Below are 224,658 nucleotides of genomic sequence, written 5' to 3'. Positions count from 1 at the left end.
CAGCCAGCTGGCCTGAGCCCCTGGCCGGCGAAGGCGATCACCGGATCCTCTTCGTCGGCCAGGGATGACCGCTGGGCAATCTTCATCAAACTGTCACGCAACTGTGGCAGCGCGAATCATCGAAGTTCATCAGACTCGCGCTCCACTGGGGTTCTGCGTTTCGGTGTTTTCCATGCGGGCAAGATTGTTTTCCACTGTCATCCTGCTGGCCGGGCTATTGCTCGGCCAGCTGTCCTTTGCGGCCGCGCGCTGCGATGTCAACGTACCCACGCAACGGGTCGACCTGCCACAGGTGAGCCTGGCCTACCAAAGCATTGGCCGGACTTCCGATCCGGCGCTGTTGCTGGTCATGGGGCTGGGCGGGCAATTGATCCACTGGCCGGACGAGGTGGTCATGGCCTTGTGTCAGCAGGGCTTTCGGGTCATTCGCTATGACAATCGCGACGTCGGTCTGTCCACCTGGCGCCAGGCTCCGGCCAGCGCCAACCTGACCTTCGAAGTGCTGCGCTACAAGCTGGGCCTGCCGGTATCGGCGCCCTACACCCTGACCGACATGGCCGACGATGCCCTGGGGCTGATGAATGCCCTGCACATCGAGCAGTTCCATGTGCTGGGGGCGAGCATGGGCGGGATGATTGCCCAGCACCTGGCGGCCATGGCGCCACAACGGGTCGAGAGCCTGACCCTGATCATGACCAGCTCCGGCGCCGAGGGCCTGCCCGCGCCGAACGCGGCCCTGGTGCAGTTATTGTCCCGGCGCAATGCACCGAACCGCGAAGCGGCCCTGGAGCAGCAGGCGGACCTGCTGGCGGCCCTGGGCAGCCCGAAGGTCGCGGATGATCGTCAGGTTCTGCTGCATCAGGCTGCGTTGTCCTATGACCGGGCGTTCAACCCGCAGGGGGTTCAGCGCCAGATCATGGCGATCCTCGCCGAGCCGAGCCGGGTGGCGCTGCTCAAGCAACTGCGGGTGCCGACCCTGGTGGTGCACGGCACCGCCGATCCGCTGTTGCCGGTGATGCACGGTGTGCACCTGGCGGCGCAGATCCAGGGCAGTCAGTTGAAACTGATCCCGGGCCTGGCCCATCGTTTCCAGGAAGCTTTCAAGGCACCCTTGCTGGCGGCGGTGCTGCCATACCTGCAAAACCATCGCGAAGACACGTCCCACTGGGCCCAGATCGAACCACTGGAAGTGGGGCGCATGCTCTGAGCCAAGCCTCAAACGGCTAGATTTTCGCTTGCAGCTTGCAGATGGTCGCTGTTCGCGTCAGCGAACGATCTTGTCCACCTGAATGCCGAGTTTCTTCAGGCGGTACCAGAAGCTGCGCTCGGAAATGCCGATCATCTGCGCCGCCGCAGCCTGGACGCCGTTGCTCTGCTGGAGGGCTGCGAGGATGTAGCTGCGTTCCACCTCCGCCAGGGCTGCATCCAGGTCGCTGGGCACTGGCGCACCGACTCCGGGGAGTGCGCCGCCTTCGACTCCCGCGGGCTGGGTGTCGAACAGATAGCCCGGCAGGTCGCTCTCTTCGATGACCGAGGCGCGGGCCACGATGGTGGCGCGCTCCACGCAGTTCTGCAGTTCGCGAATGTTGCCCGGCCAGTTGTAGCTGGCCATGGCCTGTAGCGCCTGCGGGCTGAAGCCGGTGATGCGCTTGCCCGCGGCGGCGCCCAGGCTGTGGGCGAAGTGGCGGGCCAGCGGGGCGATGTCCTCGACCCGCTCGCGCAGCGCCGGCAAGGGGATCGGGAACACATTGAGGCGGTAGTACAGGTCTTCGCGGAATTCCTTGTTGGCCACCGCTTCCAGCAGGTTCTTGTTGGTCGCGGCAATCACTCGCACATCGACCTTGCGCTCTCGCGGGTCGCCCACCGGCTCGATCACCCGCTCCTGCAGGGCGCGGAGAATCTTGGCCTGCAGGGCCAGGGGCATGTCGCCCACTTCGTCGAGGAACAGGGTGCCCTTGTCGGCCTGCTGAAAGCGCCCGACGCGGTCGGCCACGGCGCCGGTGAAGGCGCCCTTGCGATGGCCGAACATCTCGCTTTCCAGCAGGCCCTCGGGAATCGCCGCGCAGTTGACCGCGACAAACGGCTTGTCGGCGCGATTGCCGTGCTTGTGGATGGCCCTGGCGACCATTTCCTTGCCGGTGCCGCTTTCTCCGGTCAGGAGGATGGTGGCATTGCTGTCGCGCACCGAGTCCACCGCCTGCAGCACCTGGCGAAAGGTCGGGCTGTCGCCCACCAGACTGTCGAACTGCTGGTGTTCGTCGAGTTCGGCGCGCATGCGCTGGTTGTCTTTGAGAATGTCGCGAAACTGCAGGGCCTTGCTGACGGTGATGTCCAGCTCGTCGATATCGAACGGCTTGGCGATGTAGTCGTAGGCGCCGTTGCGCATGGACTGCACGGCGTTCTTCACCGTGCTGTAGGCGGTCATCACGATCACTGGCAGATTCGGGTAGCGCTGCTTGATTTCCCCCAGCAACTGCGGCCCGTCCATGCCCGGCATGCGCCAGTCGCTGATCACCAGGTCGATGTCCTCCTGCTCCAGCACCTTGAGGGCGTGCAGGCCGTTGCTTGCGGTGAACACCTGAATGCCGTCCTGGCTCAGGGCCGAGGACAGCAGGTCGCAGAGTTTCGGTTCGTCGTCGACCACCAGCAGGTTATGCGTCATCACTGTCCTCGTCGTCCTCTTCACCGTTGGCCGGAATGTACAGGCTGAAGGTGGCGCCGGCATCTTTTTCGCTGACGCACTCGATATGGCCGTCATGGCTTTCCATGATCGAGAAGACTTTAGCCAATCCCAGGCCGGTGCCCGAGGCCTTGGTGGTGACGAATGGGGTGAAAATGCGCTCCAGCATGTCCGGCTCGATGCCCTGGCCGGTGTCGCTGACGCTGATGATGGTTTCGTCTTCCTGCTGGGCGATGCCCAGGGTCAGGCGGCCGCCCTCGGGCATGGCGTCGATGGCGTTGAGGATCAGGTTCAGGCAGGCCTGCTTGAGCTGCCGGGCGTCGGCGTGGATGGTCGCGCCGGGGGCCTGGTCATCGATGCGCGCGTCGATGTTGTGGGTCGCCAGTTCCGGGGCGCAGAAGCCCAGCAACTCTTCCAGTAAGGGGCGCGCCGGCTGGGTGGCGCGGATCGGTGCGCTGGGCTTGGCGAAGTCGAGGAACTCGGTGATCAGGTCATTGATCCGGCTGACCTCGCTGATCACGTATTCCAGGTGGCGCTTGTCGTTTTCCGGCAGGTTGGCCCGGCGGTGCAGCAGTTGGGTGGCGGTCTTGATGATGCCCAGGGGATTGCGGATCTCGTGGGCCAGGCCCATGGCCACTTCGCCCAGGGCGTGCAGGCGGTCCCGGCGACGCAACTGGGCTTCCAGGTGCTGCAGTTCGCCGAGACGTTCGGTCATGTGGTTGAAGGTGCTGCTCAGCTCCGCCAGTTCGTCGCCACCGATCACCGGCACCCGTTGCCGGTAGTCGCCGGCAATCACCGCCTGGACGCCCTTGGACAGGCCCCGCAGCGGCCGGGTCAGGCGTTGCGACACCAGCCAGCCGACACACAGCGAGGCCGCCGAGCTGAGGAGAAAGATCAGGATGAACAGGTTGCTCTGGTTGACCAGGCCCACCAGGCTGCTGTGGCGCAGCAATCCGCTGAAAATCACCCCCACCAGGTCGCCGCTGTCATTGAAGATCGGTCGGTACAGGCCGCTGTAGCGGCTGGTGAACTGTTCGGTGGGCTGGCGCGTGGCGCGCAGGATGTCTTCGATCTTGTGCGGCACCCGCGGGGGGTGATCCTCGAAGCGCTGGGTGGCGAAAATCTCGGAGAAGTCATCGGCCTTGGCCAGGTACAGGCGCAGGTCCAGGGAGTGCACGTCGGCCACGCTGGTGAGGAAGCTGGCGTCCAGGTAGGTGGCGATCAACAGCTGATAGTCGACGCCGTCCAGCTGGGTCTGGAAGGTCGAGACCACCGCGCCGGTGGCCACACCGCCCACCTGGATCGTCTGCAGCACGGCATTGGAGGCGGTGCTGATCTGCCCCACCACGTCATCGGCGGCGGTGGTGAACATCACTTTGTGGTCGTTCTTGCGAATCAGCGCCACCACGTCGATGCCCATGGAGTCGGCGATGTCGGCAGTGAGCTTGTCGTGCTTGGCCGCATTGCGATCGGTGGGCGGGCGGGTGTAGCGCAGGAACAGCTGGGCGATCCGGGCGTTGTCACGCAGGATCTCGGTGATCTCGTCCTCGACGATCTTGGTCGACTCCTGCAGCCAGATCCGCACGTTGCTGTCGAAGATTTCCGACAGCGTGGTGGCCGCCAGCTCAGCCGCGATCATGGTGGGGATCACACTGACCAGCCAGAAGGCCAGCACCAGCTTGCGCTGCAGGCTCCAGCGGGAGATGGCGAAGGGGCGAGGCGGGCGACGATCTTTTCTGGTCATGTACTTTCGCTTATTGCAGCAGCCATGGCGGGGTCGGAGCGATCCGGGCGAACAAAGCGTTTTATCACTTTGAGCAGGGCATTGAGCAACGGATTGCGGTGGCGGAAAAACAGCATGTTACCGGTGAAGCGGCAACCCAGGCGCAGTTTGCTGGCATAGCCCGCCTGGCCGCACTCGTAGAGCGGAATCCGTTGCTGGATGCAGTAGTCGACATTGGCCAGCCAACTGCGGAAATACAGGTTGTGCTCGCGACTGACATTGAGGTCGTGGGCGAAGAACTTGTCGATCAGCCGATGCTGGTCGATGAGGATCAGGTTGAACGCCACCAACTGCTCGCCGACCCAGTACAGGACGCAGGCGGCGCGATCGCCCAACTGCTCCAGGATCGCCGTGAAGTAGTCCGCCGGCAGGCGTTCGAACTGCAGGTCGCTGCGGTTCAGGGTCGCTTCGTACAGGCGCATGATGTCCGGCAGCACGTCGTCGATCTGCCGCCGCCATTCGATGCGCGGTCCCGGGGCCCGGAGTTTGCGGCGCAGGTCCTTGCGGGTGGATTTGCCCAGGGTGCCCAGGTACGCGTCGATCGAGGCGAAGGGCACGGGCAGCAAGGCGGTGGGCAGGCTGGGCATGGCTTGCAGGCCGGCGGCCAGGCAGCTGTCGGCCCATTGCTGATCGTGGCTGGGGGCGTCCTTGACCGCCAGCAGGCCGATGCCAAAGCTGTCGGCGTCGCGCCGGGCCAGTTTCAGCAGTTCTTCAAGCAAGGCCTGGCGGCGCTGGGGCGGGACATGGCTGGCGGTGCCGGCGTTGCACTGTTCGGCCACCGGCGAACCGATGGCGTACAGGCGCAGTTGCAGAACACCGGGCCACTGGCGCTCCAGGCGCTCGGTAAAGCGTTTGGCCAGTCCCGAAACGGTGGTGTCGAGCCGATACTGGGTAGTGAAGGCCGGCGCCACCGCCACCAGGGTCGAGCCCTCGAAGACCGCCAGGTAGCGCCACTGAAAGTCGGCGATGGCGGCTTTTTCTACGGCCAGGTAGTAATCCCAATCCTCCAGGGCCTCTGGAAAACAGTCATTCCAGGCGCTGCGTTCGATGGCCTGTATGGTTGAAAAGGCTTGGGCGGTAATCACGTCTCTTCCTTAAGTCACGCCAGCTGTCGGTAGTCTTCGCGTTCGGCGGGCTGGGTCACTCGTTGCTGGATGAAGTCGACGCTCAGCTCGATCACCCGCTGGTACTGCAGGTCCACGGTGATCATGTGATAGCAGTTGTCGAGGAGGATCTTGGTCACCGGGCCGCCGAGCTTGCGCTCCACGTAATTGGCGTTCCAGGGGCTGGTGATGTCATCCTCGCTGGAGTGCAGCACCAGGGCCGGGGTCATGATCGAAGGCATGCGTTTCTTGACCACGGCGTTCATCCGGTGCAACTCGCGCACCGTTACGCCCTCCATGGTCAGGAGCCCGGCATTGCTGCTTTCGCCGGCTTTCATCTGCTTCTCGACGATGGCCCGCAGGCGTTCGTTCTTGATGCCGTAGGGCGGTTTCTCTTCGAAACGGCAGATGTGCACGCCAAAGGGGATCTTCATCAGCAACGGCGTGAGGAACGCCAGCTTGTTGATGCTCCAGCCGTCGTACTTGAGGGTGGTGGAGTACATCAGCAGGCCGCTGATCCGGCCCGGATGCTCGGAGGCCAGGTACATGGACATCACCGCGCCCATGGACAGGCCGCCGACGAACACCTCTTGGTGACGCTGCTGCACGCCGACAAAGGTCTTGCGCACGCCTTCGTACCAGTCCTGCCAGCCGGTGGCCTGCAGGTCGCTGTTGTCCCCGCAGTGCCCGGGCAGGGTCGGAACGTACACGCTGCACGTTCCGTCCTTGGCCAGGCCCTGGGCCACCCGACGGAGTTCCGTCGGGGTGCCGGTCAGGCCGTGGATCAACAAGACCCCGACCGGACCCGTGCCGAGAACGAAGCCGGCGTCGCCTTCGCCCAGATCGATCTCAGCCTGGCTCATCGCTTCATGGCCCGATCCAGCAGGCGGTCCAGCAGTGCGATGCCCAGATCGATTTCCGCGTAGCTGATTTCCAGCGACGGGGCCAGGGTGATGACGTTCTTGTAGTAGCCGCCCACATCGAGGATCAGGCCCAGGCGCTGACCGTTGATTTCGATGTCGCCCTTCATGCCTTCCTCGACCATGAAGTCCAGGGTCGCCTTGTCCGGGGTGAAACCGTCGGTGGTGCAGATTTCGCAGCGCAGGGCCAGGCCCAGGCCGTCGACATCGCCGATGATCGGGTAGCGCTTCTGCAGGTCTTGCAGGCCGGCCAGGAAGTACTTGCCCTTTTCCATGACCATCGCGCCGTAGTCGATCTCGCTGGTCATCTTGAACATTTCCAGGCCCACGGCGGTGCCCAGCGGGTTGGAGGCGAAGGTGGAGTGCGTCGAGCCTGGCGGGAACACGCCCGGGTTGATCAGCTCTTCACGGGCCCAGATGCCGCCCAGCGGGTTGAGGCCGTTGGTCAGCGCCTTGCCGAACACGATCACGTCGGGTTTGACGTCGAAGTGCTCGATCGACCACAGCTTGCCGGTGCGGTAGAAGCCCATCTGGATTTCGTCCACCACCAGCAGGATGCCGTGCTGGTCCAGCACGTGCTTGAGCTCGCTGTAGAAGTTCATCGGCGGGATCACGTAGCCGCCGGTGCCCTGGATCGGCTCGACGTAGAAGGCGGCGTATTCGCTCTGGCCGACTTTAGGGTCCCACACGCCGTTGTATTCGGTTTCGAACAGACGGGCGAACTGCTGCACGCAGTGGCTGCCGTACTCTTCCTTGGTCATGCCCTTGGGGCCGCGGAAGTGGTACGGGAACGGGATGAACTGCGCGCGCTCGCCGAAGTGGCCGTAGCGGCGACGGTAGCGGTAGCTGGAGGTGATCGACGAGGCACCCAGGGTGCGACCGTGGTAGCCGCCTTCGAAGGCGAACATCAGGCTCTTGCCGTTGGTGGCGTTGCGCACCACTTTCAGCGAGTCCTCGACCGACTGCGAACCGCCGACGTTGAAGTGCACGCGACCGTCGAGGCCGAACTTCTTCTTGGCGTCCACGGCGATCATTTCCGACAGTTCGATCTTGCCTTTGTGCAGGTACTGGCTGGCGATCTGCGGCAGGGTGTCGATCTGTTGCTTGAGGGCGTTGTTCAGGCGCGGGTTGGCGTAGCCGAAGTTCACCGCCGAGTACCACATCTGCAGGTCGAGGTAAGCCTGGTCGCTGGTGTCCCAGACATAGGAGCCTTCGCAGCGGCTGAAAATGCGCGGAGGTTCGATGTAGTGAACGGTATCGCCGTAGGAGCAGTACTTGGCTTCTTTTTCCAGAAGGATCTGGTCTTCGGCGGTAGCGATGCGGATATCAGACATGGTGGAAGAGTTCCTGGGTTTCAAGAGAGAAATTGGTGGCGTTGGCGGCGTTGGCGGCGTTGTTCGGCAGCTTGGCCAGCAGCGCCGGCAGTTCGGCGAAGGAGTCGAACCGCGCATGGGGAATCTGGTTGCGTTCGCAGTAGTCGGCCAGGCGGTCCTTGGCGAACACGAAGTCGGCGGTGGAAGCCACGCACATGTCCGACTGGCCGTCGCCGATCACCAGCACGCGTTTGCCCCGCGGGGTGGACTTGCACTTGCAGTTGCCGGAGGCGGCGCGGCAGGCGTCGCTGGCGTAGGGAAAGTCGATGCGCCAGCTGTTGTGGTCGACCTGGCGCAGGCGGTTGGCGAGGATCGGCAGCAGGGTCACGTAGTTGCGTGCCAGGATGCGGGCGATGCCTTGTTCGATGCCGTCGCTGACCACTTCGATGGAAGCGCCCAGGCCGATCACGTGATCGACGAAGTCGGGGAAGTCGGGGTCGATTTCGACACTGTCGAAGTAGCCCAGCAGTTCGGCGGGCGAGGCCTTGACCAGGGCCAGTTGGCGGCTGAGGCATTCTCGGGAGCCGATGTGACCGTCCAGCCATTCCTGCTCGATGCCTTCCCAGCTCGGGTCGGCGAAGCGTTGGAGAACGTTATCGATCACGTCGGCGCGGGAGATGGTCCCGTCGAAGTCACATACGATATGCCAGTGCATCATCTGCTGTTACCTGTTGAATAAGAGCGCTGTTTGCGCTTGCGGCAGGGGTAGAGCAGGGACTGTGCCAAGTGGCAAAAACCCAGCAGGGCCGGGGCTCTGGTCGGGCGGGGAGGGGTTTTGTAGTTTTCTGGCTACAATTTTTGTAGCTTGCTACAACCAACATCAGTGCTTGCGTCCGTGGGGCGCTCTGGTGATTGATGCGCGGCTGTTCAGACAAGGAAACTCACTCATGCCTAGGCTTTCTCTCCCCGCCATTCTGGCCGGCCTGCTGTCGCTGGGCGCGGCCATGGGCGCCGCCGCCGACTCCGGTATCACCGGTGAACTGGGACTTGGCCTCGGCTACCAGCCCCACGACCCGACCGGCAGCAGCTACGACACGGTGCCGCTGCCTTATATGGATCTGGAATGGGGCGATGTCAGCCTGAGCACCGATGACGGCCTGACCTGGAGCGCCTTCAAGGGCAATGGCTTGAGCATCGGTCCCTACGTCAACTACCTGCAGGGGCGCAACGCCGACGGCAAGCTGCGCGGCTTGCGGGACGTGCGCGACATGGCCGATATCGGCGGTTTCATTGAATACGCTCCGGATGACTTCTGGCGGGTGTTCGCCACCGTCGGCCAGGCGGTCGGCGGTGCCGGCGGCCAGGGCGGCCTGCTGGGCAAGCTCGGTGGCGAGATCGGCTATCCCCTGGGCATGGGCATCATTGGCAGCAACGAACTGACCCTGCACTTTGCCGACGACCGTCAGGCCAATACCTTCTATGGCGTCAGCGCCAAAGAGTCCCTGGCCTCCGGTATCGATCGCTACAACGCCGGCGGTGGCATGCAGAACTTCACCCTGAGCCAGAGCTTCCAGTTCCCCCTGGGGGACAACTGGTCGCTGGTGGCCAGTGCCAGCTGGATCCGTCTGGTCAACTCCGCCGCGGACAGCTCCATCGTTCGCGATCGGGGCGAGGTCAACCAGGGCCAGGTGCAGACCGCCATCAGCTACAAGTTCTGAAGCGCGCCACCGCAGGCCGCGCCCCGGCCTGCGGTGGCCCCGGTGAAAACTGGTCTGGCCTTTGCAAAGGCGGTCATGAATTCAATTTCTCAGGAAGTTCTTCATGGCTCGACCCGCCTACCGTCTGCTTGCCCATTCCCTCTGGGACCTGATCCCGATTGTCATGGCCCTGGCGCATTTCGCCTTTGTCCTGTGGCTGGTGCTGGACTTTCACGCCCTGTCCTGGTGGGTCATTCTCCCGGCGGCGCTGCTGTATGCGGTCAGCCTGTCGTGGAGCATCAACAGCATTTCCCACAATCAGATCCATAACGCCTACTTCACCCCGGGGTGGATGAACCGGGCCTTCGACCTGCTGCTGTCGGTGACCATCGGTTTTTCCCAGACCCTGTACCGCGACATCCACAACCGTCACCACCGTGGCAACTCCGATCGGCCGGATGCCCAGGGCAAGACCGTGGATCCGCTGTCGATCTACCTGCACGGCAAGCATGGCCAGCCGGACAATCCCTGGGCCTACACCTTCCTGAGCTTCTTTCGCGACGATCCCAAGGAGATCTACCAGGACATGCAGCGCAAGCGGCCTGACGATGCGCGTTGGGTGAAGGTGGAAATCGGCGTCACCGTGGCGTTCTACCTGGCCCTGGCGCTGTATGACTGGCACGCGGTACTGGTGCTGCTGCCGTTCTGGTACCTGGGGCAATCGCTGTCGTCCCTCAATGGCTACTACGAGCACCTGGGCGGCAACCCCGACCTGCCGATTGCCTGGGGCGTGAGTTCCTACAGCCCGCTGTACAACCTGATCTGGATGAACAACGGCTACCACGCCGAGCATCACTACCGGCCGAAGATGCACTGGACCAAGGTCAAGGCCTTCCACCGCGAGATTCGCGAGCAGCAGCGCGCGGCGGGGGTGAAAGTGATTCCCGTGTCCCACGGCCTGGGCTTCCTGGTAGCCCACCGCAAGGCCTGAGGGCAAGATCGCCTTCGCCGGCAAGCCGGCTCCTACCAGGGCACTACGCCAATCCCCCGCCGTAGGCGCTGGCTTGCCAGCGAAGGGGCCCACAAGATCGCCTTCGCCGGCAAGCCGGCTCCTACCAGGGCACGACGCCAATCACTCGCCGTAGGCGCTGGCTTGCCAGCGAAGGGGCCCGCAAGATCGCCTTCGCCGGCAAGCCGGCTCCTACCAGGGCACGACGCCCATCCCCCGCCGTAGGCGCTGGCTTGCCAGCGAAGAGGCCTTCAGGCCTCTTCGCCCTCCGCCAGCAGGGCAATCCCGCCGATGATCACGAAGACGCCGATCCAGTGCAGCAGGCTGATCTGTTCGCCCAGGCCCAGCCACGACCCCAGCAGGACCACCACGAACACCAGGGAACTCAAGGGGAAGGCCAGGGACAGGCTGCTGCGACGCAGGATCAGCATCCACACGAAAAACGCGCCGATGTAGCAGGCAATCGCCAGCAGCACACCCGGATTGACCGCCACGGCCGCCAGCCATTGCAGGTTGAAATCCATCTGCCCCAACTGATCGCCGCCGACCTTGGTGGCGATCTGCCCGGCGCTCTCGAAGCCGATCAGCAGGGCCCAGAGCACGATGGTGCCCAGACGCTCGTGCAGCCAGCCGTGGGAGGTGTTCGAACTCATGAAGCGTTTCCTTCTATTCGTTGAATGAGGCTCAGGTACTGGCCACGCACACCAGCATCACCCCGGCGGTGATCACCAGGGTGCCCAGCCAGCGTCGGCGGCTGACGGTCTCGCCCAGCACCACCTTGCCCGCCAGTACCACGCCGCAATAGGCCAGGGCCGCAGCCGGGAACAACAGGCTCAGGGGCGCCCGGGACAGGGCTTCGAGCCAGACGAAGAACTCGATGGCGTAAGCGCCGATGCCGCACCACAGCAGGGGCGCGTTGAACACCTGGCCCCAGAAGGCATTCAGGCGAAAGCCGCCTTCCAGCTCCGGCAGGCGGTCGAGGCCGAGCTTGAAACAGAGTTGGCCGATCACGTCCAGGAGGATCGAAAAGGCCACCAGCAGAACAACGGTCAGGGTCACGGGAACAGCTCCTCGAACAGCGAAATCAGGGCTTCATTGGTCACCGAGTTGCGCAGCAGGTCGTCCTGGCTCCAGCGTTCGGCCGGGGGCTGGTCGGACTTGGCTTCCCAGCGTTTGAAGGCGTTGCTGAAGGCCGGTTTGGCGAACTCGCCGCAGACGTCGATGCCCAGGATGCGCTTGCGCGCCGCCAGTGCCCGCAGTGCCTGCAGCAGGTGGGTCAGGCGCATGCCGCCCTGGTCCCAGTTGGTGGCGGCGTCTTCGCTGGCCAGCACGTCCTTGTCGATGGTGATCCACACCGCTTCGGTGGGCAGGCTGTCGATCATCTGCGCGAGGAAGGCGGCCCAGTCCAGGTCCGCCAGGTTGCGCCAGTGCAGGAGGTTTTCCTGCTGTTGATGCCCGGCGCCGTCGCCGACCCGGCCCCAGACCTTGGACGGCGCGTGCTGCCAGGGAAACAGCTGCAGTTTGCCGTGCTTCAGGGCGCCGAGGTTGCCGCCGCGCAGTTGCGGATTATGCAAATCTTCGCTGCAAGGGCCCAAGGTGACGATGCGCTGGATATTCGGCAGCTGCAGCGCCCGGTTGACCCAGGAGCCGCAGTGCCGGCGCGGGGCGAAGCGTACCCAGTCGGGGTGGTTGTCGAAGTGGATCAGGCTCACCGGCTCTTTGAGGTCGCCGAGAAAGGCCGGGGTCAGGTGGTGATAGTCACCGGAGCCGACGAAGAAGATTTCCGGCTGCGGGCCGCTGTGCCGGGGGCGTTGGCCCAGGCGCTCGGTGAAGTGGCGGTAGGTGCGTTCGGTGGACCAGAGGCGCAGCTTGGGGCCCAGGTCCAGCAGGTCCAGGCGTCGTGCCTGGCCGCTGTTCAGGCGCCGGACAATGGGCTCCTGGGCGGTCAGGCTGTGGTCGAGATCTAAGATATTCAAGGTGTTCTTTACCCATGGCAGCGCCCTCCAGAAACTGCGTGATAACGCGCAAACGCAGGCTGGACGGGCTTTACCGGGTAAATGCAAGGGTCGGGCCAGGGTGGCCGGCGACAGGCGGCGCCGGCTTCGCGAGCAAGCTCGCTCCTACAGAAAGGGCAGGGCCTCAGGCGTGGAGGCGGACCCAGACGCTGACCAGGATCGTCGCGGCTATCAGCCAGGCCACGGCGGCCACCGCCAGGGACGCTTCCAGGCGCAGGCGGTCAACCATCACATACAGGGTCGCCAGGTAGACGAAGTAGGGAATGATCGACCACATGCCGAACAGGATGGTGGTCTTCAGGTCGTCGAGCGAGCGGCCCTTGCCGACGATGTAGTGGGCGATCAGGGCAAAGGTCGGGAACAGCGGCACCAGCCCGGCGATGTAGTAGTTCCGGGTCTTGGCCAGGGCCGCCAGAATCACCACCACCGCCGCGCCCAGGGCGGCCTTCAACAATAGATCCATAAGTCCTCGCGCTGGGGTCAGTGGTTCAGGCCGTACTTCTTGACCTTGTCGAACAGGGTGGTCTTGGCCATGCCCAGCTCCTGGCTGGCCTGGGTCAGGTTGCCGCCGCTGCGCTGCAAGGCGTCGTTCAGCAGGTTGCGTTCGAAGGCTTCCACCGCCTCGGCAAAACCCAGGCCCTGGGCTGCACTGCCGCCGGTCTTCTTGAACGCCGGCAGGCCCAGGGCGAAGCGCTCGGCGACGTTGCGCAGTTCGCGCACGTTGCCCGGCCAGTCGTGGCTCATCAGGCTCGACAGGGTCTGGTTGTCCAGCTCCGGCACGGCGCGGTCGAAGCGCAGGGACGACTGCTGCAGAAAGTGTTCGAACAGTTGCAGGATGTCCTCGCGGCGCTCGCGCAGGGGCGGCAGTTCCAGGGTCACCACGTTGAGGCGGTAGTACAGGTCGCTGCGAAATGCCTTGGCCCGGCTCAGCTCGTCCAGGTCCGACTTGGTGGCGGCGATCACCCGGCAATCCACGGCCACGCTCTGGTTTGAACCCAGGCGTTCCAGGGTCCGCTCCTGCAATACCCGCAGCAGCTTGATCTGCAGGTTGATCGGCATGCTTTCCACTTCATCGAGGAACAGGGTGCCCTGGTGAGCGTGCTCGATCTTGCCGATCCGGCGTTTGCCGGCGCCGGTGAAGGCGTTGGCCTCGTGGCCGAAAATCTCGCTTTCGAACAGGTTCTCCGGCAAGCCGCCGCAGTTCAGGGCGACGAACTGTTGCGGGTGGCGGCGGCTGAAGTCGTGCAGGCAGCGGGCGACCAGTTCCTTGCCGGTGCCGGTTTCGCCTTCGATCAGCACGTTGGCCGACGTATCGGCGACGTTGGCGATCAATTCCCGCAGGTTCTGCATGGCCGGCGAGCGCCCGATGATCCGGCCTTCCAGGGAACTGCGTTCGGCCAGTTGGCGGCGCAGGGAGGTCACTTCCCGGGCCAGGCCTCGCTGCTCCAGGGCGCGGCGGGCCACGTCCACCAGGCGCTCGGGAGAAAAGGGTTTCTCCATGAAGTCGTAGGCGCCTTTCTGCATTGCCCCCACGGCCATGGAAATATCCCCGTGACCGGTGATCAGCACCACCGGCAGGCTGCGATCCCGGGCCTTGAGTTGGGTCAGCAGTTCCAGGCCGTCGATGCCCGGCAGGCGGATGTCACTGACCACGATGCCGGGAAAGTTGTCGCCGACCTGGGCCAGGGCCTCTTCGGCGCTGCCCACGCCAATGCAGGGGATGTCTTCCAGGGCCAGGGCCTGCTGGCAACCCAGCAGGACATGGGGATCGTCTTCGACGATCAGCACGGTCAGCTCGTTGTTCATATCGACTCGGCTTGAGTGGGGCTTGCCAGGGGCAAGCTGAGGACAAAGGCGGTGCCGCCGCTTGCCGGATGTTCCACCCCCAGGCTGCCGCCGGTGGCGGCGGCGAGGCTGGCGGACAGGGTCAGGCCCAGGCCCAGGCCCTGCTCGCCGGGTTTGGTGGTGAAGAAGGGTTCGAACAGATGCTTGCGCGCCTCGGGATCGATGCCGTGGCCGTTGTCGCGTACCCGCAGACGGTACTTGCCGTCGCCGGGTTCGCCTTCCAGCCACAATTCCGGCGCCGGCTGTGCCTGCATGGCGTCCAGGGCATTGCCGATCAGGTTGACCAGGATCTGCTCCAGGCGGGTCTGGTCGATCTGCAGGGTCTGTTCGCTGAAGTCGCGGTGCAGTTGCAGGGGCAGGGGTTCGATGCGGGCGTTGAGGATCTGCAGGGCGGCGTCCACCGCCTTGTCCAGGCTGGCCTGGCCCTGGTCGTCGCCGCGGCGGGCGAAGGCGCGCAGGCTGGCGGTGATGCGGCCCATGCGGTCGATCAGTTCGTTGATGGTCTTGAGGTTGGCGCTGGCGGTGTCCAGGGCGCCGCGCTCAAGAAAGCGCACGGTGTTGCCGGACAAGGTGCGCAGCGCCGCCAGTGGCTGGTTGAGCTCGTGGGCGATGCTGGTGGACATCTGGCCGATGGCCGCCAGCTTGCCGGCCTGGACCAGCTCGTCCTGGGCCCGGCGCAGGGTTTCCTCGGCCTGGCGGCGTTCGCGGATCTGGCTCTTGAGCCGCTCGTTGCTGGCCCGCAGGTCCGCGGTGCGCTCGGTGATTCGACGCTCCAGCTGGCTGTTGGCTTCCTGCAGGGCTTCACGGGCGGCCAGGCGCGTGGCGATGACCTTGCGCCGCTCGTTCCAGGCGATCAGCAAGAACGCCACCAGGGCAAACGCCACGGCCACCAGGATGCCCTGGTTGATGGCTTCGCGGCGCAGGTCCTGCAAGGGGGTGAGCAGGGTGAAATTCCACGGGGTGTCGCTCAGGGGACGGGTCTGGGACAGGTAGCTGATGGCCTTGCCGTCGGACTCGAGTTCGGTGTTGGCGGGGAAGGTCAGTTTCTCCACGCCTTCGGCCAGGCGTTCCCGGGCCAGGGGTTCGAGTTCATTGAGCGGGAACCAGTAGTACTGCAGGCTGCGGGCCAGGCGTTCCTTGGTGTCGTCGCTCAGGGGGAGGACCGACTTGAGACGCCGCGCCGGGTCGCTGGAGAGGATGATGATGCCGTTCTCGTCGCTGACGAAGGCTTCCAGACGGGCGCGCTGCCAGCGCTCCTCCAGGGCTTCCAGGCGCACCTTGACCACCGCCACGCCAATGATTTTGCCGTGCTCTTCCAGGCCGTGGGCCAGGTAGTAGCCGGGTTCGCCGTTGGTGCTGCCGATGCCGTAGAAGCGTCCGGGCTGGCCGCGCACGGCGTTCTGGAAGTAGGCGCGAAACGACAGGTCCTCACCCAGGTAGCTGTCGACGTCGCGCCAGTTGCTGGTGGCCAGTACCCGGCCGGTGGTGTCCATGACATAGATGGCCCGGCTGCGACTGCGGCGGTTCAGGCCTTCGAGGTATTGATTGACGGTCTGCCGGTGTTCCGGCGAGGGATCGTCCAGCAAGCGCGAGACACTGGATTCCAGTTCCAGCAGGCTGGGCAGATAGGTGTATTTGCTGATCTCGCTTTCTACGGCGCGGGCGTGCAGCTCCAGCTGGCGTTCGCCATTTTCGCTGAGGGTGCGGATGCCGTTGTGTTCGCTGACCCAGAAGCCGATGTAGCCCAGGCCGATCATCAGCAGGATGACCAGTGGCGGCAGGAACAGTTGGCGGATCAGACGGGGTTTCACGGCAAGTGATGGCGGCGCGGCGCGATAGAGAGTGGGGTCGCATTTCATCACAGATGCCTTGGGTCAACCACTGTGCGGTGTCCATAGGAGCCGGCCGGCCGGCGAAGAGGGCGACCCTGGCGATAGGGGAGCCAGGTGCGTTCCCTTCGCCGGCCAGCCGGCTCCTACAGAAGCACAGGTTTAGTGCTGCAGGATCTTCTCGAGGAAGTGCTGGGCACGTTCGGAGCGGGCGCTGATGTCGCCGAAGAATTCCTCTTTCTGGCAGTCTTCGATGATCTGGCCCTTGTCCATGAAAATCACTCGGTTGGCCACTTTGCGGGCAAAGCCCATTTCGTGGGTCACGCACATCATGGTCATGCCTTCCTGGGCCAGTTGCACCATGACGTCCAGCACTTCATTGACCATTTCCGGGTCCAGGGCCGAGGTCGGTTCGTCGAACAGCATGACGATCGGGTCCATGGCCAGGGCGCGGGCGATGGCCACGCGCTGTTGCTGACCGCCGGACAGTTGGCCCGGGTGCTTGTGGGCGTGGGCGGCGAGGCCGACGCGGTCCAGCAGTTGCAGGCCTTTCTTGGTGGCCTCTTCCTTGCTGCGACCCAGGACCTTGATCTGCGCGATGGTCAGGTTCTCGGTGATGGTCAGGTGCGGGAACAGTTCGAAATGCTGGAACACCATGCCCACGCGGGAGCGCAGTTTCGGCAGGTTGGTCTTGGGGTCGGCGATGGAGGTGCCGTCGACCACGATGTCGCCCTTCTGGAAGGGTTCCAGGGCGTTGACGCACTTGATCAGGGTCGACTTGCCCGAGCCGGACGGCCCGCAGACCACCACCACTTCACCCTTCTTGACCTCGGTGCTGCAATCAGTCAGCACCTGGAAGTCCCCATACCACTTGTTGATGTTCTTGATAGAGATCATACGGCGAACCTTTTTTGCAGACGCTTGACCAGCAGCGAGGCGGCAAAGCTGATTGTGAAATAGACCAGACCAGCGATGATCAGGAATTCATTGGAGCGGCCGATGATGTCGCCGCTGGAACGCGAGGCGTTGAGGAAGTCCACCAGGCCCACGGTGTACACCAGGGAGGTGTCCTGGAACAGGATGATGCTCTGCTGCAGCAGCAAAGGGGTCATCTTGCGGAACGCCTGGGGCAGGATGATCAGGCGCATGGTCTGGCCATAGCTCATGCCCAGTGCCTGGGCGGCACCCATCTGGCCCTTGGGAATGGACTGCACGCCGGCGCGGACGATTTCGCAGAAGTACGCCGCTTCGAACATCATGAAGGCCACGATGCACGAGGTGAAGGCGCCGATCGGGGTGTCTTCGCCGGTGATCCAGCGCAGTACGAAAGGCACCGCCAGGTAGAACCAGGTGATCACCAGCAGCAGCGGGATCGAGCGGAAGTAGTTGACGTAGGCACCGGCCAGGTTCGACAGCAGCTTGTTGTGGGACAAGCGCATCAGGGCCAGCAAGGTGCCGAGGATGATCCCGCCGACCACGCCCATGACCATCAGCTTGAGGGTCATCAGCATGCCGTTCCACAGGCCGGGAATGGCCGGGATGATGCCCGAGAAGTCGAATTCCATTATTTACCCCCCACGGAGATCAGGCCGGGGACCGAGACTTTTTTCTCTACCAGGCGCATCAGCAGCATCAGGCTCATGTTCAAGGTGAAGTAGATCAGGGTGGCCAGGGTGAAGGCCTCGAACAGGTTGGCCGAGAACTCGGCGGTCTGTTTGGTCTGGGCCAGCAGCTCCATCAGGCCGATCAGGGACGCCACCGAGGAGTTCTTGAAGACGTTGAGAAATTCCGAGGTGAGCGGCGGAATGATGATCCGGTAGGCCTGGGGCAGCAGCACGTTCCAGTAGATCTGCGGCAGCGAGAAGCCCATGGCGCGGGCGGCGGATTCCTGGCCGCGGGGCAGCGCCTGGATACCGGTACGTACCTGTTCGCAGACCCGGGCGGCGGTGAACAGACCCAGGCACACGACAACGCTCAGGTAGGCCGAGGTGGTCGGGTTGAGGTCCTGCTTGTACCACTCCTGAAGGTTTTCCGGCAGCAGGTCGGGTACCAGGAAGTACCAGATGAACAGCTGCACCAGCAGCGGCACGTTACGGAAGATCTCCACGTAGACGGTGGCGATGCCCGACACCAGACGGTTCGGCACGGTACGCATGACGCCCAGGATCGACCCCAGCAGCAGCGCGATGATCCAGGCCACCACGGCGATGGCGATGGTCCAGCCCAGGCCGCTGATGAACCAGTCGAGATAGGTCTCGCTGCCCACGCCGGTAGACTTGAAGAACACGCCCCAGTCCCAGTTGTAATTCATTAGGGTTACCCCTCAGATCGTTCGATGTACAAGCACCCGCCTGGGGACGTCCGTTCCCACCCGGCCAGGAAGGCCAGGCACACGCGATCGGCTCGACAACCACCGGTTCGAGTGTTTCCAAAAAAAATGCCAGCAGGTAGTGACAGACTCCCGAAGGGGCGGCGCCCCCTCAGGAGATAAGGTTAGTCAGGAATCAGGACTTTTTATCGTCAGCCGCTTTGTCGGTCGGGTTGGCGATCAGGGCCTTGAGCTCGTCGCTCATCGGGAACATCAGGTTCAGGCCTTTTGGCGGAATCGGCGATTGGAACCACTTGTCGTAGATCTTGTTGATTTCGCCCGACTTGTAGGTGGCAACGATGGCGTCGTCCACGGCTTTCTTGAACGGGGCATCGCCCTTGCGCACCATGCAGCCGTAGATTTCGTAGGACTGCGGGGTACCGGTCACGGCCCAGTCGGTGGGCTTCTTGGCCTTGGCCATTTCACCGGCCAGCAACGCGTCGTCCATCATGAAGGCGACGGCACGACCCGATTCCAGCATCTGGAACGACTCACCGTGGTCCTTGGCGGAGATCACGTTCATGCCCATTTGTTTGTCGGCGTTCATGGCCTTGAGGATGCGCTCGGACGTGGTACCGGCGGTGGTCACCACGTTCTTGCCTTTCAGATCAGCGAAATCCTTGTAGGTCGAGTCCTTTTTGGACAGCAGACGGGTACCGATTTCGAAGATACCGACCGAGAAGTCGACCTGTTGCTGGCGCTCGACGTTGTTGGTGGTGGAGCCGCACTCGACGTCCACGGTGCCGTTCTGCACCAGCGGGATACGGGTCTGGGAGGTTACCAGGTTGTACTTGACCTTCAGGTCAGGCATGTCGAGGTCTTTCTTGATCGCTTCGACGATTTTCAGCTGGATGTCGTGGGAGTAGCCCACTGGCACGCCAGAAGCGTCAGCGATGTAGGAAAACGGGATGGAAGCGTCGCGATGTCCGAGGGTGATGGTGCCGGACTCTTTGATTTTCTTCAGTGTGCCGGTGAGCTCGGCAGCGAAAACTGGAGTGCTAATCAGAGCGGCAGCGATAGCTGCGCCCAACAGATGGGGAACGATGCGCATCAATATTTCCTCGACATTTGTTTTTTTTATGAAGCCAGTTCGACGGCTCTTTTATACAGCGAATGCCTTGACGGCTCCTGGTGTGTTGGCACGACAGACATTCGTCGCACAGTGTAGAGCATGAGTCGTGCCAGACCCATTGATCATGCTCAAGTCATTGATTTTAAAGGTCATAAAAATTTATTGAGGCATAAATTCCCGTGCTTTTATCCGGTTATCCGAATGCCTTTCGGTCGGCCATTCGGAAAACCGAACGCGATGCTTTGCTGTAGGGAGGGGCGGCGAGTCGAGGCGAGCGGCTGCGATGCACCACAAAAAAGCCCCTGGGCCTTCCGGCGCAGGGGCTTGGCGTGATCCATGGCGTTCAGGCCGCCTTGATCTTGCCGCGATTGTCCTCGACCTTTTGTAGATAATCCTGCAACTGCCGTTGTTCGGCGGCGGTGGTGAACAGGCCCAGCTTGCTGCGGCGCCAGAGAATATCCTCGGCCTTCAGTGCCCATTCCTCGGCACACAGATAATCCACTTCGCGGGTGTACAGGCCGCCCCCCAGGTGTTCACCCAGGTCGTTGAGGCTGTGCACGCCTTCCAGCAGGCGCCAGGTGCGGCTGCCATAGGTGGTGGCCCAGCGGCGGGCGATCTGGCTGGGCACCCAGTCGAATTTCTTGCGGATGGCTTCCGCCAGGGCTTGCGGCGTGCTCATGTGCTCGCCGCCGGGCAGGGTGGCCTGGGCGGTCCAGCTCGGCTTGGCCTGCTTGAAGTAGGGCGCCAGTTGCGCCATGGCCGATTCCGCCAGCTTGCGGTAGGTGGTCAGCTTGCCGCCGAACACTGACAGCAGCGGAGCTTCCTCACCAGTGCCGGAAAGGGCCAGGGTGTAGTCGCGAGTCACGGCCGAAGGGTTGTCGGATTCGTCGTTGCACAGCGGGCGAACACCGGAGTAGCTGTGCAGGATATCGCCGCGGCTGAGCTGCTTCTTGAAGTGTGCGTTGACCACCTGCAGCAGGTAGTCGGTTTCGCCTTCGGTGATTGCGACCTTGGCCGGGTCACCGGTGTATTCACGGTCGGTGGTGCCGATCAGGGTGAACTGATCGAGGTAGGGAATGGTGAAGACAATGCGCTGGTCTTCGTTCTGCAGGATGTGCGCGTGCTCGCCCTCGTACAGCTTGGGCACGATCAGGTGGCTGCCCTGGATCAGGCGGATGCCGTAAGGCGATTCCAGTTTCAGGTCATCCTTGATGAACTTGGCGACCCAGGGGCCGGCCGCGTTCACCAGGGCCTTGGCGGTGATGGAGAACAGGCTGCCGTCGGCCCGTTCCAGTTCCAGTTGCCACAGGCCCTTGCTGCGTCGGGCGCTGATGCAGCGGGTCTGGGTATGCACATGGGCGCCGTGCTCGCGGGCGGCCATGGCGTTGAGTACCACCAGGCGGGCGTCGTCGACCCAGCAGTCGGAGTATTCGAAGCCTTTGCTGATCTCGGCTTTCAGCGCGCTGTCGGCCCCGAACTTCAGGCTGCGGGAACCTGCGAGCTTCTCCCGCTTGCCCAGGTGGTCATACAGGAACAGACCGGCGCGAATCATCCAGGCCGGGCGCAGGTGGGGCCGGTGCGGCAGGACAAAACGCATGGGCTTGACGATATGCGGCGCCTTGGCCAGGAGCACTTCACGCTCGGCCAGGGCTTCGCGTACCAGGCGGAACTCGTAATGTTCGAGGTAGCGCAGGCCACCGTGGATTAGCTTGCTGCTGGCCGACGAAGTGTGGCTGGCCAGATCGTCCTTTTCGCAAAGGAACACGGACAAGCCGCGACCTGCCGCGTCCGCGGCAATTCCAACACCATTGATCCCACCGCCAATGACGGCGATATCGTAAACCTCGGAGAGAGGGCGCGCGGGCAAGGTAGAAGTGGGCATCGACGGGCCTCGTGTTGCTTTGGTATTTGAATTCGAACATTAATGTTCATTTTCGAAAATACTAGCGCATAAAGACCCACGCATCCAGCGCACTTCGATTGAAAAAACTGATCGAAATAGCTTTGGAAGATGGTTTTCGAACATTGTCAGGCGATTGATGCCGCAGTTGCCCCGCGCCCGCAGGGGCGGGGCACTGATGCAGGTGCACGAGGGCGCTATCGAGCCAGCCGTGGGCCGGCGCGCGAATGCGCCCTGCGTTGTCTTGCCGGAGGGAAGGGGGCTCAGACCACTTCGAGGCGGATCTTGTGCTGGTTGAGCAGTTGGGTCAGGGCCGGGACCGGTTGCTGGTCGGTGACCAGGCAATCGATCAGGCTGATGGGGCCGAGGCGGATCATGGCGTTGCGCCCGAACTTGCTGGAGTCGGCGGCCAGGATCACTTGCCGGGCATTGGCGATGATCGCCTGGGAAACCCGCACTTCCTGGTAGTCGAAGTCCAGCAGGCTGCCGTCCTCGTCGATGCCGCTGATGCCCACCAGGGCGAAGTCCACCTTGAACTGATTGATGAAGTCGACGCTGGCCTGGCCCACCACGCCGCCGTCACGGCGCACATTGCCGCCAGTGAGCAGCACGTCGAAATCATCCTTGGCACTGAGCATTGAAGCCACGTGCAGGTTGTTGGTGATGATCTTCAGGTGGCTGTGGTTGAGCAGGGCGCGGGCGATGGATTCGGTGGTGGTGCCGATGTTGATGAACAGCGAGGCGTGATCGGGGATCTGCGCGGCAACGGCTTCGCCGATGCGCTGCTTTTCATCGCGCATCTGGTCGGCGCGCATGGCGTAGGCGGTGTTTTCTACGCTGGAGTCGTAGGCCGCGCCGCCGTGGTAGCGGCGCAGCAGATTGGCTTCCGCCAGCTGGTTGATATCGCGGCGGATGGTTTGCGGGGTCACAACGAACAGCTGGGCCAATTCCTCGATGCTGACGTAGCCGCGTTCGCGGACCAGATCGAGGATTTGCTGCTGACGGGGAGGCAGATTCATGGGGCTTCCTTTGGGCTGCCGTGCAAAATTTGCCCATGATGCCGCAGGAATCCCCTCCCGACCAGTTACAAGCGGTTACCTATCCACGGCTTGGCTTATTTGGCCTCTTCGTGGGGTTCCCAGTCGCGGGTGCGGCTGACGGCCTTCTTCCAGCCTGCGTACAGGCCTTCTTTTTCCGCTTCGGCCAGCTGGGGTTCGAACTCGCGCTCGATCACCGCCTTGCCTCGCAGCTCTTCCAGGCTGCCCCAGAAACCGCAGGCCAGGCCTGCCAGGTAGGCGGCGCCCAGGGCCGTGGTTTCGCGCATTTGCGGGCGCTCCACCTGAGTGCCGAGGATGTCGGCCTGGAACTGCATGAGGAAGTTGTTGGCCACGGCGCCGCCGTCCACGCGCAGGGCTTTGAGGCGTTCACCGGAATCCTGCTGCATGGCGTCGAGCACGTCGCGGGTCTGGTAGGCGATGGATTCCAGGGCGGCGCGGATGATGTGATCCACGCGCACGCCTCGGGTCAGGCCGAACAGCGCGCCACGGGCGTAGGGGTCCCAATAGGGCGCGCCGAGACCGGTGAAGGCCGGCACCAGGTACACGCCATTGCTGTCCTTGACCTTGTTGGCGAAGTATTCGGTGTCGTGGGCGTCGTTGATGATCTTCAGCTCATCACGCAGCCACTGCACGGTGGAGCCGCCGTTGAACACTGCGCCTTCCAGTGCGTAGGCCACTTCGCCGCGCGGGCCGCAGGCGATGGTGGTGAGCATGCCGTGCTGGGATTTCACCGCCTTGTCGCCGGTGTTCATCAGCAGGAAGCAGCCGGTGCCGTAGGTGTTCTTGGCCTGGCCCGGCTCGACGCACATCTGGCCGAACAGCGCCGCTTGCTGGTCGCCGGCGATGCCGCCGATGGCGATACCGCTCTTGGTGCGACCGTAGATTTCCGACGAGGACTTCACCTCGGGGAGCATTTCCCGCGGGATATCCAGCACCTCCAGCATCTTCGCGTCCCACTCCAGGGTGTGGATGTTGAAGAGCATGGTGCGCGAGGCGTTGGTGTAGTCGGTGACGTGGGTCTTGCCGCCGGTGAATTTCCAGATCAGCCAGCTGTCGATGGTGCCGAACAGCAGCTCGCCGCTACGGGCGCGCTCGCGGCTGCCTTCGACGTTGTCGAGGATCCACTTGAGCTTGGTGCCGGAGAAGTAGGGGTCGGTGACCAGGCCGGTGGTGTCGCGAATGTAGGCTTCGTGGCCGTCGCGCTTGAGCTGCTGGCAGATCTCGGTGCTGCGGCGGCACTGCCAGACGATGGCGTTGTAGATCGGCCGGCCGGTGGTCTTGTCCCAGACCACGGTGGTTTCCCGCTGGTTGGTGATACCGATGGCGGCCACCTGGTCGTGATGCAGGCCGGCTTGCGCCAGGGCCTCGACCATCACCGCGCTCTGGGTGGCGAAGATTTCCATCGGGTCATGTTCGACCCAGCCGGCCTGTGGGTAGTGCTGGGCGAACTCGCGCTGGGCGGTGCACACCACGTTGGCGTCGCGGTCGAAAATGATCGCCCGGGAGCTGGTCGTACCCTGATCGAGGGCAATGATGTAGTTCTTATTCTGAATGTCGGTCATGTCGATTGCCTTGGACGAAATAAGGGAGTGGAAACAGGCGCGTGATCGATTTGGGCAGGATCACGCGCCGCGAGATTCAAGAAGCTTTGACTTTGCCATCGGCGACCGATTCGCTCTCGGAGGCGGCGACGGCGTTGGGCAGGTGCCGGGCAATCAGTCCGCGATAAGCGGCCGCACCCAGGCAGGCACCGAGGATCGGGGCGAAGACCGGCACCAGGAAGTACGGAATGTCCCGGCCGCCGGTAAAGGAAATCTGACCCCAGCCGGCAAAGAACGTCATCAGTTTAGGTCCGAAGTCCCGCGCCGGGTTCATGGCGAAGCCGGTCAGCGGGCCCATGGCGCTGCCGATCACGGCGATCAGCAGGCCGATCAGCAGGGGCGCCATCGCGCCGCGAGGCAGGCCATTGTTGTCGTCGGTCAGGGCCATGATCACGCCCATCAGAATCGCCGTGATCACCACTTCCACCAGGAAGGCCTGGGCGGTGGACAGCGCCGGGTTGGGGAAGGTGGAGAACACCGAGGCCAGTTCCAGGCTGGCCTGGGAACCGCGGATCATTTGGTGAGCCTGTTCGAAATCGAAGAACAGGTTGCTGTACAGCGTGTAAACCAACAGCGCCGCGCAGAAGGCGCCAGCGACCTGGGCCAGGATGTAGAACGGCAGTTTGCGTTTTTCAAAGTCCGCGAACAGGCACAGGGCGATGCTCACGGCAGGATTGAGGTGCGCGCCGGAAACGCCGGCGGTGAGGTAGATCGCCATGCTCACGCCGATCCCCCAGATGATGCTGATTTCCCACAGGCCGAAGCTGGCTCCCGCGACCTTGAGCGCCGCGACGCAGCCGGTGCCGAAGAAGATCAGCAGCGCAGTACCCAGGAACTCGGCCATGCATTGGCCCGATAGTGACGGTTGTTGCAGAGCAGTTGTCATTGTGAACCTCGTTTTTTGTTGTTGTCTGGCGCTGCTGCAAAAGGCATGGAGCGCGACTTCCAACGAAGACGGAATCCCCATTCCGGCCTCGTCTTGCTGCTGGGTGCAACGGTGCATCTACTGCATGATATTCAGAAACGAAAAAATATAGACAAGAAACACCGCTGTCAAAGGTCGAAAGTGAACGGCTGGTCATTTTATAGATATCAATCAAATGAATGATCCGGGGCGACAGTCCCGGGAGTGACAGGTGGTGCGGCGCTGGTGTCTGTGGCCAGGGCTTATCAAGGCCTGGAATAGAGCCTTTTGCCGATTAATGGCCTAAAATTCGCGCGCTCGGTTTTGCCTTTTCGTCCCTCTTGGAGCTGCCATGACCCCTGCATTGGATCTGCTAAAAAAAGTTCGCGCCGAACATCGCATCCACAGTTACGAACATGATCCCAAGGCGGCCTCCTACGGTCTGGAGGCGGCGGAGAAGCTCAGCCTCGATCCGGCGCAAGTGTTCAAGACGCTGCTGGCCAGCAGCGAGAAGGGGGAATTGCTGGTGGCGGTGGTGCCGGTTGCCGGCAGTCTCGACCTCAAGGCCCTGGCCCACGCGGCTGGGGTGAAAAAAGCCGAAATGGCCGATCCGGCCGCTGCCCAGCGTGCCACGGGCTACCTGTTGGGGGGGATCAGCCCGCTGGGGCAGAAGAAGCGTCTGCGGACCTTCATCGACAGCAGTGCTCAGCCTTTGGCCAGTATTTTTGTCAGTGCCGGTCGACGCGGACTGGAAGTGGAATTGGCTGCTGCCGTGCTGGCCGAGCATACCCAGGGCAAGTTCGCCGACATCGGTCGCCCTTGAACCAAGGCGTCGGCGGTTGAGCGGGCCGCTGCTGTATGCCGGAAAATCTTCTCGTCTGTGTCTGTCGCGCTGCCGCTCACGCAAGCCATGCTGGCCGCCGACTGATCAAGGAGAAGGGCCATGCAGCTTGAGTTTCAACAGATCGATGCATTCAGTGATCAACCCTTTGCCGGCAACCCGGCCATGGTTTACCGGCTTGATGCATGGCTTGACGACGCCCTGATGCAGCAGATTGCCGCCGAGCACAATCTGGCGGAAACCGCGTTTGTGGTGCGTGAAGCCCAAGGTTGGCGGATTCGCTGGTTCACCCCCGCCACCGAGGTGCCCCTGTGCGGGCATGCCACTCTGGCCAGTGCCTACGTGCTGTTCGAGCTGTATGGGGAGCCGGGGCCACGCATTGAGTTTCTCAGCCGCTCGGGGCCCCTGAGCGTTACCCGTGAAGGCGGCCTGTTGTGGCTGGACTTTCCGCTGCGCAGCCCCCGCCGCCAGGCCGATGCGGAGCAGGTGGCGCAGATACTCGGCGCCAGGGTCATCGATCTGCAAGGTGCCCATGAGCTGTTGGCGGTGCTGGAGTCGGAGCAGGCGGTCCGCGATTTCCGGCCTGATCTGGCGGCGCTGGCCAAGTTGCCCTGGCCGGGGGTGATTGTCACCGCGCGGGGCGAGCGGCATGACTTTGTCTCGCGGTATTTTGCTCCGGCCATCGGCATCGACGAGGATCCGGTGACCGGCTCGACCCATTGCTGCCTGACGCCTTACTGGGCGCAGCAGCTGGACAAGCAGCAGCTGAGCGCCTTTCAGTGCTCCGCACGCGGTGGTGAGCTGTTCTGTCGCCTGGAGGGGGAACGGGTGAAGATCGGTGGACACGCCCGGCTGATTGCCAGCGGGCGCTTGCATCTGCAATGACGGCGCTCTGACTCGCCGGCAAGCCGTTTCCTACAGTGTGTTGGCGTAGGGGCTGGCTTGCTGGCGAGGGCGGCTCAATGAGCGCTGCTGTAGCGCCGTACCCCTGAGTCGCTATGGGGAATCTGCGCCGCCGTGCTGCCTGAAGCCTGGAACAGCACCAGGTGTTCCGCCGCAACCCGAATGCCCACATCCGCTCCGACCTGATGGTCGGCGTGGCTGGGGAAAATCGATTCCAGCTGGCTGCCGGTAGGCAATTGCAGGCGATACAGGGTCGAGGCGCCAAGGAAGGTTTTGCCCACCACCCGGGCTTTCAAGTCACTGTCCGGCGCGTGGACGATGTCGTCCGGGCGCAGCAGGACGTCCACCGCGCCACCTGTCGGCCAGGTATAGGCCCGGTTGCCCTGCAGTACACCCAGTTCGGTCTGCACCGATTCCGGCGTGTTCAGCTGGCCGCGAATGAAGTAGCCCTGGCCAATGAAGCTGGCGACAAAGGGTGTCTGTGGTTCGTGATAGAGGTTGTAGGGGGTGTCCCACTGCTCCAGGCGGCCTTCCTTAAACACGCCGACCTGATCACTCACGGCGAAGGCTTCTTCCTGGTCGTGGGTGACCAGGATCGCACTGGTGCCGCGAGCCTTGAGGATGTCGCGTACCTCGTGGCTGAGCTTGCGCCGCAGTTCGCCGTCGAGGTTGGAGAAGGGTTCGTCCAGCAGCAGCAGTTGCGGCTCGGGCGCCAGGGCGCGAGCCAGCGCCACTCGCTGTTGCTGGCCGCCGGACAGCTCGTGGGGAAAGCGCTGGCCGAGGTCCTTCAGGTTGACCAGCTCCAGCAGTTCGGCGACCACTCGGTCTTTCTGCGGGTGCTTGCGGATGCCGAAAGCGATGTTGTCCGCCACGCTCAGGTGGGGGAACAGGGCATAGTCCTGAAACACCATGCCGATCCGGCGTTTCTCCGGGGCCAGGGTGAAGCCGGCGCTGGATATGGTTTCGCCGGCCAGTTGGATCTCGCCTTCGTGTACCGGCTCGAACCCGGCGATGGCCCGCAGGGTGGTGGTCTTGCCACATCCGGACGAGCCCAGCAGGCAGCCGATGTCCCCGGCGTTGAGGTGCAGATTGAGGTTCTGCACCACGCGTTGGTCCTGGTAGCCGCATGCCAGATTGCGCAGGTTCAGCAGGAGTGGCTGGCTCATGCGTGGTGGTACGCCGGCTCGACGAGGAACTCGAGCAGGGCCTTTTGTGCGTGCAGACGGTTTTCCGCCTGGTCCCAAGCCACTGAGCGAGGGTCGTCCAGCAGGTCGAGGCTGATTTCCTCGCCGCGGTGGGCGGGCAGGCAGTGCATGAACAGTACGTCCGGGGCGGCCAGGTCGAGCAGCGCGCGGTTGACCTGGAAGGGGGCAAACAGCTGGAGACGCTTGGCGGTCTCTTCTTCCTGGCCCATGGAGGTCCAGACGTCGGTGCTCACCAGATGGGCGCCGATCACCGCTTCGCGAGGGTCGCGGACGATGGTCACGCGATCGCCGGCCTTGGCGACAAACTCGGCGTTGGGCTCGTAGCCCTCGGGACAGGCGATGCGCAGCTGGAAGTCGAACTGGATGGCCGCTTCTATATAGCTGTTGCACATGTTGTTGCCGTCACCGATCCAGGCCACGGTCTTGCCCTGGATCGAGCCACGGTGTTCGAGGAAGGTCTGCATGTCCGCCAGCAGTTGGCAGGGGTGCAGGTCATCGGACAGGCCGTTGATCACCGGGACCCGGGAATTGGCCGCGAATTCGGTCAGGGTGCTGTGGGCAAAGGTGCGGATCATCACCGCGTCGAGCATGCGCGACATGACGATGGCGCAGTCGCCGATCGGCTCGCCGCGACCCAGTTGAGTGTCCCGTGGCGAAAGGAAGATGGCCTGGCCGCCCAGCTGGATCATGCCGGCTTCGAAGGACAGTCGGGTACGGGTCGACGACTTCTCGAAAATCATGCCGAGTACACGATTTTTCAAAGGCTCGAAGAGTACGCCGCGGTTACGCAGGTCCTTCAGCTCGATGCCTCGACGAATCACACTGACCAGCTCTTCGGGCGTGCAATCCATCAGGGAGAGAAAGTGCCTTGCGCTCATCATTAACTACCTTTTTGCAACGGACCGCAGATTCTCAAAGCCTTGTTTAATCGAACAACGGGCTGGACCTGCGGCGAAAGCCGCACGGGGCGACGAAATAGGGGAAGGCGCGATCTTATAATTAAATGTCGCGTCTTACCAATAGTGCTACGGCGTTCATGGGCATTCAGAGAGGCCAGGACGCGAATGCGCTGGCGCTTTTGAGACCGGTTTTCAGACAGCAGCCGGGCATTTGTACACTGCCCCGGCGCGGCTTGGCAATCGAGTGTGGCGCCGGCCGTGCGGTTGCGGTCGTTTTCTGACCTGTGGGCCGAGGTCCGCTGCGGGGGGAATCCGCGGCTTGGCCACTTGAAACATTTCCTAATGCAAAGTGCTGAGTCTATAAAGGCCAATCTGCGGCAAGGATAGGTGTGCGATGGAATCCAGGGAGCAACAACTGATGACGCTGTTGGGGCTCACCGCCCGGGCGCTGACGGACATGACCGCTTCGGTGACGGCCTTTTCTTTCGAGCTGCTGCGCAGCGAGGATCCGCTGACCCGGGCAGCCGCGCGCAAGATGATCGACCGGATGATGACCCTCAGCGCCGGGCTGGATGAGCATTGGCGACTGCTGGCCGAGTTGTCGGGTGTCCATGCCGAGCAGGGGTCCATGGACGCCTCCTCGCGAATCTCCATGGAGGGGCCGCCGCGCTTGCCGCCGAACTGACGGCCCTGATCATGGCTCAGGTTGATGGACCTGAATTCATGAGGCGAACGTCGCTGGTGTCGGCAGAGGCCAGCCGCCATAGTTTTGGCTTCCTGCGGCCCTGTGCGGGGCGCCTTCAAACAATAGAGACTGGCCATGACCAAGACTCTCCATCACCGTGCCTGCCACCTGTGCGAAGCCATCTGCGGCCTGACCCTGGAAATCACTGAAGAGCCGGGCAGCGCTCCACGCATTACCTCGATCAAGGGCGACCCCCTGGACAGTTTCAGCCGTGGCCATGTCTGCCCCAAGGCCGTGGCCCTGCAGGATATCCAGAATGATCCCGATCGCCTGCGTCAGCCGGTGCGCCGTGTGGGCAACCAATGGCAGCCCATCGAGTGGGACGAGGCCTTTGCCCTGGTGGCCGAGCGGCTGGCGAGCATCCAGCAGCGCCATGGCAACAATGCCGTGGCGACCTACCAGGGCAATCCCAGCGTGCACAACTATGGGCTGATGACCCACAGCAATTACTTTCTCGGCCAGCTCAAGACCCGCAATCGTTTCTCGGCCACATCGGTCGATCAGTTGCCCCAGCACCTGACCAGTTACCTGATGTATGGCCACGGCCTGCTGTTGCCGATTCCGGACATCGATCACACCGATTTCATGCTGATCCTGGGCGGCAATCCCCTGGCATCCAACGGCAGCATCATGACCGTGCCGGATGTGGAGAAGCGCCTCAAGGCCATTCAGGCTCGTGGCGGCAAGGTGGTCGTGGTTGATCCGCGGCGCAGTGAAACCGCAGCCATGGCCGATCAGCACCTGTTTATCCGGCCGGGGGGCGATGTGGCGCTGCTGTTCGGTCTGCTCAACAGCATTTTCGACGCCGGCCTGACCCGCGACAGCCATTTGCCGGTGGATGGGCTGGCCGAGGTGCGCCAGGCAATTGCGCGGTTCACTGCCGAAGCCATGAGTCCGTTGTGCGCAATTCCGGCTGCGCAGATTCGGCAACTGGCCCGGGATTTCGCTTCGGCGGACAAGGCGGTCTGTTACGGGCGCATGGGGGTGTCGACCCAGGCCTTCGGCACGCTGTGCCACTGGTTGCTGCAGCTGCTCAATCTGGTCACCGGCAACCTGGACCGTGTCGGCGGTGCCTTGTGCACCCAGCCGGCGGTGGACCTGGTGGCGGCTACCTCGGGCGGTCACTTCAATGTCTGGCAGAGTCGGGTTTCCGGGCTTCCGGAGTACGGTGGCGAGCTGCCGGTATCGGCCCTGGCCGAAGAGATGCTCACCGAGGGCGAAGGACAGGTACGGGCCCTGATCACCGTAGCCGGCAATCCGGTGTTGTCCACACCCAACGGCCGGCAGCTGGAGCAGGCCCTGGACGGGCTGGAGTTCATGCTCAGCATCGATCTGTACATCAATGAAACCACCCGTTATGCCGACCTGATCCTGCCGTCCACCTCGGCTCTGGAGAACGATCACTACGACACCACCTTCAATCTGTTCGCGGTGCGCAATGTCAGTCGCTTCAATCGAGCGATCCTGCCCAAGCCTCAAGGGGCGCTGCATGACTGGGAGATCTTCGTCGGCCTGGCCAAGGCATTTGCCGCGCAGACCGCCAGCCCGTTGAAGCCGACCCTGGCCCCTGCACAGATGATCGACATGGGCTTGCGCGCCGGGCCTTACGGCGATGCCTCGCCGCTCAAGCTGTCCCTGGCGACTCTGGACCAGTACCCCCACGGCATTGATCTTGGGGCCCTGCAGCCGAACCTGGCGGCCCGCTTGAAAACCGAGAACCGGCGGATCCAGGCCGCACCGGCGCCGATCATGGCCGATCTGCAACGCTTTGCCGCGTTGAGTGCGCCACCTTCGGGCGAGTTGTTGCTGATCGGACGTCGGCATGTGCGCAGCAATAACTCCTGGATGCACAACTATCACCGCCTGGTGAAGGGCAAGCCTCGCCATCAGCTATTGATGAATCCCGAGGATCTGGCTCAACGGGGCCTGAGTGATGGTCAGCGGGTGCGAGTCCGATCCCGGGTGGGCGCGGTGGAGGTGGAAGTGCTGGCCAGCAGCGAGATGATGCCGGGCGTGGTAAGTCTGCCCCATGGCTGGGGGCACAGGCGTCCCGGCGTGCAGATGAGCATTGCCAGGGAGCAGCCTGGCTGCAGCGCCAATGACCTGACCGATGAGCGTCAGCTCGATGCGTTGTCCGGGAATGCGGCGTTGAACGGGGTGCCGGTTACCGTGGAGGCGGCCTGAGGTGTCTGTCGGAGAGGCCGAGCAGGGCGCTCAGGATTCCGTTACAATGCGCCACCGTGCCGACAACAGAGTCGGAAAGTTCAGCCGAGGTGTTCCATGGATATCATCGAAACTATTAAAGAGCAGATTGCCAACAACACCATTCTGCTCTACATGAAAGGCTCGCCGAATGCCCCGCAGTGCGGCTTCTCGGCAAAAGCCGCTCAGGCCGTAATGGGCTGTGGTGAGAAGTTCGCTTACGTGGACATCCTGCAAAACCCAGAGATTCGCGCCAACTTGCCCAAGTACGCCAACTGGCCAACTTTCCCGCAACTGTGGGTGGCCGGTGAGTTGGTCGGCGGTAGCGACATCATGGCTGAAATGTTTGCCAATGGTGAGCTGCAGAGCCTGATCAAGGCTGCTGCCGAAAAAGCGGCTGCCAAGACCGAAGCCTGACGCGAACTTCCTGTTCGCGGTCAATAAAAAGCCCGCCTCTCTCACGAGGGCGGGGCTTTTTATTACATGGGCGTTGGTTACTCGTCGCCCATTTGCGATTGCAGGTAGTTCTCGATACCCACTTTGTCGATCAGGCCCAGTTGGGTTTCCAGCCAGTCGATGTGTTCTTCTTCGGATTCCAGAATGTCTTCCAGCAGTTCACGGCTGCCGAAGTCGCCAACCGATTCGCAGTGAGCGATGGCGGCCTTGAGGTCGGCGTGGCCGGTGCGTTCGATGCGCAGGTCGCACTCGAGCATTTCCTTGGTGTGTTCGCCGATGTGCAACTTGCCCAGGTCCTGGACGTTGGGCAGGCCTTCGAGGAAGAGGATGCGCTTGATCAGCTTGTCCGCATGCTTCATCTCGTCGATGGATTCGTGGTACTCGTGCTTGCCCAGTTTGTTCAGGCCCCAGTCTTCATACATGCGTGCATGCAGGAAGTACTGATTGATCGCGACCAGTTCATTGGCAAGGATTTTATTGAGATGCTGGATGACTGTAATGTCGCCTTTCATGTTGGGGTCCTGCCCTTTAATTAGTGAAATAAGGGCAGAGTCTGAGCCGCACAAACATTACTGTCAAACCTAAGTTATTGAATAATATATGAAAATTAATCGGAATAAGAATGTTTGTGTTCCGCGTTTTGCACCTAAGCGATTGAATTACAGACATAAAAAAACCGGACGCTAGGTCCGGTTGTTTCAAATTCGGCTATTTATTCGGTACATCAAGCAACATTAAATTCCACTGGGTAGGGAATGGCGGCTTGGCTGCTCTGCAATTCGGTCAGGGTTTCGCGAACCACTTGCTTGGCCAGGCATGCGCATTTGCCGCATTGGCTGGCGACGCCAGTGGCCTGGCGCACTTCACGGTAGCTGCAGCAACCTTCGTAGATCGCTTCGCGAATTTGTCCGTCGGTGACACCGGTGCAGAGGCAGACATACATAGGATGAGAACCGTCGCTGGTTAGGGCTCAATTGCGATGGATCTTAATGTTAACGAGAATGATTGTCAAAGTGGTTTCGGCCGCCTTTGTGGCCGTTTCATCCCGGGGTGACGAACGGTTTTGTTGGCGATGGTGACAGATGATTCGCATTTTCCGCTTTGTGGGCCGGGCTGACGAAAAACCGTTAAGGACAGCTCAAAGACGCGGTGTATGATGGTCGGTCCTTGCGAAGCGGGGTCGGGTCACAGAGCTGTCGCATCAGCGTGGCAGACTCAAGGCCAATCCCCTTCTTCATTACTACGTCCACACCAGGAGATATCCAATGAGCGTACTCGTAGGCAAACAAGCCCCTGACTTCACCGTACCGGCCGTTCTCGGCAATGGCGAAATCGTCGACAGCTTCACCCTGTCCTCGGCCATCAAAGGCAAATACGGCCTGGTGTTCTTCTACCCACTGGACTTCACCTTCGTTTGCCCGTCCGAGCTGATCGCTCTGGACCACCGCATGGCCGACTTCAAGGCACGTAACGTGGAAGTGATCGCTGTTTCCATCGACTCGCACTTCACCCACAACGCCTGGCGTAACACCCCGATCAATGCCGGCGGCATCGGTCAGGTTCAATACATCATGGCCGCTGACATGAAGCACGACATCGCCAAGGCCTATGACGTCGAGTCCGAAGGTGGCGTGGCCTTCCGTGGCGCGTTCCTGATCGACGACAAAGGTGTTGTCCGTTCGCAGATCGTCAACGACCTGCCGCTGGGCCGCAACATGGAAGAGCTGATCCGTCTGGTCGACGCTCTGCAATTCCACGAAGAGCACGGCGAAGTCTGCCCTGCCAACTGGAAGAAAGGCGACAAGGGCATGACCGCTTCGCCAGAAGGCGTTGCTGCTTACCTGAGCGAGAACGCCGGCAAGCTGTAAGCCTGGCGTCACGCATAAAAAAACCGGCCTCAGGGCCGGTTTTTTTATGCGGGCGATTCAACTCGACCAGGGATCGATCAGTCGTCGAAATCCTGCCAGCCGCCCATTTGCTTCCAGCGGTTGACGATGCCGCAGAACAGCTCGGCGGTCTTCTCGGTGTCGTAGCGGGCCGAGTGGGCCTCGCGACCGTCGAAGTCGATGCCGGCGCTCTGGCAGGCCTTGGCCAAAACGGTCTGGCCGTAAGCCAGGCCAGCCAGGGTGGCGGTGTCGAAGCTGGAGAACGGGTGGAACGGGTTGCGCTTCATGTCCAGGCGCGCCACGGCGGCGTTGAGGAAGCCCAGGTCGAAGCTGCTGTTGTGGCCCACCAGGATCGCGCGTTTGCAGCCGTTGGCTTTCAACGCCTTGCGCACGCCGCGGAAAATATCCGTGAGGGCGGTTTCTTCGCTGACGGCCATGCGCAGGGGATGGTCGAGCTTGATCCCGGTGAACTCCAGGGCCGCGGCTTCAATGTTGGCGCCTTCAAAAGGCTCGACGCGGAAGAAATAGGTGTGTTCGGGGAACACGAAGCCCTTTTCGTCCATGCCGATGGTGGTAGCGGCAATCTCCAGCAGGGCGTCGGTGGCTGAGTTGAAGCCACCGGTTTCTACGTCGACGACTACCGGCAGGTAACCGCGAAAGCGTGCCGCCATTGGATGGCGGGGGGCGCCGCTGTTGCCGTCTTGTTCGTCGTCGAAATGGTCGTCACTCACGAGTGATCCTCCAGCAGGCGCCAGCGCAGTTTTTCACCGGCGCGCAGCGGAATGACAGTCAGCTCGCCGAACGGCAGGCTGGCGGGGGCGGTCCATTCTTCACGAACCAGGGTGATGCGATCGGTGTTGGCCGGCAGGCCGTAGAAGCGCGGACCGTTGAGGCTGGCAAAGGCTTCCAGCTGGTCCAGGGCATTGCGCTGTTCGAACGCTTCGGCATACAGCTCGATCGCGGCGTAGGCGCTGTAGCAGCCGGCACAACCGCAAGCGGCTTCCTTGGCATGCTGGGCGTGGGGCGCGGAGTCGGTGCCGAGGAAGAACTTTTCGCTGCCGCTGGTGGCCGCATCCAGCAGGGCTTCCTGGTGGGTGTTGCGCTTGAGAATCGGCAGGCAATAGAAGTGCGGACGAATACCGCCCACCAGCATGTGGTTGCGGTTGTACAGCAGGTGGTGCGCGGTGATGGTGGCGCCGACGTTGGCCGAAGCCTCCTTGACGAACTGCACGGCTTCACCGGTGGTGATGTGCTCGAACACCACTTTCAGGCTGGGGAAGCGCTCGACCACACGACGCATGTGTTCGTCGATGAAGATTTTCTCGCGGTCGAAGACATCGACCTCGCCGCGGGTCACCTCACCGTGGATCAGCAGCGGCAGGCCGACTTCGGCCATGGTTTCGAGCACCGGGAAGATCTTGTCGATGCTGGTCACGCCCGAATCCGAATTGGTGGTCGCACCGGCCGGATACAGCTTGGCGGCGTGCACGAAGCCACAGGCCTTGGCCGCGCGGATCTCGTCCGGCTGGGTGCGGTCGGTCAGGTAAAGCACCATCAGCGGCTCGAAGCGGCTGCCGGCCGGGCGCGCAGCTAGAATACGCTGGCGATAGGCGTCGGCTTCCACGGCGTTGCGCACCGGAGGTACCAGGTTGGGCATGATGATGGCGCGGCCAAAGGTGCGCGCGACATCTGCGACTGTATTGGGCAACACGGCACCATCGCGAAGATGAATATGCCAGTCGTCGGGACGCAGCAGGGTCAGGCGGTCGGACATGGGAGGTTCCAGGCGGGTAAAACTCGGTGGGAATGCTACCGGAAAAGACTCTTCCAGGCACTCGCTATCAAGTTTTGCGACGAGCAACCGATATCCCGAAGGTATGGCGTATTAACGCCTGTCGATTTTTCTGTTGTACACGTCAGTGGAGCCTCCCGTGCGCCAGCGTTATCTAGCCTTGCTCAGTGTGTTTGCCAGCCTGCCCGCGATGGCTCTCACTTTCCAGACTCGTCTGGAGAGCATTGAGTGGACGGTCGAAGGCGACAAATTCGAGTGCCGCCTGATCCAACCGGTAACCGATTTCGGTTCCGGCGAATTCGTTCGCCGCGCCGGCGAGCAGGCGATCTTTCGTCTCAAGAGCTTCAACCCGATGCAGGCGGGGGGCTCGGCGACTCTGCTTGCGGCAGCGGCGCCCTGGCAGCCGGGACGTGGCGACATCAACCTCGGGGCGGTCAAGGCCGGTACCGACGGGGTGCTGTTCAACAGCAACCAGATGCAGGCCGGGCGCCTGATCATCGGGCTGCTGGAGGGGCGCAGCCCCGTGGTGCGCAATTATTCCCGTGAAGGCGGAGTGTCCGAAGTGCGCCTGTTGCCGGTGAAGTTCAGCAAGGCGTATGGCGACTATCAAAGCTGCATGGCCAAGCTGCTGCCGATGAACTACGAGCAGGTGAAGCAGGGCGAGATCGGTTTTCCGGGAGGGGGGATCGAACTCGATGCCCGGGCCAAGGCCAAGCTGCAGGTGATGGTGGACTTCATCAAGGCCGACCCGACGGTCAACCACGTCGAACTGGATGGCCACTCGGACAACAGCGGCAATCGCTTGACCAACCGTGACCTGTCCCGTCGTCGTGCACTGGCGGTGATGGAGTTCTTCAAGGCCAACGGCCTGGCGGAAAACCAGATCGTGGTGCGCTTCCATGGCGAACGTTACCCCCTGGCGCCCAACACCAATGCCGCCAACCGGGCGAAGAACCGTCGGGTCAATGTGCATCTGGAGCGGGTTGCGCCCACCGAAAAGCCGGCTCCAGCGCCCCAGGCGGCCTCTGGCTCCAGCGCTGCTGCGACCTCCTGATACGGCTGTCATCGTCGCGCGCTCGACATAATCTGTCGCTTGGTCGTCATAAGCTGTCGCGCCTCTGTAAATTATCCGCGTGGATCGGTAGACTTGGCGGCTTTCCGTACAACCCCGTGGAGTGATGGCATGGCGGACGTTAACAAGGTCGTTCTGGCGTATTCGGGCGGCCTGGACACTTCGGTGATCCTCAAGTGGCTGCAGGATACTTACAACTGTGAAGTAGTGACTTTCACTGCTGACCTGGGCCAAGGCGAAGAGGTCGAGCCGGCCCGCGCCAAGGCGCAAGCCATGGGCGTCAAAGAGATCTACATCGACGATCTGCGCGAAGAGTTCGTGCGCGATTTCGTTTTCCCGATGTTCCGCGCCAACACCGTCTACGAAGGCGAGTACCTGCTGGGTACTTCCATCGCTCGTCCGTTGATCGCCAAGCGTCTGATCGAGATCGCCAACGAAACCGGCGCCGACGCCATTTCCCATGGTGCTACCGGCAAGGGCAATGACCAGGTGCGTTTCGAGCTGGGTGCCTATGCCCTCAAGCCAGGCGTGAAAGTGATCGCTCCTTGGCGCGAGTGGGACCTGCTGTCCCGCGAGAAGCTGATGGACTACGCCGAGAAGCACGGTATTCCAATCGAGCGTCACGGCAAGAAGAAGTCGCCGTACTCGATGGACGCCAACCTGCTGCACATCTCCTATGAAGGCGGCGTGCTGGAAGACACCTGGACCGAGCACGAAGAAGACATGTGGCGCTGGACCGTCTCCCCGGAGAAGGCTCCTGATACCCCGCAGTACCTGGAACTGACCTACCGCAACGGTGACATCGTCGCCATCGACGGCGTGGAAATGACCCCGGCTACCGTGCTGGCGACCCTGAACCGCATTGGTGGCGAGCACGGCATCGGTCGTCTGGACATCGTCGAGAACCGTTACGTCGGCATGAAGTCCCGTGGCTGCTACGAGACCCCGGGCGGCACCATCATGCTGCGTGCCCACCGCGCCATCGAGTCCATCACCCTGGACCGCGAAGTGGCTCACCTCAAAGACGAGTTGATGCCCAAGTACGCCAGCCTGATCTACACCGGCTACTGGTGGAGTCCTGAGCGTCTGATGCTGCAACAGATGATCGACGCCTCCCAGGCCCACGTGAACGGTGTCGTGCGCCTGAAGCTGTACAAGGGCAACGTGATCGTGACCGGTCGCAAGTCCGATGAGTCGCTGTTCGACGCCAACATCGCCACCTTCGAAGAAGACGGCGGTGCTTACAACCAGGCGGACGCAGCAGGCTTCATCAAGCTCAATGCCCTGCGCATGCGCATTGCTGCCAACAAGGGTCGGACTCTGATCTGATCCCGAGTTGTTGAAAAAGAGCCCCGCCCTATGCGGGGCTTTTTTTTGCCTTTGATTAACTCAACGGCTTGTTGCTGCAGAGCAATGCTTGGACAGAGAAGTTGATTGGAAAAAATGAAGTGAGTGATGGCGGACTTATCAGCGGTTGGCGCTGGAAAAGATGCGGCAGCGTGTAATTTTTTAGTACGAAAAGTAGCTGATTTGAAGATTAATCCTAAGCAACTTTTCCGTTGAACGCCCTTTATCTAATTTATTTTGTAAGGTAAATCGGTATTGTTTGTAAGGATCGTCCTCGTAGGCTCGTAGCCCCTTTTGGCACGGTGTCAGAGTCAATTCTCTGGGGTATTGTGCGGGCTCTAAAAAACTCTAAGTACTTGGATGGACCTATGAAAAGAGTATTGATCGTGGACGATCATCCTGTTGTTCGCCTCGCTGTTCGCATGTTGATGGAGCGTCATGGCTTTGAAGTAGTGGCAGAAGCAGATAACGGTACGGACGCATTGAAGTTGGCTCTTGAATATGTTCCCGATATCTTGATTCTGGATATTGGCATACCACAACTGGATGGACTTGAAGTTATAGCTCGCCTCATGTTCAGAAGTTTGCCGATCAAGATCCTGGTATTGACGCTGCAAGCGCCAGGGCCCTTTTCCATGCGCTGCATGCAGGCCGGTGCCGCCGGCTACGTGTGCAAGCAGCAGGACATTACCGAGCTGATCAGTGCGGTACGGGCGGTATTGGCGGGTTACAGCTACTTTCCCAACGAGGCGTTGCACACTTTTCGTTCCAGCCAGGGCATCAGCAGCGAGGAAGAAATGATCGAGCTTCTTTCCGGGCGTGAGTTGATCGTATTGAAACAGCTCACTAATGGCATGAGTAACAAGGAGATTGCTGAAGGCCTGTGCCTGAGCAACAAGACGGTCAGTACTTACAAGCGGCGGTTATTGGCCAAGCTCAACGCGCGTTCATTGGTTGACCTGATCGAGTTTGCCCAGCGCCATCAGTTGGCGTGAGCCTTGCTGTCCGAGACGATGCTGGACTGCCAGGCCTGAAAGTACGGATAGGGCCGGTCATGCCGCGAGGCTGATCGGCCGGGCGTGACGGCAAGACAGGCACAAAAAAACCTCCGCCTGGAGGTTCTTTTGCGACTAAAGGTCAAAGTCGTAATCGGCCAGTTGTTTCTGCAGGCGCCGCTCTTCCAGAAGATTATCGATGGTGCGGCGCTTGCTCAGATTGGTTTTCGCCACTTCGACCACCGGTTCGACATCGTCTGTTTCCGCGGCGATGAAGTCTTCTTCTACGTCCAGTTGTTCTTTGCCAGTGCTCATAAGGTCAACTCCAGGCTAAGACTGCCATTGGCGCTCCTTATATCGATATTCTCCTGGCGGGTAAAAAAGATTTTTTCAATCGACTCATTGGCAAAGTCAATGCTTCCTCAATCGTCGGAAGTCTTCTGCTTGTATTCGCACAGGTCTTCGATTCGACAGCTGCCGCAGCGTGGCTTGCGGGCCAGGCAGACATAGCGTCCGTGCAGGATCAGCCAGTGATGGGAGTCCAGCAGGAACTCCTTGGGCACGAACTTGAGCAGCTTTTTCTCCACTTCCACCACGTTCTTGCCCGGGGCCAGGCCGGTGCGGTTGCTGACCCGGAAGATGTGGGTGTCCACCGCCATGGTCAGCTGCCGGAAGGCGGTGTTGAGGACCACGTTGGCGGTCTTGCGCCCGACACCGGGCAGGGCTTCCAGTTCTTCCCGGGTTTGTGGCACTTCGCTGTTGTGGCGTTCCACCAGCAGGCGGCAGGTTTCGATGACGTTCTTGGCCTTGCTGTTGTACAGGCCGATGGTCTTGATGTACTCGGACAGGCCTTCGACCCCCAGGGCGTGAATCGCCGCGGGTGTATTGGCCACGGGGAAGAGTTTGGCGGTCGCCTTGTTGACCCCGACGTCGGTCGATTGCGCCGAAAGAATCACCGCGATCAGCAGCTCGAACGGCGAGGAATAGGCCAGTTCGGTCTTGGGCTCGGGATTGTCTTCATGAAGTCGGCGAAATATTTCCAGGCGTTTGGCGGCATTCATGGGTGGTTCATTTCCTCGAAGACTGTCGGTTGAAGGGCGATGAGGCGGTCCAGGCCCGCTTTGCCGCCAGCAACAGGCCCAGCAGGATAAAGCCCCCGGGGGCCAGAGTCAGCAGGCGCAAGCCGCCCTGGGGTAGCAGCACCCAGCCGGTGCTGTCACCGCTCTGGCCGACAAGCCAGCCCAGATGGCTGCCCAAGGCGCCGGTGCCCAGCAGTTCGCGCAGTGCGCCCAGCAGCACCAGTGCGCCACAGTAGCCAGCGGCCAGGCGCAGTCGCTCGCGGTGCTGGAAGAAGCCCGCCTGTTCCAGTATCACGCATTGCAGGGGCAGCAGGCCCAGGTACAGGCTCAACTGCTGGTGCAGTTCGTAACTCAATGCCTGCAGCGCCAGCCACAGGCAACTGCCGAGGGACGCTCCGAGCAGCAGGCTGGCGAGCCACTGCTGCTGGCGTTGCAGCGCTGCTCGCAACAGGCCCATGGCGGCCCCAAACAAGCTGAGCAGCAGCCCGGATGCCAGGGCCAGGCCCAGGGCCTTGACCCAGGAGTCGGTGGCACCGATCAGCGGCGTCAGCATCAGCAGGCCCGGCAATGTCAGCGGCTTACTCATGGGCGGCCCCCGTGAGCAGTTGCTGGCGATGTTCGTCGAAGTAGCGCAAGGCATCGTGCAGGGCACTGATGACAGCGCGGGAGGTGATGGTGGCGCCGGCAATCTGATCGAACTGGCCGCTGTCCTTCTTCAGCGCCCAGGCGGCATCGCCCGGATCACTGCGAGACTTGCCGGCAAAGCCTTGCAACCAGGGGTTGGGCTGATCAGCGATCCTGGCGCCCAGGCCGGGAGTTTCATCTTGTCGGAGGGTCTTGCTGCCCAGCAGCCGGCCCTGGCTGTCGATGGCGATCAACAGCTCGATGGGGCCGGCATAACCGCTGACCTGGCTGCGCAACAGCACGGCGCTGGGCTGACCCTGGCGGGTGGCCAGGTAGCCCTGCAGCAAGCGGCTGTTGTCCAGTTGCACATCCCTCAGAGGCAGTGGTTGCTCCAGGGGCTGGTTGTCGTAGCTGGCAACAGGCAGCAGGTCGAGCAACTTGCGCGCCTGCACTGCCCGTTGTTCGGCGGCGATACGCGGCGCCGCAACCGAGTGCAGCCACAAGGTCGCCGCCACACCCAGCAAACCGAGCAGGGCCAGCAGGAGCAGAGCGCTGGATTTTTTCATGCTCAAGCGTTCTCCCGTTTTGCCGCGCACAGGCGTTCCAGTCCCGGTACCGCCAGATTCATCAGCAGCACGGCGAAGGCGACGCCATCGGGGTAGCCGCCCCACGTCCTGATCAGGTAGGTCAGCAGGCCGACACCGACACCAAACAGCAACCTGGCTTTTTCCGTCTTGGGTCCCGATACCGGCTCGGTGACGATAAAGAACGCGCCGAGCATGCTGGCGCCGCTGAGCAAATGAAACAGCGGTGAACCGTGGGAGTCCGAGCCCGTGCCGTTCCAGCACACCAGGCTGATGACCAGGAGGCTGCCCAGCATGCCCACCGGCGCCTGCCAGCCGATGACCCGCTGCTGCAGCAGAAACAGGCCTCCGGCAAGAAATCCCAGGTTGATCCATTGTGCGGCCCGACCGCCGAAATGGCCGAAGGCCGGGTTGCTGGCAAAGAGTTCGTCGAGGGTCAGGCTCTTGTTGATGCGCAGACTGTCCAGCGCCGTGGCCTGGGCCCAGGCATCCGCTTGCAGGCCGTCAGAGAGGCCGAAGACGTGTTGCAGCCCCGCGCTCAGGTCCATAGCATGCGGCGCGGGCCAATGGGTCATCGATTGGGGAAAGCACAATAAGGCCAGGGCGTATCCGAGCATCGCCGGATTGAACGGGTTCTGGCCGACTCCACCGTACACCTGCTTGCCCAGGGCAATGGCTGCCGCCGCGGCACTGAGCGGCAGCCACCAGGGGCAGTAAGGTGGCAACGCCAGGGCCAGCAAGGTGGCGCTGACCAGGGCGCTGCCGTCGCCAAGGCCGGTTGGCAGCGCACGCTTTCTCAGCAACAGCGCCAGGGCTTCCATGGCCAGGGCGCCGCCTATCGCCAGCAACAGGTTGAGCAGTACGCCCCAGCCGAACCACCACAGCAACACCAGCAGCCCGGGCAGCGTGGCCAGCAGCACGCGCTGCATGGCCTGGCGCAGGCGCTGGTCGACGCCGTCAGCAGTCAGCATGGGCCTTCACCTGGCGTTCGGCCTCGTGCAAGCGCGCTTGAGCCTGGGCCAGTTGCTCGGCATGGGTGTCGGGCTGGCGCTGCAGTTTGTTCAGTTCGGCGCGGGCGTAGGCCAGTTCGGTTTTCAGTTGCCGCAGTTGCGGATCGATCGGGCGCTTTTCGATACGCATCAGTACCGGGGCCGGTTTGCCGCTGGCGTCCTCGGCGGCGTGCAGCGCCTGTTCGGCGGCCGCCAGGGCGGCGCTCAAGGCGTGTAGCTCGGCGTCGGAGGCTTGCGCTGCCTGGGCCTTTTTCAGTTCGGCGCGGCGGGTGGCCAGCTGGATCTTTGCTCGCTTGAGTTCGGCGTCCTTGGCCACGGGGGCCGCCGCGGCTGGCGCCGCCGACTCCAACTGAGCCAGGGCCTGTTCGGCGGCTTCGAACTGACGCTGCAGCACGATGAGCTGTGCCTGCTGCTCGAAGGTCGGTGGATGGCCGAAGGCCTTGAGGGATTTGTGCAATTGAGCCCGGCTCATGGCCAGCTCGATCTTGGCTTTTTTCAGCGCCGCGTCGTCGGCGGCAGCTTTCTGTGCGCGGACCCGCTCGATGGCGGCCTGCAGCGGATTCTGGCTGTCGTCGGCAGCCTGCGCGGCTTTCTGCGCGCGAGCCTGACGCTCGGCCAGGCGCCGGGCTTCTTCCCGTTGCAAGCGCTCGTTGCGTTGTTCGAAGCGCCGTCGCGCCTGTTCGCGCTTGCTGTTGCGGGCCTGCAGTTGCTCGGGGCTGGTGGCCAGGCCGCCAACAATCGGCACCACCTTGGCCTCCGGGAGCGGCAGCATATCGATGCAGTCCACCGGACAAGGCGCCACGCACAGGTCGCAACCGGTGCATTCGTCGATCAGCACGCTGTGCATCCATTTGGCCGCGCCGACGATGGCGTCCACCGGGCAGGCCTGGATGCACTTGGTACAGCCAATGCACTCCGCCTCGCGGATATGGGCGATCTGTGCCGGCGCTTCGCCGCGGCTGCGGTCCAGTTCCAGTACCGGTAACTGCAACAGTTGCGCCAGGCCGGCAATGGTTTCCTGGCCTCCGGGCGGGCACTTGTTGATGGCCTCGCCGTTGGCGATGCCCTGGGCGTAGGGCTTGCATCCGGGATGGCCGCACTTGCCGCATTGGGTCTGGGGCAGCAGGGCATCGATGCGTTGAATCAGACTCATGTTTTGATCAGTCCGTTGAAGCCGAAAAACGCCACCGCCATGAGACCGGCGCTGATCAGGTCGATCGGCAAGCCGCGCCAGGGCAGGGGAATATCGTTGGTGGAAATACGCTGGCGCAAGTCGCTGAACAGACTCAGCGCCAGCCAGAAACCCAGTCCGGCGCCCAGGCTCATGGCGCTGAGGGTGGCCAGGTCCAGATCGTCCCGGGCGCCGATCAGCAGCAGGCCGAGCATGCCGGCATTGCCCAGGAGCAAGGGCCAGAGGCCTTCGAACGGCAAGCGCGGCAGGGCCCGGGACAGCAGCCTCAGCAGCGGTTTGATCAGCAACAGGCTCAATGGCAGCCAGATAAATAATTGCAGCGCCGCCAGCCCCCAGGGCTGCAGCAGCCCACGGTAAAGGACATGTCCCAGCACGCTGCTGAGCAGCATCAACACCGTGGTCGCCAGCCCCAGGGCATGAACCCGTTGCCGGTTGCTACCGTCGGCCTGCAACAGTGGATCGACGCCCAGCGGCCATTGCAACACGAAGTTGTTGATCAGGACGGTGCTGAAAAGGGCGAGCAGGAACTGGGTCATGGTGGCGGCCGGTGCGGGCAGGCTATCCCTCAAGAGTAGGCAAACTCTGCGCGCACGCAGGGTCGCCAGATATGCAAATCCCCCCGTTGCGCCTGGGCGCGACGGGGGGATGGGGGGGCTGCGTGGAGGCTTACTTGATCCGCTGGCCAGGCTTGGCGCCGCTGTCCGGGCTCAGCAGGTAGATCTCTTCGCCGCCAGGGCCGGCAGCCATCACCATGCCCTCGGAAATGCCGAACTTCATTTTTCGCGGCTTGAGGTTGGCGATCATCATGGTCAGGCGACCATCCAGCTTGGACGGGTCCGGGTAGGCGCTCTTGATTCCGGAGAACACGTTGCGTTGCTCATCACCGATATCCAGGGTCAGGCGCAGCAGCTTGTCGGCACCTTCCACGGCTTCGGCCTTGACGATCAGGGCGACACGCAGGTCGACGGCGGCGAAGGTGTCGAAGTCGATTTCCGGCGACAGCGGATCCTTGGCCAGTTCGCCGTTGCCTGCAGGTGCTGCGGCACCAGTGTCGGTCTGGCTGGCGGTCAGGTCTTCTTTCGAGGCGTCGGTCATGGCTTGTACTTTTACCGGGTCGATCCGCGTCATCAGCGGCTTGAATTCGTTGAGCTGATGGTTGGCCAGCAGGTGCTGGTGGTCGTTCCAGGTCAGCGGCGCCACGTTGAGGAACGCCTCGGCATCGGCGGCCAGCAGCGGCAGCACCGGCTTGAGGAAGATCACCAACTGGCGGAACAGGTTGATGCCGGTGGCGCAGATGGCCTGCACCTCGGCCTGCTTGCCTTCCTGCTTGTTCAGCGACCATGGGGCCTTGTCGGCGATCCAGGCGTTGGCGCGGTCGGCCAGGGCCATGATTTCGCGCATGGCGCGGGCAAAGTCGCGGGCTTCATAGGCGTCGGCGATGCTTGGTGCGGCGGCCAGGAAGGCCTCGGTCAGCTCGGGGGCGGCATTGCTGTCGACCATCACCCCGGCATTGCCCTTGTGGATGAAGCCGGCGCAACGGCTGGCGATGTTGACCACCTTGCCCACTAGGTCGGAGTTGACCTTCTGCACGAAGTCTTCGAGGTTCAGGTCCAGGTCGTCGACGCCACGGCCCAGCTTGGAGGCGTAGTAGTAGCGCAGGTATTCCGGCGACAGGTGCTCCAGGTAGGTGCGGGCCTTGATGAAGGTGCCGCGGGACTTGGACATCTTCTGGCCATTGACCGTCAGGTAGCCGTGGACGTTGATGCCACTCGGCTTGCGGTAGCCGGCGCCTTCAAGCATGGCGGGCCAGAACAGGGCGTGGAAGTTGACGATGTCCTTGCCGATGAAGTGGTACAGCTCGGCGGTGGAATCCTTGCCCCAGAACGCGTCGAAATCCAGCTCCGGACGACGGTTGCAGAGGTTCTTGAAGCTGGCCATGTAGCCGATTGGTGCGTCCAGCCACACGTAGAAGTATTTGCCCGGCTCGTCGGGGATCTCGAAGCCGAAGTACGGCGCGTCGCGGGAGATGTCCCACTGCTGCAGGCCGGCATCCAGCCACTCGGCGATCTTGTTGGCCACGGCGTCCTGCAGGGTGCCGCTGCGGGTCCAGCTTTGCAGCATCTGCTGGAAGTCCGGCAGCTTGAAGAAGAAGTGCTGGGAATCCTTGAGCACCGGAGTGGCGCCGGAAATCGCCGACTTCGGATCCTTCAGGTCGGTGGGGGCATAGGTGGCGCCGCATTTTTCGCAGTTGTCGCCGTACTGGTCCTCAGTGCCGCATTTCGGGCAGGTGCCCTTGATGAAGCGGTCGGCCAGGAACATTTTCTTTTCCGGGTCGAAATACTGGGTGATGGAGCGCGTGGCGATGTGCCCGGCGTCGCGCAGCTTGAGGTAGATCTGGCTCGACAGCTCGCGGTTTTCCTCGGCGTGGGTCGAGTGGAAGTTGTCGAAGTCCACCAGGAAGTCGGCAAAGTCGGCGCTGTGTTCGGCCTGGACGTTGGCGATCAGTTGTTCCGGGGTGATGCCTTCCTTTTCCGCGCGCAACATGATGGCCGAGCCGTGTGCGTCGTCCGCGCAGACATAGAGGCATTGGTTGCCGCGATGCTTCTGGAAGCGCACCCACATGTCGGTCTGGATGTACTCAAGCATGTGGCCAAGGTGGATGGAACCATTGGCATAGGGCAGGGCGCTGGTGACGAGGATCTTGCGTGGCTCGGACATGGGGCTCGGCTACTTGATGAAACGGAGGTCGGCCACTATAAAGCGCCGGCGCGGATTTTTCACCCTTCCGGACAGATTGTACGCAGCGGGCTCCCTCGCCACGAAGGAGTCGGCGGCGTAGGATAGCCGGCTGATTTTCCAGTCTTGTTATCGGAGTTGCCCATGAGCGCCGTCAATCGCGCAGCGGTGGAAGCCGTCCTTCGCCAGTACACCGACCCTTACCTGAACCAGGACCCGGTCAGCGCCGGCTGTGTGCGGGACATCGACGTCCAGGGCGACCGGGTCACGGTCCGCATGGAGTTGGGTTATGCCGCCGGTCTGTTCAAGAGCGGCTGGGCACAGATGCTGCAACTGGCCATCGAAGGCCTGGACGGCGTCGGTTCGGCCAAGGTCGAGATCACCAGCGTGATCGCCGCGCACAAGGCCCAGGCGCAGATCCCGGGCCTGGCCAACGTCAAGAACGTGGTGGCGGTGGCGTCCGGCAAGGGCGGTGTGGGCAAGTCCACCACCGCCGCCAACCTGGCCCTGGCCCTGGCCCGCGAAGGCGCCAAGGTAGGGATTCTCGATGCCGATATCTATGGTCCGAGCCAGGGCATCATGTTCGGCATCGCCGAAGGCACCCGGCCAAAGATCAAGGACCAGAAGTGGTTCGTGCCCATTGAGTCCCACGGGGTCGAAGTCATGTCCATGGCCTTCCTCACTGACGACAACACGCCCATGGTCTGGCGCGGGCCAATGGTTTCGGGCGCCTTGCTGCAACTGGTGACCCAGACCGACTGGGGCAACCTCGACTACCTGGTGATCGACATGCCGCCAGGCACCGGCGACATCCAGCTGACCCTGGCGCAGAAAGTCCCGGTGGCCGGGGCGGTGATCGTCACCACGCCTCAGGACCTGGCCCTGCTGGATGCACGCAAGGGCGTGGAGATGTTCCGCAAGGTCAACATCCCGGTGCTGGGGGTGGTGGAGAACATGGCGGTGCACATCTGCTCCAACTGCGGTCATGCCGAGCATCTGTTCGGTGAGGGCGGCGGTGAGAAACTGGCCAGCCAGTACGGCGTCGAACTGCTGGCCTCGCTGCCGCTGTCGATGCTGATCCGTGAGCAGGCCGACGGCGGCAAGCCGACGGTGATCGCCGAGCCGGAAAGCCAGATCGCCATGGTCTATCAGGAACTGGCGCGGCATGTGGGGGCGCGCATCGTATTGCAGGAAGCCGCGGCGCCGGCGATGCCCAACATCACCATCAGCGACGACTGAAACCCCAGGCGGGTGGATCAGGCAGGAGCCGGCTTGCCGGCGCAGGCGCTGGCAAGATCGCCTTGCCCGGCAAGCCGGCTCCTACCGTTGCGATGACAGGATCAGACCCGCAGGCCGCCATCCAACTCCAGGATGCGTCCGGTGTAATAGTCGTTCTCGAAGATGTACGCCGCCGAGTGGGCGATCTCTTCCGGCTTGCCCATGCGCTTGAGGGGAATCCCCGAGGTCATCTTCTCCAGGGCTTCAGGCTTCATGCCCAAGGTCATCTCGGTTTCGATAAAGCCCGGGGCAATACCGGCCACGCGGATGCCATATCGCGCCAGTTCCTTGGCCCAGGTCACGGTGGCCGCCGCGACCCCGGCCTTGGCCGCGGAATAGTTGGTCTGGCCAATATTGCCGGCGCGGGAGATCGAGGAGATGTTGATGATCGTGCCGCTGTTGTTCAGCTCGATCATTTTTGCCGCCACTTCACGGGTGCAGAGGAATACCCCGGTCAGGTTGACGTCGATCACCGCTTGCCACTGGGCCAGGCTCATCTTGGTCATTTCACCGTCCTTGACCTTGACCAGCAGGCCGTCGCGCAGGATCCCGGCATTGTTGATCAGGCCGTGGATGGCGCCGAAGTCCTCGGCCACCTGGGCCACCGTGTGGCTCACCTGTTCTTCATTGGCGACATTGCACAGATAGGCACGGGCCTCGACGCCCTGGGCCTGGCAGGCGGCGACCGCCTGATCGAGTTTTTCCTGGTTGAGATCGACCAGGGCCAGCCGCGCGCCCTTGGCCGCGAAATACTCGGCCATGGAGCGGCCCAGGCCTTGGCAACCGCCGGTGATCATGATTACTTTGTCAGTGAGTTGCATTCGCATGTCCCGCTAGCAGGTCTTGAGGGGTTGTCCTTGGTAGGGGAACCTCGGCCGACTGCCGGATCTGGCCTGGCTGCAGATGAGAATTGCCCCGTCGGCGTAGCTGGAACAATGCTCCAGGCGCCCGTCCGTTTTCGACGGATTTTACATGAGGAGTCACAAAGTGAGCGTTGAAGCTGCGAAAAATGCACGAGAACTGCTGCTCAAGGAATATCGCGGGGTGCTGTCGACTCACTCCAAGGCCATGCCCGGCTTTCCCTTTGGCTCCGTGGTGCCCTACTGCCTGGACGCCGAGGGACGGCCACTGATTCTGATCAGTCGCATTGCCCAACACACGCACAACCTGCAGAAGGACTCCAAGTGTTCGCTGCTGGTGGGCGAGCGCGATGCCGACGACGTGCAGGCGGTCGGACGCCTGACCTATCTGGCCGAGGCCGAAAAACTCGAGGATGAACAGGCAATCGCTGCCGCGGCCGAGCGCTACTACCGCTACTTCCCCGAATCGCAGAACTACCACAAGGCCCACGATTTCGATTTCTGGGTACTCAAGCCGGTGCGTCATCGTTACATCGGCGGCTTTGGGGCGATCCACTGGATCGATCAGGTGACCCTGGCCAACCCGTTCGCCGGCAAGGCCGAGTCGAGCATGGTGGATCACATGAACAGCGATCATGCCAAGGCCATCGCCCATTACGTCGAGCTGACCGGGCTGCCCGACAGCGAGCCGGCGCAACTGGTCGGGATCGATGCCGAAGGCATGCACCTGCGCATTGGCCAGGCCCTTTACTGGCTGCCGTTCCAGGCGCCTTGCAACACGCCGACACAAGTACGCGAAGCCCTGGTTTTCCTGGCTCACGCCGATCAATGGCCGAAAAATCCAGCCGTTGGCGCTTGAATTCACGAATTGGCGACGTCATTTACGGTCTACTGGAAGGCATTCTTCCGCAGAGGAAACCATTTGATGCGCCCTTACCTGTTGCTCTTTTTACTGTTCCCGGTGCTGGAGCTGTTCGTCTTCGTCAAGGTCAGTGCGGCCATCGGGTTTTTCCCGGCCCTGCTGCTGATCATTCTCGGTTCGATGCTCGGTGTGCTGGTGTTGCGCGTGGCCGGTCTGGCCACGGCACTGCGTGCCCGTGAGAGTCTCAATCGCGGCGAACTGCCGGCCCAGCAGATGCTCGAGGGGCTGATGCTGGCCCTGGGCGGCGGCCTGCTGATCCTGCCCGGTTTCATCAGTGATGTATTCGGCCTGTTGATGCTGCTGCCGATCAGCCGTCGCCTGCTGGCCAACAAGATGCGCCAGCGCGCCGAGGAGCAGGCCCTGCGTCAACGCGCTTTTGCCGATGACATGCGCGCGGCCCGCGGCGGCCCTGCGCCGCAACAGCCATTGGGCCGCGAGCCCAATGTCATCGAGGGCGAGTTCGAGCATCGCGACTCATAACTTGGCGGCTTCACTGCACGGCACCTTCGGGTGCCGTGTTCGTTTTGGTGCAAGCACCGCAAAAAAAATCACCGGTCAGCCCTTGTAATAACCTTATGCGCCCTTATGTAACGGTCACCGCAAGGTTTCTGGTGCTTACACCAGACAGACTTCCGCGGCTCGCTTGTCGAGTCGCACCCGGCACAGCCGGATTTGTTAACCTGCCGGTGTCGACACCGGCCGTTGAAAACCACAATTAGGAGAGATCGACAATGAAGCTTCGTCCTCTGCATGACCGCGTCGTCATCCGTCGCAGCGAAGAAGAATCGAAAACTGCCGGCGGCATCGTTCTGCCTGGTTCGGCTGCTGAAAAACCTAACCGTGGCGAAATCGTCGCTGTAGGTACCGGCCGTGTGCTGGACAACGGTGAAGTACGTGCGCTGGCCGTGAAAGTGGGTGACAAAGTGGTGTTTGGCCCGTACTCCGGCAGCAACACCGTGAAAGTCGATGGCGAAGATCTGCTGGTAATGGCCGAGAACGAGATTCTCGCTGTTATCGAAGGCTGATTTCCCGCGTATTTTCCCGCTACTACACAGTATTTAAGGAATATCGATCATGGCTGCTAAAGAAGTTAAATTCGGCGATTCCGCCCGCAAGAAAATGCTCACCGGTGTCAACGTTCTGGCTGACGCGGTAAAAGCGACCCTCGGCCCGAAAGGCCGTAACGTGATCATCGAGAAGAGCTTCGGCGCTCCGACCATCACCAAGGACGGCGTTTCCGTTGCCAAAGAAATCGAGCTGAAAGATCGCTTCGAAAACATGGGCGCGCAGCTGGTCAAAGACGTTGCCTCCCGTGCCAACGATGACGCTGGCGACGGCACCACCACCGCCACCGTTCTGGCTCAGTCGATCGTCAACGAAGGCCTGAAAGCCGTCGCTGCCGGCATGAACCCGATGGATCTGAAGCGTGGTATCGACAAGGCCACCATCGCCATCGTCAAAGAGCTGAAAGGTCTGTCCAAGCCTTGCGCTGATTCCCGCGCCATCGCTCAGGTCGGCACCATCTCTGCCAACTCCGACAACTCCATCGGCGACATCATTGCCGAAGCCATGGAAAAAGTCGGCAAGGAAGGCGTGATCACCGTTGAAGAAGGCTCGGGCCTGGAAAACGAACTGTCTGTCGTAGAAGGCATGCAATTCGACCGTGGCTACCTGTCCCCTTACTTCATCAACAAGCCGGACACCATGGTTGCCGAACTCGACGGCCCGCTGATCCTGCTGGTGGACAAGAAGATCTCCAACATCCGCGAAATGCTGCCAGTGCTGGAAGCCGTTGCCAAAGCCGGCCGCCCACTGCTGATCGTGGCTGAAGACGTTGAAGGCGAAGCCCTGGCGACTCTGGTTGTGAACAACATGCGTGGCATCGTCAAAGTCGCTGCCGTCAAGGCACCAGGCTTCGGCGACCGTCGCAAGGCCATGCTGCAGGACATCGCCGTTCTGACCGGCGGTACCGTGATCTCCGAAGAGATCGGCCTGAGCCTGGAAAGCACCACCCTGGAGCACCTGGGTAACGCCAAGCGCGTGATCCTGTCCAAAGAAAACACCACCATCATCGACGGTGCTGGCGTTGAAGCGGACATCCAGGCTCGTGTGACCCAGATCCGTCAGCAAGTGGCCGACACTTCGTCCGACTACGACCGTGAAAAACTGCAAGAGCGTCTGGCCAAGCTGTCCGGCGGCGTTGCAGTGATCAAGGTTGGCGCTGGCTCCGAAGTTGAAATGAAAGAGAAGAAAGCCCGCGTTGAAGACGCCCTGCACGCTACCCGTGCAGCCGTTGAAGAAGGCGTGGTACCTGGCGGTGGTGTAGCCCTGATCCGTGCTCTGCAAGGCATCAAGGACCTCAAAGGCGACAACGCCGATCAGGACGTGGGTATCGCTGTTCTGCGTCGCGCTATCGAAGCGCCGCTGCGCCAGATCGTTGCCAACTCCGGCGACGAGCCAAGCGTGGTGGTGGACAAGGTCAAGCAAGGTGCCGGTAACTTCGGCTACAACGCTGCCACCAGCGAATACGGCGACATGATCGAAATGGGCATCCTGGATCCAACCAAGGTGACCCGTTCCGCGCTGCAAGCTGCATCGTCCATCGGCGGTCTGATCCTGACCACCGAAGCCGCTGTTGCTGAAATCGTGGAAGACAAGCCTGCAGCTGGCGGCATGCCAGACATGGGCGGCATGGGTGGCATGGGCGGCATGATGTAAGCCAGCCTTACCCCTGTACTGAAAAAGCCCCGCCGGTGAAAGCCGGCGGGGCTTTTTTATGCCTGGGATATGGAAGGCGCCTGGATCTTCGCGGGCAAGCCCGCTCCTACAGCGATGCACCTCTGTAGGAGTGGGCTTGCCCGCGAATGACTTCAGCGCTGACTCAACTCGGCCGCCGAGGCTTTTGGCGCCTTCCAGCCCAGCAACTGCTGCTTGAAGCCATAACTGGCGCTCTGGTAGTAACTGATCCCGCGCTGGATCAGTGGATCGCTGTCCGGCACCCGGGATTCCCGGCTGGCGCCCAGCGCCTGGTCATGGCGGCGCAGACCCTGGCGCGGGCTGAGAATCGCCAGGTCCTGTCCGTCGAACAGTCCCAGGTGCTGGTAGTTGCCCACCAGCACCCGAGGCGGCAGCGGGTTGTCCTGCAGCAGGTTGCGCCCGAAGAAGGTCGATTCGTAGTCCAGGTTCAACAGCCCCAGCAGGGTCGGCGCCAGGTCGATCTGACTGGCCAGTTGGGCACTTTCCCGCGCCGGGATCAGTTTGGGCGCGTAGACGAACAGCGGGATCTGATAGTTGCTGATGGGCAGGTCTTCCTTGCCCGCGCTGCCCGCCGTGTGGTCGGCGACGAACACGAAGATCGTGTTGTCGAACCAGGGCTTTTGCCGCGCGGCCTTGAGGAACTCGCCGATGGCGTAGTCGGTGTATTTCACCGCGCCGTCACGGCCATTGCCGGACTTGATGTCGATCCGGCCATCGGGGTAGGTGTACGGCCTATGGTTGGAGGTGGTCATCAGTTGCAGCAGGAAGGGCCGCTGTTGGGCGTAGTCGGCATCGGCCAGCTTCAGGGTCTGGCCATAGAGGTCTTCGTCGGCCATGCCCCAGGCGTTCTTGAAGTGGATCTCGGATTCCTCGACGCTGCTCTGGTCCACCACCCGGTAGCCGTTGCCGCTGAAAAAGGCATTCATGTTGTCGAAGTAGCCGCGCCCGCCGTAAACGAACACGCTGTCGTAGCCCACGGCGCGCAGTTGCTGGCCCAGGCTGGCGAAGCCGCTTTCACGACCGATGCGTTTGACGATCGAGCGCCCGGGCGTGGGCGGAATCGCCAGGGTAATGGCTTCCAGACCACGGTCGGTGCGGGTGCCGGTGGCGTAGAAATTGTTGAAGTACAGGCTCTGCCGGCGCAGCGCATCGAGGTTGGGGGTCAGGTTGCGCTCGTCACCATTGCTGCCCATGTACTTGGCACTGAAGCTCTCGAGGGTCACCAGGACGATATTCGGCGTGCGCGGTGTGCCCGGGTTATCGATGGCGCGGCGGATATCCAGCGGGTCCTGGCCAATGAAGCGGGCATTGGGCTCGTTCAGCTCGGCGCGCATCTGCCGCGCCACGGCCTCGGCGGGCAGGCTGCGATAGAACTGTGAATAGTCCAGTTCGTTGTTGCGAAAGGCGGCAAAGAACTGGTACGGGCCGTTGCTCGCCAGCTCATTCTGATAGGCGTTGCCGCCCTGGGCGCGCGGACTGTCCTGGCTGAGCAGTTGCAGACTGGCCACGGCCACCAGCAACAGGCTCAGGGCGCTGAGCAGGCGACCGCGCAGGGGCGGCAAAGGCGCGTTCAGGGCGGCCAGCAGGGGCCTGCGCAGGACCAGGCTGAGGATCACCGCCGCCAGGGCCAGCAGGCTCATCAGCAGGCCGATGGGATAGGACTCGAGGATGTTGTTCATGACCTCGTCGGAGTACACCAGGTAATCGACGGCGATGAAGTTGAAACGCACGCCGAACTCATCCCAGAACAACCATTCCGCCACGGCGGTGAAGAGCATGGCGAACAAGCTGATGCTGAACAGGCCCTGCATCAGCCAGCGCAAGCCGCGTCGGCGCCAAAGGCTTGCCGGGCACAGCAACAGGCCCAGCCCCAGGGGCAGGGCGGCGTAGGCCAGGAAACCCAGGTCATAGAGCAGGCCGACGCCGAACACGGGCAGCCAGCCGCTACCGGCTTCGTTGAGGTGGGTCAGCAGGAGGGTGCTGCGGGTCAGCAGGAAAATCGCCAGCCAGGTGCCGGTCAGTAGCAGTACCAGGCGCGCGGGCGCGGTCTTGAGAAGGTCCATCGAGGGGGTGTTCCTTGTGGGCAAAACGGTCCGCAGTCTGAGGTTGTCCCTGTAGTCAGGTTGTGAACCCTCGGTGAAAAACTCGTTAAGACATTGATTGGATAACAGCGCTGCGGCAGCGGTCAGACAAGGCTGGCGGCGAGTCGGACTTGGCCTTAAGCTGCGCGAGCCAAGACGGCCGTAACTGTGTAGGGAGAGAGTTCCGATGCGAATTCTACTGGTTGAAGACAACCGCGATATTCTCGCCAACCTGGCTGACTACCTGGGGCTCAAGGGCTACACCGTGGACTGCGCCCAGGATGGTCTGTCCGGGCTGCACCTGGCGGCCACCGAGCATTACGACCTGATCGTGCTCGATATCATGCTGCCGGGAATCGATGGCTACACCTTGTGCAAGCGCCTGCGTGAAGATGCCCGGCGCGACACCCCGGTGATCATGCTCACCGCCCGCGACCAGCTGGATGATCGGCTGCAGGGCTTCAAGTCCGGCGCAGACGACTACCTGCTCAAGCCTTTTGCCCTCTCGGAACTGGCGGCGCGAATCGAGGCGGTGATGCGCCGTACTCAGGGCGGTGGTCGCCGTGCGTTGCAGGTGGGCGATCTCAACTATGACCTCGACACCCTCGAAGTCACCCGCGAAGGGCGTCTGCTCAAGCTCAACCCGGTGGGCCTTAAGCTGTTGGCGGTGTTGATGCAGAAGAGCCCCCATGTGTTGCGCCGGGAGATTCTCGAAGAAGCCCTGTGGGGCGACGATTGCCCGGACAGCGACAGCCTGCGTAGCCACGTTCATCAACTGCGCCAGGTGATCGACAAGCCATTTGCCAAGCCGCTGCTGCACACCGTGCATGGTGTCGGTTACCGGCTGGCCGAGGGCCGTGATGGAGTTTAAGCAAAGCCTTGCCCAGCGCATCATCATCGCCTTTGCCTTGATGAGCGCATTGGTGGCAGGGGCATTCGCCATGGGCATCGTGGCGACCGTGCATCTGGTGGAGGAGAAGCTCATCTCCGCCGGCCTGGGGGGCGACCTGCAACGCCTGTTGCTGATGGACGACGTCAACGATTGGCGGCATCGTCCCGAGCCCGACCAACTGTTCTACTACAGCGGCGGTCGCGGCGATTTCGAGTTGCCCAAGGACTTGCGCCATCTGGATCCGGGCTTCCATGAAGTGTTCCGCGAGCAGCTGTCCTACCACGCCATGGTCGAAGTGGTGGATGGCCGGCGTTACGTGCTGCTGCAGGACCAGAGCGATTTCGAAGAGCGCGAGCGGGTGCTGTTCGCCGTGGTGCTGGTGGGCTTCGTCCTGAGCCTGGCGCTGGCGGTGTTCCTGGGCTGGATCCTGGCGCGCCGGGTGATGGCGCCCGTCGTGCGCCTGGCCCGTCAGGTACGGCATCGAGATCAGTTACTGGGGTTGGCGCCGCCGTTGGCGCCGGATTATGCCGCGGATGAGGTGGGCGAGTTGGCCATCGCCTTCGACGCCACCCTGGGGCGCTTGCGTCAGGCCTTGAGCCGCGAGCGGCTGTTCACCAGTGATGTCAGCCATGAACTGCGCACGCCGTTGATGGTGTTGGCCACCTCCTGTGAGCTGCTCCTGGAGAACCCCGGGCTGGACCTGCGCGGACGGGCTCAGGTGGAACGGATTGCCCGGGCCTGCGAGGAGATGCGCGAACTGGTGCAGACCTTCCTGATGCTCGCGCGTGCCCAGCGAGAAGACGCCGGCATGGCGCCGCAACTGACCCTGACGCAAGCGGCCACCGATCTGATCGGCCTGTGGCGCGAGTCCATCGAGGGCAAAGGCATCGAGTTGATCTTCGAACCCGGCCAGCCCGGCGACACTCGCTACAACGCCACCTTCCTGCATGCGGTGATGGGCAATCTTCTGCGCAACGCCTTGCACTACACCGAGCAGGGCTTTATTCGCCTGAGCCTTGAGCCGGGCGGGTTTGTGGTGGAAGACAGCGGCGTGGGCATTCCCGAAGAGAAGCGCGAGGCGATGTTCCAGCCCTTCGTGCGCGGCGATGAAAAGCGTGGTGAAGGCTTGGGCTTGGGCTTGTCCCTGGTGCAACGCATCTGCGAGAACCAGGGCTGGAGTGTCAGCCTCACCACCATGATCCCCAATGGCTGTCGTTTTCACGTGCAGCTGCAACCAGCCAAGAGCTGAGTTTCCTGATCCGGCCCTGTTATGCAGGGCCGGTCACTTGTCGTTTTTTGTTCCTCTGTGGCCCTAGGCCATTGCCGGCAGCCTGTAAAAATCTGAAATATCTTCCTGTCGGACGGTACGAAGTTTTCACAAAGGGATGACCTGTCGCTGACATGCCGCTGCCTAAGGTGGCGCCATCAGCTACAGGAGACCTTGATGATGGCCAAGCCGATCAGGCTGGAATTTTCCGACAAGTACGATGCCCAACACGCCGAGCAATACCTGCAGAAGCATCAGGATGGCCTGGCCCGTCGTTTGTCCCATTGGCGCGATGAACAACTGGCCCGCGCGGCCCTGGCCGCTGCCGGCGAGCCGGGGCTGGTGCTGGACCTGCCTTGTGGCGCTGGCCGCTTCTGGCCGTTGCTGGCGCAGAAGGCCAACCGGGTCATCATTGGCGCGGACAATTCATCGGCTATGCTGAGCACCGCCATGGCGGCGCAGCCTGCCGACGTGGTGAGACGGGTACGGCCTTTGCAAACGTCCGCCTTTGCCATTGATTTGCCGGACAACGCCGTGGACTGCATTTTTTCCATGCGGCTGTTGCACCATGTGGGCCAGGCCGAGCATCGGCTGGCGTTGTTGCGGGAGTTCCAGCGCGTGACCCGCGACAGCGTGATCATCTCGCTGTGGGTTGACGGCAATTTCAAGGCCTGGAAGCGCAAGCGCCTGGAGCGCAAGCGGTTGTCCGCAATGGGGCCGGAGACTTACCAGAATCGTTTCGTGTTACCGGCGGCCACCGTCGAAAAAGAGTTCAGGCAAGCCGGTTTTCGTGTCCAGGAGCACCTGGATTTTGTTCCGCTCTACGCCATGTGGCGAGTGTACGTATTACGAAAGAGGTAACGGATGGTTGTTGAATCTGCTTCGCAAATGGATGCTGCGCCCTCGGATCGCTTCGAGTACTTCTGGAACAGACAAGGTGAATGGGTCGAGGAACCCAATCAGCGTCGAGGCGGTGAAAGCGGTGTGCAGCGCATTGTGAGCAGCAGCGGGCGTCTGCTCTATGCCAAGCGCCAGATCGGGCACATTTATCGAAGCGTGCTGCACCCTTTCGGGCGACCGACCGTCTTGCGCGAACTCGCCGCGTTGCAAGGCCTGCGGGTGCTCGATGTGGGGGTTCCGGAACTGGTGTTCTGTGGTGCTCGGCGCGATCCGCAGAATCGCTGGCAGGCCCTGCTGGTGACCGCGGCGCTCGATGGCTTTGTGGAAATCGACAACTGGTACGCCGCCGGTGAGCGTGAGCGCCATGGTGAAGTGTTCCATGAGCGTTTGCTGGAGGCCCTGGCGGTGACCCTGGCGCGCATGCACAAGGGGCGCTGGCAACATGGCTGCCTGTACGCCAAGCATATTTTCGTGCGTGTGGAAGGCGAGGGCGAGCAGGCCCGGCCACAGATCGCTTTGCTGGATTTCGAGAAGTGCCGGCAGCGCCTGAGCAGTCAACGAGCAGCAGCCCACGACCTCAAGCAACTGCGCCGCCATTCGTCGTGGAACGACACGGATTGGCAAAAGCTCTACTACTTTTACAAAACGGCGTTTGGCAGCTCCATCAAAGGTTTATAGCTATGAAGCTAGAAATTGCACGAGGTGTTTTCCTGGCAGGAGCCTTGGCAGTTGCTTCCTTGGCCCTGGTTGTCTGGGAGCAGCCGCGAACGCAGGTGCTCAGTGCCGCTCAAGGGGAACATTGTCCTTTGCCGCGGGTTGCCAAATCGACAACCGCCGCGCGGCCCGATCATGAGCTGCTGTTGTTCATGTTCGGCATGAGCCAGGGCTTGAAACCCCAGAGCTGAACCTATTCTCCTGCCCAACCAAAGGCCTCGCCATGCGAGGCCTTTGGCATGTCTGGGGCTCGGGCATTGGCGCTGCCCGCTGCCCGGAGGCTGTTCAGACCAGATGCAAATGGTTGTCCCAGAGCCCGGCGGGCAGTTCCAGGGGCTTGGCCACAATCTGCTGCTGACGACAGTCATAGAAGCGGCAGCGGCCTTGGCCCGAGGTCACCACGAAGCCGTCGGCCACGGCACCGACCCCGGCGCAGTCCGGCAGAGGCGCATCGACCCGCACCGCGCCAGTGTCCAGATCCCAGATGAAGAAGCGGTTGCCCCGCGGGGCGGTCAGGGCCACCAGTCGCAAGTCGCTGTGGACGGCAACGCTGGCGGTGTAGTGCCCCATGGCCTGTAGCTGCTGCTCGGGGACCGGGAAAGGCGCAAAGGGCTGGCCCGGGCGCTTGATCGCCAACAGCTCCGAGGATTCGTGGGCGGCGCCCATGAACTGCTGGCCGGTGACGATGGTGCCGTCGCTGGCGATGCCCATGTGACGCACGCTGTTCATCTGCTGGGCCAGGGTTTCCTTGCTCAGCAGGGTGCCGTCACGCTGCATCAGCACCAGGCTCGGCTCCATGGCGTCGAGGTTCATCTCCACCCGGCTTTCGGCTTCGGTGCGGATACCGCCGTTGGCCACCACCAGGGTTTCGCCGTCGGGCATCCAGGACACTTGATGCGGGCCGATGCCATGGGTGGACAACTCGCCGCTGTGCACCAGGCGTTCGCCTTCAAAGCGGTAGACCCCCAGCAGGCCGCGCCCCGGATCACGGGTGTCGTTCTCGGTGGCATACAGCCACTGGCCGTCCTTGTGGATCACTGCGTGGCCGTAGAAATGCCGGTCAGGCTGCGAGCTCAGGGTTTGCAGCAGGCTGCCGTCCCGCAGGTCGATCAGGTAGCTCTCGGTGCCCGGACGCCGGGCCACGAACAGCGCGATCGGCAGTTGCGGGTGATTGATGATGTCGTGGCAACGCTGGCCGACCTGGGTAGCAAACACCTGTTTACCGTCCAGCTGATAACCGACGGCGTAATGCTTGCCGTCACCATCATCCCTGGCCGACAGCAGCAGGGGCTGCTTGTCCTTTTGCTTGAACAGCGTCCAGCCGCCCAAGGTCACCGCACTGAGCAGCAGGCTGCCCAGTGCCAAAGCCTGACGTCGCAGCATCATCAGTCACCGTCGTTGGCGTTGAAGCCCAGTTGGATGCCCAGCGCCTTGGCCAGTTCGCCTTCGTGCAGGCGGTGGACCACGTTGAGGCTGTCGTACAGATCGTTGAGCTGCTGGCGCCCGGCGTCGTCATTGAGCATTTCAGTGAGCGAGCGCTGGGTGCTGGCAAAGAGTTTCAGCGAGGCGGCGTAGGCGGCGTCGATCTTCTCGGCCAACGGCTTCTGGTCGGCCGGCAACAGGCCACGCAGGCCCTTGTTGTCGACCCCGGCCCAGACGGTCTGGGCGGCGCTGAGGCTGGCTTCCAGGCCCTGCAGGGACGACTGGCTGCGCCAGGCGTCGGCCTGGAACGGCTGGGGGATGCCCTTGGTCTGGCGGCCCATGGGCGTACCGAGTTTCTTCTTCAGGGTATCCAGAGCGGTGACCTGAACCCGCAGCAGGTCGGCGATGGCCTCGTGGGAATCGGCGTAGCGCTGGTTGGGGAACTTGCTCATCTGCGCGAGCATGCCGTCGTTGGTGTTCCAGCTCGACAGGATCTCTTCGGCCAGTTGCTTCTGGCGTTCACCGATGGCGGTCAGCAATGGGCAGTAGCGGGCTTTCTGCGCGCTGTCGGCCATGTCGATCTTGCTGTCGAAGAGGATGTATTCGTAGGCCGACAGGCCTTGTACCACCACGCTGGACTTGGCCAGGGCCGCGGCATCGATCTGCGGGGTGGCGCTGACCAGTTGCTCGACCTGACGGCCCACCAGGTTCTTCTTGTCCGGCCAGAACTGCACCTGCCAGGAGCGGTTGCCCTCGGCCAGCGGACCGATCAGCAAGGGCTGCAGCTCGGCCCAGGCCTTTTGCGCGTGGAGGAAGTCGGCCCGGGCGGTGTCCAGGCTTTCCTTGCCTTCACAGAAGGCCAGGGCGCTGATGGCCAACTGGCGGTCGGCATCGACCCAGCGGCTGTAGGTCGGCAGGATGACCTGCTTGGCGATGGCCGCCGAGGTCACGGCTTGTGGGTCCTGGGGCGCGCAGGCGCCCAGAGCGAGTGCAGCCAGGCTGGTGAACAGCAGTTTGGGGCGGAACATGTTCGGGCTCCCTTTATTGTGGAGAAAGCAGTTGAGTCGAGCGTTATAGAGAATTCAGGAAGGCCAGCAGCGCGGCGCGCTGCTCGGCGTTGAACGCGAGCACCTGTTGTTTTGCGCCTTCGGCCTCGCCGCCATGCCAGAGCACCGCTTCCATCAGGTTGCGGGCACGGCCGTCATGCAGGAACTGGGTGTGGCCACTGACGGTTTCCGTCAGGCCAATGCCCCACAGGGGGGCGGTGCGCCAGTCGCGGCCACCGGCCTTGAACTCCGTGCGGTGGTCGGCCAGGCCTTCACCCATGTCATGCAGCAGCAGGTCGCTGTAGGGGCGTATGACCTGGTTGGCCAATTCGGGTTCGGCGGCATCGGCCGCCGTGGTGAAACTGGGGGTGTGGCAGGACTGGCAACCGGCCTGGAAGAACAGGTTCTTGCCCGCCAGGACCTGGGGCGAGTCGACGTCGCGGCGCGCCGGTACCGCCAGGTTGCGGGTATAGAACAGCACCAGGCGCAGGATGTTGTCACTGACCTCCGGCTCGCCGTCCGGGCCATTGCCGTTGGGCGCCTGCTTGCACGCGGTTTGCGCCTCGGTGCAGTCGTCGAAGGGCCGCAGGCTTGTGGTCAGGCCCATGTCGCCGGAAAACGCGTGAACATTTTGTTGATTGAGATTGGGTTGTCCGGCTTTCCAGCCAAAGCGCCCGAGCACGGTCTTTTGCTGAGCGTCATCCCAGACCCAGTTGGGCCGTCCGGCAATCCGGTTGTTGCCGGTGGCGGGCTGAGCGTTGGCCAGGATCGCCGCTTCGGGAATGGCTTCCAGCAGCCCCAGGCCGACCATCGGTGGCGCGACCCGGGCTGAAAAAGCGGTGTCCGGATGCATCGGGCCGTAACCCAGGTCGGTGATCTGCAGCCTGGGCTTGCGCAACTCCACCAGGCTGCCGTCCTTGAACCGTACCGGCACGCTGTCGTAATCGACCCGGACCCGGCCTTCGGGAGCGACGCCGGGAATCGCCATGTCCTGCAACTGGCCGCCGTACACCGGTTCCGGCACCACGCCGAGCTGTTCGATGACCTTGGCGTAGGCCGGGGCATCCGGGATCGACAGGCGCACCAGCATGGACACTGCGTTCAGGGCATCCGGCGCGGGCGGATGGCCGCGGCCGTCCTTGACGTGGCAGTTCTGGCAGGCGTTGGTGTTGAACAGCGGACCCAGGCCGTCGCGGGCGGTGGTGGTGGAGGGGGCGATGACCCAGGGGTTGCGGAAGAAACTGTTGCCCACGCTGAAGTCCAGGCGCCGGGTCGCTGGCAGATTGGCCGAAGGCAGGGAAAACGCGTTGCGATCCGCCTTGTTGACCGTGGTGGCGCCGCCGGCGCGGGCTTCACCCGGTTCGGCCTGGGTAAAGCGTGGAGCGTCATCGCAGGCACTCAGGCCCAGGGCCATGGTCAGAGCGAACCAGCGAAGCAGCGACGAGGGCATCGGACATCCTGCAAGACGAGCAAAACAAGGGCGCAAAGTCTAACAGGCTGCTGAAGTTTGAATAAGAGGAATTATCGTTTGGTTTGACCCAGGACAAGCTTGCCGAGGGACGGCTCACCCACGCCGTTGGAACCGCGCAGCGACAAAAAAAGGCGACCCTAAGGTCGCCTTCTGCCTGCAGCGGCGCTGATCAGAACTCGTGATCGGCGTTGTCCGGGTTCAGGTCGCTGATGCCCAGCTTGCCGGCGGCCTGTTCGATCGAACCGGTCTGCTTGACCAGGGCGGCGATGGCGTCGCGCACGATCTGGTTGCCGGATTCGTTGCCGGCGGCGATCAGCTGGTCGTAGTGCTCACCCTTGTTGGCGTGGTCGACCATGACCTGGATCTTGGCTTCGGTAGCGGCCAGATCGGCTTTCAGGGCGGCGTCGGCGGCGGGGTCGGCCTTGGCCACCAGGGACGACAGGCTGGCGCCGGTCATCTTGGTGCCGTCGACACGGGTGTATTCGCCCAGGTAGACGTTGCGGATGCCCTTGGCGTCATAGAAGTGCGAGTTGTGGGTGTTGTCGCTGAAGCAATCCTGTTCGTCTTCAGGCGAGTTGGCCTCCAGGGACACTTTCATCCGCTCGCCGGCCAATTCGCCCAGGGACAGGCTGCCCATGCCGAAGAGCATTTTGCGCAAGCCGGTTTCGGCCGGTTCCGCTTCCAGGGTGGCGCGGTAGTTGTCGGCCACGTCCGGTTTCCAGTTGCCGACCATCTCTTCCAGGTCGTTGACCAGCAGTTGGGTCACGGCTTTCAGATAGGCGCGACGACGATCGTTGTGGCCACCGGTAGCACCTGCGCCTTCCAGATAGTCGGACGCCGGGCGCGCGCCGGCGCCTGGGCCGGTGCCGTTCAGATCCTGGCCCCAGAGCAGGAATTCGATGGCGTGGTAACCGGTGGCGACGTTGGCCTCGGCACCGCCCAGCTCGTTCAGGCTGGCCAGGGTTTCTGGGGTGATGTCCTTCACGTCGATCTTGTCTTCGCCGACCTGGATCTCGGTGTTGGCGATGATGTTGGCGGTGGCGCCGGGGTTGCCCAGGGCGTGTTCATAGCTCTTGTCGACGTAGTCGATCAGGCCTTCGTCCAGCGGCCAGGCGTTCACCTGACCTTCCCAGTCATCGATGATGGTGTTGCCGAAGCGGAACACTTCACTCTGCAGGTAAGGCACGCGAGCGGCCACCCAGGCAGCCTTGGCGGCCTTCAGGGTTTCGTCGTTGGGCTTGGCGAGGAAGGCGTCGATGGCGGTTTGCAGGGTTTTCGCGGTGGATTCGGCGTCGCTGTAAACGGCAAATACCATGTCGGCGTAATGCGCGACCACGGCCTTGGCTGCGGCTTCGTCGACCTTGCCGGCGGCGTCGTTGGCCGGGGTGGCAGTGCTGGCAGCCGGGGTCGGCGCTTGAGCGGCAGCCTTGTCGTCTTTGCCTTCGCCGCAGCCGGCGAGGGAAATAGCGATGGCCAACAGACTGGCGGTAGCCAGAGGCATACGAATCATGGCGAACATCCTGCTTCGAGAGGGGGAATGGACGGCGCGTGGGGCGCGCAAAACTGCGACATAATGCGAAAGATTTGCATTATGTGTAAAGGGTCGTGCCTGTAAATATTTCTTATTCAGCGCAGGATTGCGTCAGCCGGGGGGACCGGCGCAATGCCCGGTTCAGAGGATGGCCGCGTTACTGCGCTGCGCCTGTTTCAGGTAGGCACTCAGCTCCCGGGCCGGCAGGGGTTTGCTGTAGTGGTAGCCCTGACCTTCATGACAGCCTTCGGAGATGATGTAGGCCTCCTGTTCGGCGGTTTCCACGCCCTCGGCAATCACTTGCATGCCCAGGCTTTTGCCCAGTTGGATGATGGCGCGCACGATGGTGGCATCGTCGTCGTCATCCAGCAGGTCCTGCACGAAGCTCTTGTCGATCTTGATCTTGTCCAGGGGCAGGCTTTTCAGGTAGCTCAGGGACGAATAGCCGGTGCCGAAGTCGTCGATGGCGATCAGCGCCCCGGAGCGGCGCAGGCTCAGCAGGTGCTGGGCGGCGGTGCTGATGTCTTCCATCAGGCCGGTTTCGGTAACTTCCAGTTCCAGGCTGCGGGGCGGCAGGCGGTAGATCTGCAGCAGGTTGTTGACCACCCGTGGCAGTTCGGCGTGGTGCAGTTGCACCGTGGACAGGTTGACCGCCATGCGCAGGTCGGTGAACCCCATGTCGTGCCATTCCCGCAGTTGGCGACAGGCCTGGTCCAGTACCCATTCACCGATGGCGATGATGGTGCCGTTCTGTTCCGCCAGGGGGATGAACAGGTCCGGCGGCACCATGCCGTGCTCGGGGTGCTGCCAGCGGATCAGGGCCTCGACCCCCACTACCCGATGGTCGCGATAGCTGATCTGCGGTTGATAGACGAGGAAGAACTGTTCCCGGATCAGGGCTTCGCGCAGGTCTTTTTCCAGTTCCCGGCGCCGGCGCATCTCGCTGTCGACGCTGGCGATGTAGAACTGATAACGGTTGCGTGAGCGGCTTTTGGCCAGGGTCATGGTCTGTTCGGCTTTCTGCAGGAGTTTTTCCGTGCTGTCGCCGTCTTCCGGGAACAGGGTGATGCCGATGGTGGCGCGCAGGCGGATTTCCTGATGATCGAGAGCAAAGGTGGCTTCCAGGTCGTCGAGGATGCTTTGCGCCAGTTCCGCCGCTTCGTAGGGCTGTTCGATATCGGCCTGGACCAGGGCGAACTGGTCGCCGCCCAAACGCGCCAGGGCACCGAGACGGCCGCTGTGGCCACGCAGGCGGTCGGCCAGGGCCAGCAGCAACTGGTCACCGGTCTGGTAACTGAACTGTTCGTTGATGCCCTTGAAGTCGTCCAGACCGACACACAGCACGGCGACCCTGCGTTGCAGGCGGCCGGCGTCTACCAGGATCTTGTCCAGCTGCTGTTGCAGTTGCTGGCGATTGGGCAGGCCGGTGAGGAAGTCGTATTGGGACATGCGCAGCAGGCTGTTTTCCGCCTCGTGGCGCAAATGGGTGTTGCGCTCGATGGAGGCCAGCAACTGGTTGGCGGTGTTGATCCAGATCCCCAGTTCGTTCTTTTCGTGGCCCTTGAGCAGGGGCAACTGGTGTTCACTGGGGCGGTCGGGGTTGATGTTGGTCAGGTGCTCGATGATCCGTGACAACGGCTTGGTCAACAGGCAGTGATAGACCAGGTACAGCACCAGGCCCATGGCCAGGGCGCGCAGGACCCCTGAGACAAAGATGATCACCGAGCTGATGATGAAATCCTGGCCATAGGTGGCGGTGTCGAGGGTAATGCTCAGGTCGCCGTAATACTCGCTGTAGGGCCCGCGGCCAACCAGTTGGGTGGTGAAGGTGCGTTCCTGGCCAAGGATCAGGTCCGTGAGCCAGCGACTGGGGGAATGCTGCAGCTCGCGGGATTTCTCCGCCAGCATGGTTTCGTTGGGGTGGCCGATGGACGCCATGCGCACCGCGTCATCCTGGAACAGGCCTTCAATGACTTGCATGCCCATTTCTCGATCCAGGCTGTAGACCGCCTGTGTCGATGGGTCGCGAAACATGTCGAGAATGCGCTGGGCATCGTTCGCGACCGCCTGCCGGGTCTTGTAGGCGTCGAAGACGATCTGGGCGCAGCTCAGAACCACGCCGACGATGAGTGCCGACAGCAGCACAACCCGGAGCAACTTCACCGACAAGCTGTTTTTGAGTTCCAGCTTCAAAGGGCTATTCCTTGTTCCGTGCGTGTAGCGTCAAGTTGCCGTGAGTATTGGCAATCCCGTGATAGCCGTCAAAGTGACATCAGCGCCGAAAACGGGACGTCTGCGGGCCAGGCCCGGGTGATCAGATTCAGGATTGCTCTAGCTGTGGATAGTGTGTCGGTAGCGACGCCTTGCAACTTGAGGGGCGGCGTTGTTTTTTACATCAGATGAATCTTAGCGCCTCGGCTGGGCGGGACAAGATGCCAGCTTTGTCCAAGGCAAAAAAAACCCGGCCAGGCCGGGTTTTTTGCACTGCAAACGGACTTAAGCGACGAAGTTCTTGCCTTCGAACTGCTCAGCCACGAATTTCCAGTTGACCAGGTTCCAGAACGCCTCGACGTACTTAGGACGAACGTTGCGGTAGTCGATGTAGTAGGCGTGTTCCCAGACGTCGCAGGTCAGCAGCGGGGTGTCGCCGCTGGTCAGCGGGTTGCCGGCGCCGATGGTGCTGGCCAGGGCCAGGGAACCGTCAGCCTTCTTCACCAGCCAGCCCCAGCCGGAACCGAAGGTGCCAACCGAAGTCTTGGTGAATTCTTCTTTGAACTTGTCGAACGAACCGAATGCCGCGTTGATGGCTTCGGCCAGTGCGCCGGTAGGTTGGCCGCCGGCGTTTGGCGCCAGGCAGTTCCAGTAGAAAGTGTGGTTCCAGACCTGGGCTGCGTTGTTGAAGATGCCGCCCGAAGAGGTTTTGACGATCTCTTCCAGAGTCTTGCCTTCGAACTCGGTGCCTGGCACCAGGTTGTTCAGGTTCACGACATAGGTGTTGTGGTGCTTGTCGTGGTGGTATTCCAGGGTTTCCTTGGAAATGTGCGGCTGCAGGGCGTCGTGTGCATAGGGCAGCGGCGGCAATTCGAAAGCCATGATGATTCTCCTAATCAGGTCAGTTGCGGTGAGCGCAAGGCCGATCACGGGCGGCCGGACATGCGCCGGGGAGTTTGTACTCTTTGCGGCGCAGGGATCGGATCATAGCACCGGGGGTGCGGCTTAACCACGCAACAACTGTGTGGGATAGAGGTTCCAGAGCCTTTTGGAATAAGTCACGCAGCGCTGATCAGCTGCAACGCCACGCTGAACATCATCACCGCCACCAGCAGGTCGAGAATCCTCCAGGTGCTCGGTCGGGCGAGCCAGGGAGCCAGCCAGGCGGCGCCCAGGGCCAGGGTGAAGAACCACAACAGCGAAGCACTCGCAGCGCCGACCACATAGGCGCCCGGTTCGGTCTGCTGAGCCCCCAGCGAGCCGATCAGCAGCACGGTGTCCAGGTACACGTGAGGGTTGAGCAGGGTCACCGCCAGGGCGCTGAGCATCACCGCCCGCAGGGAGCGCACGGTCTGGCCTTCGCCCTGTTGCAGGCTTTGCCTGGAGCAGGCCCGGCGCAGCGCCTGGGCTCCGTACCAGATCAGGAACGCCGCCCCGCCCCAGCGCGCCACGGCCAGCAGCATCGGACTCTGGGCGAGCACGGTGGCCAGGCCGAATACTCCGGCGGCCACCAGCAGGGCATCGCAGGTGACGCACAGTGCCGCCACCGGCAGGTGGTGCTCACGGCGCAGACTCTGGGCCAGGACGAAAGCGTTTTGCGTACCGATGGCCATGATCAGGCCGGCGGCCACCAACAGGCCGTTCACATAGCTTTGCCACATGTTCATTGCTCCTCGCCGGCGGCCAGTTGCTGCAGGACCTGCATGGCCCGCTGGGCATCTGCCTGACCGACAAACAGGTGATCGTGGTAGTAGCCGGCGATCACGTTGCAACTGATCCCGGCTCGGCCCAGCGCGCCGGCAAAGGCGGCCGTCAGGCCGACCGCCTGGAGTGCCGAATGCACATTGAGGGTGATCCAGGCCGCGACGTAATCGAAGACCAGCCCCAGGCGTTCGGCCTCCTGCCGCTGGATGATCACCGTCAGGCCTTCCTGTTCGCGAAAACTGCCCAGCACCTCGACGCCCTGCAGCAGGCTGTGGTCGGCGAGGGAACAGAACACGTATTCGCCGTCGTTGAGTTGCGGGCTCATGCTGCGCAGCAGGGTTGTGAGGGAAGTTTCACCGGCCATGAACAGAATCCTTTAACGAAGAGGTATTACCGAGGCTTTAGGCTGGCTATTTTCCGGTTGCATGCCGTATAAGAAAAACCAATATTGCTGATCACTCATTAGGAAAACTGATGTTTGACTACAAGCTGCTTTCCGCCCTGGCTGCGGTGATCGAACAGGCAGGCTTCGAACGGGCGGCCCAGGTGCTGGGGTTGTCGCAGTCGGCGATTTCCCAGCGCATCAAACTGCTGGAGGCCCGGGTCGGGCAGCCGGTGCTGGTGCGGGCGACACCGCCGGCGCCCACGGAAATCGGCCGGCGCCTGCTCAACCATGTGCAACAAGTGCGTCTGTTGGAGCGGGACCTGCAAAGCCTGGTGCCAGCCCTGGATGAAGAAGGGCTGCCGGAGCGCTTGCGCATCGCCCTCAATGCCGACAGCCTGGCCACCTGGTGGGCCCAGGCCGTGGGGGACTTCTGCGCCGAGCATCGCCTGCTGCTGGACCTGGTGGTGGAGGACCAGACCGTGGGCCTCAAGCGCATGCGGGCCGGGGAAGTGGCCGCCTGTGTCTGCGCCAGCGAGCGTCCAGTGGCGGGGGCCCGCAGCCTGCTGTTGGGGGCCATGCGCTACCGGGCCCTGGCCAGCCCGGCATTTGTCGCGCGGCACTTCCCCCAGGGCGTGCGTGCCGAGCAACTGGCCCGGACCCCGGCGCTGGTGTTCGGTCCCGATGACTTCCTGCAGCATCGTTACCTCGCCTCCCTGGGCGTCAACGGCGGTTTCGAGCATCATCTGTGCCCGTCATCCGAAGGCTTCATCCGCCTCACCGAAGCCGGCCTGGGCTGGGGACTGGTGCCCGAGCTGCAGGTTCGCGAGCAACTGCAGCGCGGTTCGCTGGTGGAGCTTTTGCCGGATAAACCCATCGATGTGCCGTTGTACTGGCATCATTGGCGCAATGGCGGGCAGTTGCTCGGGTTGTTGACCGAACACCTGGCTCGTCTATCTGCACAATGGTTGGTGCCCTGGGAGCAGCCATGAGCGTCAAGCGACAGTCAATCCGCGGCTGTGCACTTGCAGCTTGTGGCTCGTGGCTTGTCCCTGCTTTTCTGTGGTTCGTCACTGCTTTTCTTAGGAATATTTCATGAAGATTCTGGTTACCGGCGCAAGCGGCTTCATCGGCGGGCGCTTTGCTCGCTTTGCCCTTGAGCAGGGCCTGGAAGTGCGGGTCAATGGCCGGCGTGCCGAAGCGGTGGAGCATCTGGTGCGCCGCGGCGCGGAGTTCATCCCGGGCGACCTGAGCGACGCCGATCTGGTCCGCGAGCTGTGCCGCGACGTTGATACCGTGGTGCATTGCGCCGGTGCCGTGGGCCTGTGGGGGCGCTATCAGGACTTCCATCTGGGCAATGTGCTGGTCACCGAGAACGTGGTCGAAGCCTGCCTCAAACAGCGGGTGCAACGCCTGGTGCACCTGTCTTCGCCGTCGGTCTATTTTGATGGTCGCGATCATCTGGGGCTGACCGAGGAGCAGGTGCCCAAGCGCTTCAAGCACCCGTATGCGGCCACCAAGTTCCTGGCCGAACAGAAGGTCTTCGGCGCCCAGGAGTTCGGCCTGGAGGTGATTGCGTTGCGCCCGCGCTTTGTTACTGGCGCCGGCGACATGAGCATCTTTCCGCGGCTGTTGAAGATGCAGCGCAAAGGCCGCCTGGCCATCGTCGGCAATGGCCTGAACAAGGTCGACTTCACCAGTGTGCACAACCTCAACGAGGCCCTGTTCAGCAGCCTGCAGGTCGGCGGCTCGGCCCTGGGCAAGGTCTACAACATCAGCAACGGCGCACCGGTGCCGCTGTGGGACGTGGTCAACTACGTGATGCGCCAGATGCAGGTGCCGCAAGTCACCCGCTATCGCTCCTTTGGCCTGGCCTACAGCGTCGCGGCGCTCAACGAGGGGTTCTGCAAGCTCTGGCCCGGACGCCCGGAGCCGACGCTGTCGCGCCTGGGCATGCAGGTCATGGACAAGAACTTCACCCTGGACATCAGTCGCGCCCGGCATTACCTGGGGTATGAGCCCAAGGTCAGTCTGTGGAGCGCCCTGGATGAGTTCTGTACCTGGTGGAAGGCTCAGGACATAAGCTGAAATCAAAGACTGAACCCCGCTTGCCCGGTCCGGTCCATTGGCCGGGCTGATTAGCGGTTTATACTCGCCCCACTCAGCCATCACCGCGGTCCATAAAGGTTGCCCCATGCGTAACGATGCACACGATGACTTCGATGACGTTCCAAGTCTGCGCGCCGATCCCCTCGACGACGATGTCTTCCCCACCACCCACGCTGCCCGCGAACGCACCACCGTGCATTCGCGCAGCACCCCGGTGGTCAAGGTCAAGGGGCCCAGCACCGGTCCTTTGTGGGCACTGGTCGGTGCGCTGTTCTTTGCCTTCATCGGTCTGGCCTGGTGGAGCTTTCAGCAGATCTCGCTGATGGAGCAGCAGCTGGTGGCGACCCAGGAAAGCTTCGCCAGGATCAGCGAAGAGGCGGCCGGACGCTTGCAGGACATTTCCGGGAAGGTGGTGGCCAGCCAGACCAATGTCACCACCGACAGCGAAGCGTTGAAGCTGCAGATCAAACAGTTGGAAAGCCGCTTGCAGGACCAGAGCCGACAGCAGCAGGGCGTGGCCGGCCAGGCCACCGACCTGGACAAGCGCCTGGCGCAGATGAGTGCCCAGACCAGCGAACAGCAGGCGGCCAACAGCCAGTTGCAGGCCCAGGTCAAAGCCCTGAGTGCTGAGCTGGCGAGCCTCAAGGGCGCCCAGAGCGATGCCGGCAAGCTCGATGCCCAGCTCAAGAGTCTGAACGCCGATCTGGCCGCGCTGAAAAAACAGGGCAACCCGAGCGCCGCCATCGAGCGCCTGGAACAGGAACTGGTGGTGCTCAAGAGCGAACAGGACAATCGTCCCGCCGCCGCGCAGAACGGCGCCAGCACTGCCGAGTTCGATGCCTTCCGTGGTCAGGTCACCCGCAACATCAATACCCTGCAAAGCCAGATCCAGAACCTGCAGCAGCAGATCAACAACCGTCCTTGAAGGCTCAGCCCCCCGCCTGTGGTGGCGGGGGAGGGCCAGCCAGGGTTTGCTGAATACTCGACCATATCCTGCCGCCGTCTACGCTCTTCACACGCCAACGGGAACGAGGAGCGAGCGATGAGGCGAGTGAAGAACACGAACTGGCTGGGATGGCTGCTTTGGCTCTGCATGGGGTCGCTGCAGGCGGCGGTACCGGCTGCCGATGATTCGGTGGCGGCCCGCGCCTTGCTGGAAAAGGCCCTGCGTTATTACCACGACCAGGGTGACAAGGCGTTCGCGGCGTTCAGTCGTCAAGGCGAGTTCGTCGATCGCGATCGTTATGTGTTCGTGGTCGATACCCGGGGCGTGATGCTGGCCAGTGGCGGTCCTTCGTCGGCGCTGATTGGCCGTGATGTCTCCGAGGTGCTGGGGCCGGACCTGCGCAAGGCGTTCAAGGACGCGCTGAAGACTCCCGAGGCCAATGGCATCCAGCAGGCCGAATACCGCTGGCAGAACTGGGCCGACGGCAAGATCGAGCGCAAGCATGTGTATTTCCAGCGTATCGGCGAGCGCATCCTGGCAGTGGGGTATTACCTGCCACGGGCCTCGGCCGACCAGGCCAAGGCCTTGCTGGAACGGGCGGCCATGGCCTTGGAGCGCGACCGCGCCGGCACCCTCAAAGCCATCAATGATCTGCGGGGCGGGTTTCTCGAAGACGATCTGTATGTGTTCGTGGTGGACCTCGACAGCCGGCGCTATCTGGCCCACGGCACCAACCTGCGGCTGCTCAACACCGATTTCGCCAAGATCAGGGATCCCGAGGGCAAGCCGGTGGGGGAACCGATCCTGGCGCTCATGGCTCGCCAGGACCAGGGGGAATACCAGTACCGCTGGAAGAATCCGGTGACCGGCAAGGTCGAGGACAAGCACGCCTATCTGCGCAAGGTGGGCCGGGTGCTGGTTGCGGTGGGCTACTACAGCCCCTGACTCCCGGTTGCGGGCCGCTGGCCGCCCTGGTCCGGCGGCTGGCGGCGGGTTGTCCCTCAGGCCTTGTCTTCACGCCCGCGCAACAGCCGGTTGGGCATGGCAATGGCTGCCGCCAGACCCAGCAGGGAAACCCCGGCACTGACCAGCAGCAGATGGCGGAAGGTCAGCAACAGTTCGTTGCGCAAGGCCTCCCGCGCGGGACCGGGGGCGGCATTCAGGCCGTCCAGCAGCGCGTTGCCGGATTGGCCTTCGCCCATCAGCCCGGCGCCGCTTAAATGGGCCAGGCTGGAATCCTGCAGCAAGGCCAGCAGCAGCGCCGACATCAGCGCCACCCCCACCGCACCGCCCAGGGCGCGAAACAGGTTGGTGGTGCTGGTGGCGACGCCGATGTCCCGCTGCTCCACCGAGTTCTGGCTGCCCACCAGGGAGGTGGGGAACTGCATGCCGCTGGCGATTCCGCAGAGCAACATGCACAGGCCGCTCGGCAGCAGCGCTTGGGGCGGCACCAGGGCCATGCCGAGAATCGCCAGCGGCATCAGCAGCGCGCCACCGAGGATCATGGGTTTATAGCGTCCGGTCACCGAGGTCAGGCGGCCGGCGCAGTAGGCGCCCATGGGCAGGCCCATGGCCAGGGGCAGCAGGTGCAGGGCGGCGCTGTCGGCCCCGGCCCCGGTGATGCTCTGAAAGCGCAGCGGCATCAGCACGATCAGCGAGATGGCCTGGAAGCTGGTGAAGAAGATCGTGCACCAGCACAGCAGCGCGTTGCGGTTGGCGAACAGGTGCATCGGCAGCAGGGGTTCCCGGGCCCGTCGTTCATGCCAGACGAACAGGGCCAGGACGATGACGGCGATGGCCAGCAGGTCGAGCACGTCGGCACTGCGCCAGGAATGGCCCTGGCCCACCTGCGTGATGCCCAGCAGCAGGGCGCTCAGGCCGATGATCAGCAGCACGGTGCCGAGGTAGTCGATGATCGGTTTGCGCTGGGGCACCGGCAACCCTACCAGGGTGCGATGGGCCACCCACCAGGCGCCCAGGCCCAGGGGCAGGTTGATCAGAAACACCCAGCGCCATGAGAGAAACTCGGTCATGTAGCCGCCCAGCACCGGGCCGGCGACACTGGCCACCGCGTACATGCTGCTGAAGTAGCCTTGGTAGCGACCGCGCTCCCGGGGCGGGACTATGTCGCCGATGATCGCCTGGCTCACCGAGATCATGCCGCCGGCACCGATGCCCTGGAAGATCCGCGCCAGCACCAGTTGCTCCATGTTCTGTGCCAGGCCGCAGAACAGCGACGCCAGGGTGAACAGGCCCATGCCGAACAGCATCAGCCGTCGCCGGCCATAGAGATCGCCGAGCTTGCCGTAGATCGGCACGGCCACGGTCATTGCCACCATGTAGCCGGAGATGACCCAGGCCAGCAGGCTGACATCCTTGAACTGGGCGGAAATGGCCGGCATGGAGACAGCGACGATGGTCTGGTCCAGGGCGCCGAGAAAGATCGCCAGCATCAGGGCGATCAGCACGCTGCGGATGGCCGGTTTGGTCGGGACGGGTTGTTGGAGGTGAGTCACGAAAGAACCTGCGGGCGGTAATTGACCCGGTGCGGCAAGGCCGGCGGGGTTAGGCGCCAGTGTACTCGATAGGGAGCTATCGGATAGCTCCGCCAGCCTGGTGCCGGGAGATTTTCATGCAGGTTTTTCAACTCGGGGTGTCGCGCCAGACCATCTCGTCTGCCGCGTTCCGGAAAAGCTTTGTGGCACTTGCTGATGCCAGGTAATGGGACGCATTCTGTATAGTGTCGGCCCTGTACCGGCAGCCTGAACCTTGACTGTACGAATGTTCATTTGTGTGTGCGGAGCTTGCATTTTTCCTGGGTGAACCTGTCAATTGACCGGTGGAACCTGGCGGTTACCCGAGCATTTCGCCGATCGGTGCAAATGTCCCCCCGATACTCTGAGGCCTGGACTGTAGTGATGAACAAGCCTGCCCTTGCGCCCATTCCCGTGTTCAAACTCTATGGCGAAAGCCTGGGCTGGCCGACCCCGGACCTGCTTCATTGCGAACCCATCAGCCAGCGCAGCCGCGAGCACCATTGGGAAATAAAACCCCATCGACACGCCGACCTCTGCCAGTTGCTGTTTATCAGTCGCGGGCAGGCGCAGTTGCAGGTCGAAGGGCAGCACAGGCTGCTGGACGAGCCGCTGGTCCAGGTGTTGCCACCGCTGTCGGTGCATGGCTTTCGTTTTTCCGAAGACATCGAAGGCTTTGTCGTGACCCTGGCGGCGCCGCTGGTCAGCCACTTGCAAGCTCAGTTGGGAGCCTCGGCAACCGCCCTGGCGAAGTCGGGCAGCTATCCGGCCGGGGAGGATACGCAATACCTGAACGGGCAGTTCGCCGCCCTGCAGAACGAATACCAGGGACAGCAACCTGCCCGGGAAATGCTCATGCATGCGCTGGTGAGCACGATCGTGGTCTGGATCGGGCGCCGGGCTCTGCAGTGCAGCAGTGCCAGCCAGCGTCCGCAGCGCGCCCGGGAATATTTCAATGGCTTCATTCAGTTGGTCGAGGCCCATTACCGCGAGCATCTGAAGGTCGAGGATCTGGCGCAGAAACTCGGTATCTCGGTGTCGCACCTCAATGGCACCTGCCGTGAGCTGGCCGGGCAACCGGCGCTGCAGATCATCCACCAGCGCCAGTTGCTGGAAGCCAAGCGCCTGCTGACCTACACCGGGATGACCATCTACGAGATCTCCGATGAGCTGGGGTTTTCCGACCCTACCAACTTCACCCGGCTGTTCCGGCGCCGCGAAGGCATCTCGCCCAAGGTGTTCCGCGACCGGCTCAAGGCCGATCAGGCCGGAGATGGCGTGGCGTCGCCACTCACCTGAGGGCGTTCAGGGTGGCGTTGTGGGGGATGCAGCGTTCCAGGTTGCAGCTGGCGTAGTTGCGCGGCTGCATGCGGGCCTGCTCGACGCGATAAGCCGCGGTACCGTAAAGCGCCAGGGTCACGGTGCAGGTCATGAAGATGGCCAGGTACCTTCTTGTCTTGACGTTCATGGCTAAAACCTCTGAACCAATACCCCCGTCATTTGAGGGGGTACTGTTATCAGCATAGGTCAGTTGCCGTTGCTTGCCAGACCGCTGGCCGGTCTGATTGGCGAGGTATTCAGCGGTTCGATCGTATGGCTAGAGCCCCACGTCCCAGAGCGGTTCCTGGGGGAATCTGAGGACCAGGAAGTCCAGCATGCTGCGCAGGGTGGCGGGCATGTGCTTGCGTGAGGCGTAGACCGCGTACATGTTCATCTTGCGCGGTTCTGCATGGGGCAGCAGGCGCACCAGCTCTGCGCGCTTGATGTACTCCCCGGCCTGGTAGCTGGGGAGCATGGCGATACCGGCGCCGGCCACGGTGGCGCGCAGCAGGGTGCTGGCTTCGTTGGCGCTGATGTTGCCCTGTACCGGTACTGACACCTGCTCGCCGTCCTGTTCGAAATGCCACAGGCTCTTGCCGAAGTAGGAGTGGGTCAGGCAGTTGTGCCGGCTCAGCTCTTCCACCCGTTGCGGTGCCGGGTGTTCGCGCAGATAGGCCGGGGACGCGCAGATCACCGAGCGGCAGACGGTCAGGCGGCGGGCGATCAGGTTCGGGTCCAGGTCGTTGCTGGTACGGATGGCCAGGTCGATGCGCTCATCCACCAGGTTCACCGTGCGGTCGAGCATCTGCAGGTCGATGCTCACGCCCGGATAGCGTTTGACGTAGTCGGCCATGGCATCGGCCAGTTGCGATTGGCCGAACGAGGTACTGACGCTGATGCGCAGCAGCCCGCGGGGCGCGTCATCAGGTTCGCCGACCGCCGCCTGCATGTCGTTGGACAACTCCAGCATCTGTCGGCAGCGGGGCAGGATCTCGCCGCCGGCGGCGGTCAGACTCAGCTTGCGCGTGGTGCGGTGCATCAACCGCGCGCCGACCCAGTCCTCCAGTTCCGCCAGATAGCGTGAAACCACCGGTCGCGACAGGTCCAGGTGGTCGGCGGCGGCCGATTGGCTGCCCAGGTCGACGACGGTGACGAAGACCCGCATTGCTTGGAGACGATCCATGATTTGCCCGCTTTCAGAAACAAACTATGTTCAAGCATCGCATTTTTTGTAACGAGACTGGCAACTAAGCTTGCTCCACTTCTCACCTGTCAATCGATGCCGGAGCTGCCTTCATGATCGGATTCACCTCACTCAAACGCCTGCTGCTGGCCACCGCCACCCTGGGTTTTGCCGCCCATGCCGCAGCCGCCGAGCCCAGCCTGCAACTGGATGTCTACAACCCGGGCGCCAATGCCATCTTCCCGGTGACCTCGGTGCTGGTCAGCGGCAAGAAGGACGCCATCCTGGTGGACGCCCAGTTCGGCAAGTCCCAGGCCCAGCAACTGGTGGAAAAGATTCGCGCCAGCGGCAAGCACCTGACCACCATCTACATCAGCCACGGTGACCCGGACTACTACTTCGGCCTCGACACCCTGACCGCCGCCTTCCCCGACGCCAAGGTCGTGGCTTCGCAGCCGACCGTGGATCACATCAAGGCCACGGTGGACGGCAAGCTGGCGTTCTGGGGCCCGAAAATGGGCGCTGACGTGCCGGCCAAGACCATCGTGCCCGGTGTGCTCAAGGGCCACAGCCTGACCCTGGAAGGGCAGAAGCTCGAAGTCATCGGCCTGGACGGCAAGCAGCCGGACCGCAGCTTTGTCTGGATTCCGTCGATCAAGGCGGTGGTCGGTGGCGTGGTGGTCGCGGAAAACATTCACGTGTGGATGGCCGATACCCAGACGCCACAGTCCCATACCGACTGGCTGAGCACCCTGAAGACCATCGAGGGCCTGCAACCCAAGACCGTGATCCCCGGGCACTTCCTGGGTGACAGCGCCCGTACCCTGGCCCCGGTGCACTTCACCGCGGACTACATCAAAGCCTTCGATGAAGAGACAGCCAAGGCCAAGGATTCTGCCGCACTGATCGCGGCCATGAAGAAGCGTTACCCGGACCTGGGCGAAGACAGCTCCCTGGAGCTGAGCGCCAAGGTCGCCAAGGGCGAAATGAAGTGGTGACACCGGTTTGACCCGCTCCCCTGTGGGGGCGGATGCCTCTGTACTCTCTTAGCCAACTGGAGACACATCATGAGCAACATCGCAATCATTGGCGCCACCGGCCGTGCCGGTAGCCAACTGCTGGAAGAAGCCCTGCGTCGCGGTCACAGCGTCACCGCCATCGCCCGTAGCACAGCGAAGATCGGCCAGCGTGCCGGCGTGGTCACCCGCGAAGTGGATGTGGCCGACAGTGCTGCGTTGCAGGCGGCAGTGGCCGGTCACGACGTGGTGATCAGTGCCGCGCATTTTTCCACCATCCCGGCCAATGCCATCATCGATCCGGTGAAAAAGGCCGGGGTCAAGCGTCTGCTGGTGGTGGGCGGTGCCGGTTCGCTGCTGTTGCCCGGCGGCGGCAAGGTCATCGACAGCCCGGGCTTCCCGGAGGAGTACAAGGCCGAGGCCAGCGCCGGTGGCGTGTACCTGGACACCTTGCGCAAGGAGCAGGATCTGGACTGGACCTTCCTTTCGCCATCGGCGGAGTTCGTCGAAGGTGAACGTACCGGGCACTTCCGCCTGGGCCAGGACGATCTCTTGGTGAGCGCCGAAGGCCGCAGCTGGATCAGCTTTGCCGACTACGCCATCGCCCTGCTCGATGAAGTGGAAAAACCGGCTCATCGCCGTCAGCGTTTCACCGTTGGTTACTGATTAGCGGCCGATTGCCCCGGCAGCCGCCTGCTCCAGGCGGCTAACGGGGTGTTGCACTCAGTGTCGAAGGCCCCACGCGGGCCTTTTTGCTGTCTACCGGCATCAGGTTTTCTGCTTCAGCGCTGTCGGGCCTGTTCCACCAGCCAGTCCAGCAGTTCCTGCAGGGCCGCCGAAGGCCCCGGACGCTCCGGGTACACCAGGTAATACGCCTGCCCCGTGGGCACCTTCAATTCAAAGGGCATGACCAGCCGCCCGGCACTCAGGTCATCGCCAATCAACGCCCAGTCGCCAATCGCCACGCCCGTGCCCTGGGACGCCACGGACATCGCCAGGTCCAGGGTTTCGAAGTGCTGGCCCTTGCCCAGGGTGTCCAGTGGCGTACCGGCGGCCTTGAGCCAGGTCTGCCAGTCCCGTTGGTCATGGGATGGGTGCAACAGCAGGTGCTGTTGCAGGTCGGCTGGGCTTTTGAGCGGTACCGGGCCTTCCAGCAGCGGCTGGGAGCAGACCGGGGTCAGCTGTTCATTGAACAGGTGCCGCGAGCCCAGGGTCGGGGGCGGCGGCGCGCCATACATCACCGCCGCGTCAAACGGCTCGCGGCCGAAATCCACCCCGTGGGCAATGGTCGTGGTCAGTTGCACCGGCACCTCGGGGCGCTCCTTCTGCCACTGCAGCAAGCGGGGCAGCAGCCAGCGCATCACACAGGTCGGGGCCTTGAGCCGCAGGTGGCGATTGCGCCCGCCGATCTCGTCCACCGCACCATTGATCAGTTCGAACACCTGCTGCACCCGCGGCAGCCATTCCCGGCCTTCGGCCGTGAGGCTCAGGCCGCGGGCCTGGCGCTGGAACAACGGATAACCCAGGTGGCTTTCCAGTCCGGCGATCTGCCGGCTCACGGCGCCTTGCGTGATGTGCAGTTGCTCGGCGGCGCGGGTGAAGTTGCAGCACTGGGCGGTGACCAGAAAAGTGTGCAGCGCGGGCAGGGGGGGAAGGCGTTTCATGGGGAGCCAAGGCATGACGTGGGGACATGGCTAGTATGACTTTTTATCCATTGTTGCGGCTACCGGCGCGCCGTTCCAATAGCCCTCTCCCGGCGCCCGGCAGTGGCGCCCGCCGGGTATCCAATCAACAAGAAGGGCGATGAGATGGCGACGTGCGGTGAAGTACTGGTCAAGTTACTCGAGGGCTATGGCGTCGAGCAGGTGTTCGGCATTCCGGGGGTGCATACGGTCGAGCTGTACCGCGGCCTGGCCCGTTCTTCCATCAAGCACGTCACCCCACGGCATGAACAGGGGGCCGGTTTCATGGCCGATGGCTACGCCCGCACCCGTGGCAAGCCCGGCGTGTGTTTCATCATCACCGGTCCCGGCATGACCAACATCACCACCGCCATGGGCCAGGCCTACGCCGACTCGATCCCGATGCTGGTGATCTCCAGCGTGCAGACCCGCAGCCAACTGGGCGGCGGACGCGGCAAGCTGCACGAGTTGCCCAACCAGAGTGCGCTGGTCAGTGGCGTGGCGGCGTTTTCCCATACCCTGATGAGCGCCGACGAGCTGCCGGCAGTGCTGGCCCGGGCCTTCGCCCTGTTCCAGGCCGGGCGTCCACGGCCGGTGCACATCGAGATTCCCCTCGATGTACTGGTCCAGGAAGCCGACCACTTGCTGGCTTGCGAGCCGGTGCAGATCGCCCGTGCCGGCGCCGCCCCGGCGGCCATCGCGCAGATGAGCCAGCTCTTGGCCAACGCCAAGCGGCCGTTGATTCTGGCCGGTGGTGGCGCCATTGACGCCGCAGAGGCCCTGACTCACCTGGCGGAACGGCTGCAAGCGCCGGTGGCCCTGACCATCAACGCCAAGGGCCTGCTGCCGTCGGCGCATCCGCTGCTGATCGGCTCCACCCAGTCGCTGGTGGCGACCCGGGCCCTGGTGGCGGAGGCCGACGTGGTGCTGGCCATCGGCACCGAACTGGCGGAAACCGACTATGACGTGACCTTCGCCGGTGGTTTTGAAATTCCCGGTGCCTTGCTGCGCATCGATATCGACCCCGACCAGACCGTGCGCAACTACCCGCCGAAAGTGGCATTGGTGGCCGACGCACAGATTGCAGCCCAAGCGCTGCTGGCAGAATTGTCGCGCCAGCCCTTGAGTGCCCGGAGCACCGATTGGGGCCCGGTTCGGGCTGCGGCCCTGCGCAGCGAACTCGAAGGCCTGTGGGACGCGCCGACCCGGGCCCAGACCCGGTTGCTGGAAACCGTGCTCGAGGAGTTGCCGGAGATCGTCGTGGTGGGCGATTCCACCCAGCCGGTGTACAGCGGCAACCTGACCTTCAACCCCGAGCAGCCACGACGCTGGTTCAATGCCTCCACCGGCTACGGCACCTTGGGTTATGCCTTGCCGGCGGCGATTGGTGCCTGGCTCGGCGGCGGCTCGCAGCCCAGCCAGCGCCGGCCGGTGGCCTGCCTGATCGGCGACGGTGGCTTGCAGTTCACGCTCGCGGAACTGGCCTGCGCGGTCGAGGCGCAGACCCCGATCATCGTCCTGCTGTGGAATAACCAGGGCTACGAAGAGATCAAGAAATACATGGTCAACCGCGCCATCGAGCCGGTGGGCGTCGACATCTACACCCCGGATTTCATCGCCGTGGCCAAGGGCCTGGGGTGCGCCGCCGAGCGCATCGACACCGCCGAGCAACTGCGTGCGGCATTGCGCGCGGCGGTGGATCGCCAGGGCCCGACCCTGATTGAAATCGACCAGAACCGCTGGACCCAGGGAGTCACGGCATGAGCGCGCAAGCGGTGTTGAACGGGCTGTACATCGACGGCCAATGGTCGGCGGGCGACGCGCTGTTGCAGGTCATCAGCCCCGTTACCGAGGCCCCGCTGGCGCAGGTGGCGGGGGGCGGTGCCGAGGCGGTGGATCAGGCATTGCAGGCCGCCACCCAAAGTTTCGCGCGCTGGTCGCAAAGCAGTGGGGCCGAGCGTGCCGCGGTGCTGCGCAGGATTGCCCGCGGCGTCGCCGAGCGCCGTGAGCGCCTGATGCACTTGCAGTCGAGCAACAACGGCAAGCCGCAGTTCGAAGCCGCGATGGACGTGGACGATGTGATTGCCACCTTCGACTATTACGCCGGGCTGGCCGAGGGGCTGGACCGGGCCCAGGACACCGAGGTGGCGCTGCCCAGCGCCGACTTCAGCGCCCGCTTGCGCCGCGAGCCCTGTGGCGTGGTCGGGCTGATCGTGCCGTGGAACTTCCCCATGGTCACCACCGCCTGGAAGCTCGCGCCCGCTCTGGCGGCGGGCTGTTGCGTGGTGCTCAAGCCTTCGGAAGTGACCCCGCTGGCGGAGCTGGAGCTGGCGGCGATCATTGCCGACAGCGGCTTGCCCGATGGCGTGTTCAACCTGGTGTGCGGCACCGGCCTGGCGGTGGGCGCGCCGTTGGCGGCGGACCCGCGCGTGGCGAAGATTTCCTTCACCGGCAGCAATGCGGTGGGGGTCCAGGTGATGCAGCGGGCGGCGGAAACCGTCAAGGGCGTGAGCCTGGAACTGGGCGGCAAGTCATCCTTGCTGGTGCTGGCCGATGCCGACCTGGACCTGGCGGTGGAGCTGGCCTGTGGCGGCGGTTTCTTCAATGCCGGGCAGATGTGCTCGGCCACCAGCCGGGTGTTGGTCGCCGACGAACTGGCCGATGAATTCCTCTTGCGGCTCAAGGCCCGGACCGAGGCTATTCGGGTGGGCGACCCGTGCGACCCGGAGGTGACCATGGGCCCGCTGGTCAACCAGGCGCAATACCGGCGCGTGCTGGCGCACATCGAGCGCGGCTTGAATGTCGGCGCCAGGCTGGTGTGTGGCGGCGGCCGTCCGGTGGGGTTGGCCCAGGGCTTTTTCATCCAGCCCACGGTGTTCACCGAAGTGCCGTTGGACAGCGCCCTGTGGCGCGAAGAGATCTTTGGCCCGGTGCTTTGCGTGCGCAGCTTCAGCCGCGAACAGGAGGCGATCGCCCTGGCCAACGACAGCGAGTTCGGCCTGGTGGCCAGCGTGGTGGGAGCGGACCTGGACAATGCCGAACGGGTCGCCAATGCCTTGCAGGCCGGCCTGGTATGGATCAACGCGCCCCAGGTGATCTTTCCCCAGACCGCCTGGGGCGGTTACAAGCAGAGCAGCATCGGCCGCGAACTGGGCCCCTGGGGCCTGCAGGCGTTCCAGGAACTCAAGCACGTCATCCGCGCCCTGTAGGCGCCGGCTTGCCGGCGAACCCGGGTTACCCGCCAACCCGCAGGCGCGCCATGTCCCGCAACGGCGGCGCGCCGAACAGCCGACTGTATTCGCGGCTGAACTGCGACGGGCTTTCATAGCCGACCCGGTAACCCGCCGCCGAAGCTTCCAGCCCTTCGGCCAGCATCAAGCGCCGGGCTTCCTGCAGGCGCAGCTGTTTCTGGTACTGCAACGGGCTCATGGCGGTCATGGCCTTGAAGCGGTGGTGCAGGGTCGACACGCTCAGGTTGACTTCCCGGGCCAGCTCATCGATGCGCAGTGGGTGGACGAAATTGCCGTTGAGCCACTTGATGGCCTGGTTGACCCGGTGCCCCTGGCTGTTGGCGGTGGCGATCTCATACAGGCGGTGGCCCTGGGGGCTGCGCAGCAGGCGATAGAGAATTTCCCGGCGCACCAGGGGCGCGAGCATGGCGATGTCTTTCGGGGTGTCCAGCAGGCGGGTCAGGCGCAGCACCGCGTCGAGCATCGCCGGGTCCAGGCGTTCCACGTACAGGCCGCGCCCGGTGGGCCGGGCAGGGACGCCGAGGGGGCCGGCATCGGCGATCAGCGCATTGATTTCGCCGGGGTCGATGTCCAGGCGCAGGGCCAGGATCGGCTCCTGCGGCGACACGATTGCCACCTTGCCGCTCAGCGGTACGGAAACCGAGACCACCAGGTAATTCAGAGGGTCGTAGTTGTAGCTTTCATCGGCCAGGCGCACTTCCTTGCGGCCCTGGGCCATGATGCACAGCGCCGGTTGCGCCAGCACCGAGCCGAAGTGATGGGAGGTGCTGTGGCGCGAGACGAACAGCGAGTCGATGGCGGTGGCGTAGCTGCCGTCTTCGGTGGTGTTGCGCGCGATGATCGCGGCCAGTTCCACGCGCTGGCGTTCCATCTCCGGAGCCAGGGGCGGCGGCAGGGTATCCAGTGATGACATGGGGCGCCTCGGGGTGTTTGCAGTCGGCACAGCTTAAGTTTGTGCAAGAGTCGCGGGTAGGCGAATCCTGCGTAAAACTTGCCTGATCCTGCTGCTTGCGCGCGGGATAGACAAGAGGCGCCGACGCCCGGGCGCGTCACTTGCTTGAAACGCCGCGGTAACGCTTTTGCCCCATGCCGCCGCCCAAGCGATGGAGAAAGCGGCTGGTCGCAGGATTGGGCAAATCAACGGCAGAAATCGACTAACGCGCGAAAGGGCCCGCCCCGTATCGTTGATCCTGTCGCAGCCCGTCCCCGGCTGCCTCGACAACACCCTGGGAGGGTCGCACATGTCCACGCATATTCCGGTCAGTCACATGGCCTTTGTCCGAGCCCGGGCCGGGCGTTCCAAGGAACTGGGTGCACGCTTGAGCAGCCTGATCGAACCGTCGCGCCAGGCCAGCGGTTGCCTGCACTTCGCCCTGCAGCATTCGCAGTGCGATGCCGACCTGTGGCTGGTGTCCGGTTTCTGGAGCAGCCAGCAGGCGATGACCGCCTATTTCAGCTCGCCGGCCATGGCGATCTTTGCCGAGCTGGTGCAGGACCTGGTGGTCAACAGCCTGGATTTTCATACCTTCAGTACGGTGTCGGCGCTGCAAGCCCATGGCGAATACCCCCAACTGCAGCGTGCACCGCTGCACAAGCTGGCCAGTTGAAGGTTTAGAATGGCCGACTTTTCATTGGCCAGGACTTGCAACATGGCACGCAAAGAGTTTGCACATTACGAAGCCGTTTCCGCGGTGGTTCCGGGGGAGGGCGGATACAGCGCCGCCATCGCCGTCAAAGCCCTCGGAGCATCGGGCGCCCCGCGCTTTCACAAAGTCCTGGATGAGCAGAGGTTCAAGACTGCCCATGACGCCGACCAGGCTGCCGCACAACAACTCGAACAGCTGGCCGACGTCGATCAGGACGGCGAATTGAGCTGGAAAGCCGACTGATTCGCCGCGCTACTTGACCGCCCCCGGGCGGTGCATCTTGAACAACGCTTCCGGCCCCAGCTGGAAGTAATCCGCCGGTCCGCCGCCGCGCAGAATCGGTTCTGCCGCGGCGGTGTCGTAGATCCCGTCCTTGAGCAGCCACTTGGCGATATGCACGGCGACCACCTCGCCGAGGATCAGCCAGCTCGGCACCAGCTCTTTGTCCGCCCGCTGCAATTGAATGATCTGGGTGACCTTGCACTCGAAGGACACCGGGCTCTCGGCGACCCGCGGCACACTGATGACCTTCGACGCCACGGGCGTCAGGCCGGCCAGGGCGAACTCGTCGACCTCGGGCGCAACCGCGGCGCAGCTCTGGTTCATCTGCTCGGCCAGTGGCCGGGTGGCCAGGTTCCAGGCGAATTCACCGGTGGCCTCGATGTTGTTCAGGCTGTCTTTGCGCCCGACGCTGGAGAACCCGATGATCGGCGGAATGTAGTTGAAGGCATTGAAGAAGCTGTAAGGCGCCAGGTTCAGCCGGCCTTGTGCATCCTGGGAAGAGATCCAGCCGATGGGGCGCGGGCCGACGATGGCATTGAACGGGTCATGGGGCAGACCGTGGCCCAGGGCGGGTTGGTAGAAGTGGATATCGTCGGACATGGCTCAAGGTTCCTGCTGTGGGGCGAGTGAAGGGCGCCATAGTGCAGTGCGCACTGCTCGAATTCCAGCGTTCCAAACCCCGGTTTAGGCCGCTGACGGGGGATGTTGGCGGAGCACAAAAGACTAAGCCCGGCCGAAGCCGGGCTGTGATGTCAGGTGAGTCGATCAGCTGATGGTGGCGGAACCGGTGCGATCGTAACCGTCGGCCGCGAAGGTGGCGGAACCGGTGCGATCGTAGCCATCGGCGGCGAAGGTGGCGGAACCGGTGCGGTCGTAGCCGTCTTCAGCGAGGGTGGCGGAACCGGTGCGATCGTAACCATCGGCGGCGAGGGTGGCGGAACCGGTGCGGTCGTAACCGTCGGCCGCGAAGGTGGCGGAACCGGTGCGGTCGTAGCCATCGGCAGCGAAGGTGGCGGAACCGGTGCGGTCGTAGCCATCGGCAGCGAGAGTGGCGGAACCGGTGCGGTCGTAACCGTCGGCAGCGAAGGTGTTGGCAGCCAGTACCGACAGGGTCAGGGCGAGGATCAGTTTGGTTTTCATGGCGGTGTCTCCGGGTTCGTTGAGGTGTTTGCGTTGGGCTTGATGTGAATCCTACTCCGATAGAGTTGATTAAAAAGCGCAAATAAATGCTTATTAAAATCGAATTTATCGATGTGTATAGGGGCGTCACTCACCGCCGATCAGCGCATTCAGGCCTCATTACAGATACGCACCAAGTCGCAACTTGGATTCAGTAGCAGCCTAAGGAGCCGGCATTAACTGACCGTTAATGGCTCAGTTCACGGGGCAGGAAAGGATTAAAAAAACCATCAACGGTTTTTTCATTCGGCCCCGACCTATTTTTCACCCCCGAGCCTTCAGCCTTCGCGCAGGTCTGCAACCCACGACAGGCCATTTTGAATGCGACCCTTGGAGCTCCTTGATCAATGAACAAACTTCCCCAGATCACCCTGGCCTTCTGGGTCATGAAAATCTGCGCGACAACCTTGGGGGAAACCGCCGGTGATCTGCTGTCGATGACCCTCAATGTCGGTTACGCCATCAGCTCGATGATCCTGATCAGCGTGTTCCTGCTGACCCTGGTCACCCAGCTGTGGTCCAAGACCTACAACCCGGTGCTGTACTGGATGGTGATTCTCTCCACCAGTACCGCCGGCACCACCCTGTCGGACTTCATGGACCGCACCTTGGGCCTGGGCTATGCCAGTGGCTCGCTGATCCTGATCGGGATGCTGCTGGCGATCTTCGCCGCCTGGCGCCTGAGTGGCGACTCGCTGAACGTCAACAGGATCCAGACCTTTCGCGGCGAACTGTTCTATTGGATGGCGATCCTGTTTTCCAACACCCTGGGCACCGCCCTGGGCGATTACCTGGCGGACGATTCGGGGCTGGGTTTTGCCGGCGGGGCGTTGCTGATCGGCTCGACCATTGCCGTGGTGGTCCTGCTCAAGTACCTCACCCGGCTCTCGTCGGTGCTGCTGTTCTGGGTGGCCTTCGTGCTGACCCGGCCGTTCGGCGCCACCCTGGGCGACTTCCTCACCAAGCCCCATGAAAAGGGCGGGCTGGATTTCGGCACCATCGGCTCGTCGGCGGTACTGGCGGGGATTCTGCTGGTGATGATTGTCGGCGCGGCCTGGGCCCAGAACCGCTACGCGCGCCAGGGCGCCGCCGAACTCTCCTGAGCCACACCCACTTTCTGTAGGCGCCGGCTGGCCGGCGAACGCCTCCCCACAGATCGCGAAAAAGCGCCCGGGCCTTGCACCCGGGCGCTGTGGTTTTCAGTCGGTCTCGATCCGCGAATGCTTGCGGGTGTCCTTCATGGTCGCGTAGACCAGCAGCGAACAGGCAATACAGGCCGTGACGTACCAGTAGTAGCCGGTTTCCATGCCGATGCTCTTGAACCACAGGGCGATGTATTCCGCGGTGCCGCCGAAGATCGACACGGTCAGTGCGTAGGGCAGGCCCACGCCCAGGGCGCGGATTTCCGTGGGGAACAGCTCGGCCTTGACCACTGCGTTGATCGAGGTATAGCCGCTGACGATGATCAGCGCCGCCATGATCAGGAAGAACGCGCCCCACCAGGTCTGGATGGTGTGCAGGGTGGTGAGGATCGGTACGGTGAACAGCGTGCCGAGGATGCCGAAGGCAATCAGGATCGGCCGCCGGCCGACCTTGTCCGAGAGCGCACCGATCACCGGCTGCAGGCACATGAACAGGAACAGGGTGGCGGCAGAAATGGTGGTGGAGTCGGAAATACTCATGCCGACGGTGTTCACCAGGTATTTCTGCATGTAGGTGGTGTAGGTGTAGAAGGCCAGGGTGCCGCCCATGGTCAGGCCGACCACGGTCAGCAGTTCCTTGGGATGACGCATCAGGGTGCGCATCAGGCTTTCTTTGGGCTTCTCTTTCTTCTTGGTGAAGGACTCGGTTTCTTCCATGCCGCGACGCAGGTACAGGGCCACCACCGCACACAGGGCGCCGATGCCGAACGGAATCCGCCAGCCCCAGGATTGCAGCTCCTCGGTGGTGAGGATGTTCTGCAGCACGATCAGTACCCCCAGGGCGATGAGCTGGCCGGAGATCAGGGTCACGTACTGGAAGCTGGAGAAGAAGCCGCGACGATCCTTGGTCGCCATCTCGCTGAGGTAGGTGGCCGAGGTGCCGTATTCGCCGCCCACCGACAGGCCCTGCATCAGGCGCGCCAGCACCAGCAGGATCGGGGCGCCGACGCCGATGGTTTCGTAACCCGGGGTCAGGGCGATGATCAGCGAGCCGAAGCACATCAGCAGCACCGAAGCCATCAAGGCGGCCTTGCGCCCCTTGCGGTCGGCGTACAGGCCCATCAGCCAGCCACCGATCGGGCGCATCAGGAAGCCCACGGCGAAGATCGCGGCGGTGTTCAGCAGTTGCGCGGTGGTGTCGCCCTTGGGGAAGAAGACCTTGGCGAAGTACAGCGAGAAGGCGGCGTAGACGTACCAGTCGTACCACTCGACCATGTTGCCCACGGAACCGCTGAAGATCGACTTCAGGCGGCTGGCGGTGGTCTTTTCGGTGGCGGATGCGGCCGCCGACCCGGCAGGCAGGGTATTAGAGATATCCATGACGGATCCTTCTATTCATTGTTTTTGTGGAGCGCGCGCAAGCGCAGCCTGCTGGGGCTATAGCAGGACCTGTGCCAGGGCCGGGAAGCCCGGAATACAAGGGTTTGGCGCAAATGATGAGCGGAAATCCGCCGATTGGCGGCGATCTCATGAGCGGAAATCTGCCAGGGGGGGCAGGGGCAAGCTTTAAGCTGCAAGCCGCAAGCTTGGCGTTTGGCTTGCCGCTTCTGCTGCCGTTGTCGCTTCAGCTGTCGTTGAGGAACATTTCCCGGGTCAGGCCGTGCCGCTGCATTTTTTCATTCAGGGTCCGGCGTGGCAGTTGCAGTTCGTTGAGCACGGCCTTGATCTCGCCCTTGTGGCGGGTCAGGGCGGCGCGCAGGCATTGGGCTTCGAAGGCTTCCTGCTGCGCGGCCAGGGATGGGCCGGTTTCAAGCACTTCGGCCTCCGGCTCCCCGAGGCCCAGCACCTGACGCTCGGCGGCGTTGGCCAGTTCGCGCACGTTGCCCGGCCAGTCGTGACTGAGCAGGCGGCTCAACTGGGCGCCACTCAAGGGCGCGACGCTGCGTCCCAGGCGCTCGGCGGCGGCCCGGGCGAAGTGCTCGTAGAGCTGTGGAATGTCTTCGCGGCGCTCGCGCAGGGGCGGCAGGCGCAGTTCGGCCACGGTCAGGCGATAGGCCAGGTCTTCGCGGAATCGTCCGGCCCGCGCTTCCTCCAGCAGGTCCGGTTTGGTGGCGGCGATCACCCGCAGGTCGACCTTGATGCTCTGGTTGGCCCCCAGGCGCTCCAGTTTCTGTTCCTGCAACACCCGCAGCAGCTTGACCTGCTGGGCCAGGGGCATGCTCTCGATCTCGTCGAGAAACAGCGTGCCGCCGTCGGCGTATTCCAGCTTGCCGATGCGTCGGCCCTGGGCGCCGGTGAACGCCCCGCTTTCATGGCCGAACAGTTCGGCCTCGAACAGCTGTTCGGGGATCGCTGCGCAGTTCAGGGCCACGAAGGGTTTGCCGGCCCGGGGGCCGAAGTCGTGCAGGCAGCGGGCAACCAGCTCTTTGCCGCTGCCGGTTTCGCCACGGATCAGCACATTGACTGGCAGGGCGGCCAGGTCCAGCACCTGGCGGCGCAGGGTCTGCAGGGCGCGGGACGCCCCGAGCAAGGTGGCATCGAGCTTGGCCCGGCTGTCGGCCTGGTGATGCAGGTGGCGGTTCTCCAGGACCAGGCGCCGCTTGTCCAGGGCCCGGCGCAGGCTGCTGAGCAGGGTATCGGGGCTGAAGGGTTTTTCCAGGAAGTCGTAGGCGCCGTCGCGCATGGCCTCGACCGCCATGGGCACATCACCGTGGCCGGTGAGCAGGATGATCGGCAGATCCGGGTCCAGGCGCTGGACCTGGGCCAGCAGCTCCAGGCCACTGATACCGGGCATGCGCACGTCGCTGAGGATCACCCCGGGAAAGTTCTGCGGCAATTGCGCCAGGCAGTCCTCGCCACGGCTGAACAGCTGGACGCTGAACCCCGAGAGGCTCAGCCACTGTTCGACGGCGGTGCGGATACTGGCCTCGTCATCCACCACGATCACCGAGTTCAGCATTGGATATGGGCCTCCAGGTCGATGGGCAGGCTCAGGGTGAACACTGCGCCCTGATCACGATTGGCGGCGCTCAAGCGTCCTCCCAGTTCATGGACGATGGCGTAGGACACCGCCAGACCCAGGCCCAGGCCGTCGCCCACCGGCTTGGTGGTGAAGAACGGGTCGAACACGCTCAGCAGGTGTTCTTCGGCGATCCCGCCGCCGCTGTCGGCGACCCGCAGTTGCCACAGCTGGTCCTCGGCTTCGAGGCTGATCTGCAGGTGTTTTTCGGGCTTGTTCTGCATGGCGTCGAGGGCGTTGCGCAGCAGGTTGATCAGCACCTGCTCCAGGCGGATGGCATCGCCGCGAACCCAGGCCGGGCGGGTCAGGTGCAGCTCGACCTGGATGTTGTCGGCACGCAGCCGGGTTTCCAGCAGCTGCAGCGACTGGTCCACCACCGCGGCCAGATCCAGGCGTTCGCGCAGGCCGCTGGGGCTCTTGCGGGCAAAGGTCTTGAGATGACTGGTGAGGGCGGCCATGCGCGTCAGCATGTCGTCCAGGGGCCGCAGGGCCTTGTAGGCCTCATCCACCCGACCGTGATCCAGCAGCAGCCGCAGGGTGGCGAGCTGCATGCGCTGGGCGGTCAGTGGCTGGTTGATTTCATGGGCCAGGGCCGCGGACATCTGCCCCAGGGCGGCCAGCTTGGCCGATTGCACCAGGCCTTCCTGGGCGGTGCGCAGGTCCCGGGTGCGTTCTTCCACCAGTTGTTCCAGCTCCTGGCGATTGCGCTGGCGGATTTTCCCCAGGCGCCAGCGCTGGCTGAGGAACAGCAACAGGAACACCAGGGTCAGCCAGGCGCCGGCGGCGGCGAGGCCGGCGTTGCGGCTTTCCTCGAAGGCGCTCGCCGGCTTGCGCAGCAGGTGCAGGGTCCAGCCTTCGGCGCTCAGCGGCAGGGATTCCCACAGGTAATTGGCAACGCCGTCGGGGCCGTCGACCCGGACCAGGCTGCTGTTGGCGTCAAACCGTTGCAGGGCCGTGTGTTGCAGCGGGGTCAGGGGTTGCTTGTCGTACTGGCGGGTCAGCCTGATGTCCGCCAGATCGCTTTCGGACAGCGGCTGTAACTGCCGATAGCGCCATCCGGGCTGGTTGGCGATAAAGATGATGCCTCGCGAGTCGCTGACCAGGAGGGTGTCATTGCCCTGGCTCCATTCATGCTCCAGCTCGGGAAACTCCAACTTGACCACCATGGCCCCGAGGAAGTCATCGTTGTCGGCCTTGACCGCGCTGGAGAGGAAATACCCGGGAATCCCGCTGGTCACGCCCACCGCGTAGAAACGTCCGCTGCCCTGGCTACGGGTCTGCTTGAAGTAGGGGCGGAAACCGTAGTTGTGGCCCACATAGCTGCTGGGCAACTGCCAGTTGCTGGCGGCCACGGCCAGGCCTTCGTGGTTGAGCAGTTCCAGGGTCGAGGAGCGGGCGGCGCCGTTGATCTTTTCCAGCTTGCGGTTCAGTGCATCCTGGGTCTGTGCCGTGACCGGGCCCTGCAGCGCCGCACGCAGTTCCGGGTCCAGGGCCAGCACCGCCGGCAGCGCGCGATAGCGCTCGATCAGGGTGTGCAGGGAGTTGGCGTAGAGTCCCAGCTGCTCGTTGGCGCGAGCCGCCTCTTCCACCAGTGCCAGGCGCTCGGCGTGGCGCATGGCCAGGCCGGCGCTGATTACGGTACCGGCGAGAATCACCAGGATGTAGAACGTCAAGCGTAGAGGGCGAGAGATCTGGGCCATGAGTCGGAGCAGGCTGCAATGGGGGCGGGAACGATAGCATGAGCGCCGGAGGTAACGTTGATCGCCGACAGTGTCGCGCAAGGGCGCGGCATAAAAAAAAGCGGCGGGCCGTTGTCTCAACAGCGCCGCCGCTTTGGCCAGACGAGAGAAGGGCTTACTGCACTTCTACCGCCAGGCTGTCACTGATCTTTTTCTGCCAGATGGCGGGACCGGTGATGTGGACCGACTCGCCTTTGCTGTCCACGGCGACAGTCACCGGCATGTCCTTGACCTCGAACTCGTAGATCGCTTCCATGCCCAGTTCGGCAAAGGCCAGGACCTTGGACTTCTTGATCGCCTGGGCCACCAGGTAGGCGGCGCCGCCGACGGCCATCAGGTACACGGCCTTGCTGTCCTTGATCGCGTCGATGGCGGTCGGGCCGCGCTCGGACTTGCCGATCATGCCCAGCAGGCCGGTCTGCTCGAGGATCTGCCGGGTGAACTTGTCCATCCGCGTGGCGGTGGTCGGACCGGCCGGGCCCACCACTTCGTCGCCTACCGGATCAACCGGGCCAACGTAGTAGATGAAGCGACCCTTGAGGTCCACCGGCAGGGTTTCGCCCTTGTTCAGCATCTCGACCATGCGCTTGTGCGCAGCGTCGCGGCCGGTGAGCATCTTGCCGTTGAGCAGCACGGTTTCGCCCGGTTTCCAGCTCTGTACTTCTTCCGGGGTCAGGGTGTCGAGGTTGACCCGACGCGCCGACGGACCGGCTTCCCAGACGATTTCCGGGTAGGCGTCCAGAGGTGGCGCTTCCAGTGCGGCCGGGCCCGAGCCGTCGAGCACGAAGTGCGCGTGGCGGGTGGCGGCGCAGTTGGGGATCATGCACACCGGCAGGGAGGCGGCGTGGGTCGGGTAGTCCATGATCTTCACGTCGAGCACGGTGGTCAGGCCGCCCAGGCCCTGGGCGCCGATGCCCAGCTGGTTGACCTTCTCGAACAGCTCCAGGCGCATTTCTTCGATGCGGTTGGACGGGCCGCGAGCCTTGAGCTCGTGGATGTCGATGGACTCCATCAACACTTCCTTGGCCATCACCGCGGCTTTCTCGGCGGTGCCGCCGATGCCGATGCCCAGCATGCCCGGTGGGCACCAGCCGGCACCCATGGTCGGAACGGTCTTGAGCACCCAGTCGACGATCGAGTCGGACGGGTTGAGCATGGCCATCTTCGACTTGTTCTCGGAGCCGCCGCCCTTGGCCGCCACGTCCACTTCCACGGTGTTGCCCGGGACGATGGAGTAGTGGATGACCGCCGGGGTGTTGTCCTTGGTGTTTTTCCGGGCACCTGCCGGGTCGGCGAGGATGGAGGCGCGCAGGACGTTTTCCGGCAGGTTGTAGGCGCGACGCACGCCTTCGTTGATCATGTCGTCCAGGCTCATGGTGGCGCCATCCCAGCGCACGTCCATGCCCACGCGAACGAACACGGTGACGATGCCGGTGTCCTGGCAGATCGGCCGGTGGCCGGTGGCGCACATGCGCGAGTTGATCAGGATCTGCGCCATGGAATCACGGGCGGCCGGCGATTCTTCGCGCAGGTAGGCCTCGTGCATCGCCTGGATGAAGTCCACGGGGTGGTAGTAGGAAATGAACTGCAGGGCGTCGGCAACGCTCTGAATCAGGTCGTCTTGCTTGATCACGGTCATGAGTCGCGCTCCTCTAAAAGACGGGAACATTTAATAAGGTGGCTGCAGCGGGGTACATCGGTCGGTTGCAGGCACCTTCTAAGGCACGCCGGACAGACAACTGGCGCGACGCTAAAAAGGCGCGGCAGTATACCGCGCCTGGGGGCCTGGCACACCCGCCAGCCGGGCAAACGAAAGTCGCCTATCGGATGGGCACCGTTCTTGCGTGGATCGGCGGCGAAAGCGCGGAACACGGCTTAAAATTTGGATAGTCATTTGCAGGGCGCAGCACTAAAGTGGCAACTGGCCTGCAGGGTAGGACACTCTTTAAGCCTCCTTTCTCACGGTGAATCGACGATTGACCCATAAAGCCATCCAGAGCTTGTTGTTCAAGCGCTTCAGCATTGCCGCTGGCACGTACGGACTGATCCTGCTGCTGTTCTGGCTGGCCGTTCTTACGGGGCACTATCGCGCCTCCATCAGCAGTGCACTGTTGGGCAGCGCCTTGGTGGTGGCCAGCCAGGGGGTGCTGTACTGGGTCTTCACCAGTGGGCGCAACCTGCGCTTTGCCGACCCCAGCCTGACCGAGGTCCAGGTGGTGTTGGGCATTGCCTGGCAGACCTGGCTGATTGCCCATCTGGATCAGGCCCGCGGCGCCTTCCTGGTGTTCTATATCCTGCCGCTGCTGTTCGGCCTGTTTCACTTGTCCCGGCGTGCCTACCTGCGCTGCGCGGCGCTGATCTTCTTCTGCTTTGCCGGGGTCAACCTGTGGGACGGTTTTCGTTTTGTCCTCGAGGACCCGCAACTGGCGGCGCTGCAAGTCTGTGTGTTGCTGGTGATGCTGGTGTGGATGTGCCTGTACGCCGCCTATGTGCAGGCTTCGCGCTCGCGCATGCGGCAGCGGCGTTTTGCCTTGCAGGCCCACCAGGACACGCTGCGGGGAATGATGCGGCAACTGGAGGATCTGGTGGCCACCGACGAACTCACCGGCCTGTTCAATCGTCGGCACTTCCTGCGCAATGCCAGCCGTGAACTGCAGGCCATGGGCCAGGAGCAGGTGCATGGGTTGGCACTGATCGATCTGGATCATTTCAAGCGCATCAACGATCTGCATGGTCACGCGGCGGGGGATCAGGTGTTGCAGGCCTTCGCCGGAGTGGCCAGCGCCTGCCTGCGGGACGGCGATGTACTGGCGCGCTACGGCGGTGAGGAGTTCGTGGTCCTGCTGCCCGAGTGTGATGCCGAGCGCCTGACCTCCTGCTGTGAACGCCTGCGCCTGGCCTTCATGGAGGTGCAGCTGGTGGGCCTGAATGTACGTGACCTGAGTCTGTCCGCGGGGATGACCCTGCTGCAGGCCGGCGATGACCTGGACGTCGCTCTGCAGCGGGCCGACCAGGCGCTGTACCGGGCCAAGCGCGATGGCCGCAATCGTTGCTCGGCCGCCTGGGAAAACCTCGATGCCTGAATTGACCGTCGGTAGCCGGCGCTGGTCGGTGGCGCCGGCCAGCAATCTGCTGGATGCCTTGAATCAGGCCGGGGTGGCGGTGCCCTACAGTTGCCGCGCCGGCAGTTGTCACGCCTGTCTGGTGCACTGTGTCCAGGGACTGCCCAGCGACAGTCGGCCGGATGCCCTGAGCGATGAGCAGCGCCGTCGCGGCTGGCGCCTGGCCTGTCAGTGCCAGGTGGTGGAGGATCTGCAGGTCGAGACGTTCAATCCGCAGCGCGATGGCCAGCCGGCCAGGGTGATCGGGCTGGACTGGCTGTCTTCCTCGGTCCTGCGCTTGCGCCTGCAACCTGAACGGCCGTTGCGTTATCGCGCCGGCCAGCACCTGGTGCTGTGGACGGCCACTCAGGTGGCCCGGCCATACTCCCTGGCCAGCCTGCCGGAAGAAGACCGCTTCCTGGAGTTTCACCTGGACTGTCGGCACCCGGGGCAATTCAGCGATGCGGCGCGCCAGTTGCAGGTGGGCGATACCCTCTCTCTGGGCGAGTTGCGCGGTGGTGCCTTGCACTACGACCCGGACTGGCAGCAACGGCCCCTTTGGCTGTTGGCGGCGGGCACCGGGCTGGCGCCGTTGTTTGGCGTTCTGCGCGAGGCCTTGCGGCAGGATCACCAAGGCCCTATCCGTCTCATTCACCTGGCCCATGACAGTTCCGAGCATTACCTGGCCAAACCCTTGGCTGCGCTGGCGGCGAACCGCCCGCAACTGAGTGTCGAGCTGTGGCAGGGGGCCGAGCTGACGGCGGCCTTGGCGCAACTGCGGCTTGTTTCCCGGCAAACCCTGGCCTTACTCTGCGGGCACCCCGACAGTGTCGAAGCCTTTGCCCGGCGCCTGTACCTGGCGGGGCTGCCGCGCAATCAACTGCTGGCCGATGTGTTCCTGCCCCGTGGTTGAGCGCTGACTTTTCCAAAGCGAGATCTCCATGACCGATGCCATCGAGCTGCACCGCGAAGGTGGGCTGCTGACCCTGCGCCTGAGCCGCCCCGACAAGAAAAACGCCCTGACCCGTGCCATGTACGGTCGCCTGGCCCAGGCCCTGGCCGAGGCGGACGCCGATCCGCAAATCAATGCCGTGCTGATCTGCGGCAGCAGCGAATGCTTTACCGCCGGCAACGACATCGCCGACTTCCTGGAGCAGCCCCCCAAGGACCTCGACAGCCCGGTGTTCCACTTCATGCGCAACCTGCTCGATTGCCGCAAGCCGGTGGTGGCTGCGGTCGCGGGGGCGGCGGTGGGCATTGGCACCACCTTGCTGCTGCATTGCGATCTGGTCTACGTCAGTCGTGATGCGCGCTTGCGCATGCCGTTCGTCAACCTTGGGCTGTGTCCGGAATTCGGTTCGAGCCTGATCCTGCCGCGCCTGCTGGGGCGGGCCAAGGCCGCTGAGTTGCTGCTGCTCGGCGAAGGCTTCAGTGGCGAACAGGCCGCTGCCTGGGGCATTGCCACTGCGGCTTTGGGGGATGGCGCAGCGACCTTGGCCAAGGCCCGGGAAGCGGCCTTGCGTTTCAGTCAGCTGGCGCCCGACGCGGTGCAGATCAGCAAGCGCCTGATGCAGGCGCCGGACCGTGAGTTGTTGCGCCAGGTCATCGAGCAGGAGGGGATGGAATTCACCCGGCGCCTGCAGTCGCCGGAAGCGATTGCCGCGCTGTCCGGGTTTCTCGCCAAGGGTTGAGGGCGGCGATATCTGTTCCCGGCGGACATGAAAAAGCCCCGGCGTTTTCGGCGCCGGGGCTTTTCGTGCAGCGGGTCGGTACTCAGACCATCGGGTCGCCAACGTGCAGGATCTTCATGCCGTTGGTGCCACCGGTGGTGTGGTAGCTGTCGCCCTTGGTGAGGATCACCCAGTCGCCTTTCTCCACGACGCCGCGCTTGAGCAGCTCATCGATCGCGGCCTGGCTGACCTGCTCGGGCGGCAGGGAGGCCGGGTCGAACGGGATGGTGTAGACGCCACGGAACATTGCCGCGCGAGCCTGGGTTTCGCGGTGCGGGGAGTAGGCATAGATCGGCACCGAGGAGCGGATGCGCGACATGATCAGCGGGGTGTAGCCACTTTCGGTCAGGGCGATGATCGCCTTGACGCCAGGGAAGTGGTTGGCGGTGTACATGGCGGCCAGGGCGATGCTCTGGTCGCAGCTTTCGAACACCTTGCCCATGCGGTGGCTGGAGGTCTTGCTGGTGGGGTGCTTTTCCGCCCCGACACAGATCCGCGCCATGGCCTGCACCGCTTCCAGCGGGTAGGCGCCGGCGGCGCTTTCCGCCGAGAGCATGACCGCGTCGGTGTAGTCGAGCACGGCGTTGGCCACGTCGGACACTTCGGCACGGGTCGGCATCGGGTTCTGGATCATCGACTCCATCATCTGGGTCGCCACGATCACCGCCTTGTTGTGGCGACGGGCGTGCAGAATGATTTTCTTCTGGATGCCCACCAGCTCGGCATCGCCGATTTCCACGCCCAGGTCGCCACGGGCCACCATCACCGCGTCGCTGGCATTGATCAGGCCGTCGAGGGTTTCGTCGTCGGCCACGGCTTCGGCGCGTTCGATCTTCGCCACCAGCCAGGCAGTGCCACCGGATTCGTCACGCAGCTTGCGCGCGTATTCCATATCGGCGGCGTCGCGAGGGAAGGACACGGCCAGGTAGTCGACCTGCATTTCGGCCGCCAGCTTGATATCGGCCTTGTCCTTTTCGGTCAGGGCCGGAGCGGTCAGGCCGCCGCCACGACGGTTGATGCCTTTGTGGTCGGACAGCGGGCCGCCCACGGTCACCACGCAATGCAGCTCGGTGGCGGTGGCGGTTTCCACGCGCATCACCACGCGACCATCGTCCAGCAGCAGTTCGTCATTGACGCCGCAGTCCTTGACCAGGTCCGGGTAGTCGATGCCGACGATGTCCTGGTTGCCTTCGGTCAACGGATGCACGGTGGAGAAGGTGAACTTGTCACCGATCTTCAGTTCGATACGCTTGTTGGCGAATTTGGCGATACGGATTTTCGGGCCTTGCAGGTCACCGAGGATGGCCACGAAGCGGCCGTGCTTGGCTGCCAGGTCGCGGACCAGTTGGGCGCGAGCCTTGTGCTCGTCCGGCGTGCCGTGGGAGAAGTTCAGGCGGGCGACATCCAGGCCTGCAAGAATCAACTGTTCGAGAACTTCCGGCGAGTTACTGGCCGGGCCAAGGGTGGCAACGATTTTGGTACGACGAACGGACATGCACGGACTCCTGAGTTCAAGCGCAACGAGAGGCTACTATGCTCCGAAGTTGTAGTCATTGTTCGTTTGCACTACTTATTGCTTTGTTTGTTTACCGCAACAACCTTGAAGATTTTTGCCGATGAGTCGATACACTGCACAAGACAGGAGATACCCCATGCGATTCGTACTCATTGCTATCTTGGCCGTCAGTGTTGTCGGCTGCACCCGCTGGTCCATGAACCATCATTTGAATAACGCCTATCGCGCTTATGACCGTGGCAACTGCGAGAGCGTGATGCTCGAGTTGAGCCAGGTCGACCGTGACAGTCGTGCGCGGCGCTATATCCAGCCGGAAGTGTCGATGCTGCGCGGGCAATGCCTGGAGCGGCAGAAGTTGTTCGTCGATGCGGCGCAGACTTATCAGTTCATCATTACCCAGTACCCCAGCAGCGAGTACGCCTACCGTGCCCGTGCGCGCCTGGACACCTTGCAGCAACTGGGTCACTACCCGGCAAACGGTGCGGCGCAAGTTCGTCGTACTGCGTTGTAAGTCACAGCGCTGCGGGGCAGTGTAATTGCCCCTCACGCTTGAGCTAACATTTGTACAGGTTGTTCGAACACTGCCCGGTTCCTGCCTGGGCAGTGGCGTTGAAATCCTCCAGACGATTTTCCTCGCACCTCGAATCCGGGCGAACGAGCTGCTCTTGCAGGTCCGTTCCGATGCACTAGTGCGGTCATGCTTAATGGCCTTTCATAGCGATACCCAGCATGTTCACTGAACCGCGGATCGAGCGGCATCAACTGCCGTCCTACTTGAGAGTCTTCAATCGGTTTACCGACAAGCCGGTCGGTTTCCTGGGCAATATCTCCGCAGACGGGCTGATGCTGATCAGCCCGTTGCCGATGCTGATCGGCGCCGCGTTCGAGTTGCGGGTCAAAGTTCCCGGCGGTGATGGACAACTGCAGTTCATTGACTTCAGCGCCTGGTGCCTGTGGTGTCACGAGGACCTGACCCCGCACCAGTACGACAGCGGTTTCAGCCTGCTGCGAGCGAGCGACGACTTCGCCGAGCTGGAGCATGCCCTGCGGCATTACTTCAGCTTTCATCCCTTGCAGACGTCGGCCTGACGGGCCCGAACAGCGTTACAGGCTGCCGGCTTTCTTCCAGCCCAGATAACGGCTGACCAGTTCCGCGCCAAGCTCTCCCGGGCGTGCATCGAGCAGGGCGATGCCGTGGGCGCTCAGCCGTTCGTGAAGTTCGGCGCGGCCGTTCAGGTAGTTCACCGCCGAGCTGTAGAGCAGCGCTTCGGGCAAGGTCTGCACCGGGTTCTGGCGCAACTGGTCGAGCACTTCCTCGCGCAGGCTGGCCACCAGCACCCGATGCTGGCGCCCGATGCGCTTGACCGCGGTCAGCAGTTCCTCATCGTCTTCGTCCCGCAGGTTGGTGACCAGCACCACCAGGGCCCGGCGCTTCTGCCGGGCCAGCAGTTCACTGGCGGCGGCCTGGTAGTCGGCGGGACGCTGGCTGGTGTGCAGATCGTAGACGCCGTTGAGCAGCACGTTCAGATGGGCCTGGCCCTTGATCGGCGCCACGTAGCGCGAGCGCTCCCCGGCGAAGGCGTACAGCCCCACGGCATCTCCCTGGCGCAGGGCCACGTAACTGAGCAGCAGGCTGGCGTTGAGGGCATGGTCGAAATGCGCCAGTTCGTCGTCCTGGCTGCGCATGCGGCGTCCGCAGTCGAGCATGAAAATGATCTGCTGGTCGCGCTCGTCCTGATACTCCCGGGCGATGGGCGTGCGTTGGCGGGCGGTGGCTTTCCAGTCGATCTGCCGCAGGCTGTCGCCCTCGCGAAACTCCCGCAACTGATTGAACTCCAGGCCCAGGCCCCGACGCTGCAACTGGCGCACCCCGAGCTGGCTGAGCCAGTTGTCCACCGCCAGCAACTGCGCACCGTACAGGCGGGCGAAGTCCGGATAGACCCGGGTGCTGCCGTGCACCTTGAGCAAACGCCTGGCGCTCCACAGGCCCAGAGGGCTGGGCAGCGCCACCTCACACTGGTCGAAGTCGAAATGCCCCCGTTGCAGCGGCCGCACGCTGTAGCCGACCTTGCTGGCCTGGCCGGGCTCCAGGTTGACGGACTGTGGCAGATGCTCGAAGCCCAGGCCCTGAGGCGGATGATCGAACAGTTGCACGCACAGCGCCTGCCCGTAGGGATGGCGGATCTCCAGCTGCACTTCGCTCCAGCGCCCCAGGGGCAGGCTGCCGGGCAACTGGCGCCGGACCTCGGGCGAGGCCATGCGCGACAGGCGCAGGGCATCGAGCAGGGCCAGCAGCAACAGGGCCAGCAACAGGCCCCAGGCGATCGAGTCCAGGCGCGGCATGGCCTGGATGCCCAGGGCGCGCATGGCGCCCAGGAGCAGGTCCAGGCCGGCCAGAGTGCCCAGCCAGATGAGCAGCAGACGAGTCGGTTTCATCGTGCGGTACGGCTCACAGGCGCGGAGCCGGGATCTGTTCGAGCATCTGCTTGAGCACCTGCTCCACCGACAGTCCTTCGATATCCAGCTCTGGGGCGATCCGCACCCGGTGGCGCAGCACGGCCATGGCGCAGCCCTTGATGTCATCCGGAACCACGAAGTCGCCGCCACGCAGCAAGGCCCGGGCCCGGGCGCCACGGACCAGGGCAATCGAGGCCCGAGGACCGGCGCCGAGGCTCAGGCCCGGCCAGCTGCGGGTGGCCCGGGCCAGGCGCACGGCATAGTCGAGCACCTGATCGTCCAGGGGCAGGTCACTGGCGATGCGTTGCAGGGCCAGCACGTCCTTGGCCTGGAGCACGGTGCGCAGGGGCTGCACATCGAGCATGTCGGCGCGGGTCGAACGTGCGACCTGGCGGACCATGTCCAGCTCCTCGTCGGCATCCGGGTAGTCCATGCGCAGCTTGAGCATGAAGCGGTCCAGCTCGGCTTCCGGCAGTGGGTAGGTGCCTTCCTGTTCGATGGGGTTCTGGGTGGCCAGGACCATGAACGGCTGGGCAATGGGCAGGGCCCGGCCTTCCAGGGTGACCTGGCGTTCCTGCATGGCTTCCAGCAGGGCGGCCTGGGTCTTGGCCGGGGCGCGGTTGATCTCGTCCGCCAGCAGCAGGTTGGTGAACAGCGGGCCCTTGCGCAGCTTGAACTGTTCGCTCTGCAGGTCGTACACCGCGTGGCCGGTGACGTCGCTGGGCATCAGGTCCGGGGTGAACTGGATCCGCGCGAAGTCGCCGCCGAAGCAGCGGGCCAGGGCCCGTACCAGCAGGGTCTTGCCGAGGCCGGGAACCCCTTCGAGCAGCACGTGGCCACCGGCGATCAGGGCGGTCAGCACGTCATCGATCACCGCGGTCTGGCCGATCAGCACTTTCTGCAGTTCCTGGCGCACGGCCTGGGCCAGTTGGCTGGCGCGCTGGCGCTGCTGGGCGGCATGCTCCTGTGGCGCTGGAGCCTCGGAGGTGTCTTGGGATTCGACGGGTTGTTCGCTCATAGGGCATTCCTGAGTGTTTGCAGGTGGGCGACCTGGTGGCTGAAATCAGCGCTGGAAAGGCGCTGCCCGGACAAGGGTTGCAGGGCTTGTTGCACCGTGCTGACCGGCTGTTGGCTGAGCTGGGCGAGGACCTCCCACTGGGCTTCGCTGGGCAATTGCTCGAAGCCCGGATAGCGGCGGCGCGCCCGGCGCCGGATATCCAGGTGCAGCGCTTGCAGCAACGGCGCCTGGCCGCCATGGCGCAGGAGAAAGTCGGCGCTGGCCCGCAGATGCTCGCGTAGCTGACGCCGGGCCTTGGGGGCCGGTGCCTGCAACGGACCCTGGCGGCTGCCGGCCTGCCACAGCCACAGGCCGATCAGCAGTGCCAGGGCCACCAGCGCCTGGGGGAAATAGCGCCAGAGCAATTGCCACAGGCTCGGGTGGTCGGTGTCGAACAGCAGGGTCACCGCCGTATCGGTATTCAGGTACCACAGCAGCCAGGCGTTGTCGTACAGACCGATGCCCGGGGTTTTCCAGATGTCGGCATCGGTCAGCACGGTGACCGATCCCTGGCCGTAGTCGAGCTGGACCATGTGGGTGGCCGTGGCGCTGTTGGCCCAGGACTGGGCCAGGTTGTCCGGGTCGACCAGATCAAAGTCGGTATCGAAGCTGACGTAGGCCGGGGCCTGTTCGCCTTCCAGGTAGATCTTGGTCAGTTTCGGAAAGGCGTCGTCGGCGTCCTGTTGCACCGGTGGTTCCTGGTCCGCGCTGAGCTGCTGATGGATCTGTACCCGGTCCAGCAGCAAATCGCCGCTTTGCTCGGTGTCTTCGTCCCACAGGGCTTCGGCGACAAAGATCAGCCGGCCGCCGGCACGGGCCCAGTCCAGCACCTGGTCGACCTGGTGCGGACTCATGTTGGAGCGCTCGCCGAGCAGCAGCAGGCTGTTGCCGACCGGCTTGAGGCTGGCCAGCACTTCCAGGCTGTTGGCGTGGTCGACCTTGAGGCCGCGCTCGCGCAAGAACATCTCGGCAGCCAGATAGGGATTGGCCTGGGCCTCGGGAGACGGGCCGTGATCGACCAGTTCCTGATAGGGCGTGGCGTGGCGGTACAGGAAGTAGCCGGCAGCGCCCAGTACCAGGATCAGCAACAGCGCCAGGCCGCCCCACAGATAGCGTTTCATGCGCAGGCTCCCGGGCCGAACAGGCTACGCCAGCCATCGCACAGTTGCGCTTGCAGGTCGGCGCCGGGCACGCGATGACCGTAAGCCATGTTCTGCCAGTGGGTGGTCAGTTCGCGGCTGAAGGCTTCCAGGGACGGTTGCTGCAGGGCCTTGATCCGCTCCAGTACCTGACCTTCGGTGTCGGCCACGCTCAGCGGCAGTTGAAAGTCCTCCAGCAAGCGGCTGAGCAAGGCCCGATACAACAGGCCCAGCGCTTCCCGAGGCTGGCTGGCCCACAGTGCCTGGGCGTGGGCGGCCACGTCGGCGGGCAGGGTCTGGCTGCTGACGTCCAGGCCGAACAGCTGCTGGGGGATCGGCGCCGGGCGCTTTTTACGCGGCAGCGGACGGCGGCCGACAAAGGCCCGCAGCCAGTCGCGGTAGCGCCACAGCAACCAGCCCAGGGCACTTAGCAGCAAGCCCCAGAGGAGGATTTCCAGGCCCTTGGCAAGGTTGCCGAAGCGATTCTGGTCGAGGCTTTCCAGCAGGCTCTTGAGCCAGCCCGGAGGCTTGCCCTTGGCGTCCTTTTTCGCTGTTTGTTCCTCACCGAAGCGGTAGCGGGTGACCGATTCCTGATTCTTGAACGGCGGTTTATCCAGGATGCCCTGGATGCTGTCTTTCGCGGCCTTGCTGGTCAGGGGTTGCTGCAACAACCGGGGCACTTCGGGGCCGGCCACGGAACTGCTGGGGCTGGCTGCCCACGGCGCCTGGCCCGGCACCGCCAGCAAGAGGCCGCTCACCAGCAGCAGCGCCGCGACGCCGCCCAGGCGCTGACGCAGGCGGCGAAACACCAGCTCGATGTCCCAGGCCTCGAGCTCGGTGCGGCGATTGAGGTACAGGCTGAAGCCGCAGGCCACGTAGATCGGTTCCCAGATCACCAGCACCAGGGCGTAGAAGGCGTTGGTCAGGTGTTCCAGCCACAGCCAGTCCTGCTGGGCGGCAATGACCAGGCTCTGCCAGTTCCAGTCCAGCTCGACCTGTTGCGGCAACAGCAGGTAGAACAGCACCAGCAGGCCGATCCACAAGGCGCCCTCCAGGTGCATGCCGATCAGCGTCAGCCAGCGCGCAGCCCCGGCGTTGCGCTGCAACAGCACCCCCAGGCGCTGCTGCCGGGCGTCGCCGTCCAGGCCCTCCAGTTGCACCACCGGCAGGACGAAACTGCGGCTCAGGCTGAAGCGGCGCCAGGTCAGGCTGGCCAGCCATTGCGATTTGAGCAGGCGCGGCCACTGGCGCAGGGCCTGGCCCAGGCTCGGGGTTTCACCGAACAAAGCCTTGGACAGGATAAACAGCGGCAAGGGCTCGAAGGCCGGCTTGAGCCACCAGAACAGCAGCACCGCCAGGGAGGGCGATTGCCACAGCAGCAGGCTCAGCAGGGTGAACACCGGCAGACTGACGATGGCCCAGCTGGTCATCAGCAGCCACCGGTGGCGCTGGCTCAGGAGCACGCCCAGGTCCATGGCTTCCCAGGTCGTGCGGGGGCGGATCACCACACTGGCATCACTCAGGCGCATGGGGTTCTCGTCCGGCCAGGGTCAGGTACGCCAGCATCAGGCCCCACAGGCTGGCGCCGACGCTGTATTTGATCCAGGCCGCCGGCCAGGTCATGGAGGACCAGTAGGCTTCTATAAAGGCGGCGATCAGCAGAAACACGATCACCCCGTAGATCAGTTGCACGCTGATCCGCGCAGCCTGCAACAGCGCGTCGCCGCGCCGCAGGCGACCGGGGGCGATCAGTGCCCAGCCCATCTTCAGCCCGGCCGCACCGGACAGGGCAATGGCGCTCAGTTCGAAGGCACCATGGCCGATGACGAAGGGCCAGAAGGTCTGGCCGAAGCCGATCTGGGTCAGGTGGCCGGCGATGGCGCCGATCATCAGGCCGTTGAAAAACAGGAAGAACACACTGCCCAGGCCAAACAGCAGGCCGCTGGCGAAGGTCTGAAAGGCGATACCGATGTTGTGCATGATGTAGTAGCCGAACATCACCCAGTCTTCGCTGGAGGCGCGCTCGGCGACCCGTCCCAGCCGTGCGCCGCCAGGGTCGTACATGCTGCGCATTTCCGATACCTGCTGCGGGCTCACCAGGCTGTAGACCAGTTCGGGGTACAGGTACACCAACAGGCCGATACCCAGCAGGCTGCCGAAGAACAGCAGGCTGGCGATCAGTACCAGGCGCCATTCCTGGCGCACCAGGCGTGGAAAGCCGGCCAGTAAGAAAGCCAGGACATTGGCGCTGATGGCGGTGCGTTGCCGGTAGAGTTGCTGATGGCCGCGCAACACCAGTTGCTGCAATGGATCGATCAGGTAACTGCTGTAGCCGCGCTCCTGGGCCAGGGCCAGGTGCTGGCACAGGCGGCGGTAGTCCTGGACGAAGGTCTGGCAGTCTTCGGCCCGGGCGCGCCCCCGCTCGAGCTGGTCGAGCAGTTGCTCGAACTGTTGCCATTGCGCCTGGTGGCGGCTTTCGAAAAGGCTCTGTTTCATGTGGATCCCAGAAAGCCGCGAGCGATGCCATTGAGTTCGGCTGTCGCCTGGGCTGCGGGCACGTGCAGTGGTTGCGCGAGGATGCCTGCCAGTTCCCGGGTTCGTTCGGCAGACAGCTGGCCCTGGCGTTCGGCAAAGCCGAGGATCGCCCGTTGTTCATTCAGGCTCAGGGCGAAGGGCGCGGAGCGGGGCGTGGCGTCGGGCAGTTGTGGTCGGGTCAGGGATTGCTCGCGGTAGATCACCAGGGTGCCGGCGGCCAGATCGCCGAGGCGCTTGAAGGTCGGATGCTGCAGGCAACTGATGGCGCCGAGGAAGTAGCCGAACGGCAACATGTCGGCAAAACGCAGCAGGTTGCGGGTCAGGGAGGCGCTCCAGCCAATGGGGGTGCCATCGTCCTGAACCACTCGCAGTCCCATCAGGTGCTTGCCGGGCGAGCGGCCCTGGTTCAGCACCTCGAACAGCACCATGTACCACCAGCTGATCAGGAACAGCAGGATCGAACCGAGGCCGATGCCGATCTCGCCGAAGAAGCCCAGTACGATGAACAGCAGACCCAACACCAGCCCGCGAATGCCCAGGTCGAGGGAAAACGCCAGGGTACGGACCAGCAACCCCGCCGGTCGCAGCGGCAGATCGATACCCTCGGGGGTTTCGACCTGATACCGCGTATCCAGTGGCGGGTGCAGCGATGCGTTCCTTGGCGTTGCTGTCGTCTCAAGCATGGGCAACTTGGGGGCTTGGCCTGGTAGAGAAAAATCCAGCGCAGATGCTAGCAGTGTCCGAGGGGCAAACGACATCATTAACTACGATTTCGGTGTGCTGCCCTGCGCGCCGCCCGTTCACGCGGCTGGCCCTGGTGACGCTTGAGCGCCTAGACTGCGGCGGTCTTTCAGTTCAGGAACAGGCCGTGACTTCCCTCTTTTGGTACGACTACGAAACCACCGGCATCAATCCGCGCTGCGATCGCCCGTTGCAAGTGGCCGGTATTCGCACCGACCTGGCGCTCAACGAGATCGACGAGCCGGTCAACCTCTATTGCCAGCCCAGCGACGATATCCTGCCGCACCCGGCAGCCTGCATGATCACCGGCATCACCCCCGGTCGCCTGGCGGCCCAGGGCTTGAGCGAGGCGGACTTCATGACCCGGGTGCACGCCCAGCTGGCGCGCCCCGGCACCTGTGGCGTGGGCTACAACACCCTGCGCTTCGACGATGAGGTGACCCGCTACAGCCTGTATCGTAATTTCTTCGATCCCTATGCCCGCGAGTGGCAGGGCGGCAACAGTCGCTGGGATCTGATCGATGTGGTGCGCACCGCCTATGCCTTGCGTCCCGAGGGTATCGTCTGGCCCGAGGAACAGGGGCAGGTGACCCTCAAGCTGGAACGGCTGACCGCGGCCAACGGCATCGATCATGGCCAGGCCCACGATGCGCTGTCCGATGTCCGGGCGACCATTGCCCTGGCGCGCTTGATTCGTGATCGGCAACCCAAGCTCTATGACTGGCTGTTCCAACTGCGCAGCAAACAGCGGGTGATGGATCAGATTCGCCTGTTGCAGCCTCTGGTGCATATTTCCGGGCGCTTTTCCGCCGCGCGCCACTACCTCGGCGTGGTACTGCCCCTGGCCTGGCATCCGCGCAATCGCAATGCGCTGATTGTCTGTGACTTGCATCTGGATCCTCAGGGATTGCTGGAGCTGGATGCCGACACCTTGCGTCAGCGTTTATATACCCGGCGTGATGATCTGGCGGACGGCGAGTTGCCGGTGCCGTTGAAACTCATCCATATCAATCGCTGCCCGGTAGTGGCGCCCTTGAATGTCTTGCGGGGCGAGGATCAACAGCGATTGCACTTGGACATGGAGCAGTACCAGCGCCGGGCCGGGCTTTTGACTGAAACTCAGGAAGTTTGGCGGGATAAACTTTCGCTGATTTATGGGCCCGATGAGTTCGCGGCCAGCGAGGACCCGGAGCAACAGTTGTACGACGGCTTTATTGGCGATCGCGACCGGCGATTGTGTGAGCAAGTACGTGAGGCCGACCCGCTGCATTTGGCTCGGCAACAGTGGCCCTTTGATGATGAGCGCTTGCCCGAATTGCTCTTTCGCTACCGCGCTCGCAACTTTCCGGAAACATTGGATGACGCCGAGCAAGAGCGTTGGCGGGCATTTTGTCGTCAGCGTTTGCTAGAAGCGAAATTCGGCGCGCCCAATACCCTGGAAAGTTTTGCCCAGGGGCTTGAACAATCGTTGTTAAGTGCAGATCCCAAGCAGCGTCAGGTACTGGATGAGTGGCAGGCCCATGTTCAGGACCTTAGCGGGCGCCTGGCTCTTTGAGAGCGGGGCCGGCCTCTTGGGCATTAAGCCCCGCCATGAAAAAACGCCAGCAAGCTGGCGTTTTTTCATGGCGGCGGTAAGGCCCGGGCGCTCACTGGCGAGACTTAGCCCAGCAGGGTTGCCCAGCCTTCAACCACGTCGCCGCCCCACTTGGCTTTCCACTCTTTCAGAGTCTTGTGGTTGCCGCCTTTGGTTTCGATGACTTCACCGTTGTGCGGGTTTTTGTACTGTTTAACTTTACGGGCACGCTTGGTGCCGGTGGTTTTTACAGCAGCGCGAGGCGCTTTAACTTTCGACTCAGGATCCAGCAGGGCAATGATGTCGCGCAGGGACTTGGAGTACTCGCCCATCAGGCTGCGCAGTTTGCCTTCGAATTCCAGTTCGGTTTTCAGTTTGTCGTCCTGGGACAGGTTCTTCAAACGTGCTTGCAGTTCTTTAATGGCTTCTTCTGTAGCACGGTATTCGTTGATCAGGGACATGAGGACTACCTTATTGAGCGCTGAGTGACTGGGTGACAGTGTCGCAATAATAGTCACGGAGTTTGTGCAAGTAAACATAATAACGCTGTTTTATTCGGCGCTCTTAGTGTGTTTAGGCGCAAAAGTCATTTCGCTATTTAATAGATCGAGGGATTCGATTGCGCTATTCACAAATTACTTGTGCGCTATTGGCAAGTGTCTGCGGCAGTCCTTGCAGTGATGCCCGTTAAGACGCAATCAGGGTGCTGTTGCCAATCTAATCCGGGCCTGCGGCGCAATGAATACTGCAGTTTTGTCGCGTAATGGCTAGAATGGCGACCTTTGCGAAGTTCTGGAGTTTTCCCCTCATGCGCACCTTTCGGTTGGTGATTTCTTGCCCTGACCGCGTTGGCATCGTTGCCAAAGTCAGTAACTTTCTGGCCTCCCATAACGGTTGGATCACCGAAGCGAGCCACCACTCGGACAATCTCAGTGGCTGGTTCTTCATGCGTCACGAGATTCGTGCCGACTCCCTGCCTTTTGGTCTGGAGGCCTTTCGCCAGGCTTTTGCGCCGATCGCCGAAGAGTTCTCGATGGACTGGCGCATTACCGATACCGCCGAGAAAAAGCGCGTCGTGCTGATGGCCAGCCGCGAGTCCCATTGCCTGGCGGATCTGCTGCATCGCTGGCACAGCGATGAGCTCGATTGTGAAATCGCCTGTGTGATCTCCAACCATGACGACCTGCGCAGCATGGTCGAGTGGCATGGCATCCCTTATTACCATGTGCCGGTCAATCCTCAGGACAAGGAGCCGGCGTTTGCCGAGGTGTCGCGTCTGGTCAAGCAGCACGATGCCGAGGTGGTGGTGCTGGCGCGCTACATGCAGATCCTGCCGCCTGAGCTGTGCCGCGAATACGCGCACAAGGTGATCAACATCCACCACAGCTTCTTGCCGTCCTTCGTCGGCGCCAAGCCTTACCACCAGGCGTCCCTGCGTGGGGTGAAGCTGATCGGCGCCACCTGCCACTACGTCACCGAAGAACTGGACGCCGGGCCGATCATCGAGCAGGACGTGGTGCGGGTCAGCCACAGCGACAGCATCGAGGACATGGTGCGTTTCGGTCGTGATGTGGAGAAGATGGTCCTGGCCCGCGGCCTGCGCTACCACCTGGAAGACCGGGTGCTGGTCCACGGCAACAAGACCGTGGTGTTCTGATCGAAAAAAACCAGGAGCCGGGTTCAAGATCCCGGTCCTGGTTGTTCACCTCGAGAGGTCAGCGCGATGACCGATCCACTGGATAAAGCCACTTCCAAAGCCCCCGCCACCCTCGGCGAGGGATGCCTGAGCCGCTACGACCCCGATGAGCTGGATGCTGAAGACGGCACCGAGTTTCCGGGTGCCGCCCAATTGTGGGAGCAGTTGCAGCAGGAGCCCACGCCACCGGCGTCCGTAGACACCGGCTCGCCGGCTAAAGGGGCCTGAGGCCCTGCGTCAGATCCTGAAGCTGCCCACCAGGTGCTTCAAGCGCGCCGATTGCTGTTCCAGATCGGAGCAGGCCCGCAGGGTCGCCTGCAGGTTTTCAACGCCTTCCTGATTCAGCGTGTTGATTTCGGTGATGTCCATGTTGATGGATTCGACTACCGAGGTCTGTTCTTCCGTGGCGGTGGCCACCGACTGGTTCATGCCGTCGATCTCGCCGATGCGCTGGGTCACGCTGCTCAGCCGCTCCCCGGCCTGGTTGGCGATCTCGACGCTGTCCTGACTGTGGCGCTGGCTGTTGCTCATGGTGCTGACCGACTCCCGGGCGCCCACCTGCAACTCTTCGATCATGGTTTGCACTTGCTGTGCCGATTCCTGGGTGCGGTGCGCCAGGTTGCGTACTTCATCGGCCACCACGGCGAATCCGCGGCCGGCCTCACCGGCCCGGGCCGCTTCGATGGCCGCGTTGAGCGCCAGCAGGTTGGTCTGCTGGGAAATGCTGGTGATGACTTCGAGAATCTGCCCGATGTTCACGGTCTTGCTGTTCAGGGTCTCGATGTTGCTGCTGGATGCGCTGATCATCTCCGACAACTGGTTCATCGCCTGGATGCTGCGATCCACCACTTGCTGGCCGTCTTCGGCCAGGTTGCGCGCGTCGCTGGCCTGTTGTGAGGCCTGGGCGGCATTGCGGGCGATTTCCTGGGCTGCGGCCCCCAGTTGATTGATGGCTGCGGCGACGCTGTTGGTGCGACTGGCCTGTTCATCGGAGTTGAGCATCGATGAGTTGGAGGCGCTGACCACCCGCAGGGCCACTTCGTTGACGTGCTCGGTGGCCGAGGAGACTTCGCGGATCGAACTGTGGATGCGTTCGACGAAACGGTTGAAGGCGGTGCCGAGAATGCCGAATTCGTCCTGGTTGTGGATGTTCAGGCGGCGGGTCAGGTCGCCTTCGCCGTCGGCGATGTCTTGCATCGCCCGGGTCATTACATGCAGGGGCTGCATCAGCAGGCGGATCAGCAGGCCGAGCAGGGCAATGGTCAGGGCCACGGCGGTCAGGGTGGCGATCAGGGCTGAGGTGCGGAACTCGCTGAGCATGGCGAAGGCCTTGTCCTTGTCCACCGACAGGCCGATATACCAGTTCACCGAAGACAGGCCCTTGATCGGGGTGAAGGTGACGATGCGGGGTTTGCCGTCGACGCTGATCTCGCTGAGTTCATTGCTGATGCGCGGGGTGTCCTGGGGATAGACATCCTTGAGGGTCTTCATCACCAGGTTTTTGTCCGGGTGCACCAGGATCTTGCCGTCGGCGCTGATCAGGAACGCATAGCCCATGCCGTCGAAGTCCAGAGCGTTGATGCTGTCGGCAATCACTTGCAGGCTCAGGTCACCGCCGACCACGCCAATGCGCTGGCCAGCCTTGATCACGCTGTCGACGATGGAAATGACCAACTGGCCGGAAGCCAGGTCGATATAGGGTTCGGTCAGGGCCGAGCCGTTGCTGCTCTCGGCGCTCTTGTACCAGGGGCGTGCGCGGGGGTCGTAGCCGTCCGGCATCTTGCTGTCCGGGCGGATGATGAAGGTGCCGTCCTTGTTGCCCAGGTAAGCCCCCATGAAGGTCGAGCTCACCGACTTCTGTTCCAGCAGGTTGCTGACATTGGTCGGGTCGGGGTTGAGGGCCACCGACTGGGAGATGTTTTCGATCAGCAAGGCGCGGCCGGCAAGCCAGGTCTGAATATTTTTTGCCGTGACGTCGCCCATTTCCTGAAGATAGTTGTCCAGATCATTGCGAATGGCGTTGCGTTGCAGGTAATCGTTGTAGAGCGTGAATAGTGCAAAGGCAGCTATGACGATCAGCGAGGCGGCAAGCAGGATCTTGTGGCTGAAGCGCAGATTTTTGTTCATGGCTTGGGGGGTCCGCTAAGGTCTTTGAGTCCAGGGCATCGGGTTGGAAAAGCGCGCGAAAAGGGCGGTGTTGTAAGTAAGCTGATATCTCCATCTATCCCAAAGGAATTACCTGACCTTTTTTTCAGATACTTCTGATCCATCATTTTTCATATCGACCGTGTAAGGCCAAAGATTAACCTGAGGTGACAAAATGCCTGACTCTTTGCAACTGATTATCGGTGCCGACCTCGGTGGCCAGCCGGTCGCCCAGGCCATGCGCCTGGCCAACCGCCACGGGCTGGTGGCCGGCGCCACCGGTACCGGCAAGACCGTGACCCTGCAGCGCCTTGCGGAAGCGTTCAGCGACGCCGGGGTCGCGGTGTTCGCTGCGGATATCAAGGGCGACCTGTGCGGGCTGGGAGCCGCAGGGGATCCCCAAGGCAAGGTCGCCGAGCGAATTGCCGGGATGCCGTGGCTCAAGCATAGGCCTCAGGCTTATCCGGTAACGCTGTGGGATATCCACGGGCAATCCGGTCATCCCCTGCGTACCACGTTGAGCGAAATGGGACCGCTGTTGCTGGGCAGCTTGCTGGAACTGACCGACAGTCAGCAGTCGGCGTTGTATGCGGCGTTCAAGGTGGCGGACCGTGAAGGGCTGTTGTTGCTGGACTTGAAGGATCTCAAGGCGCTGCTCAATCACCTCAAGGACCACCCTCAACTGCTGGGCGATGACGCGGCGCTGATGACCACAGGTTCCAGTCAGGCGCTGTTAAGGCGTCTGGCGACCCTGGAGCAGCAAGGAGCGGAAGCTCTGTTCGGCGAGCCCGCATTGCAACTGGAAGACATTCTGCAACCGGCTGCCGATGGCCGTGGGCGGATTCATCTGTTGGACGCGAGTCGTCTGGTGCATGAGGCGCCGAAAGTCTATGCCACCTTCCTTTTATGGCTTTTGGCTGAGCTGTTCGAGCAACTGCCGGAGCGCGGGGACTCGGACAAGCCTCTGCTGGCGCTGTTTTTTGACGAGGCGCACTTGTTGTTTTCCGGTACGCCCAAGGCGCTGCAGGATCGCCTGGAGCAGGTGGTGCGACTGATTCGCTCCAAGGGCGTGGGGGTGTATTTCGTGACCCAGTCGCCGGGAGATTTGCCGGACGATGTGCTGGCGCAGCTGGGGCTGCGGATTCAACACGGCTTGCGGGCCTTTACCGCCAAGGAACAGAAGTCGTTGCGTGCGGTGGCCGATGGTTTTCGTCCCAACCCGGCGTTCGACGCGCTGTCGGTACTGACCGAGCTGGGCATCGGCGAGGCGCTGGTGGGCACCCTGCAAGACAAGGGAACCCCGGAAATGGTCCAGCGTGTGCTGGTGGCGCCGCCGCAATCACGGATCGGGCCGCTGACCGCTGCTGAACGCCAGGCCCTGATTGCCAGCTCGCCGCTGCTGGGGCGTTATGACCAGCCGATCGATCGTGAATCGGCTTATGAAGTGCTCATGGGGCGCAAGAACCTGGCGCCCGAGGAGCCTGCAACGGCAGACAAGCCGGGAGAGCAGGAGCCGAGTCTGGCGGATCGCGCCGGTGAGTTTCTCGGCACTGCGGCCGGGCAGGCCTTGAAGTCGGCCATGCGTCAGGCGGCCAATCAGTTGGGGCGGCAGTTGGTCCGCGGGTTGATGGGCTCGTTGTTGGGCGGCAGCAAGCGGCGCTGATGCCTGGCGTGTCCGGCTCAGCCTCGCGGCTTGGCGTGGCTGGCTAGGCGCTCCAGGGCGGCGCGCAAGTTGGGATCGCTTATGCCTTCGGCGGTGGCCTGGATGGTTTCGGCGGCATTGTTCGACAGGTCCATGGTGTGCCCCACCGCGCCTTGTTGAACCGTGGGCGGCTGAACCTTGAACAGAATGCGCGTCAGGTTGCTGAATTCGTCGAACTCCTGCAATTGGCGCTGCAGGCGCTTTTGCTGATAGCGCAGGCGCGTGGCCCAGTGACCGTCGGTGACGATCAGCAACAGGCTGCCTTCGCGCCATGAAGCGACGTGGCAATGTTCGCGAGCCGCCGGTTGCAACTGGCTCTCCAGCAGGCGCTGCAGGTGCGCCAGGCGCTGAGCGTGGCCGAGTATGGCTTTCAGAGGCTTGGCTTCGCGAAGAAGAACGGCGGGTGCGCGTGCCGTAAGGGGGCGAAATGCCATGGTCAGACACCTGAAGTTACAGAGGCGCCATGGTAGCAGAAAGCGTCCCGGCCGCCGGGCTCATCGCTTTTTCGTACTCTGACGACTTTCTCGCGCTTTGCTGATCGTAATCATTAACTTCGGGGGGAATGGGCTTGAAGTTCGGCAAAAAGCCCTTATTTTAGGTGAGCCCCGTCACAGCGCTGTGCCAGCATCGTGGAATAACGCCACTTTCCTCACCATCGTTTCCGGGTAGAATGCTCGTTCGCATGCGGCCATGAGGGCTGCTCGGGCGACTCACGGGGCCGCCCTCCAACCCTATGTGTGGAAGATCCTGCCGATATGTTTGCGCCTTTGTTAAAGAAACTTTTTGGAAGCAAGAACGAGCGTGAAGTCAAACGCATGCTCAAGACGGTACAGATCGTCAATGCCTTCGAAGAGCAAATGGTGGCCCTTTCGGACGATCAATTGCGCGCCAAGACCGCCGAGTTCAAGGCCCGTATCGCCAAGGGTGAAACCCTCGACAAACTGCTTCCCGAAGCCTTCGCGGTCGCCCGTGAAGCCGGTAAGCGCGTCATGGGAATGCGTCACTTCGACGTGCAGTTGATCGGTGGCATGACCTTGCATGAAGGCAAGATCGCCGAAATGCGCACCGGTGAAGGCAAGACCCTGGTGGCAACCCTGGGCGTCTACCTCAACGCACTGTCCGGCAAGGGCGTGCACGTTGTGACGGTGAACGACTACCTGGCTCGTCGTGACGCCAACTGGATGCGTCCGCTGTATGAATTCCTCGGCCTGACTGTTGGCGTGGTCACGCCGTTCCAGCCGCCTGAAGAGAAGCGTGCCGCCTACGCCGCCGACATCACCTACGGCACCAACAACGAATTCGGTTTCGACTACCTGCGCGACAACATGGCTTTCAGCATGGAAGACAAGTTCCAGCGCGAGCTCAATTTTGCCGTGATCGACGAAGTCGACTCGATCCTCATCGACGAAGCCCGTACCCCGTTGATCATTTCCGGCCAGGCTGAAGACAGTTCTCGCCTGTACACCGAAATCAACAAGCTGATCCCGCGTCTGGAACAGCACATCGAGGAAGTGGAAGGCCAGGTCACCAAGGCCGGTCACTTCACTGTCGACGAGAAGACCCGTCAGGTCGAACTCAACGAAGCCGGCCACCAGTTCATCGAAGAGATGCTGACTCAGGTTGGCCTCCTGGCGGAAGGCGAAAGCCTGTACTCGGCGCACAACCTGGGCTTGCTGACTCACGTCTATGCCGGCCTGCGTGCGCACAAGCTGTTCAACCGCAACGTCGAGTACATCGTTCAGGATGGCCAAGTGGTCCTGGTGGACGAACACACCGGCCGTACCATGCCGGGTCGTCGTCTGTCCGAAGGCCTGCACCAGGCCATCGAGGCCAAGGAAAACCTCAACATCCAGGCCGAGAGCCAGACCCTGGCATCGACCACTTTCCAGAACTACTTCCGCCTGTACACCAAGCTGTCCGGCATGACCGGTACTGCCGACACCGAAGCTTTCGAATTCCATCAGATCTACGGCCTGCAGGTGATGGTGATTCCACCGAACAAGCCGCTGGCCCGTAAGGACTACAACGACCTGGTGTTCCTGACCGCGGACGAGAAGTACGCCGCGATCATCAACGACATCAAGGAATGCATGGCTCAGGGGCGTCCGGTGCTGGTAGGTACCGCGACCATCGAAACCTCCGAGCACATGTCCAACCTGCTGCAAAAGGAAGGCATCGAACACAAGGTTCTGAACGCCAAGTTCCACGAGAAGGAAGCGGAAATCATCGCCCAGGCCGGTCGCCCGGGAGCACTGACCATCGCTACCAACATGGCCGGCCGTGGTACCGACATCCTGCTGGGCGGCAACTGGGAAGTGGAAGTCGCTTCCCTGGAAAACCCGACCCCTGAGCAGATCGCCCAGATCAAGGCCGACTGGCAGAAGCGTCACCAGCAAGTGCTGGAGTCCGGTGGCCTGCAGGTGATCGCCTCCGAACGTCACGAATCGCGTCGTATCGACAACCAGCTGCGTGGCCGTGCCGGTCGCCAGGGTGACGCCGGCTCCAGCCGTTTCTACCTGTCCCTGGAAGACAGCCTGATGCGCATCTTCGCCTCGGATCGGGTGAAGAACTTCATGAAGGCCCTGGGCATGCAGTCCGGTGAAGCGATCGAGCACCGCATGGTGACCAACGCCATCGAGAAGGCCCAGCGCAAGGTTGAAGGCCGCAACTTCGACATCCGCAAGCAACTGCTGGAGTTCGACGACGTCAACAACGAGCAGCGTAAAGTGATCTATCACATGCGCAACACCTTGTTGGCGGCGGACAACATTGGCGAAACCATCGCCGATTTCCGCCAGGACGTGCTCAACGCTACCGTCAGTGCGCATATTCCTCCCCAATCCCTGCCGGAACAGTGGGACGTGGCGGGTCTGGAAGAGGCCATCCAGAGCGGCTTCGGGGTCAGTCTGCCGATTCAGCAATGGCTTGATGAAGACGACCACCTGTACGAAGAAACCCTGCGCGAGAAACTGCTCAACGAACTGATCGCCGCGTACAACGAGAAGGAAGATCAGGCCGGCGCCGAAGCGCTGCGCACCTTCGAGAAGCAGATCGTGCTGCGGGTACTGGACGACTTGTGGAAAGACCACCTGTCGACCATGGATCACCTGCGTCACGGTATCCACCTGCGCGGTTATGCACAGAAGAACCCGAAGCAGGAGTACAAGCGCGAGTCCTTCACCCTGTTCTCCGAGTTGCTGGATTCCATCAAGCGCGACTCGATCCGCGTACTGTCCCATGTCCAGGTGCGTCGCGAAGACCCGGCCGAAGAAGAGGCGCGCCTGCGTCAGGAAGCCGAGGCACTGGCTCAGCGCATGCAGTTCGAACACGCTGAGGCGCCGGGTCTGGATCAGCCTGAAGCCCTGGAAGAAGGGGTTGATGTGGATGTCGCCCTGGCCTCCGCGCCAGTGCGCAACGAACAGAAACTGGGCCGCAACGAGCTGTGCTACTGCGGTTCGGGCAAGAAGTTCAAACACTGTCACGGCCAGATCAACTAAGATCCTCGCCAGACACTGAAACACCCACGCCGTGACGGCATCAGCCGTCGCGGCGTTTTTCCATTTGCAACACCGTCTTTTGAGACGACGGTGCAGACACCTGATAAGAGGAGCGCATTCATGGCTGTTGGTCTTGGTCCTTTGCCTACGTTGCACCCGGTTGCCGGCTTCGAGCTCGGTATCGCTTCGGCCGGCATCAAGCGCCCGGGGCGCAAGGATGTGGTGGTCATGCGCTGCGTCGAAGGCTCCACCGTGGCCGGCGTGTTCACCCTCAATGCGTTCTGCGCGGCGCCGGTGATCCTGGCCAAGCAGCGGGTGCAGGGGCCGGTGCGCTATCTGCTGACCAATACCGGCAATGCCAACGCCGGCACCGGCGAGCCAGGCCTGGCCGCAGCCCAGCGCACCTGCGCCAAGCTGGCGGAGCTGACCGGAGTCGATGCCAGCGCCGTGCTGCCGTACTCCACTGGCGTGATCGGCGAGCCGCTGCCGGTAGAGAAAATCGAAGGCGCCCTGCAAGCCGCGCTGGATGACCTGTCCGTGGACAACTGGGCCGCCGCCGCCACCGGGATCATGACCACCGACACTCTGCCCAAGGGCGCCAGTCGTCAGTTCCAGCACGATGGCGTGACCGTCACCGTGACCGGTATCAGCAAGGGCGCGGGGATGATCCGTCCCAACATGGCCACCATGCTTGGCTACATCGCCACCGACGCCAAAGTCTCCCGCGAAGTGCTGCAGAACCTGTTGCTGGACGGTGCCAACAAATCCTTCAACCGCATCACCATCGACGGCGATACCTCCACCAACGACTGCTGCATGCTGATCGCCACCGGTCAGGCCAATCTGCCGGAAATCACCCGGGCCGAGGGGCCGCTGTTCGCAGCCCTGAAGCAGGCCGTGTTCGAGGTGTGCATGGAAGTGGCCCAGGCCATCGTCCGTGACGGCGAAGGCGCGACCAAGTTCGTCACCGTTGAAGTCAACGGCGGCGCTACTCACCAGGAATGCCTCGACGTGGGCTACACCGTGGCGCACTCGCCGCTGATCAAGACCGCGCTGTTCGCCTCCGACCCGAACTGGGGTCGCATCCTCGCGGCCGTGGGCCGTGCCGGCGTGGCGGATCTGGACGTCAGCAAGATCGATGTGTTCCTTGGCGAAGTGTGCATCGCCAGCCGTGGCGCGCGGGCTGCCAGTTACACCGAAGCCCAGGGCGCCGCAGTGATGCAGCAGGAAGAGATCACCATCCGCATCGAACTGGGTCGTGGTGCTTGCAGCGAAACCATCTGGACCACCGATCTGTCCCACGAATACGTGAAGATCAACGCGGAATACCGCACCTAAGTACCTCGCCGGCAACGCCGCTCCCGCCCTGTAGGAGCCGGCTTGCCGGCGAAGCGCAGATCCAATGCCCGGCCCGCAAGGGCCCGGCCCAATGCCTGATCAGAGGAAACAGCGCGGTGAAACGAGTCCATGTGGCTGCGGCCGTTATCCGGGATGCCAGCGGCAAGATCCTGATTGCCCGGCGTGCCGACACTCAACATCAAGGGGGCCTGTGGGAGTTTCCCGGAGGCAAGGTCGAGGCCGGCGAAGCGGTCAATGCCGCACTGGCCCGCGAGCTGCAGGAAGAGTTGGGGATCGCCGTACAGGCGGCGCGCCCGCTGATCAAGGTGCAGCACGATTACCCGGATAAACAAGTGTTGCTGGATGTCTGGGAAGTCTCGGCATTCAGTGGCGAGCCTCACGGCGTCGAAGGCCAGCCCCTGGCCTGGGTCAGTCCTCGTGAGTTGACCGACTATGAGTTTCCGGCGGCCAATCAGCCGATCGTCGCTGCCGCGCGTCTGCCGGCGCACTACCTGATCACCCCGGAAGGTCTGGAAACCCCGGCCTTGCTGCGTGGCATGCAGAAGGCCATTGCCCAGGGCAGCAAGCTGATCCAGTTGCGTGCTCCCGGCGGTTACGATCCGCAATACCGCGATCTGGCGGTGGATGCCGTGGGCCTGTGTGCCGGCAAGGCGCAGTTGATGCTCAAGGGGCCCTTCGAGTGGCTGGGGGACTTCCCCTCGGCGGGTTGGCATATCACCTCGGCACAGTTGCGCAAGTACGCCAGCGCCGGGCGCCCCTTCGGCAAGGACCGCTGGCTGGCGGCCTCTTGTCACAATGCCGAAGAGTTGTCCCTGGCACAGCAGATGGATGTGGACTTTGTGACCCTGTCACCGCTGCAGCCGACCCAGACTCACCCCGACGCCCAGCCCCTGGGCTGGGAGCAGGCGCAGCAGCTGATCAACGGTTTCAACAGGCCGGTGTATCTGCTGGGCGGTGTCGGGCCTGCCGAGTGTCAGCAAGCCTGGGACGCCGGTGCTCAGGGGGTTGCCGGAATCCGCGCCTTCTGGCCGCAGGACTGAAGAGCGCCATGTCAGCACGGGCCAGCGGCGCTCCAGGTGGCAACTGGCTTGCCAGTTGAGGCGTCGTCAACCGTTGCCCAAGATTCGTGGATCCTTTCGCCGACAGCCGGCTCCTACGCAGAGGGGGCGGGCTTGGCGGCGGCCTGCCAGAGGATTTCCGCGATGCCTTGGCGCTTGGCAATCAGCCGGGCCGCGACAAACAGCAGGTCCGACAGGCGATTGATGTAGGCCAGTCCCACTCCCTGCAAGGGTTCCACGGCATTCAGGTGTTGGCAGCGACGCTCGGCGCTGCGCGCCAGGCTGCGGCAAACGTGAGCCTGGGCGATCAGCGACGAACCGCCGGGCAGGATGAAGTTCTCCAGGGGGCCCAGCTCCTCATTCCAGATATCGATGGCTGCCTCAAGGCGCTCCACCTCGGCCGCGTTCAGCGCCTGATACACCGGCATGGCCAGTTCGCCCCCCAGATCGAACAACCGGTGCTGGCAGGGAGCCAACACCTCGATGATCTCCTTGAGGCCAGGGCAGGCATCAGCTTGCTCCTCCAGGCCGGCCAGAAGCAGTCCCAACTGGCTGTTCAAGGTGTCGACTTCGCCGATGGCTTCCACTCGTGGATGATCCTTGGCGACCCGGCGGCCGTCTCCGAGTCCGGTTTCGCCTTTGTCGCCGGTGCGGGTGTAAATCTTCGACAAGCGAAAACCCATGCTTAGTTCTCCAGTGGTAGCGGTTCTTGAACCGGGGGCTGGTTGCTGGCCAGGGGCAGGCGCAAGGTAAAGCAGGTGCCCTGGCCCCGGGTCGATTGCACTTCCATTTGCCCCTTGTGGTTGTTGGTGATGATGAAGTACGACACCGAGAGGCCGAGTCCGGTGCCCTGGCCGATCTCCTTGGTGGTGAAGAAGGGCTCGAAGGTGCGCTTGCGCACGCTTTCGCTCATGCCGATGCCGTTGTCTTCCACCTGGATCTCCGCCCAGGGCGGATTCAGCTTGGTGCGCAGGATGATGCGCCCGGGTTCGCTGTCGTCCTCACGCTGGTGGATGGCCTGGGCGGCGTTCTTCAGCAGGTTGAGCAACACTTGCTCCAGTTCGTTGGCGGTGCCGGGCACGGGCCCCAGGTTCGGGTCGAACTGGCGGATGATCGCCTGCCCCTTGAAGTCGAAGCCGATGGCCAGGTCGAAGTCATTGCTGGCGATTTCCACCGCCTGGTCAATCAACGCCGGCAGGTCGCAGGGGGCCATCTGGCGATTGCTGCGGCGGCTGAAACTGAGCATGTGGGTGACGATCTTGGCGGCCCGGGCCCCGGCTTGCTGAATGCCATCGAGCAGCTGCGGCACTTCGCGGCTTTCCAGGTAGCGGTTGACGGTTTGCAGTTCGACGCCGATCTGTTGTGCGTGCTCGAGGTTCTTCGGCAGTTCCGGGGACAGCCGGCGGCGGATGTTCTGCACGTTGTGCAGGATGGCCCCCAAGGGGTTGTTGATCTCATGGGCCATGCCGGCGGCCAGGCCACCCACCGAGAGCATCTTCTCCGACTGCACCATCATCTCTTCCAGGGACAGGCGCTGGGTGATGTCGTCGATACGGATCACCACGCCACGGCCGGCGCCGCCCATCAACGGATAGAAGGTCAGGGCGTAATGCCGGGCCTCATCGTCCTTGACCCAGGTCACCCTTTCGACCTTGGTCACTGTGTGTTGCTCGACGGTTTCCTTGAGTTGCGGCAGGAACGGCTTGAGCGGTTCGAAGGCGAGGAAGATCGGCTGGTTCAGGGCTTCGTCCAGGCGAGTGCCGGACAGGGCACTGGCTTCCTGGTTCCATTGGGTGACGTACAGTTGCTCGTCCAGGGCGATCAGGGCCGAGGGCATGGAGTCGATGATGCTGTTGAGGTAGTTCTGGAAGCCGGTGAGCTTCTTCTCGATCTTGCTGCGAACCTGGACTTCCAGTTCCAGCTTGCGGTTGGTGTGGCGGGTTTCTTCAGCCAGTCCCTGAGCCTGATCGTAGGCGGCCTGGGAGTCGTCGCGCGCGCGCTTGAGTTGCTGCTCCCGCGCTTCGATGCGCGACAGCATGGTGTTGAAGGCTTCCGCCAGGCTGCCGATTTCATCGTGGTTGCCGCGGGAGGCACGCAATGAGTAGTTCTCCTCGCGGGTCACCTGGCGCGACAGTTCCTCGAGCTGGTGGATCGGCTGGGTGATCAGGCGCTTGATCTGTCGGGCGATGATCAGCCAGAGCAAGACGCTGAATATCAGGATCCCCAGGCTGGCGGTGAGGGTGCCGGTATAGAACGCCATCGGCAGTTCGCTGGTGGCGACCAGCAGCAGATGCCCCGGAGCCTGGCCCGGGCGAGGCAGGGTGATGATCTGGTTGCTGCGAAACTCGGTCAATTGCCAGGCTTCGATATGGCGGTAGCGCTCGGGCAGCTTGAGGTGTTCGCCGTGTTGCAACTGCGCCAGGCGCACACCCTTGCCGTCATACAGGGCCGCTGCCCGCAGCGGGGTATAGCTGTCGAGTTCATCCAGCAGCTTTTGTGCGTCCTCGGGGGAGTTGAGGGCCTGGGTTGCCAGGATCGGATTGGACACCAGTCGGCCAATGGTCTGCAGGGCCTGGGGCGCCATGCTTTCCTGGGAGATCCAGTAGGCGGCGCTGATAAAGGTCAGGTTGGCGACCAGCAGTACGGTGGTGAGCAAGACGAGCAGGGCGGCCAGGAGCTTTTGGCCCACGGGCAGGTTTTCGAGACGCTGGCGCAATGGCATCGGCTATATCGCTGGAAATGAGCAAGTGGGCAGCGTAGCCGCTGCTCAGGCGCTGGGCAATCCGCGCAGTTGCAGGTGGCTGACCAGGCGTTGCTGCAACTGTTGCAGATGGGGCAGTTGCAAGCGATGACGGGCGGCAGCCTGACAGGCATATCCGAGCAAGTAGCTGATCTCGGTGCGGCGTTGACTGGTCACGTCCTGATGCATGGAGGAGTAGTTGGCGGCGGTGGCCTGGATCACCCGTTCCACTTCCTGTTGCAGGTTTTGCGCGGCTGCCGGTTGTCCGCAGCAGTGCAGCAGCTCGCTCAGTTCAGCGCATAAAGTGGCCACTTCGCACTGGTGTTGCTGCAGGCCTCCGTTGCGGCAGTCGTGCAGCACGGTCAATGGATTGATCGCGCAGTTGAGGGCCAGTTTGCGCCACAGGCGGGTGAGGATCTGGGTGCTCCATTCGTGGGGGATGCCACTGGCGGTCAGGTCGTCGAGCCAGATCGGCGGGGTCGGGTGGCTGCAGTCGCCGAGCCAGGTATAGCCATGGCCGGCGAAGACCACGCGCCAGTCACCGTCGCGAAAGGCCCCTTCGGTGCTGGAGGCGGCGACGCAGCGAGCCTGGGGCACCCGGGCCGCCACTGCGTCCTGGCTGCCAAGACCGTTCTGCAGCAGGATCAGCTCGGCGTCCTGGGTCAGGCGCGGGGCGATGCTGGACACCGCCGCTTCGGCGTCATAGGCCTTGCACGCCAACAACAGACGGCTGATGGGCGTCGTGCTATCGACGGTTTCCCCGGGAATCGCCAGCAGGCTGCTCTGGCCCTGCTCCACCAGGGTCAGGCCGCCCGCCGCTTGATACGCCTGCAAGCGGGCCTGATTGCGCAGGATCAGGCGCACCGGCAAGCCGGCGCGGGCCAGGCGGGTGGCCCACAAAGTGCCGAGGCTGCCGGCGCCGAGAACATGCCAGGTGGTGGACATCAGCTTTTCGCTCTGTTTGGCCGCTCAGGGGAGGGCACGCGGTGAAGGAGGGGAAAGACCCGTTATAATGAGCGCGGATTTTAACCGCAAGCCGGGCGTGTTCGATGTTCTGAACAGCGCCCCTTTTTATTTGGAGAGATTACATGCCGTCGTTTGACGTGGTATCCGAACTGGACAAGCACGAAGTCACCAACGCGGTGGAAAACGCCGTCAAGGAACTGGATCGCCGCTATGACCTCAAGGGCAAGGGCAGCTTCGAGTTCAAGGACAAGGAACTGACCGTCAACCTGACCGCGGAAGCTGAATTCCAGCTGGAAGCGATGATCGAAATTCTCAAGCTGGCTCTGGTCAAGCGCAAGATCGATGTGCAGTGCCTGGAGGTCAAGGACGCTTATGCCTCGGGCAAGGTGATGAAGCAGGAAGCGGTGCTCAAGGAAGGTATCGATAAGGAGCTGGCGAAGAAAATCGTCGCCCATATCAAGGATGCCAAGTTGAAAGTGCAGGCCGCCATTCAGGGCGAGCAGGTACGGGTCACTGGCAAGAAGCGTGATGACCTGCAAGAGGCCATCGCCGCCCTGCGTGCCAAGGAATTCGGCATGCCGCTGCAGTTCAACAACTTCCGCGACTGACCCTCGGTCTCCGGGAACCTCTAGAGCTTTTTGGCGTCCGAGGCCGGAGCAATGGCAGAAACGATTGCGCTCCAGCGGAGCCGGTCGTTCTGCCGGTCAGTCATGCACGCCGCCACCCCGGGGAATCTGGAGAGATAGATGGATTTGAACGCTGAAGTAGACAACCTGGTCCGGGCTTCCCAAGCCTGGATCCCGATGATCATGGAATACGGCAGCCGGGTGCTGCTGGCAGTGATCACCCTGGCCATCGGCTGGTGGCTGATCAACAAGTTGACGCACAAAGTGGGCAAGTTGCTGGCGTTGCGTAATGCCGACCTGGCGTTGCAAGGCTTTATCAGCAGCCTGGCCAACATCATTCTCAAGGTGCTGCTGATTGTCAGCGTGGCCTCGATGATCGGTGTCGAAACGACCTCGTTCGTTGCCGCGATTGGTGCCGCCGGGCTGGCTATCGGTCTGGCCCTGCAAGGCAGCCTGGCGAACTTCGCCGGAGGGGTGTTGATCCTGTTGTTCCGTCCGTTTCGCATTGGCGACTTCATTGAAGCCCAAGGCATCAGCGGTAGCGTGGACAGCATTCAGATTTTTCACACGGTGTTGCGTACTGGTGACAACAAGACGGTGATCGTGCCCAACGGTAACCTGTCCAACGGCATCATTACCAACTACAACCGTCAACCCACTCGCAAGGTGGTATTTGACGTGGGTGTGGATTACGACGCAGATCTGCAGAAGGCCCGTGAAGTGCTGCTGGAGCTGGCGAAAGACGAGCGCGTGCTGGCCGATCCCGCGCCGGTGGCAGTGGTGTCCACCCTGGGTGACAGTGCTATTACCTTGTCTCTGCGGGTTTGGGTCAAGACTGCGGATTACTGGGACGTGATGTTCCAGTTCAACGAGCTGTCGCGCGATCGCTTGAAGGCGGCGGGCATCGATATTCCCTTTCCGCAGCGCGTGATTCGTGTGGTTCAGGAAGCGGCTGTCTCATAAGGTGCTTTCAATACTTGGCCATGTGGTCAACTAATGCTGTTCAAGACAAGGGGCTTTTAGGCCCCTTGTTTGTTTTCAGGGTTCCTTGGCAACTATCAAGTTTCATTCGAAAGCGGGGGCATAACGAGTGCAAGCAACTTCTTTAGTTAGCTTGCTATTTAAGTTTTTCTTCTACGAGTTACTGTTGCCACGCACAAAAAAGCCGCCGACCTGATCCAGGGCGGCGGCTTTTATTTGAGTTGCGCGTTGGCGCAATCAACTGAACATTGAAATTACAAGATGCTCAGTGGGTACTCTACGATCAGACGCAGATCGTTCAGGTTGTCGTAGTTGGTCGCGCGGTAGTCGGCGTTGCTGCCACGGTAGATGGCGTTACGCAGACGGAAGGACAGGTCTTTGGCTGGGCCTTCTTGCAGTACGTACTTGGCCTCTACGTCCCATTCGTGCTCCTTGCCATCGCTGGAGTCGGCAACAGTAACGTTGGTGCCGCGAATGTAACGGGTCATGAAGCTCAGGCCAGGAACGCCGAAGGAAGCCATGTTCAGGTCGTAACGAGCCTGCCAGGATTTTTCATCTTCGCCAACGAAGTCGGAGATCTGCACCGAGTTGGCCACGTAGATAGTGCCGTTACCGTCAACACCGTACTTGTAGCCGGTTTTACCGCTGGATTGCTGGTATGCCACGGTGAACTTGTGGGCGTCGATGCTGTAAGCGGTTGCCAGACTCCATACACGGTTGTCCAGATCGCCTGCCAGTTTCTTCCCGTCATCCTTGCTGCGATAGCCGTTGAAGTCGACGTTCAGCGACTGGTTATTGGCGATCGGGAAGGTGTAGTTCAGGTTGATGTATTGCTTCTTGAAGTAGTCATCAACCTTGGACGCTGCCACGCCGCCTACGAAGTTGTCGGTGAACTTGTAGGTTGCACCTGCGAAGTCGGCAGAGGTCAGGCCTGGGTTTTTCAGGCCGGTGTCGCTGTTACGACCGTTGATGCTGTCGTTGTACTGACCGGTCTGCGAGCGCAGGGCGGTGAAGTGACCCGCATTCAGCTCCAGGCCTTTGATCTCGTTGCTGGTGATCAAGGTACCGGTGGCGACTTCAGGCAGCAGGCGGCTGTCGTCTGTAGTGAATACCGGGCTGGCAACCATTTGGTTACCGTATTTCAGTACGGTATCGGAGATGCGGAACTTGACGGCGCCACCTACAGCGGACGAATCTTTTTCAGGCTCGCCACGGCTGTTGTTGGCTGCCAGACCGTTGCCAGAACGGCCAGCGCCACCGTCCAGCTTGACCACACCCATGGCGAAAGCGTCAACGCCTACGCCTACGGTGCCTTGAGTGAAGCCGGAGCTGTACTGCAGCAGTTCACTCAGGCCAGTGTCTTGGCGATAGCCGCTTTTGTAGGTGCCATCGTCACGTTGGTGGTTACCTGCACCGCTCTTGTAGTCACGGTTCATGTACTCAAGACGGGTTTTCGCAGTCAGGGTGCTATCTTCGATAAAGCCCTTTGCATCGTCCTGGGAGGACGCGATTGCGAACTGCGAGGTGCCTGCTGATACAGCCAGGGCGATCATGCTCCACTTCATCACGCGCATCGTGATTTGCTCCTTTGGTTTTTAGAAGAGTACTGCCGTCCCACCTGTTTTTTTATCTGGGCGGCTCTTTCTTTTTGTGTCGGCGCAAACTTATATCACGCTGACAATGTTGGCGATACTTGCCTATCTATCCTTTCAGCTTCTTTACGAGCCTGTCGCAATTTGCTCGGTCAGTGTCGCAATTTTGCAGCCAGTCTGTATCCGAACCAACAACTTAGGTCGTGTTCTTCGAAGGAACATCACGAGCAATTCAGCTCTCGACGTACACACTCTAAAAAGCACCGCCGGGCAGCCTTGCCACTATTATTATGAGTCTGTGACGAGCCACTTCCGGTGCTCCATCGCAGACGATGTCGGGGGTTAATGCAACAAGCGTGCACAAACCAAAGTTGTCTGGTCTTTTTTCTTCCGGGCGGCGTGCCGACCTGTAAAAACCGCATAAAACAGCCATGTAAAGCGTCTTTTTGTTTGGCTTGACGCAAGGAGCTTACTGGTGCAGGACTGTGCAATAAGTCGCACAGCGCGCCAAAATGTTACCGGTCCACACTGCAAGGTGAGTAGACGGCGGATGCTTGAGGAATTGAGCGTAGACCGTCTGTGCGATTTTGGTGCAAAACTTTTGTAATGCTGTGCAGGGTTCATACAGTCATGTGTGGTTATGGTTGACGACGACGATGGCGTAACGAGTCATGTTCTGGTCAGTTGTGACGCCTCGTGCACAAATGGTGCAATGCATCAGAAAATGTACTGTCGTGGGGCGCTTGGGCTGCATTGAAGCTGGCTCCTTGCCGGCTGATTGGCGGGCGATGTCCCGGGTGAGCGCTTTGCTCATGAAGCCCGTGGCATTCGCAGGTATGCTGCGCGTCTGTCGCCTGGCCAGTGTCACCGATGCTGTGAGCCAGGCTGAAATGAGCTGAGCGGGAGTAAATGCAGTGTTCACTTTAGATTCACGGCTGCAACAAGACACATTGCCCATCGGGGATTTCCCCCTCTGTCGGTTGCTGCTGTCCAATGACGCGAACTATCCCTGGTTCATCCTCGTGCCCCGTCGTGAAGATATCAGCGAGTTGTTTCAACTGGATGTCACCGACCAACTGCAGCTATGGCGGGAAACCACGGCATTGGCTGAAGTGCTCAAGGACTCCTTCGATGCCGATAAGTTGAATGTGGCGACGTTGGGTAACGTGGTGAGTCAGTTGCACATGCACGTGATCGTGCGCAAGCGGGATGACGCCGCTTGGCCGGCGCCAGTGTGGGGCAAGCACCCCGCCAAGCCTTACACCGCGCAGGAAGTTGCGGCGATTCGCAATCGGCTGCGAGTGGTGCTGACCGATGATTTCCATTTTCTGGAGGTTTGAGCCATGAGTCTGGAAGCGCGTGTTACCGATCTGGAAAGCCGTCTGGCGTTTCAGGATGACACCATTCAAGCCTTGAACGATGTGCTGGTATCGCAGCAGAAGGTGTTGGAGCGCCTGCAGCTGCAGATGAACGCCTTGCTCAAGCGCCAGGAGGAAATGGTTGGGCAGTTCGAGTCTTTCGAGGAAGAGGCGCCGCCCCCGCACTATTAAAGGAAGGTCGGCATTCTTGCTGCACAAAAAAAACCGCGCCAGGGCGCGGTTTTTTGTTGGCGTTGATCAGCGGCGTGGCAGTGCAGCGATCACGTCTTCGGCTTGCAGGCCTTTATCGCGATTCATGACCGAGAACTCCACGCGCTGGCCTTCCACCAGTACGCGGTGACCTTCTCCGCGAATGGCGCGAAAGTGCACGAAGATGTCATCGCCGGAGTCGCGGGAAATGAAACCGAAACCCTTGGATGTGTTGAACCACTTCACTGTGCCGGTATCGCGGTTGCTCATGTCGTAGCTGGGAGCTGCGGAGGCCGCGGGCGAGGACTTGTAGAAGCTGATGCCCAGGTGCAGCGCCACGGCGACCAGGGCGGTCAGCAGGCTCACCAGGACTGCCGGTTGACCACCGATCACCGGCATTGGCGCCAGCAAGGTGAGGGTTTGCAGGACCACGACCAGTACCAGCAGAGCGCTGACCAGGTTTTGCAGGTGATGGCGCGAACCTTTGTTCCAGTGCGGGATAACCGGAGCGAGGATCAGGTTGAGCAGGCCGAACAGAGCCAGGTAAATAGCATCGGATTGTTGCAGGTAGGGAACCGCGTCAGATCTAAGACTCGGAATCAAGGACAGCAGCAAAGCTGCAATGCCTGTCAGCAGGTGGACGATTTTCAACATTTTGATTAACTCACGTTAAGAAGGATGCACAAGGAAGAGCTGATCACGCACGGTTCGCTTCTGAATAAATGGGTGAGGCGGTGGTTACGTACGCGGGGTCAGCCTATGCGCGCTGGCCGAAGAAATAGGCATCAGCGACACGGAGTCTATTTAACAGCAAAGCCCCGGCCTTCTCAAATCAGCAGCGGGTGATTGGAAATGCTCCATGTTGCCCTTGGTAATCGGAGCATCGGGCAAAGTCGCGTTCTAGACAGATGGCCGCGGTTTTCCGGGGAACTCCGGTTTTTTCCGCAGGTCAGCCATTGCCTGGAACCCAGTGTTGGCAAGCCATGGCCGGCCCATGGGGCAATCCACCGCGGGCCAATTGCCGATCCGGGTCGGCGGGGGAGCGACACTCTTGCTAGAGTGGTCCGGCAGCTGATTGGGTGAATCCATCCCGTTAACGGAGAGAAACATGACAATTGATATCGGTATCAGCGAAGAAGATCGTAAATCCATCGTCGACGGCCTTTCCCGTCTGCTTTCGGACACCTACGTGTTGTACCTGAAAACCCATAACTTCCATTGGAATGTCACCGGCCCGCAATTTCGCACCCTGCACCTGATGTTCGAAGAGCAGTACAACGAACTGGCCCTGGCGGTTGACCTGATCGCTGAACGCATCCGTGCCTTGGGCTTCCCGGCACCGGGTGCCTACTCCATCTACGCCCGGCTGTCTTCGATCAAGGAAGAGGAGGGCGTGCCGGCCGCGGAAGAAATGATCAAGCAGTTGGTGGCCGGCCAGGAAGCGGTCACCCGCACCGCCCGTGGCATTTTCCCGTTGCTGGACAAGGTCAGCGATGAGCCAACGGCGGATCTGCTGACCCAGCGCATGCAAGTGCATGAGAAAACCGCGTGGATGCTGCGCTCCCTGTTGGAACATCGTTAAGCCGCTCATGGCCGATGACGTCCCGGACGCCATCGGCGCCTTTTGACAGGCTCCGGCATCTATATGGTCATACGGCTGCACAGGGCCGATTTAATGGATATAATCCCGCTCTTTGCTAGGTAGCCCGAGCTTTGGCGTGGGCTCTGGCTGTAGTTCAAGCAGTAATCTGGATTGCCGAGACGCCCCCATGCCCATGTACGATTACCAATGCGCTTCCTGTGGTCATCAGTTGGAAGCCATTCAAAAGATCAGTGCTGCGCCGCTGGTCGACTGCCCTGCCTGCCAGGCACCTGAACTGAAAAAGATGCTGTCCATGCCCGGATTCCGCCTCAGCGGCACCGGCTGGTATGAAACCGACTTCAAGACCGGCTCCAAGAAGAATCTGGCCGGTGGCGACAAAGCTGACTAAGTTGAACGACACGCGCGAGTTCTTGCACTATCCGGCACCTCATGGTGCGCAAGGCCTCCATCGAATTTCGAATTACGAGAAGTGAAACCACTACCATGATGCGCAGCCACTATTGCGGCCAACTGAACGAAAGCCTGGAAGGTCAGGAAGTAACCCTTTGCGGATGGGTCCACCGTCGCCGTGACCACGGCGGGGTGATTTTCCTCGATATCCGTGATCGTGAAGGTCTGGCCCAGGTGGTGTTCGACCCGGACCGCGCTGAAACCTTCGCCACCGCCGATCGCGTGCGCAGCGAATACGTAGTCAAGATCACCGGTAAGGTGCGCCTGCGCCCGGCCGGTGCCGGCAACGCCAACATGGCTTCGGGCATGATCGAAGTTCTGGGCTACGAGCTGGAAGTGCTGAACGAAGCGGAAACCCCGCCGTTCCCGCTCAACGAATACTCCGACGTGGGTGAAGAAACCCGCCTGCGCTATCGCTTCATCGACCTGCGCCGTCCGGAAATGGCCGAAAAGCTGCGCCTGCGTTCGCGCATGACCACCAGCATCCGTCGCTACCTGGACGAAAACGGTTTCCTCGACGTGGAAACCCCGATCCTGACTCGCGCCACTCCGGAAGGCGCCCGCGACTATCTGGTGCCGAGCCGCACCCACGCCGGCAGCTTCTTCGCCTTGCCGCAATCGCCACAGCTGTTCAAGCAGCTGCTGATGGTGGCCGGCTTCGACCGCTACTACCAGATCGCCAAGTGCTTCCGTGACGAAGACCTGCGTGCCGACCGTCAGCCTGAGTTCACTCAGATCGACATCGAGACCAGCTTCCTCGACGAAAAAGACATCATGGGCCTGACCGAAGGCATGATCCGCAACCTGTTCAAGGAAGTGCTGGGTCTGGAGTTCGGCGAATTCCCGCACATGACCTTTGAAGAAGCCATGCGTCGCTACGGTTCCGACAAGCCGGACCTGCGCAACCCGCTGGAACTGGTGGACGTTGCCGACCAGCTCAAGGAAGTGGAATTCAAGGTGTTCAGCGGCCCGGCCAACGATCCGAAATGCCGTATTGCCGCCCTGCGCGTTCCTGGCGGAGCGAGCATGCCGCGCAAGCAGATCGACGATTACACCAAGTTTGTCGGCATCTACGGTGCCAAGGGCCTGGCGTACATCAAGGTCAACGAGCGCGCCAAGGGCGTTGAAGGCCTGCAGTCGCCGATCGTCAAGAACATTCCGGAAGCCAACCTGAACGTGATCCTCGATCGCGTGGGTGCGGTCGACGGCGACATCGTGTTCTTCGGTGCCGACAAGGCCAAGATCGTCAGCGAAGCCCTGGGCGCCCTGCGCATCAAGCTCGGTCACGACCTGAACCTGCTGACCTGCGAATGGGCACCGATGTGGGTGGTCGACTTCCCGATGTTCGAAGAGAACGACGACGGCAGCTTCACCGCCTTGCACCACCCGTTCACCGCGCCGAAGTGCTCGCCTGAAGAGCTGGAAGCCAACCCGGCTACCGCTCTGTCGCGCGCCTACGACATGGTCCTGAACGGCACCGAGCTGGGTGGCGGTTCGATCCGTATCCACCGCAAGGAAATGCAGCAAGCGGTATTCCGCCTGTTGGGCATCAGCGAAGCGGAACAGGAAGAGAAGTTCGGCTTCCTGCTGGACGCCCTCAAGTACGGCGCACCGCCGCACGGTGGCCTGGCCTTCGGTCTGGACCGTCTGGTGATGTTGATGACCGGCGCCCAGTCGATCCGTGAAGTGATCGCCTTCCCGAAAACCCAGAGCGCGGCCTGCGTCATGACTCAGGCACCGGGTCTGGTGGATGCCAAGGCTCTGCGTGAGCTGCACATCCGCCTGCGCGAACAGCCCAAGGCTGAATAAGCCGGCCCGATAAGGCGCACCTTCGGGTGCGCTTTTTCTATGGGTCGAGTTTTGTTGCCCCGCCCGCCAAGCGGCGTGGGCAATGTTTCAAAGAGAATTTGGAGCAAGTTATGGCAGGTCATTCCAAGTGGGCGAACATCAAGCACCGCAAAGAGCGTCAGGATGCCAAGAGAGGCAAGATCTTCACCAAGTGGATTCGTGAACTGACCGTTGCGGCCCGTCAGGGCGGTGGCGAGCCAGGTTCCAACCCACGTTTGCGCTTGGCCCTGGACAAGGCCCTGGGCGCCAACATGAGCCGCGACATCATTGATCGTGCCATCGCCCGTGGCACCGGCGCTGCCGGCAGCGACGACGTGGTCGAGCTGACCTATGAAGGCTATGGCCCCAATGGCGTGGCGGTGATGGTCGAATGCATGACCGACAACCGCAATCGCACCGCGGCTGCGGTTCGTCACGCGTTCAGCAAGTGCGGCGGCAACCTGGGGACCGACGGATCGGTGGCCTATCTGTTCGAACGCAAGGGCCAGATCACTTTCGCCGAAGGTGTCGATGAAGATGCGCTGATCGAGGCGGCGATGGAGGCCGATGCCGACGATGTGGTGAGCAACGAAGACGGTTCCGTCGACGTGTTCACGTCGTTTGCTGGTTTCTACGGTGTGCGCAATGCCCTGGAAGCGGCTGGCTTCACCGCTGCGGACGCAGAAATCGTCATGCTGCCCACTACCAGTGCCGAACTGGATCTGGAGGGGGCGGAGAAGGTCCTCAAGCTGATCGACATGCTGGAAGACCTGGACGATGTGCAGAACGTCTATTCCAACGCGGATATCCCGCAGTCGGTGGCCGAGCAGCTCGGCTGATCCACTTGCACTACCCTTGAAGCCGGACGTGCCACGTCGCGATGAATGCGCGGCAGGGCGCTTCCGGCTTCTGCCTTTTTGCGTTTCCGGTCCTGGCCGGCCGGTCTTCTTACTCAAGCAGCAGGCTTTATGACTCTTATTCTTGGCATCGACCCCGGCTCACGCATTACCGGTTATGGCGTGGTTCGAGACACCGGGCGTGGCTGCGTGTACGTGGCGTCCGGTTGTATTCGCACCGGAGCCGGCGAGTTGCCCGAGCGCTTGCAGATTGTCTATCGCGGTGTGCGTGAGGTGATTCAGACCTACGGTCCGGTGACCATGGGCATCGAGAAGGTGTTCATGGCACGCAATGCCGATTCGGCACTCAAGCTCGGGCAGGCCCGTGGGGCGGCGATTGTCGCCGGGGCCGAAGAAGGCCTGGAGATCGCCGAGTACACGGCGACCCAGGTCAAGCAGGCCGTGGCCGGGACCGGCGGTGCCAACAAGGAACAGGTGCAGATGATGGTCATGCACCTGCTCAAGCTCACCACCAAGCCGCAGATCGATGCCTCGGATGCCCTGGCCATCGCCATCTGTCACGCCCATACCCGCTCAAGTCTGTTGCCCCATGGTCTGGGAACGGCACGCAGTCGTGGCGGGCGCCTGCGTCTCTGATAGCATCAGCGCAGTCATTTTAGGAGTGGAGCACTGTGCGCCTGGGTAGTTCGGCGCCGGCGCTCGCTCAACGAGTCGCCAGCTGCGAGCTGGCCATCGCCTAAGGATCTGAAACGTGATTGGACGCTTGCGCGGCACCCTGGCTGAGAAACAGCCGCCGCACCTGATTCTTGATGTAAACGGGCTGGGCTACGAAGTCGAAGTGCCCATGACCACCTTGTACAGGCTGCCGTCGGTCGGTGAGCCTCTGACCTTGCACATCCATTTGGTCGTGCGCGAGGACGCGCAGTTACTCTACGGTTTCGCCAGCAAGCGCGAGCGAGACTTTTTTCGCGAGTTGATCCGTCTCAATGGTGTGGGTCCCAAGCTGGCCCTGGCGCTGATGTCCAGCCTCGAAGTGGATGAGCTGGTGCGTTGCGTGCAGGCCCAGGACACCTCGGCCCTGACCAAGGTGCCCGGGGTTGGCAAGAAGACCGCCGAACGCCTGCTGGTGGAACTCAAGGACCGCTTCAAGGCCTGGGAAGCCGTACCGAGCATGTTTGCCCTGGTGCCGAACCAGCCGGATGCACCGGTGCCGGTGGCCAGCGCCGAGTCGGATGCGGTCAGCGCGCTGATCTCCCTGGGCTACAAGCCGCAGGAAGCCAGCAAGGCAGTATCCGCGATCAAAGACAAAGGCTTGAGCAGTGAAGACATGATCCGCCGAGCCCTGAAGGGAATGATTTAAGTGATTGAAGCTGACCGTCTGATCGCCGCCACGGGCCCCCGTGAGCGCGAGGAAATCCAGGACCGGGCGATTCGTCCGGTCAGCCTGGCCGACTATATCGGCCAGCCCAGCGTGCGCGAGCAGATGGAGCTGTTCATCCAGGCCGCCCGCGGGCGCAACGAGTCCCTGGATCACACCCTGATCTTCGGCCCTCCCGGGCTGGGCAAAACCACCCTGGCCAACATCATCGCCGAGGAAATGGGCGTCTCGATCAAGAGCACCTCCGGGCCGGTGCTGGAGCGCCCCGGCGATCTGGCGGCGCTGCTGACCAACCTTGAACCTCACGACGTGCTGTTCATCGACGAGATTCACCGCTTGTCGCCGATTGTCGAAGAAGTGCTGTACCCGGCCATGGAGGACTTCCAGCTCGACATCATGATCGGCGAAGGTCCGGCGGCGCGCTCGATCAAGCTTGATCTGCCGCCGTTTACCCTGGTGGGTGCCACCACGCGCGCGGGGATGCTGACCAACCCACTGCGGGACCGCTTCGGCATCGTCCAGCGCCTGGAGTTCTACAGCACGGCGGACCTGGCGACCATTGTCAGCCGATCCGCCGGGATCCTCGGTTTGCCACTGGATCCGGAAGGCGCCTTCGAAGTGGCGCGGCGGGCCCGTGGCACTCCGCGGATCGCCAACCGCTTGCTGCGCCGGGTGCGGGATTTCGCCGAAGTCCGGGCCAAGGGGCATATCACCAAGCCGATCGCCGACCTGGCGCTGAACCTGCTGGATGTCGATGAGCGTGGCTTCGACCACCAGGACCGGCGTCTGTTGCTGACCATGATCGAGAAGTTCGACGGTGGTCCGGTGGGGGTCGACAGCCTGGCGGCGGCGATCAGCGAAGAGCGTCACACCATTGAGGACGTGCTGGAGCCGTACCTGATCCAGCAGGGCTACATCATGCGCACTCCCCGAGGTCGTGTGGTGACCCGGCATGCGTATCTGCACTTCGGTCTAAACATTCCGTCACGATTGGGGGATATGCCTGTGGTAGACGAATTCCTCGATGCTGTGGACGATTAATCACCCGCTGCTTGTCGATTTATTCGGGGTTTGTGCTGTCCTAGGGACTGGCATTGCCCAAACTGCATGAAAAGTCGTTCAAGAATGAAAAAACAGTTGCCTGGCCGGATTGGCAACCTGAGGAGTAAGCACTAGAGTATGCGCGCGCAAAACGGGCTTGAGCCGTTCGCACATCGTTGTCGCGTTTATTACGAGGACACCGATGCCGGCGGCATCGTGTATTACGTTAATTACCTTAAGTTTATGGAGCGGGCTCGAACCGAGCGGCTACGACACCTGGGCTTTGCCCAATCGCAGCTGGCAGGGGAGAACCTGTTATTCGTCGTGCATTCCAGCGAAGCGCGTTATCACGCGCCGGCGCGACTGGACGACGAGCTTCTGGTCAGTGCCCATGTCACCGAATTGAACCGGGTCAGCCTGCGCTTCACTCAGCAGGTCAGGCGAGCCGCGGATAATGCGCTGCTCTGTGAGGGGCAGTTCCTGGTGGCCTGTGTGCGCGCCGACACTTTCAAACCCCGCGCCATTCCAGACGCTCTGCGTACGGCCTTTGTCGACGAGAGCAGCGCGGGTACACACTCAGAGCAGGAGATAAAGCGTGGAAGCTAACGTCGTCGACCATTCCTCCATGTGGAGCCTGGTCAGCAATGCCAGCGTTGTAGTGCAGTTGGTAATGCTGACCCTGGTTGCCGCATCGGTGACTTCATGGATCATGATCTTTCAGCGCAGCAACCTGCTGCGCGCCGGTCGACGTGCCCTGGAGAGCTTCGAAGAGCGCTTCTGGTCCGGTATCGACCTGTCCAAACTCTACCGTCAGGCAGGCAGCAATCCGGACCCGGATTCCGGGGTCGAGCAGATTTTTCGTGCCGGCTTCAAGGAGTTCTCCCGTCTGCGTCAACAACCGGGCGTTGATCCAGAAGCCGTGATGGAAGGCGTGTCCCGCGCCATGCGCGTTGCCATTTCCCGTGAGGAAGAGAAGCTCGAACAGAGCCTGCCGTTCCTTGCCACCGTCGGTTCGGTCAGCCCGTACATCGGTCTGTTCGGTACCGTGTGGGGGATCATGAACTCCTTCCGCGGCCTGGCCCAGGCCCAGCAAGCGACCCTGGCCACTGTGGCCCCGGGTATCGCCGAAGCCCTGATCGCCACGGCCATCGGTCTGTTTGCGGCCATTCCGGCGGTGATCGCCTACAACCGCTTCGCCGCTCGTGGCGAGACGCTGATCAGCCGTTACTACACCTTCGCCGACGAGTTCCAGGCGATCCTGCACCGTAAAGTGCACACCAGCGAAGAGTGAGCAGGTAAACCCAATGGCCCGAGTTCGCCACAAACGCAAGCCGGTTGCCGAGATGAACGTGGTGCCCTACATCGACGTGATGTTGGTACTGCTGGTTATCTTCATGGTGACCGCGCCGATGCTCAACCAGGGCGTGAAAGTTGATCTGCCCAAGGTTTCCAGCGAAGCCTTGCCCCAGGACAACAACACCCAGGTACTGACCATTTCGATCAAGGCTGACAAGACCTACTACTGGAACCTTGGCAGTGAAGTCGACACCGAAAAGCAACAGGACAAGGCGATGACCTTGCCGCAGATGACCGACGCGGTGACCAAGATCATCCGTGCCGGCAACGAAGGCGGCAAACACACTCAGGTGTTCATTCGCGGTGATAAATCCGTCGACTACGGCGCCGTGATGGGTGCCATGGGCGGCCTGCAGAAAGCCGGAGTCGGTAACGTTGGCTTGATTACCGAGGCGCCCTGATGCACCAACAGCGAGAGCCGTCCGCCTCGGAAAGCTACTTCTGGCCTAGTGTCTGGGCGATCGCCCTGCACGTGCTGGTGTTTGGCATGCTGTTCGTCAGCTTCGCCATGACCCCGGAATTGCCTCCGGCCAAGCCGATCGTCCAGGCGACCCTGTATCAGCTGAAATCCAAGAGTCCGGCAACCACCCAGACCAATCACAAGATTGCGGGTGAGGCGAAGAAATCCGCCGCGCGTCAGACCGAAGCCGAGCAGCTGGAGCAGAAGAAGGTCGAGCAGGAAGAGATCAAGGCTGCGGAACAAAAGAAAGAAGAGGCAGCTCAAAAGGCCGCGGAAGCGAAAAAGGCCGATGAAGCCAAGAAAGCTGACGAGGCTAAGAAGGCTGATGAAGCCAAGAAAGCTGCCGAAGCCAAGAAGGCTGAAGAGAAGCAATTGGCTGATGTAGCCAAGAAGAAAGCCGAAGAAGAAGCCAAGAAAGCCGCTGAAGAAGAGGCCAAGAAAAAGGCCGCTGAAGAAGCCAAGAAAAAGATCGTCGAAGACGCGAAGAAGAAAGCCGCGGAAGACGCGAAGAAGAAAGCTGAAGCTGAAGAGGCGAAGAAAAAGATCGCCGAAGACGCGAAGAAGAAAGCTGCTGCCGACGCCGCGAAGAAAAAGGCCCAGGAAGCAGCGCGTAAATCTGCCGAAGAGAAGAAGGCTCAGGCCCTGGCGGACTTGCTGTCCGACAAGCCGGAGCGTGAAGCCACTAAGTCGGATGAGGTCGGTGACAGTGTCGCGGGCAGTTTCGATGACCTGATTCGTATCCGTGCAGCGGAAGGCTGGGCTCGTCCTCCTTCGGCACGCAAGGGCATGACAGTGGAGCTGCGGATCGGCATGTTGCCCGATGGCACGGTGACCACGGTTAGCGTGATCAAGTCCAGTGGTGATGGTCCGTTCGATGCCTCGGCGGTAGCGGCAGTCAAGAATATTGGGCGTTTGACAGAAATGCAGGGGTTGAGTCCGAAGGATTTTGCTCCCTATCGTTCATTCAAGATGACATTCACACCTGAGGATCTAGCCTTGTGAGAAACCTTCTTCGAGGAATGCTTGTCGTTATTTGCTGTATGGCAGGGATAGCGGCAGCGGATGAAAAAAACATTCTGGTTACCAGTGGCAGTGACCGGGCAACTCCCATCGCCGTAGTGCCGTTCGGTTGGCAAGGCGGCAGCGTGCTGCCGGACGACATGGCGCAGATCATCGGTGACGACCTGCGCAACTCGGGGTACTACGCACCTATCCCCAAGCAGAACATGATCAGCCTGCCGACTCAGGCCAGTGAAGTCATTTTCCGCGACTGGAAAGCCCTGGGCGCCCAGTACGTGATGGTGGGCAGCATTGTTCCGGCGGGCGGGCGCCTGCAGGTGCAATACGCGCTGTTCAACGTCGCCACCGAGCAGCAAGTGCTGACCGGCAGCGTGTCGGGCAGCGTCGATCAGCTGCGGGATATGTCGCACTACATTTCCGATCAGTCCTTTGAAAAACTGACCGGTATCAAGGGCGCGTTCTCGACTCGCCTGCTGTACGTGACGGCTGAGCGCTTCTCGGTGAACAACACCCGCTACACCCTGCAGCGTTCGGACTACGACGGTGCTCGGGCGGTTACCCTGCTGCAGTCCCGTGAGCCGATCCTGTCGCCGCGCTTTGCACCCGATGGCAAGCGCATTGCGTATGTGTCGTTCGAACAGAAGCGTCCGCGGATCTTCGTTCAGCACATCGACACTGGCCGTCGTGAGCAGATCACCAACTTCGAGGGCTTGAACGGCGCTCCTGCCTGGTCGCCGGATGGCACCCGCCTGGCATTCGTGCTGTCCAAGGATGGCAACCCGGATATCTATGTGATGAACATGGCGTCCCGCCAGATCAGTCGTGTCACCAGTGGCCCGGGCATCAATACCGAGCCGTTCTGGGGCAAGGATGGTTCCACCATCTATTTCACCTCCGACCGTGGCGGCAAGCCGCAGGTCTATAAAAGCAACATCAATGGTGGTGGCGCCGAGCGTGTGACCTTTATTGGTAACTACAACGCCAACCCAAAACTTTCTGCTGACGAAAAGACCCTGGTAATGATTCACCGCCAGGATGGTTTCACCAACTTCCGGGTGGCGGCTCAGGATTTGCAGCGCGGTAGCGTAAAAATCCTTACAGACACCAACCTTGATGAGTCAGCTACTGTTGCGCCCAACGGCACCATGGTAATCTACGCCACCCGCCAGCAGGGCCGGGGAGTCTTGATGCTCGTGTCCATTAATGGACGTGTGAGGCTCCCGCTTCCTACCGCTCAAGGCGAAGTCAGAGAACCGTCCTGGTCCCCTTACCTGAACTGACGCGGCGCTACAATGTTTCACTTAACACACTGGGGTTCATTAGGAGTTTCACGATGGAAATGTTGAAGTTTGGTAAGTTTGCTGCGCTGGCTCTGGCCATGGCTGTAGCTGTAGGTTGCTCCTCCAAAGGTGGCGACAACGCCGGCGAAGGCGCTGTTGATCCAAACGCTGGTTACGGCGCTAACACTGGTGCTGTTGATGGCTCCCTGAGCGAAGAAGCTGCTCTGCGCGCAATCACCACCTTCTACTTCGAATACGACAGCTCGGACCTGAAGCCAGAAGCCATGCGCGCTCTGGACGTTCACGCCAAGGACCTGAAAGCAAACGGCGCTCGCGTTGTTCTGGAAGGCAACACCGACGAACGTGGTACTCGTGAGTACAACATGGCACTGGGCGAGCGTCGTGCGAAAGCCGTTCAGCGCTACCTGGTTCTGCAGGGCGTTTCCCCAGCTCAGCTGGAGCTGGTTTCCTACGGTAAAGAGCGTCCAGTTGCCACTGGCCACGACGAGCAGTCCTGGGCTCAAAACCGTCGCGTCGAACTGCGTAAGTAATTCGTCATGCGAACGTGCCGTCGTGCTGTAACTATTTTGGCTCTCAGTCTCACGCCGCTAGCGGCGTGGTCTGCGGTTCCTGTGGTCGATAACAACTCCGGCTATAACAATAGCGGGAGCAGTTATCCGCCAGCGGGTTATGGCACGAACGGCGCCTATGCCGGGGGAGGGGTTTCGACCCCTGTCTCGGCACAGGGCGAGCTGTTCCAGCAACTGCAGCAAATGCAGGAGCAGATCGCACGGCAACAAGGTGTGATCGAAGTTCTGCAAAATGATGTAGCGCGCATGAAGCAAGAGAGCCTGGAGCGTTACCAGGATCTTGATCGGCGCATAGGAAGCGGTGTTGCACCTGCCGCGTCTCCTGAGAATTCTTCAGCCGGTGGCGATAGCAGTGCCGCCGGTGCCGCAGCCGGAGCTGCTGCTCCAGCACCCGCGGCCAGTAGCGAACCGGGTGATCCGGCCAAGGAAAAGCTCTACTACGATGCTGCCTTCGACCTGATCAAGGCCAAGGACTTCGACAAGGCCAGCCAGGCCTTCTCGGCTTTCCTGCGCAAGTACCCCAACAGCCAGTACGCCGGCAATGCCCAGTACTGGTTGGGAGAAGTGAACCTCGCCAAGGGCGATCTGCAAGGTGCAGGTCAGGCGTTCGCCAAGGTTTCCCAGCTGTACCCCAAGCATGCCAAGGTGCCGGACTCGCTGTACAAGCTGGCTGACGTAGAGCGTCGCCTGGGTCATACCGACCGGGTCAAAGGCATTCTGCAGCAGGTGGTGGCCCAGTATCCGGGCACTTCCGCCGCTCAGTTGGCACAACGGGATCTGCAACGCATGTAAGCGTGTTGGCAGCCGTTACAAGAAACCCGCGCTTGTCGCGGGTTTTTTCGTTAGAATTCACCCCCTTTTTTTGAAACACGCTTCCTGGGATCTGCGCGATGGCGGGGTTCCTTGAAGTGCCTGACGGAGGCGGACAGCCTGTTTAGCTGTTACGCCCGTGGCGACTATGCAAGACACATTGAGAATTACCGAAGTTTTCTACTCGTTGCAGGGGGAAACTCGGACTGCCGGGCTGCCCACGGTTTTCGTGCGCCTGACCGGATGTCCGTTGCGTTGCCAATACTGCGACAGCGCCTATGCCTTCAGCGGCGGCACCCAGCGTACCCTCGACAGCCTGCTGGAGCAGGTTGCCGGTTTCCGTCCGCGTTATGTCTGTGTCACCGGCGGCGAGCCGTTGGCGCAACCTAATGCCATTCCCTTGCTCAAGCAGCTGTGCGATGCCGGCTATGAAGTCTCCCTGGAGACCAGTGGCGCGCTGGATATTTCCGAGGTGGATCAGCGCGTCAGCCGGGTCCTTGACCTCAAGACTCCAGGCTCCAAGGAAGCTCATCGCAATCGCTACGAGAACATCGAGCTGCTGACGGCCAACGACCAGGTCAAGTTTGTCATCTGTTCCCGTGAGGACTACGACTGGGCAGTGTCCAAACTGATCCAGTACGGTCTTGAGCGACGTGCCGGCGAAGTACTGTTCTCTCCCAGCCACCATGATCTCAGCGCACGGGATCTGGCCGACTGGATCGTGGCGGACAACCTGCCGGTGCGACTGCAACTGCAGCTGCATAAATACCTTTGGAATGATGAGCCGGGGCGCTGAAATGACTGAGCAAGCACAGAATCAATCGTCGACCGAGAAACGTGCAGTGATCCTGCTTTCCGGTGGACTGGACTCGGCCACGGTAGTGGCCATGGCCCGCGCCGAAGGCTACCGCTGCTACACCATGAGCTTCGATTATGGCCAGCGCCATCGGGCCGAACTGCACGCTGCCGAGCGTGTGGCGCGGGACCTGGGCGTGGTGGAGCACAAGGTGATCGGCCTGAATCTCAATGGCATTGGCGGATCGGCCCTGACCGACAGTTCCATTGATGTGCCCGAGGCACCCGGTGAGGGGATTCCGGTGACTTATGTGCCGGCACGCAACACCGTGTTTCTGTCCCTGGCTCTGGGCTGGGCGGAAGTTCTGCAAGCGCGGGATATCTTCATCGGCGTCAATGCGGTGGATTATTCCGGATATCCAGATTGCCGCCCCGAGTTCGTCGAAGCCTTCGAGCGCATGGCCAACCTGGCCACCAAGGCCGGTGTCGAAGGGCAGGGCTTCCGGATCCAGGCGCCCCTACAGAACCTCAGCAAGGCCGAAATCATCAAGGCCGGTGTTGGTTTGGGAGTCGATTATGGCCTGACGGTTTCCTGCTATCAGGCGGACGACAACGGCCGTGCATGTGGCAAATGCGACAGCTGCCGTCTGCGTGCAGAAGGTTTCGACGCAGCCGGTGTCAGCGATCCAACGGTTTATTTTTGATTTTTTTCATTTAGGGTGTTGAATTGCCGTTAGAAATCAGTATTATACGCGCCACCACACAGCGGGTCGTTAGCTCAGTTGGTAGAGCAGTTGGCTTTTAACCAATTGGTCGTAGGTTCGAATCCCACACGACCCACCATATTTTGGCGGTTTAGAAAATCCGGAAGGCCCACGAAAGTGAGGATTTCCGGGATTTTTTTTTGCCTGCAATAAACCCGGGCGTGGGGGCATCAAAGCTCGATGCGCTCTGGAAGGCTATCAATGACCTGCGACAGCTGCTCGTCTTGCGGCTCGTCCTGCGGGGGCGTTGTACGGTGTGCCTGGCGGTATTCGCTGGGGGTGCAACCGGTGAACTGCTTGAAGGCCCGGGCGAAATAGGAAGGATCCTTGAAACCGACCTCATAGCCGATGCTGGTGACGGGCATCTGGCTGTTGTCCAGGAGTTCCTTGGCGCAATCCATGCGCTTGCTCAGGATGTAGTCCATGAAGCCCAGGCCATTCACTTCCTTGAACAGGCGGCTGAAGCGGAATGTCGTCATGCCGCAGCGCTTGGCCAGTTCCTTTTGATCGATGCTGTCGCGAAAGTGTTGGTCGATATACAGCAGCACGTTGTTCAGGGCCTGATGTTTCTGGTGTTCTGCGGTCAAGCGGATGCTATCCGGCAAGGACGGGCCATGCTCGACCAGCAACGTCTTGTTGCTAGCGCCAGAGTGGCGACGCAGCTCGCAGAGCTGCCTCAGGGCATGCATGAAGCGTTCGGTTTCCGGGCCGGTCAGGGGCAGCACCATGTACTCCCAGACCCGCGAGCGCATCGCCCAGATGGCAAGCTCTTCTGAGTGCTGCACGGTGAACATGGCGATGGGAACGGAGGGGACCTTGCGTTTGATCTCCAGCAGCAGGTTGAGGCCCGGCATGTCGGGGCGGTCATAGTGCATGCAGATCATGTCCGGCGTCGGCAGCGCATCCATCGCGGAAACGTTGGCCCCCTTGGCCAGGCGACAGTCACAGGCTGAACGAAAATGCCCGATCAGCTCTTCAGCGGATCGGTTGCGAGTGAGATCAAACCATAGCAGGCATGGTTTCTTGATCGCCTCGGGTTTCATTGCCTTGTTCCTTTCAGCGGTCACGCCGCCTCTATCTGAGGTCGGGCATCGCGTGCGTCGATGAATGTCGGGAATAGTGCTTCGTCACCACGTGACGATGACGGAGACAAGTCTCCGTGTGTTGAAGATCAGGTGTGTTCATAGTTGCTCCTTAGCCTTTCGATTCTGTGCCGGGTGTGTGCGTGGGAATATTTTTTCTAATTAATCACCGCAAAAAAGTCCTAGTTATCGACAATAAACTCCTAACCCTCACTGTTGCCCCTGACTAGCATTCCTTCAGGCGGTGGACCAACTAACCGCTTGAAGTACAGTCCTTAAATGAGGTGGCAAGATGAATCTGAAATCAATCAAAACCTCGGTTACGGCGTTCATCAGGGATGAAGATGGCTTGACCATAGTGGAATATGCAGTGGCTGGCGGGTTGATAACCCTTGGAGCCGTTGCTGCGTTTGTAACCCTGGGCGGCAACGTCAGTACCGCCATTACCAGTCTGGGATGCGCAGTACAGGGCAAGACCTGTTGATCCAAGTGGTTGCGCTGGGGGCTCAGTCCTGTACTGGAGCGGTTCATTGGCTCTGTGTCGCCAGCGTAGCTGGGCCAGACGCCGGGGAGCGATCTTCGTCAGGCTGAGGTCCAGCATGTAGTAGGGATCGGTATGCATATGCAGTGTGCCTGGTTCCTGGCTGTAATCCTGATCGATCCCGAGTAACCGTACGGCGCTGGGCAAGCGCTGTTCGAGTCAGACCCGGCTCGCAGTTTTTCTTCCCTGTCCAGCAGTATCGCTGCTGTGCCGCCTGTCCGAAGATCTAATCCTGATATACAAAAGCCAGCTTAGTTCGTTCTGCACCATGCGCCATTCGGTGACCGTGGTGCCGAGCGCTGTTTTCGTTCGGCAGGGCCGTACCAGGATCGATTTTTCAACGACTGAGAATGCGTGGTCGTGTTGTTTGTGAATTGTTCCCTACTCAAACTTTTACTGGCTGATCAGGTCGTTGGCCCTGTGCTTAGTTGTTTTTGTTTTAGTTGCAATAAAGTCCTAGCGATCAGCAAAAAACTCCTAACCCCCTCAATCTCCTAATGACTAAGGTTTGCCCAGGTAGTGCGAAAAGTGCTGCTCTTGAAGTCAATCACTTGAGTGAGGCAAACAAAATGAAACTGCAATCGATCAAGACCTCGGTGCTGAAGTTCATCAAAGACGAAGACGGCCTGACCATCGTGGAATATGCGGTGGCGGGCGGGTTGATCACGCTGGGGGCTGTCGCCGCGTTCATCACCCTGGGCACCAACGTGAAAACAGCCATCACCAGCCTGGGCTGCGCCGTCCAAGGCAAGACCTGCTAGTAGCGCCAACTCCACAGAGGATTGCGGTCATGGACAAGGAGCCGTTTGTTGCTGTGGCGCTGCTGCTGGGGCTGTTGAGTGTGGCGGTGGTGGGCGATCTGCGCCGCCACCGCATTCCCAACGTGCTGATCTTGCTCGGAGTCTGCCTAGGGCTGGTTGGACAGGCTTACTCCGCAGGTTTAATCGGGTTGGGACACGGATTGCTAGGCCTGCTGATCGGTTTTGCGGTGTTTCTCCCGATGTATGTCTTTGGGGGGATGGCCGCCGGAGACGTCAAGCTGATGGCCATGGTCGGTACTTTTCTGACTCCGCAGGGGGCCTTGTGGGCTGCGTTCTTCAGCCTGATTGCCGGTGGCTTGTGTGGCGTATTGATCGTGCTGGTACGTGGCCAGGCCCAGCAGACCGTGGGGCGTTACTGGCTGATGCTCCGAGCCAGGGCTTACTTCGCGCCTGCAGCCGATGAAGTGGCAGGCAAGCCATTTCCTTACTCGATTGCAGTACTGCTCGGCACGTTGATCAGCATTTTCTGGTTGCCATTCAGTCACTAGTTCAGGAGAGCACCATGTACGCCATGAGTAATAGCCGTGTGTCCTCCTCTGAACGGGAAGCGGTGCAGCGGCTGGCCCCACAGCCATGCACGATTCTTGAAACCGGGCTGGCGGACAACTTTCTCGGCGATCTGGTGTGCAAACATCTTTACGACGCTGGTGTACTGGACATGTCGCGACTGGTGGAACGCCTGGCGCTGACCGGAGCCGTACTGGAAGAGGTGCTCACCTTCCTGCGCAAGGACCGCCGTGTCGAGATACTCGGCCAGGCGCCTGGCCAGACATTGCGCTACGGGCTGACGGAGCGTGGCCGTGCTGCCGCGCGTGATGCCCTGGCGCGCAGCGGCTACATCGGCGCCGCACCTTTTCCGGTGAGTGCCTATCGCTCCCTGATCAAGATCCAGACCATTCACCATGGCCGTATCAGCGCGCACGACATGCATCGTTCCTTTGGTGCGATGGTGCTCGCTCAGGACATGCTCGACCAACTGGGCGTCGCCTTGAACTCCGGGCGCGCCATCATGATTTACGGGCCGGCGGGCACCGGCAAGACTTATGTCAGCAGCCGACTGATCCGTCTGTTTTCCGAATCCATCTGGGTACCGCACGCCATTGCGATCAATGAGGCGGTGATCGAGATCTTCGATCCCCAGGTGCATCGGCGCCTGGATGACGATGAACAGCAGAACAGTCTGTTGCTCAATGAAGGGATCGACCGCCGGCTGCTGCACTGCGAGCGCCCGCTGATCATCACGGGCGGCGAGTTGACCATGGAGCAACTGGACGTCCACTACGACCCCTTCACCCGCCTGTACCAGGCGCCCCTGCAGCTCAAGGCCAGCAACGGCTTGTTCATCATCGACGACATGGGGCGCCAGCGCATGGCCCCGGCGGAATTGTTGAACCGCTGGATTGTGCCGATGGAAGAGAAACGTGACTTCCTCAACCTTGGCGGTGGGCGGCACTGTGAATTGCCCTTCGACCTGATCCTGGTGTTTTCCACCAACATCAATCCCCTGGAGCTGGCGGACGAAGCGTTTCTGCGGCGCATCGGCTACAAGCTGCAGTTCGGTTATCTGAAGCCCGAGGAATACCGGCGCATCTGGATCCAGGAGACCGAGCGGCTGGGCGTTCCTTACGATCCTCAGGTGCTTGGTTATGTGCTCAAGGAACTCTATGGCGCAGAAAACATGCCCTTGGTGCCTTGCCACCCCCGCGACCTGTTGAACATGGCACTCGACCGCCAGCGCTATCTGGGCGGCTCCGGTCCGCTGTCGACCCGGGAGCTGGAGTGGGCGTGGCGCAACTACTTCGTCCAGCTCGACTTTCTTGGATAAGGAGACACTCCCATGAGCTCTCGCACATTCACCCTTATTGCCTTGTCCCTGATCCTGGGGTTGGGCGCGGCATGGATGGCCAACAACTGGCTCAATGCACGGCTCAATGTCGGTCCCGACGACAACCAGCGCAACGTGGTGGTGGCCACTGTCGAGATCGCCTTCGGGCAGATGGTCGAGGCCCAGCAGGTGGGAGTGGTGCGCATGCCCAAGGATGCGGTTCCGGACGATGCCTTTGACTCCACCGACAAGGTGGTGGGCAAGATCGCCACCTTCTCCATGCTGCGTGGCGACATCCTGCGCGCTGCGCGCCTGGCCGAGCACCTGGGGGGCAGCACCCTGGCCTCGCTGATCGAGCCGGACAAACGTGCCATATCGGTCCGGGTGGACGATGTGGTCGGCGTCGGCGGGTTCCTGCTCCCGGGCAATCGGGTCGATGTCCTGGCCACTCGCCAGACCGGCAACGATGGCAATGCCGAATCCAAGACCATTCTGGAGGACCTGCGGGTACTGGCCGTGGACCAGACAGCCAGTACCGACAAGACCCAGCCGGTGGTGGTGCGTGCAGTGACCCTGGAGATGACGCCGCTTCAGGCGGAAGTGCTGGTCAAGGGCATGACGGCAGGCAAGCTGCAACTGGCCCTGCGCAATCCACTGGATAACAACAAGCGGCCTTTGCCTGTCGAGCCGGTAGCCATGGCTCAGGAAGCGCCGGCGCCCGTAGTGAGCAAGCCGCTCGTGCATCGGCACGCGAGCCCTGAGGCCGCGGGTATCACGGTAATTCGCGGTGTCGAGGTCAATGTCATCAAGGCTCTGTAGGCGGTTCGGGCTGGACTGGGGCAGAGCGAGAAGGGGAGGGCTTGAAGATGAAATCGTGTATCCGGCAGCCGCTCACCGCGTTTCCGTCCAGTCAGCGCGGGGCAATGATCATCCTGGTGGTGATCGCCATGGCCTCGCTCCTGTTGATGGGCGCCCTGGCACTGGACGGCAGCCATATGCTGCTGAACAAGACGCGGCTGCAAAATGCAGTGGACGCGGCGGCGCTGAGTGGCGCCAAGACCCTGAGCATGGTGCCGGGCGTGACCGGTGCCGCAAGCCTGACCCAGACAGCGGCGTTGGCCACCTTGACCCTCAATGCCAACGCATCCGGCAACCAGGAGCTGGCTAAGGCCATCGGCGGCAACGCGTCGGGGTTCGCCAAGGTCGAACTGGCCTCCAGCGTGTATGGACCTTTCTCTTTCCCCGGGCCGGCCAATGCCAGCTATGTCCGGGTCACGGTAACCAACTATCCCTTGAGCAGTTTTTTCTGGGGCGTGTTCCAGGCCTTGGGCAATGGCGGCAGCAAGTCGGTGGCGGCCGTGGCCACCGCGGGCCCGAGCCCGACCAGCCCGTGCGACCTGACGCCGTTGATGGTGTGCGGCGACCCCAGCAAGAACAACCCGGCCACCGGCATGTTCTGGGGGTTCAAGTTCGGTGATCTGCAGGTGCTGAAAACCGCGGCCAACAACAACTCGGCAATCGGCCCCGGGAATTTTCAACTGCTGGACTTCGGCTCCGGGGGCAATACGGTCAGGCAGGGCTTGGCGGGCGGGATCAATCAGTGCAACAGCGTGGGTTCCACCGTCCTGACCAAGCCGGGCAACACCGTGGGGCCATCCGCCCAGGGGCTCAACACCCGCTTCAACCAATACAGCGGCGGCCTCAGTGCGTCGGACTATCCACCGGACCTGGTGATTGCCGTCAACGCCAAGTCGCTGACCTACACCGGCTCTCCGGCGCAGATCCAGTACAACGGGCAAGCGGTCACTTCGAGCAACGGCAATCTGTCCACGCCCAGTGGCGCTTTGTATGGCTACAACAATTGGGTTCAGGCCTCGGCCGGCTGTGTCGCCGGCACCGGCGGCGGTTGCCAGAGCAACGGCGTGTTCGAGCGGCGGATCCTGAAGGTCGTGATTGGCAACTGTTCGGGCAAGAACGACGGCGCCTCGTCCATCCCGGTGCTCGGTTTCGGTTGCTACTTCGTGCTGCAGCCCGAGGCGCAACAGGGCAATTCGGCGCAGATCTTCGGTCAGTTCGTCAGTCAATGCGAAGGCGACAACGTGCCGGGCCCCAATCCCGCGAACACTTCCGGGCCGCAGATCATCCAGTTGTACAAGACCTACATCGACAACAACCAGACGCCGAGTACCGACTCGTAGGAGGTCGTGATGGGACGCAGTGGATACAGACTACCGACTGCCCAGCGCGGCATGGCGATGGTGGAACTGGCGATTACCCTGCCGCTGCTGGCGTTGCTGATGCTGACCTTCGGTGAATTCGGGCGCATGTTGTTCCAGTACAACAGCCTGATGCAGGCCAGCCGTGATGCCGGGCGCTTTGCTGCCGCCCAGGCCTGGAACGCCACCCTTGGCACGGTCAGCCTGAGTTCTTCGCTGATCTCCCAGACCCAGAATGTTGCCGTTTACGGTGTCCCTGCCAATCCCAATGGCTACCCCCCCGTGGTTTCCGGCCTGACCACCGGCAATGTGCAGGTCAGCACGGTCGGGACCGACCATGTCCAGGTCAGCATCAGCTACACCTTCGTGCCGGTGATCGGCAGCGCGCTGCCTGCTCTGTACGGCAGCAGCGTGCCGCTGGGCCTGGCGTTGACCTCGACTATCGTGATGAGGGCCTTGTGATGAACGTCCGGCACATGCGTGGGGTGTATATCGTCGAATTTGCCATTGCCAGCCTGGTGCTGTTCACCCTGCTGTTCGGTGCCCTGGAAGTCGGTCGGCTGTACTTCACCGTCAACACCCTGAATGAAACGGTACGCCGCGGCGCGCGCCTGGCGGCGGTGTGCGACATCAAGGACCCGGTCATTCTGCGGCGGGCGATGTTCAACTCGGCGACCAATAGCGGAGCCAGCAGCCTGATCGCCAGCCTCACCAGTGCCAATCTGAACCTGGTCTACCTGGATGCAAACGGCGCGGTGGTCGCCAACCCCAACGACCTCACCAGCAGCAATGGATTTCTCGCCATCCGCTATGTCCGGCTGGAGGTGTCGAATTTCAGTTTCAACTTGCTTATCCCCGGGTTTGGCGGGGCGTTCATTTTGCCGATGTTCAAGTCCACCGTGCCGCGCGAAAGCCTGGGTCGACAGCCTGATGCGACGGTCAACCCGGAGATCACACCATGCTAAGTACCCGAGCAGCCCCTGCCACTCCTGCGGCTGACAGAACCGGCATGCGCCTGCTGATCAGTGGGCGGGATGCGCCGGCCCTGAGTCATCTGAAAGCCCTGTGCTCGAAACTGCCCGGCTTGCAGGTCAGCACGCGCCTGGTGAGCAACGGTCATACCGATCCGTTGTACGGGTTGGAACAGATGCCGGACTTCCTGTTGTTGAGGGTCAGCCACCTGTGGCGCGAGGAACTGGCGGCGCTGTTGCTGCATCCGGTGAAGGAGCGTCCGCCTCTTCTGGTCTGTGGGCCGTTGGACGAGCGTGAAGGCATGCGACTGGCGATGCAGGCTGGAGCCCGTGACTTTCTGCCGGAGCCGGTCGCCGCCGAAGAGTTGCAGGCGGCCCTGGGCCGTATGGTGATGGAGGCCCATGCGGAGCAGGGGGCAGGGGGCAAGTTGATTGCGGTGATGAATGCCAAGGGCGGGTCGGGCGCTTCCATGCTGGCCTGCAATCTGGCTCATCAGCTCAGCGTGCGGGGGGGGCGAACCCTGCTGCTGGACCTGGACCTGCAGTTTGGCAGCGTGACCCACTGTTTCGATGTCATGCCGACACACAGTCATGTAGAGGTGCTGCAGCAGGTCGAGACCCTGGACGGCATTGCCTTGCGCGGCTATTGCAGCCATTTCAGCCCCACCCTGCATGTGCTGGGAGGGCGTACCGGAGAACTGTTCCTGGCGCAGGACATCCGCATTGAACAGCTCGAAGGTTTGTTGCGCCTGGCGCGCAGCACCTATGACTGGGTGGTGGTGGATCTGCCGCGGCAGATCGACCATCTCACCGGCATCACCCTGGAGCATGCCGATCACGTCTTCATCGTGCTGCAGCAGAGCCTCAGCCACCTGAAGGACGGCACCCACCTGTTGCGCATTCTGCGCGACGACCTGGGGGTGCAGAACAACCGACTGCAGGTGGTGGTGAATCGCTACGACAAGTCCTCGGCCGTCAGCCTCAAGGACATTGCCGAGGCATTGCGCTGCACCGATCTGCACAAGCTGCCCAACGACTACGCGGTGGTTGGCGAGAGCCAGAACACCGGCGTGCCACTGGAGCTGCACGCGCCGCGTGCCGGCATCACCACGGCCCTGCGCGAGTTGAGTCAGCGCCTGATCGGTATCCAGGCCGAGGAGCAGGGCCTGCTCAAACGTACTTTCAGCCGTCTGTTCGGAGGGTAAGCCATGCTCAGCGACTTTCGAAATCGCTTGCGTCAGCAATCCAGCAAGCCAGCCCCGGCAGATGGGGCAGCTGCAGCCATCAGCAGCGAGGACTGCGTCAGCGTGCTCATGGCCTGGGAAGCCAGCGTGCCCGATGTGCTCTACGAGACCCGGACCAAACTCAGTTCGATGGAAACCGAGTGGCGGGAGAAGATCTACCAGCAGTTGCTCAAGGTCATGGACCTGTCCCTGCTGGATACGCTGGAGCCGGCCGACGCCGGGCGGCAGATCCGCGAGCTCAGCCTGCGGTTGCTCGATGAACACTCGGCGCCGGTCAGTGCCAGCAGTCGCCAGTTGATCATCAAGCAGATCACCGATGAAGTGATGGGGCTTGGGCCATTGGAGCCGCTGCTGGCCGACCATACGGTGTCCGACATCCTGGTCAACGGCCATGCCTCGGTATACGTGGAGCGCTTCGGCAAGTTGCAGAGGACCGATGTGCACTTTCGTGACGATCATCATCTGCTGAACATCATCGACCGCATCGTCTCCAGCCTGGGGCGGCGCATTGATGAGTCTTCGCCACTGGTGGATGCGCGCCTGAAGGACGGTTCGCGGGTCAACGCGATCATTCCGCCGCTGGCCATCGACGGGCCGAGCATGTCGATCCGCCGCTTTGCCGTGGACCTGCTCAATACCGAGAGCCTGGTGCAGATGGGCACCCTGACGCCGGCCATCGCCCTGATGCTCAAGGCCATCGTCCGTGGACGGCTCAATGTGCTGATTTCCGGCGGGACCGGCAGTGGCAAGACCACCATGCTCAATGTGCTGTCCAGCTTCATCCCGCATAACGAGCGGATCGTCACCATCGAGGACTCGGCCGAGCTGCAGTTGCAGCAGCCCCATGTGGTGCGCCTGGAGACCCGCCCTTCGAATATCGAAGGCCGTGGCGAGGTGAGTCAGCGGGAGCTGGTGCGCAACAGCCTGCGGATGCGCCCGGACCGCATCGTGATCGGTGAGGTGCGGGGTGCCGAGGCGCTGGACATGTTGACCGCGATGAACACCGGGCACGATGGGTCGCTGACCACCATTCACGCCAACACCGCGCGTGATGCCCTGGGGCGGATCGAGAACATGGTTTCGATGACGGGGGCGACCTTTCCGATCAAGGCCATGCGCCAGCAGATTGCCTCGGCCATTGGCGTGGTGATCCAGCTGGAGCGTCAGGAGGACGGTACGCGGCGCCTGGTCAGCGTGCAGGAGATCAACGGCATGGAGGGTGAAATCATCACCATGACCGAGATCTTCAGCTTTGTGCGCAGTGGCATTGGTGAGAAAGGTGAGGTTGTCGGCGAGTTCCGTCCCACCGGAATGGTGCCGGCGTTTCGCAACGTACTGGCCAAGCGTGGCATTGAATTGCCGTTGAGCCTGTTCCGGCCGGAATGGATGGAGGACCAGCCATGAGCCAGATCCCCAGCGAATTTATCCTGGCGTTCCTCGGCATGGTGTTTACCGCCATGTTTCTTCTCAGCCAGGGCTTGGTCATACCGGTGTTCGGTGAGGCCAGCAAGGTGCGCAAGCGTATTCGCGGCCGGCTCAATCTGCTGGAGCGCGCGAGCAACCTGCCGAACATGCAGTCGATACTGCGGCAGAAATACTTACGTCGCCTGTCACCGCTGGAGGCTCGCCTGGAGCAACTGCCCGCGATGGAAAGCCTGGCTCAGATGATCGAGCAGTCCGGTCATGAGTACCGTGCCTATCGGGTGCTGTTGCTGGGGGTGGTGCTGGGGAGTGCCGTGGGTTTGCTGTTGTGGGTGCTTCTGCAAATCTGGTGGGTGGCGCTGCCGGCGGCGATGGCGGTGTTCTGGTTGCCGGTGCTGAAGATCTCCCGCGACCGCGGCAAGCGTTTTGCCGAATTCGAAGAGGGCTTGCCGGATGCGCTGGATGCCGTGTGCCGGGCACTGCGGGCCGGACACCCGTTCAATGAAACCCTGCAACTGGTCGCCGATGAGCACAAGGGCCCGGTCGCTCATGAGTTCGGCCTGACGTTTTCCGACATCAACTACGGCAATGACGTGCGCCGGGCGATGCTTGGCCTGCTGGAGCGCATGCCGAGCATGACGGTGATGATGCTGGTGACCACTGTGCTGATCCACCGTGAAACAGGGGGCAACCTGACGGAAGTGCTGGAGCGCCTGAGCAGCCTGATCCGTGGGCGCTTTCGCTTTCAGCGCAAGGTCCGGACGCTCTCGGCCGAGGGGCGCATGTCGGGCTGGATACTGGTTTCCATGCCCTTCGTACTGGCGGCGGCGATCGTTTTCTCGAGCCCGACTTATCTGCCCTTGCTGTTCCAGGAACCACTGGGCCAGAAGCTGGTCATCGGGGCGTTTGTCGCGATGCTGATCGGCATTTTCTGGATACGCAAAATCATTCGGATTCAGGTTTGAACACCGGCGTTCGCAGGGGGTGAGGTCATGGATTATCTATTGAGTCTGATCAATCGCGTGGTGGGCAACGAAGCGCTCGCGCGCCTGCTGTTCTCCGCGGCCATCGGCCTGAGCGTGGTGTTCGCGGCGGCGACCCTGGTGCTGCTGGTGATGGGGTTGCAAGACCCGGTGCAGCGTCGCCTGTTGCTGATCAAGCGTGGCCATGGCGCGGTGACTCGGGAGGCACCGAGCAACCTGCAGTTGATGCTTGAACAGGTCGGCCAGCGTTTTGTTGCGCAAGAGCAGGACCAGGTCTCAGCGACCCGGACCCTGCTGATACACGCGGGGTATCGCTCGCCTGCGGCGGTGCAGATGTACTGGGCCCTGCGCTTGCTGTCGCCGTTGCTCATGCTGGGCCTGGTGGTCCTGGTGTTGCCGCTGATTCCGAAGCTGTCGCTGCTCCTGGGGATCTTCCTGCTGATTCTGGCGGCCGGTATCGGCTGGCTGGCTCCGGCGATCTATGTCAGTGCGCGGCGGCAGGCGCGCACGACCCGCTTGCTGGTGGCCTTTCCGGATGCGCTTGATCTGATGGTGGTCTGTGTCGAGTCCGGCCTGGCCTTGCCCCAGGCCATCGAGCGGGTGTCCGAGGAAATGGCCGTCAGCCAACCGGACCTGGCTCTGGAGCTGGCGCTGGTCAACTCTGAAATCCGTGCCGGTATTCCCAGTACCGAAGCGCTCAAGCGCCTGGCGGATCGGACCGGGCTGGAGGACATTCGGGGCCTGGTGAGCCTGCTGGCGCAGAGCATCCGCTTTGGTACGAGCGTGGGGACGACCTTGCGGATTTATGCCGAGGAGTTTCGCGACCGGCGTACTCAGCTGGCGGAGGAAAAGGCCGCAAAAGTGGGGACCAAGTTGATCTTTCCATTGATTTTCTGCCTGTGGCCGAGCTTTTTCCTGGTGGCCATAGGTCCGGCAATCATTGGTGTATTCAAGGTCTTCGGGAAGTTATGAAAGACGTGAGCCGCGGCAGATGCCTGCCAGCCTGCTCCATCAGCGGATGGGGCAGGTGCAGGAGGGCGGGTCGAACGATGGCCGCCAGGCTTGAGGCGCGCCGCTGACAGCAACGGCTTATTTCCCCTTGCCCGAGTATTCCTTGTAGTACTCGGGGATCGCGTGTTTGTAGCTCTCCATCCAGCGCTGCAGGCTCAACTCCCGCTCACCGGGAGTCGCCGGCTGCGGCGTGCGCGACGCGACCTGATTGCGGTTTTGCAGTTGCAACCAGGTTTCGGTGACCTGCTGCTGTGGGGAGGACGGACCGGGTTCGATGGCCTGAGCCGCAAGGGGAAGCAGCAAGAGGCCCAGGCAACTGAGCATGTTGTGTTTCATCACTACCTCTGCGTTGTCGAGGGGATGGCGTCGGGTTGCGCCGGATCGCCGGCGGTCGCTACCCGATCATTGGGCGCCGTGGTCCTGAGTTTTTCTGCGCGGGCCTTGGCTTCGGTAACTTGCCCCGGACTCAGGCCGACACGGCTGACCACTTCCGAGGCTTGCTTCCAGTTCCCTTGATAGATCAGCAAGGTCACCAGATTGAGGGCCGCCAATTGATCCGACTGTTTGAGCTCCATGGCGGTGATGAACTCGAATCGGGCTTCTTTCAGGCGTCGTTGATTGAGGTAGACCACGCCCAGATCGTTGCGGATTTTCTCGTCGGTGGGAGAAAGCCGGGCTGCACGTTGCAGGTGCACCAGGGCCTGTTCGTTATCGCCGCGCCCCGCGGCCAGTTGTCCCAGGCCATGTTCGCCTTCCGCGGCCAGGCAACCGCCGAGCAGACTGCGGTATAGCGGGTCGGCTTCGCGTTGTCCCAGCAGGCGGTAGATCTTGGCCTTGCGCAGGCGCACTGCCGGAAGGTCGTCCGGCAGGCGTTGCAGGTTGGCCAGGCCAGCATGCAGTTTGCCGCCGTTAATCATTTCGTCTGCCAGGCTGAGTGACAATTCCTGGTCGGAGTTGATCTTGGCGCAGTTTTCCGGAGCGCTCAGCGACGACCAGGATGCGCCTCCAGGTGAGGCGCAGCCACCGAGTATCGCCAACCCTATCGCCACTATCATGGCTTTCATTTTCCGCTCCCGAAACGCGCTCGATGCTCGGGTCATGACCTCCAGGCGCGGCCTGTCGAGGCCCGGATTACTCAATTTCATCACCAGGGAGGAGGTTAGGTGCTGGTTCATTGCGATAGTCCACTGCGCCGATCAAAGTCGCCGTCTTCCAGGAAGTACATGCGGAACCAGTTCGGATCGTAATTGCGCATCTGCTCACCTGGTAGTGAAGGCAACTGAGCATTGGCGGCCAGTGGTTGCACCAGATGGGGGGTGACCACCATCAGCAGCTCCTTTTCTTCACGATTGATCGTGGAGTCGCGAAAGAACGCGCCGATGATGGGAATGTTGCCCAGGCCTGGCAGCTTGCTCACGCTGGAGCTGTTGTTGGTGCTGATCAGGCCACTGATCACGAAGCTCTCGCCGTCAGCCAGGGAAATGCTGGTGTCGGTACGCCGGACAATCAGCGCCGGAACTCGGGTGCTGGAGATCACCACTCCGTTGTTGTAATCGAGTTCGCTGACTTCCGGCGCCACTTTCAGGGCGATGCGGTTGTTGCCGATGACGGTAGGGGTCAGGGTCAGGCGGATACCGAACTCCTTGTACTCGATGGAAATGTTGTCGCTGCCAGAGCTCGGCACCGGGATCGGCACCTCGCCACCGGCCAGGAAACTCGCACTCTGCCCGCTCAGGGCCACCAGGCTGGGACGCGCCAGGGTATAGGCGAAGCCGCTGCCTTCAAGTGCGTTGATAATCCCCAGCACATTGCCGCCGCCAAAGCCGATATTGAAGCTGCCATTATTCAGCGGGATACGGGGTGCCAGGTTGCCGACCTGCCCGGGCGTCACCGTGACGCCGGGAACGGAATTGGGCGAGCCAAACAGAAAGTTGCCGCTCTTGCCGAAGATCGAGGTGCTGGCTTCCTTCAGCTTGGTACGGCTGACTTCGACAAAGCGGATGTCGGTCTGCACCTGACTGGGCAGCAGGGGACTTTCAGAAGGGGGTAGTTGCGAGCCCACCAGCGATTGGGCTGCTTTGCCCTGGACGAAGACCATGCTTTGCCGTGGCGAACTGGAACAGGCGCTCCAGACCATCAGGCTGGTGGCGCCGGGCGCAATGCCAGTCAGCAGGTAGGAGTCATTGCCATTGAGGTGTACGTCGACGATTTTCGGATCACCCACCGCCAGCCGGGTGATGGCCACGGGAGAGCGTATGGCTGTCTGCATGCCCTCGCTGACTTCAAGCACTGCCGGTAGTGGTTCCAGCCCCGCACAATTGTTCGCTGCCGCCAGGGTCACTCCTGTAGGTAAAGCCGCGAAAATGAGTGTCCATGTCACTCGCCTGAGTACCTGCAAGCAATCACTGTTCATTTACTGCTTCCTTGATTGGCTGGGAGGGTCAGCCGGGACAGTCGGGCGCCACGAATCATTCGTCAGAGCACTCTGAAATAGGCTTTTCCTTGCTGATCCCAGATAACTGTTTCGTTATCTGACGTTAGCGTAGAAAGTTCAAAATGCTATTAATTGTAAAAAAAAACTCTCTATGCTCTGAGCGCCCACCGAGCCGTGCAAGCATGGGCCTTGCTACAGCCTGCGAAGCGCGTGGGAATGCCGCTGGACGGGCATTTCACGAGGCATGGCCGAAGCGTCAACACCCGCTCAGTTTCAGCTAAGTTTTCCTTCGTAACCTCTGTCCCGCGCCAATTCAGGCGCAGTTAGGAAGAGGTGCTAGATGAAGCCATTGATCCAGGCCAATTGGCTGAACAAGGTGCCCGAAGTGACGCTGTCCTTCTGGGTGATCAAGATCATGTCCACCACGGTCGGGGAAACCTGTGCCGATTATCTGGCTGTCGATGCCGGCCTGGGGCAGGGGGTGACCAGCATCGGCATGGCGCTGTTATTGGCGCTGGCATTGTTCACGCAGTTGCGTACCCGGGCCTACACGCCCTGGGTCTACTGGTTGAGCGTGGTGCTGGTGAGCATTGTCGGCACCCAGGTCACCGATGTGCTGACCGACCAGTTGGGCGTCAGTCTGTATCTCAGCACGGCGCTGTTCGCACTGCTGTTGGCGCTCAACCTGGCTGTCTGGTACGGCGTTGAACGCAGTCTTTCGATCCGACAGATCGTGACTCCTCGGCGCGAATTGTTCTACTGGGCGACAGTGCTGTGCACCTTTGCCCTGGGGACCGCCGCCGGTGATCTGGCCACCGAGGCGCTGGGATTGGGGTTCACCCTGGGGGTGGTGATCTTTGCCGTACTGATCGGCGTGACCTTTGCCGCCTGGCGATTGGGGGGCAACGCGGTACTGACCTTCTGGATCGCCTACATCCTTACGCGCCCTTTCGGTGCCTCCTTGGGCGACCTTCTGACTCAGGCCAAGACATACGGCGGCCTTGGTCTGGGGGCGACCTGGACCAGCGGAATCTTCCTTTGCGTGATTTTCCTGCTGGTGACTATTGCGCAGATCAGCATGGCTGATCGCCAGCGTGTTACCGAGTGATTCGCTCAATTTCAACCAAGGAATCAATGATGGCTCTTTTTCATTCTGCTACTCGTAAGCTCGTGATCCTCTCCGCTATCGTCCTGCTGGGGAGCGCCGCCGGATGCTCCAAGACCGGTGATGAACAAAAGTCCTCAGCGCCAGCTCAGGTTGTGGCCGGACAGGGCACGGTATCGAAGCTGGGGGATCTGTCGGCATTCCAAGGCATCAGTGCCGAGGTGGCGACCTTGGTGGACAAGAACGATCTGAGCGCCGCCAAGAGCCGGATCAAGGATCTGGAGCTCTCCTGGGATAGCGCCGAAGCGGGGTTGAAACCCCGTGCCGCCGCTGACTGGCACGTGCTGGACAAGGCGATCGATCGCGCACTTGACGCGTTGCGTGCCGGCAGTCCACGGCAGGCCGACTGCAAACTGGCCATGGATGAGCTGCTCAAGACGTTCAACTCGTTGCAGGGCAAGCAATGAAGCCATCTGCCGCGAGGTCAGGGTGCCGCTGTGTGTAACAGGCTGCGTGATTGCCGACCAAGGTGATTCACGCTGGGCGCGGTATCCCTCTGGGGGATGCCGCGCTTCATTCATTGTGGAGGTGCTATGCGGATCTTGCTGGTGGAAGACGATGCCATGATCGGCGAGGCCATTGTCGGTGCCCTCAAGGACGCGGGCCATGCCGCCGATTGGGTGCGCAATGGGGGTAGCGCTCTCGCCGCCCTGGACACCCAGCATTATGACCAGGTGCTGCTGGATCTGGGGCTGCCGGGCAAGGACGGGCTGCAAGTGCTCGACACCCTGCGACGCGGTGGTAACCCGGTGCCGCTGCTGATCATCACCGCCCGCGACAGCCTGGATGAGCGTTTGCGCGGCCTCGACGGCGGTGCGGATGACTACCTATCCAAGCCCTTTGCCATGGCCGAGCTGTTGGCGCGCATGCGTGCGGTCATGCGCCGCAAGGGCGGAAGTGCGGCGCCGCTGTTGAGCAATGGCGTGGTGTCGTTGGACCCTGTCTCGAAGCAGGCGAGCACCGCGCAGCAGGCCGACGTGCAGCTGTCGAACCGGGAGTTTGCCCTGTTGCAGGCGCTGTTGATCCGGCCCGGGGCGATTCTCTCGCGCAGTGAACTCGAGGACCGTATCTATGGTTGGGGTGACGAAGTGGAAAGCAACGCGGTGGAGTTTCTGATCCACGCCTTGCGCCGCAAGCTGGGAAGCCAGGTGATCAAGAACGTCAGGGGTATGGGATGGATGGTTTCAAAAAGCGTCTGAGCGAGTCGGTCCAGCTCCGCCTGTCTATTGCGTTGTCGACGGCGATCCTGATCGTTGCCCTGCTGGCGGCGGTCTTCGCTTTTGCTTCGGCATTCGACGAGGCTCGGGAAATGCAGGACAACACCCTGCGCCAGGTCGCGGCCTTGTTCGAGCGCCAGCAGATGACCCTGAGTTACTCCGAGCATGAACAGCCGATCGAAGGCGACAACGAGGAGTCCAGAGTGGTCATACAGTACCTGGCCGATGGCGCCAGGGCGACCGGGGATGATGACAACAGCTCGCCTTTGCCTTTGCCGACCACGCTCGCCGATGGCTGGTCGACGCAGACGGTGGGGGGCGAGCCGTTCCGGGTACTGGTCAAGACCACCGCGCAGGGGCAGCGCATCGCCGTGGCTCAGGAAATGGGCGCCCGGGACAAAGAGGCACGCGAGAGTGCTGCGCGCAGCCTGCTTCCGTTCTTGTTTCTGTTCCCCGTGCTGTTGCTGGTGCTGGCCAATCTGGTGCGCACGTTGTTTCGTCCGATTGAGGTCTTGGCTGCGGAGATTGATCAGCGCGGCGAGCAGGAGTTGCATCCGATCGATGAAGGGCATTTGCCCACGGAGGTCCGCCCGTTTGTGCTGGCGATCAATCGACTGCTGGCCCGGGTGACCCGCTCCATGGACGTGCAGCGGCGTTTTGTTGCAGACGCAGCCCATGAGTTGCGTTCGCCGATGACGGCCCTGTCCCTGCAAGCCGAGCGGCTGGCCACTGTGGAAATGTCGAGCCAGGCTCAGGAGCGTTTGATGTTGTTGCGACGGGGCATCGAGCGCAGCAAGAAGCTGATCGATCAGCTGTTGAGCCTGGCGTCTGCACAGTCCGGTGCTGGTACCGGTGTGGCCTTGGTTTCAGTGCACGCGGTCTATCGGCAGGTCTTGGAGGACCTGCTGCCGCTGGCGGAAGAAAAGGCCATTGATATCGGCGTGGAGGGTGGTCAGGACGGGCTGGTACGCATCAGCGAGGTGGACCTGTTGGTTGTGGTGAAGAACCTGGTGGATAACGCTATTCGCTATACCCCGCCGGGGGGGCAGGTGGATTTGTCGGTAAGCCTGGAGCACGGCGCGGTGGGGGTGAAAGTCTGCGACACGGGACCGGGAATTGCGCCAGAGGAGCGTGATCGGGTGTTTGACCCGTTCTATCGCTGCCTGGGGAGCGAGGAGCTGGGGTCGGGGTTGGGGCTTTCCATCGTCAAGGTGATCGCCGAGCGCTACGGCGCCCAGATCCGTTTCGCTTACACCGATGAACAGGCCAGGAGCGGGTTGTGCGTGTTGGTGGTGTTTGCGCGGGTCGACCCGGGCCGGGAGGATTAGACGCGGGGCAGAATTGGCTTTTGAATGCCCCGGATATTCTGTAGCCTTGCGCGGCTCCAATGCTGTCCGTACCTGATGAACTCACTCTCCCGGCGGGGCCCTAAGCGGACCGGAGCCGGTGGTATACTCGACTTTCGCGCCCAAGCGCCTGCAGGTCTTGCGAACATGACGCAAATTTCCGAACGCCTTCTGGTTCAAGCCCACCTCGACGCCAAACAGCCCAAACCCTTGAGTGCTGAGCAAGAGGCCCATTTTCGTGCCGCCATCGCTGCAGAGCTCAAGGCTCAGGACGCGGTGCTGGTTGCGCATTTCTATTGTGATCCGGTGATTCAGGCCCTGGCCGAAGAAACCGGCGGCTGTGTTTCCGACTCTCTGGAAATGGCCCGTTTCGGCAACGCTCATCCGGCCAAGACCGTGGTGGTGGCCGGGGTGCGCTTCATGGGGGAGACGGCGAAGATTCTCAACCCTGAAAAACGCGTGCTGATGCCGACGCTGGAGGCCACTTGCTCGCTCGACCTGGGTTGCCCGGTGGACGAGTTCTCGGCCTTCTGCGATCAGCACCCCGAGCGCACCGTGGTGGTTTATGCCAACACCTCGGCGGCGGTCAAAGCCCGTGCCGACTGGGTGGTGACTTCCAGCTGTGCGCTGGAGATCGTCGAAAGCCTGATGGATAACGGCGAGAAGATCATCTGGGGCCCGGACAAGCACCTGGGCACCTACATCCAGCGCCAGACCGGGGCCGACATGCTGCTCTGGGACGGTGCCTGCATCGTTCACGAAGAGTTCAAGTCCAAGCAATTGGAAGACATGAAGGCGCTGTACCCGGAGGCTGCCATCCTGGTGCACCCCGAGTCCCCCAGCTCGGTGATCGAACTGGCGGATGCGGTCGGTTCCACCAGCCAGCTGATCGCCGCCGCACAGCGTCTGCCGAACAAGACCTTCATCGTCGCCACCGACCGCGGCATCTTCTACAAGATGCAGCAGCTGTGCCCGGACAAGGTGTTCATCGAGGCGCCTACGGCCGGTAACGGCGCAGCGTGCCGCAGTTGCGCCCATTGCCCGTGGATGGCCATGAACACCCTGGAGCGCACCCTGCAGTGCCTGCAACAGGGCAGCAACGAGATTCAAGTGGACCCGGCGCTGATCCCCAATGCCGTTCGACCGCTCAAGCGCATGCTGGACTTCACCCAGGCGGCACGAATGAAACTGGCGGGCAACGCCTGAGCGGTTTTATTGCGTAGTCATGCAAACGCCCCGACTTGTCGGGGCGTTTTTGTTGGTGGCGGCTTATTTCTTCTGTTTAGGGATGCGTACCAGCTGGGTGTTGGAGTAGATGTCATGCCAGCTGCGTTTCTGCTTGTCCACCAGCACCCAGAAGAAGCCCAGGCCGGCACACAGCCAGGACGCGATCGATACCATGAAGCGCAGCAATGCCTGCCACAGGCTGATGCGGCTGCCATCGGCGTTCTGTACGCGGATGCCCCAGACCTGCATGCCCAGGGTCTGCCCTGAATGGGTCCAGAATTTGGCGAAGAAGCCGAACAGCACAAACAGCAGGACGGTGGAGTACAGCGGGTCGCCATCCAGAGCGCCGGATTCGGTCAAGGCACGCATCCGCGCTTCGCCGATGATCTGCATCTGGATAAATTTGTAGATGCCGCCGGTGACGATCAGCAGGGCGACGCACAGTAGAAAATCATAGAACATCGCTGCCAGGCGACGCCCCAGGCCGACAGTAGGGAAATCGCCTTGGGGGCTTAGCAGATGCTTCGACATGACAGGCTCTCGACTGAAAAAAGAAGCCATTTTACGGAATTGCGCGCACAAAAAAGCCCCTGATGTCAGCATCAGGGGCTTTTTCGTTACAGACGATTAAGCTTCTGCTTGTACTTCGTCAGCTTGCATGCCTTTCTGGCCTTGCACAGCGATGAAGGTCACTTTTTGGCCTTCTTTCAGGCTCTTGAAGCCGTTGCCCTGAATAGCGCGGAAGTGTACGAACAGATCCGGACCGCTTTCTGGAGTGATAAAACCAAAACCTTTCTCGTCGTTAAACCACTTGACGGTACCGCTCTGACGTTGGGACATTTCTTATTTCCTTTGACGCTAAAAAATTAATGACAGTCTCTTCCTCGTGGAAGAGTACTGGGCTGGGTTGCAGGAAAGTAAGAGACGTCGAACGGGTTGTAGCAAACTTGTTGGCTACTGCCCAGGTCACGATTCCAAGCGACCCATGCAAACACAGTGGGGAAACTCTACGCCAACTACGGGAGAAAAAACAAGCCCCGCGAAGCCCCGGTTTTACTCAGCTTTCCGAGGTTTGGCGGAACTAGCGTGCAGGCCTTATTCGATAGAGTTGTTCAATTGTTTTCGGGCGTTATAAGTAGTGTTCAGTAGCGAAAATATGCACTGTTTTATGGCGGTTGCGTTACAGATTAGTGCACTTTTAACGCAACCGCGTTACTTATAGAAACAGTCCCTCAGCCTCGGTAGTAGCGTTGGGGTACGAATGGCATTTTGCTTACAAGCATTGGCACCTTTTTCCCACGTACTATCGCTGCAACTGGCGTATCAAGTGCACAGTGCTGGATATCGAGGTAACCCATCGCCAATGGTGCGCCGAGGGTCGGACCAAAGCCACCGCTGCATACGCTGCCGATGATGTTTCCTTCGGCGTCGACGATTTCCGCACCTTCGCGCACTGGCGTGCGTTCCTGAGGCAGCAGGCCGACACGTTTGCGATCGACGCCGCCCTGTTGTTGGGCAAAGATCACCTCGGCACCAGGGAACCCGCCGGCACGTGCGCCGTCCGCGCGGCGAGCCTTGGAGATGGCCCACAGCAGGCTGGCCTGAATCGGTGTGGTGTCACTGTTCATGTCATGGCCGTACAGGCACAGGCCGGCTTCCAGGCGCAGGGAGTCGCGGGCGCCCAGGCCGATGGCCGCCACTTCCGGTTCGGCCAGCAGGGCACGGGCCAGTTTTTCCGCCTGCTCGGCAGGTACCGAGATTTCGAAACCGTCTTCCCCGGTATAGCCCGAACGGCTGACAAAGCAGTCCGCACCCAGCACGGTCACCGGCTTGAACTGCATGAAGGTCATGCTGGCCACTTCCGGGGCCAGGCGCGCCAGTACCTTGACTGCCGCCGGGCCTTGCAGGGCCAGGAGGGCGCGTTCCTCGAACAGCGGCTGAATGTCGCACTGCTCGCCGAGATGGCGGCGCAGGTGGGCCAGGTCCTGTTCCTTGCAGGCGGCGTTGACCACCAGGAACAGCTGGTCGTCGCCGAGATTGGCGACCATCAGGTCGTCGAGGATGCCGCCCTGTTCATTGGTGAACATGGCATAGCGCTGCATACCCACCGGCAGGTCGATGATGTCCACCGGCACCAGGGTTTCCAGGGCCTGGGCGGCATTGGCGCCACGCAGGAGAATCTGCCCCATGTGGGACACATCGAACAGCCCGGCCTGCTCACGGGTGTGCTGGTGTTCCTTCATGACCCCCAGCGGGTACTGCACCGGCATGTCGTAACCGGCGAATGGCACCATGCGGGCGCCGAGCTCCAGGTGCAGGCTGTGCAGTGGGGTTTTCAACAGTGTTTCGGTGGACATGGGCAACTCCTGAAAAAACGTGCGGATACGGGCGGCGTATCAGCACTCGATAATGTTCACGGCCAGACCGCCACGGGCGGTCTCCTTGTATTTGCTTTTCATGTCGGCGCCGGTCTGGCGCATGGTGCGGATGACCTTGTCGAGGGAAACGAAATGTTGCCCGTCGCCGCGCAGGGCCATGCGCACCGCATTGATGGCCTTCACCGAACCCATGGCGTTGCGCTCGATGCAGGGCACCTGCACCAGGCCGCCGATCGGGTCGCAGGTCAGCCCGAGGTTGTGTTCCATGCCGATTTCCGCGGCGTTCTCCACCTGCTGCACGCTGCCGCCGAGGACTTCGCACAAAGCCCCGGCGGCCATCGAGCAGGCCACGCCCACTTCGCCCTGGCAGCCGACTTCGGCGCCGGAGATCGAGGCGTTTTCCTTGTACAGGATGCCGATGGCCGCGGCCGTGAGGAGAAAACGCACCACCCCGTCTTCGTTGGCCCCGGGAGTGAAGCGCATGTAGTAGTGCAACACCGCCGGGATGATCCCGGCCGCACCATTGGTGGGCGCCGTGACCACGCGTCCGCCGTTGGCGTTTTCCTCGTTGACCGCCAGGGCGTAGAGATTGACCCAGTCCAGCACCGACAGCGCATCACGCAGCGCGGCCTCCGGGTGCAGGCACAACTGGCGGTGCAGGGCGGCGGCGCGCCGCTTGACCTTGAGCCCGCCCGGCAGGATGCCTTCATTGCGGCAACCGGCAGCCACGCAGTCCTGCATCACCTGCCAGATCTTCAGCAGGCCGGCGCGGGTTTCCGCTTCCGGGCGCCAGGCGCTTTCGTTGGTCAGCATCACCTGGCTGATGGACAGGCCATAGGTGCTGCAATGTTGCAGCAGCTCCTTGGCGGTCTTGAAGGGGAAGGTCAGGCGAGTGGTGTCTTCGACGATACGGTCGGCGCCGGCGGCGTCTTCGTCGACCACGAAACCACCGCCCACGGAGTAGTACTCGCGGCTGCGGATCTGCAAGCCGGCGCTATCGAAAGCACGAAAAATCATGCCATTGGGGTGATAGGCCAGGGGTTTGCGGATCATTGCCAGGTGTTCTTTCTCGTTGAACGCAATGCTGTGTTCACCGAGCAGGTTGATTCGCCCGCTGCTGCGTATCGCCTGCAGCCGAGTGGCGATGTTCTCGGTATTCACGGTGTCCGGTTGTTCGCCTTCCAGGCCCAGCAATACCGCCTTGTCGCTGCCGTGGCCCTTGCCGGTGGCGCCCAGCGAGCCGTACAGCTCGACCTTGACGCAGGCGGTAGCCGCCAGCAGGTCATCGCGACGCAGGCCTTCGACAAAACGCGCAGCCGCGCGCATCGGGCCAACGGTGTGGGAGCTGGAGGGGCCGATGCCAATCTTGAACAGGTCGAACACGCTCAGGGACATGTTGGTTCTCCGGTTTCTTGTTATAGAGGCAGCGGCAAGCGACAAGCTGCAAGTCAGACGCCGATCGGCTCTTTCTTGCAGCTTGAGGCTACTAGCTTGTGGCTGCCTTAGGCGTAGCTTTCGATCGACGGGCAGGCACACACCAGGTTGCGGTCGCCGAACACGTTGTCGACCCGGCCAACCGGAGGCCAGTACTTGCCTTCGATCAGCGAGGCCACTGGGTATACGGCCTGCTCACGGCTGTACGGGTGGGACCATTCACCCACCAGTTCTGCTGCCGTGTGCGGAGCGTTCTTCAGTGGGTTGTCGTCCTTGTCCAGGGTGCCGTTTTCCACCGCGCGGATTTCCTCGCGGATGCGGATCATGGCGTCGCAGAAGCGGTCCAGTTCTTCCTTGGATTCGCTTTCGGTCGGCTCGATCATCAGGGTGCCGGCCACCGGGAACGACATGGTCGGGGCGTGGAAGCCGAAATCGATCAGGCGCTTGGCCACGTCATCGACGCTGATGCCGCTGCTGTCTTTCAGTGGACGCAGGTCGAGGATGCATTCGTGGGCCACCAGGCCGTTGCTGCCGGTGTAGAGCACGGGGTAGTGCTCTTCCAGGCGCCGCGAAATGTAGTTGGCGTTGAGGATCGCCAACTGCGATGCGCGCTTGAGGCCGGCGCCGCCCATCATGCGGATGTACATCCAGGTGATCGGCAGGATGCTGGCGCTGCCGAACGGTGCGGCACACACCGCGCCTTTCTTGTTTTCCAGCGCGGCGTGACCGGGGAGGAAGGGCGCCAGGTGCGATTTGACGCCGATCGGGCCCACGCCCGGGCCGCCACCGCCGTGGGGAATGCAGAAGGTCTTGTGCAGGTTCAGGTGGGACACGTCGCCACCGAATTTGCCCGGCGCGCAGAGGCCGACCATGGCGTTCATGTTGGCGCCGTCGATGTACACCTGGCCGCCGTTGTCATGAATGATGCCGCAGATTTCGCGGATGCCTTCCTCGAACACGCCGTGGGTCGACGGGTAGGTGATCATCAGCGCGGCGAGGTGTTCGCGGTGCTCGATGGCCTTGGCCCGCAGGTCTTCGATATCGACGTTGCCGCGGGCGTCGCAGGCGGTGACCACCACGCGCATGCCGGCCATGTTGGCGGTGGCCGGGTTGGTGCCGTGGGCCGATGACGGAATCAGGCAGATGTCGCGACGGTCATCGCCACGGCTCTGGTGATAGGCACGGATGGCCAGCAGGCCGGCGTACTCACCCTGGGAACCGGCGTTGGGTTGCAGGGAGACGGCGTCGTAGCCGGTCGCGGCGCAGAGCATCGCCTCCAGCTCGGTGGTCAGTTGCTGGTAGCCAGCACTCTGCTCGGCCGGGGCGAAGGGGTGCAGCGCACCGAATTCGGCCCAGGTGATCGGAATCATCTCGCTGGCGGCGTTGAGCTTCATGGTGCAGGAGCCCAGGGGGATCATGGTGCGATCCAGGGCCAGGTCCTTGTCCGCCAGCTTGCGCAGGTAGCGCATCAGCTCGGTTTCCGAGTGATAGCGGTTGAACACCGGGTGGCTGAGGATCGCCGACTGACGGACCAGGGCCGCGGGGATGCTGCTGCTCACCGTGGCCGCCAGCGCGGCGAAGTCCGGCGCGGCCTGGCCGTCGCCCAGCAGGCTCCACAGGCCTTCGACGTCGGCCTGGGTGGTGGTTTCGTCCAGGGACAGGCCAAGGCGCTCAGCGTCGATTACCCGCAGGTTGATGCCCTGGGCGCGTGCCTTGTCGTGCAGCGCGGCGGTGCCGGCACCGGTGTGCAGGCTCAGGGTGTCGAAGAAGTTGTCCTGCTCCACGACCAGCCCCAGCGCCTTCAGGCCCTTGGCCAGGATCGCGGTCAACTGGTGGATGCGCTGGGCAATCTGAATCAGGCCCTTGGGACCGTGATAGACGGCATACATGCTGGCAATGTTGGCCAGCAGGACCTGGGCGGTGCAGATGTTGCTGGTGGCCTTTTCGCGACGGATATGCTGCTCGCGGGTCTGCATGGCCAGGCGCAGGGCCGGCTTGCCGAAACGGTCTACGGAGACGCCCACCAGACGGCCCGGCATGTCGCGCTTGAAGGCATCGCGGGTGGAGAAATAGGCCGCATGCGGGCCACCGAAGCCCAGCGGTACACCGAAGCGCTGGGCGCTGCCGATGGCCACGTCGGCGCCGAATTCCCCCGGCGGAGTCAGCAGGGTCAGGGCCAGCAGGTCGGCGGCCACGGCCACCAGGGCGTTGGCGGCGTGGAAGCGCTCGGTCAGTTCGCGGTAGTCGAACAGGTCGCCGTTGCTCGCCGGGTATTGCAGCAGGGCACCGAAGAACGGGCTGACGTCGGTCAGCTTGCGCTCATCGCCCACCACCACGTTGATTCCCAGGGGCTCGGCACGGGTGCGCAGTACGTCCAGGGTTTGCGGGTGGCAATGCACCGAGGCGAAGAAGGCATGGCTGCCCTTGTTCTTGCTCAGGCGCTTGCAGAAGGTCATGGCTTCGGCGGCGGCGGTGCCTTCGTCCAGCAGCGAGGCATTGGCGATCGGCAGGCCGGTCAGGTCGCTGATCAGGGTCTGGAAGTTCAGCAGGGCTTCCAGGCGACCTTGGGAGATTTCCGGCTGGTAGGGGGTGTAGGCGGTGTACCAGGCCGGGTTTTCCAGCAGGTTGCGCAGGATCGGCGAGGGGGTATGGCAGCTGTAGTAGCCCTGGCCGATGTAGGTCTTGAACAGCTGGTTCTTGGCGGCGATGGCCTTGATCGAGGCCAGGGCCTCGGCTTCGCTCTGGCCCTGGCCCAGGTCCAGCACGCTGGTGCCCTTGATGCTGTCGGGAATCACGCTGGCGCTCAGGGCTTCCAGGGAGTCGAAGCCCAGGCTGTTGAGCATGGCTTGCTCATCGGCCTGGCGCGGGCCGATGTGGCGCGCGATGAATTCGTTGGCGGTAGTCAGGTTGACGGTCATGACGGGCTCCTCAGGCTTCGGCGCTGGCTTTGATCAGGCGGTCGTAGGCGTCCTGATCCAGCAGTTGGCCGACAGCGGCGGCATCGGCGGGGATGAAGCGGAAGAACCATCCTTCGCCCAGCGGGTCTTCGTTGACCAGCTCAGGGCTGTCTTCCAGGGCCGGGTTGGTGGCGACCACTTCACCGTCGAGCGGCATGTACACGCCGCTGGCGGCCTTTACCGACTCCACGGTGGCGGCTTCTGCGCCCTTTGCGTAGCTCTGCAGCTCCGGCAGTTGCACAAACACCACATCACCCAGGGCGTTCTGGGCGAAAGCCGTGATGCCGACGGTGACACTGCCATCCGCTTCGCTACGCAGCCATTCGTGATCTTCAGTAAAACGCAACTCGCTCATGGAAACTCCTCAGGGGCCAGACTCGTCTGGTGGACGCGATTGAATGCTCGTGCGGGGCCGAGCCGGATAACAATACCCATAGCAAGAATGCGGCCAATAAATAGTTAAGCCTTTAAAATCAATGAGTTAAGTATTGTGGCTGGGTGCCCGCCGCGTTCTCGTGTAGCGAAATCGCTACAGCTGACAGCGTGGAGAAAAGGCTTTGAGGATCAAAGCCTTGCACGGCAGCGATTACAAGGCCGTGTAGCGAAATCGTTCCGCTGTAGCGCTTTCAGTACAGTTGCAGGTCGCTTCCAGAACGCAAGACGCGGCGCGGGGTTCAGACTCGGGTCTTGCCAGTGAAGGTGCCCGCAAGGGCCGCGCCAGGCCCAGGCAGCCCTTCGCCGGCCAGCCGGCTCCTGCCCCAGGGGAGCCGGTCAGGCCTTGTTGGGAATGCCGTACTTGCGCAGGCGATGGGCGATGGCGGTGTGAGAGGTCTGCAGGCGGTTGGCCAGTTGCCGGGTCGAGGGGTAGTGCACGTAGAGGTTTTCCAGCAGCTCTTTCTCGAAGCTTTCCACGGCCTGTTCCAGGCTTTCGATTTCGGTGTCGTTCTGCCGTGCCACCGAGGTGCCGGCGATGTCCAGGTCGCCGATGTCCACCAGGTTGCTTTCGCAGATGGCCGCCGCGCGAAAGATCACGTTCTGCAACTGGCGCACGTTGCCCGGCCAGCGGTTGCTCAGCAGCGCCGGATAGGTGCCCGGGGTCAGGCGACACACCGGGCGCTGGATCTGCGCGCAGGCTTGCTGCATGAAGTAGCGGGCCAGCAGTAGGATGTCCTGGCCGCGCTCGCGCAGCGGCGGCACTTCCACGTTGAGGACGTTGAGGCGGTAGAACAGGTCCTCGCGAAAGCTGCCTTCGCCAACCATTTTCTCCAGGTCGCGGTGGGTGGCGCTGAGGATGCGCACATTGACCTTGATCTCGCGATCGCCGCCCACCCGGCGAAAGCTGCCGTCATTGAGAAAGCGCAGCAGCTTGGCTTGCAGATAGGGCGACATCTCGCCGATTTCATCGAGAAACACCGTGCCCTGGTTGGCCAGCTCCATCAGCCCCGGCTTGCCGCCGCGCTGGGCACCGGTAAAGGCGCCGGGGGCATAGCCGAACAGTTCGCTCTCGGCCAGGTTTTCCGGTAGCGCGGCGCAGTTCAGGGCCAGGAACGGCGCGCTGTGCCGGGCGCTGATGGCGTGGCAGGCACGGGCCACCAGCTCCTTGCCGGTGCCGGTTTCGCCCTGGATCAGCAGCGGTGCATCCAGGGCAGCGACCCGTTGTGCCCGGGCCTTGAGGGTGCGAATCGCCGGTGATTCGCCGAGCAGGGCATCGAAGCCCTCGGCGTGATCGTGGTGCAGGGCCGACAGCCGCTCGCCGATGCGGTTGGGCTGGTACAGGGTCAGCAGCGCGCCGGCGTCGGTGATGGGCGTGGCGTCCAGCAGCAGGGTCTGGCCATTGACGATGATTTCCCGTAGCGGCAGGCGAAAGCCGTTTTCCAGCAGCGCCTCCAACAGCGCCGGATCGGCAAACAGTTCGGCGACGCTTTCCCCGGCCGGCTCGCGGCCATACAGGGCGATCAGCGCCGGGTTGGCCAGCAGCACTTTACCGGCGCTGTCCAGGGCCAGCACCGGATCGGTCATGGCCGCCAGCAAGGCGTCCAATTGCAGGTGCCGGCGTTGCCCGGGAAGGATGTCGACCACGGTCACCGCCTGCACGCCGCGCACGTTGAACAGCGCGTCGCGCAATTCCTCCAGGACCTGGGGGCTCAGGGTCGGAGCATCGATATAGACGTTGGGTGGCACCATTTCCACCGCATCCAGGTTGAGATTGCGCCCGCCCAGCAGGGCCAGGACTTCCTGGGTGATGCCGACGCGGTCGATGAAGCTGACGTGGATACGCATGAGGCGACAGAGGCTTCTGGAACACTGAAGGGCGCCAGTATGCCTTGGGCGAGAGCCTTAGTCGAAATCGCTGGAGCTGTCGTAGGAGCCGGCTTGCTGGCGAAGGCGGACCAGGCACCCAGGTATGGCGGTGGTCATTTCGCCGGCAGGCCGGCTCCTACAGAAGAGGGGTTATGCCAAGTGTTCGGGGTTGATCGGGTCGCCGGGCTTGACGTTCAGCTGCTTGCGCACGTCTTCGAACATCTCGTCGTAGTACTTGTGCATGGAGGCAATGCTGGCGCTCTTGGGCAAACCGTACTGCTGGGCGATGCGGGTGGCGTGACGGGCAAAGTCGAAGGCCAGGTCCTTGGCCAGGAAGAACTGCTCTTTCAAGGATTTGCCTTCGATGGTGCCGTGCAGGGTGAACAGCATGCCGTGACCCTCCTTGGGGTCCTGGGCCAGTTCATAGTCGATGCACAGGTTGTAGCTGAAGTCGTCCTTGCTCAGCGCATGGCGCTCGATATGCAGGTGACCGGGCTCAAACATGGCCATAGGCGTCTCTCCTCCAGGGCTTTGACAGGAGGGCAGGCACCGGGCCTGCCCCGAGTTCTTACAGCAAGCGTCTTACAGGTAGCGGATGCCGGGTTGCGCCGTGCTGATGCGGGTACCGGCCTTGCCCTGGACGATCGCTTCGATGTCCGAGAGTGAACCGATCACCGCGACTTTGCCAGTGTGCCGGGCAAATTCGCAGGCGGCCTGGACCTTGGGCCCCATGGAGCCGGCGGCAAAGCCCAGCTTGTCCATTTCATCCGGGTGGGCCTGGGCGATGGCCTTCTGGGTCGGCTTGCCGAAGTCGATGAAGGCTGCGTTGACGTCGGTGGCGATCACCAGCAGATCAGCCTCCAGTTGCTCGGCCAGCAGCGCCGAACACAGGTCCTTGTCGATCACCGCCTCGATGCCCCGCAGCTTGCCGTCCTCGCCGTACATGGTCGGAATGCCGCCACCGCCGGCGCAGATCACGATGCTGCTCTTTTCCAGCAGCCACTTGATCGGGCGGATCTCGAAGATGCGCTTGGGTTTCGGGCTGGCCACCACCCGGCGGTACTTGTCGCCGTCCGGGGCGATGGCCCAGCCTTTCTCCTTGGCCAGCTTCTCGGCTTCTTCCTGGCTGTAGACCGGGCCGATGGGCTTGGTCGGGTTCTTGAAGGCCGGGTCCTTGGCATCCACTTCTACCTGGGTCAGCAAGGTGGCGAAGGGCACCTCGAAGTCCAGCAGGTTGCCCAGTTCCTGTTCGATGATGTAGCCGATCATGCCTTCGGTCTCGGCACCGAGCACGTCCAGCGGGTAGGGCGAAACCTGGGTATAGGCCGCCGCCTGCAGCGACAGCAGGCCCACCTGCGGACCATTGCCGTGAGCGATCACCAGCTGGTTGCCGGGATGGATCTTGGCGATCTGTTCGGTGGCGATGCGGATGTTGGCGCGTTGGTTGTCCGCGGTCATGGGTTCACCACGGCGGAGCAGGGCGTTACCGCCCAGTGCAACGACGATACGCATAATGCAGTCCTTCTAGGGGCTCTGCAGGCGCCGGCTTGCCAACGAACAGCGGTTGGCTGGCAAGCCGGCCCCGGCAGGGGGAGGCGGGTTAGAGGTCGGCCAGGGTCGAAACCAGGATCGCCTTGATGGTGTGCATGCGGTTTTCCGCTTGCTCGAAGGCGATGCAGGCTGGCGATTCGAACACGTCGTCGGTCACTTCAATGCCTTTGGCCAGGTGCGGATACTGTTCGGCGATCTGCTTGCCGACCTTGGTATCGCTGTTGTGGAAGGCCGGCAGGCAGTGCATGAACTTGGTCCGTGGGTTGCCGGTGGCTTTCATCAACTGGGCATTGACCTGATACGGCAGCAGTTGCTCGATGCGCTCGGCCCAGGCTTCCACCGGCTCGCCCATGGACACCCAGACGTCGGTGTGGATGAAGTCCACGCCCTTGACCGCGGCTTTCGGGTCTTCGGTGAGGGTGAGGCGGGCACCGCTTTCCTCGGCGTACTGCTTGCAGCGTTGCACCAGGTCGTCATGGGGCCACAGGGCCTTGGGCGCGCAGATACGCACGTCCATGCCGAGCTTGGCGCCCACCAGCAGCAGCGAGTTGCCCATGTTGTTACGCGCATCACCCAGGTAGGCGTAGCTGATTTCATGGATCGGCTTGTCGGCGTGCTCACGCATGGTCAGTACGTCGGCGATCATTTGGGTCGGGTGGTATTCGTCGGTCAGGCCGTTGAACACCGGCACCCCGGCGAATTTCGCCAGCTCTTCGACGATTTCCTGCTTGAAGCCGCGGTACTCGATGGCGTCGTACATGCGCCCCAGCACCCGGGCGGTGTCCTTCATGCTTTCCTTGTGGCCGATCTGCGACGAGTTGGGGTCGATGTAGGTGACGTTGGCACCCTGGTCATAGGCCGCCACTTCGAAGGCGCAACGGGTGCGGGTCGAAGTTTTTTCGAAGATCAGGGCGATGTTGTTGCCCTTGAGGTGCTGCTGCTCGGTGCCGGTGTACTTGGCGCGTTTCAGGTCGCGGGACAGGTCCAGCAGGTAGCGCAGCTCGCGTGGAGTGTGGTGTTCCAGGCTCAGCAGGTTACGGTTGTGAATATTGAAAGCCATGATGGATCTCCTTTGATTTCGGTCGTCCACTTGCCGAGGCCCTTTGTGGGGGCAACGGCAAGCTGCTATGTCGGATAGGGGCGCTTAGTAGTCGATCGGGTCGCGGATGATCGGGCAGGTCATGCAGTGGCCGCCGCCACGGCCCCGGCCCAGTTCGCCGGCGCTGATGGTGATGACCTCGACCCCGGCCTTGCGCAGCAGGGTGTTGGTGTAGGTGTTGCGGTCGTAGCCGATGACCACGCCCGGTTCCACGGCCACCACGTTGTTGCCGTCGTCCCATTGCTCGCGTTCGGCGGCGAAGCTGTTGCCACCGGTTTCCACCACGCGCAGGGCCTTGAGGTTGAGGGCCTTGGCCACGGTGTCGAGGAAGCTGGTTTCCTCGCGGCGCACGTCGATGCCGCCCGGCTTGCTTTCGTCAGGGCGCAGGCTGAAGGCGACGATCTGGCTCACCACTTCCGGGAAGACCGTGACCAGGTCGCGGTCGCAGAAGCTGAACACGGTGTCCAGGTGCATCGCTGCGCGGGATTTCGGCAGGCCGGCGACGATCACCCGCTCCACGGCCTTGTGCTTGAACAGGTTCAGCGCCAGTTGGCCGATGGCCTGGCGCGAGGAGCGCTCGCCCATGCCGATCAGGACCACGCCATTGCCGATGGGCATCACGTCGCCGCCTTCCAGGGTGGCGTTGCCGTGTTCCTGGTCCGGGTCGCCGTACCAGATCTGGAAATCGGCGTGGGTGAACTCGGGGTGGAACTTGTAGATGGCGGTGGTCAGCAGGGTTTCCTGGCGTCGCGCCGGCCAGTACATCGGGTTCAGGGTCACGCCGCCGTAGATCCAGCAGGTGGTGTCGCGGGTGAACTGGGTGTTGGGCAGCGGCGGCAGGATGAAGCTGGAGTGGCCGAGGAAGTCGCGGAACATCTCGATGGTCTTGCCACCGAAGCTGGTGGGCAGGTCATCGGCGGACACGCCGCCGATCAGGAACTCGGCGACCTTGCGCGGCTCCAGGCTGCGCAGCCACGAACCGACCTCATTGACCAGGCCCAGGCCGACCTGGTTGGCGGTGATCTTGCGCTCCAGAATCCAGTCCAGGGCTTCGGGCATGGCGACGATGTCGGTCAGCAGGTTGTGCATTTCCAGCACATCAATGTCCCGCTCGCGCATCTTGGTGACGAAGTCGAAGTGGTCGCGTTTGGCCTGGGCCACCCACAGCACATCATCGAACAGCAGTTCATCGCAGTTGTTCGGGGTCAGCCGCTGATGGGCCAGGCCTGGGGAGCAAACCATGACTTTGCGCAGTTTGCCGGCTTCGGAATGGACGCCGTACTTAACTTTTTCCGTGGTCATTACTGTGATCCTCCAGAGACAAAACAATCGGGGTGTGGCTTCAAAGGCCGTGCTACAGGGTCAGGAAGCCGTCGTAGAGTCCGTAGGCCGCCACCAGGGCGCCTATCACCACCGCGGCAAAAATCAGCTTCTCGACGTTGGTGAAAATCGGTTTGTGCAGTTCCATCTTGGCCTTGGCGAACAGCACCACGCCGGGGGCGTAGAGCAGGGCCGAGAGCAGCAGGTACTTGACCCCGCCGGCGTACAGCAGCCAGATCGCGTAGAGCAGGGCGATGCCGCCGATGACCAGGTCCTTCTTGCGTTCGCCCAGGGCCTGTTCGTAGCTTTCGCCGCGCACCGCCAGCAGCACCGCGTAGGCCGCCGACCACAGGTAGGGCACCAGGATCATCGAGGTGGCGAGGTAGATCAGCGACAGGTAGGTGCTGGCCGAGAACAGGGTGATGATCAGGAAGATCTGCACCATGGCGTTGGTCAGCCACAGGGCGTTGGCCGGTACGTGGTTGGCGTTCTCGCGGCGCAGGAACTCCGGCATGGTGTGGTCCTTGGCCGCGGCGAACATGATCTCCGCGCACAGCAGCACCCAGGACAGCAGCGCTCCCAGCAGCGAGATGATCAGGCCGACGCTGATCAGCACTGCGCCCCAGTGGCCCACCACATGTTCCAGTACCGCGGCCATGGACGGGTTCTGCAGCTTGGCCAGTTCCGGCTGGGTCATGATCCCCAGGGACAGCACGTTCACCAGCACCAGGAACAGCAGCACGGTGATGAAGCCGATGACGGTGGCCTTGCCCACGTCCGAGCGTTTTTCCGCCCGGGACGAGAAGATGCTCGCGCCCTCGATGCCGATGAACACCCACACGGTGACCAGCATCATGTTGCGCACCTGGTTCATCACGCTGCCCAGGTCGGGGTTCTTCACGCCCCAGATGTCGGCGGTGAAGATGTCCAGCTTGAAGGCGAACAGGGCGATCAGCACGAACAGCAGCAGTGGTACGACCTTGGCGACCGTGGTCACCAGGTTGATGAAGGCGGCTTCCTTGATGCCGCGCAGCACCAGAAAATGCACGGCCCAGAGCAGCACCGAGGCACCGATCACCGCCGCCGGGGTGTTGCCCTCACCGAAGATCGGGAAGAAATAGCCCAGGGTGCTGAACAACAGGACGAAATAGCCGACGTTGCCCAGCCAGGCACTGATCCAGTACCCCCAGGCGGAAGAGAAACCCATGTAGTCGCCAAAACCGGCCTTGGCGTAGGCATAGACACCGCCGTCCAGATCAGGTTTGCGATTGGCCAGGGTTTGAAAGACGAATGCCAAGGTCAACATGCCGACAGCGGTAATCGCCCAACCAATAAGAACTGCACCGACATCGGCGCTGGCTGCCATGTTTTGCGGTAAGGAAAAGATCCCTCCGCCAATCATGGAACCCACTACCAGGGCGACTAAGGCGCCCAGTCTTAGTTTTCCGGGAGATTCAGACATTGCATGACTCCAATGCAGGAGAAGAGAGACGTCAGAGTAAATCTGCTTGCAATCAGAACAGCTGACTTAGATCAGTTCATTGCGGCATTCCGTTGTGAATGAATGACTTAAGATTTATTGCAGGAGGTAGAATGCTGCCCTGAGAGGGCCATTCCAGAGGCTTTAAACTACTTTTTAGTGGCCGCTCGGATTGTTGTTGTCGTTTGAAACTAGACCCTTTTTGCGAATGTGCAAATCCTCTAGGGTGGTCAACTAATAACCAATGCGTGATGGCACTTAGTACATGTATTTAACAAAATACTCGGTTATTCAGTGCCTTCTGAAGGCCATTCTGAAGTCCGCCCATAAAGGCTGTTTAATTGACTGTTACTGTTAGATGCACATTTCTGGAATGTTCATTAATGGCCTATCGTCTTATTGCCCGATCGACTCACTGAAGCAGAGGTAGGAATGTCACAACCGGCGCAGAAGCTTCAACTCGGTGCACTGATCGCTCTGGTCGTGGGCTCGATGATTGGTGGCGGGATTTTCTCGCTGCCGCAGAACATGGCGGCCCGGGCGGATGTCGGGGCCGTGCTGATTGGCTGGGGGATCACGGCGGTGGGCATGCTGACCCTGGCGTTCGTCTTCCAGACCCTGGCCAACCGCAAGCCGGAGCTGGACTCCGGGGTCTACGCCTACGCCAAGGCCGGTTTCGGCGACTACATGGGGTTTTCCTCGGCCTGGGGCTACTGGATCAGTGCCTGGCTGGGCAACGTCGGCTACTTCGTCCTGCTGTTCAGCACCCTGGGCTATTTCTTTCCGGTGTTCGGCCAGGGCAACACCCCGGTGGCCATCGGCTGCGCCTCCTTGCTGCTGTGGGCCGTGCATTTTCTGGTGCTGCGGGGGATCAAGGAGGCGACGTTCATCAACCAGCTGACCACGGTGGCGAAGATCGTGCCGCTGATGATGTTCATCGTCATCGCCGCCGTGGCGTTCAAGGCGGAGATCTTTACCCGGGATATCTGGGGGCGCAGCAACCCGAATTTCGGCGGGGTGATGGATCAGGTGCGCAACATGATGCTGGTCACGGTGTTCGTGTTCATCGGCATCGAGGGCGCCAGCGTCTATTCGGCCCGGGCGCAGAAGCGCGCGGATGTCGGTCGGGCCACGGTGATCGGCTTTCTCGGGGTGCTGGCGCTGCTGGTGCTGGTCAACGTGCTGTCCCTGGGGATCATGAGCCAGCCGGAACTGGCCAAGCTGCAGAACCCGTCCCTGGCGGCGGTGCTGGAGCATATCGTCGGCCCCTGGGGCGCCTTGCTGATCAGCATTGGCCTGGCGGTTTCGCTGTTGGGCGCCTTGTTGTCCTGGGCCCTGCTGTGCGCGGAGATCCTCTACGCCACCGCCCGGGACCGGACCATGCCGGCCTTCCTGAAGAAGGAAAACGCCAACCATGTGCCGGTCAATGCCCTGTGGCTGACCAACGTCATGATTCAGATCTTCCTGCTGATCACCCTGTTCTCCGCCGGCACCTACACCAACCTGATCTACCTCGCCTCGTCGATGATCCTGGTGCCCTACCTGTGGTCGGCAGCCTATGCGGTGCTGCTCAGCGGCCGAGGGGAAACCTACGAGCAAGCCTCCCGGGAGCGGCTGAAGGACCTGTGCATCGCCGTCGTGGCCCTGAGCTACGCCATCTGGCTGTTGTACGCCGGCGGCTTGAAGTACCTGCTGCTCTCGGCGCTGCTCTACGCGCCCGGGGTGATTCTGTTTGCCAAGGCCAAGCGCGAGCAGGGCGAGCCGCTGTTCACCCCGCTGGAAAAACTGATCTTCGGTGCGGTGATCATCGGCGCCTCGCTGGCGGCTTATGGCCTGTACAGCGGCCTGCTGGCGCTGTGACCGAACGTGTGCCTGATCGGGCCGCGGCCTGGCCACCGTGGCGCGGTTATGCGGCGCGGCAGGGTTGGGCGGCTTTGGCGGCGGTCGTCGCTGCGGGTGGTTCGCTGGCAAGCCAGCGCCCGGGGCGCCGGTAATCCTCCAGGTGGCGGCTTGCCGGCGAAGGCGCTCACCACCATTTGGGGCGATGGGCGCCCAGGGCGGTCGCCGGGCAATCCCACTGCACGGGCGTTGCGCTGATGTGCAACGGCACCTGCAGGCGCCGGGCCGGTCCCCAGGGAGTCTGCTCCTGAAGCAGCCCCTGATCTTCAGGGGTTTCGGCGCGCAGTGGCGTTTGGTTTCCCGTTGACCGGCAATGCTCAACCAGCAGCTTGGCGGTGCGGGCCAGGGACAGGCGCGCCGAGGTGCCCTGGCCGCCGCTCAAGGACAGGTTCAGGGCCCGCAGGGCACTGGCCGCCATCAGGTAGCCGGTGGCGTGATCCAGGGCCTGGACCGGCAGCGGCAGTGGTTGCTCCGCGGCTTTCCAGTCCATGCCGGCTGCGGCGATGCCGGCGCTCATCTGTACCAGGCTGTCGAAGCCCCGGCGGTCGCGCCAGGGGCCGCTCCAGCCATAGGCATTGAGGCTGACCTCGATCAGCCCCGGGGCGATTCGCTGGCGTGTCTCGGCGTCGTAACCCAGGTGGTCCAGGGCATCGGCGCGATAGCCGTGCAGCAGCAGGTCGGCTTCGGCCAGCAGGCCCTCGAATACCGCGCGCTGTTCCAGGTCGTGCAGGTCCAGGCGCGCGCAGCGCTTGCCCAGCGTCACCTCCGGCTCCAGGGCCGGTTCGTTCCAGCCCGGCGGGTCGATCCGCAGTACCTCGGCGCCCAGCCCCGCCAGCAGGCGGCTGGCCACGGGGCCGGCCAGGACCCGGGTCAGGTCCAGCACCTTCAGTCCGGCCAGGGGCCGGGCGCTGGAACCGCTCCAGGTGTTCGGTCGCGAGCCGCGGTGCGGCAGCCAGTGCACCAGGGGTTCGGCGTTGACCGCCTGCCCCTGCGGGTGCGCCTGCCACTGTGCCCAACTGCGCATCTGCGCGGCGCAACCGCCCTGATCGACGATGGCCTGCTCCAGCTCCAGGGCATCCCAGCTGGCCACGCGGGCGGCCATGGCGTCGCGCCCGCTCACCGCGCCCAGCACTCGTTCGGCGGCGGCGCGGTGGTGGGGCGCATTGGTGTGCAGACGAATCCAGCCGTCGCGGCTGGGGTAATCCCCGGCAATCGGGTCCCAGGGGGATGACAGGCTCCAGCCTTGCGGGCGGATCGAACCGGCGAACCAGAATGAGGCCAGGCGCCGGTCGACGCTGACCTGTGGCCGGTGCCCGGTCTGGCTGTTCAGGAGTTCGGCCAGGGCTTGCCCGGCGACGGCGATGCTGGCGCAGGCCAGGTCGGTTACGGCGAAGGCCGAGGGCAGGGCGCCCTGGCCGGTCTGTCGGACGCTTGCAGGCGCCAGGCCCAGCGCGGCCTGGAGGGTTGCCAGTAGTTCGGTCATGACGCACTCCCCGGTTCAGAGGAGGGCATTGCACCCTGAAACCGCCGCCACTGTCGATCACCTTAGGTCATCGGTCGCGGCGGGCGGCGGGGCGAGAATCGCGCTTACACCCGGAACTGATCCATCAGTTTCATCTGTTGGGTGGCCAGGGCGTTGAGCTGGCTGCTGACCTGGGCCGATTCGCTGGCTTGCTCGGTGAGGGTTTCGGTCACGCTGCGGATCGCCGAGACGTTGCGATTGACCTCTTCGGCCACGGCGCTCTGCTGTTCGGCGGCGCTGGCGATCTGCAGGTTCATGTCGCTGATCACGGTGACCGCGTCGCTGATCCTGCCCAGCGCCTGGACGGCCTGATGAATCTGTCCGGCGTTGTTCTGCGCCTGGCTCTGGCTGGCGTGCATGGTGTTGACCACATCACGGGTGCCGCTCTGGATGCGCTCGATGACCACGCGGATCTCTTCCACCGAGTCCTGGGTACGTTTGGCCAGGTTGCGCACTTCATCGGCCACCACCGCAAAGCCGCGGCCGCTTTCGCCGGCGCGGGCCGCCTCGATGGCGGCGTTGAGGGCCAGCAGGTTGGTCTGTTCGGCGATGCTGCGGATCACTTCCAGCACCGAGCCGATCTGTTCGCTGCTCACCGCCAGGGCCTCGACTTCACCCACGGCCTTGCTCACTTCCTCGGCCAGCAGGCTGATATCCCGGGTACTGCGCTCGATGATGGTCATGCCGTCCTTGGCCGACTGGTCGGCGCCACGGGCGGCCTGGGCGGCATTGGAGGCGCTGTTGGCGACGTCGTGGGCCGTGGCGCTCATTTCATTGGACGCGGTGGCCACCTGGTCGATCTCGCGGAACTGCACCTGCATGCCTTCGCTGGTCTGGCGGGCGATCTCCGAAGACTGGTCGGCGGTGCCGCGGGCCTCGATGATGCTCTGCTTGATCTGGGCGATGGTGGGCTGCAGCTTGTCGAGGAACCGGTTGAACCAGCTCACCAGCTCGCCCAGTTCATCCTTCTTGCTGTAGTTCAGGCGCTGGGTCAGGTCGCCGTCGCCACTGGCAATGGCCTTGAGCATCTGCGCCACGCTGTTGATCGGCCGGGTCACGCCGGAGGCACTGAGCCAGATCAGCAGCAACCCCAGCAGGCCGGCGCCGATGGCCACCAGCAGGGTTTTCAGGGTGCCGCTGGTCTGGGCCTGATCCAGCAGGGTCTGCAGTTTTACCGAGTCTGCCAGCAGGACCTGCCGGGGCAGGTCGATGGTCACACCCCAGGCCTTGGCATCGGCAATCGGACTGAAGGGATAGACCGCGCGGATCAGGTCGCCCTGCTGCAGCACCTTGGGTTGGCCACCGGCAAGTGTCGCCAGGATGTCCTGGCCCTGGGCACCGGCGGTGTCCTTGATGTTCTTGCCGACCTGGGCGGCATCGGCGCCGACCGCTGCCAGCAGGCCGCTGCCGCCCATGATCAGCATGTGCCCGGCACCGCCGAACAGGTTCCGTTGCGCCTCGACGGCGGCCGCTTGCAGGGAGTCCAGGGCGATGTCGACGCCAATCACCCCGATGACCTTGCCGTCGGTCTGCAGCGGCAGGGAGATGGTGGTCATCAGCACCTGTTTCTTGTCCTCGCCGATGGTGTCGGCATAGGGATCGAGCAGGCAGGTGCGGCGGGTGTCACGGGGGCAGGTGTACCAGATGTTGTAAGGCGTGCCGCTGAGGTTGAGGGTGGTCTTGTTCATGTCCTCCTCGACCATCACCGTGTTCAGGGACTTGCCTGCGGGACGGCTCCAGTAGCTGGCGAAGCGCCCCTGTTCGTTGGACGCGCGGCTGGCGTCGTTGGCGAACGCACTGTCCTGGCCATCCAGCGCGTTGCGTTCGTAGGCCAGCCAGATTCCCAGCACCTTGGGGTTGCGCTCGAAGGCGGTTTTCAGGCTGTGGTTGAGTTCTTCGCGCAGGGCTGCGGCATCCAGGCCACGCTTTGCGGCCATTGCCCGCAGATCCTGGACCTGGTCCGCCAGGGCGGTGATCACCAGCTGGCTTTCACCGAAGGTCTTCTGGACGCGCGCGGCCTGTTCGGCCGCCTTGGCCTGCAACAGGTCCTCGACCCCGGCCGTCAGCATCTGTGTGCTGGAGGTGTTGACCAGCTGATTGTTCTGCTGGCTCTGGTACAGATTCATGCCGACGATCAGCGCCACCACGCCCAACAGACACAGCCCGGACAGCAGCACGATTTTCAGGCGGATGGAGAGAGAGTCGAACATGGGGCGATCTCGCAATAGGTCGGATGGAAAGCACAAAGCCGGCTGGGTCGGATCGCCAAGTCCATTCAGCGCCATGCCCGAAACATCGGCTTGGCGGGCGTTTGCGTGAGTTTTTGCCGACGAACGGTAGGGTCGTTGCGGCGCCCCGCAGTCGCGGGCTTGCCGGCGAGGCGAGTGGCGAAGGGGAATGCCAGTGCGCAGGGCACCTTTGCCGGCCAGCAGGCTTCTACAGGGGCGGGGTGCAGGGTTGCGGCAGGGCTTCGGGGCGCGACCAGATCCACAGGTTGCCCAGGGCCATGCCGGCAATGGCGGCGTACATCGTCCAGTGATGGTTGAGCAGGGTCAGCATCAGGACGGCACAAAGCAGCATGCTGAGGGTGGCGCTGATCTTGGCTTTGCGGCTGACGATCCGGCCGTTGCGCCAGTTGCAGAGGATCGGGCCGAACAGGCGATGGTTCTCCATCCAGGCGCTGAGGCGGGGCGAGCTCTTGGTGGCGGCCCAGGCGGCCAGGAGGATGAACTCGGTGGTCGGCAAGCCCGGTACGACGATGGCGATCAGGCCGATGGCCAGGCTGACATAGGCCAGCGCGCCGAACAGCAGGCGGGAAATCTTCGACGAGGAGGGGCGAGTGGGGGTCATGGCTTCGATGATGAGGTAACGCGCCTTGCGGCTCAATCCGGAGAGCACGCCGGCCGACAAAATACCGTTGCGGGCCCGCGGCACGGACGCTGGCCGCGGGCCCGCAACGACGGGGGTCAGGCGGGTTGTGCGGCGCTGGAGTAAGCCTGTTCCAGCAACACGGTGAAGCGGTTGAAGGCATCCAGCGCGCCTTTTTCCGCCGCCGCTTCTTCTTCGGCGGTGAATTCCAGGCCGTCGAGGATGCGGGTGAAGGTCTTCCAGCCTTCGGCGCGGCCACCGGCCGGCTCGCCCAGGTGCCGGGCGCCGAAGGTTTCGCTCAGGCCCAGGCCCACGGCGCGCTTGATCAGGAACGCGGCGCCGAGCTTGGAACCCTCGGAAACGAAGATCCAGCCCAGGGCTTCGGCCTTGCTCGGGTTGCGCACTGCACCGGCCACCGCTGCTGGCACTTCAGTGTCCAGGTCCGCGAGGTCGGCCTTGGCCGCTTCGGCGCGGCAGCGCTCGGCCAGGTCAGGCACGATGCGGTTCAGTTCGGCATCGTTGTACAAGTCCACCAGTTCCGACTGGAACAGGTATTGGGCGACCACGAAGCGGGCGAAGGCACCCTGGGTCTCGAACGGTGCGTGCGCCTTGACCAGGGCGTCGAGCTTGGCATGGGGTTCGTGGGTGATCTGGTTCAGACGCTGGGAACGCAGGTGATGACGCTGGGAGGAATCCTGGGGGCTCATGCAGATGTCCTTGAGAATGAGAGGCACTTAGTAACTAGACGAACAAGAAGACGCGACACCGTAAAAAATCCTCACTGCCCCGATTGAAAAAGGACAGTGAGGCGCTTTGGCGTCAGATATCCCAGACCAGGTTGACCGAGAAGTTGCGGCCCGGCTGGGTCAGGCGGTCGAGGTTGGCAGGAGCGGTTTGCCCGGCCTCGCCGACGCTGTCGTAGCCGCGCACGTCGTCCCAGTTCCAGTATTTCTTGTCGGTCAGGTTGTACAGGCCGGCATTCAGGGTCAGGTCGTCGGTGACCTTGTAGAAGCCGCTGAGGTCGAGGATGCCGTAGCCCGGGGTCTTGAACTGGCCGCTGGTGGTGCGGCCATCCGGAGCCTTGAAGGTGCTGTTGTCGACCCGGTCCTTGCGCTTGACCAGGGTCCAGCTCAGCAGCGCGCCATAGTTGTCCTGGTCGTAGCCGAGGCCAAACACGCCCTTGAGCGGGTTGACGCTGTTGATCGGCTCGCCGTTGTCATTGTTGCGACCGTAGGCGTAGGCCACCGAGCCGAGGCTGTACAGGCCCTGTGGTGCACCGAAGGCGTCGAGGTTGAGACGGCCCCTGGCTTCGGCGCCCTTGATGGTGGCGTGCTTGATGTTGTTGCTCTGGATCACCGACTGCAGGGCGCCGGCGGTGATGGCGTCTTCGTTGATGAAGTCGCGGTACTGGTTGTAGAACACCGAGACATCGAAGGAGCCCGCGTCGAAATTGCCCCGCAGGCCGGTCTCATAACCTTTGCTGGTTTCCGGCTTGAGGTTGGAGTTGGGCTCGACGACATAGCCGGTGGCGAGGTTTTCAAAGCGGCCGTAGAGCGCCTTGGCCGACGGCGTGCGGAAGCCCTCGGAGTATTGGCCATAGGCGGTGTAGTGCTCGTCGAAGGCGTAGGTCAGGCCGAACTTGGGCGAAACCCGATGCCAGGTCTTCTTCTCACTGCTGACCGGATAGTTGCCGGTGGGGTTGGCGACATTGAGGAATTCCTGCGTCAGTTTCGGCTTGAGCTGGGTGTAGTCGTAGCGCAGGCCAGGGGTGAAGGTCCAGGCGTTCCAGCTGATCTGGTCCTGGGCGAACAGGCTGTAGGTGCTGACGGTGGGATCCGGGAAGTCGCTGGATTTTTTCACGCTGTCGCTGGCGCTCGGGCTTGGCGCGCCGATGGCGGTGCAACCTGCACCGACCTTCAGGCAGGTGGCGGTGCCATAGCGTGAGCCGGTGACTTTCTGTTGCTTGAGGGTGGTGCCGTAGGTCAGTTGATGCTCGGTTTCACCGAGGGTGAAAGCCTTGTCCAGTTGCGCGTCCAGTACCCACTGTTTTTCCTGGTACAGGGTTTGCCGCTCCCGCAGCACGTCACGGGCGTTGGGGGAAAACGCCGAGACCGGGTTGTAGCGCTCGGAAGTGCTCTGGTCGGTCTTGGCGATCTGGTAGTTCAGGCTCCACTTGATCTGGTCGGCGATCGGCGATTGCACGGCGAAGCTGTTTTCCAGGCCGAAGCGCTCACGGGTGATGGTGTCGTTGCCGACACGGGAGCGATACCAGTTCTGACCGACGCCATTGAGAAACAGGCCGCCTACCGCGCTTTTCTGGTTGGTGTCGCGGTCATCCTTGTACTTTTCGTAGGTCAGGCCCAGGCGAGCATCCGGGGCATAGTTCCAGCCGAGCTTGGCCAGGACGTTGGTGGTGCGGGCGTCTTCCGGGTTGGCGGCGGTGCGGTCGAGGCCGGTGCCGTTGTTGCTGCCGTAGGACTCGGTTTCGTGGCCGTCACGCCGGCTCAGGTGCAACAGGGCATCGAAGTCGCTGGCCCGTCCGGCCACGGTGGCGGACTTCAGCCAGCTTTCGTCAGCCGAGCTGTAGCCGGTCTTCAGGCGCGCGCCGACGTCCTGGCCGGGCTTGATGATGTCGTCGGCGTCCAGGGTGTAGTAGCTGACGGCACCACCGATGGCGCTGCTGCCGTAGAGCACCGAGGCCGGGCCGCGGAGGATTTCCACGCGCTTGACGATTTCCGGGTCGACGTAGTTGCGGTTGGTCTTGGCATAGGGACCGCTGAAGAAGTGATCCGGTACTTCCACGCCATCGACCTGGGTGAGAATCCGGTCGCTGTCGATGCCGCGAATGTTGTAGCCGCTGATGCCCGCGCGCTGGCCCGCACCGCCGACGGAAACCCCGGGCTCGTAGCGCACCAGCTCCTTGATGGTGTTGACGTTCTGGCGGTCCAGTTCTTCCCGGGTTTGCACGCTCACGGTGCTGGGCACCGAATGGATGTCCTGTTCCTGGCGGGTGGCGCTGACGGTCACTTGCTGCAGGTTCACCGCATTGGCGGCGCTGCGCCGTTCCAGGACGATGTTGTGGTTGCCCAGCTTGCGGTAGCTCAGTTGGGTGCCGCCCAGCAGGCGCTCCAGGGCCTTTTCCGGGGGCAGCGAGCCGCGCACGCCCGGCGATGAAACCCCGCTGCCCAGCTCGGCCGGCAGCCCGACTTGCCAGCCGGTGACCGCGGTAAAGGCGTTGAGCGCCGATACCAGCGGTTGCTGGGCAATGGCGAAGTTGTAGTTGCCCATGCGCTGGCTGGAGGAGGCCGGGGCATCGGCGGCCATCACTGGCGTGGCTTGGGCGCCGGCCAGCAGGATCGCCGCGGTCAGCAGCGACAGGGTGCAGTGTTGCAGGCGGGCACAGGGAACAGAGGATCGGCTGTTGAGGCGAGGGGACATCGAGAGCGCTCCGGGTCGCACGAATCTTTTATAGGTGCAGATGCGCATTCAAAAATGCGAATCAGTTGCATTGGCTATAACGAGACGTACAACCCGGGGTGATCGCGTAAAAATAATTATTCTCAGTTGAGAATGACCAGTGCCGGGTATTCCGAGAGGCGTGCCGAGGTGATGTGGGCCAGGGAGCGCAGCACGTCCAGGGGCTGGTCCAGGCGGTAGTTGCCGGTGACCGCGATGTTCGCCAACCGCTCGTTGTTGTTGACGATCCAGCCCGGGTAATAGCGCCGCAGTTCCGCCAGCACCTGGCTCAGGGGGCAGTTCTCGAACACCAGGCGGCCGTCGATCCAGGCCAGGTCCTTGCCGGCATCGAGCCTGGCCGGCGGGTCGAAGCCTTCGGGGCCGACGCGAACGCTCTCGCCGGCGCTCAGGCGCATGCGCTGATCGGCGTGGGTGGCGCGCAGGTCGATGTCACCGCGCTGCACCTGGACCTGGGCGATGCCATCCAGGTAGCGCACGGCGAAGGCGGTGTCGGCCACGCTGGCCTTGACCGGGCCGGCATCCAGCTCCAGGGGCAGGCCCGGGGTGCCGGGGACCTCGAAGAAGGCTTCGCCCTGGTACAGCCGCGCCACGCGCTGGTGATCGTTGATCTGGCTGGAGAATGCCGAGTTGGTGTTGAGCAGCACCCTGGAGCCGTCTTCCAGTTGCAGGCGCTGGCGTTCGCCCACCAGAGTCAGGTGGTCGGCCTGCAGGCGCAGTGGCAGGTTGCTGAAGCTGAACAGCCCGAGCACCAGCACCGCGGCGACGGCCAAGGGTTTGTAGTGCGGGCGCAGGCGTGCCAGACGCGAGACTTTCGGCGGTGTTGCCAGGGTCAGTGCGCATTGCGCCACTGGCGCTCCGTCCCAGATCGCCCGGGCCTTTTCAAAGGCCTGGGCATTGAGCGGTGAAGCCGCCAGCCACTGATGAAACTGGCGCACTTGTTCCTCGTTCGGATGGTCCAGCTCGATCAGCCAATCCAGCGCCTGATCCATGGCAAGGGTGCTTGAGTGCGGGCCGGCGGGAGTGGGCGGCTCGGCGCTGTGAGAATCCGTCACGGGTGTTCCTCGGCTGCGTCTGTGCGCGGCTGTTTTTTCAAGAGAGAGCGAAAGCCGGCCAAGGTTAGCAAAGGCCTGGGGCTGACGCAGTCATTGTGCTTGGCGGTTGAGACTCACTGACCGTCGAGACGTTCGGCGACGCCGATGCAGATGGCCATGATCAATTTCAATTCCTTTTGTACCGTGCTCGGCGAAACCCCGAATTCGTCGGCGATCTGCTGATAGCTGTGGCCGTGCAAGCGGCTGAGGATAAAGATCTGCTGCTGGCGCGGGCTGAGCTGGCCGAGGCTGAGGTTCAGGCGTTCGAGCAATTGCTCGGCGTGGGCGGCGTCTTCGGCGCTGCTGACCGGGGCGGCGACGTTCTCCAGCACCTCGGCAGGCACGTCTTCGAGCAGGGTACGGCCCTGGATGCGCCGGGCCCTTAGATGGTCGAGGGCGAGGTTGCGCGCGGTCTGGAACACGAAGGGTTCCAGGTGAGTGATCGGCCGCTCGCTGAGGGCCCGGGTCACCCGCAGGTAGGTTTCCTGCAGCAGGTCTTCGGCGGTGCTGTGGTTGTTGACCATCCGCTCCAGGGTTCGCAGCAGGGAAATGCGTTGAGTGAGGAAGACGTGGTTGAAGTGCGATTGACTCACGGCAAGGCCTGATCCATTTTTTCAGCGGATGATAATGATTGTCATCTGCGTCAATGGTCAAGCCTTGCGTGAATTATCCCCGGCCGGCCAGGTAGGCCTGGTAGTCGGGAATCCGGTGCTCGTGGGCCTGGTTCATCAACGGACTGCTGAGCAGGTAGTCGGCGCTGCATTCGTTGCAGGCCACCGCAATGTTCCACACCGCCGCCACGCGCAGCAGGGCCTTGATGTCCGGATCGTGAGGCTGTGGCTCGAAGGGGTCCCAGAAGAACACCAGCAGGTCGACCCGTTGTTCGGCGATCTGCGCACCCAGTTGCTGATCGCCGCCCAGGGGGCCGCTGATCATGCTGTGCACCGGCAGCCCCAGGCGTTTGCTCAGCAGCAGCCCGGTGGTGCCGGTGGCCACCAGCTCATGTTCGGCCAGGCGTGATTTCTGCCGCTCGGCCCAGTCCAGCAGAAAGGCCTTGCAATGGTCATGGGCGACCAGGGCGATGCGCTTGCGCGCCGCCATGGTCTTTTGGGTAAAACTGATACCGATCATCGACGAATATCCGTTTTATTCCGCGTTGCACAGGGCCAGGCAGTTATCCAGCATGCGGTTGGAGAAGCCCCACTCGTTGTCGTACCAGGCCAGCACCTTGAGCAAGCGACCGCCGCTGACCTTGGTGTGGTTGGCGTCGAAGATCGACGACAGCGGGTTGTGGTTGAAGTCGCTGGAGACCAGCGGCAGGGTGTTGTAGCCGAGGATCTTCGAATGCTGGCTGGCACTCTTGAGCAGGGCGTTGACCTCTTCGGCGGTGGTGTCGCGCTTGAGGGTCACGGTCAGGTCCACCAGGGAGACGTTGATCACCGGCACGCGCACCGCCATGCCGGTCAGCTTGCCCGCCAGCTCCGGCAGCACCAGGCCCACGGCTTCGGCGGCGCCGGTCTTGCTCGGGATCATGTTCTGGGTGGCCGAACGGGCGCGGTACGGGTCGCTGTGGTAGACGTCGGTGAGGTTCTGGTCGTTGGTGTAGGCGTGGATGGTGGTCATCAGGCCGTTGTCGATGCCCAGCTCGCGGTGCAGCACCTGGGCCACCGGGGCCAGGCAGTTGGTGGTGCACGAGGCGTTGGAAATGATCTGGTGCGACTGGCGCAGGATGTCGTGGTTGACCCCGTAGACCACGGTGGCGTCGGCGCCCTTGGCCGGGGCCGAGATGATCACTTTGCGGGCGCCGGCAGTAAGATGGGCGGCGGCCTTGGCGCGGTCGGTGAACAGGCCGGTGCATTCGAAGACTACGTCGATCTTTTCCGCGGCCCAGGGCAGTTCGGCCGGGTTGCGGATGGCGCTGACGGCAATCCGGTCGCCATTGACGGTCAGGCTTTCCTGATCGTGCTGGACCTCGGCGTCGAAGGTGCCGTGGACGGTGTCGTACTTGAGCAGGTGGGCATTGATCGCGCTGTCCCCCAGATCGTTGATGGCGACGATCTGCAGATCCTGACGATAGCCTTGGGTATAGAGTGCGCGCAGGACGTTACGGCCAATACGGCCAAAACCGTTGATTGCGATTCGAAGAGTCATGTGCAAACGCCTGTCGTTGAATTTGTTGTTGGAATTACAAGATTATTCGCATAGAAATAGAAAACAAGCCTTTTTAGTGGCAATATTTTGTTTTATCTACAACGAGTGACCTGAATCAACTGGTCCAAATGGTCAGGAATGTCCTCCACTGTCCCTCGGTGGCGGGGCCTCTGATCAGCATAGACAAACAGGTCGCCACATCCGTTAGCCTGGAGTTCTACATATGCATCCCCGCGTTCTTGAGGTCACCGAACGGCTTATCGCTCGCAGTCGCGCCACTCGCCAGGCCTATCTGGCGTTGATTCGCGGTGCCGCCAGCGATGGTCCGCAGCGCGGCAAGCTGCAGTGCGCGAACTTCGCCCACGGCGTGGCCGGTTGCGGCGCCGAAGACAAGCACAGCCTGCGGATGATGAACGCGGCCAACGTGGCAATTGTTTCGTCATATAACGACATGTTGTCGGCCCACCAGCCTTACGAGCACTTTCCCGAGCAGATCAAGAAAGCCCTGCGCGAGATCGGTTCGGTAGGGCAGTTCGCCGGCGGCACCCCGGCCATGTGCGATGGCGTGACCCAGGGCGAGGCCGGCATGGAACTGAGCCTGCCGAGCCGCGAGGTGATCGCGTTGTCCACGGCCGTGGCCCTGTCCCACAACATGTTCGATGCCGCGCTGATGCTGGGGATCTGCGACAAGATCGTGCCGGGCCTGATGATGGGCGCCCTGCGCTTTGGTCATCTGCCGATGGTCTTCGTCCCGGGCGGGCCGATGGTGTCGGGGATCTCCAACAAGCAGAAGGCCGATGTGCGCCAGCGCTATGCCGAAGGCAAGGCCAGCCGCGAGGAACTGCTGGAGTCGGAAATGAAGTCCTACCACAGCCCCGGCACCTGCACCTTCTATGGCACCGCCAACACCAACCAGTTGCTGATGGAAGTCATGGGCCTGCACCTGCCCGGCGCCTCCTTCGTCAACCCCAACACGCCACTGCGCGACGCCCTGACCCATGAGGCGGCGCAGCAGGTCACGCGCCTGACCAAGCAGAGCGGCAACTTCATGCCCATCGGCGAGATCGTCGACGAGCGTTGCCTGGTCAATTCCATCGTCGCCCTGCACGCCACCGGCGGTTCCACCAACCACACCCTGCACATGCCGGCCATCGCCCAGGCGGCGGGCATCCAGCTGACCTGGCAGGACATGGCCGACCTGTCCGAGGTGGTGCCGACCCTGTCCCACGTCTATCCCAACGGCAAGGCCGACATCAACCACTTCCAGGCCGCGGGGGGCATGTCGTTCCTGATCCGCGAGCTGCTGGAAGCCGGCCTGCTGCATGAAGACGTCAACACCGTGGCCGGCCCCGGCCTGAGCCGCTACACCCAGGAGCCGTTCCTCGACAACGGCAAGCTGGTGTGGCGCGACGGTCCGATCGAGAGCCTCGACGAAAACATCCTGCGGCCGGTGGCCCGGGCGTTCTCCCCGGAAGGCGGCTTGCGGGTCATGGAAGGCAATCTGGGCCGCGGAGTGATGAAAGTGTCCGCCGTGGCGCCCGAACATCAGATCGTCGAAGCCCCGGCGGTGGTGTTCCAGGACCAGCAGGACCTGGCCGATGCGTTCAAGGCCGGCCTGCTGGAGAAGGACTTCGTCGCGGTGATGCGGTTCCAGGGCCCGCGCTCCAACGGCATGCCCGAGCTGCACAAGATGACCCCGTTCCTCGGGGTGCTGCAGGACCGTGGCTTCAAGGTGGCGCTGGTCACCGATGGACGTATGTCCGGTGCCTCGGGCAAGATTCCGGCGGCGATTCATGTCAGCCCCGAAGCCCAGGTCGGCGGTGCGCTGGCCCGGGTGCTGGACGGCGACATCATTCGCGTGGACGGGGTCAAGGGCACCCTGGAGCTCAAGGTCGACGCCGCCGAATTCGCCGCCCGGGAACCGGCCAAGGGGCTGCTGGGCAACAACGTCGGCACCGGCCGCGAACTCTTCGCTTTCATGCGCATGGCCTTCAGCTCGGCAGAGCAGGGCGCCAGCGCCTTTACCTCTGCACTGGAGACGCTTAATTGAAACTGGCCCTGGTCGGTGACATCGGTGGGACCAACGCGCGGTTCGCGTTGTGGAAGGATCAGCAGCTGGACGCGATCCAGGTGCTGGCAACGGCGGACTATCGCTGCCCGGAAGACGCCATCCAGGCCTATCTGCACGCCCAGGGCCTGGCCCCGGGCGCCATCGGCTCGGTGTGCCTGTCGGTGGCCGGTCCGGTCAGTGGCGATGAGTTTCGATTCACCAACAACCACTGGCGCCTGAGCCGCCAGGCGTTCTGCCAGGCCCTGCAAGTGGAGCGGCTGTTGCTGGTCAACGACTTCTCTGCCATGGCCCTGGGCATGACCCGTCTGCAGCCCGATGAGTTTCGCGTGGTCTGCGAAGGCGTTGCCGAGCCCTTGCGTCCGGCGGTGGTGATCGGCCCGGGCACCGGCCTCGGCGTCGGCACCCTGTTGAACTTCGGCGACGGCCGCTACATGGCCCTGCCGGGGGAGGGCGGCCATGTCGACCTGCCCCTGGGCAGTGCGCGGGAAACCCAGCTCTGGCAACACATCCACGCCGAGATCGGCCATGTCAGCGCCGAGACTGCCTTGAGCGGCGGTGGATTGCCCCGGGTGTACCGGGCGATCTGCGCGGTGGACGGTCATGAACCGCGTTTGCACACCCCGGAAGCCATCACGGCGGCCGGCCTGGCCGGTGATCCGATTGCCCGGGAAGTGCTGGAGCAGTTCTGCTGCTGGCTGGGGCGGGTGGCGGGTAACAACGTCCTGACCACGGGCGCGCGGGGTGGGGTGTATATCGTCGGCGGGGTGATTCCGCGTTTCGCCGATTTCTTCATCCACAGCGGTTTTGCCAGAAGCTTTGCCGACAAGGGCTGCATGAGCGATTACTTCAAGGGCATCCCGGTGTGGCTGGTGACTGCGCCGTACTCCGGGCTGACCGGTGCCGGCGTGGCCCTGGAGCAGGCCCAGGGCTGACACCGAGCAGCATGGGCGCAGGATCCGGCTTGCCGGCGAAGAGGCGGTAACAGGCCTCCCGCCATCAGGCATAATCGCGCTCCCTGCCCAACAATGAGGACGGCCCCGGTGAGTTCAGTCAGTAAGTCGATCTTGTTGGTTGACGACGATCAGGAAATTCGCGAGCTGCTGGAAACCTACCTCAGCCGTTGCGGTTTCCAGGTGCGCACGACCGCCGATGGCGCCGGTTTTCGTCAGGCCCTGAACGAGGCGCCCAGCGACCTGGTGATCCTCGACGTGATGCTGCCCGACGAAGACGGCTTCAGCCTGTGCCGCTGGATTCGCCAGCACCCGCGGCGCAGCCAGGTGCCGATCATCATGCTCACCGCCAGCTCCGACGAAGCCGACCGGGTCATCGGCCTGGAGCTGGGGGCCGACGACTACCTGGGCAAGCCCTTCAGCCCCCGGGAGTTGCAGGCGCGGATCAAGGCGCTGCTGCGCCGCGTGCAGTTCGCCCAGGAGCGGGTCGCCGGTGAAGTATTGTGCTTCGACGAATGGCGCCTGGATGTGATCAGTCACCGGCTGTTCCACAACGACGGCGAGGAGGTGATTCTCTCCGGTGCCGACTTCGCCCTGCTCAAGCTGTTCCTCGACCATCCCCAGGAAATCCTCGACCGCGACACCATCGGCAATGCTACCCGCGGGCGCGACCTGATGCCCCTGGACCGCATCGTCGACATGGCGGTCAGCCGCCTGCGCCAGCGCCTGCGGGACACCGAAAAGCCGCCGCGGCTGATCCGCACCGTGCGTGGCAGCGGCTATCAGTTGGCAGCCAATGTGGTTGCCGGCAATGCTCTCTGAGGCATTGCGCGGTCTGCTGCGGCGGGTGCCGGTGCCCCGTTCCCTGCTGGGGCGCATGCTGCTGTTGACCTTGCTCGCGGTGTTGTTCGCCCAGGCGCTGTCCAGCGTGATCTGGGTTTCGCAGTTGCGCGCCACCCAGCTCGAAGGCCTGGTGACCAGCGCCCGCAGCCTGGCCCATTCGATGACCGCCAGCGTCAGCTACCTGCGTTCGTTGCCGGTGGCGTACCGGCCCCTGGTGCTGGACCAGTTGCGCAGCATGGGCGGCACCCGATTTGTCGTGACCCTCAATGACAAGCCCCTGGGCATGCAGGTGCTGCCCGCCACCCCACGCAAGGAAGCGGTGCTGCAAGCGGTGGAACAGGTGCTGCGCCAGTCCCTGGGCAATGACGCGGATATCTCGGTGACCTTTGTCAGCCCCGATGACCTGCGGATCTTCAATGGCGGCCTCAAGCTCGACGAGTTGCCCCGCTCCTGGGCCCACTACGCCCTGACCCTGGAGCCGGTGAATCCGCCGGTGCTGGTGACCCAGATCCAGATGGCCCCGGGGGAATGGCTGTACATCGCCTCGCTCTTGCCCGAGCCCTACACCAGCCTCGAAGAGCAGGGCCTGCCGGCGCAGCAGGTGTGGTTCATCCTGCTCACCAGCGGGTTTCTGCTGCTGTTCATCGGCCTCTTGGTGCACTGGCAGAGCCGGCCCCTCAAGCGCCTGGCCCGGGCCGCGCGGGACATGTCCCTGGGCGCCGACGTCGAGCCGGTGGCGGAGGGCGGCGGCAGTGAAGTGGTGGAAGTGGGGCGGGCCTTCAACAGCATGCGCGAACGCATCAGCCGCTACCTGACCGAGCGCAGCCAGCTGTTCAGTGCCATCTCCCACGACCTGCGCACCCCCATCACCCGCCTGCGCCTGCGGGTCGAGCTGCTGGAGGACGAGCAACTGCAAGCCAAGTTCGGCCGCGACCTGGACGAACTGGAACTGCTGGTCAAGGGCGCGTTGCAATGCGTCAAGGACACCGACATCCACGAGAACATCGAGCCAGTGGATCTCAACCAGGTGCTCGATTGCCTGGTGGAGCCTTACCTGGCGCCCCACGGCAATGGCCGGGTAACCCAGCAGGGGCGGGCGCTGGCCAGTTACCCGGGCAAGCCCCTGGCGCTCAAGCGCTGCATGGGCAACCTGATCGACAACGCCCTGAAGTACGGGCAGAACGCCCACCTGTACATCGAAGACGACGACAACGGCTTTGTCCTGCATGTCGACGACGAAGGCCCGGGTGTGCCGGAGCAGCGCCTGGAGCAGGTGTTCGAGCCGCATTTTCGCCTGGCCGGCCAGCAGCAGGGCTACGGCCTGGGCCTGGGCATCGCGCGCAACATCGCCCACAGCCATGGCGGCGAAGTCAGCCTGCAGAACCTGCGTGAAGGCGGCCTGCGGGTGACCCTGTACCTGCCCCGGACCTTCGACTGAGCGGCTGGTCTGGGCAGACGCTGACTTGTGCAGGAGCTGGCTTGCCAGCGAAGGCGTTCCCAAGGGCACTGCAGGACTCAAGGGCCTCTTCGCCGGCAAGCCGGCTCCTACGGGTGGAGTCGCGCAATGTCACGGTTTGGTGACATTGTGCTGGCCCTTCGTTACCTGCGGTTGCGAGCGGCTTGATTAGACTCAAGCCTTCGATAAAAACAACAACAGGCCCCTCATGGACTCTCTCCCCCTGCCGCTGCGCAGTTGGCTGAACGCGCCCGCTCACCATTCCTGGCTCGCCGCCGAAGGCCTGCGCCTGCTGGATTTCGCCAAGGCTTCACGACTCGCCGAAGGCTTCGGCAACCTCGATGCCCAGGGCCGCCTGCCCGAAGGCGCCCAAGCCGAAACCATGAACACCGCGCGCATGACCCACAGCTTTGCCATGGCGCATGTCCAGGGCTTGCCGGGTTATGCCGGGCTGGTGGATCACGGTATCGCCGCGCTCATGGGGCCGTTGCGCGATGCCGAGCACGGCGGCTGGTTCGCCGTTGCCGGGCAGGCGGACGGCAACAGCACCAAGGCCGCCTACCTGCACGCCTTTGTCGCCCTGGCCGCCAGCTCCGCGGTGGTGGCGCAGCGGCCGGGTGCCCAGGCCCTGCTTGAGGAGGCGATCCGGATCATCGACGGGCATTTCTGGAGCGAGGAGGAGGGCGCCATGCTCGAGTCCTTCAATCGCGACTGGAGCGAGCCGGAAGCCTATCGCGGCGCCAACAGCAACATGCACGCCACCGAGGCCTTTCTGGCCCTGGCCGATGTCACCCAGGACCCGCGCTGGCTCAACCGCGCCCTGCGCATCGTCGAGCGGGTGATCCATCAGCACGCCGCCGCCAACGACTTCATGGTGATCGAGCATTTCGACTGTGACTGGCTGCCCCTGCGCGACTACAACCGGGCCTTTCCCGCCGATGGTTTCCGTCCCTTCGGCACCACGCCGGGCCACGGTTTCGAATGGGCGCGCCTGCTCTTGCACCTGGAGGCGTCGCGCGGCCTGGCCGGGATGCTGACCCCGGGCTGGCTGGCGCTGGATGCGCAGCACCTGTTCGCGAGCAACTGCCGCCACGGCTGGGACGTGGACGGTGCCCCGGGCATTGTCTACACCCTGGATTGGGACAACCGGCCGGTGGTGCGCCAGCGCCTGCACTGGACCCATGCCGAGGCCAGCGCCGCCGCCAGCGCCTTGCTCAAGCGCACTGGCGAGCAGCAGTACGAGGTCTGGTACCGGCGTTTCTGGGAGTTCTGCGAAGGGTATTTCATCGATCGCCAACAGGGCAGCTGGCATCACGAACTGGGCCGCGACAATCGCCCGGCCGCCGAGATCTGGGGCGGCAAGCCGGACCTCTATCACGCCTGGCAAGCGGTGCTGATTCCGCGCCTGCCGCTGGCGCCGAGCATGGCTTCGGCTTTGGCCCAGGCGTCTGTTCCGGGCCTTGTGTAACCATGTCGTGACATTTCACCGTCGCTTCGTTACCCGAACGTTCGACTAGGCTGTTTAGACTCGTGTGCAGCGCAAGCACCAGACTTGCATGCATAACAACAAGAAAGGTACTTCAAATGAATGCGATTTCTCGCCTCGCCACTGTCATTTCCCTTGCCTCTCTGTTTCCCCTGAGTGCCCTCGCCGCTGACTCCAAAGGTTCCGTGGAAGTTGTCCACTGGTGGACTTCGGGTGGCGAAAAAGCCGCCGTCGATGTGCTCAAGGCCCAAGTGGAAAAAGACGGTTTCACCTGGAAGGACGGCGCCGTGGCCGGTGGTGGCGGCTCCACCGCAATGACCGTGCTGAAAAGCCGCGCCGTGGCCGGTAACCCGCCGGGCGTCGCCCAGATCAAGGGCCCGGACATCCAGGAATGGGGCAGCACCGGCCTGCTCAGCACCGACACCCTCAAGGACGTGGCCAAGGCGGAAAACTGGGACGGCCTGCTGTCGTCCAAGGTGGCCAACACCGTCAAGTACGAAGGTGACTACGTCGCCGTGCCGGTGAACATCCACCGGGTCAACTGGCTGTGGATCAACCCGCAAGTGTTCAAGAAGGCCGGGATCGACAAGGCCCCGACCACCCTCGAAGAGTTCTATGCCGCCGGCGACAAGCTCAAGGCCGCGGGCTTCATCGCCCTGGCCCACGGTGGCCAGCCGTGGCAGGACAGCACCGTGTTCGAAGACGTGGTGCTCTCGGTCATGGGCCCTGAAGGCTACAAGAAAGCCCTGGTGGACCTGGACCAGAAGACCCTCGCCGGCCCGGAAATGGTCAAGGCCTTCGCCGAGCTGAAGAAGATCACCGGCTACATGGACCCCAACCGCGCCGGGCGTGACTGGAACATCGCCGCCGCCGACGTGATCGGCGGCAAGGCCGGCATGCAGATGATGGGCGACTGGGCCAAGAGCGAGTGGACCGCGGCGAAGAAGATCGCCGGCAAGGACTACCAGTGCGTGCCGTTCCCGGGCACCGACAAGGCCTTCACCTACAACATCGACTCCCTGGCGGTGTTCAAGCTCAAGGCCGATCGCAAGGGTGACATCGCCGCTCAGCAGGACCTGGCCAAGGTGGCGCTGGGCAAGGACTTCCAGAAGGTCTTCAGCATCAACAAGGGCTCGATCCCGGTGCGTACCGACATGCTCAATGACATGAGCGCCGAGGGCTTCGACTCCTGTGCCCAGGCCTCGGCCAAGGACTTCCTGGCGGACGAGAAGACCGGCGGCCTGCAGCCAAGCATGGCGCACAACATGGCCACTTCCCTGGCGGTGCAGGGCGCGATCTTCGACGTGGTCACCAACTTCATGAACGACAAGGATGCGGACCCGGCCAAGGCCAGTGCGCAACTGGCCTCGGCGGTCAAGGCCGCGCAGTAACTGCGCACGCCGCAGCCCTGTCTGCGGCGATTTATCTGACGATGCTTCCCCCCTTCTGTAGGAGCGAGCTTGCTCGCGATGACGGCCTGACATTCACCCTGGGAGTCGACGGCTGGATCGCTATCGCGAGCAAGCTCGCTCCTACAGAGGGCGCGTCGGACTTCATTCCTTCAACCGGGTTATTGCGATGAGCTCTGTGGCGGTTTTCAGCAAGGCCTCACCCCTGGACGCATTGCAGCGCTGGCTGCCCAAGCTGGTGCTGGCGCCAAGCATGGTGATCGTGCTGGTGGGGTTCTACGGTTACATCATCTGGACGTTCATTCTGTCCTTTACCAATTCCAGCTTCATGCCGAGCTACAAGTGGGTCGGCCTGCAGCAGTACCTGCGGCTGATGGACAACGACCGCTGGTGGGTGGCGAGCAAGAACCTCGCGCTGTTCGGCGGCATGTTCATCGCCATCAGCCTGGTGCTGGGGGTGTTCCTGGCGGTGCTGCTGGACCAGCGCATCCGCAAGGAAGGCTTCATCCGCACCGTGTACCTCTATCCCATGGCGCTGTCGATGATCGTCACCGGCACCGCCTGGAAGTGGCTGCTCAACCCCGGCCTGGGCCTGGACAAGATGCTCCGCGACTGGGGCTGGGAGGGCTTTCGCCTGGACTGGCTGGTGGATCAGGACCGGGTGGTCTACTGCCTGGTGATCGCCGCCGTGTGGCAGGCCTCGGGCTTTGTCATGGCGATGTTCCTCGCCGGTCTGCGCGGTGTTGACCAGTCGATCATCCGCGCCGCCCAGGTCGACGGCGCGAGCCTGCCGACCATCTACCTGAAGATCGTTCTGCCGAGCCTGCGCCCGGTGTTCTTCAGCGCCTTCATGATCCTCGCCCACATTGCCATCAAGAGCTTCGACCTGGTGGCGGCAATGACTGCGGGCGGCCCGGGCTACTCCTCCGACCTGCCGGCGATGTTCATGTATTCCTTCACCTTCAGCCGGGGCCAGATGGGCATCGGTTCGGCCAGCGCCATGCTGATGCTCGGTGCCGTGCTGACCATCCTGGTGCCGTACCTGTACTCCGAACTGCGAGGCAAGCGCCATGACTAACTCCCTCGCCAAGCCGACCCTGAACTTCAGCCGGATCGCCATCTACGCCACCTTGCTGCTGGCGGCGGCGGTGTACCTGATTCCCCTGGTGGTGATGCTGCTGACCAGCTTCAAGACCCCGGAAGACATCCGCACCGGCAACCTGCTGAGCTGGCCCCAGGTGGTGGACGGCATTGGCTGGATCAAGGCCTGGGACACCGTAGGCGGCTACTTCTGGAACTCGGTGAAGATCACCGTGCCGGCGGTGCTGATCTCCACCTTCATCGGTGCAATGAACGGCTACGTGCTGTCGATGTGGCGCTTTCGCGGCTCCCAGCTGTTCTTCGGCCTGCTGCTGTTCGGCTGCTTCCTGCCGTTCCAGACCGTGCTGCTGCCGGCCTCGTTCACCCTCGGCAAGTTCGGCCTGGCCAATACCACCACCGGCCTGGTGCTGGTGCACGTGGTCTACGGCCTGGCCTTCACCACGCTGTTTTTCCGCAACTACTACGTGAGTGTGCCGGATGCCCTGGTCAAGGCGGCGCGCCTGGACGGCGCGGGGTTCTTCACCATCTTCGGCAAGATCCTGCTGCCGATGTCGGTGCCGATCATCATGGTCTGCCTGATCTGGCAGTTCACCCAGATCTGGAACGACTTCCTGTTCGGCGTGGTGTTTGCCAGCGGCGACGCACAACCGATCACCGTGGCCCTGAACAACCTGGTCAACACCAGCACCGGGGCCAAGGAATACAACGTTGATATGGCGGCGGCGATGATCGCCGGGCTGCCGACACTGCTGGTCTACATCTTCGCCGGCAAGTATTTCCTGCGCGGGCTGACGTCCGGCGCAGTCAAGGGGTAAAGCATGGCCACTCTCGAATTACGCAACGTCAACAAGACCTACGGTGCCGGCCTGCCGGACACCCTGAAGAACATCGAGCTGAAGATCGACGACGGTGAGTTCCTGATCCTCGTCGGCCCGTCCGGCTGCGGCAAATCTACCCTGATGAACTGCATCGCCGGGCTGGAGCACATCAGCGGCGGGGCGATCCTGGTGGACGACGCCGACATCAGCGGCATGAGCCCCAAGGACCGAGACATCGCCATGGTGTTCCAGTCCTACGCGCTGTACCCGACCATGAGCGTGCGCGACAACATCGCCTTCGGCCTGAAGATCCGCAAGATGCCCAGCGCCGAGATCGACGCGGAAGTGGCGCGGGTGGCCAAGCTGCTGCAGATCGAGCACCTGCTGACCCGCAAGCCGGGCCAGCTTTCCGGTGGCCAGCAACAGCGGGTGGCCATGGGCCGGGCCCTGGCGCGGCGGCCGAAGATCTACCTGTTCGACGAACCGCTGTCCAACCTCGACGCCAAGCTGCGGGTCGAGATGCGCACCGAAATGAAACTGATGCACCAGCGCCTGAAGACCACCACGGTCTACGTCACCCACGACCAGATCGAAGCCATGACCCTGGGCGACAAGGTGGCGGTGATGAAGGACGGGATCATCCAGCAGTTCGGCACGCCGAAGCAGATCTACAACGACCCGGCCAACCTGTTCGTGGCGAGCTTCATCGGTTCGCCGCCGATGAACTTCATTCCCCTGCGCCTGCAACGCAAGGACGGCCGCCTGCTGGCCCTGCTGGACAGTGGCCAGGCCCGTTGCGAGCTGCCCCTGGGGCCGCAGGACGCCGGGCTGGAAGACCGCGAGGTGATCCTCGGCATTCGTCCGGAGCAGATCTCCCTGGCTCCCGCCGAAGCCAATGGCTTGCCGACCCTGCGCGCCGAGGTCCAGGTGGTCGAGCCCACCGGCCCCGACACCCTGGTGTTCGTCACCCTCAATGGCACCAAGGTCTGCTGCCGTCTGGCTCCGGATCAGGCGCCCGATGCCGGGGAAACCCTGACCCTGCAGTTCGATCCGGCCCGGGTGCTGCTGTTCGATGCCCAGAGCGGCGAGCGCCTGGGGACGGCCGCGGCGTCGATGAGCGAAACCCGTGGCGGTAACGTTGCGCAGTTCAAGGGCCGTTGAATCCATGGCGGATGGCCTGTCATCCGTCGCACCCGCTGTAAACCACGTTGGATAGATCGTTAATAACAATAAAGACGAGGATGTAGGGATGAAAAAGCGACACAGCAACACCCGGCTGCTCTGCCAGTTGTCGGCGCTGGCGGCATTGGTCCTGTCCGCCAATGCCATGGCCGACGAGGCGTTCAGCGCCGACTCCAAGTGGATGACCGGCGACTGGGGCGGTGAGCGCACCAAGCTGATCGAGCAGGGGATCGACATCAAGGCCGACTACGTCGGGGAAATGGGCGCCAACCTGCGTGGTGGCTACAACGACGACAAGACCGGGCGCTACAGCGATCAGTTCGGCCTTGGCGTGGCCTTCGATCTGCAGAAGCTGCTGGGCTGGGACAACACCCAGGCCAAGATCCAGCTGACCAACCGCAACGGCCAGAACATCTCCAATGACCGCATCGGCGACCCCCGTGCCGGCACCCTGAGTTCCTCCCAGGAAGTCTACGGCCGTGGCCACATGGTCCGTCTGACCCAGTTGTGGGTTCAGCACCAGTTCCTCGACGGCAAGCTGGACGTCAAGGCCGGTTATTTCGGCGAGGGCGAAGACTTCAACACCTTCCCCTGCGAGTTCCAGAACCTGGCCTTCTGCGGCTCCCAGGTGGGCAACTGGGCCACCGGCATCTGGTACAACTGGCCGGTCAGCCAGGCGGCGTTGCGCATCAAGTACCACATCACCCCCGAGCTGTATGCGCAGATCGGCGCCTACAACCAGAACCCGTCGCAGCTGGAACACGGCAACGGCTTCAAGCTCAGCGGCAGCGGCACCAAGGGCACGGTATTGCCGGTGGAACTGGTCTGGTCGCCCAAGCTCAATAATCTGCCGGGCGAATACCGCGTCGGTTACTACAAGAGCACGGCCGACGCCAATGATGTGCGCAAGGACGTCAACGGTCAGGACGCCGCGGACACAGGCGACGCCTATCGCGTGCACAACAGCAAGCACGGCTACTGGTTCGTCGGGCAGCAGCAACTCACCACCCACAACGGTGACGCTTCCCGTGGCCTGAACATCGCCGCCAACGCCACCTTCCATGACAAGGACACCAACGTCGTCGATAACTACCAGTCGTTGATGTTCGTCTACAAGGGCCCGTTCGACGCCCGTCCGAAAGATGACGTGGGCATCGGTTTCGCGCGTATCCACGTCAACGACGATGTGCGCAAGAACGCTCAGTTGATCAACGAGGACAACGGCATCAGCAACTACGACAACCCGCTGTACATGCCGCTGCGCGACACGGAATACAACTACGAGATCAACTACGGTTTCCACGTGACCAACTGGCTGACCGTGCGCCCCAACCTGCAATACATCACCCACCCGGGCGGCGTGGATGAGGTGGATAACGCGTTGGTGGCCGGTCTGAAAATTCAGTCGGTGTTCTAGAGCTGTTGCGATAAGCTCCTCCTCCATGTGCGCATTTTGCGGATGGCCCAGGCCGTCCGCTTTTTTTTGTGGGGCAGGCGCATTCCCCTCATGAATATCGAGACAGCAGTGATTTTCAGGACCGCGGCCCATGCATGAGCATCCGCTACAACGCTTTTTCAAATCCTTGCGCGAACGCCCGGTGTTCGCCTGGGAGCGCTATCAGATGCGCGATGTGCTGGTGATCGATCACCCGCTGTGCCAGGCGGTGTTCAGTCGCCAGGGCGCCCAGTTGCTGCACTTCCAGCCGGCCGGGCAGAAGCCCTGGCTGTGGTGCGCCTCGAAGTGGCCGCAAGTGGGGGCGATCCGTGGCGGGGTGCCGGTGTGCTGGCCCTGGTATGGCCGTCACCCTAGCGAGAATGCCTGGCCGTCCCACGGTTGGGCGCGGCTGCTGGACTGGAAGCTGCTGGACAGCAGCAACGATGAAGACGGCGTGCGCCTGCACTGGCAATTGCAGCTGTGCGACTGGAAGGTCGACCTGCATGCGCACCTGGGCCAGAGCATGGACCTGCGCCTGAGCACCGAGCATCAGGACACTGAACCCTGCCAGTTGAGCCAGGCTTTGCACGCTTACTGGCGTATTGGCGACGTCGGTGAGGTAGCGCTGTCTGGGCTCGATGGCGCCCAGGGTTACGACCAGTTGAACCGCCAGGCCTGCCAGCAGCAGGGCGAGTTGCGGGTCGAGGGCGGTTGCCAGCGGGTGTTCCAGCACGAAGGCGAATTGCAGCTCAAGGATCATGCCTGGCAGCGCGAGCTGTGCATCGATACCGGTGACGATGCCGACACCGTGGTCTGGCATCCGGGGAGCCGGCCGCTGCTGGGGGTGAGCTGGAATGAGGTGTCGCGGTTTGTCTGCGTCGAAGCGGCTGCCGGGGGCACCGACAGCCTGTGCCTGGCGCCGGGAGAGCAGGCGCACCTGAGCTTGCAGGCGCGGGCTGCGGTGTAGGGCGCAGGTTGCGGTGTAGCCGGCAGGCCGGCGAACCGGCCTGCCTCAGTTGAACTCGTCGCCCACCGGGTAGCGGCTGGCGTTGAGGCTTTCCTTGATCTTGCGCAGGTGCGGCTGGAAGTCCACGCCCCGGCGCAGGGTCATGCCGGTGGCCAGCACGTCGAGCACGGTGAGCTGGATGATCCGCGAGGTCATCGGCATGTAGATGTCGGTGTCTTCCGGCAGCGGAATGTTCAGGCTCAAGGTACTGGCCTTGGCCAGGGGCGAGTTCTCTGCGGTCAGCCCCAGCACCGATGCGCCGTTTTCCCGGGCAATGCGTGCCACTTCCACCAGTTCGCGGGTGCGGCCGGTGTAGGAGATGATCACGAACAGTTCGCCGGTGTGGGCCACCGAGGCGATCATGCGCTGCATCAGCACGTCGGCATGGGCGGTGACCGCCAGGTTGAAACGGAAGAACTTGTGCAGCGCATCCATGGCCACCGGGGCCGAGGCACCGAGGCCGAAGAAGTGGATCTGCCGGGCCTGGATCAACAGGTCGACGGCCTTGCTGATCAGGTTCGGGTCCAGGGCCTGGCAGGCGCTGTCCAGGGAGGCGATGGCGCTGCCGAAGATTTTTTGCGTGTAGGCTTCGGGGTTGTCGTCGGCCTCCACCGCGCGGCTGACGTAGGCCGCGCCGCTGGCCAGGCTCTGGGCCAGTTGCAGCTTGAGTTCCGGGTAGCCGCTGACGCCGAAGGAGCGGCAGAAGCGATTGACCGTCGGCTCGCTCACCGAAGCGGCCTGGGCCAGGGCGGCGATGCTGAAGCGAGTCGCCTGCTGCGGGTTGAGCAGGATGACTTCGGCGACTTTACGTTCCGCTTTGTTCAGTTCTTCAAGGCGGTTCTGGATCTGCTCCAGAAGATTTCGCACTCGGTCCATTAAAGTTTCCTAGATCGGCTAGACAGGCGCCGCGGCAGAGCCGCGACAAGCGCCCGCAATGCGAAGTTGAGAGGAGGCCTATCCTACTGATGGCTCGGAACGACCACCACCTGGAATCTGTATTTTGTAAAAATGTTGTGTTTATTACTACATTTTTCCTTGAGTGATGCCTTGAAAAAAGGTATTTGTAGCTTAACTTGATAAAAGAACAAACATCATGCCTTCGATTACGGTTGAACCCTGCACCTTTGCCTTGTTCGGCGCGCTGGGCGATCTGGCGCTGCGTAAGCTGTTTCCTGCCTTGTACCAACTCGATGCCGCCGGTCTGCTGCACGACGACACGCGGATTCTGGCCCTGGCCCGTGAGCCGGGCAGCGAACAGGAGCACCTGGCGAACATCGAAACCGAGTTGCGCAAGTACGTCGGCGACAAGGACATCGATGCCCAGGTTCTCAAGACCTTCCTGGCCCGCCTGAGCTACCTGCACGTGGATTTCCTCAAGGCCGAGGACTACGTGGCGCTGGCCGAACGCGCCGGCAGCGAACAGCGGCTGATCGCCTACTTCGCCACTCCGGCCGCGGTCTATGGCGCGATCTGCGAGAACCTGTCCCGGGTCGGGCTCAACCAGCACACCCGTGTGGTCCTGGAAAAGCCCATCGGCTCGGACCTGGATTCCTCGCGCAAGGTCAACGACGCGGTGGCCCAGTTCTTCCCGGAAAACCGCATCTACCGGATCGACCACTACCTGGGCAAGGAGACGGTGCAGAACCTGATCGCCCTGCGTTTCGCCAACAGCCTGTTCGAAACCCAGTGGAACCAGAACTACATCTCCCACGTGGAAATCACCGTGGCCGAGAAGGTCGGCATCGAAGGCCGCTGGGGTTACTTCGACAAGGCCGGCCAACTGCGGGACATGATCCAGAACCACCTGCTGCAGCTGCTGTGCCTGATCGCCATGGACCCACCGGCGGACCTCTCCGCCGACAGCATCCGTGACGAGAAGGTCAAGGTGCTCAAGGCCCTGGCGCCGATCAGTCCGGAAGGCCTGACCACCCAGGTGGTGCGCGGCCAATACATCGCCGGCCACAGCGAGGGCCAGTCGGTGCCGGGTTATCTGGAGGAAGAAAACTCCAACACCCAGAGCGACACCGAAACCTTCGTCGCCCTGCGGGCCGATATCCGCAACTGGCGTTGGGCCGGGGTGCCGTTCTACCTGCGCACCGGCAAGCGCATGCCGCAAAAACTGTCGCAGATCGTCATCCACTTCAAGGAACCGTCGCACTATATCTTCGCCCCCGAGCAGCGCCTGCAGATCAGCAACAAGCTGATCATCCGCCTGCAGCCGGACGAAGGCATTTCGCTGCGGGTGATGACCAAGGAGCAGGGCCTGGACAAGGGCATGCAACTGCGCAGCGGTCCGCTGCAACTGAATTTTTCCGACACCTATCGCAGTGCGCGGATCCCCGATGCCTACGAGCGGTTGTTGCTGGAAGTGATGCGCGGCAATCAGAACCTGTTTGTCCGCAAAGATGAAATCGAAGCCGCGTGGAAGTGGTGTGACCAGTTGATCGCCGGGTGGAAGAAGTCCGGTGATGCGCCCAAGCCTTACGCGGCCGGGTCCTGGGGGCCGATGAGCTCCATTGCACTGATCACGCGGGATGGGAGGTCCTGGTATGGCGATATCTGATTTGCAACTGCCGGCGGGTGTAGCCGCCCACGAGTTCCGCAGCCCGACCCTGTTGGCCGAAGGCCAGGCACTGCGCGTGGCCCACCTGCTGCGCGAGGCCATTGCCGCCCGCGGCAAGGCGACCCTGGTGGTGTCCGGTGGTCGTAGCCCGGTGGCGTTCTTCCAGGCCCTGGTCAAGCAGGAGCTGGATTGGTCCAAGGTGCTGATCACCCTCGCGGACGAGCGCTGGGTGCCGGTGGAACACGCCGACAGCAATGCCGGCCTGCTCAAGCGTTACCTGCTTCAGGGGCCGGTGGCCAAGGCCGGTTTCTTAAGCCTCTACAGCGCTGCGGCCAATCTGGAGGAGGCGGCCCAGCAGGCCGATCGTCTGCTGGCCGAGTTGCCGGGCATCGATGTGCTGGTACTGGGCATGGGCGATGACGGACACACCGCGTCGCTGTTTCCCAACAGCCCGAACCTGGCCGAAGCGCTCCAGGCCGACGGCACTCGCCGCTGCTGGCCGATGCTGGCGCCAAGCGTGCCCCATCAGCGCCTGAGCATGAGCCGGGCCTTGCTGGCCTCGGCCCGTCATTCGCTGTTGTCGATTTCCGGTCAGTCCAAGCTGGCCACCCTGAGTGCCGCACTGGCTGGTGACGCTGTCGCCGAGATGCCGATTCGCGCCTTCCTGCAAACCCCGTTAGAGATTTACTGGTGCCCATGAGCCAAGGATCAGCCGCTATGACAAACCTATCCCCGACCGTTTCCATGGCGGACAAAGTTGCCCTGATCGACAGCCTCTGCGCCAAGGCGCGGATCCTGCCGGTGATCACCATCGCCCGGGAGCAGGATGTACTGCCACTGGCCGATGCCCTGGCCGCCGGTGGCCTGACGGCCCTGGAAGTGACCCTGCGCTCCCAGTTCGGCCTCAAGGCCATCCAGATCCTGCGCGAGCAGCGTCCGGAGCTGGTGACCGGTGCCGGCACCGTGCTCGATCCGCAGATGCTGGCCGCGGCGGAGGCGGCGGGCTCGCAGTTCATCGTCACCCCGGGGATTACCCGTGACCTGCTGCAAGCCAGCGTGGCCAGCCCGATCCCGCTGCTGCCGGGGATCAGCAACGCCTCCGGAATCATGGAGGGGTATGCCCTGGGTTATCGCCGCTTCAAGCTGTTCCCGGCGGAAGTCAGTGGCGGTGTGGCGGCGATCAAGGCCCTGGGCGGGCCGTTCGGCGAAGTCAAATTCTGCCCGACCGGCGGCGTCGGCCCGGCCAATATCAAGAGCTACATGGCCTTGAAGAATGTGATGTGCGTGGGCGGTAGCTGGATGCTCGATCCCGAGTGGATCAAGAACGGCGACTGGGCGCGGATTCAAGAATGCACGGCCGAGGCCCTGGCCCTGCTGGACTGAAGTTTTATCTGATTCGTTGGTGTGTTCTACGGCTTTACGGTGCGCTTGGTCGGTGCACCGTTTTTTTTGCCTGGAGAAAAGTCCGGTAGCGTTCGAGCGCCCCGGCCTGCGACGCGGCGATGCCTGGCAGGCGCGGCTGTTGCAGGGCCGGGGGCGCTGCTCGCGGATCTTAATGGCGGGCCAGATCGGTCACGGCCTGGATCAGCCGCTGCATGTGCTCAAGGGGTGTCGCCAGCCCCGGCGTGATGCGGATGCAGGGGCCGAACCCTGCGCCGTTGCGGACCACGGTGAACAGGTTGTAGTCCTGCAGCAGGCGATTCACCAGGGCCTGCTGGTCTGGGTGCCCGGTGAAGCGCAGGGCGCTGATGGCGCAGCACAGGCGCGGGTCCTGCGGGGTCATGATCTCGACCCCCGCCAGCTCGCGCAGCGCTTCGCTCCAGGTGTGTCGCAGGTAGTTCAGGCGCGCGCCCTTGGTTGCCGCGCCGCCCATGGCCCGGTGTTCCTCGAACACCCGGGGCAGGGTCATCAGCGCAGGAATGTTCGGGGTGCTGTAGGGCGTGCGGGCGCGCACGTCGTCCCTTGGAAAGTGGAACTCGCCCATGTCCGGGTCGATGTCGTCCAGGCGCTCGGGGTGGATATAGAGAAAGCCCAGGCTCAGCGGTGCGCCGATCCATTTATGCAGGTTGAAACCGGCGAAGGCGATGCCCAGTTCGGCCAGGTCGAAGTCGATCTGGCCCAGGGCATGGGCGCCGTCGAGGATGATATCGACGCCATGTTCCCGGGCCGCGGCGGCAATCGCCTGGACCGGCATGACCAGGCCGCTGCGATGAGTGACGTAGGTCAGGGGCATCAGTTTGAGCCTGGGGTAACGCTGGAAGGCAGTGGTGTAGGTGCCGACAAGGCTGTCAAAACTGGCAGGGTGCGCGTGGACGATTTCTATCACTTCGACCCCGCGCTGGCGGGCCAGCCAGCGCATGGCGCTTTTGACCGTGTCGTACTCCAGGTCGCTGACCAGGACCTGGTCGCCCGGTTGCAGGCGGTTGTAGTTGCGGATCAGCGACTGCAGGGCGTCGGAGGCGCAGCGGGTCAGGGCCACGGCATTGTCCGGGACCCCCAGCAGTGCGGCCAGCAGGCCGCGGATCTGCAGGGCGTCGACCTGTTCGAAGCGCTGGCGTACCAGCACCGAGTTGCTGCGGTTCACCCACTGGATGTGGTGCTGGTATTCCTCGGCCACGGTGCGGGTCATGCGCCCGAAATAGCCGTTTTCCAGGTTGATCGGGCCCGGTTCGAGGTCGAACTGGCGGGCAATGCCTTGCCAGTGTTGTTCGTCGCGGGCAAGTGTGTCGGCAGTCCTTGGCATGGCGGGCTCTTGTTCAGTGACGGGGCTTGGGTTTGCCGTGTTTGGCGCGCAGCGGGTCCAGCAGGTCGGACAGGCCGTTGTGGTCGATTTCCTGCATCAGGGCCAGCAGGCCACCCAATTCCCCCTTGGGGAAGCCTTCGCGGGCGAACCAGTTCAGGTAGGGGCCGGGCAGGTCGGCGAGGATGCGGCCCTTGTATTTGCCGAAGGGCATTTCCCGGGTGACCAGCAGTTCAAGTGTTTCAGGAGTCATGGGGGTCGCCTGGCGGTGGTACGAACGCCTGTGAAAATACAGGCATTCTGCATGCAGGCCAAATGACAGATCATGCAAATAACGCGGATACAGATTTTTGGATATTAGCTAACTGATTGAAATATAAGTAAAAAATTTATATCCAGTGTCTGGCATGGCGGGTGCAAAGGTTAGGTCAGCAGTTAACTCAACCGTTGACTCAACTCTCCCCACCCGTAAGGAACCAGAAAATGACTGACTTGAATAAAGAAGCGATTTCGGTACTCAACAGCCTGATCGAGACCAGCAAGGACGGTCAGGAGGGGTTCAAGACCTGTGCCGAAGACATCAAGCATCCGGAGCTCAAGGCGCTGTTCATCAAGCGCTCCAGCGATTGCGCGACGGCCGCTGCGGAATTGCAGGCGGTGGTGCGCTCCATGGGCGGCGATCCGGAAACTTCCACCAGCGTCAGCGGTGACCTGCATCGCCGTTGGGTCGACCTCAAGTCGCTGGTGACCGGCAAGGACGAGGAGTCGGTGCTCAATGAGGCCGAACGCGGTGAAGATCACGCGCTGAAGTCCTACAAGGAAGCCCTGGAGAAAATCGGCAAGCACAACCTGGTGGGGATTCGTGATGTGGTGGAGCGCCAGTACCACGGCGTGCAACGCAATCACGATCAGGTCAAAGCCTTGCGCAACCAGGCCCGTGCCCGTTCGTAAGTCATAAACCTGTCAAAAACGCCAGCCAGCCTGGCGTTTTTTTATGCCCGGGATTTAGTGCTGGACGGGATTTAGTTAGCTAGCTAATAATTAGCTCGCGCCCGCTCGTGGCGATCACGACTATGGTTAATTCATCCCTTCGAGAGTCCCGGTTCGTGCCTATTACCTTGCAGGCGTTGCTTGCGCCCAGCCTTCCCGCTTTGCAGTTCGCGATCAAGACCCTGTTGGGCGGCGGTCTGGCGCTCTGGCTGGCCTTGCGCTGGGGCCTGGAGCAGCCGGCCTGGGCGCTGATGACCGCGTTCATCGTCGCCCAGCCGTTGTCCGGAATGGTTCTGCAAAAGGGGCTGGCCCGGCTGCTGGGGACCTTGATCGGTACCCTGATGTCGGTGCTGTTCATGGGCCTGTTCGCCCAGACCCCCTGGCTGTTCCTGCTGGCCCTGGCCCTGTGGCTGGGGGTGTGTACCGCCAGCTCCACGCTGCTGCGCAGTGCCTGGTCGTATTCCTTCGTGCTGGCGGGCTACACCGTGGCGATCATCGCCTTGCCCGCCATCAGCCACCCGTTGACCGTGTTCGATCAGGCCGTGGCCCGTTGCACGGAAATCTCCCTGGGGATCATCTGCGCCACGGCCAGCAGTGCCCTGATCTGGCCGATGCGGGTAGAGCGGCAACTGGCGGATCAGGCTCGCAGCGCCTGGCACAGCGGAATGCAGGCGGCCCGCGCGACCCTGGCCGGCGATGCGCTGGCACGCCAGGGCTTGCTGGAGATACTCGGGCGCATTGTCGCCGTGGATTCCCAGCGGGAACACGCCTGGTTCGAAGGACCAATGGGCCGCCAGCGAGCGCGGGCCATCAGTGGCCTGAGCCAGAAGCTGCTGATGCTGTTGCGGATTGCCCGGTCGGTACGCCGCCAGTGGAAACAGTTGGACGCCGACGAGGCCCGGCAACTGCAGCCCCTGATGGAGCCGGTGCAGGAGGCCCTGGGCGGCTCCGACAAACAGGCTCTGCAGGCGTTGCGTCCGCGCCTGCTGGAGGCCTCCCATGATTCCCGGCTCAGCGCGGCGCAGAGCTTTTGCCTGGCACGCCTGGCGCTGCTGCTGGATACCGCCCTGGCGGCAAGCAACGCGCTGGAAGCGGTGCAGGAAGGGCGCGCGCCGCTGGAGCAGCCGGCGACCCTGACGCCTCATCGCGACCTGTCGCTGGCCCTGGTGTTCGGTGCTCGCAGTGCCTTGGCATTCCTGACCGTGGCCAGCTTCTGGCTGGCCACGGCCTGGCCGGCGGCCTCCGGGGCCATGCTCCTGACCTGCGTGGTCTGCAGCCTGTTCGCCAGTCGTGAAAACGGCGCGCAGATCGGCATGAGCTTCATGCGCGGGATCTTCCTGGCGATTCCGGCGGCGTTCCTGGTGGGGCAGATCCTGCTGCCGCAATGGAGCGGATTCGCGATGTTGGCCATGGCCATGGGGGTGCCGCTGTTCTTCGGCGCACTGGGCATGGCCAAGCCGCAGATCGGCGCCACGGCCACCTCGTTCTGCCTGCACTTCATCGTGTTGATCTCGCCGATGAACCGCATGAGTTTCGATGTCGCCAGTTTCTTCAATAACGCCCAGGCCATGGTGCTGGGGGTGGGGGCTGCGGTGCTGGCCTTTCACCTGTTGATCCTGCGCGATCCGGCCTGGCATGGCCGGCGTCTGTTGGCGGCGACCCTGAGCGATCTGGTGCGCCTGACCCGGCGTAACCTGCGGGGCGCGGAAAGCTGGTTCGGCGGGCGCATGGCCGACCGTCTGCTGCAACTGGCCCGGCATTACCCGGAGCTGCCGGAACCGGCCCGCAGCCGCTGGGACGATGGTCTGCTGGGCCTGGATATCGGTGACGAACTGCTGCACCTGCGCCTGAGTCTGGCGGTGGCCCAGGTGCCGGTTAGTGCCGCGCAGCGCGAGTATTTCGAGCACTTGCAACGGGTTCTGCAACAGGGACCGGCGGGCCCCTGCCAGGAAGCGCTGGCGCAGCCCAGCGCGACGTTGCTCGCCGCCCTGGAACAACAGCCGCCCAGCGACGCCTTGAAGCTGGCCAAGGGCGCGGTGGTGCAATTGCACAACAGCTGGCGCAGTTGGTGCCGGCAACAGGAGGACAGCCATGGGGCTGCGTGAGTGGTCGTTGGGCGGGGTGCTGCTCAGTCCGTTTCTGATTTATGTGGTGCTGGCCCTGGTGGTCACCGCCGGCCTGCGAGGGCTGGTGCGAGTCACCGGGCTGGGGCGCTGGATCTGGCATGAAGCCCTGTTCGATTGCGCCCTTTACGTGTGTGTCCTGACCCTGATCACGGTGGTCCTGGGACCTTTATAAGGAGTTGATTATGCGTACACCCGTACGTGTCGTAGTGACCTTGTGCCTGGTGGCGGTGGCGATCTTCGCCGGGTATCACCTGTGGCAGTACTACATGCTCACGCCCTGGACCCGGGATGCGCGGATCCGTGCCGATGTGGTGATCGTGGCCCCGGACGTATCCGGCTGGGTGCGCGAGCTCAAGGTGGCGGACAACCAGCAGGTCAAGGCCGGTGATTTGCTGCTGAGCATCGATCGCGACCGTTTCGAGGCCGCGCTGGAGAAGGCCCAGGCGGTGGTGCAGACCCGCCAGCAGCAATTGAGCCTGCGCGAGCACGAGGCCAGCCGCCGCGCCGCCCTGGGGCCCCAGGCCATCAGTGCCGAACTGCGGGAGAACGCCCAGATCAACGCCGGGATCGCCCGCGGCGAACTGCGCCAGGCCCAGGCCGAGGCCAAGGTCGCCGAATTGAACCTGGCCCGCAGTCAGGTGCGCGCGCCCCGCGACGGGCACATCACCAATCTGCGTCTGGCCGAAGGCAACTATGTCAACGCCGGGCAGCCCGTGATGGCGTTGATCGATGATTCGACGTTCTACGTGCAGGCCTATTTCGAGGAAACCAAGCTGCCGCGGATTCAGGTCGGCGATCCGGTGAAGGTCTGGCTGATGAGTGCCGGCGATGCCTTGCAGGGGCACGTGCAAAGCATCAGCCGCGGCATTACCGATCGCAACGCCACCCCTGACGGGCAACTGCTGGCGGAAGTCGAACCGACCTTCAACTGGGTGCGCCTGGCCCAGCGGATACCGGTGCGGATCAAGCTCGACAAGGTGCCTGAAGGCATCAACCTGAGTGCCGGCATGACCGCCAGCGTGCAAGTGGAGGAGGGGGGCAAACGGTAGGAGCCGGCAAACCGCTGGGCGTCGCCTGTGCCGGCAAGCCGGCTCCTGCCGTGAGCGAGGCTCAGCCGATGGTGATGGCCGGCAGGGTCGGCAAGGTCACGGTCTGTTGCTTGCGTGGGGCAAGGATCTCGGCCTCGCCGTCCACCACCAGCTCATCGCGCTGGTTGAACACGCGGGTGGCGATGCGCACGCGGAACTTGGGCAGTTTTTCGAGGATTTCCAGGCGCACGGTCAGGGTGTCGCCGATCTTCACCGGCTTCTGGAAGCTCATCTGCTGGCCGATGTAGATGGTGCCCGGGCCTGGCAGCTCGCAGGCCACGGCGGCGCTGATCAGCGCGCCACTGAACATGCCGTGGGCGATGCGCTCCTTGAACATGGTGGCGGCGGCGAACTCGGGGTCCAGGTGCACCGGGTTGTGGTCGCCGGACATGGCGGCGAACAGCTGGATGTCACGTTCTTCGACAGTCTTGCTGTACTGGGCGGTCTGACCGACTTCCAGGGCTTCGTAAGGGGTGTTGGTAACCTGGGTCATGTTGCTGAAATCCTCTGACAGATAAATGAACGTAGCGACTGCGCCAGCCCTTACTCCGCGCGGGGCGGGCGACGGTGTAGCAGGGCCTGATCGAGCCAGGCCAGGACGTCGTGGGTCACTTGGTCACGGTTGCTTTCGTTGAACAGCTCATGACGCGCTTGCGGGTAGATATTGAGTTGCAGGCACTGGCTGCCGGCCTCGCGCAGGGCGTTGGCCAGATCCTTGAGACGCTTGCCGGCGCTTACCGGATCACATTCACCGCCCATCACCAGCAACGGCAGGCCCGGATCGATCTGCGCCAGGTTGGAAATCTTGCTGATCTGCTGCAGGCCGCCCAGCAGGTCGATCCATAGCTGGTTGCTGCAGCGGTAGCCGCACAAGGGGTCATTCACGTACTTGTCGACTTCCACCGGGTCGCGGCTGAGCCAGTCGAAGGTGGTGCGATTGGGCTTGAAGGCCTTGTTGAACGAGCCGAAGGACAGCCACTCGATCAGGGCACTGCGTCCTTTTGCGCCCTGGCGCCAGCGTTCGAAACGGGCGATCAGGCTGGCGATGCGGTACAGGGCCACGGGCTGGAAGTTCGAGCCGCTGAGGATCGCCCCATGCAGGCTGGCGCTGTGGTGCAGCAGGTACGCCTGGGCGATGTAGCTGCCCATGCTGTGGCCCAGCAGCACGATGGGGGTGCCAGGGTGCTGCTGGCCGATGTGCTGGTTGAGGCTGGCCAGGTCGCCGACCACCTTGTTCCAGCCGCCGTGATCCGCGTAGTGGCCGAGCACGCCGTGCTGCGCGGTGTTGCCGTGGCCGCGCTGATCCGGGGCATAGAGGCCATAACCTTGGGCGCACAGGGCCGCCGCCAGCCGGGCATAGCGTCCACTGTGCTCGGCCATGCCGTGGGACAGCAGGATCACCGCCTTGAGCGGAGGTTCGGGCAGCCACTGGTTGACGAAGAGGCGTTGGTGGTCGCTTGTGGTCAACCAGAAGGTGTCGTGGGTCATGGCGATTCCTTTGCTCGGAGACGCTGCACTTTATAGCGCATCAAGGTGTGTCCGTCCGATTCGTCGGCCTGTTGGACGCAAGATTCACACAGTTAATGACACACTTGCGCATATTTGCCTGAATCGCCATAGCTGCTAACGTCCGAGGAGCCCCGCCGCTGATAGCGTTACAGTGGCGGCCCGGACCGTTCAGGCAAAAAGAGGACAAGAATAATGCAACCTGATTTCTGGAATGATAAGCGCCCCGCCGGCGTGCCCAACGAGATCGATCTGGGGGCCTACAAGTCGGTGATCGAGGTGTTTGAGCGTTCCTGCAAGAAGTTTGCTGACCGCCCGGCGTTCAGCAACATGGGGGTGACCCTCACCTACGCCGAGCTGGAACGCTACAGCGCGGCCTTCGCCGGTTATCTGCAAAGCCATACCGACCTGGTTCCGGGGGATCGTATCGCGGTGCAGATGCCCAATGTCCTGCAGTACCCGATCGCGGTGTTCGGCGCGCTGCGGGCCGGGCTGGTGGTGGTCAACACCAACCCGCTGTACACCGCGCGGGAGATGCGTCATCAATTCAAGGATTCCGGGGCCCGGGCCCTGGTCTACCTGAACGTGTTCGGGCAGAAGGTTCAGGAAGTGCTGGGCGACACCGACATCCAGTTCCTGATCGAAGCCAGGATGGGCGACATGCTGTCCAGTGCCAAGGGCTGGCTGGTCAACACCGTGGTGGACAAGGTCAAGAAGATGGTGCCTGCCTATCACCTGCCCCAGGCCATCGCCTTCAAGAGTGCCTTGCGCCTTGGGCGCGGCCTGGGGATCAAGCCGCTGCAGGCGGGGCTGGAGGATGTCGCCGTGCTGCAGTACACCGGTGGCACCACCGGCCTGGCCAAGGGGGCAATGCTGACCCACGGCAACCTGGTGGCCAACATGCAGCAGGCCCGGGCCTGCCTCGGCCAGCACGGGCCCGATGGCCATACCCAGTGGCGCGAAGGCCAGGAAGTGATGATCGCGCCGCTGCCGCTGTACCACATCTATGCCTTCACCGCGAACTGCATGTGCATGATGGTGACCGGCAACCACAACGTGCTGATCACCAACCCGCGAGACATCGGCGGCTTCATCAAGGAGTTGAAGAAGTGGCGGTTTTCCGCGCTGCTGGGGTTGAACACGCTGTTCGTGGCGCTGATGGATCACCCGGAATTCAAGAACCTGGATTTTTCCAGCCTCAAGCTGACCAACTCCGGTGGCACGGCCCTGGTCAAGGCCACGGCGGAACGCTGGCAGCAGCTGACCGGATGCCGGATCACCGAAGGCTATGGCCTCACCGAAACCTCGCCGGTGGCGTGCACCAACCCCTACGGCGACCGCTCGCGGTTGGGCACGGTCGGTCTGCCGGTGCCGGGCACCACCTTGAAGGTCATCGATGACCAGGGCAACGAGCAGCCGCTGGGCGAGCGTGGCGAGCTGTGCATCAAGGGGCCGCAGATCATGAAGGGCTACTGGAACAAGCCCGAAGCCACCGCGGAGGTGCTGGACGCCGAAGGCTGGTTCAAGTCCGGGGATATCGCGGTGATCGATCCGGACGGTTTCGTGCGCATTGTCGATCGCAAGAAGGACATGATCATCGTCTCGGGTTTCAACGTGTACCCCAACGAGATCGAAGATGTGGTCATGGCGCACCCCAAGGTCGCCAACTGCGCGGTGATCGGCGTGCCGGACGAGCGTTCCGGCGAGGCGGTGAAGCTGTTTGTGGTGCCCCGTGAAGCGGGGGTCAGCCTGGAAGAGCTCAAGGCCTACTGCAAGGAGAATTTCACCGCCTACAAGGTGCCCAAGCACATTGTCCTGCGTGAGTCGCTGCCGATGACGCCCGTGGGCAAGATCCTGCGCCGCGAGTTGCGTGACATCGCCTGATCCTTGAATTCCTCCCTCGGGGGCCAGCCGGTTGACGCAACGGGCTGGCCCCCGAGTCATTTAAGGGGTGCAAAGCCCCGGACTAGAGCGGAATTCAAAGTGATAGAATTTTTACTCTAAAAATGACCATTGAATGGTCTTGAGTCACAAATGTGACTATTCAGGCCTTCTTTGGCTCTAGGCGGCCTTTTTCAAAGCTGCTACTCTCGGCGCGCTTTGTGACTTCTCGGCCTGAGTAAACAGCCAGACTCACCAACAATAGACACCAATAAAAAACACAGACAAATAATAATCGCATCAACTGCGGTGATGAATTCGCGTTGCTGAGGAGTGGGCTTCCATGATCGAAGACTTTTGGAAGGATAAGTACCCAGCTGGAATTGCTGCCGATATCAATCCAGACGAGTATCCGAATATTCAGGCGGTATTGAAACAATCCTGCCAACGTTTCGCTGACAAACCGGCCTTTAGCAACCTTGGCAAGACAATCACCTACGGTGAGTTGTATGAATTGTCCGGGGCCTTCGCCGCGTACCTGCAGCAGCATACCGATTTGCGGCCCGGCGATCGAATCGCTCTGCAACTGCCCAACCTGCTGCAATACCCGGTCGCGGTATTCGGCGCGATCCGCGCCGGTCTGATCGTGGTCAACACCAACCCGCTGTACACCGCGCGGGAAATGGAACACCAATTCAATGACTCCGGGGCCAAGGCCCTGGTCTGCCTGGCCAACATGGCCCATCTGGCGGAAAGCGTGGTGCCCAAGACCGGGGTCAAGCATGTGATCGTCACGGAAGTGGCGGATCTGCTACCGCCACTCAAGCGCCTGCTGATCAACAGTGTGGTCAAGTACGTGAAGAAGATGGTGCCGGCCTACCACTTGCCTCAGGCGGTCAAATTCAATGACGCCTTGAGCAAGGGCCGCGGTCAGCCGGTGCAGGAAGCCAATCCCGCCAGCGGTGACGTGGCCGTGCTGCAGTACACCGGCGGTACCACCGGTGTGGCCAAGGGCGCGATGCTGACCCACCGCAACCTGGTGGCCAACATGCTGCAGTGCAAGGCGTTGATGGGCTCCAACCTCAATGAGGGCTGCGAGGTCCTCATCACGCCGCTGCCGCTGTACCACATCTACGCGTTCACCTTCCATTGCATGGCCATCATGCTCATGGGCAACCACAACATCCTGATCAGCAACCCGCGGGACTTGCCGGCGATGGTCAAGGAACTGTCGAAGTGGAAGTTCAGCGGTTTTGTCGGCCTCAACACCCTGTTCGTGGCCCTGTGCAACAACGAAGCCTTCCGCAAGCTGGATTTCTCTGCGCTGAAAGTCACCCTCTCCGGAGGCATGGCCCTGCAGCTGGCGGCCGCCGAACGTTGGAAGGAAGTGACCAACTGCCCGATCTGCGAAGGCTACGGCATGACCGAAACCAGCCCGGTGGCCACGGTCAACCCGATCCAGAACATCCAGATCGGCACCATCGGCATTCCGGTGCCTTCGACCCTGTGCCGGGTGGTCAACGACGCCGGCGAAGAGCTGGCGCTGGGTGAAGTCGGCGAGTTGTGCGTGAAGGGCCCGCAAGTGATGAAGGGCTACTGGCAGCGCCAGGACGCCACCGACGAAGTCCTCAGCAGCGAAGGCTGGCTGAAGACCGGTGACATTGCCCTGATCCAGCCGGACGGCTATATCCGCATCGTCGACCGCAAGAAGGACATGATCCTGGTTTCGGGCTTCAACGTTTACCCCAACGAACTGGAAGATGTGCTGGCCTCGCTGCCGGGCGTGCTGCAGTGCGCGGCGATCGGCATACCGGATGAAAAATCCGGCGAGACCATCAAGATCTTCATCGTCGCCAAGCCGGGAGTGACCCTGACCAAGGAACAGGTGATGGAGCACATGCGCGCCAATGTCACCGGCTACAAGGTGCCCAAGGCCGTGGAGTTCCGCGATGCCCTGCCGACCACCAACGTCGGCAAGATCCTGCGCCGCGAACTGCGTGACGAAGAGTTGAAGAAGCTCGGCGTGAAGAAGTAGGCCGCAACGTCCACAAAAAAGCCCCGCCAGTGCGGGGCTTTTTCATGGGCGCGCGCCAGCGGCGGCTTATTGCTGGAACTGGGCAAAGCTCACGCCGGTGCCGGCGGGGCGCACGTCCTTGAGGAAGGAGTCCTTGTCGGCGCTCAGCTCCAGGCTCAGGGCGGCCTTGCGCTTGCCTTGGTTGCGGATCACCAGGCCTTCGAGTTTTTCCCGCAGGAACACCGTCGGCACTTTCAGGTGCAGCAGTTGGTCGGTGTCCGGGGTGTGCAGCAGCAGGTGGACCCACTCGTACTGACCGATGGCCAGGCGGGTGACCAGGATATCGAACCACCAGATGTTGCGATTGCGGTTCAGCTCCGCGAAATGGCAGTTGTTGACGCCCAGCACCGCACCGCCCAGTTCCTGGTTTCTGCGGGCGATGGCCTGCTTTTTATCGAGTTTCATAACATTCCTACGGGGATTGGATCTTCAGTGCTTGGCCTGAACAGGCCGAGCATTCTCCCGGGTTGCCCGGCAAACATAAAGCGCAACCTGGCAACGGCGATGAAATGCCCGACGAAAAAAATTGAAACTCTGCGCAACGGCCACGAGTCAACCTTGGGTAACGACGTAAATCCTCTTTGTTTGATCAATGAATGTTCTACGGAGAAATACCATGGGCAGCACAGCAGATAAGGCAAAAGGTCTGGCCAACGAAGCCATCGGCAACGTCAAGCAAGGTGTCGGCAAGGCCACCGACAACACCAAACTGCAAGTTGAAGGCAAGGTGCAGGAGAAGAAGGGTGAAGCCCAGCAAGCCTTGGGCAAAGCCAAGGATGCGGTGAAGAAAACCATCGACAAGGCCTGAAACTCCCGGGATCGATGATGCACCGCAGCGGCCATCCAAGGATGGCCGTTTTTATGTTCAGGCTCAGAGGGGCGATCAGCCAATCCACGTGTTGTCATGGTTGCGGTTCGCCAACTGAGCTAATTTGTTGTAGAAAACGCCCCCTGAGTCGCTTTCGACTTCAACCTTTTTGCGGCGAAAGGAGACGCTATGATTTTTCCGGACCTCAAAGGTTTGCCCCTGCACCGAGTGCTGATTCGCACGGTGCATGAATTCATTGCGGACGAGATGTCCACCTACGCCTCGGCACTGGCCTACCAGATGCTGTTCTCGCTGTTCCCCTTCATCCTGTTTCTCATTGCCCTGATCGGTTTCTTGCACTTGCCGGACTTCTTCAGCTGGCTGCGCCTGCAATCGGAACTGGTGTTGCCGCCCCAGGCGCTGGAGCAGGTCAACCCGGTGATCGACCAATTGCAGCAGTCCAAGGGCGGGCTGCTTTCCGTGGGTATCGTCATCGCGCTGTGGACCGCCTCGGCCGGCGTGCGCCTGATGATGAGCGCGATGAACGCGGCCTACGACGTGGTCGAGGGGCGGCCGATCTGGAAGCGTTTTCCGCTGTCGATCTTCTACACCGTGGGTATCGCCGGCATGCTCCTGGCCGCTGCGGCGCTGATGGTGCTGGGGCCGCAGGTGATGACCTGGCTGGCCGGGCAGGTGGGCCTGGAAGAGTTCATCGTCACCCTGTGGACCATCCTGCGCTGGCCGGTGATCGTGCTGCTGATGATGGTGGCCGTGGCCCTGATGTATTACGTGATGCCGGATGTGAAGCAGAAATTCCGCTTTATCACCCCCGGTTCGGTGCTGGCGGTGGTGGTGTGGATCGTCGCGTCCCTGGGGTTCGCCTACTACGTGAAAACCTTTGCTAACTACAACGCCATGTATGGCAGTATCGGCGCGATCATCGTGCTGCTGCTGTACTTCTATATCTCTTCGGCCGTGCTGTTGCTCGGAGCGGAGATGAATGCGGTGATCGAACACATGTCGGCCGAAGGCAAGGACCCTGGCGAAAAGGACTTTGACGGGCTCGGCGATAAACAACACGTTTCTGGACTGGGCCGGGACCACTCGCTCCATCCCACTACTGACGAAGCCTGAACATGATCCGTGAAATCCTCAAAATGGGCGATGAACGCCTGCTGCGTATTGCCCCGCCGGTGCCGCCCGAGATGTTCGACAGTCCGCAGTTGTGGGAGCTGATCGACGATATGTTCCAGACCATGGAAAGTGTCGGAGGCGTGGGGCTGGCAGCGCCGCAGATCGGTGTCGACCTGCAGCTGGTGATCTTCGGCTTCGAGCACAGCGAACGTTATCCGGACGCCGAAGCTGTGCCCCAGACCATCCTCATCAATCCCCTGATCACTCCGCTGAGCCCGGTGCTCGAAGAGGGCTGGGAAGGCTGTCTCTCGGTTCCCGGACTGCGCGGAGCGGTGCAGCGCTACCAGCACATTCGCTATGAAGGCTTCGATCCCAAGGGCGAGCCGGTGGTGCGCGTGGCGTCGGGCTTTCACGCCCGGGTGGTGCAGCATGAATGCGATCATCTGATCGGTCGGCTGTACCCGTCGCGGATCAGTGACTTCAGCAAGTTCGGGTTCACTGAGGTGCTGTTTCCCGATCTCGATCCCAACGCCGACGATTGATCTTCCGGCCTCGGCTCACGGGGTCTGGTCGCAGGCCGGGGCGCCCATGGCCAGCAACGGCTTGCTGCGTTGGTAGCGGGCCAGGCGTTCGGCCAGGGGCGCTGGCAGGTGCGGCGCGCGGGTGAAACTCATGCGTTGATACAAAGTTTCCAGGTCCGGGTGGCAGAACAGCCAGAGCGGGCCTGGCACGGCCTGTCGGGCTTGCTGCACCAACTGCGCCGCCAGCCCCTGGCCACGGTGGGACGGTGCGACGAACAAACCCGTCAGCCAATGCCCCTGAGCCACCGGGGCCAGGCTCATCCCGGCAATGACCTCGCCCTCCCTGACCACCCACAGCTGACCCTCGGCCGAGGCACGCATGGACGAACGGTGCTGGCGATAGAACTTGTTCAGCAAGGGACGAGAGGCCTCGTCGAGCGGGCCGATCTGCAGGCTGGGCATGAGGTTTCCGGGGTTGCAACGGGACGCGGCGGATTATAAAGGAACCCTGGCTGCCCATAGGTGCTATACCTCAAGCCTATCCCGCCACAGTGGAGTCGCAGTCATGTCCAAAGGTATGAACGCCAAGAAAAACGCCAAGAAGAAACCGGCCAAGAGCGCGGACGAGAAACGCGCCGAGAAAAAGGCCAAGAAAACCGAAGTGAACATCTTCGGCCATTGATCGCTTTGACCAAGCCCGCACTGCGGGCTTGGTTTTGTCTGCTCTCGGGCGCGCCCGGCTGGTTGTTGCTGCCGATTGGTTGCGCCCGGTTCTCTCCAGCTCCTCTATGCCAGTTCCAGCGCCAGTGCCTCTCGCACGGTCGGGCGCTGCTCGATTCGTGCCTGGTACTTCAGCAAGGCTGGCCAGGCGCCCAGGTCGATGGCAAACACCGCTGTCCAGCGCAGCACGGTGAACAGATAGGCATCGGCAATGCTGAACTGTCCACCCTGCAGGTAGTCCTGGTGCTCCAGGATCTGCTCCAGCAGCGCCAAGCGCTTGAACAGCTTTTGCCGGAACAGGTCCTTGGCCTTGTCATCCAGCGCTGAGTTGAACAGCCAGCCCATGATCCCGTGAACCTCGCTGGTGATGAAGTTCAGGGTTTCCTGCAGCCGTACCCGTTGCCAGCTGCCCTGTGGGGCCGCCAGACCGGCCTCGGGCTTGAGGTCGGCGAGGTACTGCAGGATCGCCGGGCCCTCGGTCAGCACTTCGCCGTTGTCCAGTTGCAGGGCGGCAACGTAGCCCTTGGGGTTGATGGCGAGGAAGTCCTCACCTTCGGCCGTGCGCTTGCTGCGATTGTCGACACGGATCGCTTCGAACGGCAGTTGCAGTTCCCGCAGCACGATATGGCAGGCCAGGGAGCAGGCTTGAGGGGCGTAGTAGAGTTTCATCGGCGGCTCTCGAGTGAAGGGTCGAAGCAGTGTCGGCGAGGCTGCTGGCATGGGTAAAATTCATTTTTCAGAAAGCAGCCATAAGGACAGCTACTGCCATGATGAACCTGATGCACTGGCGCCTGCTGGTGGCGATCGCCGAGTGCGGCACCATCACCCGTGCCGCCGAGGAAGTGGGGATGACCCAGTCCGGGGCCAGCCAGGCTCTGGCGCAGATGGAGGACATGCTTGGTGTACAGGTGTTCATCCGCGAGCGTCGTCAGGCGCTGCCTACGGCTATCGGCCTGCAGGTGCTGGAGCAGGCGCGGGTGATGCTGGGGGCCCTGGCCCAGGTGCGGCGCCAGGTCGACGCGGCCCGCGGCATGCTCCACGGCAGCCTGCGCCTGGCGGGGTTTCCCATGGTCCTGGCGCAGGTTCTGCCGCCCTTGCTGCGGCGCTTCAGGCAGTTGCACCCGGGGATCGAGGTGGTGCAGCTGGAGGTCAGCGACGATGAGGTCGAAGCCCTGCTGGAGGCGCAACTGGTGGACCTGGGGGTGGTGCTGAACCCCGCGGCCGGGCGTCGTTCGTGGTTGCTGGGGCTGGACTCGTGGGTGGCGGTGTTGCCCCGGGAGCACCCCTGGCAGGCGGCGAGCATCGACCTTGCGACCTTGCTGGCACAGCCCTTTGTCCTGGCCACTGGCGGTTGTTCGGTGAACGCTCGCAGTCTGGCTGCCGACGCCGGCGTGCCGCTGGCGGACGTGCGGATCGAAGTGCGGGAGTGGAACAGCGCATTCAGCCTGGTGCGTGAAGGGCTGGGGGGGACCCTGGTACCGGAAAGCACCCTGCCGGAGCTGCGCCAGGGGTTGCGGGTGCTGCCGTTGAGTCGGCCCATCGAGCGTCGGTTTGCCCTGGTTGCGGCACCGGGTCGTGAGGCCAACGGTATGGTTCAGGCGTTCGTGCAGATACTTGAGGGCGGTTAGTCAGAACATTCTTTAATGCCTTGTTGGGCACTTGTTGAGAATGCTTCCAATGATGTTGAAAGTTGTGAAAGCCGACTGACTGGTGGCCTTGCATAGGGGGCGCGGCTGTCTATGCTCAGTTGTGAAAAAACTATGGATAGCGTTGTCCGGTACTGTCCCATCACCCCTCGATGTTTGCCCTTGCAGCGGGTGTTTGCACATTGTTTATCCAGGGAACGGCAGCGATAACATGAACAAAGACGAGAGTGCGCAACTAGAGGCACCAGCGGTTCGGGAGTAATTAATTAGATGGAGTTTCTTTTCTTTGTTGGGTCGGCCCGTTTATCGGGCATCAAGAAAAGGATGGCTTGATAAGAGCGTTGCAATATGAACTCTCCGATTGAACATCATTGATCACCTGACAATTCCTCTCTCATATGAAGGGGGGTGTTTGCCGTGTTTTATCGAACGTTGTAGTGGCTCAGTTGAAAGACTAGGAACTTCCGTCAATCAAAAGACAGCGTTGAAGGTGATACAACCATGTTTAACCTACATCACAAGGCTGACCTGCAAGAGATCGAGCGTTTTAATTGTGCGCTGGCCGAGGCCAACGCCAAGCTGGCGGCAATCAGCCGCTCCATGGCGATGATCGAGTTTTCGCCCGATGGCATCGTGCTCGATGCCAACGACAACTTCTGCCAGACCATGGGTTATTCCGCTGAAGAGATACGTGGCAAGCATCACCGGATCTTTTGCGAGGAAGAGTTCTACCGCAGCGAGGAATACGCCAAGCTCTGGCGCGACCTGGGGCGGGGAGAACCGGTCAGCGGCACCTTCCTGCGGCTGAACAAGCGGGGCGAGGAGATCTGGCTCGAAGCCAGCTACATGCCGGTGTTCGATGCCGATCATCGGGTCAAGAGTGTGATCAAGGTGGCGTCGGACATCTCCGAACGCATCCATATCGAACATGAAAACCAGAGCCTGCTGAATGCCATCGGCCGTTCCATGGCGATTATCGAGTTCAGTCCGGACGGCACTATCCTCAAGGCCAACGACAACTTCCTCAAGACCATGCAGTACCCCTTGAATGAAATCCTTGGCCAGCACCACAGCATGTTCTGTCACCGGGCTGAAGCCGAGTCATCGGAGTACAAGCAATTCTGGGCTTCGTTGAACCGTGGCGAGTATCACTCCCATCGTTTCGAACGGGAAAACAAGTACGGCCAGACGGTGTTCCTGGAAGCCTCGTACAACCCCCTGTTCGACACCAAGGGCCGCTTGTACAAGGTGGTCAAGTTTGCCAGCGATATCACCCAGCAGATGACCAGCCTGCAATCCGCCGCCGAATCCGCCCACAGCACCTCGGTACAGAACGACGCCTGTGCCCAGAAGGGCTCGCAGGTGGTGCAGCAGACGGTGCAGATCATCCAGCAGATCTCTCACGACCTGAACGCAGCGGCGCGCAGCATCGATGCGGTGAGCAAGCAGTCGGAGATCATCGGCAGCATCGTCCAGACCATCCGCGGAATCGCCGACCAGACCAACCTGCTGGCGCTCAATGCGGCCATCGAGGCGGCTAGGGCCGGCGAGCATGGGCGAGGCTTTGCGGTGGTGGCGGACGAGGTGCGCAGCCTGGCGGCGCGCACCAGTCAGGCCACGGTGGAAATCGTCGAAGTGGTGCGCAAGAACCACGACCTGTCGATGAGCGCGGTCACCAGCATGCAATCGAGCCTGAGCCGCACCGGCGTCGGGGTCGAACTGGCCAATGAGGCGGGGGAGGTGATCCTGGAGATCCAGCAAGGCTCGCGACATGTGGTGGATGCCATCAGCCAGTTCAACTCGACCCTGCAGTTGCAGTGATCAGGGGGCGGCGGGCACAAAAAAGGGTTCCCGTTGGGAACCCTTTTTCGTCGTGCGCGATTACAGCGAGGCGAGGAATTTCTCGTCGATCGGCTTGGCGCTGGTCTTGGTGTCAGCCTCTTCCTTGGCCAACTGCATCTTGTCCTTCAGGCGCTCGGCGATTTCCTGGTTGATTGCCAGCTGGCGCTCCGGCGGCAGGTCTTTCAGGTCCTCTTCGGTCAGGCCCATATCCTTGAGGATGCTGTCGCGCAGACGCTGTTCGGGCGTCTTGCTCATGTAGTCCTTGAACTCGCTCAAGGCGCTGGACTCGGTAGCGCTATTGGCCTGTGGCGTGCTGGAAGTCGGCGGCGTGGCCTGGAGCAGGACACGGGTCTTGGCGAACGCGGCATTAACGTTGTCGTCCACGGTATTGCCTTGCAGGCTGGACTGGGACGTCGGCACGGTGACGGAGTTCTGGGCCTGCTGCAGCATGCCGCTGTACAGCGCGCTGGCGGCTGCAGTGGTCGGGTCCATATCGGTGCGCGAGGTGGGCTGCACCGAAACGGATTTCTGGGCGTTGACCAACATGATCGGGAACCTGTGTGAGAGAACTAGGCGAGTACTTCAGCAAGATCCATGCCTAATAAAATCGGCCTTCAATATCAAGGGATTGGCGCGCTCGAGCACTGCCGGGCTGTCCGCGGGCGGACAAGTCTTGCCGCTTTCTGGCAAGCGCCGCCCGGATTTGCCGAGGGCCGCGCTCAGTAGGTGATGGGTATGCCGAAGTCCTCCTGGAAGGCGTCGTCCACCGGCTCATAGCCGAGGACCCGCGTGGTGTCGCTGAGGTCCAGGCGCTTGAAGCGATTGTTGGAGATACCGTGGCCGATGAAGTGCTGCACCCCGGGGGTTTCCACGGCCCGTTGCAGCAGCTGCAGGGCGTCTCGGGGGCTGAGCCAGGCGCTGAGGTCGCGGCTGCTGGTCAGCTCGTGATGCTCGGGGAACTCGAAGGCGCCGATGCGCAGGGCGATGCAGGACAGCCCGCGCCTGGCGGCATAGAAGGCACACAGTGCCTCGCCGTAGCACTTGCTGACCCCATACAGGTTGGCCGGC

At 62.5% G+C, this 224,658-nt stretch carries 215 protein-coding genes, 1 tRNA gene and 3 pseudogenes (2 of these 219 only partly in view); 112 read left to right on the top strand and 107 right to left on the bottom strand.

What is annotated here, in order from left to right; genetic code table 11:
• Together metE and PST29_RS23855 are read left to right on the top strand one after the other, a co-directional pair.
• Positions 1–16, top strand: partial view of a 5-methyltetrahydropteroyltriglutamate--homocysteine S-methyltransferase gene (gene metE, locus PST29_RS23860; protein ID WP_060844480.1) — the 3' end only. Its footprint begins 2,294 nt before the window's first position; the window shows 16 of its 2,310 coding nt (coding positions 2,295–2,310); its start codon lies beyond the left edge, outside the window; its stop codon occupies positions 14–16.
• A 156-nt stretch (positions 17–172) separates the two neighbouring features.
• Complete coding sequence (locus PST29_RS23855; protein ID WP_060840821.1) at positions 173–1,207, top strand: alpha/beta fold hydrolase; 1,035 nt, start codon at positions 173–175, stop codon at positions 1,205–1,207.
• A 57-nt stretch (positions 1,208–1,264) separates the two neighbouring features.
• Here the strand turns inward: PST29_RS23855 and PST29_RS23850 are convergent, their stop codons facing one another.
• Genes PST29_RS23850 through PST29_RS23825 form a run of 6 tightly spaced genes read right to left on the bottom strand, consistent with a single transcriptional unit; the run spans position 1,265 to position 8,517 of the window.
• Entirely contained in the window at positions 1,265–2,662 is a 1,398-nt protein-coding gene (locus tag PST29_RS23850) for a sigma-54-dependent transcriptional regulator (protein ID WP_060840820.1), read from the bottom strand.
• The gene (locus PST29_RS23845) at positions 2,652–4,424 is read right to left on the bottom strand and encodes a sensor histidine kinase (protein ID WP_060840819.1); all 1,773 of its coding nucleotides are present in this window, start codon (positions 4,422–4,424) and stop codon (positions 2,652–2,654) included. Before PST29_RS23845 ends, PST29_RS23850 begins: the two co-directional genes overlap by 11 nt.
• Positions 4,421–5,548 (bottom strand): GNAT family N-acetyltransferase, encoded by a 1,128-nt coding sequence (locus PST29_RS23840; RefSeq protein ID WP_060844479.1) that lies wholly within the window; start codon positions 5,546–5,548, stop codon positions 4,421–4,423. The genes PST29_RS23845 and PST29_RS23840 overlap by 4 nt, the downstream gene beginning before the upstream one ends.
• Positions 5,549–5,562: 14 nt before the next feature.
• Positions 5,563–6,429, bottom strand: a complete 867-nt coding sequence (locus PST29_RS23835; RefSeq protein ID WP_060840817.1) for an alpha/beta hydrolase — start codon at positions 6,427–6,429, stop codon at positions 5,563–5,565.
• Positions 6,426–7,820, bottom strand: coding sequence for an aspartate aminotransferase family protein (locus PST29_RS23830; protein WP_047288922.1), 1,395 nt, complete (start codon positions 7,818–7,820; stop codon positions 6,426–6,428). Before PST29_RS23830 ends, PST29_RS23835 begins: the two co-directional genes overlap by 4 nt.
• Positions 7,813–8,517, bottom strand: a complete 705-nt coding sequence (locus PST29_RS23825; protein ID WP_060844478.1) for an HAD-IB family phosphatase — start codon at positions 8,515–8,517, stop codon at positions 7,813–7,815. Before PST29_RS23825 ends, PST29_RS23830 begins: the two co-directional genes overlap by 8 nt.
• A gap of 229 nt (positions 8,518–8,746) precedes the next feature.
• Here PST29_RS23825 and PST29_RS23820 point away from each other — a divergent pair, with 229 nt between their 5' ends.
• Positions 8,747–9,517 (top strand): MipA/OmpV family protein, encoded by a 771-nt coding sequence (locus tag PST29_RS23820; RefSeq protein ID WP_060840815.1) that lies wholly within the window; start codon positions 8,747–8,749, stop codon positions 9,515–9,517.
• Positions 9,518–9,620: 103 nt separating this feature from the next.
• On the top strand, positions 9,621–10,487 hold the full coding sequence (locus PST29_RS23815) for a fatty acid desaturase family protein (RefSeq protein WP_060844477.1): 867 nt from the start codon (positions 9,621–9,623) through the stop codon (positions 10,485–10,487).
• A gap of 269 nt (positions 10,488–10,756) precedes the next feature.
• Here PST29_RS23815 and PST29_RS23810 read toward each other — a convergent pair whose 3' ends face one another.
• From PST29_RS23810 to PST29_RS23745, 14 genes are all read right to left on the bottom strand, one after another.
• On the bottom strand, positions 10,757–11,158 hold the full coding sequence (locus PST29_RS23810) for an EamA family transporter (protein ID WP_016964655.1): 402 nt from the start codon (positions 11,156–11,158) through the stop codon (positions 10,757–10,759).
• 31 nt (positions 11,159–11,189) lie between these two features.
• Entirely contained in the window at positions 11,190–11,564 is a 375-nt protein-coding gene (locus PST29_RS23805) for an EamA family transporter (RefSeq protein ID WP_060840813.1), read from the bottom strand.
• Positions 11,561–12,481: an arginase gene (locus PST29_RS23800; protein WP_060840812.1), complete on the bottom strand. Its 921-nt coding sequence runs from the start codon at positions 12,479–12,481 to the stop codon at positions 11,561–11,563. Before PST29_RS23800 ends, PST29_RS23805 begins: the two co-directional genes overlap by 4 nt.
• 163 nt (positions 12,482–12,644) lie before the next feature.
• Entirely contained in the window at positions 12,645–12,974 is a 330-nt protein-coding gene (locus tag PST29_RS23795) for a GlpM family protein (protein ID WP_169892259.1), read from the bottom strand.
• A 26-nt stretch (positions 12,975–13,000) separates the two neighbouring features.
• Positions 13,001–14,326 carry a sigma-54-dependent transcriptional regulator gene (locus PST29_RS23790; protein ID WP_060840811.1) on the bottom strand — a complete coding sequence of 442 codons (1,326 nt, stop codon included), beginning with the start codon at positions 14,324–14,326 and terminating at the stop codon, positions 13,001–13,003.
• A complete protein-coding gene (locus tag PST29_RS23785; RefSeq protein WP_060840810.1) occupies positions 14,323–16,224 on the bottom strand; it encodes a sensor histidine kinase in 1,902 nt (633 codons plus the stop codon). Before PST29_RS23785 ends, PST29_RS23790 begins: the two co-directional genes overlap by 4 nt.
• A gap of 132 nt (positions 16,225–16,356) precedes the next feature.
• Positions 16,357–17,091 carry an amino acid ABC transporter ATP-binding protein gene (locus PST29_RS23780; RefSeq protein WP_016964662.1) on the bottom strand — a complete coding sequence of 245 codons (735 nt, stop codon included), beginning with the start codon at positions 17,089–17,091 and terminating at the stop codon, positions 16,357–16,359.
• Entirely contained in the window at positions 17,088–17,759 is a 672-nt protein-coding gene (locus PST29_RS23775) for an amino acid ABC transporter permease (protein WP_011063127.1), read from the bottom strand. The genes PST29_RS23780 and PST29_RS23775 overlap by 4 nt, the downstream gene beginning before the upstream one ends.
• Positions 17,759–18,505 (bottom strand): amino acid ABC transporter permease, encoded by a 747-nt coding sequence (locus tag PST29_RS23770; protein ID WP_011063126.1) that lies wholly within the window; start codon positions 18,503–18,505, stop codon positions 17,759–17,761. The genes PST29_RS23775 and PST29_RS23770 overlap by 1 nt, the downstream gene beginning before the upstream one ends.
• Before the next feature lie 193 nt (positions 18,506–18,698).
• Positions 18,699–19,613 (bottom strand): glutamate/aspartate ABC transporter substrate-binding protein, encoded by a 915-nt coding sequence (locus tag PST29_RS23765; protein WP_060840809.1) that lies wholly within the window; start codon positions 19,611–19,613, stop codon positions 18,699–18,701.
• A 364-nt stretch (positions 19,614–19,977) separates the two neighbouring features.
• Entirely contained in the window at positions 19,978–21,516 is a 1,539-nt protein-coding gene (gene glpD, locus PST29_RS23760) for a glycerol-3-phosphate dehydrogenase (protein WP_060840808.1), read from the bottom strand.
• A gap of 281 nt (positions 21,517–21,797) precedes the next feature.
• Positions 21,798–22,553 carry a DeoR/GlpR family transcriptional regulator gene (locus PST29_RS23755; protein WP_011063123.1) on the bottom strand — a complete coding sequence of 252 codons (756 nt, stop codon included), beginning with the start codon at positions 22,551–22,553 and terminating at the stop codon, positions 21,798–21,800.
• A gap of 95 nt (positions 22,554–22,648) precedes the next feature.
• Positions 22,649–24,154, bottom strand: a complete 1,506-nt coding sequence (gene glpK, locus PST29_RS23750) for a glycerol kinase GlpK (protein WP_060844476.1) — start codon at positions 24,152–24,154, stop codon at positions 22,649–22,651.
• Positions 24,155–24,230: 76 nt separating this feature from the next.
• Positions 24,231–25,079 carry an MIP/aquaporin family protein gene (locus tag PST29_RS23745; RefSeq protein ID WP_060840806.1) on the bottom strand — a complete coding sequence of 283 codons (849 nt, stop codon included), beginning with the start codon at positions 25,077–25,079 and terminating at the stop codon, positions 24,231–24,233.
• 370 nt (positions 25,080–25,449) lie between these two features.
• Between PST29_RS23745 and ybaK the strand changes: the two genes are divergently transcribed.
• Together ybaK and PST29_RS23735 are read left to right on the top strand one after the other, a co-directional pair.
• The gene (gene ybaK, locus PST29_RS23740) at positions 25,450–25,920 is read left to right on the top strand and encodes a Cys-tRNA(Pro) deacylase (protein WP_060844475.1); all 471 of its coding nucleotides are present in this window, start codon (positions 25,450–25,452) and stop codon (positions 25,918–25,920) included.
• Between the two features lie 120 nt (positions 25,921–26,040).
• Complete coding sequence (locus PST29_RS23735) at positions 26,041–26,823, top strand: PhzF family phenazine biosynthesis protein (RefSeq protein WP_060844474.1); 783 nt, start codon at positions 26,041–26,043, stop codon at positions 26,821–26,823.
• Positions 26,824–26,897: 74 nt separating this feature from the next.
• Here the strand turns inward: PST29_RS23735 and PST29_RS23730 are convergent, their stop codons facing one another.
• Both PST29_RS23730 and argF read right to left on the bottom strand, forming a co-directional pair.
• Positions 26,898–28,007: an ABC transporter ATP-binding protein gene (locus PST29_RS23730; RefSeq protein WP_060840803.1), complete on the bottom strand. Its 1,110-nt coding sequence runs from the start codon at positions 28,005–28,007 to the stop codon at positions 26,898–26,900.
• On the bottom strand, positions 28,004–28,924 hold the full coding sequence (gene argF, locus PST29_RS23725; protein ID WP_060840802.1) for an ornithine carbamoyltransferase: 921 nt from the start codon (positions 28,922–28,924) through the stop codon (positions 28,004–28,006). The genes PST29_RS23730 and argF overlap by 4 nt, the downstream gene beginning before the upstream one ends.
• Positions 28,925–29,339: 415 nt before the next feature.
• Between argF and PST29_RS23720 the strand changes: the two genes are divergently transcribed.
• The 3 genes from PST29_RS23720 to grxD all read left to right on the top strand — a co-directional run bounded on the left by PST29_RS23720 (position 29,340) and on the right by grxD (position 32,309).
• Positions 29,340–29,630 carry a hypothetical protein gene (locus PST29_RS23720; RefSeq protein ID WP_060844473.1) on the top strand — a complete coding sequence of 97 codons (291 nt, stop codon included), beginning with the start codon at positions 29,340–29,342 and terminating at the stop codon, positions 29,628–29,630.
• A gap of 135 nt (positions 29,631–29,765) precedes the next feature.
• Positions 29,766–31,874: a molybdopterin oxidoreductase family protein gene (locus PST29_RS23715; protein WP_060840800.1), complete on the top strand. Its 2,109-nt coding sequence runs from the start codon at positions 29,766–29,768 to the stop codon at positions 31,872–31,874.
• Between the two features lie 96 nt (positions 31,875–31,970).
• Positions 31,971–32,309 (top strand): Grx4 family monothiol glutaredoxin, encoded by a 339-nt coding sequence (gene grxD, locus PST29_RS23710; protein WP_011063114.1) that lies wholly within the window; start codon positions 31,971–31,973, stop codon positions 32,307–32,309.
• 77 nt (positions 32,310–32,386) lie between these two features.
• Here grxD and bfr read toward each other — a convergent pair whose 3' ends face one another.
• Together bfr and PST29_RS23700 are read right to left on the bottom strand one after the other, a co-directional pair.
• Positions 32,387–32,860: a bacterioferritin gene (bfr, locus tag PST29_RS23705; RefSeq protein ID WP_011063113.1), complete on the bottom strand. Its 474-nt coding sequence runs from the start codon at positions 32,858–32,860 to the stop codon at positions 32,387–32,389.
• A 212-nt stretch (positions 32,861–33,072) separates the two neighbouring features.
• On the bottom strand, positions 33,073–33,291 hold the full coding sequence (locus PST29_RS23700) for a bacterioferritin-associated ferredoxin (protein WP_011063112.1): 219 nt from the start codon (positions 33,289–33,291) through the stop codon (positions 33,073–33,075).
• A 322-nt stretch (positions 33,292–33,613) separates the two neighbouring features.
• Here PST29_RS23700 and PST29_RS23695 point away from each other — a divergent pair, with 322 nt between their 5' ends.
• Positions 33,614–34,216, top strand: coding sequence for a peroxiredoxin (locus tag PST29_RS23695; RefSeq protein WP_007922432.1), 603 nt, complete (start codon positions 33,614–33,616; stop codon positions 34,214–34,216).
• Between the two features lie 77 nt (positions 34,217–34,293).
• On the opposite strand, the gene rnt is transcribed toward PST29_RS23695, so the two are convergent.
• Together rnt and pyrC are read right to left on the bottom strand one after the other, a co-directional pair.
• A complete protein-coding gene (rnt, locus tag PST29_RS23690) occupies positions 34,294–34,965 on the bottom strand; it encodes a ribonuclease T (RefSeq protein WP_060840799.1) in 672 nt (223 codons plus the stop codon).
• The gene (pyrC, locus tag PST29_RS23685) at positions 34,962–36,008 is read right to left on the bottom strand and encodes a dihydroorotase (protein ID WP_060840798.1); all 1,047 of its coding nucleotides are present in this window, start codon (positions 36,006–36,008) and stop codon (positions 34,962–34,964) included. The genes rnt and pyrC overlap by 4 nt, the downstream gene beginning before the upstream one ends.
• A 157-nt stretch (positions 36,009–36,165) precedes the next feature.
• On the opposite strand from pyrC, the gene PST29_RS23680 reads away from it, so the two are divergent.
• The 3 genes from PST29_RS23680 to PST29_RS23670 all read left to right on the top strand — a co-directional run bounded on the left by PST29_RS23680 (position 36,166) and on the right by PST29_RS23670 (position 39,440).
• Positions 36,166–37,080 carry a flagellar protein MotY gene (locus PST29_RS23680; RefSeq protein WP_060844472.1) on the top strand — a complete coding sequence of 305 codons (915 nt, stop codon included), beginning with the start codon at positions 36,166–36,168 and terminating at the stop codon, positions 37,078–37,080.
• A 129-nt stretch (positions 37,081–37,209) separates the two neighbouring features.
• Positions 37,210–38,427: an argininosuccinate synthase gene (locus tag PST29_RS23675; protein ID WP_016965323.1), complete on the top strand. Its 1,218-nt coding sequence runs from the start codon at positions 37,210–37,212 to the stop codon at positions 38,425–38,427.
• A 386-nt stretch (positions 38,428–38,813) separates the two neighbouring features.
• Positions 38,814–39,440, top strand: coding sequence for a response regulator transcription factor (locus PST29_RS23670; protein WP_016965324.1), 627 nt, complete (start codon positions 38,814–38,816; stop codon positions 39,438–39,440).
• 135 nt (positions 39,441–39,575) lie between these two features.
• On the opposite strand, the gene PST29_RS23665 is transcribed toward PST29_RS23670, so the two are convergent.
• The 8 genes from PST29_RS23665 to metG all read right to left on the bottom strand — a co-directional run bounded on the left by PST29_RS23665 (position 39,576) and on the right by metG (position 46,647).
• Positions 39,576–39,755 carry a PA3496 family putative envelope integrity protein gene (locus PST29_RS23665; protein ID WP_016965325.1) on the bottom strand — a complete coding sequence of 60 codons (180 nt, stop codon included), beginning with the start codon at positions 39,753–39,755 and terminating at the stop codon, positions 39,576–39,578.
• Between the two features lie 107 nt (positions 39,756–39,862).
• On the bottom strand, positions 39,863–40,501 hold the full coding sequence (gene nth / locus PST29_RS23660; RefSeq protein WP_060840796.1) for an endonuclease III: 639 nt from the start codon (positions 40,499–40,501) through the stop codon (positions 39,863–39,865).
• A gap of 7 nt (positions 40,502–40,508) precedes the next feature.
• Positions 40,509–41,105, bottom strand: coding sequence for an Rnf-Nqr domain containing protein (locus tag PST29_RS23655; RefSeq protein ID WP_060844471.1), 597 nt, complete (start codon positions 41,103–41,105; stop codon positions 40,509–40,511).
• Entirely contained in the window at positions 41,098–41,709 is a 612-nt protein-coding gene (locus PST29_RS23650) for an RnfABCDGE type electron transport complex subunit G (RefSeq protein WP_060844470.1), read from the bottom strand. The genes PST29_RS23655 and PST29_RS23650 overlap by 8 nt, the downstream gene beginning before the upstream one ends.
• Before the next feature lie 2 nt (positions 41,710–41,711).
• On the bottom strand, positions 41,712–42,698 hold the full coding sequence (locus PST29_RS23645) for an RnfABCDGE type electron transport complex subunit D (protein WP_060845172.1): 987 nt from the start codon (positions 42,696–42,698) through the stop codon (positions 41,712–41,714).
• Entirely contained in the window at positions 42,685–43,890 is a 1,206-nt protein-coding gene (rsxB, locus tag PST29_RS23640; RefSeq protein ID WP_060844469.1) for an electron transport complex subunit RsxB, read from the bottom strand. The genes PST29_RS23645 and rsxB overlap by 14 nt, the downstream gene beginning before the upstream one ends.
• The gene (locus tag PST29_RS23635) at positions 43,887–44,465 is read right to left on the bottom strand and encodes an Rnf-Nqr domain containing protein (RefSeq protein WP_060844468.1); all 579 of its coding nucleotides are present in this window, start codon (positions 44,463–44,465) and stop codon (positions 43,887–43,889) included. Before PST29_RS23635 ends, rsxB begins: the two co-directional genes overlap by 4 nt.
• A 130-nt stretch (positions 44,466–44,595) precedes the next feature.
• A complete protein-coding gene (gene metG, locus PST29_RS23630) occupies positions 44,596–46,647 on the bottom strand; it encodes a methionine--tRNA ligase (RefSeq protein ID WP_060844467.1) in 2,052 nt (683 codons plus the stop codon).
• A 162-nt stretch (positions 46,648–46,809) separates the two neighbouring features.
• On the opposite strand from metG, the gene apbC reads away from it, so the two are divergent.
• On the top strand, positions 46,810–47,904 hold the full coding sequence (apbC, locus tag PST29_RS23625; RefSeq protein WP_060840789.1) for an iron-sulfur cluster carrier protein ApbC: 1,095 nt from the start codon (positions 46,810–46,812) through the stop codon (positions 47,902–47,904).
• A gap of 101 nt (positions 47,905–48,005) precedes the next feature.
• Here the strand turns inward: apbC and PST29_RS23620 are convergent, their stop codons facing one another.
• On the bottom strand, positions 48,006–48,764 hold the full coding sequence (locus PST29_RS23620) for an SDR family oxidoreductase (RefSeq protein WP_060844466.1): 759 nt from the start codon (positions 48,762–48,764) through the stop codon (positions 48,006–48,008).
• Between the two features lie 166 nt (positions 48,765–48,930).
• Here PST29_RS23620 and PST29_RS23615 point away from each other — a divergent pair, with 166 nt between their 5' ends.
• The 4 genes from PST29_RS23615 (at position 48,931) to groL (ending at position 52,443) form a co-directional block, all read left to right on the top strand.
• Positions 48,931–49,662, top strand: a complete 732-nt coding sequence (locus tag PST29_RS23615; protein WP_060840787.1) for a HugZ family pyridoxamine 5'-phosphate oxidase — start codon at positions 48,931–48,933, stop codon at positions 49,660–49,662.
• Positions 49,663–49,728: 66 nt separating this feature from the next.
• Positions 49,729–50,205, top strand: a complete 477-nt coding sequence (locus tag PST29_RS23610; protein ID WP_060840786.1) for an FxsA family protein — start codon at positions 49,729–49,731, stop codon at positions 50,203–50,205.
• 251 nt (positions 50,206–50,456) lie between these two features.
• The gene (locus PST29_RS23605; protein ID WP_011063093.1) at positions 50,457–50,750 is read left to right on the top strand and encodes a co-chaperone GroES; all 294 of its coding nucleotides are present in this window, start codon (positions 50,457–50,459) and stop codon (positions 50,748–50,750) included.
• Between the two features lie 49 nt (positions 50,751–50,799).
• Entirely contained in the window at positions 50,800–52,443 is a 1,644-nt protein-coding gene (groL, locus tag PST29_RS23600) for a chaperonin GroEL (protein ID WP_016965560.1), read from the top strand.
• Between the two features lie 152 nt (positions 52,444–52,595).
• Here the strand turns inward: groL and PST29_RS23595 are convergent, their stop codons facing one another.
• Positions 52,596–54,545: an LTA synthase family protein gene (locus PST29_RS23595; RefSeq protein WP_060840785.1), complete on the bottom strand. Its 1,950-nt coding sequence runs from the start codon at positions 54,543–54,545 to the stop codon at positions 52,596–52,598.
• A 205-nt stretch (positions 54,546–54,750) separates the two neighbouring features.
• Between PST29_RS23595 and colR the strand changes: the two genes are divergently transcribed.
• From colR to PST29_RS23570, 5 genes are all read left to right on the top strand, one after another.
• Complete coding sequence (gene colR, locus PST29_RS23590; protein ID WP_060840784.1) at positions 54,751–55,434, top strand: two-component system response regulator ColR; 684 nt, start codon at positions 54,751–54,753, stop codon at positions 55,432–55,434.
• Entirely contained in the window at positions 55,424–56,704 is a 1,281-nt protein-coding gene (locus PST29_RS23585; RefSeq protein ID WP_060844465.1) for a sensor histidine kinase, read from the top strand. Before colR ends, PST29_RS23585 begins: the two co-directional genes overlap by 11 nt.
• 198 nt (positions 56,705–56,902) lie before the next feature.
• Positions 56,903–57,583, top strand: coding sequence for a class I SAM-dependent methyltransferase (locus PST29_RS23580; RefSeq protein WP_060842008.1), 681 nt, complete (start codon positions 56,903–56,905; stop codon positions 57,581–57,583).
• Positions 57,584–57,586: 3 nt separating this feature from the next.
• Entirely contained in the window at positions 57,587–58,300 is a 714-nt protein-coding gene (locus PST29_RS23575) for a lipopolysaccharide kinase InaA family protein (RefSeq protein WP_060844464.1), read from the top strand.
• 2 nt (positions 58,301–58,302) lie between these two features.
• On the top strand, positions 58,303–58,527 hold the full coding sequence (locus PST29_RS23570) for a hypothetical protein (RefSeq protein WP_060840781.1): 225 nt from the start codon (positions 58,303–58,305) through the stop codon (positions 58,525–58,527).
• Positions 58,528–58,621: 94 nt separating this feature from the next.
• Here the strand turns inward: PST29_RS23570 and PST29_RS23565 are convergent, their stop codons facing one another.
• The 8 genes from PST29_RS23565 to PST29_RS23530 all read right to left on the bottom strand — a co-directional run bounded on the left by PST29_RS23565 (position 58,622) and on the right by PST29_RS23530 (position 68,085).
• Entirely contained in the window at positions 58,622–59,719 is a 1,098-nt protein-coding gene (locus PST29_RS23565) for a DUF1513 domain-containing protein (protein WP_060842007.1), read from the bottom strand.
• Between the two features lie 2 nt (positions 59,720–59,721).
• Positions 59,722–60,786, bottom strand: a complete 1,065-nt coding sequence (locus PST29_RS23560) for an imelysin family protein (protein WP_060840780.1) — start codon at positions 60,784–60,786, stop codon at positions 59,722–59,724.
• A gap of 43 nt (positions 60,787–60,829) precedes the next feature.
• Positions 60,830–62,254, bottom strand: coding sequence for a di-heme oxidoreductase family protein (locus PST29_RS23555; protein WP_060844463.1), 1,425 nt, complete (start codon positions 62,252–62,254; stop codon positions 60,830–60,832).
• Positions 62,255–62,444: 190 nt separating this feature from the next.
• The gene (locus tag PST29_RS23550; protein ID WP_060840778.1) at positions 62,445–63,785 is read right to left on the bottom strand and encodes an imelysin family protein; all 1,341 of its coding nucleotides are present in this window, start codon (positions 63,783–63,785) and stop codon (positions 62,445–62,447) included.
• 162 nt (positions 63,786–63,947) lie between these two features.
• Positions 63,948–65,999: a putative bifunctional diguanylate cyclase/phosphodiesterase gene (locus PST29_RS23545; protein ID WP_060840777.1), complete on the bottom strand. Its 2,052-nt coding sequence runs from the start codon at positions 65,997–65,999 to the stop codon at positions 63,948–63,950.
• A 303-nt stretch (positions 66,000–66,302) separates the two neighbouring features.
• Positions 66,303–66,899: a superoxide dismutase gene (locus PST29_RS23540; RefSeq protein ID WP_011063080.1), complete on the bottom strand. Its 597-nt coding sequence runs from the start codon at positions 66,897–66,899 to the stop codon at positions 66,303–66,305.
• Between the two features lie 176 nt (positions 66,900–67,075).
• On the bottom strand, positions 67,076–67,678 hold the full coding sequence (locus PST29_RS23535; protein ID WP_060840776.1) for a LysE/ArgO family amino acid transporter: 603 nt from the start codon (positions 67,676–67,678) through the stop codon (positions 67,076–67,078).
• Between the two features lie 2 nt (positions 67,679–67,680).
• Positions 67,681–68,085 carry an ACT domain-containing protein gene (locus PST29_RS23530; RefSeq protein WP_060840775.1) on the bottom strand — a complete coding sequence of 135 codons (405 nt, stop codon included), beginning with the start codon at positions 68,083–68,085 and terminating at the stop codon, positions 67,681–67,683.
• Between the two features lie 110 nt (positions 68,086–68,195).
• Between PST29_RS23530 and PST29_RS23525 the strand changes: the two genes are divergently transcribed.
• The 4 genes from PST29_RS23525 (at position 68,196) to PST29_RS23510 (ending at position 72,103) form a co-directional block, all read left to right on the top strand.
• Positions 68,196–69,095 (top strand): LysR family transcriptional regulator ArgP, encoded by a 900-nt coding sequence (locus PST29_RS23525; RefSeq protein WP_060840774.1) that lies wholly within the window; start codon positions 68,196–68,198, stop codon positions 69,093–69,095.
• A 103-nt stretch (positions 69,096–69,198) separates the two neighbouring features.
• A complete protein-coding gene (locus PST29_RS23520; protein ID WP_060840773.1) occupies positions 69,199–70,191 on the top strand; it encodes an NAD-dependent epimerase/dehydratase family protein in 993 nt (330 codons plus the stop codon).
• Between the two features lie 106 nt (positions 70,192–70,297).
• Positions 70,298–71,137, top strand: a complete 840-nt coding sequence (locus tag PST29_RS23515) for an ATPase (protein WP_060840772.1) — start codon at positions 70,298–70,300, stop codon at positions 71,135–71,137.
• Positions 71,138–71,254: 117 nt separating this feature from the next.
• On the top strand, positions 71,255–72,103 hold the full coding sequence (locus tag PST29_RS23510) for a cache domain-containing protein (protein WP_060844462.1): 849 nt from the start codon (positions 71,255–71,257) through the stop codon (positions 72,101–72,103).
• Positions 72,104–72,159: 56 nt separating this feature from the next.
• Here PST29_RS23510 and PST29_RS23505 read toward each other — a convergent pair whose 3' ends face one another.
• The gene (locus tag PST29_RS23505; RefSeq protein ID WP_060844461.1) at positions 72,160–73,674 is read right to left on the bottom strand and encodes an MDR family MFS transporter; all 1,515 of its coding nucleotides are present in this window, start codon (positions 73,672–73,674) and stop codon (positions 72,160–72,162) included.
• Between the two features lie 402 nt (positions 73,675–74,076).
• Between PST29_RS23505 and PST29_RS23500 the strand changes: the two genes are divergently transcribed.
• Positions 74,077–74,991, top strand: coding sequence for a helix-turn-helix domain-containing protein (locus tag PST29_RS23500; RefSeq protein ID WP_060844460.1), 915 nt, complete (start codon positions 74,077–74,079; stop codon positions 74,989–74,991).
• Here PST29_RS23500 and PST29_RS32295 read toward each other — a convergent pair.
• Entirely contained in the window at positions 74,984–75,160 is a 177-nt protein-coding gene (locus PST29_RS32295; protein WP_016968420.1) for a hypothetical protein, read from the bottom strand. The genes PST29_RS23500 and PST29_RS32295 overlap by 8 nt on opposite strands.
• 129 nt (positions 75,161–75,289) lie before the next feature.
• Complete coding sequence (locus tag PST29_RS23495; protein ID WP_060840768.1) at positions 75,290–76,195, bottom strand: LysR family transcriptional regulator; 906 nt, start codon at positions 76,193–76,195, stop codon at positions 75,290–75,292.
• Positions 76,196–76,308: 113 nt separating this feature from the next.
• On the opposite strand from PST29_RS23495, the gene PST29_RS23490 reads away from it, so the two are divergent.
• On the top strand, positions 76,309–77,193 hold the full coding sequence (locus PST29_RS23490; RefSeq protein WP_060840767.1) for an MBL fold metallo-hydrolase: 885 nt from the start codon (positions 76,309–76,311) through the stop codon (positions 77,191–77,193).
• Between the two features lie 69 nt (positions 77,194–77,262).
• Entirely contained in the window at positions 77,263–77,877 is a 615-nt protein-coding gene (locus PST29_RS23485) for an NAD(P)-dependent oxidoreductase (RefSeq protein WP_060840766.1), read from the top strand.
• Between the two features lie 116 nt (positions 77,878–77,993).
• Here the strand turns inward: PST29_RS23485 and PST29_RS23480 are convergent, their stop codons facing one another.
• On the bottom strand, positions 77,994–78,875 hold the full coding sequence (locus PST29_RS23480) for a LysR substrate-binding domain-containing protein (RefSeq protein ID WP_060842006.1): 882 nt from the start codon (positions 78,873–78,875) through the stop codon (positions 77,994–77,996).
• A gap of 144 nt (positions 78,876–79,019) precedes the next feature.
• Here PST29_RS23480 and PST29_RS23475 point away from each other — a divergent pair, with 144 nt between their 5' ends.
• Together PST29_RS23475 and PST29_RS23470 are read left to right on the top strand one after the other, a co-directional pair.
• Positions 79,020–80,657, top strand: a complete 1,638-nt coding sequence (locus PST29_RS23475) for a 5-guanidino-2-oxopentanoate decarboxylase (RefSeq protein WP_060844459.1) — start codon at positions 79,020–79,022, stop codon at positions 80,655–80,657.
• Positions 80,654–82,102, top strand: coding sequence for an aldehyde dehydrogenase family protein (locus PST29_RS23470; RefSeq protein WP_060844458.1), 1,449 nt, complete (start codon positions 80,654–80,656; stop codon positions 82,100–82,102). Before PST29_RS23475 ends, PST29_RS23470 begins: the two co-directional genes overlap by 4 nt.
• Positions 82,103–82,127: 25 nt before the next feature.
• Here PST29_RS23470 and PST29_RS23465 read toward each other — a convergent pair whose 3' ends face one another.
• Complete coding sequence (locus PST29_RS23465) at positions 82,128–83,057, bottom strand: AraC family transcriptional regulator (protein WP_060840763.1); 930 nt, start codon at positions 83,055–83,057, stop codon at positions 82,128–82,130.
• A 328-nt stretch (positions 83,058–83,385) separates the two neighbouring features.
• On the opposite strand from PST29_RS23465, the gene PST29_RS23460 reads away from it, so the two are divergent.
• Both PST29_RS23460 and PST29_RS23455 read left to right on the top strand, forming a co-directional pair.
• Positions 83,386–83,751 (top strand): putative quinol monooxygenase, encoded by a 366-nt coding sequence (locus PST29_RS23460; RefSeq protein ID WP_060844457.1) that lies wholly within the window; start codon positions 83,386–83,388, stop codon positions 83,749–83,751.
• A 9-nt stretch (positions 83,752–83,760) separates the two neighbouring features.
• The gene (locus PST29_RS23455; RefSeq protein ID WP_060840761.1) at positions 83,761–84,033 is read left to right on the top strand and encodes a hypothetical protein; all 273 of its coding nucleotides are present in this window, start codon (positions 83,761–83,763) and stop codon (positions 84,031–84,033) included.
• Positions 84,034–84,042: 9 nt separating this feature from the next.
• Here PST29_RS23455 and PST29_RS23450 read toward each other — a convergent pair whose 3' ends face one another.
• Positions 84,043–84,672, bottom strand: coding sequence for a flavin reductase family protein (locus PST29_RS23450; protein ID WP_060844456.1), 630 nt, complete (start codon positions 84,670–84,672; stop codon positions 84,043–84,045).
• Between the two features lie 165 nt (positions 84,673–84,837).
• Positions 84,838–85,212, bottom strand: a complete 375-nt coding sequence (locus tag PST29_RS23445) for a hypothetical protein (protein ID WP_060844455.1) — start codon at positions 85,210–85,212, stop codon at positions 84,838–84,840.
• A 386-nt stretch (positions 85,213–85,598) separates the two neighbouring features.
• On the opposite strand from PST29_RS23445, the gene PST29_RS23440 reads away from it, so the two are divergent.
• Positions 85,599–86,354: a COG4705 family protein gene (locus PST29_RS23440; RefSeq protein WP_060840758.1), complete on the top strand. Its 756-nt coding sequence runs from the start codon at positions 85,599–85,601 to the stop codon at positions 86,352–86,354.
• A gap of 96 nt (positions 86,355–86,450) precedes the next feature.
• Here the strand turns inward: PST29_RS23440 and PST29_RS23435 are convergent, their stop codons facing one another.
• The 4 genes from PST29_RS23435 to PST29_RS23420 all read right to left on the bottom strand — a co-directional run bounded on the left by PST29_RS23435 (position 86,451) and on the right by PST29_RS23420 (position 92,790).
• Complete coding sequence (locus PST29_RS23435) at positions 86,451–87,773, bottom strand: MFS transporter (protein ID WP_060840757.1); 1,323 nt, start codon at positions 87,771–87,773, stop codon at positions 86,451–86,453.
• A gap of 244 nt (positions 87,774–88,017) precedes the next feature.
• The gene (locus PST29_RS23430; protein ID WP_060844454.1) at positions 88,018–89,352 is read right to left on the bottom strand and encodes a sigma-54-dependent transcriptional regulator; all 1,335 of its coding nucleotides are present in this window, start codon (positions 89,350–89,352) and stop codon (positions 88,018–88,020) included.
• Positions 89,346–91,112 carry an ATP-binding protein gene (locus tag PST29_RS23425; RefSeq protein ID WP_060840755.1) on the bottom strand — a complete coding sequence of 589 codons (1,767 nt, stop codon included), beginning with the start codon at positions 91,110–91,112 and terminating at the stop codon, positions 89,346–89,348. The genes PST29_RS23430 and PST29_RS23425 overlap by 7 nt, the downstream gene beginning before the upstream one ends.
• 154 nt (positions 91,113–91,266) lie before the next feature.
• Complete coding sequence (locus PST29_RS23420) at positions 91,267–92,790, bottom strand: fumarate hydratase (RefSeq protein ID WP_060840754.1); 1,524 nt, start codon at positions 92,788–92,790, stop codon at positions 91,267–91,269.
• Between the two features lie 337 nt (positions 92,791–93,127).
• Here PST29_RS23420 and PST29_RS23415 point away from each other — a divergent pair, with 337 nt between their 5' ends.
• The 3 genes from PST29_RS23415 to PST29_RS23405 are packed head-to-tail and all read left to right on the top strand — an operon-like array spanning position 93,128 to position 95,943.
• On the top strand, positions 93,128–94,234 hold the full coding sequence (locus PST29_RS23415; RefSeq protein ID WP_060844453.1) for a GGDEF domain-containing protein: 1,107 nt from the start codon (positions 93,128–93,130) through the stop codon (positions 94,232–94,234).
• Positions 94,227–95,165, top strand: a complete 939-nt coding sequence (locus PST29_RS23410; protein WP_060844452.1) for an iron-sulfur-binding ferredoxin reductase — start codon at positions 94,227–94,229, stop codon at positions 95,163–95,165. Before PST29_RS23415 ends, PST29_RS23410 begins: the two co-directional genes overlap by 8 nt.
• 28 nt (positions 95,166–95,193) lie before the next feature.
• Complete coding sequence (locus tag PST29_RS23405; protein ID WP_060844451.1) at positions 95,194–95,943, top strand: enoyl-CoA hydratase-related protein; 750 nt, start codon at positions 95,194–95,196, stop codon at positions 95,941–95,943.
• An 82-nt stretch (positions 95,944–96,025) separates the two neighbouring features.
• Here PST29_RS23405 and pyk read toward each other — a convergent pair whose 3' ends face one another.
• Positions 96,026–97,477: a pyruvate kinase gene (gene pyk / locus PST29_RS23400; protein WP_016963242.1), complete on the bottom strand. Its 1,452-nt coding sequence runs from the start codon at positions 97,475–97,477 to the stop codon at positions 96,026–96,028.
• Between the two features lie 157 nt (positions 97,478–97,634).
• Between pyk and PST29_RS23395 the strand changes: the two genes are divergently transcribed.
• Both PST29_RS23395 and PST29_RS23390 read left to right on the top strand, forming a co-directional pair.
• Entirely contained in the window at positions 97,635–98,009 is a 375-nt protein-coding gene (locus PST29_RS23395; RefSeq protein ID WP_060840750.1) for a hypothetical protein, read from the top strand.
• Between the two features lie 218 nt (positions 98,010–98,227).
• A complete protein-coding gene (locus tag PST29_RS23390) occupies positions 98,228–98,587 on the top strand; it encodes a PilZ domain-containing protein (protein WP_060840749.1) in 360 nt (119 codons plus the stop codon).
• Between the two features lie 15 nt (positions 98,588–98,602).
• Here the strand turns inward: PST29_RS23390 and PST29_RS23385 are convergent, their stop codons facing one another.
• From PST29_RS23385 to PST29_RS23360, 6 genes are read right to left on the bottom strand one after another with little or no spacing between them, the layout of a single operon-like run.
• Positions 98,603–99,934, bottom strand: a complete 1,332-nt coding sequence (locus tag PST29_RS23385; RefSeq protein WP_060844450.1) for a DUF58 domain-containing protein — start codon at positions 99,932–99,934, stop codon at positions 98,603–98,605.
• Positions 99,935–99,947: 13 nt separating this feature from the next.
• Positions 99,948–100,973 (bottom strand): AAA family ATPase, encoded by a 1,026-nt coding sequence (locus tag PST29_RS23380; RefSeq protein WP_060840747.1) that lies wholly within the window; start codon positions 100,971–100,973, stop codon positions 99,948–99,950.
• A complete protein-coding gene (locus PST29_RS23375) occupies positions 100,970–102,133 on the bottom strand; it encodes a DUF4350 domain-containing protein (RefSeq protein ID WP_060840746.1) in 1,164 nt (387 codons plus the stop codon). Before PST29_RS23375 ends, PST29_RS23380 begins: the two co-directional genes overlap by 4 nt.
• Entirely contained in the window at positions 102,130–103,680 is a 1,551-nt protein-coding gene (locus tag PST29_RS23370; RefSeq protein WP_060844449.1) for a DUF4129 domain-containing protein, read from the bottom strand. The genes PST29_RS23375 and PST29_RS23370 overlap by 4 nt, the downstream gene beginning before the upstream one ends.
• On the bottom strand, positions 103,667–104,647 hold the full coding sequence (locus tag PST29_RS23365) for a stage II sporulation protein M (protein WP_060842005.1): 981 nt from the start codon (positions 104,645–104,647) through the stop codon (positions 103,667–103,669). Before PST29_RS23365 ends, PST29_RS23370 begins: the two co-directional genes overlap by 14 nt.
• Positions 104,644–105,369, bottom strand: coding sequence for an RDD family protein (locus PST29_RS23360; RefSeq protein ID WP_060840744.1), 726 nt, complete (start codon positions 105,367–105,369; stop codon positions 104,644–104,646). Before PST29_RS23360 ends, PST29_RS23365 begins: the two co-directional genes overlap by 4 nt.
• Positions 105,370–105,554: 185 nt before the next feature.
• Here PST29_RS23360 and sbcB point away from each other — a divergent pair, with 185 nt between their 5' ends.
• The gene (gene sbcB / locus PST29_RS23355; protein WP_060840743.1) at positions 105,555–106,982 is read left to right on the top strand and encodes an exodeoxyribonuclease I; all 1,428 of its coding nucleotides are present in this window, start codon (positions 105,555–105,557) and stop codon (positions 106,980–106,982) included.
• A 104-nt stretch (positions 106,983–107,086) separates the two neighbouring features.
• Here the strand turns inward: sbcB and mvaT are convergent, their stop codons facing one another.
• A complete protein-coding gene (gene mvaT / locus PST29_RS23350) occupies positions 107,087–107,461 on the bottom strand; it encodes a histone-like nucleoid-structuring protein MvaT (RefSeq protein ID WP_060840742.1) in 375 nt (124 codons plus the stop codon).
• Positions 107,462–107,808: 347 nt separating this feature from the next.
• Between mvaT and purU the strand changes: the two genes are divergently transcribed.
• Both purU and PST29_RS23340 read left to right on the top strand, forming a co-directional pair.
• Entirely contained in the window at positions 107,809–108,657 is an 849-nt protein-coding gene (gene purU, locus PST29_RS23345; RefSeq protein WP_047305937.1) for a formyltetrahydrofolate deformylase, read from the top strand.
• A 66-nt stretch (positions 108,658–108,723) separates the two neighbouring features.
• Positions 108,724–108,924: a hypothetical protein gene (locus PST29_RS23340; RefSeq protein ID WP_060840741.1), complete on the top strand. Its 201-nt coding sequence runs from the start codon at positions 108,724–108,726 to the stop codon at positions 108,922–108,924.
• Between the two features lie 9 nt (positions 108,925–108,933).
• On the opposite strand, the gene PST29_RS32895 is transcribed toward PST29_RS23340, so the two are convergent.
• Positions 108,934–109,698, bottom strand: coding sequence for a methyl-accepting chemotaxis protein (locus PST29_RS32895; protein WP_371920245.1), 765 nt, complete (start codon positions 109,696–109,698; stop codon positions 108,934–108,936).
• Positions 109,699–109,791: 93 nt separating this feature from the next.
• Positions 109,792–110,823, bottom strand: a pseudogene (locus tag PST29_RS32890) (HAMP domain-containing protein); the annotation flags it as partial.
• A 193-nt stretch (positions 110,824–111,016) separates the two neighbouring features.
• Between PST29_RS32890 and PST29_RS23330 the strand changes: the two are divergent.
• A complete protein-coding gene (locus PST29_RS23330; protein WP_060844448.1) occupies positions 111,017–112,504 on the top strand; it encodes a helicase HerA-like domain-containing protein in 1,488 nt (495 codons plus the stop codon).
• Positions 112,505–112,521: 17 nt separating this feature from the next.
• On the opposite strand, the gene PST29_RS23325 is transcribed toward PST29_RS23330, so the two are convergent.
• The gene (locus tag PST29_RS23325) at positions 112,522–112,977 is read right to left on the bottom strand and encodes a DUF721 domain-containing protein (RefSeq protein WP_060844447.1); all 456 of its coding nucleotides are present in this window, start codon (positions 112,975–112,977) and stop codon (positions 112,522–112,524) included.
• 321 nt (positions 112,978–113,298) lie between these two features.
• Here PST29_RS23325 and secA point away from each other — a divergent pair, with 321 nt between their 5' ends.
• The 3 genes from secA to PST29_RS23310 all read left to right on the top strand — a co-directional run bounded on the left by secA (position 113,299) and on the right by PST29_RS23310 (position 118,439).
• Positions 113,299–116,040: a preprotein translocase subunit SecA gene (gene secA / locus PST29_RS23320; protein WP_060840737.1), complete on the top strand. Its 2,742-nt coding sequence runs from the start codon at positions 113,299–113,301 to the stop codon at positions 116,038–116,040.
• A 120-nt stretch (positions 116,041–116,160) separates the two neighbouring features.
• Positions 116,161–117,378 (top strand): bifunctional glutamate N-acetyltransferase/amino-acid acetyltransferase ArgJ, encoded by a 1,218-nt coding sequence (argJ, locus tag PST29_RS23315; protein ID WP_060840736.1) that lies wholly within the window; start codon positions 116,161–116,163, stop codon positions 117,376–117,378.
• A gap of 116 nt (positions 117,379–117,494) precedes the next feature.
• Positions 117,495–118,439, top strand: coding sequence for a Nudix family hydrolase (locus tag PST29_RS23310; protein WP_060844446.1), 945 nt, complete (start codon positions 117,495–117,497; stop codon positions 118,437–118,439).
• 113 nt (positions 118,440–118,552) lie between these two features.
• On the opposite strand, the gene PST29_RS23305 is transcribed toward PST29_RS23310, so the two are convergent.
• The 3 genes from PST29_RS23305 to PST29_RS23295 are packed head-to-tail and all read right to left on the bottom strand — an operon-like array spanning position 118,553 to position 122,142.
• Complete coding sequence (locus PST29_RS23305; protein WP_060844445.1) at positions 118,553–119,140, bottom strand: cob(I)yrinic acid a,c-diamide adenosyltransferase; 588 nt, start codon at positions 119,138–119,140, stop codon at positions 118,553–118,555.
• A gap of 2 nt (positions 119,141–119,142) precedes the next feature.
• On the bottom strand, positions 119,143–121,179 hold the full coding sequence (locus PST29_RS23300; RefSeq protein WP_060844444.1) for a sensor histidine kinase: 2,037 nt from the start codon (positions 121,177–121,179) through the stop codon (positions 119,143–119,145).
• Positions 121,180–121,224: 45 nt separating this feature from the next.
• The gene (locus PST29_RS23295) at positions 121,225–122,142 is read right to left on the bottom strand and encodes a putative 2-dehydropantoate 2-reductase (protein ID WP_060844443.1); all 918 of its coding nucleotides are present in this window, start codon (positions 122,140–122,142) and stop codon (positions 121,225–121,227) included.
• A 143-nt stretch (positions 122,143–122,285) separates the two neighbouring features.
• On the opposite strand from PST29_RS23295, the gene PST29_RS23290 reads away from it, so the two are divergent.
• Together PST29_RS23290 and PST29_RS23285 are read left to right on the top strand one after the other, a co-directional pair.
• The gene (locus tag PST29_RS23290; protein ID WP_011063029.1) at positions 122,286–122,771 is read left to right on the top strand and encodes a YajQ family cyclic di-GMP-binding protein; all 486 of its coding nucleotides are present in this window, start codon (positions 122,286–122,288) and stop codon (positions 122,769–122,771) included.
• Between the two features lie 138 nt (positions 122,772–122,909).
• Positions 122,910–123,752, top strand: a complete 843-nt coding sequence (locus tag PST29_RS23285) for a mechanosensitive ion channel family protein (protein ID WP_016963222.1) — start codon at positions 122,910–122,912, stop codon at positions 123,750–123,752.
• Positions 123,753–124,024: 272 nt separating this feature from the next.
• Here PST29_RS23285 and PST29_RS23280 read toward each other — a convergent pair whose 3' ends face one another.
• Positions 124,025–125,344 (bottom strand): OprD family porin, encoded by a 1,320-nt coding sequence (locus PST29_RS23280; RefSeq protein ID WP_060844442.1) that lies wholly within the window; start codon positions 125,342–125,344, stop codon positions 124,025–124,027.
• A gap of 932 nt (positions 125,345–126,276) precedes the next feature.
• On the opposite strand from PST29_RS23280, the gene PST29_RS23275 reads away from it, so the two are divergent.
• Positions 126,277–126,702: an HIT domain-containing protein gene (locus PST29_RS23275; RefSeq protein ID WP_060840729.1), complete on the top strand. Its 426-nt coding sequence runs from the start codon at positions 126,277–126,279 to the stop codon at positions 126,700–126,702.
• A gap of 3 nt (positions 126,703–126,705) precedes the next feature.
• The gene (locus tag PST29_RS23270) at positions 126,706–126,912 is read left to right on the top strand and encodes a SlyX family protein (RefSeq protein ID WP_060840728.1); all 207 of its coding nucleotides are present in this window, start codon (positions 126,706–126,708) and stop codon (positions 126,910–126,912) included.
• 66 nt (positions 126,913–126,978) lie between these two features.
• Here the strand turns inward: PST29_RS23270 and PST29_RS32550 are convergent, their stop codons facing one another.
• The gene (locus PST29_RS32550; protein ID WP_060840727.1) at positions 126,979–127,584 is read right to left on the bottom strand and encodes a cold-shock protein; all 606 of its coding nucleotides are present in this window, start codon (positions 127,582–127,584) and stop codon (positions 126,979–126,981) included.
• Positions 127,585–128,038: 454 nt separating this feature from the next.
• Between PST29_RS32550 and PST29_RS23260 the strand changes: the two genes are divergently transcribed.
• The 17 genes from PST29_RS23260 to PST29_RS23180 all read left to right on the top strand — a co-directional run bounded on the left by PST29_RS23260 (position 128,039) and on the right by PST29_RS23180 (position 141,240).
• Positions 128,039–128,512, top strand: coding sequence for a Dps family protein (locus tag PST29_RS23260; RefSeq protein ID WP_060840726.1), 474 nt, complete (start codon positions 128,039–128,041; stop codon positions 128,510–128,512).
• 187 nt (positions 128,513–128,699) lie between these two features.
• Positions 128,700–128,921 carry an FmdB family zinc ribbon protein gene (locus PST29_RS23255; protein WP_010457489.1) on the top strand — a complete coding sequence of 74 codons (222 nt, stop codon included), beginning with the start codon at positions 128,700–128,702 and terminating at the stop codon, positions 128,919–128,921.
• A 95-nt stretch (positions 128,922–129,016) separates the two neighbouring features.
• Positions 129,017–130,792, top strand: a complete 1,776-nt coding sequence (gene aspS / locus PST29_RS23250) for an aspartate--tRNA ligase (protein ID WP_060840725.1) — start codon at positions 129,017–129,019, stop codon at positions 130,790–130,792.
• Between the two features lie 110 nt (positions 130,793–130,902).
• Positions 130,903–131,649 (top strand): YebC/PmpR family DNA-binding transcriptional regulator, encoded by a 747-nt coding sequence (locus tag PST29_RS23245; RefSeq protein WP_060840724.1) that lies wholly within the window; start codon positions 130,903–130,905, stop codon positions 131,647–131,649.
• Between the two features lie 129 nt (positions 131,650–131,778).
• Positions 131,779–132,303, top strand: coding sequence for a crossover junction endodeoxyribonuclease RuvC (gene ruvC, locus PST29_RS23240; RefSeq protein WP_016963215.1), 525 nt, complete (start codon positions 131,779–131,781; stop codon positions 132,301–132,303).
• 115 nt (positions 132,304–132,418) lie between these two features.
• A complete protein-coding gene (gene ruvA, locus PST29_RS23235; RefSeq protein ID WP_060844441.1) occupies positions 132,419–133,027 on the top strand; it encodes a Holliday junction branch migration protein RuvA in 609 nt (202 codons plus the stop codon).
• Positions 133,028–134,086, top strand: a complete 1,059-nt coding sequence (gene ruvB, locus PST29_RS23230; protein WP_060840722.1) for a Holliday junction branch migration DNA helicase RuvB — start codon at positions 133,028–133,030, stop codon at positions 134,084–134,086.
• 138 nt (positions 134,087–134,224) lie between these two features.
• On the top strand, positions 134,225–134,692 hold the full coding sequence (ybgC, locus tag PST29_RS23225; protein WP_060840721.1) for a tol-pal system-associated acyl-CoA thioesterase: 468 nt from the start codon (positions 134,225–134,227) through the stop codon (positions 134,690–134,692).
• Complete coding sequence (gene tolQ / locus PST29_RS23220; protein ID WP_016963211.1) at positions 134,682–135,377, top strand: protein TolQ; 696 nt, start codon at positions 134,682–134,684, stop codon at positions 135,375–135,377. The genes ybgC and tolQ overlap by 11 nt, the downstream gene beginning before the upstream one ends.
• 13 nt (positions 135,378–135,390) lie before the next feature.
• Positions 135,391–135,843 (top strand): protein TolR, encoded by a 453-nt coding sequence (gene tolR, locus PST29_RS23215; RefSeq protein WP_011063015.1) that lies wholly within the window; start codon positions 135,391–135,393, stop codon positions 135,841–135,843.
• Positions 135,843–136,904 carry a cell envelope integrity protein TolA gene (gene tolA, locus PST29_RS23210; RefSeq protein WP_016963210.1) on the top strand — a complete coding sequence of 354 codons (1,062 nt, stop codon included), beginning with the start codon at positions 135,843–135,845 and terminating at the stop codon, positions 136,902–136,904. The genes tolR and tolA overlap by 1 nt, the downstream gene beginning before the upstream one ends.
• A gap of 17 nt (positions 136,905–136,921) precedes the next feature.
• The gene (gene tolB, locus PST29_RS23205) at positions 136,922–138,202 is read left to right on the top strand and encodes a Tol-Pal system beta propeller repeat protein TolB (RefSeq protein WP_015636767.1); all 1,281 of its coding nucleotides are present in this window, start codon (positions 136,922–136,924) and stop codon (positions 138,200–138,202) included.
• 53 nt (positions 138,203–138,255) lie between these two features.
• Positions 138,256–138,753 carry a peptidoglycan-associated lipoprotein Pal gene (gene pal, locus PST29_RS23200; RefSeq protein ID WP_003227510.1) on the top strand — a complete coding sequence of 166 codons (498 nt, stop codon included), beginning with the start codon at positions 138,256–138,258 and terminating at the stop codon, positions 138,751–138,753.
• A gap of 6 nt (positions 138,754–138,759) precedes the next feature.
• Positions 138,760–139,584 carry a tol-pal system protein YbgF gene (gene ybgF / locus PST29_RS23195; protein WP_060840720.1) on the top strand — a complete coding sequence of 275 codons (825 nt, stop codon included), beginning with the start codon at positions 138,760–138,762 and terminating at the stop codon, positions 139,582–139,584.
• A 166-nt stretch (positions 139,585–139,750) separates the two neighbouring features.
• Positions 139,751–140,398 carry a 7-carboxy-7-deazaguanine synthase QueE gene (queE, locus tag PST29_RS23190; protein WP_016963208.1) on the top strand — a complete coding sequence of 216 codons (648 nt, stop codon included), beginning with the start codon at positions 139,751–139,753 and terminating at the stop codon, positions 140,396–140,398.
• 1 nt (position 140,399) lies between these two features.
• A complete protein-coding gene (gene queC, locus PST29_RS23185) occupies positions 140,400–141,101 on the top strand; it encodes a 7-cyano-7-deazaguanine synthase QueC (RefSeq protein WP_060840719.1) in 702 nt (233 codons plus the stop codon).
• A gap of 63 nt (positions 141,102–141,164) precedes the next feature.
• A tRNA-Lys gene (locus tag PST29_RS23180) sits at positions 141,165–141,240 on the top strand.
• Positions 141,241–141,331: 91 nt separating this feature from the next.
• Here PST29_RS23180 and PST29_RS23175 read toward each other — a convergent pair.
• A complete protein-coding gene (locus tag PST29_RS23175; protein WP_060840718.1) occupies positions 141,332–142,204 on the bottom strand; it encodes a response regulator transcription factor in 873 nt (290 codons plus the stop codon).
• A 331-nt stretch (positions 142,205–142,535) separates the two neighbouring features.
• Here PST29_RS23175 and PST29_RS23170 point away from each other — a divergent pair, with 331 nt between their 5' ends.
• The 12 genes from PST29_RS23170 (at position 142,536) to PST29_RS23115 (ending at position 153,238) form a co-directional block, all read left to right on the top strand.
• Positions 142,536–142,727, top strand: a complete 192-nt coding sequence (locus PST29_RS23170) for a Flp family type IVb pilin (RefSeq protein WP_060840717.1) — start codon at positions 142,536–142,538, stop codon at positions 142,725–142,727.
• A 626-nt stretch (positions 142,728–143,353) separates the two neighbouring features.
• Positions 143,354–143,545, top strand: coding sequence for a Flp family type IVb pilin (locus PST29_RS23165; protein WP_016967360.1), 192 nt, complete (start codon positions 143,354–143,356; stop codon positions 143,543–143,545).
• A gap of 29 nt (positions 143,546–143,574) precedes the next feature.
• Positions 143,575–144,093: an A24 family peptidase gene (locus tag PST29_RS23160; protein WP_060844440.1), complete on the top strand. Its 519-nt coding sequence runs from the start codon at positions 143,575–143,577 to the stop codon at positions 144,091–144,093.
• Between the two features lie 14 nt (positions 144,094–144,107).
• On the top strand, positions 144,108–145,430 hold the full coding sequence (locus tag PST29_RS23155; protein ID WP_060840715.1) for an AAA family ATPase: 1,323 nt from the start codon (positions 144,108–144,110) through the stop codon (positions 145,428–145,430).
• Positions 145,431–145,442: 12 nt separating this feature from the next.
• Complete coding sequence (cpaB, locus tag PST29_RS23150; protein ID WP_060840714.1) at positions 145,443–146,249, top strand: Flp pilus assembly protein CpaB; 807 nt, start codon at positions 145,443–145,445, stop codon at positions 146,247–146,249.
• Positions 146,250–146,296: 47 nt separating this feature from the next.
• Positions 146,297–147,628, top strand: a complete 1,332-nt coding sequence (locus tag PST29_RS23145) for a TadE/TadG family type IV pilus assembly protein (RefSeq protein ID WP_060840713.1) — start codon at positions 146,297–146,299, stop codon at positions 147,626–147,628.
• Between the two features lie 9 nt (positions 147,629–147,637).
• Positions 147,638–148,108, top strand: coding sequence for a TadE/TadG family type IV pilus assembly protein (locus PST29_RS23140; RefSeq protein WP_016967354.1), 471 nt, complete (start codon positions 147,638–147,640; stop codon positions 148,106–148,108).
• Positions 148,108–148,611 (top strand): TadE/TadG family type IV pilus assembly protein, encoded by a 504-nt coding sequence (locus tag PST29_RS23135; protein ID WP_060844439.1) that lies wholly within the window; start codon positions 148,108–148,110, stop codon positions 148,609–148,611. The genes PST29_RS23140 and PST29_RS23135 overlap by 1 nt, the downstream gene beginning before the upstream one ends.
• Entirely contained in the window at positions 148,605–149,822 is a 1,218-nt protein-coding gene (locus PST29_RS23130; RefSeq protein ID WP_060844438.1) for an AAA family ATPase, read from the top strand. The genes PST29_RS23135 and PST29_RS23130 overlap by 7 nt, the downstream gene beginning before the upstream one ends.
• 3 nt (positions 149,823–149,825) lie before the next feature.
• Positions 149,826–151,265 (top strand): CpaF family protein, encoded by a 1,440-nt coding sequence (locus PST29_RS23125; RefSeq protein WP_060844437.1) that lies wholly within the window; start codon positions 149,826–149,828, stop codon positions 151,263–151,265.
• The gene (locus PST29_RS23120; RefSeq protein ID WP_060840709.1) at positions 151,262–152,248 is read left to right on the top strand and encodes a type II secretion system F family protein; all 987 of its coding nucleotides are present in this window, start codon (positions 151,262–151,264) and stop codon (positions 152,246–152,248) included. Before PST29_RS23125 ends, PST29_RS23120 begins: the two co-directional genes overlap by 4 nt.
• 27 nt (positions 152,249–152,275) lie before the next feature.
• Positions 152,276–153,238, top strand: coding sequence for a type II secretion system F family protein (locus PST29_RS23115; RefSeq protein ID WP_060840708.1), 963 nt, complete (start codon positions 152,276–152,278; stop codon positions 153,236–153,238).
• Between the two features lie 117 nt (positions 153,239–153,355).
• On the opposite strand, the gene PST29_RS23110 is transcribed toward PST29_RS23115, so the two are convergent.
• The 3 genes from PST29_RS23110 to PST29_RS23100 form a co-directional block, all read right to left on the bottom strand.
• A complete protein-coding gene (locus tag PST29_RS23110; protein WP_060840707.1) occupies positions 153,356–153,613 on the bottom strand; it encodes a DUF3613 domain-containing protein in 258 nt (85 codons plus the stop codon).
• Between the two features lie 2 nt (positions 153,614–153,615).
• Entirely contained in the window at positions 153,616–154,341 is a 726-nt protein-coding gene (locus PST29_RS23105) for a tetratricopeptide repeat protein (protein WP_060840706.1), read from the bottom strand.
• Between the two features lie 107 nt (positions 154,342–154,448).
• A complete protein-coding gene (locus tag PST29_RS23100; RefSeq protein ID WP_060840705.1) occupies positions 154,449–155,690 on the bottom strand; it encodes a type II and III secretion system protein family protein in 1,242 nt (413 codons plus the stop codon).
• Between the two features lie 361 nt (positions 155,691–156,051).
• On the opposite strand from PST29_RS23100, the gene PST29_RS23095 reads away from it, so the two are divergent.
• From PST29_RS23095 to nadA, 5 genes are all read left to right on the top strand, one after another.
• Positions 156,052–156,819: a COG4705 family protein gene (locus PST29_RS23095; protein WP_060844436.1), complete on the top strand. Its 768-nt coding sequence runs from the start codon at positions 156,052–156,054 to the stop codon at positions 156,817–156,819.
• A gap of 29 nt (positions 156,820–156,848) precedes the next feature.
• Positions 156,849–157,283, top strand: coding sequence for a hypothetical protein (locus PST29_RS23090; RefSeq protein ID WP_060844435.1), 435 nt, complete (start codon positions 156,849–156,851; stop codon positions 157,281–157,283).
• Between the two features lie 126 nt (positions 157,284–157,409).
• Complete coding sequence (locus PST29_RS23085) at positions 157,410–158,075, top strand: response regulator (protein ID WP_060844434.1); 666 nt, start codon at positions 157,410–157,412, stop codon at positions 158,073–158,075.
• On the top strand, positions 158,051–159,421 hold the full coding sequence (locus PST29_RS23080; protein WP_060844433.1) for an ATP-binding protein: 1,371 nt from the start codon (positions 158,051–158,053) through the stop codon (positions 159,419–159,421). Before PST29_RS23085 ends, PST29_RS23080 begins: the two co-directional genes overlap by 25 nt.
• 165 nt (positions 159,422–159,586) lie before the next feature.
• Positions 159,587–160,645 (top strand): quinolinate synthase NadA, encoded by a 1,059-nt coding sequence (gene nadA, locus PST29_RS23075; RefSeq protein ID WP_060840704.1) that lies wholly within the window; start codon positions 159,587–159,589, stop codon positions 160,643–160,645.
• A gap of 63 nt (positions 160,646–160,708) precedes the next feature.
• Here the strand turns inward: nadA and PST29_RS23070 are convergent, their stop codons facing one another.
• The 12 genes from PST29_RS23070 to arcD (PST29_RS23015) all read right to left on the bottom strand — a co-directional run bounded on the left by PST29_RS23070 (position 160,709) and on the right by arcD (PST29_RS23015) (position 175,168).
• Positions 160,709–161,197, bottom strand: coding sequence for an RDD family protein (locus PST29_RS23070; protein ID WP_060840703.1), 489 nt, complete (start codon positions 161,195–161,197; stop codon positions 160,709–160,711).
• Positions 161,198–161,293: 96 nt separating this feature from the next.
• Positions 161,294–161,506 carry a cold-shock protein gene (locus PST29_RS23065; RefSeq protein ID WP_007977299.1) on the bottom strand — a complete coding sequence of 71 codons (213 nt, stop codon included), beginning with the start codon at positions 161,504–161,506 and terminating at the stop codon, positions 161,294–161,296.
• Positions 161,507–161,898: 392 nt separating this feature from the next.
• A complete protein-coding gene (gcvT, locus tag PST29_RS23060; protein WP_060844432.1) occupies positions 161,899–163,023 on the bottom strand; it encodes a glycine cleavage system aminomethyltransferase GcvT in 1,125 nt (374 codons plus the stop codon).
• Between the two features lie 39 nt (positions 163,024–163,062).
• Positions 163,063–164,439 (bottom strand): L-serine ammonia-lyase, encoded by a 1,377-nt coding sequence (locus PST29_RS23055; RefSeq protein WP_060840701.1) that lies wholly within the window; start codon positions 164,437–164,439, stop codon positions 163,063–163,065.
• 107 nt (positions 164,440–164,546) lie between these two features.
• A complete protein-coding gene (gene gcvP, locus PST29_RS23050) occupies positions 164,547–167,396 on the bottom strand; it encodes an aminomethyl-transferring glycine dehydrogenase (RefSeq protein WP_060844431.1) in 2,850 nt (949 codons plus the stop codon).
• Between the two features lie 10 nt (positions 167,397–167,406).
• Positions 167,407–167,790: a glycine cleavage system protein GcvH gene (gene gcvH, locus PST29_RS23045; RefSeq protein ID WP_060840699.1), complete on the bottom strand. Its 384-nt coding sequence runs from the start codon at positions 167,788–167,790 to the stop codon at positions 167,407–167,409.
• A 416-nt stretch (positions 167,791–168,206) separates the two neighbouring features.
• Positions 168,207–169,715: a sigma-54-dependent transcriptional regulator gene (locus PST29_RS23040; RefSeq protein ID WP_060840698.1), complete on the bottom strand. Its 1,509-nt coding sequence runs from the start codon at positions 169,713–169,715 to the stop codon at positions 168,207–168,209.
• 171 nt (positions 169,716–169,886) lie between these two features.
• Entirely contained in the window at positions 169,887–170,246 is a 360-nt protein-coding gene (locus PST29_RS23035; RefSeq protein ID WP_016967335.1) for a DUF5064 family protein, read from the bottom strand.
• Positions 170,247–170,318: 72 nt separating this feature from the next.
• A complete protein-coding gene (gene arcC, locus PST29_RS23030; protein WP_060840697.1) occupies positions 170,319–171,248 on the bottom strand; it encodes a carbamate kinase in 930 nt (309 codons plus the stop codon).
• A gap of 88 nt (positions 171,249–171,336) precedes the next feature.
• Positions 171,337–172,347, bottom strand: a complete 1,011-nt coding sequence (locus PST29_RS23025; protein ID WP_060844430.1) for an ornithine carbamoyltransferase — start codon at positions 172,345–172,347, stop codon at positions 171,337–171,339.
• A gap of 84 nt (positions 172,348–172,431) precedes the next feature.
• The gene (arcA, locus tag PST29_RS23020; RefSeq protein WP_060840696.1) at positions 172,432–173,688 is read right to left on the bottom strand and encodes an arginine deiminase; all 1,257 of its coding nucleotides are present in this window, start codon (positions 173,686–173,688) and stop codon (positions 172,432–172,434) included.
• Between the two features lie 52 nt (positions 173,689–173,740).
• Complete coding sequence (gene arcD / locus PST29_RS23015) at positions 173,741–175,168, bottom strand: arginine-ornithine antiporter (RefSeq protein WP_060844429.1); 1,428 nt, start codon at positions 175,166–175,168, stop codon at positions 173,741–173,743.
• Positions 175,169–175,618: 450 nt separating this feature from the next.
• On the opposite strand from arcD (PST29_RS23015), the gene arcD (PST29_RS23010) reads away from it, so the two are divergent.
• Entirely contained in the window at positions 175,619–177,046 is a 1,428-nt protein-coding gene (arcD, locus tag PST29_RS23010) for an arginine-ornithine antiporter (RefSeq protein WP_060840694.1), read from the top strand.
• A 166-nt stretch (positions 177,047–177,212) separates the two neighbouring features.
• On the opposite strand, the gene PST29_RS23005 is transcribed toward arcD (PST29_RS23010), so the two are convergent.
• The 10 genes and pseudogenes from PST29_RS23005 to gap form a co-directional block, all read right to left on the bottom strand.
• The gene (locus PST29_RS23005) at positions 177,213–178,568 is read right to left on the bottom strand and encodes a CoA transferase (RefSeq protein WP_060844428.1); all 1,356 of its coding nucleotides are present in this window, start codon (positions 178,566–178,568) and stop codon (positions 177,213–177,215) included.
• 104 nt (positions 178,569–178,672) lie between these two features.
• Positions 178,673–179,428 carry a methyl-accepting chemotaxis protein gene (locus PST29_RS32885; RefSeq protein WP_375136263.1) on the bottom strand — a complete coding sequence of 252 codons (756 nt, stop codon included), beginning with the start codon at positions 179,426–179,428 and terminating at the stop codon, positions 178,673–178,675.
• A gap of 102 nt (positions 179,429–179,530) precedes the next feature.
• Positions 179,531–180,544 (bottom strand): annotated as a pseudogene (locus PST29_RS32880) (PDC sensor domain-containing protein); the annotation flags it as partial.
• Between the two features lie 499 nt (positions 180,545–181,043).
• The gene (locus PST29_RS22995; protein WP_060845171.1) at positions 181,044–181,457 is read right to left on the bottom strand and encodes a YbaN family protein; all 414 of its coding nucleotides are present in this window, start codon (positions 181,455–181,457) and stop codon (positions 181,044–181,046) included.
• Between the two features lie 116 nt (positions 181,458–181,573).
• On the bottom strand, positions 181,574–182,182 hold the full coding sequence (locus tag PST29_RS22990) for a biliverdin-producing heme oxygenase (RefSeq protein WP_060844427.1): 609 nt from the start codon (positions 182,180–182,182) through the stop codon (positions 181,574–181,576).
• A 112-nt stretch (positions 182,183–182,294) separates the two neighbouring features.
• The gene (locus PST29_RS22985) at positions 182,295–184,913 is read right to left on the bottom strand and encodes a TonB-dependent receptor (protein WP_060840690.1); all 2,619 of its coding nucleotides are present in this window, start codon (positions 184,911–184,913) and stop codon (positions 182,295–182,297) included.
• Between the two features lie 122 nt (positions 184,914–185,035).
• Positions 185,036–186,004, bottom strand: a complete 969-nt coding sequence (locus PST29_RS22980; RefSeq protein WP_060844426.1) for a FecR family protein — start codon at positions 186,002–186,004, stop codon at positions 185,036–185,038.
• Between the two features lie 113 nt (positions 186,005–186,117).
• On the bottom strand, positions 186,118–186,636 hold the full coding sequence (locus PST29_RS22975) for an RNA polymerase sigma factor (protein WP_060844425.1): 519 nt from the start codon (positions 186,634–186,636) through the stop codon (positions 186,118–186,120).
• Between the two features lie 73 nt (positions 186,637–186,709).
• A complete protein-coding gene (locus PST29_RS22970) occupies positions 186,710–187,174 on the bottom strand; it encodes a methylglyoxal synthase (RefSeq protein ID WP_060844424.1) in 465 nt (154 codons plus the stop codon).
• 15 nt (positions 187,175–187,189) lie between these two features.
• Positions 187,190–188,194 (bottom strand): type I glyceraldehyde-3-phosphate dehydrogenase, encoded by a 1,005-nt coding sequence (gene gap, locus PST29_RS22965; protein WP_060844423.1) that lies wholly within the window; start codon positions 188,192–188,194, stop codon positions 187,190–187,192.
• Positions 188,195–188,417: 223 nt separating this feature from the next.
• Here gap and edd point away from each other — a divergent pair, with 223 nt between their 5' ends.
• The 11 genes from edd to PST29_RS22910 all read left to right on the top strand — a co-directional run bounded on the left by edd (position 188,418) and on the right by PST29_RS22910 (position 201,912).
• Positions 188,418–190,244, top strand: a complete 1,827-nt coding sequence (edd, locus tag PST29_RS22960) for a phosphogluconate dehydratase (RefSeq protein WP_060844422.1) — start codon at positions 188,418–188,420, stop codon at positions 190,242–190,244.
• Positions 190,241–191,197 carry a glucokinase gene (locus tag PST29_RS22955; protein WP_060844421.1) on the top strand — a complete coding sequence of 319 codons (957 nt, stop codon included), beginning with the start codon at positions 190,241–190,243 and terminating at the stop codon, positions 191,195–191,197. Before edd ends, PST29_RS22955 begins: the two co-directional genes overlap by 4 nt.
• 108 nt (positions 191,198–191,305) lie before the next feature.
• The gene (locus PST29_RS22950) at positions 191,306–192,037 is read left to right on the top strand and encodes a response regulator (protein WP_060840683.1); all 732 of its coding nucleotides are present in this window, start codon (positions 191,306–191,308) and stop codon (positions 192,035–192,037) included.
• Positions 192,027–193,496, top strand: coding sequence for an ATP-binding protein (locus PST29_RS22945; RefSeq protein ID WP_060840682.1), 1,470 nt, complete (start codon positions 192,027–192,029; stop codon positions 193,494–193,496). Before PST29_RS22950 ends, PST29_RS22945 begins: the two co-directional genes overlap by 11 nt.
• Positions 193,497–193,722: 226 nt before the next feature.
• A complete protein-coding gene (locus PST29_RS22940) occupies positions 193,723–194,982 on the top strand; it encodes a D-mannose isomerase (RefSeq protein WP_060844420.1) in 1,260 nt (419 codons plus the stop codon).
• 116 nt (positions 194,983–195,098) lie between these two features.
• Positions 195,099–196,391, top strand: coding sequence for an ABC transporter substrate-binding protein (locus PST29_RS22935; protein WP_060840680.1), 1,293 nt, complete (start codon positions 195,099–195,101; stop codon positions 196,389–196,391).
• Positions 196,392–196,578: 187 nt separating this feature from the next.
• A complete protein-coding gene (locus PST29_RS22930; RefSeq protein WP_060840679.1) occupies positions 196,579–197,487 on the top strand; it encodes a carbohydrate ABC transporter permease in 909 nt (302 codons plus the stop codon).
• Complete coding sequence (locus PST29_RS22925; protein ID WP_019094567.1) at positions 197,480–198,325, top strand: carbohydrate ABC transporter permease; 846 nt, start codon at positions 197,480–197,482, stop codon at positions 198,323–198,325. Before PST29_RS22930 ends, PST29_RS22925 begins: the two co-directional genes overlap by 8 nt.
• 3 nt (positions 198,326–198,328) lie before the next feature.
• Positions 198,329–199,489 (top strand): ABC transporter ATP-binding protein, encoded by a 1,161-nt coding sequence (locus tag PST29_RS22920; protein WP_060840678.1) that lies wholly within the window; start codon positions 198,329–198,331, stop codon positions 199,487–199,489.
• 88 nt (positions 199,490–199,577) lie between these two features.
• Positions 199,578–200,927 (top strand): carbohydrate porin, encoded by a 1,350-nt coding sequence (locus tag PST29_RS22915; RefSeq protein WP_060840677.1) that lies wholly within the window; start codon positions 199,578–199,580, stop codon positions 200,925–200,927.
• A gap of 130 nt (positions 200,928–201,057) precedes the next feature.
• The gene (locus PST29_RS22910; protein WP_060844419.1) at positions 201,058–201,912 is read left to right on the top strand and encodes a D-hexose-6-phosphate mutarotase; all 855 of its coding nucleotides are present in this window, start codon (positions 201,058–201,060) and stop codon (positions 201,910–201,912) included.
• A 45-nt stretch (positions 201,913–201,957) separates the two neighbouring features.
• Here the strand turns inward: PST29_RS22910 and PST29_RS22905 are convergent, their stop codons facing one another.
• The gene (locus PST29_RS22905; protein ID WP_170001736.1) at positions 201,958–202,818 is read right to left on the bottom strand and encodes a MurR/RpiR family transcriptional regulator; all 861 of its coding nucleotides are present in this window, start codon (positions 202,816–202,818) and stop codon (positions 201,958–201,960) included.
• A gap of 226 nt (positions 202,819–203,044) precedes the next feature.
• Between PST29_RS22905 and zwf the strand changes: the two genes are divergently transcribed.
• The 3 genes from zwf to PST29_RS22890 are packed head-to-tail and all read left to right on the top strand — an operon-like array spanning position 203,045 to position 205,897.
• Positions 203,045–204,514 (top strand): glucose-6-phosphate dehydrogenase, encoded by a 1,470-nt coding sequence (gene zwf / locus PST29_RS22900; protein WP_060840675.1) that lies wholly within the window; start codon positions 203,045–203,047, stop codon positions 204,512–204,514.
• A complete protein-coding gene (gene pgl, locus PST29_RS22895; protein WP_060840674.1) occupies positions 204,501–205,214 on the top strand; it encodes a 6-phosphogluconolactonase in 714 nt (237 codons plus the stop codon). Before zwf ends, pgl begins: the two co-directional genes overlap by 14 nt.
• A gap of 17 nt (positions 205,215–205,231) precedes the next feature.
• Entirely contained in the window at positions 205,232–205,897 is a 666-nt protein-coding gene (locus tag PST29_RS22890) for a bifunctional 4-hydroxy-2-oxoglutarate aldolase/2-dehydro-3-deoxy-phosphogluconate aldolase (RefSeq protein WP_060844418.1), read from the top strand.
• Between the two features lie 169 nt (positions 205,898–206,066).
• Here PST29_RS22890 and PST29_RS22885 read toward each other — a convergent pair whose 3' ends face one another.
• Both PST29_RS22885 and PST29_RS22880 read right to left on the bottom strand, forming a co-directional pair.
• Positions 206,067–207,257, bottom strand: coding sequence for an aminotransferase class V-fold PLP-dependent enzyme (locus tag PST29_RS22885; RefSeq protein ID WP_060844417.1), 1,191 nt, complete (start codon positions 207,255–207,257; stop codon positions 206,067–206,069).
• A 13-nt stretch (positions 207,258–207,270) separates the two neighbouring features.
• Complete coding sequence (locus PST29_RS22880) at positions 207,271–207,507, bottom strand: DUF3820 family protein (protein ID WP_015636734.1); 237 nt, start codon at positions 207,505–207,507, stop codon at positions 207,271–207,273.
• A gap of 230 nt (positions 207,508–207,737) precedes the next feature.
• Between PST29_RS22880 and PST29_RS22875 the strand changes: the two genes are divergently transcribed.
• From PST29_RS22875 to PST29_RS22860, 4 genes are all read left to right on the top strand, one after another.
• A complete protein-coding gene (locus tag PST29_RS22875) occupies positions 207,738–208,205 on the top strand; it encodes a ferritin-like domain-containing protein (protein ID WP_060840671.1) in 468 nt (155 codons plus the stop codon).
• Positions 208,206–208,360: 155 nt separating this feature from the next.
• Positions 208,361–210,349, top strand: a complete 1,989-nt coding sequence (locus tag PST29_RS22870) for an FUSC family protein (protein ID WP_060840670.1) — start codon at positions 208,361–208,363, stop codon at positions 210,347–210,349.
• The gene (locus PST29_RS22865; RefSeq protein ID WP_060840669.1) at positions 210,336–210,542 is read left to right on the top strand and encodes a DUF1656 domain-containing protein; all 207 of its coding nucleotides are present in this window, start codon (positions 210,336–210,338) and stop codon (positions 210,540–210,542) included. The genes PST29_RS22870 and PST29_RS22865 overlap by 14 nt, the downstream gene beginning before the upstream one ends.
• A gap of 10 nt (positions 210,543–210,552) precedes the next feature.
• Positions 210,553–211,419 (top strand): efflux RND transporter periplasmic adaptor subunit, encoded by an 867-nt coding sequence (locus tag PST29_RS22860; protein ID WP_060844416.1) that lies wholly within the window; start codon positions 210,553–210,555, stop codon positions 211,417–211,419.
• Positions 211,420–211,480: 61 nt separating this feature from the next.
• On the opposite strand, the gene PST29_RS22855 is transcribed toward PST29_RS22860, so the two are convergent.
• A complete protein-coding gene (locus PST29_RS22855) occupies positions 211,481–211,951 on the bottom strand; it encodes a MaoC family dehydratase (RefSeq protein WP_011062855.1) in 471 nt (156 codons plus the stop codon).
• A gap of 50 nt (positions 211,952–212,001) precedes the next feature.
• The gene (locus PST29_RS22850) at positions 212,002–212,946 is read right to left on the bottom strand and encodes an alpha/beta hydrolase (protein WP_060844415.1); all 945 of its coding nucleotides are present in this window, start codon (positions 212,944–212,946) and stop codon (positions 212,002–212,004) included.
• Positions 212,947–213,159: 213 nt separating this feature from the next.
• On the opposite strand from PST29_RS22850, the gene fadD2 reads away from it, so the two are divergent.
• Positions 213,160–214,848 (top strand): long-chain-fatty-acid--CoA ligase FadD2, encoded by a 1,689-nt coding sequence (gene fadD2 / locus PST29_RS22845; RefSeq protein ID WP_060840666.1) that lies wholly within the window; start codon positions 213,160–213,162, stop codon positions 214,846–214,848.
• A gap of 340 nt (positions 214,849–215,188) precedes the next feature.
• Complete coding sequence (gene fadD1, locus PST29_RS22840; RefSeq protein ID WP_060844414.1) at positions 215,189–216,880, top strand: long-chain-fatty-acid--CoA ligase FadD1; 1,692 nt, start codon at positions 215,189–215,191, stop codon at positions 216,878–216,880.
• A gap of 66 nt (positions 216,881–216,946) precedes the next feature.
• Here the strand turns inward: fadD1 and PST29_RS22835 are convergent, their stop codons facing one another.
• A complete protein-coding gene (locus PST29_RS22835; protein ID WP_060840664.1) occupies positions 216,947–217,324 on the bottom strand; it encodes a hypothetical protein in 378 nt (125 codons plus the stop codon).
• A 211-nt stretch (positions 217,325–217,535) separates the two neighbouring features.
• On the opposite strand from PST29_RS22835, the gene PST29_RS22830 reads away from it, so the two are divergent.
• The 3 genes from PST29_RS22830 (at position 217,536) to def (ending at position 219,403) form a co-directional block, all read left to right on the top strand.
• Positions 217,536–217,727, top strand: a complete 192-nt coding sequence (locus tag PST29_RS22830; protein WP_060840663.1) for a CsbD family protein — start codon at positions 217,536–217,538, stop codon at positions 217,725–217,727.
• A gap of 189 nt (positions 217,728–217,916) precedes the next feature.
• Positions 217,917–218,861, top strand: coding sequence for a YihY/virulence factor BrkB family protein (locus PST29_RS22825; RefSeq protein ID WP_060840662.1), 945 nt, complete (start codon positions 217,917–217,919; stop codon positions 218,859–218,861).
• Between the two features lie 2 nt (positions 218,862–218,863).
• The gene (gene def, locus PST29_RS22820) at positions 218,864–219,403 is read left to right on the top strand and encodes a peptide deformylase (protein WP_047305712.1); all 540 of its coding nucleotides are present in this window, start codon (positions 218,864–218,866) and stop codon (positions 219,401–219,403) included.
• A gap of 15 nt (positions 219,404–219,418) precedes the next feature.
• Here the strand turns inward: def and PST29_RS22815 are convergent, their stop codons facing one another.
• Both PST29_RS22815 and gstA read right to left on the bottom strand, forming a co-directional pair.
• Positions 219,419–219,844 carry a GNAT family N-acetyltransferase gene (locus PST29_RS22815; RefSeq protein WP_060844413.1) on the bottom strand — a complete coding sequence of 142 codons (426 nt, stop codon included), beginning with the start codon at positions 219,842–219,844 and terminating at the stop codon, positions 219,419–219,421.
• Positions 219,845–220,168: 324 nt separating this feature from the next.
• On the bottom strand, positions 220,169–220,771 hold the full coding sequence (gstA, locus tag PST29_RS22810) for a glutathione transferase GstA (protein ID WP_060844412.1): 603 nt from the start codon (positions 220,769–220,771) through the stop codon (positions 220,169–220,171).
• A gap of 98 nt (positions 220,772–220,869) precedes the next feature.
• Here gstA and PST29_RS22805 point away from each other — a divergent pair, with 98 nt between their 5' ends.
• The 3 genes and pseudogenes from PST29_RS22805 to PST29_RS32870 all read left to right on the top strand — a co-directional run bounded on the left by PST29_RS22805 (position 220,870) and on the right by PST29_RS32870 (position 223,569).
• Positions 220,870–221,730 carry a LysR family transcriptional regulator gene (locus PST29_RS22805; protein ID WP_060844411.1) on the top strand — a complete coding sequence of 287 codons (861 nt, stop codon included), beginning with the start codon at positions 220,870–220,872 and terminating at the stop codon, positions 221,728–221,730.
• Positions 221,731–222,249: 519 nt separating this feature from the next.
• A pseudogene (locus PST29_RS32875) lies at positions 222,250–223,017 on the top strand (PAS domain-containing protein); the annotation flags it as partial.
• A 12-nt stretch (positions 223,018–223,029) separates the two neighbouring features.
• Entirely contained in the window at positions 223,030–223,569 is a 540-nt protein-coding gene (locus PST29_RS32870; RefSeq protein ID WP_442963174.1) for a methyl-accepting chemotaxis protein, read from the top strand.
• 60 nt (positions 223,570–223,629) lie between these two features.
• On the opposite strand, the gene PST29_RS22795 is transcribed toward PST29_RS32870, so the two are convergent.
• Together PST29_RS22795 and PST29_RS22790 are read right to left on the bottom strand one after the other, a co-directional pair.
• Positions 223,630–224,136 (bottom strand): hypothetical protein, encoded by a 507-nt coding sequence (locus PST29_RS22795; protein ID WP_060840657.1) that lies wholly within the window; start codon positions 224,134–224,136, stop codon positions 223,630–223,632.
• Between the two features lie 173 nt (positions 224,137–224,309).
• A protein-coding gene (locus tag PST29_RS22790) for an NAD-dependent epimerase/dehydratase family protein (RefSeq protein ID WP_060844409.1) crosses the window boundary here: on the bottom strand, positions 224,310–224,658 show its end. The gene runs 395 nt beyond the window's last position; 349 of the gene's 744 nt are visible here — the last part of the coding sequence; its start codon lies off the right edge, out of view; the stop codon is at positions 224,310–224,312.

The sequence above is a fragment of the Pseudomonas sp. St29 genome (assembly GCF_001547915.1).
Classification (GTDB): Bacteria; Pseudomonadota; Gammaproteobacteria; order Pseudomonadales; family Pseudomonadaceae; genus Aquipseudomonas.
Note: the sequence above shows the minus strand (reverse complement) of the source record. Positions and strands in the feature narration are given on the sequence as shown.

Excerpts from the sequence above, each read along its gene's own strand:
- PST29_RS23650 (WP_060844470.1), bottom strand. The coding sequence starts at position 41,709 with ATGAAAAAATCCAGCGCTCTGCTCCTGCTGGCCCTGCTCGGTTTGCTG.
- arcD (WP_060840694.1), top strand. The coding sequence starts at position 175,619 with ATGTCACAACCGGCGCAGAAGCTTCAACTCGGTGCACTGATCGCTCTG.
- PST29_RS22990 (WP_060844427.1), bottom strand. The coding sequence starts at position 182,182 with ATGAGCCCCCAGGATTCCTCCCAGCGTCATCACCTGCGTTCCCAGCGT.
- PST29_RS23510 (WP_060844462.1), top strand. The coding sequence starts at position 71,255 with ATGAGGCGAGTGAAGAACACGAACTGGCTGGGATGGCTGCTTTGGCTC.
- PST29_RS23475 (WP_060844459.1), top strand. The coding sequence starts at position 79,020 with ATGGCGACGTGCGGTGAAGTACTGGTCAAGTTACTCGAGGGCTATGGC.
- PST29_RS23405 (WP_060844451.1), top strand. The coding sequence starts at position 95,194 with ATGACCGATGCCATCGAGCTGCACCGCGAAGGTGGGCTGCTGACCCTG.
- PST29_RS23490 (WP_060840767.1), top strand. The coding sequence starts at position 76,309 with ATGATCGGATTCACCTCACTCAAACGCCTGCTGCTGGCCACCGCCACC.
- PST29_RS23635 (WP_060844468.1), bottom strand. The coding sequence starts at position 44,465 with ATGACCCAGTTCCTGCTCGCCCTTTTCAGCACCGTCCTGATCAACAAC.
- PST29_RS23390 (WP_060840749.1), top strand. The coding sequence starts at position 98,228 with ATGTTCACTGAACCGCGGATCGAGCGGCATCAACTGCCGTCCTACTTG.
- PST29_RS23530 (WP_060840775.1), bottom strand. The coding sequence starts at position 68,085 with ATGGCCGGTGAAACTTCCCTCACAACCCTGCTGCGCAGCATGAGCCCG.
- PST29_RS23715 (WP_060840800.1), top strand. The coding sequence starts at position 29,766 with ATGACCAAGACTCTCCATCACCGTGCCTGCCACCTGTGCGAAGCCATC.
- PST29_RS23575 (WP_060844464.1), top strand. The coding sequence starts at position 57,587 with ATGGTTGTTGAATCTGCTTCGCAAATGGATGCTGCGCCCTCGGATCGC.
- PST29_RS23485 (WP_060840766.1), top strand. The coding sequence starts at position 77,263 with ATGAGCAACATCGCAATCATTGGCGCCACCGGCCGTGCCGGTAGCCAA.
- PST29_RS22805 (WP_060844411.1), top strand. The coding sequence starts at position 220,870 with ATGATGAACCTGATGCACTGGCGCCTGCTGGTGGCGATCGCCGAGTGC.
- PST29_RS23455 (WP_060840761.1), top strand. The coding sequence starts at position 83,761 with ATGGCCGACTTTTCATTGGCCAGGACTTGCAACATGGCACGCAAAGAG.
- PST29_RS23465 (WP_060840763.1), bottom strand. The coding sequence starts at position 83,057 with ATGTCATCACTGGATACCCTGCCGCCGCCCCTGGCTCCGGAGATGGAA.
- PST29_RS23525 (WP_060840774.1), top strand. The coding sequence starts at position 68,196 with ATGTTTGACTACAAGCTGCTTTCCGCCCTGGCTGCGGTGATCGAACAG.
- PST29_RS23365 (WP_060842005.1), bottom strand. The coding sequence starts at position 104,647 with ATGAAACAGAGCCTTTTCGAAAGCCGCCACCAGGCGCAATGGCAACAG.
- PST29_RS23155 (WP_060840715.1), top strand. The coding sequence starts at position 144,108 with ATGTACGCCATGAGTAATAGCCGTGTGTCCTCCTCTGAACGGGAAGCG.
- ruvC (WP_016963215.1), top strand. The coding sequence starts at position 131,779 with ATGACTCTTATTCTTGGCATCGACCCCGGCTCACGCATTACCGGTTAT.
- PST29_RS32885 (WP_375136263.1), bottom strand. The coding sequence starts at position 179,428 with ATGCAGGTGCAGTTCCGCGAGATCGACCAGGTGGCCACCGCGTCCAAT.
- def (WP_047305712.1), top strand. The coding sequence starts at position 218,864 with ATGATCCGTGAAATCCTCAAAATGGGCGATGAACGCCTGCTGCGTATT.
- PST29_RS23605 (WP_011063093.1), top strand. The coding sequence starts at position 50,457 with ATGAAGCTTCGTCCTCTGCATGACCGCGTCGTCATCCGTCGCAGCGAA.
- PST29_RS23595 (WP_060840785.1), bottom strand. The coding sequence starts at position 54,545 with ATGGACCTTCTCAAGACCGCGCCCGCGCGCCTGGTACTGCTACTGACC.
- PST29_RS23450 (WP_060844456.1), bottom strand. The coding sequence starts at position 84,672 with ATGTCCGACGATATCCACTTCTACCAACCCGCCCTGGGCCACGGTCTG.
- PST29_RS23165 (WP_016967360.1), top strand. The coding sequence starts at position 143,354 with ATGAAACTGCAATCGATCAAGACCTCGGTGCTGAAGTTCATCAAAGAC.
- fadD2 (WP_060840666.1), top strand. The coding sequence starts at position 213,160 with ATGCAACCTGATTTCTGGAATGATAAGCGCCCCGCCGGCGTGCCCAAC.
- PST29_RS23090 (WP_060844435.1), top strand. The coding sequence starts at position 156,849 with ATGGCTCTTTTTCATTCTGCTACTCGTAAGCTCGTGATCCTCTCCGCT.
- PST29_RS23420 (WP_060840754.1), bottom strand. The coding sequence starts at position 92,790 with ATGACCGTGATCAAGCAAGACGACCTGATTCAGAGCGTTGCCGACGCC.
- PST29_RS23835 (WP_060840817.1), bottom strand. The coding sequence starts at position 6,429 with ATGAGCCAGGCTGAGATCGATCTGGGCGAAGGCGACGCCGGCTTCGTT.
- arcA (WP_060840696.1), bottom strand. The coding sequence starts at position 173,688 with ATGACCACGGAAAAAGTTAAGTACGGCGTCCATTCCGAAGCCGGCAAA.
- PST29_RS23300 (WP_060844444.1), bottom strand. The coding sequence starts at position 121,179 with ATGCCATTGCGCCAGCGTCTCGAAAACCTGCCCGTGGGCCAAAAGCTC.
- PST29_RS23295 (WP_060844443.1), bottom strand. The coding sequence starts at position 122,142 with ATGTCCACCACCTGGCATGTTCTCGGCGCCGGCAGCCTCGGCACTTTG.
- PST29_RS23095 (WP_060844436.1), top strand. The coding sequence starts at position 156,052 with ATGAAGCCATTGATCCAGGCCAATTGGCTGAACAAGGTGCCCGAAGTG.
- PST29_RS23160 (WP_060844440.1), top strand. The coding sequence starts at position 143,575 with ATGGACAAGGAGCCGTTTGTTGCTGTGGCGCTGCTGCTGGGGCTGTTG.
- PST29_RS23745 (WP_060840806.1), bottom strand. The coding sequence starts at position 25,079 with ATGACAACTGCTCTGCAACAACCGTCACTATCGGGCCAATGCATGGCC.
- PST29_RS23035 (WP_016967335.1), bottom strand. The coding sequence starts at position 170,246 with ATGGCCATGTTTGAGCCCGGTCACCTGCATATCGAGCGCCATGCGCTG.
- PST29_RS23535 (WP_060840776.1), bottom strand. The coding sequence starts at position 67,678 with ATGTGGCAAAGCTATGTGAACGGCCTGTTGGTGGCCGCCGGCCTGATC.
- PST29_RS22945 (WP_060840682.1), top strand. The coding sequence starts at position 192,027 with ATGCTCTCTGAGGCATTGCGCGGTCTGCTGCGGCGGGTGCCGGTGCCC.
- gcvT (WP_060844432.1), bottom strand. The coding sequence starts at position 163,023 with ATGTCCACCGAAACACTGTTGAAAACCCCACTGCACAGCCTGCACCTG.
- glpD (WP_060840808.1), bottom strand. The coding sequence starts at position 21,516 with ATGCCCACTTCTACCTTGCCCGCGCGCCCTCTCTCCGAGGTTTACGAT.
- PST29_RS23560 (WP_060840780.1), bottom strand. The coding sequence starts at position 60,786 with ATGTTCCGCCCCAAACTGCTGTTCACCAGCCTGGCTGCACTCGCTCTG.
- PST29_RS23370 (WP_060844449.1), bottom strand. The coding sequence starts at position 103,680 with ATGCGCCTGAGTGATGCCAGTGTGGTGATCCGCCCCCGCACGACCTGG.
- PST29_RS22830 (WP_060840663.1), top strand. The coding sequence starts at position 217,536 with ATGGGCAGCACAGCAGATAAGGCAAAAGGTCTGGCCAACGAAGCCATC.
- glpK (WP_060844476.1), bottom strand. The coding sequence starts at position 24,154 with ATGACCGACATTCAGAATAAGAACTACATCATTGCCCTCGATCAGGGT.
- PST29_RS23765 (WP_060840809.1), bottom strand. The coding sequence starts at position 19,613 with ATGCGCATCGTTCCCCATCTGTTGGGCGCAGCTATCGCTGCCGCTCTG.
- queC (WP_060840719.1), top strand. The coding sequence starts at position 140,400 with ATGACTGAGCAAGCACAGAATCAATCGTCGACCGAGAAACGTGCAGTG.
- PST29_RS23665 (WP_016965325.1), bottom strand. The coding sequence starts at position 39,755 with ATGAGCACTGGCAAAGAACAACTGGACGTAGAAGAAGACTTCATCGCC.
- PST29_RS23780 (WP_016964662.1), bottom strand. The coding sequence starts at position 17,091 with ATGATCTCTATCAAGAACATCAACAAGTGGTATGGGGACTTCCAGGTG.
- fadD1 (WP_060844414.1), top strand. The coding sequence starts at position 215,189 with ATGATCGAAGACTTTTGGAAGGATAAGTACCCAGCTGGAATTGCTGCC.
- ybgF (WP_060840720.1), top strand. The coding sequence starts at position 138,760 with ATGCGAACGTGCCGTCGTGCTGTAACTATTTTGGCTCTCAGTCTCACG.
- PST29_RS23125 (WP_060844437.1), top strand. The coding sequence starts at position 149,826 with ATGCTCAGCGACTTTCGAAATCGCTTGCGTCAGCAATCCAGCAAGCCA.
- gcvH (WP_060840699.1), bottom strand. The coding sequence starts at position 167,790 with ATGAGCGAGTTGCGTTTTACTGAAGATCACGAATGGCTGCGTAGCGAA.
- colR (WP_060840784.1), top strand. The coding sequence starts at position 54,751 with ATGCGAATTCTACTGGTTGAAGACAACCGCGATATTCTCGCCAACCTG.
- PST29_RS23260 (WP_060840726.1), top strand. The coding sequence starts at position 128,039 with ATGACAATTGATATCGGTATCAGCGAAGAAGATCGTAAATCCATCGTC.
- PST29_RS23005 (WP_060844428.1), bottom strand. The coding sequence starts at position 178,568 with ATGACCGAACTACTGGCAACCCTCCAGGCCGCGCTGGGCCTGGCGCCT.
- PST29_RS23105 (WP_060840706.1), bottom strand. The coding sequence starts at position 154,341 with ATGAAAGCCATGATAGTGGCGATAGGGTTGGCGATACTCGGTGGCTGC.
- PST29_RS32870 (WP_442963174.1), top strand. The coding sequence starts at position 223,030 with ATGACCAGCCTGCAATCCGCCGCCGAATCCGCCCACAGCACCTCGGTA.
- arcC (WP_060840697.1), bottom strand. The coding sequence starts at position 171,248 with ATGCGTATCGTCGTTGCACTGGGCGGTAACGCCCTGCTCCGCCGTGGT.
- PST29_RS23280 (WP_060844442.1), bottom strand. The coding sequence starts at position 125,344 with ATGCGCGTGATGAAGTGGAGCATGATCGCCCTGGCTGTATCAGCAGGC.
- PST29_RS23565 (WP_060842007.1), bottom strand. The coding sequence starts at position 59,719 with ATGCTGCGACGTCAGGCTTTGGCACTGGGCAGCCTGCTGCTCAGTGCG.
- PST29_RS22825 (WP_060840662.1), top strand. The coding sequence starts at position 217,917 with ATGATTTTTCCGGACCTCAAAGGTTTGCCCCTGCACCGAGTGCTGATT.
- PST29_RS22865 (WP_060840669.1), top strand. The coding sequence starts at position 210,336 with ATGGGGCTGCGTGAGTGGTCGTTGGGCGGGGTGCTGCTCAGTCCGTTT.
- PST29_RS22815 (WP_060844413.1), bottom strand. The coding sequence starts at position 219,844 with ATGCCCAGCCTGCAGATCGGCCCGCTCGACGAGGCCTCTCGTCCCTTG.
- PST29_RS23135 (WP_060844439.1), top strand. The coding sequence starts at position 148,108 with ATGAACGTCCGGCACATGCGTGGGGTGTATATCGTCGAATTTGCCATT.
- PST29_RS23500 (WP_060844460.1), top strand. The coding sequence starts at position 74,077 with ATGAACAAGCCTGCCCTTGCGCCCATTCCCGTGTTCAAACTCTATGGC.
- PST29_RS23515 (WP_060840772.1), top strand. The coding sequence starts at position 70,298 with ATGCGTAACGATGCACACGATGACTTCGATGACGTTCCAAGTCTGCGC.
- pal (WP_003227510.1), top strand. The coding sequence starts at position 138,256 with ATGGAAATGTTGAAGTTTGGTAAGTTTGCTGCGCTGGCTCTGGCCATG.
- PST29_RS22915 (WP_060840677.1), top strand. The coding sequence starts at position 199,578 with ATGAAAAAGCGACACAGCAACACCCGGCTGCTCTGCCAGTTGTCGGCG.
- PST29_RS23145 (WP_060840713.1), top strand. The coding sequence starts at position 146,297 with ATGAAATCGTGTATCCGGCAGCCGCTCACCGCGTTTCCGTCCAGTCAG.
- PST29_RS22930 (WP_060840679.1), top strand. The coding sequence starts at position 196,579 with ATGAGCTCTGTGGCGGTTTTCAGCAAGGCCTCACCCCTGGACGCATTG.
- PST29_RS23755 (WP_011063123.1), bottom strand. The coding sequence starts at position 22,553 with ATGAATCTGCCTCCCCGTCAGCAGCAAATCCTCGATCTGGTCCGCGAA.
- PST29_RS23815 (WP_060844477.1), top strand. The coding sequence starts at position 9,621 with ATGGCTCGACCCGCCTACCGTCTGCTTGCCCATTCCCTCTGGGACCTG.
- PST29_RS23395 (WP_060840750.1), top strand. The coding sequence starts at position 97,635 with ATGCGATTCGTACTCATTGCTATCTTGGCCGTCAGTGTTGTCGGCTGC.
- PST29_RS23130 (WP_060844438.1), top strand. The coding sequence starts at position 148,605 with ATGCTAAGTACCCGAGCAGCCCCTGCCACTCCTGCGGCTGACAGAACC.
- PST29_RS23245 (WP_060840724.1), top strand. The coding sequence starts at position 130,903 with ATGGCAGGTCATTCCAAGTGGGCGAACATCAAGCACCGCAAAGAGCGT.
- PST29_RS32295 (WP_016968420.1), bottom strand. The coding sequence starts at position 75,160 with ATGAACGTCAAGACAAGAAGGTACCTGGCCATCTTCATGACCTGCACC.
- PST29_RS23845 (WP_060840819.1), bottom strand. The coding sequence starts at position 4,424 with ATGACCAGAAAAGATCGTCGCCCGCCTCGCCCCTTCGCCATCTCCCGC.
- tolB (WP_015636767.1), top strand. The coding sequence starts at position 136,922 with ATGCTTGTCGTTATTTGCTGTATGGCAGGGATAGCGGCAGCGGATGAA.
- nth (WP_060840796.1), bottom strand. The coding sequence starts at position 40,501 with ATGAATGCCGCCAAACGCCTGGAAATATTTCGCCGACTTCATGAAGAC.
- PST29_RS23340 (WP_060840741.1), top strand. The coding sequence starts at position 108,724 with ATGACCGATCCACTGGATAAAGCCACTTCCAAAGCCCCCGCCACCCTC.
- zwf (WP_060840675.1), top strand. The coding sequence starts at position 203,045 with ATGCCTTCGATTACGGTTGAACCCTGCACCTTTGCCTTGTTCGGCGCG.
- cpaB (WP_060840714.1), top strand. The coding sequence starts at position 145,443 with ATGAGCTCTCGCACATTCACCCTTATTGCCTTGTCCCTGATCCTGGGG.
- argF (WP_060840802.1), bottom strand. The coding sequence starts at position 28,924 with ATGAGCGCAAGGCACTTTCTCTCCCTGATGGATTGCACGCCCGAAGAG.
- PST29_RS23120 (WP_060840709.1), top strand. The coding sequence starts at position 151,262 with ATGAGCCAGATCCCCAGCGAATTTATCCTGGCGTTCCTCGGCATGGTG.
- rsxB (WP_060844469.1), bottom strand. The coding sequence starts at position 43,890 with ATGAGTCTGATTCAACGCATCGATGCCCTGCTGCCCCAGACCCAATGC.
- PST29_RS23085 (WP_060844434.1), top strand. The coding sequence starts at position 157,410 with ATGCGGATCTTGCTGGTGGAAGACGATGCCATGATCGGCGAGGCCATT.
- PST29_RS23555 (WP_060844463.1), bottom strand. The coding sequence starts at position 62,254 with ATGCCCTCGTCGCTGCTTCGCTGGTTCGCTCTGACCATGGCCCTGGGC.
- PST29_RS23325 (WP_060844447.1), bottom strand. The coding sequence starts at position 112,977 with ATGGCATTTCGCCCCCTTACGGCACGCGCACCCGCCGTTCTTCTTCGC.
- PST29_RS23675 (WP_016965323.1), top strand. The coding sequence starts at position 37,210 with ATGGCGGACGTTAACAAGGTCGTTCTGGCGTATTCGGGCGGCCTGGAC.
- gap (WP_060844423.1), bottom strand. The coding sequence starts at position 188,194 with ATGACTCTTCGAATCGCAATCAACGGTTTTGGCCGTATTGGCCGTAAC.
- pyk (WP_016963242.1), bottom strand. The coding sequence starts at position 97,477 with ATGTCCGTTCGTCGTACCAAAATCGTTGCCACCCTTGGCCCGGCCAGT.
- PST29_RS23735 (WP_060844474.1), top strand. The coding sequence starts at position 26,041 with ATGCAGCTTGAGTTTCAACAGATCGATGCATTCAGTGATCAACCCTTT.
- PST29_RS23305 (WP_060844445.1), bottom strand. The coding sequence starts at position 119,140 with ATGGGTTTTCGCTTGTCGAAGATTTACACCCGCACCGGCGACAAAGGC.
- PST29_RS23175 (WP_060840718.1), bottom strand. The coding sequence starts at position 142,204 with ATGAAACCCGAGGCGATCAAGAAACCATGCCTGCTATGGTTTGATCTC.
- PST29_RS23830 (WP_047288922.1), bottom strand. The coding sequence starts at position 7,820 with ATGTCTGATATCCGCATCGCTACCGCCGAAGACCAGATCCTTCTGGAA.
- PST29_RS22880 (WP_015636734.1), bottom strand. The coding sequence starts at position 207,507 with ATGACTCCTGAAACACTTGAACTGCTGGTCACCCGGGAAATGCCCTTC.
- PST29_RS23585 (WP_060844465.1), top strand. The coding sequence starts at position 55,424 with ATGGAGTTTAAGCAAAGCCTTGCCCAGCGCATCATCATCGCCTTTGCC.
- PST29_RS23255 (WP_010457489.1), top strand. The coding sequence starts at position 128,700 with ATGCCCATGTACGATTACCAATGCGCTTCCTGTGGTCATCAGTTGGAA.
- PST29_RS23775 (WP_011063127.1), bottom strand. The coding sequence starts at position 17,759 with ATGGAATTCGACTTCTCGGGCATCATCCCGGCCATTCCCGGCCTGTGG.
- PST29_RS23375 (WP_060840746.1), bottom strand. The coding sequence starts at position 102,133 with ATGAAACGCTATCTGTGGGGCGGCCTGGCGCTGTTGCTGATCCTGGTA.
- argJ (WP_060840736.1), top strand. The coding sequence starts at position 116,161 with ATGGCTGTTGGTCTTGGTCCTTTGCCTACGTTGCACCCGGTTGCCGGC.
- PST29_RS23645 (WP_060845172.1), bottom strand. The coding sequence starts at position 42,698 with ATGCTGACTGCTGACGGCGTCGACCAGCGCCTGCGCCAGGCCATGCAG.
- PST29_RS23065 (WP_007977299.1), bottom strand. The coding sequence starts at position 161,506 with ATGTCCCAACGTCAGAGCGGTACCGTCAAGTGGTTTAACGACGAGAAA.
- PST29_RS23170 (WP_060840717.1), top strand. The coding sequence starts at position 142,536 with ATGAATCTGAAATCAATCAAAACCTCGGTTACGGCGTTCATCAGGGAT.
- PST29_RS23435 (WP_060840757.1), bottom strand. The coding sequence starts at position 87,773 with ATGGATATCTCTAATACCCTGCCTGCCGGGTCGGCGGCCGCATCCGCC.
- PST29_RS23550 (WP_060840778.1), bottom strand. The coding sequence starts at position 63,785 with ATGATTCGTATGCCTCTGGCTACCGCCAGTCTGTTGGCCATCGCTATT.
- PST29_RS23115 (WP_060840708.1), top strand. The coding sequence starts at position 152,276 with ATGGATTATCTATTGAGTCTGATCAATCGCGTGGTGGGCAACGAAGCG.
- PST29_RS23055 (WP_060840701.1), bottom strand. The coding sequence starts at position 164,439 with ATGTCCCTGAGCGTGTTCGACCTGTTCAAGATTGGCATCGGCCCCTCC.
- PST29_RS23820 (WP_060840815.1), top strand. The coding sequence starts at position 8,747 with ATGCCTAGGCTTTCTCTCCCCGCCATTCTGGCCGGCCTGCTGTCGCTG.
- PST29_RS22835 (WP_060840664.1), bottom strand. The coding sequence starts at position 217,324 with ATGAAACTCGATAAAAAGCAGGCCATCGCCCGCAGAAACCAGGAACTG.
- queE (WP_016963208.1), top strand. The coding sequence starts at position 139,751 with ATGCAAGACACATTGAGAATTACCGAAGTTTTCTACTCGTTGCAGGGG.
- PST29_RS22890 (WP_060844418.1), top strand. The coding sequence starts at position 205,232 with ATGACAAACCTATCCCCGACCGTTTCCATGGCGGACAAAGTTGCCCTG.
- PST29_RS23425 (WP_060840755.1), bottom strand. The coding sequence starts at position 91,112 with ATGGCCCAGATCTCTCGCCCTCTACGCTTGACGTTCTACATCCTGGTG.
- secA (WP_060840737.1), top strand. The coding sequence starts at position 113,299 with ATGTTTGCGCCTTTGTTAAAGAAACTTTTTGGAAGCAAGAACGAGCGT.
- PST29_RS23460 (WP_060844457.1), top strand. The coding sequence starts at position 83,386 with ATGTCCACGCATATTCCGGTCAGTCACATGGCCTTTGTCCGAGCCCGG.
- PST29_RS23430 (WP_060844454.1), bottom strand. The coding sequence starts at position 89,352 with ATGCTGAACTCGGTGATCGTGGTGGATGACGAGGCCAGTATCCGCACC.
- edd (WP_060844422.1), top strand. The coding sequence starts at position 188,418 with ATGCATCCCCGCGTTCTTGAGGTCACCGAACGGCTTATCGCTCGCAGT.
- groL (WP_016965560.1), top strand. The coding sequence starts at position 50,800 with ATGGCTGCTAAAGAAGTTAAATTCGGCGATTCCGCCCGCAAGAAAATG.
- PST29_RS23330 (WP_060844448.1), top strand. The coding sequence starts at position 111,017 with ATGCCTGACTCTTTGCAACTGATTATCGGTGCCGACCTCGGTGGCCAG.
- PST29_RS23025 (WP_060844430.1), bottom strand. The coding sequence starts at position 172,347 with ATGGCTTTCAATATTCACAACCGTAACCTGCTGAGCCTGGAACACCAC.
- PST29_RS23380 (WP_060840747.1), bottom strand. The coding sequence starts at position 100,973 with ATGAGCGAACAACCCGTCGAATCCCAAGACACCTCCGAGGCTCCAGCG.
- purU (WP_047305937.1), top strand. The coding sequence starts at position 107,809 with ATGCGCACCTTTCGGTTGGTGATTTCTTGCCCTGACCGCGTTGGCATC.
- PST29_RS23540 (WP_011063080.1), bottom strand. The coding sequence starts at position 66,899 with ATGGCTTTCGAATTGCCGCCGCTGCCCTATGCACACGACGCCCTGCAG.
- gcvP (WP_060844431.1), bottom strand. The coding sequence starts at position 167,396 with ATGACCGTCAACCTGACTACCGCCAACGAATTCATCGCGCGCCACATC.
- PST29_RS23410 (WP_060844452.1), top strand. The coding sequence starts at position 94,227 with ATGCCTGAATTGACCGTCGGTAGCCGGCGCTGGTCGGTGGCGCCGGCC.
- PST29_RS23670 (WP_016965324.1), top strand. The coding sequence starts at position 38,814 with ATGAAAAGAGTATTGATCGTGGACGATCATCCTGTTGTTCGCCTCGCT.
- PST29_RS23700 (WP_011063112.1), bottom strand. The coding sequence starts at position 33,291 with ATGTATGTCTGCCTCTGCACCGGTGTCACCGACGGACAAATTCGCGAA.
- PST29_RS23620 (WP_060844466.1), bottom strand. The coding sequence starts at position 48,764 with ATGCAACTCACTGACAAAGTAATCATGATCACCGGCGGTTGCCAAGGC.
- PST29_RS22860 (WP_060844416.1), top strand. The coding sequence starts at position 210,553 with ATGCGTACACCCGTACGTGTCGTAGTGACCTTGTGCCTGGTGGCGGTG.
- tolA (WP_016963210.1), top strand. The coding sequence starts at position 135,843 with ATGCACCAACAGCGAGAGCCGTCCGCCTCGGAAAGCTACTTCTGGCCT.
- PST29_RS22910 (WP_060844419.1), top strand. The coding sequence starts at position 201,058 with ATGCATGAGCATCCGCTACAACGCTTTTTCAAATCCTTGCGCGAACGC.
- PST29_RS23850 (WP_060840820.1), bottom strand. The coding sequence starts at position 2,662 with ATGACGCATAACCTGCTGGTGGTCGACGACGAACCGAAACTCTGCGAC.
- PST29_RS23790 (WP_060840811.1), bottom strand. The coding sequence starts at position 14,326 with ATGAACAACGAGCTGACCGTGCTGATCGTCGAAGACGATCCCCATGTC.
- PST29_RS23140 (WP_016967354.1), top strand. The coding sequence starts at position 147,638 with ATGGGACGCAGTGGATACAGACTACCGACTGCCCAGCGCGGCATGGCG.
- PST29_RS23695 (WP_007922432.1), top strand. The coding sequence starts at position 33,614 with ATGAGCGTACTCGTAGGCAAACAAGCCCCTGACTTCACCGTACCGGCC.
- PST29_RS23440 (WP_060840758.1), top strand. The coding sequence starts at position 85,599 with ATGAACAAACTTCCCCAGATCACCCTGGCCTTCTGGGTCATGAAAATC.
- PST29_RS23810 (WP_016964655.1), bottom strand. The coding sequence starts at position 11,158 with ATGAGTTCGAACACCTCCCACGGCTGGCTGCACGAGCGTCTGGGCACC.
- PST29_RS23785 (WP_060840810.1), bottom strand. The coding sequence starts at position 16,224 with ATGAAATGCGACCCCACTCTCTATCGCGCCGCGCCGCCATCACTTGCC.
- PST29_RS32895 (WP_371920245.1), bottom strand. The coding sequence starts at position 109,698 with ATGCTCAACTCCGATGAACAGGCCAGTCGCACCAACAGCGTCGCCGCA.
- PST29_RS23285 (WP_016963222.1), top strand. The coding sequence starts at position 122,910 with ATGGATTTGAACGCTGAAGTAGACAACCTGGTCCGGGCTTCCCAAGCC.
- PST29_RS23270 (WP_060840728.1), top strand. The coding sequence starts at position 126,706 with ATGAGTCTGGAAGCGCGTGTTACCGATCTGGAAAGCCGTCTGGCGTTT.
- PST29_RS23580 (WP_060842008.1), top strand. The coding sequence starts at position 56,903 with ATGGCCAAGCCGATCAGGCTGGAATTTTCCGACAAGTACGATGCCCAA.
- PST29_RS22925 (WP_019094567.1), top strand. The coding sequence starts at position 197,480 with ATGACTAACTCCCTCGCCAAGCCGACCCTGAACTTCAGCCGGATCGCC.
- PST29_RS22985 (WP_060840690.1), bottom strand. The coding sequence starts at position 184,913 with ATGTCCCCTCGCCTCAACAGCCGATCCTCTGTTCCCTGTGCCCGCCTG.
- mvaT (WP_060840742.1), bottom strand. The coding sequence starts at position 107,461 with ATGTCCCTGATCAACGAATACCGTGCTACAGAAGAAGCCATTAAAGAA.
- PST29_RS22940 (WP_060844420.1), top strand. The coding sequence starts at position 193,723 with ATGGACTCTCTCCCCCTGCCGCTGCGCAGTTGGCTGAACGCGCCCGCT.
- PST29_RS22885 (WP_060844417.1), bottom strand. The coding sequence starts at position 207,257 with ATGCCAAGGACTGCCGACACACTTGCCCGCGACGAACAACACTGGCAA.
- bfr (WP_011063113.1), bottom strand. The coding sequence starts at position 32,860 with ATGAAAGGCGACATTACAGTCATCCAGCATCTCAATAAAATCCTTGCC.
- PST29_RS23855 (WP_060840821.1), top strand. The coding sequence starts at position 173 with ATGCGGGCAAGATTGTTTTCCACTGTCATCCTGCTGGCCGGGCTATTG.
- pgl (WP_060840674.1), top strand. The coding sequence starts at position 204,501 with ATGGCGATATCTGATTTGCAACTGCCGGCGGGTGTAGCCGCCCACGAG.
- metG (WP_060844467.1), bottom strand. The coding sequence starts at position 46,647 with ATGTCCGAGCCACGCAAGATCCTCGTCACCAGCGCCCTGCCCTATGCC.
- tolR (WP_011063015.1), top strand. The coding sequence starts at position 135,391 with ATGGCCCGAGTTCGCCACAAACGCAAGCCGGTTGCCGAGATGAACGTG.
- PST29_RS22795 (WP_060840657.1), bottom strand. The coding sequence starts at position 224,136 with ATGTTGGTCAACGCCCAGAAATCCGTTTCGGTGCAGCCCACCTCGCGC.
- PST29_RS23825 (WP_060844478.1), bottom strand. The coding sequence starts at position 8,517 with ATGATGCACTGGCATATCGTATGTGACTTCGACGGGACCATCTCCCGC.
- PST29_RS23070 (WP_060840703.1), bottom strand. The coding sequence starts at position 161,197 with ATGTCGAAGCATCTGCTAAGCCCCCAAGGCGATTTCCCTACTGTCGGC.
- PST29_RS23770 (WP_011063126.1), bottom strand. The coding sequence starts at position 18,505 with ATGAATTACAACTGGGACTGGGGCGTGTTCTTCAAGTCTACCGGCGTG.
- PST29_RS23495 (WP_060840768.1), bottom strand. The coding sequence starts at position 76,195 with ATGGATCGTCTCCAAGCAATGCGGGTCTTCGTCACCGTCGTCGACCTG.
- PST29_RS23290 (WP_011063029.1), top strand. The coding sequence starts at position 122,286 with ATGCCGTCGTTTGACGTGGTATCCGAACTGGACAAGCACGAAGTCACC.
- PST29_RS23445 (WP_060844455.1), bottom strand. The coding sequence starts at position 85,212 with ATGAAAACCAAACTGATCCTCGCCCTGACCCTGTCGGTACTGGCTGCC.
- PST29_RS23385 (WP_060844450.1), bottom strand. The coding sequence starts at position 99,934 with ATGAAACCGACTCGTCTGCTGCTCATCTGGCTGGGCACTCTGGCCGGC.
- apbC (WP_060840789.1), top strand. The coding sequence starts at position 46,810 with ATGAGCGCCGTCAATCGCGCAGCGGTGGAAGCCGTCCTTCGCCAGTAC.
- PST29_RS23730 (WP_060840803.1), bottom strand. The coding sequence starts at position 28,007 with ATGAGCCAGCCACTCCTGCTGAACCTGCGCAATCTGGCATGCGGCTAC.
- nadA (WP_060840704.1), top strand. The coding sequence starts at position 159,587 with ATGACGCAAATTTCCGAACGCCTTCTGGTTCAAGCCCACCTCGACGCC.
- PST29_RS22970 (WP_060844424.1), bottom strand. The coding sequence starts at position 187,174 with ATGATCGGTATCAGTTTTACCCAAAAGACCATGGCGGCGCGCAAGCGC.
- PST29_RS23655 (WP_060844471.1), bottom strand. The coding sequence starts at position 41,105 with ATGAGTAAGCCGCTGACATTGCCGGGCCTGCTGATGCTGACGCCGCTG.
- PST29_RS23480 (WP_060842006.1), bottom strand. The coding sequence starts at position 78,875 with ATGAAACGCCTTCCCCCCCTGCCCGCGCTGCACACTTTTCTGGTCACC.
- grxD (WP_011063114.1), top strand. The coding sequence starts at position 31,971 with ATGGATATCATCGAAACTATTAAAGAGCAGATTGCCAACAACACCATT.
- PST29_RS22935 (WP_060840680.1), top strand. The coding sequence starts at position 195,099 with ATGAATGCGATTTCTCGCCTCGCCACTGTCATTTCCCTTGCCTCTCTG.
- PST29_RS23080 (WP_060844433.1), top strand. The coding sequence starts at position 158,051 with ATGGATGGTTTCAAAAAGCGTCTGAGCGAGTCGGTCCAGCTCCGCCTG.
- aspS (WP_060840725.1), top strand. The coding sequence starts at position 129,017 with ATGATGCGCAGCCACTATTGCGGCCAACTGAACGAAAGCCTGGAAGGT.
- PST29_RS22875 (WP_060840671.1), top strand. The coding sequence starts at position 207,738 with ATGACTGACTTGAATAAAGAAGCGATTTCGGTACTCAACAGCCTGATC.
- gstA (WP_060844412.1), bottom strand. The coding sequence starts at position 220,771 with ATGAAACTCTACTACGCCCCTCAAGCCTGCTCCCTGGCCTGCCATATC.
- ybaK (WP_060844475.1), top strand. The coding sequence starts at position 25,450 with ATGACCCCTGCATTGGATCTGCTAAAAAAAGTTCGCGCCGAACATCGC.
- PST29_RS23100 (WP_060840705.1), bottom strand. The coding sequence starts at position 155,690 with ATGAACAGTGATTGCTTGCAGGTACTCAGGCGAGTGACATGGACACTC.
- PST29_RS23040 (WP_060840698.1), bottom strand. The coding sequence starts at position 169,715 with ATGCGTATCCACGTCAGCTTCATCGACCGCGTCGGCATCACCCAGGAA.
- PST29_RS22855 (WP_011062855.1), bottom strand. The coding sequence starts at position 211,951 with ATGACCCAGGTTACCAACACCCCTTACGAAGCCCTGGAAGTCGGTCAG.
- PST29_RS22920 (WP_060840678.1), top strand. The coding sequence starts at position 198,329 with ATGGCCACTCTCGAATTACGCAACGTCAACAAGACCTACGGTGCCGGC.
- ybgC (WP_060840721.1), top strand. The coding sequence starts at position 134,225 with ATGCGCGCGCAAAACGGGCTTGAGCCGTTCGCACATCGTTGTCGCGTT.
- PST29_RS23720 (WP_060844473.1), top strand. The coding sequence starts at position 29,340 with ATGGAATCCAGGGAGCAACAACTGATGACGCTGTTGGGGCTCACCGCC.
- PST29_RS23520 (WP_060840773.1), top strand. The coding sequence starts at position 69,199 with ATGAAGATTCTGGTTACCGGCGCAAGCGGCTTCATCGGCGGGCGCTTT.
- PST29_RS22850 (WP_060844415.1), bottom strand. The coding sequence starts at position 212,946 with ATGACCCACGACACCTTCTGGTTGACCACAAGCGACCACCAACGCCTC.
- PST29_RS32550 (WP_060840727.1), bottom strand. The coding sequence starts at position 127,584 with ATGTTGAAAATCGTCCACCTGCTGACAGGCATTGCAGCTTTGCTGCTG.
- PST29_RS23570 (WP_060840781.1), top strand. The coding sequence starts at position 58,303 with ATGAAGCTAGAAATTGCACGAGGTGTTTTCCTGGCAGGAGCCTTGGCA.
- arcD (WP_060844429.1), bottom strand. The coding sequence starts at position 175,168 with ATGTCTGAATCTCCCGGAAAACTAAGACTGGGCGCCTTAGTCGCCCTG.
- pyrC (WP_060840798.1), bottom strand. The coding sequence starts at position 36,008 with ATGTCCGACCGCCTGACCCTGCTGCGTCCCGACGACTGGCATATTCAT.
- PST29_RS23470 (WP_060844458.1), top strand. The coding sequence starts at position 80,654 with ATGAGCGCGCAAGCGGTGTTGAACGGGCTGTACATCGACGGCCAATGG.
- PST29_RS22995 (WP_060845171.1), bottom strand. The coding sequence starts at position 181,457 with ATGACCCCCACTCGCCCCTCCTCGTCGAAGATTTCCCGCCTGCTGTTC.
- PST29_RS23110 (WP_060840707.1), bottom strand. The coding sequence starts at position 153,613 with ATGAAACACAACATGCTCAGTTGCCTGGGCCTCTTGCTGCTTCCCCTT.
- PST29_RS23360 (WP_060840744.1), bottom strand. The coding sequence starts at position 105,369 with ATGCTTGAGACGACAGCAACGCCAAGGAACGCATCGCTGCACCCGCCA.
- PST29_RS23610 (WP_060840786.1), top strand. The coding sequence starts at position 49,729 with ATGCGCCCTTACCTGTTGCTCTTTTTACTGTTCCCGGTGCTGGAGCTG.